The 230686-nt window shown below is 50.0% G+C and carries 209 protein-coding genes and 2 riboswitches (2 of these 211 running past the window's edge); of the genes, 109 read left to right on the top strand and 100 right to left on the bottom strand.

Going from position 1 to position 230686, the window contains the following annotated elements; all coding sequences use genetic code 11:
* From KDC22_RS17260 to KDC22_RS17400, 29 genes are all read left to right on the top strand, one after another.
* Positions 1-705, top strand: partial view of a glycoside hydrolase family 130 protein gene (locus tag KDC22_RS17260; RefSeq protein ID WP_211719794.1) — the 3' portion only. 321 nt of this gene lie to the left of the window's left edge; only the last 705 of its 1026 coding nucleotides appear in the window; its start codon lies off the left edge, out of view; its stop codon occupies positions 703-705.
* A gap of 367 nt (positions 706-1072) precedes the next feature.
* Complete coding sequence (locus tag KDC22_RS17265; RefSeq protein WP_211719795.1) at positions 1073-2623, top strand: glycine betaine uptake BCCT transporter; 1551 nt, start codon at positions 1073-1075, stop codon at positions 2621-2623.
* A 389-nt stretch (positions 2624-3012) separates the two neighbouring features.
* Complete coding sequence (locus KDC22_RS17270) at positions 3013-4008, top strand: hypothetical protein (RefSeq protein ID WP_211719796.1); 996 nt, start codon at positions 3013-3015, stop codon at positions 4006-4008.
* A complete protein-coding gene (locus KDC22_RS17275; RefSeq protein ID WP_211719797.1) occupies positions 3974-4561 on the top strand; it encodes a hypothetical protein in 588 nt (195 codons plus the stop codon). The genes KDC22_RS17270 and KDC22_RS17275 overlap by 35 nt, the downstream gene beginning before the upstream one ends.
* Before the next feature lie 103 nt (positions 4562-4664).
* Complete coding sequence (locus tag KDC22_RS17280) at positions 4665-9185, top strand: non-ribosomal peptide synthetase (RefSeq protein WP_211719798.1); 4521 nt, start codon at positions 4665-4667, stop codon at positions 9183-9185.
* A 23-nt stretch (positions 9186-9208) separates the two neighbouring features.
* Positions 9209-9826: an adenylyl-sulfate kinase gene (cysC, locus tag KDC22_RS17285; protein ID WP_211719799.1), complete on the top strand. Its 618-nt coding sequence runs from the start codon at positions 9209-9211 to the stop codon at positions 9824-9826.
* Positions 9819-12947 (top strand): cyclic peptide export ABC transporter, encoded by a 3129-nt coding sequence (locus KDC22_RS17290; RefSeq protein WP_343221759.1) that lies wholly within the window; start codon positions 9819-9821, stop codon positions 12945-12947. The genes cysC and KDC22_RS17290 overlap by 8 nt, the downstream gene beginning before the upstream one ends.
* Complete coding sequence (locus KDC22_RS17295; protein ID WP_281424866.1) at positions 12940-14193, top strand: ACP S-malonyltransferase; 1254 nt, start codon at positions 12940-12942, stop codon at positions 14191-14193. The genes KDC22_RS17290 and KDC22_RS17295 overlap by 8 nt, the downstream gene beginning before the upstream one ends.
* A gap of 22 nt (positions 14194-14215) precedes the next feature.
* A complete protein-coding gene (locus KDC22_RS17300; RefSeq protein ID WP_173137215.1) occupies positions 14216-15070 on the top strand; it encodes a 3-hydroxyacyl-CoA dehydrogenase family protein in 855 nt (284 codons plus the stop codon).
* A gap of 26 nt (positions 15071-15096) precedes the next feature.
* Complete coding sequence (locus KDC22_RS17305) at positions 15097-15360, top strand: acyl carrier protein (RefSeq protein ID WP_246552702.1); 264 nt, start codon at positions 15097-15099, stop codon at positions 15358-15360.
* A complete protein-coding gene (locus tag KDC22_RS17310; protein WP_211719802.1) occupies positions 15353-16507 on the top strand; it encodes an acyl-CoA dehydrogenase family protein in 1155 nt (384 codons plus the stop codon). Before KDC22_RS17305 ends, KDC22_RS17310 begins: the two co-directional genes overlap by 8 nt.
* Before the next feature lie 29 nt (positions 16508-16536).
* A complete protein-coding gene (locus KDC22_RS17315; RefSeq protein ID WP_211719803.1) occupies positions 16537-17829 on the top strand; it encodes a YncE family protein in 1293 nt (430 codons plus the stop codon).
* Positions 17830-17863: 34 nt separating this feature from the next.
* Entirely contained in the window at positions 17864-19246 is a 1383-nt protein-coding gene (locus tag KDC22_RS17320; protein ID WP_211719804.1) for a hypothetical protein, read from the top strand.
* Between the two features lie 16 nt (positions 19247-19262).
* On the top strand, positions 19263-20261 hold the full coding sequence (locus KDC22_RS17325) for a U32 family peptidase (protein WP_211719805.1): 999 nt from the start codon (positions 19263-19265) through the stop codon (positions 20259-20261).
* A gap of 18 nt (positions 20262-20279) precedes the next feature.
* Positions 20280-21809: an amino acid adenylation domain-containing protein gene (locus tag KDC22_RS17330; RefSeq protein WP_211719806.1), complete on the top strand. Its 1530-nt coding sequence runs from the start codon at positions 20280-20282 to the stop codon at positions 21807-21809.
* Between the two features lie 13 nt (positions 21810-21822).
* Positions 21823-23232: a condensation domain-containing protein gene (locus KDC22_RS17335; RefSeq protein WP_211719807.1), complete on the top strand. Its 1410-nt coding sequence runs from the start codon at positions 21823-21825 to the stop codon at positions 23230-23232.
* 37 nt (positions 23233-23269) lie between these two features.
* Positions 23270-24424 carry a U32 family peptidase gene (locus tag KDC22_RS17340; protein WP_173137201.1) on the top strand — a complete coding sequence of 385 codons (1155 nt, stop codon included), beginning with the start codon at positions 23270-23272 and terminating at the stop codon, positions 24422-24424.
* Positions 24425-24444: 20 nt separating this feature from the next.
* Positions 24445-30246: a non-ribosomal peptide synthetase gene (locus KDC22_RS17345; RefSeq protein ID WP_211719808.1), complete on the top strand. Its 5802-nt coding sequence runs from the start codon at positions 24445-24447 to the stop codon at positions 30244-30246.
* Positions 30239-33739, top strand: coding sequence for a condensation domain-containing protein (locus KDC22_RS17350; RefSeq protein WP_246553739.1), 3501 nt, complete (start codon positions 30239-30241; stop codon positions 33737-33739). The genes KDC22_RS17345 and KDC22_RS17350 overlap by 8 nt, the downstream gene beginning before the upstream one ends.
* Before the next feature lie 21 nt (positions 33740-33760).
* Complete coding sequence (locus KDC22_RS17355) at positions 33761-34015, top strand: phosphopantetheine-binding protein (protein ID WP_173137195.1); 255 nt, start codon at positions 33761-33763, stop codon at positions 34013-34015.
* Complete coding sequence (locus KDC22_RS17360) at positions 34016-35371, top strand: radical SAM protein (protein ID WP_173137193.1); 1356 nt, start codon at positions 34016-34018, stop codon at positions 35369-35371.
* The gene (locus KDC22_RS17365; protein ID WP_211719810.1) at positions 35358-35942 is read left to right on the top strand and encodes a GNAT family N-acetyltransferase; all 585 of its coding nucleotides are present in this window, start codon (positions 35358-35360) and stop codon (positions 35940-35942) included. The genes KDC22_RS17360 and KDC22_RS17365 overlap by 14 nt, the downstream gene beginning before the upstream one ends.
* Positions 35943-36040: 98 nt before the next feature.
* Positions 36041-37471, top strand: a complete 1431-nt coding sequence (locus KDC22_RS17370) for a hypothetical protein (RefSeq protein WP_211719811.1) — start codon at positions 36041-36043, stop codon at positions 37469-37471.
* A gap of 165 nt (positions 37472-37636) precedes the next feature.
* Positions 37637-38575 carry a nickel ABC transporter permease gene (nikB, locus tag KDC22_RS17375; protein WP_211719812.1) on the top strand — a complete coding sequence of 313 codons (939 nt, stop codon included), beginning with the start codon at positions 37637-37639 and terminating at the stop codon, positions 38573-38575.
* A gap of 23 nt (positions 38576-38598) precedes the next feature.
* Positions 38599-39429, top strand: a complete 831-nt coding sequence (gene nikC, locus KDC22_RS17380; protein ID WP_211719813.1) for a nickel transporter permease — start codon at positions 38599-38601, stop codon at positions 39427-39429.
* 11 nt (positions 39430-39440) lie between these two features.
* Positions 39441-40226, top strand: a complete 786-nt coding sequence (locus KDC22_RS17385) for an ABC transporter ATP-binding protein (RefSeq protein WP_211719814.1) — start codon at positions 39441-39443, stop codon at positions 40224-40226.
* A gap of 40 nt (positions 40227-40266) precedes the next feature.
* On the top strand, positions 40267-41100 hold the full coding sequence (locus KDC22_RS17390) for an ATP-binding cassette domain-containing protein (RefSeq protein ID WP_211719815.1): 834 nt from the start codon (positions 40267-40269) through the stop codon (positions 41098-41100).
* Positions 41097-42770: a nickel ABC transporter substrate-binding protein gene (locus KDC22_RS17395; protein WP_246552706.1), complete on the top strand. Its 1674-nt coding sequence runs from the start codon at positions 41097-41099 to the stop codon at positions 42768-42770. The genes KDC22_RS17390 and KDC22_RS17395 overlap by 4 nt, the downstream gene beginning before the upstream one ends.
* A 24-nt stretch (positions 42771-42794) precedes the next feature.
* The gene (locus KDC22_RS17400) at positions 42795-43544 is read left to right on the top strand and encodes a class I SAM-dependent methyltransferase (RefSeq protein WP_211719816.1); all 750 of its coding nucleotides are present in this window, start codon (positions 42795-42797) and stop codon (positions 43542-43544) included.
* A 66-nt stretch (positions 43545-43610) separates the two neighbouring features.
* On the opposite strand, the gene KDC22_RS17405 is transcribed toward KDC22_RS17400, so the two are convergent.
* Positions 43611-44120, bottom strand: a complete 510-nt coding sequence (locus KDC22_RS17405) for a MarR family winged helix-turn-helix transcriptional regulator (RefSeq protein WP_211719817.1) — start codon at positions 44118-44120, stop codon at positions 43611-43613.
* 156 nt (positions 44121-44276) lie between these two features.
* Between KDC22_RS17405 and KDC22_RS17410 the strand changes: the two genes are divergently transcribed.
* Positions 44277-46205 (top strand): alpha/beta hydrolase family protein, encoded by a 1929-nt coding sequence (locus KDC22_RS17410; protein WP_211719818.1) that lies wholly within the window; start codon positions 44277-44279, stop codon positions 46203-46205.
* Between the two features lie 118 nt (positions 46206-46323).
* On the opposite strand, the gene KDC22_RS17415 is transcribed toward KDC22_RS17410, so the two are convergent.
* Both KDC22_RS17415 and KDC22_RS17420 read right to left on the bottom strand, forming a co-directional pair.
* The gene (locus tag KDC22_RS17415; protein WP_211719819.1) at positions 46324-47067 is read right to left on the bottom strand and encodes a suppressor of fused domain protein; all 744 of its coding nucleotides are present in this window, start codon (positions 47065-47067) and stop codon (positions 46324-46326) included.
* A 101-nt stretch (positions 47068-47168) separates the two neighbouring features.
* On the bottom strand, positions 47169-47828 hold the full coding sequence (locus KDC22_RS17420; protein WP_211719820.1) for a Crp/Fnr family transcriptional regulator: 660 nt from the start codon (positions 47826-47828) through the stop codon (positions 47169-47171).
* A gap of 113 nt (positions 47829-47941) precedes the next feature.
* Between KDC22_RS17420 and KDC22_RS17425 the strand changes: the two genes are divergently transcribed.
* The 3 genes from KDC22_RS17425 (at position 47942) to KDC22_RS17435 (ending at position 50171) form a co-directional block, all read left to right on the top strand.
* Entirely contained in the window at positions 47942-48619 is a 678-nt protein-coding gene (locus KDC22_RS17425) for a lactate utilization protein (protein ID WP_211719821.1), read from the top strand.
* 232 nt (positions 48620-48851) lie between these two features.
* Positions 48852-49862, top strand: a complete 1011-nt coding sequence (locus KDC22_RS17430) for a hypothetical protein (RefSeq protein ID WP_211719822.1) — start codon at positions 48852-48854, stop codon at positions 49860-49862.
* 33 nt (positions 49863-49895) lie between these two features.
* Positions 49896-50171 carry a hypothetical protein gene (locus KDC22_RS17435; protein ID WP_173137162.1) on the top strand — a complete coding sequence of 92 codons (276 nt, stop codon included), beginning with the start codon at positions 49896-49898 and terminating at the stop codon, positions 50169-50171.
* Between the two features lie 4 nt (positions 50172-50175).
* Here the strand turns inward: KDC22_RS17435 and KDC22_RS17440 are convergent, their stop codons facing one another.
* The gene (locus KDC22_RS17440) at positions 50176-51015 is read right to left on the bottom strand and encodes a PIG-L deacetylase family protein (protein WP_211719823.1); all 840 of its coding nucleotides are present in this window, start codon (positions 51013-51015) and stop codon (positions 50176-50178) included.
* A 57-nt stretch (positions 51016-51072) separates the two neighbouring features.
* Between KDC22_RS17440 and KDC22_RS17445 the strand changes: the two genes are divergently transcribed.
* The 8 genes from KDC22_RS17445 to KDC22_RS17480 all read left to right on the top strand — a co-directional run bounded on the left by KDC22_RS17445 (position 51073) and on the right by KDC22_RS17480 (position 58225).
* Entirely contained in the window at positions 51073-51321 is a 249-nt protein-coding gene (locus KDC22_RS17445; RefSeq protein ID WP_209993017.1) for an acyl carrier protein, read from the top strand.
* Positions 51314-52639 (top strand): ATP-grasp domain-containing protein, encoded by a 1326-nt coding sequence (locus tag KDC22_RS17450; RefSeq protein ID WP_211719824.1) that lies wholly within the window; start codon positions 51314-51316, stop codon positions 52637-52639. Before KDC22_RS17445 ends, KDC22_RS17450 begins: the two co-directional genes overlap by 8 nt.
* Positions 52608-53747 (top strand): hypothetical protein, encoded by a 1140-nt coding sequence (locus tag KDC22_RS17455; RefSeq protein WP_211719825.1) that lies wholly within the window; start codon positions 52608-52610, stop codon positions 53745-53747. The genes KDC22_RS17450 and KDC22_RS17455 overlap by 32 nt, the downstream gene beginning before the upstream one ends.
* Entirely contained in the window at positions 53716-54885 is a 1170-nt protein-coding gene (locus tag KDC22_RS17460; protein WP_211719826.1) for a radical SAM protein, read from the top strand. Before KDC22_RS17455 ends, KDC22_RS17460 begins: the two co-directional genes overlap by 32 nt.
* Before the next feature lie 58 nt (positions 54886-54943).
* Positions 54944-55915 (top strand): class I SAM-dependent methyltransferase, encoded by a 972-nt coding sequence (locus KDC22_RS17465; RefSeq protein WP_211719827.1) that lies wholly within the window; start codon positions 54944-54946, stop codon positions 55913-55915.
* Between the two features lie 157 nt (positions 55916-56072).
* Entirely contained in the window at positions 56073-56882 is an 810-nt protein-coding gene (locus KDC22_RS17470) for a class I SAM-dependent methyltransferase (RefSeq protein WP_211719828.1), read from the top strand.
* Between the two features lie 4 nt (positions 56883-56886).
* Positions 56887-57834, top strand: coding sequence for a 3-oxoacyl-[acyl-carrier-protein] synthase III C-terminal domain-containing protein (locus KDC22_RS17475; protein ID WP_211719829.1), 948 nt, complete (start codon positions 56887-56889; stop codon positions 57832-57834).
* Positions 57835-57970: 136 nt separating this feature from the next.
* The gene (locus tag KDC22_RS17480) at positions 57971-58225 is read left to right on the top strand and encodes a hypothetical protein (protein ID WP_211719830.1); all 255 of its coding nucleotides are present in this window, start codon (positions 57971-57973) and stop codon (positions 58223-58225) included.
* 2 nt (positions 58226-58227) lie between these two features.
* Here KDC22_RS17480 and KDC22_RS17485 read toward each other — a convergent pair whose 3' ends face one another.
* The gene (locus KDC22_RS17485) at positions 58228-58902 is read right to left on the bottom strand and encodes a FadR/GntR family transcriptional regulator (RefSeq protein WP_173137142.1); all 675 of its coding nucleotides are present in this window, start codon (positions 58900-58902) and stop codon (positions 58228-58230) included.
* A 216-nt stretch (positions 58903-59118) separates the two neighbouring features.
* Here KDC22_RS17485 and KDC22_RS17490 point away from each other — a divergent pair, with 216 nt between their 5' ends.
* The 37 genes from KDC22_RS17490 (at position 59119) to KDC22_RS17670 (ending at position 103278) form a co-directional block, all read left to right on the top strand.
* On the top strand, positions 59119-60075 hold the full coding sequence (locus KDC22_RS17490; RefSeq protein ID WP_211719831.1) for a sugar kinase: 957 nt from the start codon (positions 59119-59121) through the stop codon (positions 60073-60075).
* A 31-nt stretch (positions 60076-60106) separates the two neighbouring features.
* Entirely contained in the window at positions 60107-60772 is a 666-nt protein-coding gene (locus tag KDC22_RS17495) for a bifunctional 4-hydroxy-2-oxoglutarate aldolase/2-dehydro-3-deoxy-phosphogluconate aldolase (protein WP_211719832.1), read from the top strand.
* 3 nt (positions 60773-60775) lie between these two features.
* Entirely contained in the window at positions 60776-61924 is a 1149-nt protein-coding gene (gene dgoD, locus KDC22_RS17500) for a galactonate dehydratase (RefSeq protein ID WP_211719833.1), read from the top strand.
* Between the two features lie 106 nt (positions 61925-62030).
* Positions 62031-62462, top strand: coding sequence for a DUF4259 domain-containing protein (locus KDC22_RS17505; protein WP_211719834.1), 432 nt, complete (start codon positions 62031-62033; stop codon positions 62460-62462).
* A gap of 559 nt (positions 62463-63021) precedes the next feature.
* On the top strand, positions 63022-65334 hold the full coding sequence (locus tag KDC22_RS17510; RefSeq protein ID WP_211719835.1) for a helix-turn-helix domain-containing protein: 2313 nt from the start codon (positions 63022-63024) through the stop codon (positions 65332-65334).
* Between the two features lie 156 nt (positions 65335-65490).
* The gene (locus KDC22_RS17515; protein WP_211719836.1) at positions 65491-67125 is read left to right on the top strand and encodes an extracellular solute-binding protein; all 1635 of its coding nucleotides are present in this window, start codon (positions 65491-65493) and stop codon (positions 67123-67125) included.
* Between the two features lie 83 nt (positions 67126-67208).
* Complete coding sequence (locus KDC22_RS17520; RefSeq protein ID WP_246552716.1) at positions 67209-68057, top strand: ABC transporter permease; 849 nt, start codon at positions 67209-67211, stop codon at positions 68055-68057.
* A gap of 14 nt (positions 68058-68071) precedes the next feature.
* Complete coding sequence (locus KDC22_RS17525; protein WP_173137131.1) at positions 68072-68971, top strand: carbohydrate ABC transporter permease; 900 nt, start codon at positions 68072-68074, stop codon at positions 68969-68971.
* 39 nt (positions 68972-69010) lie between these two features.
* Positions 69011-70867: a hypothetical protein gene (locus KDC22_RS17530; RefSeq protein WP_173137130.1), complete on the top strand. Its 1857-nt coding sequence runs from the start codon at positions 69011-69013 to the stop codon at positions 70865-70867.
* Between the two features lie 225 nt (positions 70868-71092).
* Positions 71093-72058 carry an ABC transporter permease gene (locus tag KDC22_RS17535; protein ID WP_173137129.1) on the top strand — a complete coding sequence of 322 codons (966 nt, stop codon included), beginning with the start codon at positions 71093-71095 and terminating at the stop codon, positions 72056-72058.
* Between the two features lie 13 nt (positions 72059-72071).
* Entirely contained in the window at positions 72072-72953 is an 882-nt protein-coding gene (locus tag KDC22_RS17540) for a carbohydrate ABC transporter permease (protein WP_173137127.1), read from the top strand.
* A 38-nt stretch (positions 72954-72991) separates the two neighbouring features.
* On the top strand, positions 72992-74485 hold the full coding sequence (locus KDC22_RS17545) for an extracellular solute-binding protein (protein WP_173137125.1): 1494 nt from the start codon (positions 72992-72994) through the stop codon (positions 74483-74485).
* 61 nt (positions 74486-74546) lie between these two features.
* Positions 74547-76400 carry a sensor histidine kinase gene (locus tag KDC22_RS17550; RefSeq protein ID WP_211719837.1) on the top strand — a complete coding sequence of 618 codons (1854 nt, stop codon included), beginning with the start codon at positions 74547-74549 and terminating at the stop codon, positions 76398-76400.
* Positions 76381-78009 (top strand): response regulator transcription factor, encoded by a 1629-nt coding sequence (locus tag KDC22_RS17555; protein WP_211719838.1) that lies wholly within the window; start codon positions 76381-76383, stop codon positions 78007-78009. Before KDC22_RS17550 ends, KDC22_RS17555 begins: the two co-directional genes overlap by 20 nt.
* Before the next feature lie 41 nt (positions 78010-78050).
* Positions 78051-79400, top strand: coding sequence for an FAD-dependent oxidoreductase (locus tag KDC22_RS17560; protein ID WP_246552718.1), 1350 nt, complete (start codon positions 78051-78053; stop codon positions 79398-79400).
* 471 nt (positions 79401-79871) lie between these two features.
* A complete protein-coding gene (locus KDC22_RS17565) occupies positions 79872-80498 on the top strand; it encodes a hypothetical protein (RefSeq protein WP_211719839.1) in 627 nt (208 codons plus the stop codon).
* Positions 80499-81078: 580 nt separating this feature from the next.
* Complete coding sequence (locus tag KDC22_RS17570; protein WP_211719840.1) at positions 81079-82227, top strand: AMP-binding protein; 1149 nt, start codon at positions 81079-81081, stop codon at positions 82225-82227.
* Positions 82220-82507: a phosphopantetheine-binding protein gene (locus KDC22_RS17575; RefSeq protein ID WP_173137115.1), complete on the top strand. Its 288-nt coding sequence runs from the start codon at positions 82220-82222 to the stop codon at positions 82505-82507. Before KDC22_RS17570 ends, KDC22_RS17575 begins: the two co-directional genes overlap by 8 nt.
* Positions 82508-82519: 12 nt before the next feature.
* Positions 82520-82798 carry an acyl carrier protein gene (locus tag KDC22_RS17580; protein ID WP_211719841.1) on the top strand — a complete coding sequence of 93 codons (279 nt, stop codon included), beginning with the start codon at positions 82520-82522 and terminating at the stop codon, positions 82796-82798.
* Positions 82799-82841: 43 nt separating this feature from the next.
* Positions 82842-83747: a DUF6005 family protein gene (locus tag KDC22_RS17585; protein WP_211719842.1), complete on the top strand. Its 906-nt coding sequence runs from the start codon at positions 82842-82844 to the stop codon at positions 83745-83747.
* On the top strand, positions 83710-85083 hold the full coding sequence (locus KDC22_RS17590; protein WP_211719843.1) for a glycosyltransferase family 4 protein: 1374 nt from the start codon (positions 83710-83712) through the stop codon (positions 85081-85083). Before KDC22_RS17585 ends, KDC22_RS17590 begins: the two co-directional genes overlap by 38 nt.
* Positions 85070-86866, top strand: coding sequence for an ABC transporter ATP-binding protein (locus KDC22_RS17595; RefSeq protein WP_211719844.1), 1797 nt, complete (start codon positions 85070-85072; stop codon positions 86864-86866). Before KDC22_RS17590 ends, KDC22_RS17595 begins: the two co-directional genes overlap by 14 nt.
* Positions 86863-88407 (top strand): class I adenylate-forming enzyme family protein, encoded by a 1545-nt coding sequence (locus KDC22_RS17600; protein ID WP_173137105.1) that lies wholly within the window; start codon positions 86863-86865, stop codon positions 88405-88407. The genes KDC22_RS17595 and KDC22_RS17600 overlap by 4 nt, the downstream gene beginning before the upstream one ends.
* On the top strand, positions 88391-88648 hold the full coding sequence (locus KDC22_RS17605) for an acyl carrier protein (protein ID WP_173137103.1): 258 nt from the start codon (positions 88391-88393) through the stop codon (positions 88646-88648). Before KDC22_RS17600 ends, KDC22_RS17605 begins: the two co-directional genes overlap by 17 nt.
* Complete coding sequence (locus KDC22_RS17610) at positions 88645-89787, top strand: phenylacetate--CoA ligase family protein (RefSeq protein ID WP_173137101.1); 1143 nt, start codon at positions 88645-88647, stop codon at positions 89785-89787. Before KDC22_RS17605 ends, KDC22_RS17610 begins: the two co-directional genes overlap by 4 nt.
* Positions 89788-89791: 4 nt before the next feature.
* Positions 89792-90784, top strand: a complete 993-nt coding sequence (locus tag KDC22_RS17615) for a hypothetical protein (protein WP_173137099.1) — start codon at positions 89792-89794, stop codon at positions 90782-90784.
* Positions 90785-90812: 28 nt separating this feature from the next.
* Positions 90813-91643, top strand: a complete 831-nt coding sequence (locus KDC22_RS17620; protein WP_301953205.1) for a sugar phosphate isomerase/epimerase family protein — start codon at positions 90813-90815, stop codon at positions 91641-91643.
* A complete protein-coding gene (locus KDC22_RS17625; protein WP_173137097.1) occupies positions 91640-92926 on the top strand; it encodes an ATP-grasp domain-containing protein in 1287 nt (428 codons plus the stop codon). Before KDC22_RS17620 ends, KDC22_RS17625 begins: the two co-directional genes overlap by 4 nt.
* The gene (locus tag KDC22_RS17630; RefSeq protein ID WP_173137095.1) at positions 92923-94194 is read left to right on the top strand and encodes a type III PLP-dependent enzyme domain-containing protein; all 1272 of its coding nucleotides are present in this window, start codon (positions 92923-92925) and stop codon (positions 94192-94194) included. The genes KDC22_RS17625 and KDC22_RS17630 overlap by 4 nt, the downstream gene beginning before the upstream one ends.
* A gap of 31 nt (positions 94195-94225) precedes the next feature.
* Positions 94226-95278, top strand: a complete 1053-nt coding sequence (locus tag KDC22_RS17635) for a hypothetical protein (protein ID WP_211719845.1) — start codon at positions 94226-94228, stop codon at positions 95276-95278.
* 531 nt (positions 95279-95809) lie between these two features.
* Positions 95810-96265, top strand: coding sequence for a sigma-70 family RNA polymerase sigma factor (locus tag KDC22_RS17640; protein ID WP_246552722.1), 456 nt, complete (start codon positions 95810-95812; stop codon positions 96263-96265).
* 17 nt (positions 96266-96282) lie between these two features.
* Positions 96283-98010: a YcdB/YcdC domain-containing protein gene (locus KDC22_RS17645; RefSeq protein WP_246552724.1), complete on the top strand. Its 1728-nt coding sequence runs from the start codon at positions 96283-96285 to the stop codon at positions 98008-98010.
* Between the two features lie 220 nt (positions 98011-98230).
* Complete coding sequence (locus KDC22_RS17650; protein ID WP_211719846.1) at positions 98231-99355, top strand: dimethylarginine dimethylaminohydrolase family protein; 1125 nt, start codon at positions 98231-98233, stop codon at positions 99353-99355.
* Positions 99356-99381: 26 nt separating this feature from the next.
* Complete coding sequence (locus KDC22_RS17655; protein WP_173137087.1) at positions 99382-100077, top strand: response regulator transcription factor; 696 nt, start codon at positions 99382-99384, stop codon at positions 100075-100077.
* Complete coding sequence (locus tag KDC22_RS17660; protein ID WP_211719847.1) at positions 100064-101380, top strand: sensor histidine kinase; 1317 nt, start codon at positions 100064-100066, stop codon at positions 101378-101380. The genes KDC22_RS17655 and KDC22_RS17660 overlap by 14 nt, the downstream gene beginning before the upstream one ends.
* Positions 101381-101515: 135 nt before the next feature.
* Positions 101516-101818: an ArsR/SmtB family transcription factor gene (locus tag KDC22_RS17665; protein ID WP_211719848.1), complete on the top strand. Its 303-nt coding sequence runs from the start codon at positions 101516-101518 to the stop codon at positions 101816-101818.
* Positions 101819-102081: 263 nt separating this feature from the next.
* Positions 102082-103278, top strand: coding sequence for an MFS transporter (locus KDC22_RS17670; protein WP_211719849.1), 1197 nt, complete (start codon positions 102082-102084; stop codon positions 103276-103278).
* 546 nt (positions 103279-103824) lie between these two features.
* Here the strand turns inward: KDC22_RS17670 and KDC22_RS17675 are convergent.
* Positions 103825-104361: a GNAT family N-acetyltransferase gene (locus KDC22_RS17675; protein WP_211719850.1), complete on the bottom strand. Its 537-nt coding sequence runs from the start codon at positions 104359-104361 to the stop codon at positions 103825-103827.
* Positions 104362-104565: 204 nt separating this feature from the next.
* Here KDC22_RS17675 and KDC22_RS17680 point away from each other — a divergent pair, with 204 nt between their 5' ends.
* The 3 genes from KDC22_RS17680 to KDC22_RS17690 all read left to right on the top strand — a co-directional run bounded on the left by KDC22_RS17680 (position 104566) and on the right by KDC22_RS17690 (position 107238).
* The gene (locus KDC22_RS17680) at positions 104566-104892 is read left to right on the top strand and encodes a PadR family transcriptional regulator (protein ID WP_211724090.1); all 327 of its coding nucleotides are present in this window, start codon (positions 104566-104568) and stop codon (positions 104890-104892) included.
* Complete coding sequence (locus KDC22_RS17685; RefSeq protein WP_211719851.1) at positions 104893-105492, top strand: DUF1129 family protein; 600 nt, start codon at positions 104893-104895, stop codon at positions 105490-105492.
* 126 nt (positions 105493-105618) lie between these two features.
* A complete protein-coding gene (locus tag KDC22_RS17690; protein ID WP_211719852.1) occupies positions 105619-107238 on the top strand; it encodes a M56 family metallopeptidase in 1620 nt (539 codons plus the stop codon).
* Between the two features lie 5 nt (positions 107239-107243).
* Here KDC22_RS17690 and KDC22_RS17695 read toward each other — a convergent pair whose 3' ends face one another.
* From KDC22_RS17695 to KDC22_RS17710, 4 genes are all read right to left on the bottom strand, one after another.
* Positions 107244-108629 (bottom strand): MFS transporter, encoded by a 1386-nt coding sequence (locus KDC22_RS17695; protein ID WP_211719853.1) that lies wholly within the window; start codon positions 108627-108629, stop codon positions 107244-107246.
* Positions 108630-108750: 121 nt separating this feature from the next.
* Positions 108751-109176, bottom strand: coding sequence for a MarR family winged helix-turn-helix transcriptional regulator (locus KDC22_RS17700; protein WP_211719854.1), 426 nt, complete (start codon positions 109174-109176; stop codon positions 108751-108753).
* A gap of 134 nt (positions 109177-109310) precedes the next feature.
* On the bottom strand, positions 109311-109784 hold the full coding sequence (locus KDC22_RS17705; RefSeq protein WP_173137075.1) for a C40 family peptidase: 474 nt from the start codon (positions 109782-109784) through the stop codon (positions 109311-109313).
* A 124-nt stretch (positions 109785-109908) separates the two neighbouring features.
* Positions 109909-111687, bottom strand: a complete 1779-nt coding sequence (locus KDC22_RS17710) for a glycoside hydrolase family 2 protein (RefSeq protein ID WP_211719855.1) — start codon at positions 111685-111687, stop codon at positions 109909-109911.
* Between the two features lie 165 nt (positions 111688-111852).
* Here KDC22_RS17710 and KDC22_RS17715 point away from each other — a divergent pair, with 165 nt between their 5' ends.
* On the top strand, positions 111853-112638 hold the full coding sequence (locus tag KDC22_RS17715) for a helix-turn-helix domain-containing protein (RefSeq protein WP_211719856.1): 786 nt from the start codon (positions 111853-111855) through the stop codon (positions 112636-112638).
* 36 nt (positions 112639-112674) lie between these two features.
* Here the strand turns inward: KDC22_RS17715 and KDC22_RS17720 are convergent, their stop codons facing one another.
* A complete protein-coding gene (locus KDC22_RS17720) occupies positions 112675-112872 on the bottom strand; it encodes a hypothetical protein (RefSeq protein ID WP_211719857.1) in 198 nt (65 codons plus the stop codon).
* A gap of 63 nt (positions 112873-112935) precedes the next feature.
* Here KDC22_RS17720 and KDC22_RS17725 point away from each other — a divergent pair, with 63 nt between their 5' ends.
* Positions 112936-113541, top strand: coding sequence for a TetR/AcrR family transcriptional regulator (locus KDC22_RS17725; protein WP_173137066.1), 606 nt, complete (start codon positions 112936-112938; stop codon positions 113539-113541).
* Here the strand turns inward: KDC22_RS17725 and KDC22_RS17730 are convergent.
* Positions 113538-114500 carry an NADP-dependent oxidoreductase gene (locus KDC22_RS17730; protein ID WP_211719858.1) on the bottom strand — a complete coding sequence of 321 codons (963 nt, stop codon included), beginning with the start codon at positions 114498-114500 and terminating at the stop codon, positions 113538-113540. The two genes, KDC22_RS17725 and KDC22_RS17730, sit on opposite strands and share 4 nt — an antisense overlap.
* A 206-nt stretch (positions 114501-114706) precedes the next feature.
* On the opposite strand from KDC22_RS17730, the gene KDC22_RS17735 reads away from it, so the two are divergent.
* The gene (locus KDC22_RS17735; protein WP_173137062.1) at positions 114707-115066 is read left to right on the top strand and encodes a ribosomal protein L7/L12; all 360 of its coding nucleotides are present in this window, start codon (positions 114707-114709) and stop codon (positions 115064-115066) included.
* A gap of 87 nt (positions 115067-115153) precedes the next feature.
* Here the strand turns inward: KDC22_RS17735 and KDC22_RS17740 are convergent, their stop codons facing one another.
* The 3 genes from KDC22_RS17740 to KDC22_RS17750 are packed head-to-tail and all read right to left on the bottom strand — an operon-like array spanning position 115154 to position 117034.
* Positions 115154-115792 carry an ABC-2 transporter permease gene (locus KDC22_RS17740; protein WP_211719859.1) on the bottom strand — a complete coding sequence of 213 codons (639 nt, stop codon included), beginning with the start codon at positions 115790-115792 and terminating at the stop codon, positions 115154-115156.
* The gene (locus KDC22_RS17745) at positions 115785-116657 is read right to left on the bottom strand and encodes an ABC transporter ATP-binding protein (RefSeq protein ID WP_211719860.1); all 873 of its coding nucleotides are present in this window, start codon (positions 116655-116657) and stop codon (positions 115785-115787) included. The genes KDC22_RS17740 and KDC22_RS17745 overlap by 8 nt, the downstream gene beginning before the upstream one ends.
* A complete protein-coding gene (locus KDC22_RS17750; RefSeq protein ID WP_211719861.1) occupies positions 116654-117034 on the bottom strand; it encodes a GntR family transcriptional regulator in 381 nt (126 codons plus the stop codon). Before KDC22_RS17750 ends, KDC22_RS17745 begins: the two co-directional genes overlap by 4 nt.
* A gap of 160 nt (positions 117035-117194) precedes the next feature.
* Between KDC22_RS17750 and KDC22_RS17755 the strand changes: the two genes are divergently transcribed.
* Positions 117195-118646 carry a hypothetical protein gene (locus tag KDC22_RS17755; RefSeq protein WP_211719862.1) on the top strand — a complete coding sequence of 484 codons (1452 nt, stop codon included), beginning with the start codon at positions 117195-117197 and terminating at the stop codon, positions 118644-118646.
* 10 nt (positions 118647-118656) lie between these two features.
* Here KDC22_RS17755 and KDC22_RS17760 read toward each other — a convergent pair whose 3' ends face one another.
* The 3 genes from KDC22_RS17760 to KDC22_RS17770 form a co-directional block, all read right to left on the bottom strand.
* Complete coding sequence (locus KDC22_RS17760) at positions 118657-119337, bottom strand: succinylglutamate desuccinylase/aspartoacylase family protein (RefSeq protein WP_211719863.1); 681 nt, start codon at positions 119335-119337, stop codon at positions 118657-118659.
* 244 nt (positions 119338-119581) lie between these two features.
* The gene (locus tag KDC22_RS17765) at positions 119582-122116 is read right to left on the bottom strand and encodes a diguanylate cyclase domain-containing protein (protein WP_211719864.1); all 2535 of its coding nucleotides are present in this window, start codon (positions 122114-122116) and stop codon (positions 119582-119584) included.
* 467 nt (positions 122117-122583) lie between these two features.
* A complete protein-coding gene (locus KDC22_RS17770) occupies positions 122584-123177 on the bottom strand; it encodes a GrpB family protein (protein WP_246552726.1) in 594 nt (197 codons plus the stop codon).
* Between the two features lie 37 nt (positions 123178-123214).
* Here KDC22_RS17770 and KDC22_RS17775 point away from each other — a divergent pair, with 37 nt between their 5' ends.
* The 3 genes from KDC22_RS17775 to KDC22_RS17785 all read left to right on the top strand — a co-directional run bounded on the left by KDC22_RS17775 (position 123215) and on the right by KDC22_RS17785 (position 125120).
* The gene (locus KDC22_RS17775) at positions 123215-123385 is read left to right on the top strand and encodes a hypothetical protein (RefSeq protein ID WP_173137045.1); all 171 of its coding nucleotides are present in this window, start codon (positions 123215-123217) and stop codon (positions 123383-123385) included.
* A gap of 165 nt (positions 123386-123550) precedes the next feature.
* Positions 123551-124339: a glutamate racemase gene (gene murI, locus KDC22_RS17780; RefSeq protein WP_211719865.1), complete on the top strand. Its 789-nt coding sequence runs from the start codon at positions 123551-123553 to the stop codon at positions 124337-124339.
* 7 nt (positions 124340-124346) lie between these two features.
* On the top strand, positions 124347-125120 hold the full coding sequence (locus KDC22_RS17785) for a GNAT family N-acetyltransferase (protein WP_211719866.1): 774 nt from the start codon (positions 124347-124349) through the stop codon (positions 125118-125120).
* 15 nt (positions 125121-125135) lie between these two features.
* Here the strand turns inward: KDC22_RS17785 and KDC22_RS17790 are convergent, their stop codons facing one another.
* The 8 genes from KDC22_RS17790 to KDC22_RS17825 form a co-directional block, all read right to left on the bottom strand.
* Positions 125136-126368 (bottom strand): response regulator, encoded by a 1233-nt coding sequence (locus KDC22_RS17790; protein WP_211719867.1) that lies wholly within the window; start codon positions 126366-126368, stop codon positions 125136-125138.
* Positions 126365-128143, bottom strand: a complete 1779-nt coding sequence (locus tag KDC22_RS17795; RefSeq protein ID WP_211719868.1) for a cache domain-containing sensor histidine kinase — start codon at positions 128141-128143, stop codon at positions 126365-126367. The genes KDC22_RS17790 and KDC22_RS17795 overlap by 4 nt, the downstream gene beginning before the upstream one ends.
* A 93-nt stretch (positions 128144-128236) precedes the next feature.
* The gene (locus tag KDC22_RS17800; RefSeq protein WP_211719869.1) at positions 128237-129061 is read right to left on the bottom strand and encodes a carbohydrate ABC transporter permease; all 825 of its coding nucleotides are present in this window, start codon (positions 129059-129061) and stop codon (positions 128237-128239) included.
* An 18-nt stretch (positions 129062-129079) separates the two neighbouring features.
* The gene (locus KDC22_RS17805; RefSeq protein ID WP_173137033.1) at positions 129080-129970 is read right to left on the bottom strand and encodes a carbohydrate ABC transporter permease; all 891 of its coding nucleotides are present in this window, start codon (positions 129968-129970) and stop codon (positions 129080-129082) included.
* Positions 129971-130113: 143 nt separating this feature from the next.
* The gene (locus KDC22_RS17810) at positions 130114-131490 is read right to left on the bottom strand and encodes an extracellular solute-binding protein (protein WP_211719870.1); all 1377 of its coding nucleotides are present in this window, start codon (positions 131488-131490) and stop codon (positions 130114-130116) included.
* Positions 131491-131788: 298 nt separating this feature from the next.
* On the bottom strand, positions 131789-132235 hold the full coding sequence (locus KDC22_RS17815; RefSeq protein WP_246552728.1) for a GNAT family N-acetyltransferase: 447 nt from the start codon (positions 132233-132235) through the stop codon (positions 131789-131791).
* 556 nt (positions 132236-132791) lie between these two features.
* A complete protein-coding gene (locus KDC22_RS17820; protein WP_211719871.1) occupies positions 132792-133421 on the bottom strand; it encodes a hypothetical protein in 630 nt (209 codons plus the stop codon).
* A 58-nt stretch (positions 133422-133479) separates the two neighbouring features.
* A complete protein-coding gene (locus KDC22_RS17825; RefSeq protein WP_211719872.1) occupies positions 133480-134442 on the bottom strand; it encodes a phosphotransferase family protein in 963 nt (320 codons plus the stop codon).
* Positions 134443-134685: 243 nt separating this feature from the next.
* Between KDC22_RS17825 and KDC22_RS17830 the strand changes: the two genes are divergently transcribed.
* A complete protein-coding gene (locus KDC22_RS17830; protein ID WP_211719873.1) occupies positions 134686-135522 on the top strand; it encodes a class I SAM-dependent methyltransferase in 837 nt (278 codons plus the stop codon).
* Between the two features lie 75 nt (positions 135523-135597).
* Here KDC22_RS17830 and KDC22_RS17835 read toward each other — a convergent pair whose 3' ends face one another.
* The 7 genes from KDC22_RS17835 to KDC22_RS17865 all read right to left on the bottom strand — a co-directional run bounded on the left by KDC22_RS17835 (position 135598) and on the right by KDC22_RS17865 (position 143927).
* Positions 135598-135924 (bottom strand): antibiotic biosynthesis monooxygenase family protein, encoded by a 327-nt coding sequence (locus KDC22_RS17835; RefSeq protein WP_173137022.1) that lies wholly within the window; start codon positions 135922-135924, stop codon positions 135598-135600.
* 36 nt (positions 135925-135960) lie between these two features.
* A complete protein-coding gene (locus tag KDC22_RS17840) occupies positions 135961-138162 on the bottom strand; it encodes a DEAD/DEAH box helicase (protein ID WP_211719874.1) in 2202 nt (733 codons plus the stop codon).
* Positions 138159-139478: an ATP-binding protein gene (locus tag KDC22_RS17845; RefSeq protein ID WP_211719875.1), complete on the bottom strand. Its 1320-nt coding sequence runs from the start codon at positions 139476-139478 to the stop codon at positions 138159-138161. The genes KDC22_RS17840 and KDC22_RS17845 overlap by 4 nt, the downstream gene beginning before the upstream one ends.
* Positions 139479-139487: 9 nt before the next feature.
* Positions 139488-141158, bottom strand: a complete 1671-nt coding sequence (locus KDC22_RS17850) for a TerB N-terminal domain-containing protein (RefSeq protein ID WP_211719876.1) — start codon at positions 141156-141158, stop codon at positions 139488-139490.
* A 127-nt stretch (positions 141159-141285) separates the two neighbouring features.
* Positions 141286-141651, bottom strand: coding sequence for a hypothetical protein (locus tag KDC22_RS17855; RefSeq protein WP_211719877.1), 366 nt, complete (start codon positions 141649-141651; stop codon positions 141286-141288).
* Positions 141652-141861: 210 nt separating this feature from the next.
* Positions 141862-143079, bottom strand: coding sequence for an MFS transporter (locus tag KDC22_RS17860; RefSeq protein WP_246552730.1), 1218 nt, complete (start codon positions 143077-143079; stop codon positions 141862-141864).
* Between the two features lie 80 nt (positions 143080-143159).
* Positions 143160-143927, bottom strand: a complete 768-nt coding sequence (locus tag KDC22_RS17865) for a DUF1836 domain-containing protein (protein WP_211719878.1) — start codon at positions 143925-143927, stop codon at positions 143160-143162.
* Positions 143928-144041: 114 nt separating this feature from the next.
* Here KDC22_RS17865 and KDC22_RS17870 point away from each other — a divergent pair, with 114 nt between their 5' ends.
* On the top strand, positions 144042-145364 hold the full coding sequence (locus KDC22_RS17870; protein WP_173137015.1) for a hemolysin family protein: 1323 nt from the start codon (positions 144042-144044) through the stop codon (positions 145362-145364).
* 143 nt (positions 145365-145507) lie between these two features.
* Here KDC22_RS17870 and KDC22_RS17875 read toward each other — a convergent pair whose 3' ends face one another.
* Positions 145508-145867 carry a VOC family protein gene (locus KDC22_RS17875; RefSeq protein ID WP_211719879.1) on the bottom strand — a complete coding sequence of 120 codons (360 nt, stop codon included), beginning with the start codon at positions 145865-145867 and terminating at the stop codon, positions 145508-145510.
* Between the two features lie 145 nt (positions 145868-146012).
* Here KDC22_RS17875 and KDC22_RS17880 point away from each other — a divergent pair, with 145 nt between their 5' ends.
* From KDC22_RS17880 to KDC22_RS34065, 3 genes are all read left to right on the top strand, one after another.
* Positions 146013-147365 (top strand): TrkH family potassium uptake protein, encoded by a 1353-nt coding sequence (locus tag KDC22_RS17880; RefSeq protein ID WP_173137012.1) that lies wholly within the window; start codon positions 146013-146015, stop codon positions 147363-147365.
* 522 nt (positions 147366-147887) lie between these two features.
* Complete coding sequence (locus tag KDC22_RS17885) at positions 147888-148220, top strand: transposase (protein ID WP_173141375.1); 333 nt, start codon at positions 147888-147890, stop codon at positions 148218-148220.
* Positions 148217-149080: an IS3 family transposase gene (locus tag KDC22_RS34065; RefSeq protein WP_211722503.1), complete on the top strand. Its 864-nt coding sequence runs from the start codon at positions 148217-148219 to the stop codon at positions 149078-149080. The genes KDC22_RS17885 and KDC22_RS34065 overlap by 4 nt, the downstream gene beginning before the upstream one ends.
* Positions 149081-149404: 324 nt before the next feature.
* Here the strand turns inward: KDC22_RS34065 and KDC22_RS17895 are convergent, their stop codons facing one another.
* Positions 149405-149686, bottom strand: a complete 282-nt coding sequence (locus KDC22_RS17895; protein WP_173137010.1) for a hypothetical protein — start codon at positions 149684-149686, stop codon at positions 149405-149407.
* A 166-nt stretch (positions 149687-149852) separates the two neighbouring features.
* On the opposite strand from KDC22_RS17895, the gene KDC22_RS17900 reads away from it, so the two are divergent.
* The 3 genes from KDC22_RS17900 (at position 149853) to KDC22_RS17910 (ending at position 153079) form a co-directional block, all read left to right on the top strand.
* The gene (locus tag KDC22_RS17900) at positions 149853-151091 is read left to right on the top strand and encodes an aminopeptidase (protein ID WP_211719880.1); all 1239 of its coding nucleotides are present in this window, start codon (positions 149853-149855) and stop codon (positions 151089-151091) included.
* 52 nt (positions 151092-151143) lie between these two features.
* Positions 151144-152373: an aminopeptidase gene (locus tag KDC22_RS17905; protein WP_173137006.1), complete on the top strand. Its 1230-nt coding sequence runs from the start codon at positions 151144-151146 to the stop codon at positions 152371-152373.
* Between the two features lie 532 nt (positions 152374-152905).
* The gene (locus KDC22_RS17910) at positions 152906-153079 is read left to right on the top strand and encodes a hypothetical protein (RefSeq protein ID WP_173136928.1); all 174 of its coding nucleotides are present in this window, start codon (positions 152906-152908) and stop codon (positions 153077-153079) included.
* Between the two features lie 166 nt (positions 153080-153245).
* Here KDC22_RS17910 and KDC22_RS17915 read toward each other — a convergent pair whose 3' ends face one another.
* Together KDC22_RS17915 and KDC22_RS17920 are read right to left on the bottom strand one after the other, a co-directional pair.
* Entirely contained in the window at positions 153246-153959 is a 714-nt protein-coding gene (locus tag KDC22_RS17915) for an AlkZ-related protein (RefSeq protein WP_246552732.1), read from the bottom strand.
* Between the two features lie 110 nt (positions 153960-154069).
* Positions 154070-154429, bottom strand: coding sequence for a HesB/IscA family protein (locus KDC22_RS17920; RefSeq protein WP_211719881.1), 360 nt, complete (start codon positions 154427-154429; stop codon positions 154070-154072).
* A gap of 230 nt (positions 154430-154659) precedes the next feature.
* On the opposite strand from KDC22_RS17920, the gene KDC22_RS17925 reads away from it, so the two are divergent.
* The gene (locus KDC22_RS17925) at positions 154660-155319 is read left to right on the top strand and encodes a helix-turn-helix transcriptional regulator (RefSeq protein ID WP_211719882.1); all 660 of its coding nucleotides are present in this window, start codon (positions 154660-154662) and stop codon (positions 155317-155319) included.
* 37 nt (positions 155320-155356) lie between these two features.
* On the opposite strand, the gene KDC22_RS17930 is transcribed toward KDC22_RS17925, so the two are convergent.
* The 6 genes from KDC22_RS17930 to KDC22_RS17955 all read right to left on the bottom strand — a co-directional run bounded on the left by KDC22_RS17930 (position 155357) and on the right by KDC22_RS17955 (position 160473).
* Positions 155357-155941, bottom strand: coding sequence for a TetR/AcrR family transcriptional regulator (locus tag KDC22_RS17930; RefSeq protein WP_211719883.1), 585 nt, complete (start codon positions 155939-155941; stop codon positions 155357-155359).
* Positions 155934-156662, bottom strand: a complete 729-nt coding sequence (locus KDC22_RS17935; protein WP_211719884.1) for an MBL fold metallo-hydrolase — start codon at positions 156660-156662, stop codon at positions 155934-155936. Before KDC22_RS17935 ends, KDC22_RS17930 begins: the two co-directional genes overlap by 8 nt.
* Before the next feature lie 149 nt (positions 156663-156811).
* Positions 156812-157588, bottom strand: coding sequence for a phosphate ABC transporter ATP-binding protein PstB (gene pstB / locus KDC22_RS17940; RefSeq protein ID WP_173136998.1), 777 nt, complete (start codon positions 157586-157588; stop codon positions 156812-156814).
* A 47-nt stretch (positions 157589-157635) separates the two neighbouring features.
* Positions 157636-158532 carry a phosphate ABC transporter permease PstA gene (pstA, locus tag KDC22_RS17945; protein WP_173136997.1) on the bottom strand — a complete coding sequence of 299 codons (897 nt, stop codon included), beginning with the start codon at positions 158530-158532 and terminating at the stop codon, positions 157636-157638.
* Complete coding sequence (gene pstC, locus KDC22_RS17950) at positions 158529-159431, bottom strand: phosphate ABC transporter permease subunit PstC (protein WP_211719885.1); 903 nt, start codon at positions 159429-159431, stop codon at positions 158529-158531. Before pstC ends, pstA begins: the two co-directional genes overlap by 4 nt.
* A 97-nt stretch (positions 159432-159528) precedes the next feature.
* Complete coding sequence (locus tag KDC22_RS17955) at positions 159529-160473, bottom strand: phosphate ABC transporter substrate-binding protein PstS family protein (protein WP_211719886.1); 945 nt, start codon at positions 160471-160473, stop codon at positions 159529-159531.
* A gap of 259 nt (positions 160474-160732) precedes the next feature.
* Here KDC22_RS17955 and KDC22_RS17960 point away from each other — a divergent pair, with 259 nt between their 5' ends.
* Positions 160733-161617: a LysR family transcriptional regulator gene (locus KDC22_RS17960; RefSeq protein ID WP_211719887.1), complete on the top strand. Its 885-nt coding sequence runs from the start codon at positions 160733-160735 to the stop codon at positions 161615-161617.
* Between the two features lie 89 nt (positions 161618-161706).
* Here KDC22_RS17960 and KDC22_RS17965 read toward each other — a convergent pair whose 3' ends face one another.
* From KDC22_RS17965 to KDC22_RS18010, 10 genes are all read right to left on the bottom strand, one after another.
* Positions 161707-162549 carry a class I SAM-dependent methyltransferase gene (locus KDC22_RS17965; RefSeq protein ID WP_211719888.1) on the bottom strand — a complete coding sequence of 281 codons (843 nt, stop codon included), beginning with the start codon at positions 162547-162549 and terminating at the stop codon, positions 161707-161709.
* Positions 162550-162602: 53 nt separating this feature from the next.
* Entirely contained in the window at positions 162603-163517 is a 915-nt protein-coding gene (locus KDC22_RS17970) for a DMT family transporter (protein ID WP_211719889.1), read from the bottom strand.
* Positions 163518-163674: 157 nt separating this feature from the next.
* Positions 163675-164811 (bottom strand): zinc-dependent alcohol dehydrogenase, encoded by a 1137-nt coding sequence (locus tag KDC22_RS17975; protein ID WP_211719890.1) that lies wholly within the window; start codon positions 164809-164811, stop codon positions 163675-163677.
* A gap of 92 nt (positions 164812-164903) precedes the next feature.
* Positions 164904-165722 carry a VanW family protein gene (locus KDC22_RS17980; RefSeq protein WP_211719891.1) on the bottom strand — a complete coding sequence of 273 codons (819 nt, stop codon included), beginning with the start codon at positions 165720-165722 and terminating at the stop codon, positions 164904-164906.
* A gap of 31 nt (positions 165723-165753) precedes the next feature.
* Positions 165754-166149: a VOC family protein gene (locus tag KDC22_RS17985; protein ID WP_211719892.1), complete on the bottom strand. Its 396-nt coding sequence runs from the start codon at positions 166147-166149 to the stop codon at positions 165754-165756.
* Between the two features lie 224 nt (positions 166150-166373).
* Positions 166374-167096 carry a 7-carboxy-7-deazaguanine synthase QueE gene (queE, locus tag KDC22_RS17990; protein ID WP_173136982.1) on the bottom strand — a complete coding sequence of 241 codons (723 nt, stop codon included), beginning with the start codon at positions 167094-167096 and terminating at the stop codon, positions 166374-166376.
* The gene (locus KDC22_RS17995; RefSeq protein ID WP_211719893.1) at positions 167089-167571 is read right to left on the bottom strand and encodes a 6-pyruvoyl trahydropterin synthase family protein; all 483 of its coding nucleotides are present in this window, start codon (positions 167569-167571) and stop codon (positions 167089-167091) included. Before KDC22_RS17995 ends, queE begins: the two co-directional genes overlap by 8 nt.
* Positions 167571-168233: a 7-cyano-7-deazaguanine synthase QueC gene (gene queC, locus KDC22_RS18000; protein ID WP_211719894.1), complete on the bottom strand. Its 663-nt coding sequence runs from the start codon at positions 168231-168233 to the stop codon at positions 167571-167573. Before queC ends, KDC22_RS17995 begins: the two co-directional genes overlap by 1 nt.
* A gap of 46 nt (positions 168234-168279) precedes the next feature.
* Complete coding sequence (gene queF, locus KDC22_RS18005) at positions 168280-168780, bottom strand: preQ(1) synthase (protein ID WP_173136976.1); 501 nt, start codon at positions 168778-168780, stop codon at positions 168280-168282.
* Positions 168781-168862: 82 nt separating this feature from the next.
* A riboswitch (PreQ1 riboswitch) is annotated at positions 168863-168906 on the bottom strand.
* Positions 168907-168995: 89 nt separating this feature from the next.
* The gene (locus KDC22_RS18010; RefSeq protein ID WP_173136974.1) at positions 168996-169733 is read right to left on the bottom strand and encodes a ZIP family metal transporter; all 738 of its coding nucleotides are present in this window, start codon (positions 169731-169733) and stop codon (positions 168996-168998) included.
* A gap of 168 nt (positions 169734-169901) precedes the next feature.
* On the opposite strand from KDC22_RS18010, the gene ymzB reads away from it, so the two are divergent.
* Positions 169902-170237, top strand: coding sequence for a protein YmzB (gene ymzB, locus KDC22_RS18015; RefSeq protein WP_211719895.1), 336 nt, complete (start codon positions 169902-169904; stop codon positions 170235-170237).
* 78 nt (positions 170238-170315) lie between these two features.
* On the opposite strand, the gene murB is transcribed toward ymzB, so the two are convergent.
* The 17 genes from murB to bcaP form a co-directional block, all read right to left on the bottom strand.
* On the bottom strand, positions 170316-171230 hold the full coding sequence (gene murB, locus KDC22_RS18020; protein ID WP_173136971.1) for a UDP-N-acetylmuramate dehydrogenase: 915 nt from the start codon (positions 171228-171230) through the stop codon (positions 170316-170318).
* A 139-nt stretch (positions 171231-171369) separates the two neighbouring features.
* Entirely contained in the window at positions 171370-172179 is an 810-nt protein-coding gene (locus tag KDC22_RS18025) for a (2Fe-2S)-binding protein (RefSeq protein WP_211719896.1), read from the bottom strand.
* A 48-nt stretch (positions 172180-172227) separates the two neighbouring features.
* Entirely contained in the window at positions 172228-173034 is an 807-nt protein-coding gene (locus tag KDC22_RS18030) for an ABC transporter ATP-binding protein (RefSeq protein WP_173136969.1), read from the bottom strand.
* A 58-nt stretch (positions 173035-173092) separates the two neighbouring features.
* On the bottom strand, positions 173093-174127 hold the full coding sequence (locus KDC22_RS18035) for a FecCD family ABC transporter permease (RefSeq protein ID WP_211719897.1): 1035 nt from the start codon (positions 174125-174127) through the stop codon (positions 173093-173095).
* Positions 174124-175185, bottom strand: a complete 1062-nt coding sequence (locus KDC22_RS18040; RefSeq protein WP_211719898.1) for a FecCD family ABC transporter permease — start codon at positions 175183-175185, stop codon at positions 174124-174126. The genes KDC22_RS18035 and KDC22_RS18040 overlap by 4 nt, the downstream gene beginning before the upstream one ends.
* A gap of 164 nt (positions 175186-175349) precedes the next feature.
* Complete coding sequence (locus KDC22_RS18045; protein WP_211719899.1) at positions 175350-176378, bottom strand: ABC transporter substrate-binding protein; 1029 nt, start codon at positions 176376-176378, stop codon at positions 175350-175352.
* A gap of 198 nt (positions 176379-176576) precedes the next feature.
* A complete protein-coding gene (locus KDC22_RS18050) occupies positions 176577-178394 on the bottom strand; it encodes an APC family permease (protein ID WP_173136965.1) in 1818 nt (605 codons plus the stop codon).
* A gap of 129 nt (positions 178395-178523) precedes the next feature.
* A riboswitch (cyclic di-AMP (ydaO/yuaA leader) is annotated at positions 178524-178682 on the bottom strand.
* A gap of 225 nt (positions 178683-178907) precedes the next feature.
* Entirely contained in the window at positions 178908-179342 is a 435-nt protein-coding gene (locus KDC22_RS18055) for a disulfide oxidoreductase (protein WP_211719900.1), read from the bottom strand.
* Positions 179339-180094, bottom strand: a complete 756-nt coding sequence (locus KDC22_RS18060) for a DsbA family protein (protein WP_211719901.1) — start codon at positions 180092-180094, stop codon at positions 179339-179341. The genes KDC22_RS18055 and KDC22_RS18060 overlap by 4 nt, the downstream gene beginning before the upstream one ends.
* A 92-nt stretch (positions 180095-180186) precedes the next feature.
* Positions 180187-182142: an ATP-binding protein gene (locus tag KDC22_RS18065; protein ID WP_211719902.1), complete on the bottom strand. Its 1956-nt coding sequence runs from the start codon at positions 182140-182142 to the stop codon at positions 180187-180189.
* A gap of 115 nt (positions 182143-182257) precedes the next feature.
* Positions 182258-183574 (bottom strand): hemolysin family protein, encoded by a 1317-nt coding sequence (locus KDC22_RS18070; RefSeq protein WP_173136957.1) that lies wholly within the window; start codon positions 183572-183574, stop codon positions 182258-182260.
* 316 nt (positions 183575-183890) lie between these two features.
* Positions 183891-184292: a spore coat protein GerQ gene (gene gerQ / locus KDC22_RS18075; RefSeq protein ID WP_246553746.1), complete on the bottom strand. Its 402-nt coding sequence runs from the start codon at positions 184290-184292 to the stop codon at positions 183891-183893.
* Positions 184293-184450: 158 nt separating this feature from the next.
* Complete coding sequence (locus KDC22_RS18080) at positions 184451-184873, bottom strand: cell wall hydrolase (RefSeq protein WP_211719903.1); 423 nt, start codon at positions 184871-184873, stop codon at positions 184451-184453.
* Between the two features lie 213 nt (positions 184874-185086).
* Positions 185087-185476, bottom strand: a complete 390-nt coding sequence (locus tag KDC22_RS18085; RefSeq protein WP_173136953.1) for a DUF2500 domain-containing protein — start codon at positions 185474-185476, stop codon at positions 185087-185089.
* 204 nt (positions 185477-185680) lie between these two features.
* Positions 185681-185857, bottom strand: a complete 177-nt coding sequence (locus KDC22_RS18090) for a hypothetical protein (protein ID WP_211719904.1) — start codon at positions 185855-185857, stop codon at positions 185681-185683.
* 573 nt (positions 185858-186430) lie between these two features.
* A complete protein-coding gene (locus tag KDC22_RS18095) occupies positions 186431-187669 on the bottom strand; it encodes a WD40/YVTN/BNR-like repeat-containing protein (RefSeq protein ID WP_211719905.1) in 1239 nt (412 codons plus the stop codon).
* A 76-nt stretch (positions 187670-187745) separates the two neighbouring features.
* On the bottom strand, positions 187746-189131 hold the full coding sequence (bcaP, locus tag KDC22_RS18100; protein ID WP_211719906.1) for a branched-chain amino acid transporter BcaP: 1386 nt from the start codon (positions 189129-189131) through the stop codon (positions 187746-187748).
* A 173-nt stretch (positions 189132-189304) separates the two neighbouring features.
* Between bcaP and KDC22_RS18105 the strand changes: the two genes are divergently transcribed.
* Positions 189305-190228, top strand: a complete 924-nt coding sequence (locus KDC22_RS18105; protein ID WP_173136948.1) for an L-lactate dehydrogenase — start codon at positions 189305-189307, stop codon at positions 190226-190228.
* 227 nt (positions 190229-190455) lie between these two features.
* On the opposite strand, the gene KDC22_RS18110 is transcribed toward KDC22_RS18105, so the two are convergent.
* The 3 genes from KDC22_RS18110 to KDC22_RS18120 all read right to left on the bottom strand — a co-directional run bounded on the left by KDC22_RS18110 (position 190456) and on the right by KDC22_RS18120 (position 193498).
* Complete coding sequence (locus KDC22_RS18110; protein ID WP_211719907.1) at positions 190456-191385, bottom strand: tyrosine-type recombinase/integrase; 930 nt, start codon at positions 191383-191385, stop codon at positions 190456-190458.
* Positions 191386-191576: 191 nt separating this feature from the next.
* Positions 191577-192965 (bottom strand): DUF4179 domain-containing protein, encoded by a 1389-nt coding sequence (locus KDC22_RS18115; protein WP_211719908.1) that lies wholly within the window; start codon positions 192963-192965, stop codon positions 191577-191579.
* Entirely contained in the window at positions 192962-193498 is a 537-nt protein-coding gene (locus KDC22_RS18120; RefSeq protein WP_246552734.1) for an RNA polymerase sigma factor, read from the bottom strand. The genes KDC22_RS18115 and KDC22_RS18120 overlap by 4 nt, the downstream gene beginning before the upstream one ends.
* A gap of 142 nt (positions 193499-193640) precedes the next feature.
* Here KDC22_RS18120 and KDC22_RS18125 point away from each other — a divergent pair, with 142 nt between their 5' ends.
* On the top strand, positions 193641-194591 hold the full coding sequence (locus KDC22_RS18125; protein ID WP_211719910.1) for an alpha/beta hydrolase: 951 nt from the start codon (positions 193641-193643) through the stop codon (positions 194589-194591).
* A gap of 316 nt (positions 194592-194907) precedes the next feature.
* Positions 194908-196152, top strand: a complete 1245-nt coding sequence (locus KDC22_RS18130; RefSeq protein WP_211719911.1) for an outer membrane protein assembly factor BamB family protein — start codon at positions 194908-194910, stop codon at positions 196150-196152.
* Positions 196153-196375: 223 nt separating this feature from the next.
* Here the strand turns inward: KDC22_RS18130 and KDC22_RS18135 are convergent, their stop codons facing one another.
* Both KDC22_RS18135 and KDC22_RS18140 read right to left on the bottom strand, forming a co-directional pair.
* A complete protein-coding gene (locus tag KDC22_RS18135; protein ID WP_246552740.1) occupies positions 196376-197596 on the bottom strand; it encodes an aminotransferase class I/II-fold pyridoxal phosphate-dependent enzyme in 1221 nt (406 codons plus the stop codon).
* 542 nt (positions 197597-198138) lie between these two features.
* Positions 198139-198444, bottom strand: a complete 306-nt coding sequence (locus KDC22_RS18140) for a hypothetical protein (RefSeq protein ID WP_173136938.1) — start codon at positions 198442-198444, stop codon at positions 198139-198141.
* A 137-nt stretch (positions 198445-198581) separates the two neighbouring features.
* On the opposite strand from KDC22_RS18140, the gene KDC22_RS18145 reads away from it, so the two are divergent.
* A complete protein-coding gene (locus tag KDC22_RS18145; protein ID WP_173136936.1) occupies positions 198582-198755 on the top strand; it encodes a hypothetical protein in 174 nt (57 codons plus the stop codon).
* A gap of 107 nt (positions 198756-198862) precedes the next feature.
* Here KDC22_RS18145 and KDC22_RS18150 read toward each other — a convergent pair whose 3' ends face one another.
* Together KDC22_RS18150 and KDC22_RS18155 are read right to left on the bottom strand one after the other, a co-directional pair.
* On the bottom strand, positions 198863-199849 hold the full coding sequence (locus KDC22_RS18150) for a cation diffusion facilitator family transporter (protein ID WP_211719912.1): 987 nt from the start codon (positions 199847-199849) through the stop codon (positions 198863-198865).
* 143 nt (positions 199850-199992) lie between these two features.
* Positions 199993-201777 (bottom strand): ABC transporter substrate-binding protein, encoded by a 1785-nt coding sequence (locus tag KDC22_RS18155; RefSeq protein ID WP_211719913.1) that lies wholly within the window; start codon positions 201775-201777, stop codon positions 199993-199995.
* Between the two features lie 83 nt (positions 201778-201860).
* On the opposite strand from KDC22_RS18155, the gene KDC22_RS18160 reads away from it, so the two are divergent.
* Entirely contained in the window at positions 201861-203162 is a 1302-nt protein-coding gene (locus tag KDC22_RS18160; RefSeq protein WP_485020539.1) for an MDR family MFS transporter, read from the top strand.
* A gap of 735 nt (positions 203163-203897) precedes the next feature.
* Here the strand turns inward: KDC22_RS18160 and KDC22_RS18165 are convergent.
* The 11 genes from KDC22_RS18165 to KDC22_RS18215 all read right to left on the bottom strand — a co-directional run bounded on the left by KDC22_RS18165 (position 203898) and on the right by KDC22_RS18215 (position 215580).
* On the bottom strand, positions 203898-204251 hold the full coding sequence (locus KDC22_RS18165) for a hypothetical protein (protein ID WP_211719915.1): 354 nt from the start codon (positions 204249-204251) through the stop codon (positions 203898-203900).
* 65 nt (positions 204252-204316) lie between these two features.
* On the bottom strand, positions 204317-205303 hold the full coding sequence (locus KDC22_RS18170) for a phosphotransferase family protein (protein ID WP_211719916.1): 987 nt from the start codon (positions 205301-205303) through the stop codon (positions 204317-204319).
* Positions 205304-205391: 88 nt separating this feature from the next.
* Positions 205392-206150 carry a class I SAM-dependent methyltransferase gene (locus tag KDC22_RS18175; protein ID WP_211719917.1) on the bottom strand — a complete coding sequence of 253 codons (759 nt, stop codon included), beginning with the start codon at positions 206148-206150 and terminating at the stop codon, positions 205392-205394.
* Between the two features lie 214 nt (positions 206151-206364).
* On the bottom strand, positions 206365-207705 hold the full coding sequence (locus KDC22_RS18180) for an FAD-dependent oxidoreductase (RefSeq protein ID WP_211719918.1): 1341 nt from the start codon (positions 207703-207705) through the stop codon (positions 206365-206367).
* Between the two features lie 25 nt (positions 207706-207730).
* Complete coding sequence (locus KDC22_RS18185) at positions 207731-208579, bottom strand: carbohydrate ABC transporter permease (RefSeq protein WP_211719919.1); 849 nt, start codon at positions 208577-208579, stop codon at positions 207731-207733.
* Positions 208563-209342 (bottom strand): carbohydrate ABC transporter permease, encoded by a 780-nt coding sequence (locus KDC22_RS18190; RefSeq protein ID WP_246552741.1) that lies wholly within the window; start codon positions 209340-209342, stop codon positions 208563-208565. Before KDC22_RS18190 ends, KDC22_RS18185 begins: the two co-directional genes overlap by 17 nt.
* Positions 209343-209494: 152 nt before the next feature.
* Positions 209495-210187, bottom strand: a complete 693-nt coding sequence (locus KDC22_RS18195; protein WP_211719920.1) for a hypothetical protein — start codon at positions 210185-210187, stop codon at positions 209495-209497.
* A gap of 14 nt (positions 210188-210201) precedes the next feature.
* Positions 210202-211491 (bottom strand): ABC transporter substrate-binding protein, encoded by a 1290-nt coding sequence (locus tag KDC22_RS18200; RefSeq protein ID WP_211719921.1) that lies wholly within the window; start codon positions 211489-211491, stop codon positions 210202-210204.
* 130 nt (positions 211492-211621) lie between these two features.
* A complete protein-coding gene (locus KDC22_RS18205; protein WP_211719922.1) occupies positions 211622-212389 on the bottom strand; it encodes a response regulator transcription factor in 768 nt (255 codons plus the stop codon).
* Positions 212382-214214 carry a cache domain-containing sensor histidine kinase gene (locus KDC22_RS18210; protein ID WP_211719923.1) on the bottom strand — a complete coding sequence of 611 codons (1833 nt, stop codon included), beginning with the start codon at positions 214212-214214 and terminating at the stop codon, positions 212382-212384. Before KDC22_RS18210 ends, KDC22_RS18205 begins: the two co-directional genes overlap by 8 nt.
* A 388-nt stretch (positions 214215-214602) precedes the next feature.
* Complete coding sequence (locus KDC22_RS18215; RefSeq protein WP_343221766.1) at positions 214603-215580, bottom strand: helix-turn-helix transcriptional regulator; 978 nt, start codon at positions 215578-215580, stop codon at positions 214603-214605.
* A 95-nt stretch (positions 215581-215675) separates the two neighbouring features.
* Between KDC22_RS18215 and KDC22_RS18220 the strand changes: the two genes are divergently transcribed.
* A complete protein-coding gene (locus KDC22_RS18220; RefSeq protein WP_211719924.1) occupies positions 215676-216620 on the top strand; it encodes a Gfo/Idh/MocA family protein in 945 nt (314 codons plus the stop codon).
* A gap of 253 nt (positions 216621-216873) precedes the next feature.
* Here KDC22_RS18220 and KDC22_RS18225 read toward each other — a convergent pair whose 3' ends face one another.
* The 5 genes from KDC22_RS18225 to KDC22_RS18245 all read right to left on the bottom strand — a co-directional run bounded on the left by KDC22_RS18225 (position 216874) and on the right by KDC22_RS18245 (position 220820).
* Positions 216874-217359 (bottom strand): flavodoxin domain-containing protein, encoded by a 486-nt coding sequence (locus tag KDC22_RS18225; RefSeq protein WP_211719925.1) that lies wholly within the window; start codon positions 217357-217359, stop codon positions 216874-216876.
* Positions 217359-218246, bottom strand: coding sequence for a hypothetical protein (locus KDC22_RS18230; RefSeq protein WP_211719926.1), 888 nt, complete (start codon positions 218244-218246; stop codon positions 217359-217361). Before KDC22_RS18230 ends, KDC22_RS18225 begins: the two co-directional genes overlap by 1 nt.
* Complete coding sequence (locus tag KDC22_RS18235) at positions 218236-218889, bottom strand: TetR/AcrR family transcriptional regulator (protein ID WP_211719927.1); 654 nt, start codon at positions 218887-218889, stop codon at positions 218236-218238. Before KDC22_RS18235 ends, KDC22_RS18230 begins: the two co-directional genes overlap by 11 nt.
* A 359-nt stretch (positions 218890-219248) precedes the next feature.
* Positions 219249-220259: a hypothetical protein gene (locus KDC22_RS18240; RefSeq protein ID WP_211719928.1), complete on the bottom strand. Its 1011-nt coding sequence runs from the start codon at positions 220257-220259 to the stop codon at positions 219249-219251.
* Positions 220260-220310: 51 nt separating this feature from the next.
* Positions 220311-220820 (bottom strand): GNAT family N-acetyltransferase, encoded by a 510-nt coding sequence (locus KDC22_RS18245; protein ID WP_173139444.1) that lies wholly within the window; start codon positions 220818-220820, stop codon positions 220311-220313.
* Positions 220821-220984: 164 nt separating this feature from the next.
* Between KDC22_RS18245 and xerS the strand changes: the two genes are divergently transcribed.
* The 4 genes from xerS (at position 220985) to map (ending at position 224621) form a co-directional block, all read left to right on the top strand.
* Complete coding sequence (xerS, locus tag KDC22_RS18250; RefSeq protein ID WP_211724098.1) at positions 220985-222079, top strand: tyrosine recombinase XerS; 1095 nt, start codon at positions 220985-220987, stop codon at positions 222077-222079.
* Between the two features lie 53 nt (positions 222080-222132).
* Positions 222133-223014 (top strand): pentapeptide repeat-containing protein, encoded by an 882-nt coding sequence (locus KDC22_RS18255; RefSeq protein WP_246552743.1) that lies wholly within the window; start codon positions 222133-222135, stop codon positions 223012-223014.
* A gap of 204 nt (positions 223015-223218) precedes the next feature.
* On the top strand, positions 223219-223848 hold the full coding sequence (locus tag KDC22_RS18260) for a TetR/AcrR family transcriptional regulator (protein ID WP_211719930.1): 630 nt from the start codon (positions 223219-223221) through the stop codon (positions 223846-223848).
* Between the two features lie 26 nt (positions 223849-223874).
* On the top strand, positions 223875-224621 hold the full coding sequence (gene map, locus KDC22_RS18265) for a type I methionyl aminopeptidase (protein WP_211719931.1): 747 nt from the start codon (positions 223875-223877) through the stop codon (positions 224619-224621).
* Between the two features lie 740 nt (positions 224622-225361).
* Here the strand turns inward: map and KDC22_RS18270 are convergent.
* The 7 genes from KDC22_RS18270 to KDC22_RS18300 form a co-directional block, all read right to left on the bottom strand.
* Positions 225362-226654: a molybdopterin molybdotransferase MoeA gene (locus tag KDC22_RS18270; RefSeq protein ID WP_173139452.1), complete on the bottom strand. Its 1293-nt coding sequence runs from the start codon at positions 226652-226654 to the stop codon at positions 225362-225364.
* Between the two features lie 190 nt (positions 226655-226844).
* Positions 226845-227351, bottom strand: coding sequence for a DUF4178 domain-containing protein (locus KDC22_RS18275; RefSeq protein ID WP_173139454.1), 507 nt, complete (start codon positions 227349-227351; stop codon positions 226845-226847).
* A 15-nt stretch (positions 227352-227366) separates the two neighbouring features.
* Positions 227367-227777, bottom strand: coding sequence for a DUF350 domain-containing protein (locus KDC22_RS18280; protein ID WP_173139624.1), 411 nt, complete (start codon positions 227775-227777; stop codon positions 227367-227369).
* Between the two features lie 126 nt (positions 227778-227903).
* Positions 227904-228572, bottom strand: coding sequence for a PspA/IM30 family protein (locus KDC22_RS18285; RefSeq protein WP_173139456.1), 669 nt, complete (start codon positions 228570-228572; stop codon positions 227904-227906).
* An 81-nt stretch (positions 228573-228653) separates the two neighbouring features.
* Complete coding sequence (lpdD, locus tag KDC22_RS18290) at positions 228654-228992, bottom strand: prenylated flavin chaperone LpdD (protein ID WP_211719932.1); 339 nt, start codon at positions 228990-228992, stop codon at positions 228654-228656.
* Positions 228993-229082: 90 nt separating this feature from the next.
* On the bottom strand, positions 229083-230015 hold the full coding sequence (locus tag KDC22_RS18295) for a dihydroorotate dehydrogenase (RefSeq protein ID WP_211719933.1): 933 nt from the start codon (positions 230013-230015) through the stop codon (positions 229083-229085).
* Positions 230008-230686: the 3' portion of a dihydroorotate dehydrogenase electron transfer subunit gene (locus KDC22_RS18300; protein WP_211719934.1), read on the bottom strand. It continues 26 nt past the right edge of the window; the window shows 679 of its 705 coding nt (coding positions 27-705); the start codon falls outside the window, past its right edge; the stop codon is at positions 230008-230010. The genes KDC22_RS18295 and KDC22_RS18300 overlap by 8 nt, the downstream gene beginning before the upstream one ends.

The following is a 230686-nucleotide window of genomic DNA, read 5'->3' on the forward strand; positions in this document are numbered from 1 at the left end:
GCCTATGATCCCCGGCTTGTCAAAGTGGAAGATACTTATTACATTATCTGGTGTACGGATTTCTATGGAGCTGCAATCGGCGTAGCCACAACTCAGGATTTCACAACCTTCACCAGCCTGGAGAATCCGTTCCTGCCGTTTAACCGCAATGGAGTGCTGTTCCCAAGAAAAATAAACGGTAATTTCGTGATGCTGTCCCGTCCAAGCGACAGTGGCCATACTCCCTTTGGTGATGTGTTCCTGAGTGAAAGCCCCGACTTTGTGTACTGGGGTAAACACCGCCATGTGATGACCAAGGGTGGACAAGGCTGGTGGCAGAGCACCAAAATCGGCGGTGGCCCGGCACCCATAGAAACTTCTGAAGGCTGGCTGATGTTCTATCATGGTGTAACCGGAACCTGCAACGGTCTTGTATACAGCATGGGCGCTGTTATTCTGGATAAGGATGAGCCCTCGAGAGTTAAATACCGCTCTAAGAATTTTGTGCTTACACCAGAGGAGTGGTACGAGGAACGCGGCTTCGTGAACAATGTGCTGTTCCCCTGCGCTACGCTGAATGACGCGGAAACAGGACGGATTGCCATCTATTATGGCGCCGCCGACACCTACGTAGGAGTGGCTTACACGACTGTTCAAGACATTGTCCATTACGTGATCGAGACTCATGAAGAAGTCGGCGATGATGCCGGATTGGGCAAGATCTAATGACCTGCGCTTCATGAACTGGATGTCCAGACCCAGACATTCATGCTCTTATACGGTTCTCTTCATCCTTAATGCTATAAAAAGTGAGCAGAGCAGCGATTCTCCCGTTATTGGAGGATCGCTGCTCTGCGTTTTGGTCATGGTTGGCTTGCATCAGCAGACGGCTCTGTCATTCGGCGCACGGCCAAGGCGTAACCTTCACTCCGTAGAATTTCCCGAGCCGGTTTGAGCCCCGTGATTTCAAGGATTGTGATAAATTTTTAAAATGTTAAATTAGATGATTAAAAGGGTAGTTTCATACTAAAAGCTGAAGTAACACATACTTAAGAAAAACCTGTACACATTCACTACCAATGGAGGTTCATTTATGGTTTTTACAATAGCCATTACCATCGTAGCCATTTTTGCAATATGGGGAGCCGTAGCGCCTGACCAGATGGCCCATACAGCTAATGTCGCTTACACGTTCTCTATCCACAATTTCGGCTGGTTCTATTTGCTGGCTACTCTGTTTTTCCTGATCTTCACCTTTTATTTGGCCTTCAGCAGGTTTGGCAGTATCCGTCTGGGAGACGACGAAGATGAACCGGAGTATTCCACAATATCCTGGCTGTCAATGCTATTCAGCGCAGGGATGGGGATCGGGATCGTATACTGGGGAGTCGCTGAACCCTTGTCCCATTATTTATCTCCTCCAGAAGGTGTAGAAGGGGGGACGACAGCAGCAGCGAGGATTTCTATGCGATATTCGTTTTTCCATTGGGGACTGCATCCATGGGCGATTTATGCCGTCATCGGATTGGCGCTTGCGTATTTCCAGTTTCGCAAAGGATACAAAGGCCTGATCAGCTCAGCCTTTATTCCATTATTGGGGGAACGGCTGGTTTCCGGCTGGCTGGGCAAGGCCATTGATATTTTAGCGGTGATTGCCACTATTTTTGGCGTCGCTACTTCACTGGGTCTCGGGGCTCTGCAGATTACCGGAGGATTGCATTATTTATTCGGGGTTCCTAACACCGTAGCCGCTCAGATTATAATTATCACAATAGTGACCGTGCTATTCCTCATCTCCGCCACTAGCGGTCTGGACAAGGGAATTAAACTCCTCAGTAACGCAAACTTAGTGATAGCCGTTCTTTTGATGCTGTTCGTATGGATAACAGGTCCGACTTCATTTATATTCGAAACCTTTACAACCACTTTAGGAAGCTATCTGCAAAATATCGTCAATATGAGCTTGAGGCTAACGCCTTTTTCAAAGGGAACGTGGATCGGGACGTGGACCTTATTCTATTGGGCCTGGTGGATCGCCTGGGCACCTTTTGTCGGAACCTTTATTGCAAGAGTATCCAAGGGAAGGACGATCAAGGAATTTGTCATTTACGTCCTGCTTGTGCCGAGCTTGTTCGGTTTTGTCTGGTTTTCGGTATTTGGAGGAACGGGCCTGCAAATGGAATTGTTCGATGGTGCCCAGTTGGCAGCAGCCGTTAAAGGAGATACAACCACCGCTCTTTTTGTCATGCTGGAGCAGTTGCCCTTAAGTACTGTAGTATCACTTATAGCTACCCTCCTGATTATGATCTTTTTTATCGCTTCGGCCGATTCGGCCACCTTCGTTCTGGGCATGCTGACCTCAGACGGTAATCTCAATCCCAGTACAAGAGTGAAATTGACCTGGGGCATTCTGCAATCCGCCATCGCTGTAGTCCTGCTGATTAGCGGCGGGTTAAGCGGCCTTCAGACCGCTTCCATTGTAGCTGCTTTACCCTTTGCCATTGTTCTGATTGGAATGTGCTTTTCCCTGCTCAAGGCTCTTCAGGAGGAGGACAGAGAGCGCCGTCAACGGGAGAAACGTCAACGCCAAAAGCTGAAGCAGCTGCTGGAGGAACATGAAGCCATCAAGATTCCTGTGAAGTAATCCGGGGGAATCTTACATAACCGTACACGGAATGATCTGACTTTAAGAGCCTGCTTCCAGCAGGCTCTTTTTTGCATACAACATAATTAAAAGTGTTGTCAACAAACCCCGCTCCAAGAACCGGTGTTATCCTTAACTAAGGTTGAAACTACAAGAAAAAGGTGTGTGCTAAAGATTACAACGGATAACGTAAGGATAGAACATAACAGGATGGAGCTAATAGCGGGGAAATACAGGCTGATAGCGGAAATATGAAGCTGGTTCTTTAACCTAAACGGTAAATTGTATCAAAATATGACAAATTTCAACAGCCAATTTAGACAAACATTTACAATGAATTGGTTTATAATAACTAAAGTTAACAGATTAAGTGAAGCAGGAGGCAGAATATGACGGGCACGCCGGTAAGAATTCCCGTTTACCAGAAGAGATTATCCATTTTTAATTGTCTTGATTATTTGATTTGTCTGCATATTCATAACAGCGGTTATCCTTATCAGTACACGTTCTCCGGCAATTGGGGATTCTATTATTATTCTCCGCATGAATTTTTGCACCACCGGAAAGAAGCTGCAAAGCCGCCGTTCTACACCAGTTTATGTGAAATTTATCACATGAAAAATACTCAGGCCGATTATACCAATTTGATAGATTATATGGACGAAGGCGGGCAACTCTTCACCCATTCGGATGGCTGGTACCTTCCGTGGACCATCAATTATCATAGGGCACATGATGGCCATTACTTCTATATTCAGCAGTACAATCAGGAACGGACCCATGCTCTAGTAATAGACTGGATTCCTGAAATTATGGAGTGGGTACCGATTGAAGCTGTGAACGACGGCTACATTGCCGGGGGAGCCCAAGCTTTTCGTCTGACAGCACCGAAGCTCAATATGGATATGCAAAATGTTCTTAATCTGCTTACGGCCTGCCAGACCCATATTGCCGGATGGACAGACAGGAGCGTTGCGACGGGAATAGCGGGTCTGCAAGCATTCCGTAAGGATATGCTGGCTTTGCGGGAGGAGGGGGTTAGCTATGTTGAACAATGGTGGGATCTGCTTAAAATACAGACTGATGTTAGGGACCGATTTCTGGAATTTATATATTTTTTGGATTGCTCCGAACAATCCCCTTTGTACCATACTGCCAATAACGCGCTTATTGAAGTGTTTGAAGAATGCTTCAACAAATGGCTTGCATTCCGCAATGGGTTAATGAAGACAGTAATTACGGGAACCTACGACTGGAAGAGAGCAATTGAACGGCTCGACAAAATTATCCTGTATGAGGAACGCTGTGAAGTTGCTCTGAGACTATATATAGAGGGGATGTTAGCTAAGCTTGAACACAAATTCTTATCACACGGTCAATCTTGAAGCTTACCACAATACGAAGGGTGTAACTTGGCCGGAATTGGGGATTGTGGGAATCCTGAATCACGGATTTGAGAGTCTGGCAGGACATTTAATGCCCAATGGTCAGGTCCAGTCTGTCGGCGGTGTTCCTTTTCTTTTTCCCAGAACAGATACGGCTGCAATGGACTTAGTTAGCTGCGAAGAGCAGGTTATACAGGTTGAATGCCAACAGTATTATGATCGGCTTTTCTTTTTGGGTTTTTGCTGCTGGGGCGAATTTGAGGATCTGATCGAACTGCGTTATTCAGACGGGGTTGTGGAGAGAAAGAAATTCGGTTTTTTTGACTGGCATCGCTTTTACAAAAGTGATTCCGTGGAACCTGCTTGGGTGATGCCTTATTTCTGCTACAAGGATGAGAAGGTAGAATGGGAGACGGTCATATATGTCCGTGAAGTCCAATTAGACCGCACACGCTTGCTACATTCAATCCAATTCCCCGACAATCCTTACATGCTCATTGTATGCGCCACACTTAATATTTTAGATAAAAATTTTAATATTAGTAATATTTAACAAATTGATCACTTGAAGAAAGACTCCTTGAGTGGTTAACTATAGTAAAAGATGAATCATTTTAGAATAATTTATAATATTTTGAAATTCGAGGAGTTACGATATGGCACAAGAAGACATGCATGGCGATAGCAAGTACTATTCGTTAAGCCATCCGCAAAAGCGGGTTTGGGTTGTGGACAAAATCCATTCAGGCTCCAGTCTTCATAATATTGGTGGGACCATACGGATTAACGGGCCGGTTCAGCTTGATCTAATGGAACAAGCTATACATCTGTTTATACGAAAGCATGACGGAATAAGATTAAGATTTACAGAAGGACAGGATGGGCCTTGTCAATATGTTCCCCCATACCAGCCCTTCCCATTGGACAGACTGGATTTTTCCCAATGCTCTGAACCGGAACAAGAATTTCAGAAATGGAGTCAAGCAACAGCCTCAACACCGTTTGATCTGGAAGATGCTTCTCTTTTCTATTTTGCGTTATTTCGAATATCCGAATCCGAAATGGGATATTTCTCGAAATTCCATCACCTGATTGCGGACGGATGGTCAATGAATGTAATGACCGAGCAGATTGGGACAAACTACGAAAGATTATGTTACGGACACGAAATAGAGGATGAATCCTCTTACTCTTATCTAAATTATCTTGATACGGAACAACGCTATCTTGAATCTTCGCGTTTCCTCAAAGACAAAGCCTTCTGGATCGAGCAATTACAGGATCTAGAGGATTCATCGGCAAGAAATAGTCAATCGTTGGAAGGTAACCGCTCCGTGTTCGAACTGTCCTTAGAGCTTTCCGGGCAGATCAAGGAATTTACAGACCGATATGGCTGCTCCGGCAATTCCTTTTTTACAGCCGTTTATCTGCTATATGCGTCCATAATGCTCCGTCAGACCGACTTACTTTTGGGTATCCCTGTACTGAACCGCTCAGGGCGGAGGGAAAAGAGCGCCTTCGGTATGTTTACAAGCACAATGCCTTTTCGTTTTTTATTGAATTACGAGGAAACTGTAGGGCAGATGATCGCGCGGGTTCATAGAAATATTATGGATGGCCTGTTTCATCAAAAGTATCCCTTTGATTTGTTAACCGGAGATGTGAAGTTTTTCAAACAACATCATTCGTCTTTATTTCAAGCTTGTATAAATTGGTACAACACATCACTGGCACCTGAGATTAACGGCTTTTCCGTTAAGAACGAGGAGTTCTATAACGGCTTACAGCAATATCAGCTGCAGCTTGTGATCAAGAGCTGGTCAGCATCCGGTGCGCTGAGTCTGCAATTTGATTATCAGAAGGAAGCCTATTCTGAAGAGCAAATAGAGGATATGTATAGGCGGATCGTGCATTTGATCAAGCAAGCTTGTACTAATCCCTTACGCCCCGTTGGCAGTCTAAGTTTATTATCAGAGGACGAGGAACATTACGTGCTCTATGACTTTAATTCCACAGCAATGAAATATGACCCGGGCAAGAGCGTCATTACGATGTTCGAGGAACAGGCGGCCAGGTCTCCGGATAAGATTGCCGTTTGTTTCGGGAATGAGAGTCTGACTTATAGTCAGTTGAACAAAAAGAGCAATCAGCTTGCCGGTTTATTAAGCGGATTCGGGGCTGGAAGGGGAACCGTTACAGGGCTGTTCACCGTTCATTCCATGGAGAGTATTATCGGCATTCTTGCAGTGATGAAGGCTGGAGGAGCCTACATTCCGCTGGACCCGTCATATCCTGCAGACCGTATCCGGTTCATTCTCGACGAAGCTGCTGTTTCCGTCCTGTTAATAAATTGTGAGTGGAATCAGGCAATTGCCTATAACGGGAGAATTATTGATTTAAATGACTCAGCTCTTTATGAGGGTCAAGAGGTTAATCCGGGAATATCCATCCATTCGAATGATCTTGCATATGTCATCTATACATCAGGCTCCACAGGAGTGCCCAAAGGAACAATGATCGAGCACCAAGGGCTGAGTAATTATGTGAGCTGGGCAGCCAAGATGTATTTCGGGCCGGATGAAGAGGTTGTTCCGCTATATTCATCCTTGGCCTTTGATTTAACGGTAACATCCATTTTTGCTCCGCTGGTGTCCGGTAATCTTATTGTTATATATCGTGATGATGAAGAAGAGTTTGTTCTGTTTAGAGTGATTAAGGATAACAAAGCAACTGTATTGAAGCTTACTCCGGCGCATCTTTCACTTATCCAGGATCAGGATTTTTCCTGCTCCGCTATAAGAAGGTTTATTGTAGGCGGCGATATGTTAAGCACAGAACTCGCAAGAAAGGTACAGAAGTATTTCAAGCAGCAACAGGTACAAATCTACAATGAATACGGACCGACCGAAACAGTGGTTGGATGTATGATACATCAGTATAATCCTAATCTGGATAATGGCGCATCCGTTCCTATTGGCCGCCCTGCAGGCAACGTACAGATTTATATTCTGGATCGAGGCGGTAATCCTGTACCTCCGTATGCCATTGGAGAATTGTATATATCGGGTCAAGGGGTTGCCAGAGGTTATCTGAACAGAACGGAGTTGTCACAGGAGAAGTTTGTGGATAATCCCTTTATTCCTGGACAACGAATGTACAGAACCGGTGACTTGGCCCGTTTTATATCCGGCGGCATTATAGAGTATATCGGAAGAGCTGACTATCAGGTGAAAATAAGAGGCTATCGTATAGAGCCTGGTGAGATAGAGAACCGCTTATTGCAGCATACCGCTATCCGGGAAGCATCAGTTAAGGATTGGGAGGATTCAGAGCAGGGCAGGTATTTATGCGCTTATCTAGTGAAAAGCGGCGCCGTCTCTTCAGAAGAACTACGAGAATACCTGTTAACAAGGATACCGGAATATATGGTTCCCTCGTTCTTCGTTGAGCTGGAGGAGCTCCCGCTTACGGGAGCCGGTAAATTGAACAGATCCTCTCTCCCGAAGCCCGTAAGACCTGAACGCATGGGCACTGGCGGTGATACCAGCCTAACTGCAGAGGAGGAAATCTTATACCGGGTAATCGCTGAAGTGATGCATTTGGAGACAGTGAGAGGCGATGACCATTTCTTCACCTTGGGAGGCGATTCCATTAAAGCGATTCAAATCGCTTCCAAGTTAAGTGCTGCGGGCTTCACAATCAGAATAAAAGATCTGTTGACAGCACCCTTATTGAGGGAGATGGCTCGGCATGTACATTGGTCAGGAAGGCCAGAAGCCGGACAACAGCCGGCTGTGGGAATTATACAACCAACTCCCATACTTTCATGGTTCTTGGCTCAGGAATTTCCCGATCTCAACCAATACAATCAGTCGCTTATGCTGCTGGTCAAGCAAAGCCTGAAGGTGGAACAGCTGGAACGGATGATACTGGAAATCATCAGCCACCATGATATTTTCAGAATGAATTATAATGCGGCATCCGGTCATTTTTATTACAACAAAGCTTTACCGGCACCTTCAGGAGAAGGAATCTGCTTCTATGATCTTGGGAGCTTCCCGATCCCAAAGCAGGACGAACTGATACGAGAAATAGGCACTAGAATGAAACAGAGCTTTGATATTAGTAGTGGGGTTCTGTTGAGAGCCGGTTTGTTTCATCTGGGGGAGCGGGGAATACATGTGCTTCTGACGGCGCATCACTTGGCTGTCGATATAGTCTCCTGGGGAATTATTCTGGAGGACATGAGCACTATGTTAAGACAGATGATGGCAAATGACGTCATACAATTACCATCAAAAACGCATTCATTCCAAGAATGGTCATTATCTCTCGAACGATATGGACAATCCTTACATGAAGCACAATATACAGACTTGCTAGAGCGCACTACTGTTGTTCATTTCAGCAATGAATGTGAGTTAACCCCGGAAGGACAGGTTCCAGTCAACCATAGTCTGCAGCGTACTATGGATACGGGAAACACCGGGAGACTTATGAATGAGGCGAACCAAGCCTATCATACTCAGACTAATGATCTATTACTGGCCGCCTTGGCAGTAATGTGCACAAAGTATTGGCCGGCAAATGAAATAAGTGTTGAGCTTGAAGGACATGGCCGGGAGGACATTGATGCAGGGATTGATATTTCCAGAACAGTCGGTTGGTTTACATGCATGTACCCAGTGGTTTTGCAAGCAGAGGGAACGGATTTGGCACAGCAGATTATAGCTGTTAAGGAGCAAATACGCAGCGTATCAGGTAATAAGATCGACTATGGCGTCATGATGAACAGGAAGGGCTATGCCACGCGCTCACCTGGCAGCTCTATCAGGTTCAACTATCTGGGCGATCTGGATCAGCTGCTGGAGAATGAACATTTTAAGGCAATTCCAGTAGATACCGGTCCTGACATAGGCGAAATGAACACCCTGCAGGAGATGCTGGATTTTAATGTCTATATTCTGAACCGCCGTCTTACCGTCAGCCTTACCTGCAGCAGCAAACATTACAGTGAGGAGCAGCTTGTTGCTGTGCTGGAGTATTACCTTGTTTCATTAGCCAATATTATTGAGCACTGCTCGGGTAAGCAGGCACCGGGGTTTACACCAAGTGATTTTCCGGAGGCCCTGTTAACGCAAAGTGAATTGGACAGTCTCTTTGCCAAATTGGAGTAAGTCGGAGAGGTAGGGGATGAAGGATGTCAAGCCAGAATGCAAATGTCATCTGGCATCACAATGAGACAAGACAAGCTGACAGGCAGCGGCTGACAGGACAGTCAGGCATGGTAGTATGGCTGACCGGACTGTCAGGGGCGGGAAAGTCTACAATATCCGGCAGTCTGGAGAAGAAGCTGATTGACAGCAACAGGCTTGTGTATGTTCTTGACGGGGATAACTTAAGACATGGTCTGAACCAAAACCTGGGATTCACCCAAGCGGACCGCAATGAAAACGTAAGAAGAATTATTGAAGTGGCGGATTTGTTCAGAGATGCCGGACTCATTACGATTGTATCCTGTATCTCGCCATACGCTGTAATGAGAGAAGTAGCCCGGCAGCGAATCGGAGACGCCCATTACATCGAAGTATATGTTAAGGCAGATCTGGATACATGCATACAAAGAGATCCCAAAAAGTTATATGAGAAAGCCCTTAAAGGTATAATCGGGCACTTTACAGGAATTTCCGATCCTTATGAGGAGCCGCAGCAGCCGGATATAGTGCTGGACACCAATCTCCTGTCTGTCGAGGAATCCAGCGATGCTCTTTTCAAGTACATTATGCTGTGGCAGGAAAAAAGGGAAACAGATGAATAAAATACGAAATACGGCCGCAGTGCTTATTCTGCTCTTGCTTTGCTGCTTATGTACGGCTCCGGCATTTGCCGATTCGCGAGCGGATCTGAAGGATCAGGAAATTGAAGCTTATATACGGAGTTTAATGAATGAGGGGAGAATTCCCGGCCTTGCTGTAGCTATAGTCAGCGGACATGAACTCGTGTACAGCAAAGTGTTCGGATACGCTGACCTGGCAACTCAAGAGCCGGTTACGGAAGCCACTTTATTTGAATTGGGCTCGACAAGCAAGGCCTTCACGGCACTGGGAATCTTGAAGCTTCAGCAAGAAGGAAGGGTCAATCTGGACGCCCCGGTATCGGCTTACTTGCCCTGGTTTGAAATGAGATATGAGGGCTCCTATAAGGGACAATTCATTCCTGATCAGATTGATATAACACTGAGGCAATTACTACATCATACCAGCGGTATTCCATCCCGGACCATAGATGATATTCCAATCTCAGACGACGGGGATGCACTGGAGGAGACGGTACGTACAGTTGTCGGGCAGAAGCTGGATTCTTATCCGGGGGAGCGATACCAATACGCAACGATTAACTATGACATTCTAGGATTAATTATAGCGAAAGTGTCGGGCGTACCCTATGAAGAATATATGTCCGTCAATGTACTCAAACCACTTGATTTAAAGGATACCTACGCAGGCCGGGCTGAAGGTCTGACTCCTCTTGCAACGGGGTATAAGCTCCAGTTCTTGCGGGCTGCACCATATAATGCACCGACATACAGAGGGAACACGCCGGCAGGTTATTATATTTCCAATCTGAAGGACGTTGCCAAATGGCTGAAAATACAGTTAGGAACCGAAGCTGACTCTGATTTCGATCAACAGCTGATTGATGCTTCCCATATCCCGGACCGGACAGTAGCGCCCACTGCAAAAGGTTCTTCTTATGCCTTCGGCTGGAACAACTACCAAAAAGGGGGAGGCGAACTGTCACATGGCGGCTCTAATCCTAACTTCTCGTCATTTTTTGTCATTCGGCCGGAGGAGCAATGGGGAGTAGCCGTTCTTGCTAACTTGAATTCTTCCTTCACCGAGGAGATCGGCCAAGGCATTATGAGCTTGCTGACAGGGGAAGAGCTCCCGGACAAGTCGCGGGATTCGTACATGAGTCTAGACCATTTTTCAAGTGCAATGATAGTCTTGATGCTGACTTTTAGCTTGTTGACCGTTTATTTCATTGCCGCTCTTCTGTTTAAAGCGAAGCAGGAAAGGGAGCGTCCTGATTTTAAAGGTTCTCTGGTCAAAGTGTTGATCTTATGTCTCGTTACGGCAATTCTGGTTTATTGTCTGTCCATCTTGCCTAATGTGATGTATTCCGGTCTTTCCTGGAACTTTGTAAAGGTGTGGGCCCCCCGGAGTTTTCCATTCGCAGTAGGCTCCCTCTTAACAGCTGTCGTAGTATTTGGAATCTATTGTATCTTGTACGGGCTGTTTAGCCGGAATAGAAGGAATTCGATCTTTGTAGTCTCCATCCTGAGTGTTGTCAGCGGTTTGGGCAATGCCGTTATCATTTTCATTATTAATGCAGCACTCAATCGGGAGGACGGCTTTCAGGACGGACTATTACTCTATTTTCTGGCAGGTATCGTTATATATGTTTGCGGACAGCGTCTGGTTAGATCCAAGGTTATTTTTATGGCGAACGATATTGTATACACCAAACGGATTGAACTGATCGACAAAGTGATGAATGCCAACTATGCCAAATTTGAAGCGATGGAAGACGGAAAAATTCAATCTGCGTTAGTGAACGATACAGAGACGATCAGCGGGTTTAGCAACGTACTAATTGCCGGTATTACCAGCTTTGTTACATTGTTCTGCTGTTTCATTTACTTGGGCATCATCAATTTCTATGGCTTACTGGTTTCGATAGGCGTCATTATTCTGGCTGCAGGCTCATATTTTTTGGCGGGCAAGATGGCCGGAAGGCTGTGGGAACAGACTCGTGATATGCAGAACGTTTTTTTCAAGTTCATTCACGATCTTATATTCGGGTACAAGGAGCTGTACATCAATAAACACAAACGGCAGGAGTTCAGCCGGGACGTCAGGGAAAGCTGTGAAGCGTACAGGAACAAGCGGATTCAGGGGGATATCAATTTCGCTAATGTGTTTGTGATTGGAGAGCTTCTGTTTACCTTCGTAATCGGGGTAGTCGCCTTTGTGTTTCCGCTATTGTTTGATGAGATTCAGAACAGCACCTTGAAGAGCTATGTGTTTGTATTCCTGTACATGACAGGACCCGTTAACGGGTTATTAAATGCAATTCCCAATATAGTCAGAGTACGAATCAGCTGGGGGCGTATCAACTTGCTGGCGAAGGAACTGGAATCGTTCCGGGAAGAGGATGAACCGCTGCTCACGGAAGACAGCTTTTCATGCTGCGGGCAGACCGAAATCTGCTTTCAACAGGTGGAATTCAAATACAGCCAGGCAGACGGGCGGGAGTTTGCCGTGGGTCCAGTCAGCTTTTCGTGTACTTCAGGGGAGATTATTTTCATTGTCGGAGGCAACGGAAGCGGTAAATCGACATTGGCCAAGCTGATGACCGGACTGTACCAGCCCTTACGTGGCGTGATCCATGTAAACGGAAAAAAGGTTAACCCGAGAGAGCTCAGTGAGAATTATTCCACTGTGTTCAGTGACTATTATCTGTTTGACAAGCTGTACGGTGTAGATACCCAAGCTCATTCGGAGGAAATCAGCCTCCATCTGCATGAACTGCAGCTCCAGGGAAAGTTAGAAATTGATCACGGGGCATTCTCCAGTCTCAAATTATCCAGTGGTCAGAAAAAACGACTAGCACTGCTCGTCAGCTATCTTGAGGACCGGCCGATTTGTTTGTTTGACGAATGGGCTGCGGAGCAGGACCCCGAATTCAAGGAATATTTCTATACCGTACTGCTCCCGCGATTGAAGCTGCAGGGGAAATGCGTCATCGTCATTACGCATGATGACCGTTATTTTCATATCGCCGACCGCATTATGGTGATGGAGTCGGGGCAATTGTCTCAGGTTCAGGCAACAGCCCATATCAGAGAGCAAAGTGAGGTGAACGGAATTGCATGAGGGCAGGTTTCCATACACGAACAGTTTATGTTTTGCTTTTCCCGGAGTGGGTTCACAGTACAGCGGCATGAGCAAGGAACTCTACGAGCAGTACAGCATTGTAAGAGAAACGTTTGAAGAAGCCAGCGACACGCTCCATATGGATATGCGGCAGCTGTGCTTTGATAGCGAAGAAGAAGAGAAGCTACATAAGCTGGAGTACAGCAAGCCTGCACTGGTATGCTCGGGCATCGCCTGTTACCGGGTATTTGCCGAGGAAACGGGTCTGCAGCCTGCTGCAACTATGGGGTACAGTCTGGGTGAATACACTGCATTATGTTGTGCGGGGGTTATTTCCTTCAAGGATACGCTGGAGATTGTACACAAGCGGGCTCTGATTATTAATGAGGCTACCTCCGGAACGGAAGGAACCATGGCCTGGGTGATCAATCTGGACTGCCGCAAGGTGGAGGAGATTTGCAGTGAAGCTCTCAGTGAAGGCATTGTGATCTATGTCTCGGCAGTAGATGCCCCCGCCAAAACCTCAATTTCCGGAACAATGGCTTCGATTCAAAAAGTAGCATCACGGCTTGAGGACAGCGGGGGGATGGTTATTCCCATTCCGATGAGCGGCCCTTTTCATAGTTTATTTATGAAGGAAGCGGCTGACCTGCTCCGGGGCATTCTTGACCAGTACAGCTTCTCAAAGCCGCGGTGGGAGGTTGTGGCGAATTGGAATGCACTGCCCTATCCGGACGAGATCGGCTCTATCAAGGACAATCTGTCATTGCAGCTGATTCATCCGGTGCGCTGGCGAAATTCCATTGAATATCTGCTTACTGCAGGTATTGACTCCGTAGTGGAGCTTGGGCCAAAGACCGTATTGACCTATTTAACGGCTATCAATACAGATAGGCTCAAGAGTTATTCCGTGGACAAACCGGCTGATGTTGTGACAGTGCGTCAGGCGTTGCTGTTGGAGCAGAATGACTATCTGAGAGTTCTGAAACATAGTCTTGCTGCCGTTGCCGCAACCAAAAATCACAATGCTGATATGACGAATTATGTCTCTGCCGTATCTGAGCCGTATCAGCAAATTAAAGGCTTGTATCATGACTGTAATCATCAACAGAGAGAGCTCACCACACCGCAAATCCATGATGTGCTGCGAACTGTCAATTCGATTCTGACTGCCAAGGGTCTTCCTGAGGATGAGCGGATCCGGAGAATGAGGAAGGTGCTCTGCTACAAAAGCTTAGTCTACTAATATCGCAGGGAGTGCTGCAAGAATGAACATTACTAGCGTGGGAGTTATCGGAGGGGGAGTCATGGGCAGGAGCATCGCTGTTGATCTGTTGTTCCATGGATTCCAGGTTGTACTCGTTGATTTGTCCGGGGAGATTCTTGATGCTGCCTTTCAGGAGATTATGCGCAATATACGGTTCTCAGCTTTGGTGAAAAAATCACTTCCTCTTATTAATCCGGAGGAGGCTGCTCAGAATATACAGCTTACTACTGTGCTTTCCGAGGTTGGACAGTGCGATTTCATCATAGAGAATGTAACCGAGGATTGGGCTGTCAAGGAGGGGATTTACAGGAAGCTGGATGAGATTTGCCGGCCCGAGGTGTGCTTTGGAGTCAATACTTCTTGTATTTCAATTACGAAGGTTGGGAGTGTGACCGGACGCAGCGGACAAGTTATCGGCATGCACTTTATGAATCCGGCTGTGTTGAAGCCGTCTATTGAAGTCATTAAGGGCTATTATACCAGCGAAGCAACGATTCAACTCGTTAATCAATTTCTGGCGCTAATGGAGAAAGAAGCAATCATTGTTGAGGATTTGCCAGGATTCGTATCCAACCGGGTCTCTCATTTGTTTATGAATGAGGCAGCTTTTGTCGTAATGGATCAAGTCGCTTCACCTGAAGCGGTAGACCGAATATTTAAGCAGTGCTACGGGCATAAGATGGGCCCTCTTGAAACCGCCGATTTAATCGGAATTGATACCGTTGTTAAATCTCTTGATGTGCTTTATGAGAGCTATCAGGATTCCAAATTCCGCTGCTGTCCGATGTTGAGGAAAATGGTGGATGCAGGACGTTTAGGAAAGAAGTCAGGCCAAGGCTTTTATGTATACGGCTAAATCATGCAGAAGAGGAGAAATGGACTATGACTCATGAAATGACCAGCTATGAGGAGACGATCAGCAGCTTCATTCTTAAACATATCAATCAATCGGAACTGGATTATGATTTGCGTATATTTGAGGAAGGACTTGTTAATTCACTGTTTGCTATTGAATTAATGACCTTTCTGGAAAAAAGCTTCAAGATCAAAATCAGGATTGTGGATTTGGATATGGAACACTTTCAATCCGTCCATTCCATCGCTGCCTTTGTAAATAACAAACAGGCGGAAGTTCACCATGCATAACTCACTGACGGAGACTCAAATGGAGCGGTATAAGGAATTTCAGGATTTCGCCACTAGTCTGGTGGAACCTTATGCCAACCAATGGGATATCGACGAGGCCTTATCCCCGGACATCATTGCGGAATGTGCAGCCAGAGGATATATGGGAGGCATGATTCCCCGGCAATACGGCGGGCAGGAATGGGATTGTGTGACCTATGGGCTGCTCAATGAAGCTGTAGGAAGAAGCAGTGCATCCCTTACGGCTCTATTTAATGTGCACACCATGGTTGCCCAGACGCTGCTTAAATGGGGGACCGAGCAGCAAAAGGAGAAGTGGATGGCCAGACTGGCGGAGGGTTCGATACTGGGGGCTTTTGCCTTGACCGAGCCCGGAGCGGGAAGCGATATTCAGGGAATAACCTCGGAATATAAGCCCGAAGGTGACGGATTTGTCCTTAATGGAACCAAGCGATGGATTACATGCGGAGGATTGGCCGACATTTTCATCGTGTTCGGCAAACTGAACGGCAAGCCGACTGCCTGTATCGTGGAGCGCGCACAGCCGGGGGTTACTGTTATTCCTGTGAATAATATGCTTGGCTTCAAGGCAGGCCATCTTGCAGTGCTCGAATTCCGCAATTGTATCGTACCGAGAGACAATATGATCGGACATGAAGGTATTGCTTTTAATTATATTGCTCCCTATGCGCTGGAATTTGGCAGGATTAGTGTTGCCTGGGCAGCTGTCGGATTGCTGAGGGGGTGTCTGGAGAACAGCGGAGCCCATGCACTCAGAAGAAGAACCTTTGACCGCTTTCTGGCCGAGCATAGCATTATCAGCAAATATATTACTGACATGGGAGTCGAGCTGGAAGCCGCTAAGCTGCTATGCCTGGATGCCTGCCGGTTGAAGGATGAAGGGCTGCCTGAAGCTACCGAAAGGATTATGGCGGCCAAATACTATGCTTCTGCTGCTTCCGCCAGACACTCGGCCCACGCCGTCCAGATTATGGGGGCGATAGGATGTAATGAACATTTCTCTGTATCCAGGTACTACCGTGATTCCAAGACCTTTGAAATTATCGAAGGAAGTAGCGAGATCAGCCAGATGATTCTGGGAAAAAGCTATGCGCGCAAAGCCAAAAAACTCAAACGACTTAACTGAAGAGAAGAATACGATCCCGGAGGCTGATTATGTCCATTGAACAATACCGGACCCACTATGCGAGAGGCATTTTAAATGAAACCTATAACAGCAGAGACAGTCTCAGCCGCTACATGCATGTCTCTGACGTAGACCAGGCCAGATTTGTTATTTACGGAACGAACACACATGCCAAATATTATGCCGCTTTATCCAGTAAATTGCTGTATCCCAAGATTGAGCTGTTTGTCAGTGAAGAAGAGGGGGTGGAGGAGGACGGGAAAAAGCTGCGCGGCTTTGAAGTTATCTCTGTCGGCCGCTTCGCCAATTATATCGAACAGTATGGGGAGCATCTGAAAGTCATTGTATTTTCCGACCAATATCCCGAAGCAGTTAAGCGTCTGCAGGAAATGGGGCTGGACCCACTAAAGCAGCTATTTGACGGAAGATATATTTTTGATCTGAAGGAACTGGATAACGGTTATGTCTCTGAAAGCGATAATGTCAATAAGGTTATCTTAACCGTTGAGTCGTTCCGGTCGAACAAGGGCGGACTATTCGTATACGATACTGCATCATCATCATATACCAAGCATCTTAGCGGTGATTTCAGGACTCTTCTGAGATATAAGGACGGATATTTAGCCATGGAGGATAACAACGGCATGCTGTATCTTAATTCTGATTATGAGATTGAGCGGACAGTAGCTTTGCCGGATGCCGACCTCCATGGCATGGATATTCATAGATCTGGGGGATCGGACTACGCTTATATTATTGAGACAGCATGGGACCGTATTGCAGTGTATGACCTGGAGAGCGGAAAGCGGGTAGAACAGATCGAAGTAGGAAAGAGCATTGTGAACAGTACTCCGGGGATGTTGCATATCAGCGATATTCTGATAGACAACGAACGCATTCTGATCGCCATGGCCTCCCGGAGCGGAATGTTTACCAGGGGTGCCTTCAAGGACGACGGCGCTATTCTAGGAATGGATATGCACGACTATATTGTGGATGAGGTGTATGCCGAACAGCTGAATACCCCTCATTCCTTAATTAAGATTGGTAAAGATATTTTATTCTGTGATTCGGCAAAAGGAATGGTCTACTGTAATAAGCAGGTACTGACCCAATTCAACGGATTTGTCCGGGGGCTGCATTTTAATGGTTACGGCCTGTATGTCGGCCAGAATGTCCCGCGGCATTTACCATATTTGCTTCAAATTTCCCCCAATTATTCAAATGATACCGGGATTCACACATTCGTGCCGTCCCGGCGGGTATCTGGCTTTCAAAAGCTCCCGTTCTGTGGTCAGATCTATAGCATCCTTACAGAATAAACCGGACTGAAAGAGATATATAACTCAGTTCATATTGGAGGCGATGTACAAGATGAGACTGGAATTTCAAGAGATTCCGCCGCTTATGGCTATCGGATTTATTGAAGGTCAAGATTATCGGATTCTGAAAATCTGCGGAGACGAGATTACTTTTGAAAGCGACGAACAGATCGAGGATGTGGATGTGCTTGAGGTATCTATCTTTAATCTGACCCGTAGTGAATATCAGGCATTCCGTTTCACGGATTGTGAGCTTCTCCAGTTGAAGCAGCGGGAATTTTCTTGCACCTACACCCTTAAGGTGGATATAGGCCAGCATGAAGATTTCCCTTATTATTCAGGCATTTTGCGCCAACTGGCGGAATTCCCGCAGACAGCATCCGGGCCGGTTCAAAGCAGGCTGGGATCACTTGACTTTTTGCGCAATACGCAAATGTACGACTATGAAAAGGATTCCGATTTCCATGAAAGCTATGAGCTTCAATTAGCGGAATGGTTTGGTCCGGCCAGCAGAACAACAATAGAATCCGGCCGGCATTCACTGGATGACTACGAGCTTGCTTTGGCCATTAATAACACCCGGTTATATAAGCAAGTGGCCCAGTATGGCTACAAGGCGTTGATACAAAGCGAGCTGGAAAGGCTTGGTCTGGACAAACATTGGCTTGTATCACAGCCGCTGACTAGGGTCTATATCGGTAATGACTACTGTCCTCATCTCTGCCCTGATGAAGAGATCCTTTGTGTTCTGCTTGCAGAAGCCCTGAGTGCAGAATTAGACGTTACGATCGTGCTTCCCTCATTGACTGAGGCTCAATTAGAGCCTGTACAACGCTTGCTGGACAATTTGAACGAATGGTGTTCTTCGGCGGGCAAGACTGTGGAAGTCACCGTTAATGACTGGAGTCTCTTTTTACTGCTTGAACCTTATAGGCAGACTATAACTCCGGTTCTCGGCAAACTTCTCAATAAGATCAAAAAAGATCCGAGAACACAGCTTATGTTCGGCTATGAGCGACATAAGGAAAAAATGCAAGAGAACAATGTGAGCGCACCGCATTATTCGGCCTTTTTAAACAAATGGGGGATCACCCGATTTGAATTTGAAGCGCATGGGACCAGTAATCGCATCCCCGAAGGGACGCACAGTCTGCATTTTCCCTATTACCAGATCAATACCTCTGCTTTTTGTCCGCTTTATGCTGAGTGTGTTCATTTCAACATCTACAAGCAGAAGCTGGTGGAGCATTGTCCGCAATTTTGCGGAGAACTATGCAAGCTATACCCGAAGCATGTGAATATGATTGGCCGGGGCAATAGCGTTTTCGGGTTCGACGGGACACTGCTGACGGAGCCGGATGTGCTGGATCAATATGTGGCAAACGGGATCGACAGACTAGTATTTTCGGTGGAATAGGAAGGAGGGAGCAAGCTTGAAGATTGTAGCCCCGTTATCGAATGCCGATAGCTATGAAGCATTGGTTCAGGCAGGCGCGGATGAATTTTTCTGCGGCATAGTGCCCTATGAATGGTTGAAGAGGTACAGTAATGTCCTGCCGCTAAACCGCAGAGAAACGCTGATCGTGTCCTATAACATTGGTACGTACAGTTCTATGCGAATTATTGGAAAGATGGTTCAGCACTACCAGGTTCCTGTGAAAATTACGTTTAACTCCCATTATTATTTGAAGGAGCATTATCCGCTGATTCTCGATATTATTGAACGCCTGATGGATATGGGCTTCACTACATTTATCATCGGAGATCCTGCGCTTGTTCTGTACTTGCGGGAAAAGGAAGTCAAATGCGACATCCATATCAGCAGCGAACTTGAAGTAATCAACAACGTCAGCATGAAGTTCTTTAACCAATTCGATGTCAGCCGTTTTATTTTTCCGAGAAAAACGACGGTGGACAATATGATGAGCTGCATTACCAACAGTTCCATGCAAGGGATGGAGTATGAAGCGTTTATCATGAATGCTTTTTGTCTTTATTCAGGATCTTTTTGTAACAGTGTGCACAGTGATGAATTTGTCTCTAGCTGCAATATCCCGAGCCGGATAGCGCGGTTTAATTACAGCCAGCAGCGGTTTGCCAAGGTGGATCGCTTTTATAATCTGAAAAACAGAGTTAAAAATCTCCCTCCCGAGCATCCGGCAGAACATTGCAATGAGCAGCAAATGATTAAAGACAGCTTTGGCAAGGACGGTTGCGGTGTATGCAAGGTCAAGGAACTGCGGCAGATTGGTATTACTCATCTGAAGGTGGTTGGCCGGGGGTATTCGGTTAAATACTTGGCCAATGACATTGCTAACCTTAAACAAATCATTGAAATGTCCGGGCACTCCGTAAATGATCCTGATTTCAGTCAAACCATCAAGGAGAGCTTTATCGCCAAGCGTTGTCCGGATGTCTGCTACTATCCATAGGAAAGGAGGGAGGGGACAATGATTGAACGTCCTGAAGAAGCGTTGACTGTTCAAGAATTGTTTCGCAGGCAAGCGGCAAGGACGCCGGAACGGCAGGCTGTTCAGTTGGGGGATGAATCACTGACGTACAGACAGCTTGATGAGAAATCTGATGGTCTGGCTGCCCGGTTAAGAAGCAAAGGGGCAGGAAGCAATACTATAGTGGGCATCTTGTGTGACCGTTCTTTTGAAATGCTCATTGGAATATATGGCATTCTGAAGGCAGGAGGAGCCTACCTCCCGATCCCCCCCACCCTTCCCGAGGCCAGAATCCGTTTTATGCTTGAAGAGAGCGGAGCTATCCTGCTGCTGGCCCGGAAGCCATATATCAATCCGCATTTATTTGGCGGTGAGCAGCTTAATCTGGATGATCCGGAGCTATATCTTTACACAGAGGACACGGCAACTCAGGAATACCATTCCTCAGACCTGGCCTATGTCATTTATACCTCGGGTTCAACCGGAACTCCCAAAGGGGTGATGATTGAGCATGGTTCTCTGACCAACCGCCTGAATTGGATGCAGGCCGCTTATCCCATAGATGAGAATGACACGATACTCCATAAGACTCCCTTCGGATTTGATGTGTCCGTCTGGGAACTTCTGTGGTGGGGCATTTCCGGAGCAAAAGTTTGCCTGCTGGAGCCGGGCTATGAGAAGTTTCCGCAGACTATTGTTGAGGCGGTCAGCAGGTACAATATTACCGTCATTCACTTTGTACCCTCCATGCTGAACGTATTCCTGAAATACGTGGCCGGTGCCGGGGAACTTGACAGATTGGCGGCTCTTAGATTTGTATTTGCCAGCGGGGAGGCACTGCCTCCGTCCAGTGTTCAACTATTCAACGAGCTTTTGAATCAGCGCAGCCGCACAAGGCTGATTAATTTATATGGTCCGACAGAGGCCACGATTGATGTGACCTATTATGATTGTCCGGAAGAAGGCCCTATTCAGAAAGTACCGATTGGCAAGCCGATTACCCGCACTGACATTCTGATTGTCAAGCAAGGACAACTGCAGCCGGACGGCGAGCCGGGAGAAATCTGCATTACAGGCGACAACTTGGCGAGAGGATATATCAATCGGCCTGAACTCACATCGGAGGTTTTTGTCCAAGGACCCACAAGCCGGATGTACAGGACCGGGGACTTGGGACGCAAACTGCCGGATGGCAATATTGAATATATGGGGCGGCTGGATCATCAGGTGAAAATCAACGGACAACGGATCGAGCTTGGGGAGATTGAGGCTGTTATCCGCCAAAGTCATCCAGGTGCCGAGTGTGCAGTAATATTCAGACCAGTCTCTGACATAGCGGCTGATATTGTCGCCTGCATTGTTTCCGGAGAAGAATTGTCGCTGGCTGGGTTAAAAGCGGAGCTGAAGCCGTTCTTGCCGGATTATATGCTGCCAAGCAAGCTGTTTCAGCTAGACAGGATGCCATTGACCGCCAATGGCAAATTGGACCGGGCTATCTTGGCGGAGCTGGCGCAATACACAACTGCATAATGGGAGAGTAGCTATGAACAAGCTTCGCAGAGACAATGTTGAAGATATTTTGCCGCTGACCCCGATGCAGAAGGGGATGCTGATTCATTATCTGAAGCAGCCTGCAAGCAATATATACTTTGAGCAGATGAGCCTGGAGGTAACGGGGGACCTGCATATCTCCTTGTTTGAACAGGCCTGGCATAAGGTAGTCGCATTAAATGAAATGCTGCGTACGACGTTCCGTTGGGAGCTGATCGAGAATCCTGTACAGATTATTTTGAAGGATGCTTCCCCGGTGATTGAGTTTGTTGATCTCGCGCAGGACGGTGAAGCCTCCTCATGTGAAGTAGAGAGGCTGATACTCGCGGATCGCAGCAGAAGGGTGGAGCTGACGGATGTTCCCTTTCGAATTGTAGTGTGCAAGACCAATGAGCAGCGGTATCTCGTGATTCTCAACAATCATCATATTCTCTATGACGGATGGAGCACAGGTGTTTTGCTGAAGGAATTTTTCGGGATATATAATGAGCTCTACCATGGCAGAACGCCCGATTTACCCTGCAAAAACAAGTACAAAGCCTTCGTAAGCAGCTTGAACAGAAGAAATGTGCAGGCAGAGCATGACTACTGGCAGACATACTTACAAGGGTTTCGTAAATACAGAAGTCCTGCGGAACAGAATCCAAAACCAAAGACAGAAGCGGAAAAAACAATTAATAATTTCCTTGTTCCAGCTTCAACTTTTGGCCTGGCAGAGATAGAAATCTTCCTTAAGAAGTATCAAATCACACTTGCAGTCTTGATGTATACGGCCTGGGGGATTCTGCTGTATAAATACAATGCTGAGCAGGATATTGTATTCGGCACCACCGTGTCGGGCAGGAAGCCGGATTTGAAGCAGGTAGAGAACATGGTTGGATTGTTCATTAATACCTTGCCGTTACGGATGAACATTACACCTGAAGAAAGGCTGCTTGCTCTGCTGGATCAAGTCATGCACATGCTGCAGGATAGAGAAGGGTTCGAGTATGTCTCTCTAGCTGATCTCAAGACGTACTGCGGAAGCGGAAATGACCTGTTTCATTCGATGGTGGTCCTGGAAAATTATCCGGTGGATCTTGCAGCTATTTGTGGCAATGATGCGCTCAGGGTAAATTCCTATTCCATGCTCATCCAGGCTGAATATGATCTGGTGTTTAATATCTCTGTGCTTCACGGAATCGAGCTTACCCTCAGCTATAACAGCAGCAGGTACACGGGAACGGAAATAGAAGATATGGGCTTGCATTTGAATAGGGTGCTGCAGCATATTTTGTCCGCGTCCAACGAAAATGAGTTGAAGGTAAGGCAGATTGAGCTTATGGAAGCCGGAGAAAAAGAAAGCATGTTAACTGTTCTAAACAGCGAGCGATTAAATTTGCTTGTTGAGTTCGATATTTAGGTTGAGTCATGTCTTCCACCAAAGGAGAAGTGAGCCCATGGAATACTATAGCGTTCCCTCTGATTTCAAAATGGAAACCATTGACCGGTACGCGCAAATGAATGAGGAATATGCTCATGCAAAGGTACTGGAGACTTACGGAAATATTACGGTTAATAATGAACTGGCCTCAGGTAGAGCCGTTAGCCAGCTGCCCCGGATCGACCTGCTGGATTTACGGAGATACATCGAATATTCCAATGCCAAAAATATAGACTTTAATTATACGATTAATGCCATTTATTTAAATAATAAAGAGTTCACAAGAGAAGGAGTACAGGAGATCCGGAGCTTCCTTGCTGATTTGTATCAGGCAGGGGTTCGCTCCATTACCGCAGCTTTACCTTCGCTGGTAGAAATTATAAAGTCGTCCGGATATGATTTTGCAGTCAAGTCTTCTACACTATGTCAAATTACGAATGCGAATAAAGCAAGCTTTTACCGGGATATGGGTGTCGACAGAATTGTTGTGGACGAATCCATTAACCGCAACTTCGGCAGCTTGCGGGAGATCGTGAAGACCTTCGGGGATAAGGTGGAAGTCATAATCAATCCGATTTGTCTGAAGGACTGCGTGTATCGTATGTTTCATTATAATCAGATAGGCGGAGATTCTACCGGATCGGCCAGCGAAATTAGTGTGAACTATTATGAACACCGGTGTGTACTTCAGAGGTATAGAGACATTGGGAATTTGTTGAAAATCTCCTGGGTGCGGCCCGAAGACATTCCTTATTACACTTCTGTCGGTATTCATTATTTCAAGCTGCAGGGCCGGCACTTGGTTATGAAGGGTGACCCCGTAAGAACTTTGAAATGCTATTTTGACCGAAGCTATGATGGAGATTTGATGGATATTATCAACATGTTCCATTCAATCAACCATTTCAAAATTTTACTGGACAATAAAAAATTAGAGGGCTTTATCAAGCCTTTTTATGAGAAGGATCATTTCTGCCAGAAGAGCTGTGAATCGTGCAGCTACTGTACCAACTACTCTAAAAAGATTATCGACTACGATAAGGCAACCGAAGTCGTTCAAATGGCACAGACCTTCTACCATGAATACGACAAATTCAATGGATTGATAGAGTCCTGCAGTTCAGAGGAAGAGGAGATGAAACGTACCGTAGAGGTTGACTTTGATCTCTAGGGCAAAAGGAGAGTAAGAAGATGACTATTAACCGATTAGCTTCCATTGAAGTGTTTGATGAGGCCAGACAATATTGGCATACGAAGCTGGATGGATGCTGCCCCGAAGCTGAGTTTGTGCTGTCAGGCCTTCGTACTGGAGAAGCATTCTCCAGAGATCACAATGAGATCGTGCAGTTGGACGAAGAAGTATGTGAAAAGTTGAACAAAATGAGCAAAGGTAACGACTTGTCGCTCTATGTCTTATTGCTGGCTGCTTTTAAAGCGCTGCTTGTACGCTATATGGGAAGCGAAGATATTCTAATCGTGTCGCCCACTCTAAAAGACAGCGGCCAAAATTATAACAAGGCGGTGCTGCTGCATGACAAGCTCCGGCCGGAAGCAACTTTCAGAAGTATACTGATGCAGGTAAAGCAGACGGTAATCGACGGTTATGCAAATCAGTTCTATCCTGTGAGCAAGCTTCTGGAGGAGCTGAAACTTTACAGCAATGAACACGTGTTCCAATATGGATTCAGCTATGAAGCCATTCATCTGCCGAACTCGGATGAGTTCAATAGATGCTCGTTAAGAATAACTTTTCGGAAGACTGGAAACAGGCTTGAATACAATGTCAACTACAACCCCGAAAAAGTGGACGCCGCCCAGATTAGCAGAATGCTCATCGCCTACAAGTCTGTTCTGAGTCAGGTACTGATGAACACTGAGATGTCCATTGATGATGCAACCGTGATGGATGCCGGGGAAAAAGAAAAGCTCCTTTATACTTTTCAAGGCGAGACTGTACCGGTCCCTGAAACTGCGACTATAACGGGTCTGTTTGAGCAGCAGGCACGGAAAACTCCGGATCATACAGCGGTCCGCATACAGGGGACAGAGCAATCAGATTCCTGCTATGAGGAATTGACCTATGCGGAACTGGACAGGCAAGCTGACCAGCTGGCATTCCTGCTGCTTAAGAAGGGAGTGAATCAGAACAGTATTGTGGGGGTCATGGTCTCACCATCCCGCTGGCTGGCTGTCTCCTTGCTCGCAATCGGAAAGGCCGGCGCTGCCTACTTGCCTATTGATCCGGAGTATCCGAAGGAACGAATTCTGTACATGATAGAAGACAGCGGGGTCGGGCTGGTTCTGGGCGATGAAGCGGCCGGGTATTTACTAGGAATGGAGAGCTTGCCCCAGGTTGAATATCTGCCCCTTAATGAAATTCCGCATGTGATTAAGGACCTACGCATAGAGGAGCACGGTAGAGGGATGGAGGCGCCTGGACCTGCAGATTTGGCTTATGTCATCTATACATCGGGAACCACGGGGAATCCAAAGGGAACCCTGATCGAGCATAGAAATGTGGTCAACACGCTTCTTTTTCGCAAGAAGGCTTACCATCTGGGTCCTCAGGACGTTACTTTGCAATTGTTCTCTTGTGCCTTTGACGGATTTGTCGCCAGCTTCTTTACGCCTCTGATTTCCGGGGCCAGCGTGATTATTCTGGGCGGGGACGGGAACCGGGACATGAACCGTATAAGGGAAGCCATTGTTGCGGGCGGTGTAACTCATTTCATTTGTGTACCTATGCTGCTTGAGTCAATGCTTGAGCACATCAGGCAGGAGGACTTGGTCACCCTACAGACAATTGTACTGGCCGGTGACAAAGTTTCCCCTGCACTTGTCAGCAAAGTTAAAGGCATCGGAAACGGGGTGGAGCTGGCAATTGAATATGGGGTGACCGAATGTTCCGTATTGTCCGCAGTGCACAGAAATCAACAGGAGGAAGAGGCGGTCCGAATCGGCAGACCCATTGATAACACCTCCATTCTGATTGTGGACAAGCGGGGAAATCTTCAGCCGATAGGCATGTACGGTGAGCTGTATATGATAGGTTCAGGCGTCTCTTCCCGGGGTTATCTCGGTAAGGAGAACTTGACCCGCGAGAAGTTCAGCGAGCAGTCCTATATACCAGGCGGAGGCAATCTGTACAAAACAGGTGATTTAGGAAGGTGGCTGCCGGACGGAACCATTGAGCTGGCAGGCCGGCTTGATCATCAAGTCAAGATCAGAGGCTACCGGATCGAGCCGGCTGAAATTGAAAGGGCGCTACTGCGGCATACCGAAATTAAGCAAGCTGTAGTTCTAAGCGGGACGGGCGGAAGTTACGCCCCGGAACAGGCTTTGCATGCGTACTATGTGCTGCAGCGCCCCGGAACTACGACTGCAGATTCGGAGCTCCGGGCGTATTTACGCAGTTGCTTGCCGGAATATATGGTACCGGCCTATTTTATTGAGCTGGATGAAATAGCACTGACGCCTAACGGCAAGGTGGATACCTCAGCCTTATTGCGGACTGAACGGATCGCTGCTAAGCATATTCCTCCTCAGGGACAGGTCGAGCAAGCATTGGCTGCCATTTGGGCAGATATTTTGGAAATCCCCATACAGCAGATTAGCCGGGATTCCAATTTTTTCGAGCTGGGCGGTCATTCCTTAAAGCTTACGGCACTGACTGCAAAAGTCTATAAGCAGATGCAGGCCAAGCTGTCTATCAGCGAACTTTTTGAAAAGCTCACGATTCAGGAACAGGCGGACTGCGTAAAAAGCGCCCTGAAAATGGAATATACCCCTATTGAAAGAGTAAGGGAACAGAATCATTATCCGCTGTCCTCAGCCCAGGCCAGATTGTACTTTCTGCATCAGCTGCAGCCTGACAGCACCGTGTACAATTTAAGCGCTGTACTGACGATGGAAGGAGATGTTCACAAGGAACATATGGAAGATGTGTTCCGGCGGTTAATCCAGCGACATGAAGCCTTCCGGACCTCCTTCCACCTTATCGAAGGGGAGTACGGACAGTGTATTCATACAGAGGTTCCTTTTTCACTGCCGCTGCTCTCCTGCGGCAGTGATGAAGAAGACCTGGAAGCCATCATCTCAGATTTCATACAGCCCTTCGACCTTGCCGAGGCCCCACTGCTGAGAGCAGGGCTCATTCGGCAGACCGGCAGCAGGGTGCAGCTTGTGGTTAACCTTCACCATATCATTGCAGATGGAGTATCTCTTCAAATTCTGATTGAAGAATTCATGGCTTTATATTCAGGCAGCGACCTTCCTGAGATCAGAGTAAGCTATAAAGATTATGTGAACTGGCTGGAGCTGAACAAGCAGGAGCTTGAAAAAGACAGAGCGTATTGGACAAATCTGTTCCAGGGAGAAATCCCTGTGCTGGAGCTGCCGCTGGATTATCCGAGACCGGGGATCAACCGGTTCGCAGGCAGCACCTTAAGCTTCACCATTCCGGTTGATATTGCAGCTTCAGTGAAAAAACTGGCAATCGCAGAGAATGTCTCTATATTCATGGTTCTGCTGACTGTTTATTTTATGTTGCTTAACAGACTTACTGGCCAGAAGAACATTGTTGTCGGGAGTCCTATTGCAGGCCGCAAGCACGATGATCTTGCTAATGTAATCGGGATGTTCGTAAATACCTTGGCGCTCAAAGGGGAAGTATCGTCTGCGGTTACTTTCAAAGAGCTTCTTCGCCAAGTAAGAGAAACGACCTTGAAGGCTTATGAGCATCAGGATTATCCGTATCAGGAGCTGATTGAGCATGTGGGCGCCGTCAGAACTTTAAACCGTAATCCTTTATTTGACACTATGTTTATGGTTCAAAATACGGATATACCGGAGCTTCGGCTTCCTAACCTGAACATAACCCCTAATAGCTATCAAAGGGATACAGCAAAGTTTGACTTGACCTTGCAATGTACGGAGGTAAACGGGACATTATGCTTTGAATTTGAATACGCAACAGCCTTATTCAAGGCTTCCACAGTGGAAAGATTCGCTGATTATTACCAGCGCCTGCTTGCGGATGCGCTGAGACGTCCCGGTTGTTCCGTCGTGGAGCTTAAGCTGTTGTCTGAAGAAGAGACGGAGCGTATGCTTGTTCAATTTAATCACACTGCTGAAGTGTATCCCCGGGACAGCAGTATCATCCAGCTGATAGAAGGCCAGGTTGGGCGTACTCCTGACGCTGTTGCAGTCCATTGCGGTGACAGCAGCATTACTTACAAGGAGCTGAATGAACGCTCCAACCGGCTGGCCCGGCTTCTTCAGCGGAAAGGAGCCGGCGGACATGTTGTAGCCTTGCTTGCTGAGCGCTCTATTGGGGCTGTGGTTGCTATACTGGCTGTGCTGAAGGCGGGGGCGGCCTATGTACCGATCGACCCGCAATATCCGGCAGCCAGACAACAATACATTTCGCAAGACAGCGGGGCTGTATTGCTGCTGGCTCAAGAAGCAGCAATACGGAATAAGGAAGATCTCATGCTAACCTTTTCCGAAGAAGATATTCTCATTATTGAGAAAGATAGGCTGTATCTGAGCTATGACAGTGCAGATCTAGGAATAGCTATTGGTGTGGAGGATACTGCCTATATTATTTACACTTCCGGGTCAACCGGACAACCCAAAGGGGTTGAAATCAGTCATAGAGGTTTGACTAACTATGCTTGCTGGGCTTCCAGACAATATGTTAGGGGGGAGCAGCTACATTTTGCCTTGTTCACTTCCCTGTCCTTTGATTTGACCGTCACCTCGTTGTTTGTGCCGTTGATCAACGGCAATGCAATTATCATGTTTAACGGCAGGAACGAACAACTGCTTGACGATGTAATGAGCTGCGACAAAGTGGGAGCCGTGAAGCTGACTCCTTCTCATTTAAAGCTGTTACACGGTAAGAAGCACAGCCATTCTGCCATTAAGAGGTTCATTGTGGGTGGAGAGAGCCTTTCAGCCGCATTGGCTGATGAAATATGGCGGCTTTATGGAGGCCGGGCGGAAATCTTCAATGAGTACGGTCCAACTGAAGCAACGGTTGGCTGCATGCACTATTTATTTGACCCTGCCAGAATGACAGGGGCGTCCGTTCCGATAGGACAGCCTGCTGGAAATACTAGCGTATACCTGCTGGATAAGTGCCTGCAGCCCGTTCCGGAAGGAGTGTCCGGAGAAATGTACATTGCCGGAGACGGGTTAGCCAAAGGATATACTGGAAATCAAAAACTTACAGCCGAAAGGTTTGTAGACAATCCTTTTGCAGTCGGAACAAAAATGTATAAGACAGGTGACACAGCCAGGATGGCGGATGGTGAAATGATCTATCTGGGGCGGGAAGATCAGCAGCTCAAAGTCCGCGGATACCGGATCGAACCGGGCGAAGTGGAAGGAGTACTCTCTTCCTTTCCTATAGTTAAGGAGACGGTGGTTGATGTAATTGACCTAAACAACGCCAATGGCGACAAGCAATTAATTGCCTATGCAGTGTCTTCCCAGCAACTCGATACTGCTGAACTTCGGCGTTACGCTGCTGAACATCTGCCTGACCACATGGTTCCTGCCTATGTATTACAGGTTGACAGTATTCCGCTTACGGTCAACGGCAAGCTGGATAAGGAACGGCTGCCCCGTCCTGATCGGTATTTGCTCCAGCCGAAATCGAAATATATCCGGCCGGCCTCCGGGGTAGAGGAGCAAATTGCGGCCATATGGATGGAGATTCTGCAGCTGGATAGTGTCGGAGCCGATGATCAATTTTTTGAGCTGGGCGGGAATTCTATGCTTCTCCTAAAAATGAAGAGCCGTTTGGAGCAAGAGTTCCGGCGGGATATCCCGGTAGCGGATTTATTCGCTCATCCAACAATTAGCCATCTGGCGAGGTATTTAAGCAATAAAGCTTCCTCTCTGGAGGCGTGTGACCCTGACATCGAAGCAGGGATTGAATTAATGCAGGATACCATTTATAACTTGGCCGGTGATCACAATGCCTAATATCCCGCAATCCAATGCATATACAGGACTGGAGATCGCGGTAATCGGCATGGCGGGAAGATTTCCGGGAGCCGCAGATCTGGAGGAATATTGGAATAATCTCGTGAATGGAAAAGAGTCGATCTCCTTTTTTACCGAAGAGGAGCTGCGACAAGCTGGCTGGGACGAAGAAACGTTAAGCAGCCCTGGATATGTTCCGGCAAGAGGTGTAGTCAGCGGCCTGGAATACTTCGACTCCAATTTTTTCGGCTATAATCCGCTTGAGGCAGACATAATGGACCCGCAGATTCGATTTCTTCATGAATGTGCTTGGCATGCGCTGGAGGATGCAGGCTATAATCCGCATTCCTACGCCGGGAATATCGGAATTTGCGTCGGAGCCTCCGCCAATTTCAATTGGGAGGCCCATGCTTATATGGATGAGCGTTTTGATCACTCGCTTTATCCTTATATCAATGTTCAGTTCTTGGCCACTCTTTTGGCCTACAAACTGGATTTGAAGGGGCCAGCATACGTGGTCAACACTGCTTGTTCCACTACTCTGACTGCTATCCATCAAGCCTGCAGAGCAATCCTGACGGGTGAGTGCCGGATGATGCTGGCCGGAGGCGTGTCCATCACGGCCCCGCTTAAGCAAGGCTACACTTACGACGAGGGAATGATTATGGCTCCGGACGGACATTGCCGGTCTTTTGACGATGAGGCACAAGGAACCGTCGGCGGCAGTGGTGCTGGAGTAGTTGTGCTTAAGCGATTAAAGGATGCATTGACAGACGGTGACAATATTCATGCGGTAATCAAGGGCAGTGCCATGAATAATGACGGTAGCAAAAAGGTAGGCTATACGGCTCCAAGTGTAGAGGCTCAAGCCCTTGCTGTCAGGCAGGCACTAAAGGTTGCTAGAGTTATGCCGGAGAGTCTTTGTTATGTGGAGGCTCACGGTACAGGTACGGTGCTTGGCGATCCGACGGAAATCCAGGCTTTAACACAAGCCTTCGATTCAAAAGCAAAACAGTTCTGCGGAATCGGTTCGGTTAAGAGCAATATCGGACATTTGGACGCTGCCTCCGGCATAGCGGGCTTTATAAAAACCGTGTTGATTTTGAAGCACAGCCGGATTCCGCCTACGCTTCATTTCGAATGTCCGAATCAGCACATTGATTTTGTTAACAGCCCCTTCTATGTCACGGATGAATGCACCGAGCTGGAACGCGGGCCGCTGCCGCTGCGGGCAGGAGTAAATGCACTGGGAATTGGGGGCACTAACGTGCATATCGTACTGGAGCAGGCCCCCTTTGACAGCCATTGTACAGAGACGGGACATAGCCCGTATATACTGCCACTCTCGGCATTAACAGAGAAGACACTCTCAAGAATGGTTGATCAGCTTGAGACTTATCTGGACGGACACCCGAATATTTCGCTGCATGCTGCGGCTTATACCCTGCAGGAGGGAAGGAAGCATTGGACACACCGGTGCATGCTGCTGTGTGAGAGAACAGCAGACGGGTCCCGGATTAATGTTCGGCGGCTGTATCCCTCAGATACAGACGCAGACATATGGCCCGGCGATAGCTTCCTTCAAGAAATAGTTATCCTTTGGCTGCAAGGCCGGGAGGTGAATTGGGAGCTTCTATACAGGGATAAACCAGGAAACCGGATTTCATTGCCTGTCTATTCTTTTGAGCGGGAGGCGTACAACACCAGAGTCATTCTTCTCAAGAATCGGATCAGGTCCGGGAATGATTGTGATTCATTGCCTGCTGCTAAGGAGAAGCCCCGGCTAGACCTAGGTTCGGATTATCATCGGTCGGCGTTAAGCGCGCCGTTTGAGCCGCCGGTTACCGAGTTTCAGCAGTTGTCGGCTGAGGTGCTCTCGGAGCTTACCGGAATCCGGTGTATTGGAATTCATGATAACTTCTATGAATTGTCCATCGACTCTATCAAAGCGATCCGTTTGGCATCCAAGCTGCATAAAGCCGGCTTCAAGGTGGGGGTACAGCAAGTAATGAGCTATCCTACCATTGCTGCTCTGGAAGAACAGACTGCCCATAGCACCAGGCAGTATTCAGAGATGAAGGAACAGAAAACACAATCCAATTTCGTTATAGAACAGGATCAGCGCTTGAGCAGCGAGGTGATTAACGGAATTAAGGAGCGTTATCCTGAGGCCGAAGCGGTATATCCGCTTTCACCGATGCAGAATTTAATTCTCGCCCAGAATATTGCGGCTTATAAAAAAGGTAATGATGTGTTTGCCCTCGTGTTCAAGATAACGGGCGAAATGGATGCGGCAATGTTCTGCAGGGCATGGGAGGAGATGGTCAAGCGGCATCCGATATTAAGAACAGCTTTTGTCTGGCGTAGGGTGCCTGAACCGCTTCAGGTTGTCTACGGGCAAGCAACTCCCGACATCAAACAATTCGACTGGTCCTGCTTAACTGCCGAAGAGCAGCAATTGGCTGTACAGGCCTATATTGCAGAAGAGCGGAGCAGAGGCTTTAAGGTAACAGAGGCACCGTTAATGCGGGGATGTCTGGCTAGAACCGATAGGCTCAACCACCATTTTATCTGGACTTTTCAGCACTCGCTCATTGACGGCTGGAGTATGCATTTAATCATTAATGAGCTGCTGATAGCTTACAAGGCTCTCATGAATCAAAGTGCAATTGGTCTTGACAAAAGCAAATCTTTCCATAGCTATATTGAATGGCTTCAACAGCAGGATCAAGAGCAGGCAAGACAATTCTGGCAGGAGGAATTTGCCGGGTTCGCTCCAGTAAGACCGCTAACTGATGGTATGAAGAGAAAAGAAATGTCTGATTTCAATATCGTAACGCAGGAGCTGGTGCTGCCTGAAGCGTTCATGGAGGAGGCCGGCGCTTTCTCAAGAAGAAACGGCCTGACGTTAAATACGTTGGTTCAAACAGCCTGGGGAGTACTGATAAGCCATACAACGGGCAACAACGATGTCATTATTGGTGTGGAAACGTCCGGCAGATCTGAAGGGCTAGAAGGGATTGAAGGCATGGCAGGGCTATTCATTACTGTTGTTCCGGTAAGGATCACTATCCCCCCGGCAGCAGTCTGTACCGAATGGATGAAGCAGTTTCAGACCCGGCAGCTAACGATGCGTTCTTATGAGTATGCTACAACCCAACAAATCTCAAAGTGGTCTGACGTAGCGATGGATCTGCTCCAGCAGGCGATCTATGAACGGACACTTGTATTTCAGAATATTCCTATGGAACTCGAGGAGAAGGAATATGAGGGCATTCGCATGAGTATTGAGGGCCGCGTTTCACAAATCAATATTCCTCTGAGAATATACGTAACCCCGGCGAGTACGCTAACTCTGTTGATCTGCTATAACGAGAGCCAGTATTCATACAAATCTGTGAAAGAGCTATTGAATCAAATGGCCCATCTTCTACAAACCATCATCCGTCACAAACACCTTGATTTCAATGAATTACTGAAGGCAATAAACTAAAATACCTCCCGGAGGTGCAGCATGCTGCAAACGATAAATGAAACGGTATTGTTGATTCTTAAAAGAAATCTGGAACTCGACGAAGGGGATAGCCTGGAGCTTGATGACGATCTGCTGCTGCTTGGTATCAACTCGATCAACTTCATCCGAATCGTAGTGGACTTTGAAACGGAATTCGGATTTGAATTTGGTGAAGAAGAGCTCGATTATAACCTGTTCAGAACGGCGGGTAAACTAATCGAATATATCGAAAACAAGCTGGAGGGGGTAGCATAGATGGGGAATGTAATCATCACCAATTCCTGCAATTTGAACTGTCCATTCTGTTTTGCAACAGAAACCAAAAGCAATGAGGAGGTTAAATTTCAGCATATGTCGTTGGATGAGTTCCGCAGCATATTGAAATTTGATCATAATCTAGTTACCAATCTGTGCGGAGGCGAACCGACAACCCACCCCAAATTCACCGAGATGCTGGAGGAGCTTCTTTCGGTCCGGGGAAAATATATTAATGTTTTGACGAATGGAACGTGGTCTGACAAGGTTCGTGAATACATTGCCGGGCTGCCCTTCGAGAAGTCGAAGCGCATTGTCTATCTGTTTAATGTGCTGCATCCGGATATGTACACAGAGAGGCAGAAGAACAGACTGTATGCCGCTTTGAGAGCAGTTAACCCCGAAACGGCCTTTATTGGTTTTACCATTTATAAGTATCCTTTTGATTATTCTTATATCTTAGAGATGGCCCGCACCTTCGGAATCAAGAGAATAAGGTACAGTATCGCCGCTCCCAATATCCATGATTCTGCTGCTTTTCAGATTGATCCCTCACAAGATTTCCGGGAGTTGGCAGATGTGGTTTATGACTTTATTATGGATGCCCGGGCGCTAGGACTTGAGGTCAATCCCGACTGCGGATCGTTGCCGCCCTGCGCATATACTAAGGAGCAGTTGGCCGATCTGATGCTGGTTAAACCCGGTCTGAAATTTAACTGCAGCGCAGTGGTGGATATTGCCCAAGGCGGTGAAGCATGGAGATGCTACAGCCTCTATTCCATTATGAAGGCGAACACCAAGGATTTTTCCGGTATTCAAGACCTCACTGATTACTTCAATCGCCGAACCCGGCTACTGGCAGACATTGATATTCTCGATGAATGCAGGGATTGTGAGCATAAGCGCAGCGGATTATGTTATGGCGGCTGCTTGTCCTATCATGTAATCGCTGCGTGGAAAAAGGATCGGGAATACAGCTTTTTCCCTATAGATAATGATCTTGAACTTCTTGCCTCCATTCCCCACCTGGATTACAATGTATTGAATCTATGGAAAAAAAGTGCGGATGAAACGATTGTGTATGTACGACGGGATCAGCAGCTTCAGACTAAAACATTGCGGAATGACCCTGTATTTCTGGCGTTTATTAAAGCATGCAACGGCAAGACTGCTGTGAAGGATATTATTGAGGAATTGGCGGATTATTTCGACAATGGTGAAGAAGCTGCTGCGGAGGTAATGGCAATGGCTCGGCTGCTATTTGATCATTACTCGCTACATCTGGAGACGGCATTGGCTTCGCCGCTGCAGCCGCATATCAGTGCAAAAAGGAGAGAAGCGCATGAAGTATTATAAGAAATTAATTGGAGAGAAGTGTTACTTAACCTCTGTTGCTTCAGACGATGCAGAATCCTGGACCTGCTGGTTCAATGATCTGGAGGTGACGGTGCCGCTTGGAAATGAAGCTTATATTCCAACGTCTCTGGACAAGGAGCGTGAAGGTATCGAGCATGCTCTCAAATCCGGAGCGCATATGTTCAGTATTGTGGACCTGCAGAGCGACATTGCCATTGGACGCTGTCTGCTGTTTGACGTCAACCTAATCGACCGGAATGCCAAGCTAGGTATTTTTATCGGCAACAAGGAATTTTGGGGAAAAGGATTTGGCTCTGACGCACTGAGACTTCTTTTGGATTACGGGTTCAATTTGCTGAACTTGAATAACATTATGCTGGGAGCGTTCGCTTTTAATGAAAGAGCTATTCAATGCTATAAAAAGGTTGGGTTTAAAGAGATTGGCAGAAGAAGACAGGCCCGCATTATCGGAGGAGTAAAGTATGATTCCGTTCTCATGGATATGTTGGCTGAGGAATTCGAGTCTATATTTGTGAAGCCTATCATCACAAGCTCGTCGGCCGGCCATTAGGAATAAGGCGGCGGTATCCGGGAGGTATTCCAGGGCTGCCGCTCTTTTTAATTAATTGGAATCGTTTTCTAATTCTTGAGAAAGTGGAGGGGCCGAGCATGAGTATAGTCACACTCCCTGTCGCCAAGCCTATGATTACCTGCTATCCTTACTTCTCCAATCTTTTATCGGTTATTCAGAATCATGCTTGCACCTACCCTTGGGTACTCGATCAATTCTTAAGCCTGGAGATGCCCGCCGATCCTCTCGATATGCGGTTGTCTTTTCACACCTCGCTATTCTGGAAGTCTTGTCCGTTCGTCCATTATGAGCGTCTTGACCGCCAATGGGTTACAAGAAAGTGGAACTCTGCAGCAGAATTTGTTATGGAATGCCTGAATAACGGCAAGTATGTCTACATGCTCGTTAATCATAGCCACATCGGATTTTCGAATCATTCCGGGCGTCACGATTTGTTCATATACGGGTATCATTTAGAGGAGAAAAAGCTGTATGTGGCCGATAATTTCAAGGATGGCAGATACTCCTTAGAGGAATTGGAATTTGCTGCTTTTGAACTGGCATTTGAACAGTTATCCCCTCAGGATGATTGGCTGAACGGAATTGAGCTGATTGCTTACCGTGAGCGCCTTCACTGGTTTGATCCCAGGGTCATTAAGCGCAAACTGATTCAGTACCGGGACAGCTATAACTTCTGTGAAGCTCAGCGAATTGCTTCAGAATACTATAAAATTAACGGTTCCTTTGGATTGGCGGTCTACGATAAGCTACTATATCATCTGGACCTGCTGCAGCAGGGCAAATCAACATTCGATGTTCGTCCCTTTCATGTTATATATGAACATAAACAAGTGCTTGAAGCGTTAACAAAATACATGGGGAAGCAGGGACACCTGCCTTTTTTACCTGAATTGACAGAGCAATGCGCCCGGTTAACGGCGATTGCACTGTCAGTTCGTAATCTCTACTTAAAGAGCGTGGTGACTGCAAGCATTCTGCGTTTGCCTGATCTGAAGGATAAGATCGCTGAACTGAGAGCTATGGAGACTGTAGTGCTGAACAAGCTCATTGAACAGATCCGGACTGAAGAATGGATAGAGCCCGGTAATTTGGCTGAGCACTCCTCTATTAATGCCTCAAGTATAAGTTTATACCTGCAGTATTCTCCTGCACAGCTCAGCAACCCGGATATCGAATACCCGTATTACAGTCCATCTGCTCCCGAATTCCCACTGGATCTTAGTTTTGCATGGGAGCAGCCTCAATCCGTCCGCCGGATTTTGATCAAAACGAGATTTGGGCAATCTATTGGTGTGACAGATTACGAAATCTATGGACTGCAGGCGGGGGAGTGGCTCCTGCTTGCTGAAAGGCACTGTACGAATTATCAATATAATAACTATGTAGTGGAGACGATTCAGATCCATCTGGATGCTCCATTTCGAACAACTAAGATACGGTTTAAGATTCTGAAAGCCAATACGGCCTGGAACAGATTCGAGATCAATTGGATAGGTATCTACGAATGATAGAAACAGTTGTTAGCCATAAGTTTGTAAAATCAAAACCCATCCCCGATTCTATAATTGGGGGTGGGTTTTCTATTTCTCGCTGAATTGAAATAAATAATTTTACCCTTTCAATTTAAAACATTTATGCTATAATCGTAATTATTACGATTAAAACATTTGGAGATGAGGCCCATACTACGCTATTTGTTGCAACGTTTGTTACAGCTTTTCCCCGTGCTGCTAGGCATCTCTGGTATTACCTTTGCGCTGATGCGCTTAACACCTGGTGATCCGGCAGAGATTATGCTGCGTGCTGACGGTATTAAACCTACTTATGAAGCTATTGAGGCGACCAGACATGCAATGGGTCTGGATGGTCCTGTACATATGCAATATTTTCATTGGTTATACCGGGTGCTTCATCTCGATCTGGGCCACTCTTACAGCAGCAGCCGCCCGGTGTTCACAGAGCTGATGAACCGCTCTCCGGCAACAGTGCTGCTAACTGGCTGTTCCGTATTGGCCGCTGTTCTTATTGCCTTACCTATGGGTATCGGGTCTGCACTATATCCGGGCAGATTGCTTGACCGAATGGGGAGAGTCTGTGCACTGCTTAGTGTCTCGATGCCAGGCTACTGGTTAAGTCTGCTCCTGATTTATTATGGTGCAGTCAAGCTGAGGGTATTTCCTGTCATGGGAATGGACGGGGTGTCCAGTGTTATTCTACCAGCGCTTACCCTTGGATTTGGAATGGCGGGGGTCTATATCCGTCTGATTCGTTCAAGCCTGCTGGACGTTCTAAGGATGCCCTACATCAAAGCAGCAAGAGCCAAGGGACTACAGGAATGGATAATTATAACGATTCATGCACTCCGCAATGCACTGCTTCCAAGTCTCACACTCCTTGGGGTTAACATCGCAGGGTTACTCGGCGGTTCCGTGATCGTGGAAACTATCTTTTCCTGGCCGGGAATCGGGAAGTATGCTATCGAAGCTATTTTTGCCAAAGACTATATTGTCATTCAGGGGTACGTATTATGGATGGCTGTTGTCGTTGTCCTGATTAACTTGACAGTAGACTGGTTACATCTGCTGCTGGACCCGCGAATCAGGCTGCGGTGACGCTGTTGAAGGAGCGGAGTGTCATGTTTAGGACTGGCCTATTTAAGAATAACGGAGCAAAGCTGGGAGCGGGCATCGTACTTGTGTTCATCATTGCGGGGCTCTTTGCACCTTGGCTGTCACCTTCCGATCCGCTGCAAATTCACATGGAGCATAAGCTGAGTCTGCCTTCCTGGCAATATCCGCTTGGGACGGATCACCTGGGACGCTGTGTTCTATCCCGCTTAATCTATGGGACAAGGACCTCCCTGTATTATTCGTTCATCGTGCTGGCCATTGTTTTTGCGATTAGCATCCCTGTCGGCCTACTGGCTGGTTACGCAGGCGGTAAGATTGATCATTTGATGATGCGGATTACGGACATCTTACTTGCCTTTCCCAGCTTAATTCTGTCCCTTGCCATTACAGCCATGTTAGGCCCCAGTATGAAGAATCTGTTAATCGCATTTGCAGCCGTCTGGTGGACGGGGTATGCCAGAGTCATCCGCAGCATGGTGCTTCAAATCAAGGAAAGAGGATATATTACCGCTGCGAAGGCGTCAGGCACTTCCCATGTACACATTATTCTCCGGCATATTCTGCTGAACGCAGCCCGGCCTATTCTGGTGCTGGCTTCCATGGAGGTGGGTACGATTATGCTGTCCATTGCGGGCTTGTCCTTTTTGGGTCTGGGTGCTCAGCCGCCTACGCCGGAATGGGGAATTATGCTGAACGACAGCCGGGCCTATATGCAAACCGAGCCGCGGCTGATGCTCTACCCGGGAATGGTAATCATGGTTGCGGTTCTGGGCTTTAATCTGCTGGGAGAAGGCTTACGCCGATCTGCGCATGATTTCAATTCTGAAGGAAAGTGAGGGGCCAGAATATGAGAACAGAGCCGCCACTGCTGAAGGTCAGTCATCTATGCACCAGCTTCCATACAGGAAGTGGGCAAGTCAGGGCTGTTGAAGATGTAAGTATCGAAGTGAATTCCCGGCAGATTGTTGCTCTGGTGGGCGAGAGCGGCAGCGGGAAAAGTGTGACGGCGATGTCCATTTTAGGATTATTAGATCCTCCGGGAGCTATAGATAGTGGGGAAATCTGGCTGGGAGGCACCAATCTTCGTGAGTGCACCAGCCGCCAGTTAAGGAAGCTCCGGGGAACGGAAATGGCGGTGATCTTTCAAGATCCCATGAACGCGCTGAATCCGGTACTCTCGATCGGCAGGCAAATTATAGAGACGATTATTCTGCACCGCCGGGTTTCGAGACAAGAAGCGAGAGTACTGGCTATACAGCAGATGCAGCAGGCCGGTCTCGCCAATCCTGAACAGCTGCTGGGTAAATATCCTTTTCAAATTAGCGGCGGTATGTGTCAGCGGGTGATGATCGCAATCGCACTGGTCTCTGGTGCAGGTCTGCTTATTGCCGATGAGCCGACTACGGCACTCGATGTAACCATTCAAGCCCAGATTCTCAAGGAGCTGGACAGGATCAGATGGGCAAACGACGTCGGTATCCTGTTCATTACGCATGATCTCGGCGTTGTTGCGGAGCTCGCAGATTATGTGTATGTGATGAAATCCGGAAGGATTGTGGAATCGGGCAACGTCTTTGACATGTTTTCAAGTCCGGTGCATCCCTACACTAAATACTTAATGGATTGCAGATAACAACGGTAACATAACTATATTCTATAGGGGTGGGTGATCTATGAAGCTGCTGGAAGCAGTAAGCCTGAACAAAAGATATGGGATGGAAAGGAGGTGGTTCACACCGGGTGTAAGGGGTGTGCAGGCTGTGAACAATCTGTCCTTCAGTCTGGAGAGCGGGGAGACCCTGGGCCTTGTGGGTGAAAGCGGCTGCGGGAAAAGCACGTTGGCCAGGTTGCTGCTGGGACTGGAGAAACCGTCTTCCGGAAGAGTTCTGTACCGAAGTGAGGACTATACAGACTGGAGCTTCAGCAAGATGCGCACGATCCGTAATAGGATGCAGATGGTATTTCAGAACAGTCTGGCCTCGTTTAATCCATTGTTTACGGTAGAGCAGATAATCGGAGAGCCTCTTCGCAACTACGGGGAGCGGAAGGCACAAACACTCAGGGTCATGGTAGAAGATACGCTTGAGCGGGTTGGACTTGAACGGCAGCACATTCACCGTTATCCGCACGAACTCAGCGGCGGCCAGCAGCAGAGGGTCGGAATTGCCAGAGCGATCGCACTTCGCCCGGAGCTGATTATCTGCGATGAACCGTTCTCCAGCCTTGATGTCACTTTACGTAAGCAAATGATGGATCTGTTGCAGGAATTGAAGCGTGAGCTGGGATTATCCTATATTTTCATTACACATGACTTATCCGTTGTGAACCGTTTCTGCGACAGTGTGGCCGTGATGTATCAAGGAGGTATTGTGGAGAGGCAGACCGGTGAGCACATCATGCAGCACGCAGACCACCCTTATACCAGAAGATTGCTCTCCGCAGTACCCGTACAAGATCCCCGCTTAAGGGGCCATAGGATAAGTAGAGAGAAGGAGTACAGAGAATGAGGACACATCCAAAGTCAACCAGCCTGTTTACAAAATCGTTATTCTTAATGCTCCTTGTAGTAGTTATGGGGATATCAGGCTGCAGCAGCCGCAATTACAGCAGTACTTCTTCGGCCCGGTCCAATCCTGCTGCCAGTGGAGGAGCCGCACCAATAGCTGAGACTGGGGACAAAACCCTCACTGTGGCCATATCGGCAGATGCCGGTATAGATCAGCTGGATGCCGGGGCCTATAAGGGTTCGATGAATGTTCATGCGATGATCTATGACGGATTAGTAGAGTATGGTGAAAAGGGTGAAATCCTGCCGTCGCTCGCTGAATCCTGGGACATATCAGAGGATGGGAAAAGTTATACCTTCCATCTTCGCCAGGGCGTCAAATTCTCAGACGGTACGGAGTTTAATGCCGATGCGGTGAAGTTCTCCTTCGAACGCTGGATTAAGGACCCGGCCAATTCGTTGAATGTGGCTACAGCTATGGAATCGCTGGTTGTAGTGGACGAGCATACCATTACTTTGAATTTTAACAAAGCGTATTACCCATTCCTGACCGAGCTATCCTTTGCCAGACCCGTCCGGATGATCAGCCCTTCCGCAGTGGAGCCTGCAGGTGATATTAATGGCACATTCGTCAAAGCAGTTGGAACCGGGGCTTGGATGGCAGAGAGCTATACAACCGATCAGGAGGCCGTACTCGTCAGAAACCCTAACTATTGGGGAGAAATGCCTAAGCTGTCCAAAATTATAATGAAGGTAATCCCAGATCCACAGTCCAGAGTACTTGCGCTGCAAAGCGGGGATGTTGAACTCGCCGGGGGACAATTGGGTAAGATTCCAATAGAGAGCGTGCCAGTGATCGAAGCGGATTCTTCACTAAGCCTGCAAATAGCACCTGGAACCAACTCGCATTTCATGATCTTCAACTACCATACGCCAGCCCTTCAAGACCTGAATATACGCAAAGCCATTAATCTAGCTATGAACAAAAAAAGCATTGTGAACGATCTTATGAACGGTATTGGCCAAGAAGCCAAAGGCTTGTTCCCGCTGACGGTTCCCTATGTGACAGAGTCGAATCATACGTGGTATGGTTACGATAAGCAGGAAGCGAAGGAGCTATTGGCAGCAGCCGGTTATAAGGATTCAGACGGAGATGGCATTGCCGAGAAGGGCGGAATACCGCTTGAGCTTAATTTCGTGCTTCAGCAAGCTGAATATCCCGAGTGGAAATCCATCAGTGAGCTGATCCAATCCGAACTGAGAGAGATAGGCATTGCAGTGAATCTTCAGGTGCTTGAGCCGAATGCCTATTATGATGCCTTATGGACAAGCAAAGCCTATGATCTCATCCTGTACCGGACTTATGATGACGCCTATAATCCGCATGCGTTCCTCCTGTCCCTGTTCCATCAGACCCCTGAAGCGCCTGCTGTGGTATGGTCTGATGCTGAGCTGGAAGCACAGATTGACACGGCAGTGGGAAGCACTGATCTGCAGGAGCGGCAGAACGCATATGATTCAATCTTCTCCAGAATGTATGAGGAGGCTATGTTTGCTGCTATATATTTCCCCGATGAACTATTGGCTGTCAATCAAAGAGTGACCGGATTCAAGCCGGGGCATACCACGTATAGCCCCATCTACTGGAATCAGCTGGATATACTTAAATAATGATGATGAAGGAGTGAATGACCAATGAGTATACAACAAGAGGTTGAACAGTATTGGGAAGGCGAAGCAGAGCTTTACAGTGAAGGCATTCAACAGGAGCTGAACGGTTTCCAGCGGGAAGCCTGGCTGAAGCTTATTTTGGACAATGCCCCGAAGCAGGAGAACCTGCATGTTCTTGATATTGGCTGCGGCCCGGGCTTCTTCTCGGTAATTCTCTCAAGCGCGGGACATTTGGTCACTGCGATTGATTGCACAGACAATATGCTGGAAGAAGCGCGCGCCCACTCCGACCGGGAGGGAGTCAACGTTACTTTCCGCAAGATGGACTCGCATAAGCTGGACTTTGCTGCGGAGAGCTTCGATCTGATCGTATGCCGTAATGTCACCTGGAGCCTTGCCGATCCGAAGTCAGCCTATAAGGAATGGAGAAGAGTTCTCAAGCCGGGAGGGCGGCTGCTGATCTTCGATGCCAACTGGAACCGTCATCTATGGGACGAGGAGATGCGGCAGAAGCATGCAGAGGATCAACAGGCTTACGTAGAGAAAGGCTTTGGTGAGCTTCCACATCATAACGATATTGAGGAGACCGACCGTCTGAGCCTGGCATTGCCGCTGACCAGAGAGTGGCGCCCGGAGTGGGATGTACGGTCGCTCCATGAGGAGGGCTTCTCGACTGTCTACACTGAAGAGGATCTCAACGCCAAAGTAATGGACGAGAAGCAACAAGTCTTGTACCGGTCCACACCGATGTTTATGATTTGCGCGGAGAGATGAGAATACCTGTTTAAAACCGCCTTTGGCGGTTTTTTTTGTTGCCGGCCTTTAATAATTTTTAATAATTCATTCCTCGATACGAATGAGATTAACCTCTTTATTTTGCTTTGTTTTTTCAGTTGTAGCGCCAGCTGAGATATCCAGAATAGCTACCATTTTCTCAACATATTGCTCAGGGATTTCATCCAGCAGGGAAAAAATTTTTTTGAAGGATTTTTCATAAGCATATTGTACATAGTGGCAATACACTTCTTTGCCTGTTGGCGAAACCTTAATGATAATGTTTTTTTTATTATCAGAAGTATGGTATTTTTCGAGCAACCCTTTTTCTACCATTTTTTTAACATGTTTTGAAAATGCACTCTTAGATATTCCCAGCCTTTTTGCAATTCCCAGCATATTTTGGTTTTTATCTTCATTCTCCAAGAGATACTCCAGGACTTGAATTTGTGCAGCAGAAAATAAAAAATCGGTATTATATGGATATTCTTTTTTGTAGGATTCTGCATAAGAATTCCCGAATTTCACGAGTTTCTCCACAAATATTCTATATTTCCCCATCCATTCCAGTGACACAGGAATCACTCTTTTCTTTTAATTTAGCTTCTAAAATTATATCAAAAAAAATAATTTTAACATAGCTAGTGACTCGCTATTGATATCAATTAAAAAGTATAGTATAAACACTATATAGTTGAACGTGGAAACTATAATGTTGAAAGGGGTTTATACATGAAGAAGAACATTATTAGAAAATTGCTTGTCGTTTCAGTACTGATGATTTTTGTAAGCGCTTGTTTAACAGGTTTAATGCAAACTTCATTCGGAAAGGTGGAAATTATTAATTTTAAGCTGCCAACTGAACAAGGACAGTGGCTGTCAGGGCAAATTTTCAAACCTGAACAATCGACTGCTGAGCACAAGGTTCCTTTAGTTATTACCGAGCATGGTTATCTAAACAATAAACATATGCAAGATTTAAACGCTATTGAATTATCACGTAGAGGAATTGCAGTAATGACATTTGATGCCTACTACCATGGAAAATCAAGTTCGGCGAGCGAGCCAGTCATGGAGGCAGTAGCAGCGAATGGGGAGGGAATGATACCTCTAGTTGAATTTGCCTATCAAAGTCTCGATTACATTGACAATCAGAGGATCGGTGTTATGGGGCATTCTATGGGGGGAATGTCCGCATGGTTGACACTCATGCATTATGGTTCACAATATTATGCAGCCATTGATAAGGCGAAGGCGCCGGATTCAGAAGGCGGTGAGAGAATAACAGATAGCGAACAGGAATATGCTAATTCTGTAAACAAGGTCGCTGCAGGATTGCCGGTAGGAAATATCCGTTTATCGAGTGAAAAGGTTTTTAGTCAAATTCACGCTAATATGGGAATTATTTATGGTCAATATGATGAGGGGAATTATGATTTGCTTCAAGGCAATGGCGATCTCTCCAACAACGCTGATGAGGCCTTAGTGGCAGTACACTCGATTGTCCCAGAAACTGAGCATCAGCCGGACTTTAATGTGGGTCAATATTATGGAAATGCAGAAAATCAAACGCTGAGAGTGGTTTATAATCCAAAGCAAACGCATGAATGGGCACATTTCTCAAAGACAACTGTTACTTATACAGTCGACTTTTTCAGCCAGGCCTTTGAGATTTCCCCACAAATAAAAAATACTAATCAAATATGGATCTGGAAAGAGTTAGTTAGCTTGATTGGAATATTAGGTATATTTCTATTGATTCTCCCAGCAGCCTATTATTTTTTGGAAATTCCGTTCTTTAAGCAATTAAAATTAGCAAAAGAACAGCGTAGTTCTAAAGCTAATGCACTGCAAACGGAAACAAATAAAAAGAAAACCAGAGTTTTTTGGGTCAGCTGGACGCTTAATTGGATATTTTCTGCTGTTGGCGTAATTGTAGCTTTAACTCTTGATAAAGTAATTTTTAAAAGCACGTCCAGTTTCATTTCGGTAAAATGGTTTGCGCAGCCCATTACAAACTATATCTTGATATGGGCAATGTTTAGCAGCCTTATCGGAGCGGCACTATTTGTATGGAAGTACAAATTGGAGAAAAGAAATAACGCTGAGCTTACTTTCAATCAATTAGGAATAAAAATCAGCCTGAGAAACGCTGGAAAGACTTTCATTCTTGCGTTATGCATCTATGGAATCTTTTTCGGTATTGTATATGCGGCGGAATATCTCTTAAACGCTGATTTTAAATTCTGGATACTCGGAGTTTTTACATTTGATGCAGATAAGTTATTGGTATGGTTGAACTATTCGCCGTTCTTCTTCATCTTCTATCTAGTAAATGCGCTCTTAATTAATAAATTGAGTTATAGCAATATCAAGTCTGAAAAAGGAAATATGATTGTCGCCGGAATAGGAAGCGTGCTTGGCATTATGCTGATTAACGGAATCCAGTATGCTGTATTATTTACGACAGGCAATGCATTTTGGCAAGAAACGAGACTTTATCCGATGGTGCTGCTTCCGTTTATTTTCTTACTGTTCACAGCTGCAATCATTAGCCGTAGTCTATACAAATTGACAGGGAACGTTTGGCTTGGTGCTATGGTGAATACCTTGATCATCACGATGATTGGAGTTGCCAATACTGCTACCTTGGCACTTTAAAGAAAGTTTAGAATATAGTATCTCTCAATAGTAATTAATGAAAAGGCTGAACCCAAAGTCATATCCATGACTCAGGCTCAGCCTTTTAAAGCATCTCAACCCCGTTAAATCCGGGCAGTTATTTACAAGTATTAGGTCTGTTCGGATTCAGAACGAGGAAATCACCGGGAAGCCCGGACAGCTTGTCAATGAGTTCATCCATACCGGACTCCAATTTGAATTCCATTTCCTCCCGGTAGAGCGGAACCAGGAAATACACCTGAACCTGATTGCCATCTGTCGTATGGACGGTGCTGACCTCTTCCGGCAGAGCGAACAGGATCACGCCAGACAGCTCAGTGTTTAGCGCATATGGCTCGTAATCCTCCGTATTGGGGATCGTATGGCCGTATCCAAGCCATGTCTGATACATATGCGGGAAGCGGGCAAGCATCTTCATCAGCCGGATCGGCCAGTAGTTCTCCTCTGCTTCAAAATCCTTCTGCGTAAGCGGCCAGTCCGCCGGCAAAAACATCATCAGCTCCGAGCGCTCAAGATGCTTGTACTCTTTACGGATCTCCTGTGGGAGTGTCATCGGCAAATCGCTCATCCCGTTGGTGTACAGCACTCGGTAAGGCTCATCAGGTGTAGCTTCCATAATGTTCACATCAATATGTACGATGTCTGAAATCAATTCATGGAATACGCCGGTTTCCCGGTTTGGAAAGACTTTATTGAAATGTTCGTTTAATTCTTCCATGTACAAAATGTCGGAGGGAGGCGTAAGCTGCTGCTCATCCGGAGCGTCATAGCCGTAAATTGTAGTGCCGTCTTCCGAGTTGCCCATTTCTTTGCCGCCAAACCATTTTTTGAAAAAGTTCATGTCTTTGCGCTCCTCTGTGCGGTTTATGAATTACACTTGGAAGTATAACAAAAGACATATCCCGGAGCGATGGGTCTATCGAATCGAATTACCTTGGATATCTATGCAAAAAGCTTAAATTCGTTTCTGTAAAAGTCAATCAAGCCGTCCCGCTTCATCCATGCAAGCTCTCTGGACAAAGCACTTCGGTCTACATCTAAATACTCGGCCATCGCTTCTCTGTCAAAAGGAATAGTAAACGTTTCTGTTCCCGCTTCACGCATAACTCTTGTTAAATAAGTTAAGACCTTATCCCGAATAGTAGGCATAATCAGACAATCATTCCGGTCATGCAGCTCTAACGCCCGTTCTGCGATACTATCAAAAAGATTGCCAAGTAATTGTTGGTGTGCCATACACCACTTCGTACAACGGCTCAATATGCTTTGGATAGGAATAAACAGAACTTCAAGCGGTTCTATTGCCTGTACGGACATAGGACATCTTCTTCCACGGCTGGCCGCTGTTAAAACTGCGGTATATCCACCCGGATAATGGAGAGATACAATAATTTTTTTCCCCGTGACGCTCAATTTCGTACTTTGAGCGCTACCCTGCAATATGATACCGACATCATCCACTACATCGCCCTCACGGACAACCATCTCATCTTTGGCATATTCTTTCCGTGTGGCGGACAGACATTCAAGCATTTGGGGAATATCATTTGGGGAAATCCCTGAAAATAAACGCGATCGACATAGAGAATCAAAGTTGTTCATAAGAGGTGATTCGTTGCATGTGCAACATCCTTTTTCTTTCTACTTTACTATAGTAATCATAAATACACAGGGAGTTTAATCACCTTTTCCAGCGACAGAATGGAGGAACAACCATGCAAGTGAAAGAAAATTCAATAAAGGCGAGAAATCGGCTTTTAGCCTCAAAGGTTATTAAAAATCTGCAAAGCAGAAGGTTTGAGGCTTATTACTGTGATAACGCCATAGAAGCTGTAGAACAGGCACTATCATTTATTCCAGAACATTCTTCGGTATCATGGGGCGGGTCAGTCACGCTTGAGGAAACCGGGCTTCTCAATCGAGTACGTCAAGGCAGCTATAGGATCACTGATCGGGATACAGCGCTAACCATGGAGGAACGTTATGACCTCATGCGCCAAGCTCTGTTGTGCGACACCTATTTAACGAGCTTTAACGCTGTTAGCGAAGATGGCATATTGGTCAATATAGATAGTGTGGGCAACCGAACAGCAGCAATTACCTTTGGACCGAAAAGTGTTATTGCTATCGTTGGGATGAATAAGGTCTGCAAGACTGCTGAAGACGCCGTTATAAGAGCCAGAACATATGCGGCCCCCATTAATGTATACCGCTGTTCGTGTTCGTCCAGCCCCTTGTTACATTCGCCGCAAAAAACGCCCTGCCTGGTCAACGGTGCTTGCGGAGATTGTAAAACAGAGGATTGTATCTGTTCTTACATCGTCCAAACAAGAATGTGTAAACCGGCGGGGAGAATAAAGGTTATCCTCGTTGGTGAATCTTTGGGATTTTGAATATGAATTATAGTTTCATAGCTGTCAAACGGCATATCAAACCACATAGTCCTATATGAACCCGCGCCCAGCGCGGGTTTTTCAGTTTAAAGGAACCTTTCACTGGAAACTATTGTATGAAAGTTGTATATTAAATCCACATTCTTGAATTACTATATGATGTAATAAATAGTATTTATCTGCAAATCAATTAAATGGAGAGTACAAACTATGAATGAAAAGAGGGGTTAAGATGAGCAAATTAAAAATTTTACCGATGCAACACCCGATCATTACTTCATGGCAATGGCAGGCGAATTCGTTCGCCGTATTAGCCAATTATCCGGAAACAGAACCTTGGATGATGAATCACTTTATTCAGCTTCAGCTCACCTCTAATCCAGACTGGAGCAGCTATGTGGATTTTTACCGGACGCCTACATTCGAATTCTGCCCCTGGCTGTTTCATCAGCATTTGAAGCGGGAAACGGTTCGTTATTTCAATGAGGATATTTGCTCCTTCTTCGTAGACTGCATCAATCTGAACAATTACATTTACGCCGTATTCGATCACGCTTATTTTGTACAGGGGCATGATCGGTTGCCGCATGATTTGTTTATCTATGGGTATGATCAGGAGCGTCAAGTGTTCCATGCTGCTGATTTTACGTTTACGGGGAAATATTCGTTCGCGGAGGTTTCGTTCGAGCAGCTCAAGAAGGCGTACTATGCGATTGAAGGCAACGAGGATTGGCTGTTCTCCGGTAAAGGCGGCGTATCGTTAATCAGCTTCAATGACTCACTGGGCTATGATTTTAATATATCGAATGTGGCGGCGCAGCTGGAGGGGTTTTTAACAGGGCATAACCACTTTGAGAAGAGCAGGGAAATGACTTACCGGATGAATCCTTGCGTATATGGACTAGAAATCTATTCGAAGCTAATCGAGAATCTTTTAAAGATTCAAGATAAGGAAGCGGAGGCGGATTACCGGCCCTTTCACGTGCTTTGCGATCATAAAGCGCTGATGCTGCGCCGAATTCCCTTCCTGGAGCAGAACGGATATTTGAAGCCGGGCACCCATGTTCTGGAAGGTTACCAGAGTATAGAAAATGATGCCCTGCTGTGCAGAAACTTGCTTATCAAATACATGAAGACAAACGAATCGTCAATTATCGACAAAATTATTACAATTATAAGAAAATATAGAAATAAAGAAGCAGAGCAAATTGAAATCTTATTATCGAATCTGGTGATAAGCTAGTTATTAATTTATGAAAGGAGGGAGTGGTGAAGCATGATTAAACAAGGTGTAACCCAGCAGATTATTCAAATCATCGAGCAAAAAATATCGTCTTCCTCTGGATCTTCCTTTACGGATGTTACCATTACGGCAGACACACTGCTTCGCGATGTGTGGCTCAGGCTGGAATCCATTCAAGTCGTTGAATTTGTCGTGGAGCTGGAGACTTCCTACGAGATTGCGCTGCCGGATGAACTCCTGGGCCAGATTGACAGAAGCTCAATGAAAGTATCTGATCTGGCCGCCATCATCGAAGGTGAAGAGGGGTAGGGGCTTATGTCCGGATCCCGCTCAGCGGTAGCGGCTCATTGACATCCGCCGTGTAAACCTTAAAGAAATAATCGCTGCCCTCAGGAGCGTGGAGCTTTGATTGTGGAGCAACGCCTCTTGCATGCTTTGCCATTTGCTTCAGCATGCTGGTTCTGGATGGCCAAAGCAGGCTTAATTGCGAGCCGTACTTCAAGACTGCGTTTATTTTAGCTTTCAAGTCCCAGTGCTGCAGCTTGATCCTTTGTTCATGCAGTCCTGCGGCAAGCTCTGTTCTCCAGGTTTTATCTTGATTAAAGCATAGATATGGCAGGTCTTCGTAGTACATCAGACGGATCTGCCCATCGGTACCGGCTCTAACCCTGTACCGCTCGGTGGACTCCCGGACGAGACAGTGATCAATATGTCTTCCGATTCCAAGCGGTACAAAAACGCCCGCAAAATTTCCAACTATGATTTGCTCTGAGAGTACGGAGACGATCTCTTCTATCACCTCATGTTCAGACCCCAATTCCTCCACGAACAGATTTTGCAGCTTGCTGTAGACAGGGCTGCCGTCTTTATTTTTCCGGTAAATGCATTCCAGCAGGTTCAGGTGAATCACAGCTGCACCGAGTGCTTCAGCAGCACGAATATCCTCTTGCCTGCGCACGTCCATCGTATCCATTCCCAGCCCGAATTTTTTGTGCAGAATTCTGGCAAGCATGGACAAATCCGTTCCCATCCCTGTAAAGACTGTAGCAATCGTAACCTGGTAATTATTTTGTATGAGCGCATGGATATAATCGCCGCAGGATAGGATAGCATCATCCAAATGGGCGGAAATAAATAAATAATGTTGTGTCATGGGTACCTCCCGGGTTTTTGATTACAATTATATTCCAGATAGAAAGGAAGAGTAGATATGTTTGAAACTATTACAGAAATTGTTATAAAAGTCAAAGAGGATGAAAGCTTCCGTAGCTCTCTTACACCAAAGAGCGATTTGATTAATGAGGTCGGCCTGGATTCACTGCAGATGATCAATTTCATTCTGGAGGTTGAGGACCATTTCGGCGTAGAGATTGTGTACGAGGATTTGGATTACAGCTACCTGCTGTCCGTTGAACGCTTCATCAATTTTCTGAACGGCATGGAGAAAAAAATTGGCTAGAGCACTGGTTGCCGGAATCTTTGACGCGGAGTCCCACTGGAGAGATGAGAAACTGGCGCTGTTGCCCGCTGTTCGCGATAAAGAAAGAGAACGCATCGTCATGGCGATGGATGAGCTTATGTTTCCGTTCTGCGGCAGCGGAGACGGGCTGTTAACCCGTTTTGCGATGGAGGATGCTCATAAGGCATATCTAACCAGCCTTGGTTTTTCCTTTGAGCATTTGGTCTGGAAAGAGCCGGAAGCTGCGCCTAATCTTTTTGAGGCTATGGCATCCGATCCTCAGCGTGATGAGCAATACGGGGCATTTGACATTTTGTCCCCTTTCTCCGTCGTGCCTTATACCCACGAGGTCATCGCCAAATATCAGTATGAGACCGAACTGCCGGCGATAGACAAGGTAAAGCGGGTCAACTCGAAAATATACTCCACCCTGTTAACCTGTAAACTGCTTGGCAAAAGCTTTGGACAGCCGGTCTACTCGGCAGAGAAGTTATTGATTCTTGGGCATAGCCTGCTGGCAGAGCATGGACCTTTCCTTATTAAAGATCCGTTCGGAGTTTCCGGAAAAGGCAACATGCTGCTTAAGTCGCAGCCCAGCCTGGAACGAGTGGCGTCATATATCCGCAAGCAGGAAGGCGAAGGAAAAGCAACCGCTTTTGTAATCGAGCCTTTTATGGAAGTGGAGTGCGATTTCTCCTGCCAGTTCAACATCATGAGGAACGGTTCGTTTCACCTTCTCGGCTTACAGAAAATGCTGAACAAGCAGTTTGCCTACTTGGGTTCCGAATCTATGGAGGAAGAGGAGTGCAGGGTGCTCGAAAGAGCAGGCTACTTCGATGTGATGATACAAGCTGCCAACGATCTCTTTAAAGACGGATATTTTGGACCGGTATGCATCGATTCCATGGTATTGAAAGATGGAACGCTGGTTCCGATTGTTGAGATTAATGCACGGAAATCTATGGGATTCATTAATCAGCGTTTGGATGAGACGCTCCAGACTAACGGGAAAAAGGGCTTCTTCACCTACGGATCGGTCGGCTTCGGAGAGCGGTTCGATTATGAATGGTGGCTTGACGAGCTAAAGAAGCATGACATTTTATACCCGAACCGGAAAGGAAACGGAATTTTCCCGCTGTCTTCCGCTACTTTATTTGCAGGAGTACCCGGACCCGGGAAGTCCTCTTCCGCAAGCGGCAATTTGTTCAAAGGCAGACTCTATATGACCATTATCGCTGATCACTTGCAAGAAAGGGAACGTTATTTGGAGCAGATGAGGTTCAGCTTTGAGGCGAAAGGAGGAAAATGGTATAGCTAGTGCAGCTTTTAGACAGGTCACCCTGCTCGGCTCCGGCAACTCGTTAGGCGTTTATGTACCGGTCATGCAGCTGAGCCGCCAACTGAACAGTCGAGGCATACCCACTGAAGTGTGCGTGCTGGAGGATCTGTACCTGGATCACATTAAGCAAAAAGTGCCAGCCTACAAAAAAGCTTTTCATCAAAGCTTCACCGTAGCGAAAAAAGGGGCCGAGCTGGCCCGGGATATTTCCGATTGCCTAGATTCTATCAAGCTTCGGCAGCTCTTTGAAGGCTGGGAGCGGGAAGGCAAAACCCGATTTGTTACCGCCACCGGCTTCTGGCTTCCGATTATACAGCAGTATCAGCTTTTTACCGGCGGTCTCCGCCTGGAGGTGGATTGTCTCCATTTCGACGCCATTCACTCTCCTTCTTATTTGGTATATGAGGACATAAGTGATTCGTACAACCATATATGGTTCTATGACCCGGCGGGCAAGGGCATGTCCTATCGGATTGCCATCACCGATGAGACTCCGGTACCGCTGCACATGAGAGAAGAACGGTATATTGCGCACGGAGGGGGATGGGGAATCGGGACCTATCCGTCAGCCGTACAGGAGCTGCTTCAGGCGGGTAAACGGCTCAGTGTACTTGCCTATTACCGTGAGGATATCAAGCCCCACGAGCAAATTCATTATTTTATGAATGATCCCGAATGGAGCCCCTGGGTAAAAAACGAAGACGGCTGCTTCCAGTTCCCCCCGCTCGCCAGGATCGAGTACGGGCAAGCGCCAGAATACCGGAATCAGCAGACTTATCCGCCGCTATTCAATGTCATTCGGCATTCCGCTGCGATTATCAGCAAGCCGGGAGGTTATTCCTTGATGGAATCCTTGGCGGCCGCCACTCCATTCGTCTTTCTTGAGCCGTTTGGAAGGCATGAGGCGAGCAACGCGGCCTACTGGATTAAGCAGGGCTTCGGGATATGGTATGAGGATTGGAAGGCCGAAGGTTATTCCATGGATTCGCTAATTCGCATACATGAGAACCTAATGCTGGCAAGAAATCATTCGATTAATTATGGAGGTGTCCTTGATGCAGCCCAAAACAACCCAGAAATTCGATGAGCAGGTGTTTAACGATCTTAAACGCACGATTATGAACATGTCGCGCGCAAGCCGCATGCGGGAGGCGGACAGCCGATATGCGATGGACGTTCCGGAGGATATCGGGATTAAGCTGAACAACGGCTGTAATTTGCGCTGCAAGCATTGCTACGAATGGAACGAAGACGGCTTCCACCGGGATATGGCCAGGGAGGACCAGAAGAAGGAAATTGATATTGCTCTTGTAGAGAAGCTGCTGGCGTTTACCCGGGAGAAGAAATCCAAGCTCTACCTATGGGGCGGCGAACCGCTCTATTACAGTCAATTTTCACTGCTGGCCGACCTGCTCGAACAGGATCAGCGCACGGTTACGATTTGCACGAACGCTATTTTGCTGGAGCAGCAGCTGGAGTCACTGCTCAAGATGGGTGAAGGGCTGGTTGTCCTTGCCAGCCTGGAAGGATTCGAAGCGGAGAATGATGCAATAAGGGGCAAAGGCACCTATAGGAAGGTCTTACAGGCGGTCCGGCTGCTGCTGGAGCTTCAGAGAAAGGGCATCTTTAAGGGCAAGGTCTCGATCAGCCTGACGATGAACGATGCCATGATTCCAAAGCTGTTTTCCTTCATGAAGTATTTCGAGGATATGGGCGTCGATTCCGTCTATTTCGTCTATCCCTGGTATATTTCCTCCACATCCGCAGCGGAGATGGATGATGTGTACATGAAGGAGTTCAGCTGGCTGAATCCGGTAGAGCCCGGAAGCTGTAGCTGGCACTCCTTTACCTACCGCATTTCACCAGAGAACGTGGAGCCGCTGAAGGAAGAGGTCCGCCGGATCACGGAGCATACGTGGAGGAACCGGATACGGTTTATGCCGGCCTTGGAGCTTGATGAAATCGGCGATTTCGTGAACGGGGCTCAGATGACAGGGATGAAGCGGAAGAAATGCCTCGCCATCTCCACCCGGATGGATGTGCTGCCCGGCGGGAATGTGACGCCGTGCAAATTCTTCCCGGAGTTTGCTGTCGGTAACATAAGCGAAGCTCCCGTTAAAGAGATTTGGCACGGGGAAAATTACGGCAAGCACCGCGAGCGGTTATCTTGCGGATTGATGCCGATCTGTTCCCGCTGCGGACTGCTATATCACTACGGACGGTAAATCCAACTTATTAAAAATGATAGCAGCGCAAGCGGCTAAAACGTAGGGAGATGTAACTATGAACACGACTTGGCCTCTGTCAGGAATTACCCTGGTATGCACCGAATGCAAGAGTGGTCTTTATGAGACGGACGACGGTTTGAACTGCGGGACCTGCGGCCTCGGATACGCCCGGGAAGAGGGGCTCGCGAGCATGTTAATCAACCGCCCTGTAGCGGAGAAGCTTGCCGAAGGCTCAGCGCAAAAGGAAGCGGTCATCGGCATGTTTGACTCTATTAACCGGTCGCTTGAGGAGAAGAGACTGTCCAGATTTTCCACCTTTATTAACTGGGGCTATGCCCCAAAGAACGAACAACCCGGCAGTCTTCAAGGCATTAACCAAAGCAGTATCCGGCTGCTTCGCGAAATCATTGGCGGCCTGGATGTTTCAGGCAAGGATATTCTGGAAATCGGCTGTGGACGGGGAGGCAACGTGAGCGAGCTGTGTAAAAGCTATGGGACCCGCAGCGTGGTCGGCATTGATCTGACACCGTCCAATATTCAATTTTGCCAAAGAAACAACCGGTATGAGCAAGCTTACTATTGTATTGGCGATGCAGAGCAGCTGCCTGTTCAAACGGAAAGCTGCGACATTGTGCTGAACATCGAGTCCTCGCATTTGTACCCGCATATCGAGCTGTTTTTTGCGGAGACCTACCGTGTATTAAAGCCGGGCGGGTTATTTTTGTATGCGGATATTATGAGTGCTTCCGACGTGCCGCGCTATGAGGATCAGTGGCAAAGACTGGGGTTTCGCAAAGCATTGATCCGGGACATTACCGGCAATGTATTGCAATCGGGAGACGATGCGCTGGGCAGCCGCCTGCATGCGCTTGAGGGCTCCTTTGAAGGGGAAGACCGGGTATGGGAATGGCTGGAGGCGCCCGGCACGCAGAATCATACGGATATGGTCACAGGCAGAAGAGTATTCACAATTGTTCATCTGGTGAAAGATGCTTCCGGCACCAAAGGGGAGCCTAGCCATGATTGAAGGAGAGGAAGCTGCGAGTAAAGCGTGGCCACTAACAGACCTTAACTGGGTATGTCCGCGGTGCAAGCAAACGCTTGAGAAGATGGAGTTCTCATTGGATTGTACGTCATGCGCCGAAAGCTACCCTATGGCCGCTGGCTCGATTCCATGCCTGCTTGTGGAAAGTGATGCGCTGGAAACGATGGAGCATAAGGCGCAGAAGGAGGCGGTTAAAGCGATGTTTACGTCGTTTAACCGGGCTTTGGAGCACAATGGCGTCTCACGCTTCTCCACGTTTATCAATTGGGGCTATGCAGAGGCGGAAGATGAGAAGGAGGCTGCAGGCAGCCTGCCGGGAGGGGTCAACCATCAATCGCTTCGGCTTCTGCAGGAAATCATGCATGGAGTCGATGTGCAGGGAAAAGACGTACTGGAAATCGCCTGCGGCAGAGGCGGCAACGTACGGGCACTCTGTAAAAGCTACGGGCCGCGCACCGTCGCTGGCCTCGATTTGACGGAAGCGAATATCGCCTTCTGTCTGGCAGGCAACCGGTATGAACAGGCTACGTTCTGCGTCGGGGATGCGGAGGAGCTTCCCCTTCCGGATGAATGCTGCGATATCGTGCTGAATATCGAATCCTCGGATCTCTATCCCCGGATCACCCGTTTTTATGATGAGGTATTCCGGGTGCTGAAGGCTGGAGGCTTGTTCGTATATGCGGATGATCTGGATGCGCTCAAGTTCGAGACAGGTGAGCGGTATTTGCTTGAGCTGGGCTTTGAGATGTCGCTGGTACGCGATATTTCCGAGCATGCTTTGCGGGCAAGCGATTTGGCCAGAGGCAGCCGTCTGGCAGCGCTGGGCGATGCTCTCGGGAAGGAGGACGCCGTATGGGAGACCATGGGCGTTCCCGGAACCCCGATTTACGATGATATGCACTCGGGAAAGCGAAGATACAAAATTCTTCACCTGAAAAAGAAGGTGTGAAGCAATGACGGCTCCCTTTTTGACCATTACTGATTCTAGTGTGTATATTCCTTCGTTCCGGGCTCCAGTCGATCAGGTTATCCAGGAAATAAATGACGATGGCGTTTCTTTCCGCTTAAGCGCAGCGGAGTACAGAGACAGCGGCTTTGGGTATGTCCCCATCGAGCAGAGTGAAAGTCTGGAGCAAATGATATATGAGGTATGCGCCCCCATTCTAAGCCGGATAAGACGAGATGGCATACCGCTCTCGGCTATTCTCTTCGCATCTGTCACGAGCGCCGGAGTGCAAGCACAGAGCTTGTTCTCCAAGCTGCTCCGCGAGTTTGACTATGGTACAACGCCGGTTATTCAGCTGGAGGAATACGGCTGCTCCACCATTCACTTGTCGCTTTATTTAACGAAGGCTTATTTCGCCGGTGAAGGCCAAAGCGACAATGCTGTATTGTTTGTTACGGCAGATCAAGCGAACATTTCGCATCACCGCAGCGATTCCTATATGCTTTACGGGGATGCGGCAAGCGCTGCTCTATATCGTAAACCTGCAGCCCGAGGGCAGCAGACTCTAATTGCCAGGCTTAAAGTGGATGGGTTCGTTTACGATCGTAGTCCTGAACGAGTCAAAATGTACTTTTCAACCTTTTATTTAGCTGTCCGGCAGGTTGTGAATCAGGTTTTACGCGAATCGGGAATGGTTATGAACGAGATAAGCCTTATTTTCTGCTCCAATCTGGGGCTGCGCACCTGGAGTACTCTTGCCCGGGCGCTCGGCTGCCCATTAGACAAATTTTATGCCTCTACGCTTGAAGATGCGGGGCATCTCCATAATACGGACATTCTGCTTAACGTAAATGAGGCGGTCAGGACCGGCTCTTTGAATAGGGGAGACTTCTATTTGGCGGTATCCATAGGCTTCGGGGGCTACTACGGCTGTTCCTTGCACAAATACGAGTAATACGGGTAAGGCGGTGAGCACGATAAAGACAGAACTAAAGGTTAAAATTCTTTATTCGGGCAGTAGGACGGAGGATCAAAATCAATCATTGGCAGACATAGCCATAGCCCAAATGGAAGCGAACAGGCATTGGCTCATGGATATGGATGTGCTGGTCCTTTGCCATCACGTGAATACCTCCCATGCTGAACATGTTTGTGCAAAAATAAGAAGAGAGCTTAATCTAATGGACGTGCTGCCTCTGGCACTCGGTCATTCAGGAAGCCTTGCGTTTCCTCATGCGCTTTCACTGCTGGAATGGCTGATGGCAGGCGGCACCTACCGCAGGGCGGTATGCGTTCTGGCGAATGATCACTTTGACCAGATCATTGAGATAATGCCGCAATCTTGAATCTACTGCTTAAGGGTTGTCAGCATACTCTGAATATGGCTTTCCATTAGCTGCCGTGCTGTTTCGCTTTGCCGTTCCTCGATGGCAATGGCAATCAGAACATGGTAATTGGAAGCCTTGGTCCGCATATTGGGCAGCGTATTGGTCTGCTTGCGTCCTTCGGCCAGCAAGGGAAGAATCGAATGGAGCATTCGCGCCACCACTGGATTCGCTGCCCCTTCGGCGATCAACTGATGAAAGGCGAGGTCTGTCTCGAAGAATGAGCCTCCTTCCTCCATTTGCCGCACCATACGATCAGCCAGTACCCGTAGCCGGCGGATCTGATCCTCATCGGCCCGCTTCGCGGCTAAAGCAGCAAGTTCAGGCTCAATGAGCAGTCTGGCTTCCAGCAGATCCACTATCGAAATGTTGTCTAATTCCTCTAAGGCAACCTCCGGATCATCCAATAGCAGCGGATCGTTTCGTACATACATCCCGCGCCCGTGCTCAATGCTGACATTCCCCTGGCTCTCTAATATTCGCAGCGCCTCACGTACGGTAGTGACGCTAACGGAAAAGTCAACGGCTAGCTGCTGCAGAGTGGGGAGCCGGTCTCCCGGAGCCCATTCCCCACCTGTAATTTTCTGCTTCATAAGCTCTATTGTAGCTTGAAACGCGGTTTGTTTAATCTGTTTCATGTTTAGCCGTCCCTTTGACTTGGAATAAAATCATTTTAGCATAAGAGCTTCGTGAGAATACATAGATAAGTCTGAGCATTGATTTAGTATTGACTAGTAAAGAACAAGATAATATGATCATACCGTATAGATCATATCTATATCAAACAATTAATGATAAAGATATGATCTTTATCAAGAGACTCTATTAGTGAAGAAGCAGAAGGAGGAGGGGCAATGGAGGTAGTCACCTTTGGGGAAACCATGGTACTTCTGGCACCGGACCGGATGGTTCCCCTGGAGTATGTGAATGGTTTTCACAAGCATGTGGCAGGAGCTGAGACCAATGTGGCCATTGGACTTGCCCGTATGGGGCATACCGCAGGCTGGTTCAGCAAGCTCGGAAATGATCCGTTTGGCCGGTATATCAGGCAGTTCGTCAGAGGACATGGCGTTGATATTTCCGAAGTCAGGGTTACCGATGAAGCGCCCACGGGAGTGTTCTTCAAAGAACAAATATCCCCGGACCAAATACAGGTGTACTACTATCGCAAACAATCGGCGGCCAGCCTGATGCAAGAGGATGAGCTTAATGAGGAATATGTTGGAGGTGCCCGCATCCTGCATGTTACAGGAATTACTCCGGCACTTAGCCCGGAGTGCAGGAAATTAACCTTTCGAGCCCTCGAAGCAGCCAAAAAACACGGTACGGCCATTGTGTATGATCCCAATATCCGCTGGAAGCTGTGGAACAGAGAAGAGGCCTATCGTGTTCTTAACGAAATCGCGGCTCTTGCCGACTACGTGCTGCCCGGCATGGATGAGGGGCAATTTCTGACAGGATGTAATGATCCTGCAGAGGTCGCAGACCGATTGCTGAAATCCGGAGCAGGTGCTGCCGTTATCAAGCTCGGCGCGGGCGGGGCTTATTACAGTAACGGACGAGTCTCTGGAATTGAGCCAGGGTTTCCCGTGAAGAATCTCATTGATCCGATGGGTGCCGGAGACGGTTTTGCCGCAGGATTCATAAGCGGCTTGCTGCAGGGGCAGGACCTGCCTTCTGCCGTGCGGCGCGGTAACGCTGTGGGTTCCATTGTTGTCGGGGTAAGTGGCGATGTGGAAGGTCTCCCGACTCGGCAGGATGTGGATTTTCTCTTGGCAGGGGGAACCGGCATGGAGGATATTATCCGGTAAGTGAGGGGCATTCCCAAGGAGGAGGAAGGACATGGACAAAGATATTCAGATTGAGCGGCTGATGACTTCCGGACTGGTCGCTGTTATTCGCAGACCATCACCTGAACGGGTGGATGCCATTGCCGCGGCACTGGCAGACGGCGGAGTCGGAGCGCTGGAGATTACAGCCGATACCCCGGAAGTGTACAGGTTGATCGCGGACATGAAGGCGAAATATGGAGATCGCCTGCTGGTTGGAGCCGGTACAGTACTGAAGCTGACGCAGGCCGAGCAGGCGATTGCCGCGGGAGCCGATTTTATTTTTTCACCAAATTTGAATGAGGCGATTGTAGGACTGACCTTGAAGCACGGGCGAATCTCCATTCCAGGTGTCATGACGCCCACAGAAGCTGTCAGAGGGCATGAAGCGGGTGCAGACCTGCTTAAGGTGTTCCCGGGCGGTTCACAGGGTGCCTCCTACATAAAGGAACTTCAGGGGCCCCTTGGTCATATCCGGATGATGCCGACAGGAGGCGTGACGCTGGAGAATGTCGGAGCCTTCATTGCTGCCGGAGCCGTTGCCGTCGGTTTGGGAAGCGCTCTCATAGACCGGGAAGCAGTGGAGCAGGGCGACTATGGGAAGATCACAGAGACGGCCCGCCAATTTGCCAAGGAAGTCCGCAAGGCCAGAATGAACAACACCAAAGGAGCAAAATAGCCAATGAAAATAACCCGATTTGAGACCTTTATCGTTCCTCCCCGCTGGCTGTTTCTGAAGATTGAAACCGATGAAGGCATATCCGGCTGGGGGGAGCCGGTAGTCGAAGGCAAGGCGCATACGGTGCAGGCCGCAGTGGAAGAGCTGATGGATTATTTGATTGGGCAGGACCCCCAGCGGATTGAAGACCTGTGGCAGTTGATGTACCGGGGAGGATTTTATCGTGGCGGGGCTATTCTAATGAGCGCGATAGCCGGGATCGATCAGGCGTTATGGGATATTAAAGGGAAAATCTACAATGCACCGGTGTACCAGCTACTGGGCGGCGCTTGCCGCAATACCATGCGGGTATACTCCTGGGTAGGCGGAGACCGCCCAATAGATGTTGTCCAGGCGGCTCTGGAGAAGAAGGCTGCCGGTTTCACGGCGATTAAGATGAACGCCTCCGAAGAGATGCAGTTCATTGATACACATGACAAGATTTATGCTATCGTTGAGCGGGTCGCTGCCATTAGGGAGGCTTGCGGACCAGAATTCGGGATTGCGGTTGATTTCCACGGACGGCTTCACAAGCCGATGGCACGTGGACTGGCCAGAGAGCTGGACCCCTACCGTCTGATGTTCATTGAAGAGCCGGTGCTGCCGGAGAACAACGAAGTACTGCGGGAGATCGCACATCACACCAGCACTCCGATCGCCACGGGTGAGCGTATGTACTCGCGCTGGGAATTTAAAAATCTGCTGAAGGATGGGGTGGTCGACATTATTCAGCCCGATCTGTCCCATGCAGGAGGGATCACGGAATGCAAGAAAATATTTGCCATGGCCGAGGCGTTCGATGTCGCGGTCGCTCCGCATTGCCCGCTTGGGCCGATCGCTCTAGCCGCCTGTCTTCAGGTGGATGCAACGTCTTACAATGCAGTCATTCAGGAACAAAGCCTAGGCATCCATTACAATCAAGGAAATGACCTGCTGGATTATATCACCGATCCTACCGTCTTTGCCTACAGTGACGGTCATGTCCATATTCCTTCCGGACCGGGTCTTGGCATTACAGTGAACGAGGAGTATGTGCGGAAGATGGCGGAGGCAGGCCACCGTTGGAGAAATCCGGTATGGCGGCACCGGGACGGCAGCATTGCTGAGTGGTAAGGCCGTATCTAAGAATGTGAAGTAAAATGGCTGTGATTACTCATATTTGACGCGGACTGGACACGCTCCATATAATGAAGAGACGAGAGTGACAGGGGGAAATCGAATGGGAGCATGGGGAGTCAATGCATTGGAAAGTGATGAAGGGCTGGATCTGGTGGCAGCGATCGAGGACTTGCTTCCTCGTGACACGTTGGATTTGGGTGAGTTGATGGCGAAATTTGGTGAGGATGATTTCCTTTATGACGGAACAGTGCTCGCCCTCGCGGAGCTGTATATCGAGTTTCAAGAGAATGGCAGTTTGGATTACGACCATGAGGAGGAAGAACGCGCCTTGACGCAAGTACGGGCGTTTACGGCCGATCCTTCCGCACTGAAGGCTTTGCTGGAGCATTTGAACGTGATTTGGACTGACATTGAGGGGGAGTGTGAGGGCGATTTGGCGGAACTGTGGCGGGAATCGTCAAGCTGGGACGAATGGCGGGCACATGTGCAGCAGCTCATTTCCAAGTTGGAAGCGCGGCTGGCCAAAGATTAGTAGTAGGATGATTGAATGAGAACAAAAGCGCTGCAATCCGAATGATAGGGTTGCGGCGCTTTTGTTTAGCGGATTTTCCGCTGCCGGGATATTGATGGATGCCCGGCATTATCTGCTTAGCATTATTATCGTCATGCATATCAGTTTGAGGGCACTTTGGACGAGGAAGACTGGAGCTGTATCATACCCACCATGTGACGGAGATACGTAATAATGCAAGGCACCCTACATTGACTTTGTAAGGTGCCTTGCATTTTTCCATCTATTCTTCATATTAACCGTCAGTCCTGCTATGATGTGCACATGTCCTGTAAGGGGTAACGTTCAAGCGGTTTTATTATGCTGTGATCCGCGGGACGATAACGATTCGGCAAGATAAACCGTTCGTTCGTCTGGCTTATCGTACTCTATGACAGTGCATATAAGAAATTGGAGGTTTCACTTTGAAACATTCTACCTTACCTTTATTGTAAGCGATTACACGATAAGACGATGTATTTTATAATGAAACACCAATCATGAAGCTGGTATTTTTCAATTATTGCAAGGGGGGCACATCATGGTAACTCAGTTTATAAAGAGACATACGTCCTTGTTGATTTTCGGCAAACGCTTCATGAAATACGGTCTTATATTGGCCATTCTTATGCTAATGATCATTCCGCTATATTTCAAATCCTATACGCTAGCCAAGCAACTGACTCTGGATAAAAGCGAATCCAAGCTGCTTGACGGCGTGGAATCCATGGAGCAGCAGGTGCTGCGGGCCCAAACCATTACCAGCCTGCTGCTCCAGGAGGAATCGTTCATGCATTTGTTTTTTCTAAAGGGTGTTCCGTCCAGCGGATACTACATGGATATCAAAGTGTTACAGAGCAAATTAAAAAGCCTGGCGCTGACCCAGGATATGTATTCAAACGTATATATCCGCTTCAAGGACAATCCGGTATTTATCTCCAACTATATTTCATCGGACGACTATGAAGATGTGTATGCCCGTTACTACCGGTACGGAAATCTCTCGGCGGAAGAGTGGCAGGACCGGCTGTTCGGCGAGAACTACACAATGAAGCTATTTCCGGCTAAGGAGGTATTCTCTTCTTACTACAGCCGCAAGCCGTTCGACGGCATTACGGCCGTCATTAACAATTCCTATTTCAACGCGATTGAGCAAAAAAGCGTTCTGGCCATCGACATGGACCGTGAGGACCTTGTGGGTAAACTGCTGTATGCCGATCAGACGGATGATCATTTCGTCTACATTGTGGGCAGCGAAGGCCGTATTTTATTCTCCCATAATTACGAAACCGATGATCCGTTAGAAACGGCGGAGACGCTTGCCGAAATTGAGATTTCGGGCGGCAAATATATCTTGCTTACACGTTCAAGCGAACAGCTGGGGCTTCAGGTCGTAGTCGGCATCCCGGCTGGAGCTTTCGAGGAGAACGTTAATTCCTTGCTCGAACTTGTAGTACTCTACGTCGTGGCGGGAATGGCACTTACCATGCTTCTGGCATTCCTTTTTTCGATGAGGGAGACGAACGCTTTGAAGAAACTGGTAGAGACGGCGGCAAAGTCGACCCAAAGAGGCTTTACGCTCCGCAACGAATTCGAGTACCTTGACAACGCCTTTACCGAGATTCATACGAGGAGCGAGCAGCAGCAAGGGCGGATCGAAGCATTAAACGATTCCATTAAATATTCTATTGCCAAGCATATGCTAATTCTGGGTGCCTTTACGGAGCGGGAAAAGGAAGAAGCGGAAAGCTATTTCGGCTCCGCCTTCGAGCGGTTTTGTGTGGTGAAAGCTGTATACAAGGTGGACGGCCCCCATGCAAGACTCAAGGCTGTGCAGCACAATATCGGACTGCAGTTGGAGGAACGGTTTAACGCCGTCATGCGCCATCGTCCGCTGGCGCTCAATTTTCATGCCAACGAAACGGTTTTTATACTGTTTTTTGATCCAGAGGAAAATGCGGCAGGGCGTTCGGATATCAAAGTCCGGTTGTCAGAGCTTATCCGGTCGCTCAATGCCGAATCGTCGCTGGCGGTGACCGTAAGCATCGGCGTCAGCGAAATCATATCCGGTCCAGAGCAGGCCAAGGCAGCTTATCAGCAAGCAAAATTCGCCCTAGGTATTAATGAGAACGAGGTAGCCAGCGGGGTGTATCTATTTGAACTTCCTTCTGATGAGTCCGATACTCGTCCGTCTTTCGACAATGCCGTGCTGCTGAAGCTGCACGATGCCCTGATCGCTGGGGAGACAAGCCTGGTATCGCAAATATTGGAGGATTGTTTTGGACTTCTGGCCGACTACTCCCTAACGGAGCAGGAGCAGCTGCAGATCTTTTTCTCTGTCCGGCAGACGGTGTTCAGCGCCCATAAGGTGATCGGCGGAGACAAGAGCAGTCCGGATGGACAAGCGCTGACGATTCCGGCTTACGACCAGTCGCAGGATATTATCCGGCTGGCTGACCGCCTGCGGAGGACCGCGTTAGATTTATGCGACATCGTCATAGGCAACAAGAAGAGCAACAACAACAGGCTGAAGTCCGACATTTTAAATTATATCGGGGCGCATTACGGAGATGCCGGCCTTTCTGCCGGCGGGATCGCCAGTGAACTGCTTATTTCCGAGAAATATGTCTTTTCCTTTGTCAAGGAGCAGACCGGTAAAAGTCTGGGCAAATATATCGAAGAAATCCGGCTGTTAAACGCGGAGCAACTGCTTTTAACCACTGATTATTCCAACAATCGGATTTGGAAGCTGTGCGGCTTTGGCAGCGAAAATACATTCTACCGGGCTTTCTCTAAAAAGCATGGTGTAACGCCAACCGTTTGGCGGGAAAACCAGAGCAATCTTACTGACTGACAATGGAGAGAGAATTACCAGCCCCTCTGATCTAACCCGGTGACAGTGTATAGGAGAAGTAACGGTTTTCACGGTGGAGACAGGGGGAATACAATCAAACTGTAAGCGATTACAAAATATTGTGGATCACACGATCACAAAAGGGAGGAATACCATTTGACCCAACAGATCAGAAAAGAACGGAAGGCGCTGTCGGCAGGTTTGCTAGTTCTTCCTATGCTTGGAGCGCTGCTCTCGGCTTGCTCGCAAGGCAATCAACAGACAAACGAGAGCGGAGCGGGAGGACGCCCTGTCATTACGGTTGCCGTTCAGGCTAATCCGAATGTAGAGGACTATGAAACGAACCATTATACGAAGCTTGTGGAAGATGCGATGAACGTCGATCTCAAGTTTCTGGAGCTGCCCAGCCAAGCGGAAGAAGCGTTGACCAAGCTTTCGCTGATGGTCTCCTCAGGAGCGGAACTGCCGGATGTCGTCAACATTTATTTAAATGAATCGACGGTCTTCGATTATGCTGCCAAAGGCGTGTTCATCCCCCAGGACGATTATTTGAATGATCCGGAGCTCGCTGTCAATTTCAATAAAATACCAGATAAAGAATTCGTTCGCAGTTCGATGAAGCTGCCAGATGGCAAGGTGTACGCACTACCCAGATACTCCCCGCAAAAATGGAATGAAGGCTCCAACCGTGCCTGGATCAACAGCGAATGGCTGGAGAAATTGAATCTGGAAATGCCGAAAACGACAGATGACCTGTACAATGTCCTGAAAGCGTTTGTAGAGCAGGACCCGAACGGAAACGGCAAGAAGGACGAAGTTGGTTTTGTCGGCTCGCTGAACGGCTGGTCGCAGAACCCTCGCATCTATTTAATGAATGCCTTTATTTATGCAGATCCGGGCAAGAGCTACATGAATGTGAAAGATGGCCGGATCTTCCCGGCTTTCACTCAGCCAGAATGGAAGGAAGGACTGGAGTATATGAACAAGCTGGTTAAAGACGGCCTGTTCTCACCCTTGTCCTTCACCCAGGACGAAACCCAGATGAAGGCGCTTATCAACGTACCAGGAGGCATGGCTGGTGTTGTTACGGCCGGCAGCTACAGTACATTCGGTCCGGAACTGGAAAATAAAATGACGCTGCTGCCGCCGGTCAAAGGTCCTTCCAGCCTGGCGGCGACTCCGTACAGTCCCTCTCTGCCAACCCAGTTGTGGTTCATCACGAAGGACGCGAAGGATCCGGAGCTTGCCTTCAAGGTCGGCGATTATATGCTAAACCCTGAGCTGTCTATCGTCAGCCGTTACGGCGAGAAGGGCGTCGACTGGAGCGATGATCCAGTCGTTGTCGCCGAGTATGTCGGCCCGTTTGAAGAATTGGAAGGAGTGCCTGCAGCCGTTGCTGAACTGAATCCATCCATTTGGAACAACCCGCAAAATAAACACTGGAACGATGCTAATCCCGCTTACCGTTCGCTGGAACTGGGGAAAACGGTATCCAATCTCAAGAAGGATGCGGACGATGCACTGCCCAACTGGAGACCTGCATTTGAAGAAGGGTATGTACCGGCTTTCCCGGAAGAAGTCATCGTCAAGCTGAGCTATCTGCCGGAAGAGTTGAAGCAAATCGCCAACAGCAAAACGGCGATCGACAACTACGTCAACGAAAGTGCCGTTGCCTTCATCACTGGCAACCGTCCGCTGTCCCAGTGGGACGATTATATTGCCGAACTGAATAAAATGGGGATTGAGCAATATTTGGAAGTCACTCAAGCCGCCTATGATCGGTCGAAGTAGCCATGCGGGCATCTATATTTAATTGGCTGAAAAAAGAAGTTTTTCCGAGCTGGCAGCTGTACCTGTTTCTCATTCCGGCCACCGTGTACATCATCATTTTTGCTTATGTGCCAATGGCAGGCGTTCAGATTGCCTTTAAAAACTTCAATTTCAATCTGGGAATCTGGGGCAGTGAATGGATCGGATTGGACAATTTTAGGCGGTTCTTCGATTCCTATCAGTTTACAACCCTTATTTGGAACACCATTAGCCTGTCCGTATACAGTTTGCTGATTTCCTTTCCGTTGCCGATTCTGTTTGCCCTGGTGCTTAATTCATTTACGGGGCAGAAATTTAAAAAACTCGTACAATCCGTTTCTTATATGCCGCATTTTATTTCAACGGTTGTCATCGTCGGCATGCTGGTTCAGCTATTCAATCCGCGCACAGGTGCTTTTGGAGCGCTGTATACGTTCTTTAGCGGTGAATTACTGGCGGACGCTTTCGCCAATCCGGGCGCTTTCCAGCACTTGTATGTCTGGTCCGGCATATGGCAGGGCATCGGCTGGAGCAGCATCATTTACATCGCCGCCTTATCATCCGTTGATGAGCATTTGCACGAGGCCGCTCAAATCGACGGCGCTTCGCGTCTGCAGCGCGTGCGGCATATCGATTTTCCGTCCATTTTGCCTACGGCTACCATCATGCTGATCCTTGCGGTCGGCAATATCATGGAGGTTGGATTTGAGAAGGTGTTCCTCATGCAGAATGAATTGAATATTTCGAAAAGCGAAGTTATCTCCACTTATGTATATAAGGTAGGGTTGACTATCGGCTCAGGCGATTTCTCGTTTGCGACTGCGATTGGGTTGTTCAATTCACTCATCAACTTTGTGCTGTTGATTATGGTGAACTACGCCGCCAAGAAATTCAGCGATACCAGCCTATGGTAAGGAGGGGACCGGCAATGGGCCAGACCAAATTTTCAACGCATCCAACTTCCGATAAAATGTACTACATTATTTCCGGCTTTATTTTGACTTTTATCTTAATCGCTGTGTCCTATCCGCTTATTTACGTGCTGTCGGCTTCCTTCTCTTCCGGCAATGCCGTATCGTCCGGCCAGGTTCTGCTCTGGCCTGTCGATTTCAGTCTGGAAGGTTATGAAGCTGTATTCAAAAACAAGGATATCGTCAGAGCATACGGCAACACGTTTCTGTATACCATTCTGGGAACGCTGGTGAATGTCACTGTCGTTATGACCTGCGCCTACGCGCTTTCCAGACCAGGGCTGAAGGGCAGAGGCGGCTTTATGTTTCTGTTCACGTTCACGATGTTTTTCAGCGGCGGCCTGATTCCGTTCTATATACTAATGAAAGACCTCCATCTGATCAACACCATGTGGGCGATGGTGCTTCCGGGCGCGCTTTCCGTGTACAACATGATTATAGCGCGAACCTTCATCCAGTCATCCATTCCGGGAGAACTGATCGAAGCAACCAGCATCGACGGCTGCAGTGATGCGCGCTTTTTCTTCTCCTTCGTACTTCCGCTGTCCAAAGCCGTCATCGCGGTCATCACGCTGTTCTCGGCGGTGGGCCACTGGAACGCCTATTTCAATGCTTTGATGTATCTGAATGACCGCTCGCTGTACCCGCTGCAAATTATTTTGCGGGAAATTCTGATCATGAACCAGGTCGATGTCAGCATGATTATGGACCCTGAACTGCAGGTGGCCAAAGCACAGGCGGCGGCAGTGCTGAAGTACTCCCTAATTGTCGTGGCGACGGTTCCCATTTTATGCGTGTACCCGTTCATTCAGAAATATTTTGTCAAAGGCGTGATGATCGGTTCCCTGAAGGGCTAGTTCTCCCAAAGAAACAGGCAAGGGGTTGAGTCAAAGGAAATGAGTCCATTAAGAGATTCGCAGCCGCTTTCCGGCGCCGATCTGTTTGCATATATCGACGCGATGGAACGGCCAGCGGCTTTCGAGCCAACTGGTTTCTCCAAGGATATCTATCTTGATCTGATGGAAGGGTCGATTCAGGAATACGGGCTGGAGCAGGCAGACAAGAGCTGGGGGACGGACCCGCAGGGGTGTCCTGAGGATCTCCAGACCTATTGCCGGGTTGTCTCTGTTCTGGCAGGGTTGATGGCGGGCGGACGCAAGCTTGAGCTTTTTCCGCTATGGGAGAGCATGATGGAAACGGGCTGCCGGGAACTGCCGCGAACGACGGGCAATCAGATGGCCGATTTCAGTACCAAGGAGCTGATGCTGGCCTATAAGGCGATGAAGCCGCATGTTTCCGCAGAACAATCCCTGAAATGGAAAAATGAATTAGCCCGCATTGAGCCTGCGGTCAATTACGTTTATACGCTGGCTTCCGTTTCCGGACCTGAACGGCTGCATAATATCAACATTTACAACATGGCCGGCGAGTATTTGCGCGAAACGGAGGGAATGGCAAGTGCCGCTGGTTATTTGGCCGAGCATTGGCCGGTGCAGCTGCAGAAATTCGACAGGAACGGAATGTATATGGACCCGGGCTGTCCGCTGTTGTATGATCTGGCGGCCCGCTGCCACATCCAGCTGATGCTCGCGGCCGGGTACCGGGGAGCGTTTCATGAAGAATTGAACCGCAAGCTGGCGGCCGGCGGAATGATGACCTTGTTCATGCAGTCCGCCGCCGGTCATTTTCCCTATGGAGGGCGCAGCAGCCAGTTCCAGTTCAATGAAGCGCTGGCGGCGGCGTGCGCGGAATTTGAAGCCGTGCGGTACCGGCGGCAGGGCAGGCTCAAGCTGGCTGGCGCTTTCAAACGAAGCGCAAGACTGTCGGCGCAGGCTATCTTGCGCTTTGTCCGTGATATTACGCCCCCACGCCATATCAAAAATTACTACGCCATCCGTTCCGGTTACGGGACGGAATCCTACGCGTATTATGACAAGTATATGATTACGCTAGGCAGCTTCGCTTATATGGCCTATTTGTTCGCCGACGATGATATTGCCGAAGAGCCTTGTCCTGCCGAAAGCGGGGGATATGTGCTGGCAACCTCGGAGCACTTCCACAAAGTGTTTGCCTCTGCCGGAGGCCAATCCGTGCAATTGGATACTGCCGCCGATCACCATTATGACTCCACGGGACTGGGAAGATATCACCGTCAGGGTGTTCCCGTGGAACTGGCCTTGTCCAGCCCGCTGTGTGCTGCGCCTGAATACCGGTTGCCCGGAGGGGTCCGGTCCCTGAACGCTGCGATTGGTCCTGGCTGGGAGCGGCAGGACGGGACAGCGGTATATCTGGCAGATTTGAGCGAGGGGCTGGGGCTTGAACTTCATGTCATCCGGCAAGACAGCGGCCGCGTGGAGTTCCGGATCACCTATCGCGGGCAGGGGCTGCCGGAAGACGAGAGGGTGACGGAAAGATACGCTTTGTCGGATGATGGTTTGGAGATTGTTGCTGAGCTTGCCGTGCAGGATTCGGGACCGATTCTTTACCGCGTGCCGCTGTTCTGCAGTAATGGACAGGAACGGAGCACGATAACGGCGGGACGGCATGCCGTAAATGTCGTGTTGGGCCCCTTCCGCTATACAGTTAGCGCAACCGGCTGCTGCTTCGAGATAGAGGAAGAACACTGCGGAAACCGGAACGGGGAGTACCGTCTGGCCGTGATCCGGTCGCCCGGCCCATCCTTGAGTCTTCGGCTTAAATTATGGACGGAAGAGGAACAGGCGAGAGGCCTGAACGAACAAGAGAAAGACTAAATATACCGGGTAGACTAGAAGCTGGCATATTCGCCAGCTTTTTTTCTTTATGTAAAGTAGCGTAGATGGTGAGTTTGGGTTTGGAATATTGTTGTTCTCGGCCAAGTGGTCAAGAAATTCACCTAAAAGGTCATGCAAATGGCCTTAAAGCAAATGCCAAACGGCAGGTACAATGAGAATACCACACGGATAAGACATAATGACTAAGGGTAAAGGAGGTATCCTATGGATTCAGATTTGGCAGCGGCGGATCGGCAGCCCGAGAACCATCCCCTTCGTACGGTAAAGCCGGAGCGGTTTCAGGCCTTGAAAAAGTACTGGGACTTATACCTGATTATGCTGCCGGGACTCGCGTATTTTATCATTTTTAAATATGTGCCAATGGGGGGCATCATCGTTGCCTTTCAGGATTTCAGCGCCTTTGCCGGCATCCGCGGCAGCGAATGGGTGGGACTTGCGCATTTTAAAAATATGTTTACAGACAGCGAGTTTTACACGGTATTCAAAAATACGCTGCTGATCAGTTTGTACAAGCTGATCTGGGGATTTCCGGGTCCGATCATCCTGGCCTTGATGCTGAATGAAGTCCGGCACATGCTGTATAAGCGCGGGGTCCAGACGCTTGTCTATTTACCGCATTTTCTGTCCTGGGTCATCATCGGAGGCATTCTTATCAACGTGCTGTCCCCGGCAACGGGGATCGTCAATCAGTTTCTGGGTATGCTCGGTTTGGAGCCGATCTTCTTCCTGGGCAGTCAGGAATGGTTCAGAACGGTGCTTGTGGTCAGCGATATCTGGAAAGAAGCGGGATGGGGGGCCATCATCTATCTGGCTGCGCTGGCATCAATCGATCCACAAATCTACGAGGCTGCTGTCGTAGACGGCGCGGGCAAATGGAAGCAACTGATCCACGTCACCCTGCCATCGTTGCTCGGGACCATCGTGATCCTGTTCGTACTGCGCTTGGGGAGCGTTCTGGATGTCGGGTTTGAACAGATCTTTGTGCTCTACAATCCGCTGGTATACAATGTGGCCGATGTTATCGAGACTTATGTATACCGGACTGGAATTACGCAGGGCCAATTTAGCTTTACTACCGCTGTCGGGTTGTTCAAATCGGTCATCAGTCTGATATTGGTCGTCCTCGCCAACAAAGCCGCCAGAAAGCTTGGCCAGGACAGCTTATGGTAGAGGGGGTGAATCTATGAGACTTACTAGGGGGGAACATCTGGCATCGAGGCTTAATTACCTGGCCCTGGGTTTCATTGCATTGCTTGCGCTTCTCCCATTCCTGCATATCGTGGCCCAGTCTTTCAGCAGTCATCAGGCGATAACATCCGGCAGGGTGACTTTATGGCCGGTGGATTTCAGTTTCGAAGCGTATGTGAAGGTATTGAGCGAACAGGCCTTTGTGAATGCCTTCAAGGTCAGTTTACTGCGCACGGTCATCGGCACGCTGTTGAATGTGGTCATCACTTGTATGCTGGCCTATCCGCTGTCCAAGGCTTATATTAAAGGACGATCAGCCATCATGTTCCTGATTGTGTTCACGATGCTGTTTAACGGGGGCATGATTCCAACCTTTCTGGTCGTGAAAGCGACCGGGCTGCTGAATTCCTTCTGGGTCTATATCATTCCTGGAGCGGTTAGCGCGTTCAATGTTATTATTATGAGAAATTTCTTTCAAGGCGTGCCGCCCGAATTGGAGGAATCAGCCAAGATTGACGGCTCCTCCAATATCGGAACGCTCATCCGGATTGTCGTTCCGTTATCCATGCCGGTCATTGCAACGATTACCTTATTCCATGCCGTCGGACATTGGAACGCCTTCTTTGATACCGTCCTGTATGTGACGGACCGGAATCTTTTCCCGCTGCAGGTGTATCTGCGTGAGCTGATCATGTTCAATCAATCGAACATCAGCAATAACAACGGGTACGCCGCCAATATCGACAGCACCCTGCTGGCCTTGGAGTCCTTGAAGGCTGCGGCGCTGATTGCCAGCACGGTTCCGATCCTGATCGTGTATCCGTTTCTGCAGAAGCATTTTGTCAAAGGGATTATGCTTGGATCGGTAAAAGGCTAGAACTGCATGTAACATGAAAAAAGAGAGGGGATTGTTATATGAAAGTCTCAATCTTCGTAAAAAGATCCGTATCCATCCTGGCGGTGACCTCCATGCTGCTGGTGTCTGCGTGTTCATCCGGCACGAAGGAGGAAGGAGCCGAAGGGAAGGAAGAACGCCAGGCCATTGATATCGTATTAAGCAATGCCGGACGGAAGTTCCCGCCGGGCATGGACGAGAACAATAATCCTTATATTGATTACATCCGCGAGAACACGGACCTGGACATCAAGCTGATCACGCCTCCTGCGGACGGTTACGGGGATGCCCTGAACGTGATTATGGCCTCCGATGATCTGCCGGATATGCTCCTGTCCTATGACGCCAATTGGTTCGAAAGCTATGTCCGGCAGAAAGCCCTTACCCCTCTGAATGATTTAATCGACGCATACGGACCGAATCTGAAGAAAAGTATCCCGGAGGAAGCCTGGAAGGTCGTCACTGTGGACGGAAAGATCTATGCGATTCCCAGCCTGAACCCGATCCCGGGCAATGAAATCATGTTTGCACGCAAAGATTGGCTGGACCGTCTGGGGCTCAAACCGCCGACAACGCTGGAAGAATACAAACAGGTGATTCGCGCTTTTGCGCAGGATGATCCGGACGGAAACGGCAAAGACGATACGTTTGGCCTGATCCTGCAGGAAAACCTCGGAAGAACAGCTCCGTTTATCGGGGCATGGGGAATTCAGCGGGGCCAATGGACTAAGCGGGACGGGCAACTGGTGAATTCCAGCACACTGCCGGAAATGAAGGAAGCACTAAGCTATCTTGCCGATCTCTATCAGGAAAAGCTGATTGATCCCGAGTGGGCTTTAAATAAGATGGCTAATGTTGACGAGAAAGTCGCCAGCGGCAAAGTGGGCCTGTTCTCCGGGAACTGGTATGATACCCGCGGCCCGATCCTGACCAACCAGAAAAATGATCCCAATGCAGAGTGGATTACCCTCGAATATCCAACCGGACCTGACGGGAAGCAGGGAACCTGGGGCAACAGCTATGTTGCCGGGTTTAATGTGATACCGATTACGAGCAAACATCCGGAGGCTGTCATCAAGATGCTTGATTTCATGATCGGAGACGGATACCGCACACTCATGCTCGGATTTGAGGGCGAGGTATGGAATATGGAGGACGGGAAGGTGGTTACGAACTTTGATGAGCACAACAAGCATATTTACCGGCTAACGCTCGGAGAAGCGATTGTACCATTCGATTCTGAAGTATCCAGAGAACGTCTGGACTCGCTCGGTATGGAGTTTAAGCTGAATGAGATTGTCAACAAGATTAACGAGGTTGCCATCCGGAATCAATATCTGGGCGTACCTACACCTGGAATGGGTAAATACGCGCCTAAGCTGTCCAAAATGGAGGTCGAAGCCTTCACGAAAATCATCATAGGCCAGCAGCCGGTAGACAGTTTTGATCAATTTGTTGAAGACTGGAAGAAAAACGGCGGCGAGGAAATGACGAAGGAAGTCAACGGGCAATGAACAGGACGGATAACGGGGTCTAAGCTATAATGAAGGCATGCATGAATCGTGGAGGAATCGTATGAAGTGGCTGACGCAATTCCGCAGCGTTTTGAAGCAGTCGATTCAGTTTAGGCTAACCTGTTATTTTCTTCTCATCCTGCTGCCCCTGGTGGCGTTCAGCATGTTTGCCAATGTAAAGTCTCAGCGGATTTTGGAGCAGGAGCTTGGCGAGCGCACGCTCAGTGCCATGAACTCTGCTTTGGAGTTTGTTGACCTGACCTTAAAGAGCATCCATAATCTGTCCACCTTAATCGCAACCGATACCAATTTATCCACCCTGCTGTCTCATCAGGAGAAGACCCTGACCTCCGGGGCGATTATGGACTTCACGCGTGTCATGGAAGAGATTACGAATATAACCATGGTCAATGAATATTTAAGCGACGCCATGATTTATCATCGTCCCTCCAACTCGCTGATCGCAACCAAGCTCGGGCTGCTGCACCGGGAATCCCAAAACCCTGAACCATGGTACGATGAGGCTCTGAAGGCAAATGGCGCAAGCATATACTACTTGTCAGAACGCCATGAAGAAAATTTGTCTGGACACCCGGATCCTATCTATAACCGGAATCAGCTCATTATGATGAGGCTTCTGGATTTCTATCGCGCCGAAAAAGGCGAAAATGTCCTCATGCTGTCGATTTCGAAGAATCAGTTGCTCCGCTCGTTGTCCCATTTGCTGGCGAACAGCAGCTCCAAGGTCTATCTGTTTGATGCCCGGGAGCGGTTGATCGTATCGAATGCTTCTGCAGAAACGTTGTCTTTCGAATGGAGGGACGTCCAGCCAGGCAGTGTTGTTGTCCGGGAAACCCCGGAAACGGATGAGAAAAATTTGATTCTGCGGGTGACTTCTCCCCGAAGCGGATGGTCGCTGCTGCTGATCCAGCCCGAGCGTGAGATTTACAATAAGTCGAGGCCGCTGCAAATTTTTGCGTACTGCATTATTGCACTCAGCGTCGTGCTTGCCGTCTGGATTGCCTGGTTTATCTACAGCGGAATTGCTTCTCCGATATCAAGACTTGTGTCCGGCATGCGGCAGCTGCGTAAAGGCAATCTGAATATCAGGCTGGAGAACGGGCGGGAGGATGAGTTGGGGTATTTAACGGATGCTTTCAACGAAACGGCGAGTCAGCAGCGTCATCTGATCAAGGATATCTATGAGCAACAGCTCAGAATGACCAAGACGGAGCTCAAATTTCTGCAGGCTCAGATTAATCCCCACTTCTTGTACAACACGCTGGACTCGATTTATTGGACGGCCAAAAATTATGAAGCGGAAGAGATCAGTACGATGGTGCTCAACTTGTCGAACTTCTTCAGGCTGAGTTTGAGCAAAGGGCAGGAGTCGTTTACAGTGGAGGAAACGTTCAAGCACCTTCATTACTATATTCGCATTCAGCAAATCCGTTTTGCCGACCGGTTTACGGTGGAGTACTGCGCTTCCGAGGATAGCCATCATTTGCATATTTTGAAGCTGCTGCTTCAGCCGCTGGTTGAGAATGCCATATTGCATGGATTGGAGAAACGAAAAAAAGGCGGAGTATTAAGCATTTGCACCGATGTGTCTAATGACCGGCTGATCATCCAGGTAACCGATAATGGAAGAGGGATTCCAAGGCCGAGGCATATGCGGATTCAACAGGCCTTGGCAAGAATCAGATTCGGGGATTACACGACGCCCCCCGAGAAGAACTCCGAGTTTTTTGCGCTGCTCAATGTCCAGGCTCGAATCGCCATTTACTATGGGGAGACGGCGGAATTGAAGATCGTCAGCGAGGAAGGGAACGGAACGGTGGCGATCATCGATTTACCGGCAGACCGCTGCCGGGAGGAGAGAGGGGAAGCGGAGCATGAATCTCATGATTGTTGAAGATGAAATTCGAATTTTGAATAGTCTGGCCAACAATATACCGTGGAATGAGCATGGCATCGAGGTGGTAGCGCTTGCCGAGAACGGCTTAGAAGCGCTGTCCATGATAGAACGCAGGAAGCCCGATATCGTGCTGCTCGATATCGAGATGCCGGAGATGGACGGGTTGACCTTGGCGAGAACGGTGCTGCAGCAGGAAACGCACATGAAATTCGTGATTTTAAGCGGCCATGACGATTTCCCGTATGCGCAGGCTGCTGTGGGGCTTGGCGTCATGAAGTACTTGCTGAAGCCGGCCGGAGACGATGAAATCTTGAATGCTATTCTTGCGGCTGCGGAAGAGATTCGAGAGGAACTGATGGAAAAGCACAGTATGATTGAGCTGGAGCGGAAATGGCATGACCGCCTGCCTCAGCTCCAGGATGATTTTTATAGAAACTGGATACAGGGCCGGTACGCGGACTGGGAGCTCAAGAAGCATATGGAGGAGCTGAATCTGGAGCTTGCCCTCTATAGCTGGTTTGCTGTAGCCGTATGTGAAATTGATCCGATTCACGAGCAAGGCGAACGATTTACGTCTTCGGATCAAGCCTTGCTGCAGTTTTCGCTGGAATGCATAGCGGCTGAATGCTTACAGCATGAAGACTGCCGGGTCTTTAATGATGCGGACGGAGCAACCGTGCTGCTCTTTTTGGGACAACCGGAGGAATCGGCTCCAGATATCATCCAGCGGATCAATGTTGACGTTCCCCGTCTCTTCAACATTGTTAAAGAGTGTCTGAAGCTTACCGCCAGCGCCGGACTCGGGACCCCAGGCTCATGGGATCATGTTTCGCTGTCCTACCGGCAGGCATGCCGTGCGCTGCAGGAGCGGGCCATTTACGGCAATGAGGTGTTCGTTCCTTACCTGGACGTAACCAACAAGGAGCAGCCGTTTCATTATGACGCTGAGTTCGAAAAACAGCTGGAGATTGCGGTTCATACGGATCACGCGGCAGCGGTTGCTGAACTGATAGACTGCTATTTCAAGGACGTATACTCCCAGGCTGTCTCAACCCAAAAGGTATACGAGCATTTGCTGTATTTGAGCAGCTTATTTACACGTATGATTCAATCGCGGGGCTGGTCGATGCAGGAGGTGCTGCAAGAGGATTATTCGATGTTTCTGTCCTTTGAATCCCTGCTCTCCAAAGAGCAAATCGTGGAATGGTCCAAAAGAGTGGCCAGCCGCATTACCCAATACCGGGAACGCGAGCGAAAACATTCAAGCCATCGGCTCGTTAAACAAATGATCGAGGCCGTGGAGGAAATGCTGGGGAAAGAAGAACTGACCTTGCACACGCTGGCCGAAAGATTATATGTCAATCCCTCTTACCTTAGCCGGCTGTTTAAGCGGGAGGAAGGGAAATCCATTTCAGAATATCTGCTAAAGCGGAGTATGGAGCATGCCAAAGAGCTCTTACACAGCGGCGTTAAGGTGTATGATGCAGCAGAAGCGGCAGGATATCGTGATGTCAGCTATTTTGCCAGAGTGTTTCGTAAATATTGGGGCGTAGCCCCGAGTGAATTAAAAAAACAAGAGCGTTCGGTCTCACCGCGTTTGATGTAAGTTAAAGCTGCAATGGAAGAAATCAGGTGGAGGTGGTCAGAATGACCGATATGGCACTAACCGTTAAAATACCCGAGCGCGATATTCCTGTCTACGCGGAAGTGGATGTTGTCGTTGCCGGAGGAGGACCGTCAGGAGTAGCGGCAGCGCTCGCAGCGGCAAGAAACGGGGCATCCGTATTGCTGATAGAACAAAGAGGATACCTGGGCGGCATGGCAACAGTCTCTCAGGTTCCTGCATTTTGCCCGTATACCGATCAGATCAAGCCGGTCATCCGTGGGATTGGGCTGGAAATTCTGCTTGATATGAAGAGCAAGATGGAGGAGACGTTTCAGGAGGCATGGAAAGATCGGCTGGATTGGGTGCCGATTGATGCAGAAATTCTAAAGCGCATATTGGACGAGAAGATGATGGAGGCTGGCGTTAAAGTGCTGTATCATACGTTCGTCGGTCAAGTTCTTGGGCAGGACGGCATCCTTGAAGCGGCGGTCATTACCAACAAGACCGGAACCCAGGCGGTGAAGGGGAAGATATACATTGATGCAACGAGCGATGCGGATCTCACCTATCTTGCGGGCGGGCAGTTCGCCAAAGGTGGAGATGATGGAGAGCTGCAGCCGGGGACGATGTGCTTCGTTCTGAATAACCTGGACCGGAACAAATTTCTCACAAGTGTTGAGACGCACAGTCACGATCTGAAACATGCGATCAACAAGGCGAAGCGTGAAGGGCGGCTGCGCGTCGCAAGAGATTGGGCCGGTATTTCCTGGCTAAACAATCATACGGCGGGCTTCAATTTCGGGCATATATTCGGGATTGATGGTTCAAATACGGATGATCTGACCCGCGGAGCAATCGAAGGCCGCGCGCTTGTTGAACACATTACCGGTTGGCTGAGGGAAGCGATTCCCGGATTCGAAAACGCTTTCCTGACGTTGACGGGCGAACAGATCGGCATTCGGGAAACCCGCCGGATCATCGGCGATTATATCGTCACCGCCGACGATTTTCTGGCGTGCCGTTCGTTCCCTGACGATATTGCCCGAAATGCCTACTTTATTGATATTCATATGGCAAAGCCTACGAGCGGCATGACGATGGTACGTCTATCGCCGGGAGAGTCGCACGGCATTCCTTATCGCGCCTTGCTTCCGGCCGGTATTCAGAACGTAATCGTAGCCGGCAGAGCGATATCAACCGATAGAGCGGCCCAAGGCTCCACCCGGGTCATGCCGAATTGCTTTGCAATGGGCGAAGCCTCCGGTACGGCCGCGGCGATTCTGGCCGGGACAGGCACGCGGGAAACGCGCAGTATCGACATCACTGAGCTGCAACGCAGACTTGTCCGCCAAGGCGCATGGTTAGGAGAGCAGATCAATGAGCGGCACTAGGAACAAGTGGAAACGGCTTTGCCGTCCTTTTAAAGGACGGTACCCGTTTCAGCGAGAAATAGAAGGATAACTTATCGTGTGAAACATATAAATTCTTATATTTATAAAAAGGCTGAGCCCAAAGTCATATTCTTGACTTAGGCTCAGCCTTTTAAAGCTGTTTCTAACCCGTTAATCGGGGCGGTTATTTACACTGGAGAAGAAAGATTCTCTGAGACAAAAGTTTGGTCACCCGATACACTTCGGGCCGTAGATCCCAAAACCGGAAAGGTTAAATGGGTATTCTCGTTTGCAAAAGCAGGATACGGATGGCCAAGTACAGAATATCCTTTTGCTTATGCACCAGACGGTACGGTATATGCCTATTTCTCGTTTCCAGAAGTTCTTTATTCTGTGAGCTCTGCAGGGAAGGAGAATTGGAGTAAGCGCGTAGGACAAGATCTAGGAGCATTTGACGGCAAGTTATACCGCATGAGTGACGGAAACTTAATTATTGCAAGTCAGAAATCGGATACAATCGGTGCAGAAACGGTACAACTGCTAGCTTTCGATAAAAGTGGTAAGCAGAAAGCAAGTAAGGTGGTATCCGGAAAGTTAACTACTGTGTCGAAGAACCAAATCGCCATAGAGATGTTAACCAAGCAGGGCAATGCTCAAAAAGTTGAAGTGTACAACTCTTCCTTACAGCGTTCATTCCAATACACATTCCCAAAGGGAGCAGGAGTCAGCTTTTATACTGCTTTTGCACTAGACGATGGTACTTTTGTGTTTTCAGTACATCAAGCAAATACGCAGAAACTTATAGCTTTATCTCCAAAAGGCTCCGCTATCTGGGGAAGAACAATCGATCCACTTGGGTTTGCTTTCCAAGCCGGGGATCATTACATGGTATTTAATCCTAAAACCAAAAAATTAAGCTTGTTCAGTCAGAAGGGTTTAGTAAAGGATAGAGTACTATCGAATTTTAATATGCCTGAGGGGGACGGTCTGCCAACAGCAAAGAAAACGGTAGAAGGAAACCTGTATGTCGATTTGCTTACCTCCCAGTATATTTTAGATGCAAAAACGTTGGCCTCTATTCACGAATTAATGGAATAAAAGGGTCTATATTGGACTATCGTGAGAATAGTATCTTAGTATATGACTGGAATGAGGATAGGATCTCAAAGCATATATTGAAATAAAGTTTTAAAAAATTGGATATGATTTTCAAGCCGCTTTCAGAATATTTATCTGTTAGCGGCTTTTTTGGTAAACTATGAGAGTTATAGGCCGGCGAAGACAGTCGGGTGATTCAGGTGACCTGTTCTACTCCTTAATAAAGTCAGCCATCAATTCATGTCAGTAAAAAAACGAACCCCTTCTACATTAAAGTGCACCCCTTATAGTCGACATTGGATAAACACCTGGTGTTTATGCTGATGAAAACTATAGGGGGTGCTTTTCGTTATGAGATGCGGCTGCAATGACAAGAAAGGACTATTTACTACAAGAGAAGGAAAAGCGTCGTTATATGGCGAAAATACCTAAAGAAGTAAAAAAATCTCATGGAAAAGGAGACCCCATGTTCATTGTTAATAAAGAACATTATGACCAGCATGAACTGGAACGCCGAATAAACGCGATATACGCATTATTGGGTTCCTCTGTTTGGAAGGAACGGCGGACAGCTGTATGCATGAAGGAACCGGCGAATATTCTGGCCGCCACGGAGCTGATTATCAGGAATGAGGGTTCGGTGCTTCTGATCAACGGCGATACCCCGATTGAAAGCGCTCTCCGGCAAGCCGAAGACGCAGGCTGTACGGGTCTGCTGACCGACGCAGGAGGCAGCGCCGTCTTTCACCCTCTACACTCACGCCTGGATCGGATGAATGGGGAGCCGTCCTTGCTTCAATTCAGCTCCGGCACGACCGGCGCTCCCAAGCTAGTTGAACGGTCTTGGTCTCATGTGCAAATGGAAATCGAGGCCTACAACAAGATGCTGCCCTGCAGCGGGGAGGATCAACCGGTCATTCTGGTGCCCGTGTCCCATTCCTTCGGATTAATCACAGGCACGCTTTCCGCACTTAAGCGCGGAGTCAAGCCGGTTATCGTGACGGACAAGAACCCCAAGTTCGCCCTGCATCTCATGCAGCAGCATGATCGCCATGTGGTGTATGCGGTGCCCTTTCTCTTTCAAATTCTGCTCAGCCTGATGAGAGAGAAGGTGCTGCTTAGAAAGATGGTATCCTCTGGCTCCCCGATGTCTGCAGAACTGCTGAACAGGCTTGGGGGTGCAGGTGTGGAGGTGATCCAGCAATACGGGTGCTCTGAGGCGGGCTGCATCTCGCTTGGCGACCGGCCCTCCGGTTCTACGGATGCCGGGATGTTGCTGGAGCATATGGTAATGGAAAGGCCCGGAACCCGGGAGCAGCCGGATGAAATAATCATTGCCACAGGCGGACGCCGGATTCCTACCGGAGATATGGGATATTGGCTCAGCGGCAGGCTTCATGTTCTGTGCCGGATGGATGATCTGATTAATGTGTCAGGACTGAAGGTAGCTCCCTCCGAGGTGGAGGATGTCATCCAGAGGCTGGACGGCGTTCAGGAAGCTGTCGTGCACAAGGCTCCGCATCCCGTCTGGGGGGAAGCTGTCAAAGCTCGAATCGTCCGGAAGGGCGATGCGCTGTCACAGGAGGAGGTGAAGAGGTGGTGCGCGCGGTTTCTGCCTGCTTATAAAGTTCCGGGCTTTATTGCTTTTACGGAGGACATTCCGAAGACGGGTACAGGGAAGGTTATGCGAAAACAATTGGTAGAAGAGGAGTATGGTATTCATGGATAAGGAACAAACGGTATCTCAATTGAGGCAGCTCATGTCCGAACAATTGGAGCTCTCTCTCCCGGACGTCATTAAAGAGGAAGATCGGCTGTACGAAGACTTAAACGTAGATTCGATCATGGTACTCCAATTGGTGGTATACATCGAGGAAGTGTTCAACGTAACTGTGCCTGAGGAGGAGATGGATCCTGCCGTCTTCCAAACGGTCGGTTCTTTAGTCGATTTCATCCACGCCCTTAAGGGGGAGCACATCCCCTCAACAAGTCAAATCTTAAGATCATAGAAAAGGATGGATATGATGATTAACGTGAATGAACAGGATATCATACAATTCGTGATTGACCGGGTGGCCGATTTGACCTCCAGACCGGAGCTGGCGGAGGAATTGAATGGGGACGCCCCGCTAGAGGATGCAGGCGTGGATTCGGTGCTGCTGGTCAACCTGATGATGCAGATTGAACAGCAGTACGAGATTTTTTACGAGGACGACGAGCTTCTGCAGGAGAACTTCGCCACCGCGCGCTTGATCTCACAACGCATATTGGCCAAACGGGCCGTTAAATCCGAGGTTTGACGTGAAGCAAGCCCATTGCTTTCTGAACGGACTCGGTTATGGCTTGGAGCAAGCCGGATGGGATGATCGGCCGCTCTATATCGGTGCTTGGGACGCGCCATTCAGCGTTACGGAGGACGGCAAGCTGACCTATTTCTCATCGGACATCACACCGTCCGAATATTTGCGGCTGTTCACCCGCCTGTACGGGGAAGGGGCCATGGAGTGGTATGATTACGGGGCCGAAAAGCTCGTCAATCTGAAGAAGTTTCTGGAGGTCCTGCGGCGTAATCCGGATCTTCCTGTTTTGGTACAGCTCGACCTGTTTCATATGCCCTATCAAAAAAGAACGTTTCAAACCATGCATCAGCCCCATTTTGTCATCGTACACGGAATGCGGGGCGATCAATTCGTGGTATACGACCGCTATTTTGAATGGGAAGGGTTAGTGGCCACGAGCCATGTACACGATGCTTTTCTGAGCAATGAGCTGGGCGGGGGACTGCTGCTTCATCCTGAATGGCTCCATGCGCCGGACGCTCACGAGGTGGCGAGAATCTTCGAGGATACGATAGAGACCGATCCGGGTGAACGATCGCTAACCGGCATGGTGAGGCGGAGGATTATGCAGACGGTGGAGTCGCCCGATATGTATCCGCCCGGGGCCTTGAAGGATGCTGTATCCCAGCTCGGCATCCTCGCCAAACGCAAATACAGCTACGGGCTGCTGTATCAATATTTTTCGGAAGCGCTTAATCAAGGTACTGAGCTGTATCAGGAGCAGCTGGAAGGATTCATAAGAATGTGGAGTACGCTCGCATACCTGGCGATCCGTACGTCCATGCCGGGACGAACCGGGGAAATCGGACTGCTGGTGGATAAGGTGGAGCAGCTGCACAGGACGGAGCAACAGCTGAAGGAGGAATTGATCGATGTCTATCATCGCTGGAAACCTCGATTTGCATGCTGAGTGCAGACCTAGGGTGGGCTGCTTCGACGGCCATTCCCCCCGGTTGAACGAACGGGTGATTGATGACCAATGGACAGGGTATCTGGCTGAATATACGGAGCTCATCCGCATTCCGCCGGTACGCTTTGCCAAGATCTTCGGGGGGTCGCTTCGCCAGTTCTCCAAGCAGCCGATGTCTTCGCTTCCGCAAGCATCGGAGCGGCTGGCCCGATTATGCGAGGAATACGGAATCGATACGCTTTATGTGAACGCTCCTTATTTCATGCCTTTCTTGATGCTGGTTCGGAGCTTCGCCAAGCTTCCGCTTCGCTTCATGGTTATTGCCCATTCCGTCGCATCCGCCCGTTGGCTGACAACCTGGCTGTCCTGTGCGCCTTGGATTACAGAACAGGATGTGCTGCTTGCCAGTACAGAATCTTGCAGACAGGCGCTGGTTAATCTCTCACCCCGGTATGCGCATGCCCATAAGATCACGTTATGCATCGACACCTTGCTAGCTGCGGAGCCGGTTCGGCCGCTTGCCGGTAAACGTCTGTTATCCATCGGCCGGCTGGAAGAGGTAAAGAACATTCATGTGCTCTTAGAGGCTATGGCGGAAATAAAGCAGCGTGTCCCGGACACTGTATTGACGATTGCCGGAGAATATACGGGGTCCTTGCATGAAGCGGACCGGTATAAAGAACGGCTTGAAGCCATCGTAGCGGAATATAGACTGGAGCAAACCGTGGAGTTTACAGGTCCCGTCCACGGGAGTGAGAAAGACCGCCTGTTCCGGGAATCCAGGCTTCTGGTCAACCTCTCCACCGATCCGGGAGAGACGTTTGGCTTCAACCTCCTGGAAGCGAAAGCCTACGGTCTTCCTGTGGTCTGCACCAACTGGGACGGTTTCCGGGAGCTGCTTGTTGACGGCGAGGACGGTTCCTTCGTCCAGGTAGATTGGTCCGGTGAACATCCGAAGATAGATCTGGACGGGCTGGTTCGCAGCTGCACCGAGGTTCTGCTGGATGAGAAGCTTCACGACACTCTCTCGCAAGGAGCGCGGCGTGGCGCTCTAATGTACGACTATCGAACCATCATGCCGCAGATCAGGAGGCTCCTGAATGCTCCCCTTGGACAGATAGCGGGTGAGGCGGAGGAGACCGCCCTGCTGGAATCTCCTATGAGAACGCTGAACGAAATTTATCATTGCAGCTTATTGGAAGCAACAGGCTGTTTGAGTGAATCATCGCTGTCGGTTCTGGATTGGCAGCCGCAGGGTGACACGGAGGAATGGATGCGCAGGGTGAAGCCGCTTATTCAACATTTTGCCGGGAGGAACAATCATGCACACGTTTAAACTGTTCCGACGTCTTGCTCCCTACGTGAAGATCAAATGGAATTTAACCTTGATCGCTTATGTTTGCACGTTCCTGCAATTGGGACTCGTCATGCTTCAGCCCTTAATCTTCGCCTATCTGATCGACCACGTGCTGATTGGCGGAAACCGTAAGCTGATTGTCCCGTTGCTTAGCCTTTCCTTGGGAATAGGTGTTCTCTCCATCGTATTCCTGTTTATCCGGGTAGGTCTGTTCCGCTATCTGGGCATCTGTAATATGCTGGATATCCGGAACGAGCTGTTGAAGCATGTCCGGCAGATCCCCATTCCGGAAATTCAGAAGGAAGGACCCGGGAAATTCTCGGCCTTGCTCGGGATGGATACAGCTACGATGGGAAATTTCCTCAACCACATCCTGGTCGAGATTACCTCACAGCTGTTTATGATGCTGATATCCCTCGGAATCCTGTACTATATGGACTGGCGGCTTGGCATCGTTGCAACGCTTAGCATCCCCTTCCTCTTATGGGTGCCAGGGCTGTTCCGCAACCCTGTGGCGCGTTATTCGTCCGCCGTTCGAACCCATAATGAAGAGATCGGAACCTATCTCTATGAAGCGATCGAAAGTTCGCAAGAAATCCGGGCTTTAGGACTAGAGGGATGGGAGCGGAAGCGGAATGAAACGATGTACAAGGGGCTGGTGAAGGCCAGCACCCGGGAAACGCTGTATGCCGTTATGTCGTTTCAAATCAGTGGTTTCGTGATTAGCCTGATCCTGGCTGCCATCTATTGGATCGGCAGTTATCAGGTGCTCCACCAAATGTTGACCGTTGGAATGATGGTTGCTTCCGTAACCTATCTGCAAAACGCTCTGAATCCGGTACAGCAGATTAATAACTTTTTCAGAGAGCTTCAAGGCGCGGAAGTTGCAATGGGCAGAATCGAGCAATTTATCCAGACCCCGATCGATCCCTATTCGGAAAACGAGAGGAAGCAGGTTTCGCCTGCAAGTGAGCCTCAGCTTGAAGCAACGCCGTCCGATATCGAAGTGTGCAGTCTGCGCGTCGGGTACGGTGGAACGGAAATCTTGAAGGATCTATCACTGTCGCTGTCTCCGGGCAAGATTTATGCTTTCGTCGGGCGAAGCGGTTCTGGGAAATCCACCCTTTTCCGGGCACTTATTGGGATGATGCCCGTTCTCGAAGGTGAAATTCGAATCGGCGGACAGAATCTGGAGGAGATGACCCGCAGCGCGATCAGCCGCAAGGTTGGCATCGTGTTCCAGGAGCCTTACTTGTTCCGGGGCACCCTTATGGAAAATATTGCTGTCGGGAAGCTGGACGCGACGGAGGAGATGGTCATGCAAGCAGCCCTGAATGCGCGGCTCGGATCTCTGCTGGATCAACTGCCGGAAGGACTCAACACGAAGATTGACCACAGAGGCTTCCAGCTATCTGGCGGACAGCGGCAGAGGCTGGCTATTGCGCGTGTCCTCTTGCACAATCCCGATATTCTTATCCTGGATGAACCGACCTCCGCCTTGGACCAGCTTACGGAGATTGAACTCATGGATTCTATACGCCAAGTCATGGCGGGCAAGACGGTTCTGGTAGCCACCCATCGCCTGCAAACCATTATGAACGCAGATCGTATTCTGGTGTTGGAGAACGGTTGTCTGGTGGCGGAAGGCGGCCACGAAGAGCTCATGAATCAATCGGCTGAGTATTATGCTATGGCATCGACCTTCGAGCGCGATACATCTGTGGCCGGACAGGCATCTCATAAAGAGGGGGTTCTGGCATGAATGGCACAGGCACCCTCAGGGAATTGTTTCAACGTGCACGAAGGCATGACCGGGGAATCACTTATGCGGCACGAAGCGGCGAGTCCGATTGGACAAGCTATGCGGAACTCGGAAACCGCATGGACCTTCTCGCTGAACGGCTGAAGCAGGAGCAGCTGCGTCCGAATTTTATCGGGGCCGTCTGGATGGCTCCGACGCCGGAGTGTCTGGCTGTCATCGGGGCAGTCATTTTGGCGGGAGGCATTCCGCTCCCCATCCACAGCTACATGCCAGAACAGGACATGCTTCGCCTCATCCGCAAATTTGAACCCGAAGCTGTGTTCGTCTCTGAAGAGAAGCTTCCAATCCTCGCGGAATGGAACATACAAGGGGAAGAGTTGCCATTCTACCTGTATGGAGGTATGGCAAGCGGACCGATTGCAGGAATCAGCGCCGCTCCGCGGCCGGTACGCCGGTACACGCCGCCAGAGGCCGTGCGTATGATATTCCTCTCCTCCGGTTCGACGGGAGAGCCGAAGGGGATCATGCTGAGCGACCACAACATGCTGTCCAATGTGGACGCAATCCTGGACTACACGACGCTGTGCGACGAGGACATCGTTCTGCTCTCGAAGTCACTGGGGTATTGCTCGACCATTGTTGGGGAATGGTTTGCCGCCATGGCCTCTGGAGCCAATCTTGTTCTAAGCGGGGGCTTCGTGCATCCCTTCGAGATGATCCAGTGCGTCCGTACGAACAAGGTGACCTTCTTATGCACTGTGCCGTCTGCGATCCTGCCTCTAATCCATTCCGCCAAATGGGCGGCGGAGGATCTGCTCACGCTCCGGCAGTTGCTCATTGTCGGCGGCCCGATGCCTGACGTCATGCTGCTTCGTTTGGCTGACCGTCTGCCTCACGTGCGGCTGACGCCTTCCTATGGACTGACCGAAGCCTCTCCGCGCGTCTCGTATTTGCCCTACACTCAGTTGAGGACGAAACCGCAATCCGCCGGGATACCCATTAACGGCGTCGAGCTGGCCATCGTTCAGGACGGAAGGGAGGCGGCAACAGGGCAGAGTGGAGAGGTGGTCGTTCGAGGGCCGAATGTAATGATCGGCTATTATGACGATCCGGATCGCACCCGCGAGATACTAGGCCCCCTCGGCCTGCATACCCGGGATACCGGATATCTGGACGAGGATGGATATTTGCACTTGACCGGGCGAACCGACAACGCTCTCCTTGTCGGGGGACACACGATATACCCGGAAGCGGTCGAAAGCGTCCTATTAAGCTTTCCTGGGGTGCCAGACGCTGCCGTGTCGGCCGTAGAAGACCTTCAATGGGGACATCGTCTGATTGCCGTGGTCGTATCCGATGTTTCCACAGAGCCTGTCAAGAGCCCGGAGCTTCATGCCTGGTGCGTAAAGCGGCTATCCCCGGCCTTGCGTCCCAGGGAATTCCGCTTCGTTACGGCTCTGCCCAGAACAGCCAGCGGAAAGCTGGACCGCAAAGCCCTGAAATCTATGGTGAAGGAGGAAGAGCATGTCCATAGAGCATGAAGAACTATTCTTTAAGGTGAGAGAAACGATAGCCGTTGTGGCCAAGAGGCTAACAAGCGAGGTCGAGCTGGACCATACTTTGGTAGATGATCTGGGAATCGACTCCATTCAAATACTGGAGCTTCTGTCGGCTCTGGAGGATACATTCGGCTTTGAGCTGGATGTGGACGATATTCGCCCGGAATCGTTCCGAAGCGTCCAGGCCGTATTGCATTTTGTAGAACGCAAGGTGGCTTCATGAAAGTGTTCACCCCGGGCCATTTGCAAGAGCTGACCGACGAATTGCGCCGGACGTACCCGTTTTATAACCCTTATACGGACGTTGATTTCCATCAGCTGCCGATTACAAACAAACACTTGATCGCAGGCAACCGCGCCCTTTTCGAACATCCCGATGCAAGGCGGGTGATCGAATCGTTCACCTCGGGAACTACCGGAGTGCCGTTCCGCTGCGTGAAAACCCCGGAGGAGATATGGGGACTCTCGCTGACCCTGTATAAGCATAGAAAAAAGTGGGGGCTGCCGTCCAGGCACCGGATGCTGCTGCTGAGCAACCGTCTGCTGGCAGAGCCCAGGTCCCTTAGACATTATGCAGAACGGATGATCAGGGAAGATCCTCATTTCATCCAGGGGAGAGCTTCCGCTCTCTGCGCGTTGGCCGAATATATGCGTGACGGGGGATATTCGTTGCCGTCTTCCCTCCTGTTTACCCAGAACTGGGGCGAAACGCTGCATGGCTCCCAGAAAGAACGGATCGAGGAGGTGTTCCGCGTTCCATGCGTAGACTATTACGGTTTGGAAGAGTTCTGGTGTATCGCGTTCGCAGGCCAGAGCGGCCAACTGGAAATCGATGAGTCCGCTGTATATGTGGAAATTATCGATTCGGCCTCCGGACTCCATGTAGAGGAGGGGGAATTCGGCGAAGTGTTGGTCACCTCGCTGATCATGAGGAGTTTGCCTTATGTCCGTTACCGGACAGGGGATATCGGAAGTATTCGCAGGGACCCTGAAACCGGCCGTCTCCTTCTTCAACTGCTTCCCGTTCGAACATCCCAGATTCGGCTGCCTGGAGCGCAGGTGCATTCCGCCGTCTTCCGGTATTTGGACAAGTTTTTTTGGGAGCTTGCTGCAGCCAGAGGAGTCCGCCAATTTCAGATCGTGCAGAATACATTCACCTCTTTTTCCGTCCGGCTGGCGACTGAAGCCTCGCCAAGCGAGTTCGAGGACGTGCAGACCAGGCTATCCGCTTTTCTTCACCAAGCGGCGGGCAAGCCGGTGAAATTGTCCCTAGAAACCGTCTCAAGGCTCGAAGCCGATCCTGTCAGCGGCAAAATACCGTCCTTTGTTTGCCGTATTTCCTCAAATGAAGAAGGAGAATGAAGAGATGACGTCTCATACGGATACGCCGGATGCCAAGCCGGAAATGATGAAGCTGGCGGCGATGGAATGTGCAGCTTCCTGCATCTTGACCCACTTATACCGGTCCGGGGCTAACCCTGATCTGTTTCTGCTGGATTACTGGAATGTCAATTATGTATCGCGCATTATTACGGCGAGCCAGCATGTGCGATTGAACAAAAGCTTACCCTTTCTGTACGGCATCCATCTGGTTTACAAGGGAACTGGACCTGAAGCGCTAAAGCAGTCTGTTCAGTCAGGGAACCGTGCGGTAGTGAAATGCCGCCCATCCGATCTGGATTTTTTCCCTCCCAATATGCTGAGCATGGCGGAGAGTGGATTCGAGCATTATATCCTCGCAGATAGCTTCGATGAAGCGCGTAACGCCTTCAGAGTATTCGATCCCATTGTCGGTTTCAACGGATTCCTGACCGGAGAAGAGCTTATGCGGGCATCGGCGGAGCCGGAAGAGGAGGAAATCATTTTCTACGAGCTTCAGCCGGATCAAGAAGGGAAGATGTTCGAGTCTCCCGACAAGCGTGATATCTTCGCCTATGCAGCCAAGCGAAACTACGAAATGTATGTCCGTTCTCAATATAGTTCGGGTACCGCCGCATTGGACAGCTTTGCCCGGGATTTGCAGGCATCTCTAGCTTTAAGCCCGGAACAAACCTCGAACTGGTTGAACCAGAACTCGATCGCCATTGCTTCCATAACCAAGCTCCGATCTTCCATATGGAATAGCTTTGCCCAGCTGGGCGTGATGGACAAGGGGCAGGCGCTGGAAGGGACGAACCGAATCAGCGGGATCGTGAAGTTATGGACGACACTGAATTTCTTGCTTGTGAAATACCGCAAGCACATCGGGGACGAAGCGCTGCTGCGCTCGGCTCTTGCCAGGCTGCGGGAAATTCGGGATGCGGAGCTTCAATTCCTGGCCTGGATGAATGGAATAGGCGGTGATCTGACTGCGGTATAATCTATGCACGATTTCTTTTCGACACGAGCTGGTATCCTTCCGGGAGCTATTCCGTTATGCTCTTGATACGGGCTTCAACGGTATAGAACTGTGGGGCGTGCATGCCAAGGCTTTGCTTCGCCAACGGGGAAAGGAGCTGGGAGGTATGCTGGACGAAATGTTCAGCTACGGGCTCGAAATTAACATGCTGAGCGATTATATCCCTCTCATGGGGAATATCCCAATGGACGTTCTGCTTAAGGAATGGCAGGAAACCGTACAGGCGGCCAAAGCGTTCCACACAGATAAGCTGAGGATTTTCGCCGGAAACCTGGGCAGTCAATCTCTTGATGAGAAGGACTGGGAGCTTTGCACCGAACGTCTAAATATCCTTTGCGCCGTAGCAGAGAGGGAAGGGGTCTATACAGTGGTTGAGACTCATCCGGGAACCGCTGCCGACGGCTTAGATTCCACACTTCAACTGCTCAGGCAAACCGGCCACCCTGCCTTGAAGCTGAATTTGGACTTTCTGCACATTTGGGAATCGGGCGCTGATCCCCTTGCCGCCTACGAACGCTTGAAGCCATGGATTGTCAATATCCATCTGAAGAATGTGGAATCCCGGCAATGGCTCGAAGTATTCTCTCCTAACAATATATATTCTCCGAGCGGCAGCCGCAGAGGTATCGTACCCTTGGCCGATGGAGAAATGGACTGCCAAGCCATAATGAAGCGCCTTATCTTGGACCCTACCCGAGCCCCGGTATCTCTGGAATGGTTCGGAGCCATACCCTTTAAAATCTTAAAGTCGGAGCTAGGCTGGCTTAATGGGCTGGAGTCCGATCTCAAGCTGGAGAAAGTGAAGGTGACGGGATCATGAATAACGCACCTTATGTGGAGCATCTGACCGGAACGCGCGCACCGAAGCTCTGGTACTCCAATATTAATTGGGAACAAGGAAGAGCCGCGCAAGAGATTCGCTTACCCCATATTAACAATGCGTCCGGAGATCGGCTCGTATCGCAAATGGATCTCTACCAAATTTATTTGGCTGACCGGGATGATCTTGTTCTCCTTAAAAAGGCTCCGGATCCTGAATTCCTATCTTATTTGGAAGAAGAGAAGATAGCCATACCATCAATCGCGATTGGCGCACGGTCTGAATATACGGGTGAGTTTTGCAACCGGATTGCTGTTCCTTACTTGATGGACGAGCAGGAGGAGCAGTTTCTCAAGGAAAACGGAGGGAGATGGATCGGCCCGCCAGCCCGATTGTCCGTGGAACTGAACAGCAAGATCGCAACGCGTAAATTATGCGAAGAAATCGGCTTTCCAGTCAGCGACGGTAGGATATGCGAGGGGCTTGACGCGATCCGCCGTACTTGCGCCGAGTTGGAGGGACGGCATCCTGGAGCCCGGCTGGTTGTAAAAACCGCTTACGGTTCTTCCGGTAAAGCGCTGTTCCATATCCATCGAGGCTCGGATTTGGTGACGCTGCTTGGATATTTAAAGAGGCAGATCTCCCGGGGAGGCGGGCAACCCGTTGTGACGGTGGAACGCTGGCATCAGGTCGAGCGCCATCTGACGGCACAACTCTGGCTGGGGGGAACCGATTGCGAGATCCTGGCTATGACCGAGCAGAGGATTACAGATGCAGGAGTTTACAGGGGGAGCCGTCTGCACCCGGACCTGCCTGAATCCTTGATGGCGGCTTATACCGAACAGCTGCAACAGCTGGGTAAATCTTTACATTCCCGGGGCTACGAGGGTTTCATCGGGGTAGACTCCATACTGGATGAAGACGGAACTTTAATACCGGTTATTGAGATCAACGCCCGTCTTACCATGGTCACGTATTTGCTAAAGATTCGCAAGCACTTGCTCGAACGCGGGTTTCCTAGAATGGAGACTCAATCCTATGATTTCAAGCTCCACCCTGGTGCCAAATTTGCAGAATTTGCCGAAAAGGTGACATCGATAAGGATCTCTGCCGAACAAGGCGGGGCATTCGTGTATGGTTTCCACCATGATAGGGAATCGGCAGACCGTATCTTACCTTGCAGGGTCTCGACTCTGAGCTGGGGTGTGGACGATGAAGCTGAGAAGCTTGCCCGTCAAGGGCTGGAGGAAGCAATCATGGAATGGAGGGGAGCTGTCGTATGACTATGGTTTCACAACGACTGTCTAATCAGCAGGAAGTGAGCCAACCCTTTTGGCTAGAAGCAGTCGAGCAGTTTGGATCACCCGTTTATGTATATGACGAGGGAAAGCTGGCCTCCGATTATTTTTCGCTGCGAGACGCTTTACCCAAGGATGTGACGCTATATTATTCCATGAAAGTCAACCCCAATCCGGAGGTATGTCGTCTCATCAACAGCTGGGGTTCGCCGATCGAAGTCGCATCGGTTGGGGAATATGAGATTGCCCGCTCTAACGGGGTAAATCCGAACAGCATCGTGTTTACCGGACCGGGCAAAAGTGCGGACGAGATTCATCATGTGCTTCGCCATGGGATCTACGCGATTAATGCGGAGTCCATCCCGGAGCTATTCGTCATTCACGATGAAGCTGTTGCGCTTGGTATTGCCGCTCCCGTTATGTTAAGGGTCAATTTGTCTACTGGAGCCAAAGGCTCGCGTATGTCATCGGTCGGACTTGCCTCCCAGTTTGGCATCGACGACAGTGAAATTAATGAAGCGGTGCAAACCGCCATTACCCTTGAAGGGCTAGAGCTGATCGGATTGCATACGTACCAGGGCACGCAAAATTTTCACCTCGACTTTTATCGGGAGAGCGTGCCGATGATGTTCGGTCTCACCCGGCAGGTGCAAAACCAATTCGGCCTGCAGCTTCGATGCTTAGGGCTCGGCGGCGGTTTCGGCGTTCCCATGTTTGAAGGCGATGAGCCGTTTCCTGTCGAAGCTTTCGGGGCGTATCTTGCCGGGGAGTTAGAGCGCAACCGGGATCTGGAATTGGAAATGGTATTCGTAGAATCAGGGCGACGAATTGCCGCAACTATGGGGATTTATGCGGTCAGAGTGCTGTACACCAAGCTCTCCAAAGGCAAAGCCTTCGCCATTGTCGATGGGGGAACCCACCATCGGGCTTTTTCAAGCCTGATGGGACGAAGTTTCAAGCAGCCTCTGCCTCTTCAGCTTTGGAAGGCGGGGGAGCGCAAGCTATACGAATCCGGTGAAGGGGAAGGTCGAATCTCCTACAATGTTTGCGGTAAATTGTGCACTCCCGCAGATGTGCTGCAAGGCAGCGTCATGCTCCCCCCTCTAGAGCCGGGGGATTGGATCGCGTTTCCCCATGTGGGGGCATATGGCTTAACCTGCGGCAATGTTCATTTTCTGTCTCATGCTCTTCCGAAGGAAGTTATTCTTCGCCCTGACGGTACGTTAAATGATGTGAGCTGGCTATCAACCTAAATAAGTGAGTTCATCATAGGGAGTTGATCATGTGACGCCTACCCATCGGATTTTTCCTTATAATGACATATGGCTTGATTGCGTCAATAATAACTTGATGTCGATTCTCATTAGTCATCATTCATCGTTCGAGAAGCTGCCTCTGACTTTTAAAACGCAGTACTGGAAAAAAATCATCAACCAGACATTCCCCGAAGACAATTTTGAAAGCTTGCTTCATCAAGGATTAATGCTGCCGAAAGTTCAATATAACACGGAACAGCTCTATCATTATCTTCGCTTTGAGGATCAGCTTCTTGAGCAATCTGATATACCTTTCCTGGATGAGATGATTCAAAGCGCTTTAGACAAGAAGAAATATGTCTTTTTCGATGTGGACCGCTTTTTTTATTCCAGTGGAAGAGAATCCGGAAAAATACATTTTATCCATCCGACATTTATTCATGGAAAATGTGCGAGTGGGGATGCATACACAGTAATTGAAGATTGTTTATCTCCAGGGCGAATGCACGATTATCAAACTCCACTTGAAGTCATTATGGAATCTACCCAATATCTAATGACAAGCGGCAAAAAAGTCAGATTCATAATGGTTTCTGTGCATGAAGGATCGATAAGGAATTTTAACCATGAATTTTCAGTACCGGACTCGTTTATCTCAGAACTCAGAAGCAATCTATTGGATGATAAAGTCGTTTTTCTTGAGCAATATGGTCTTAATTATCAGTTGGGACTAAAAGCGTTGACCGATTATGTAGAGGAATTCGAAGAGCTTGTAGGTAATTTGAACGATACTAGCATATTTGCCTTGAGAAGCAGTTCTTTTGCACAGAATCATAAGAAGAATAACAGGCTTTTTAAGTTACTAGAGGATAAATCGTCCCATACAAATCTCTATAAGAAGTTAGCAGAACAAAGCGTGGAACTAAGTCATTTATGGGAAATTTATAGAACGACAGTTATTAAAATGATCGTATCTAATCGTGTTCATGATCAAGCTATCGTAAAACTCGAAGAGATTGTGAAGAAAGAATATAACATGGTCCAGACGATGAAAATGGCAACTGAGGTTAGTAACTCTTAGAAAAAAGGCCGCCAATTGGCCAATGTCATTAAGTTAGGCTCAGAGACAAGATTATGAATAGAGAATGAATCCGAAACGGCATGGGAAAAATAATGAAGAAAAATAGGTAAAGCAAACAAGCGGATAGAAAATCCGCTTGTTTGCTGTCGGGAATGGGATAAGGTTCTTGTCATTTATGACATCTTGTTCTTGTCAACCAACAGGTGATGTCAGTGGACAAGAACATAGTACTATTGCCGATTTGATAAACATCTAATTTAAATTCCAACTTCTAGCTCGCTCGCGCCATCGACTACCGGGGGATCGAACGGGGAAAGGACTTGTGAGTTCTCCAATACCCGTACCGGGCTGGAAGAACTGCTTCAGTGGATGAAGGAGCTTCAGCAGGAACACGCCAAGAGTGACGTACTCTTTGGCACCCGTGCTTGCCGCTTGCGGGTGGTCACTTGATCGGTTAGTTCCAGAATAATGTTACATTAATTAAATCCAAACCCCCGAGTTAGCTGTCTATATAACAGGAGGTGAACGACAATGATCGATGCACAGCAACAAATCAACGCCGCACTAAACGGAGATCACGATGCCTTCGTTTCTCTTGTAAAGGATCGAACGGATAAGCTGCACCGAGTGGCTCGCCATTATGTACGGGAGTCCAAAGATGCAGAGGATATCGTTCAGGATGCCCTGCTTAAGGCTTATGAGTCACTGCAAACGCTGCAGCAAGCCGAAGCGTTTGAGAGCTGGCTTACCAGAATTGTGGTGAATCGGGCGCTCAATCATTTGGAGAAATCCAAGCGTGTTCACCTGAGCGAAGACCCGCAGGCGCAAGAGCCATTGGTCGTTAATGATATCGATCAAACCCTGGATCTGGAGCGTGCATTGGCCAGTCTGAATCCGAAGCTGCGTCAGCTCCTGTTCTTAAAATATAAGAAGGACCGCTGCAGCAAGCCGAAGCGTTTGAGAGCTGGCTTACCAGAATTGTGGTGAATCGGGCGCTCAATCATTTGGAGAAATCCAAGCGTGTTCACCTGAGCGAAGACCCGCAGGCGCAAGAGCCATTGGTCGTTAATGATATCGATCAAACCCTGGATCTGGAGCGTGCATTGGCCAGTCTGAATCCGAAGCTGCGTCAGCTCCTGTTCTTAAAATATAAGAAGGACCTGACCCAGCAGCAAATCGCCCATCTCCTGGATATGCCATTAGGTACTGTAAAAACACAATTACGGAAGGGGCTGGAACATTTGCGCAACGAAATGGCTCAAGATTTTCTCGAACGAGACCTGAATACATTACGCCTGCAGTTAAGACAACAGGCAGAGCACCAGTTTGCCGTTTCACCGGATTATGATCTGATCGTCAATGACTATCAAGTGAACACCATGAGGGGAACAAGGAAGGGAGAAGCGGGATTCTTATGGGTTAAAACGGGGAGTGATGACGCCGTTTCTGCCACGCTCTCCAGGGACGGCAACTTGCTAGACTATGCCATTTCCTGGGCCTCATTGGACAACGAGACACGGATATCTGAGGAGGAGCTCAAACAGCAGGCAGAGCAATTCCTGGAAGATCATTATCCCGGCGCACTGCGTGATTTTCCGTATTGTGAGATGGAGTGGATGGAAGGGATGTTTGGGTACACACGACAGCAGAAGGCGATGGGGCTGCCGCTTCCTGAGACGGGATGCATGATCTTGGTTCACCCCAGCGGTCGCGTGGTCGGATTTAGGTACTACGGAACCGTTCCAGGGCCAGCACTCCCAACCATGATCACACCAGAAGAGGAACTGATGGCGTGTATGAAGGCGAATTTTTTGCTACATGTGGAATATTGCGTATTGGACAAAGCCGTGTACACGGATGGTGACGATCAGGTCCATCTTGTTTACGCCCCCCGAAGTAGAGGACTAATCTATACTGCATCATCACAGGAGGAAGTTCCGACAGCCTATAGGGCAGAAGTTGTCCCCTATGACCCAAGAACTCTGGACGAGTGGCCAGGTGAGTTCCCGCCCGCACGAAGCCTAGAAGAGTGGATTGGCGTAGTCAACGACCAATTTCAGTTAGTACAAGACGACAATATTGGCTCGAACACCAAGTTAATGGTGTGGAAGCAACAGAATGAAGAGCGTCCAGCCAAGAATGACCGGTCTTGGAAGACCTATTGGGCTGAGCAGATGGAGGGAGCGGTCAAGGCGCGAGTAGACAGTCAAACCGGACAACTGATTGACTTTGTTTCGCATGGTAAGCCAGATCAACTAGCTCCATTAACCTGGGATCGAGACGCATGTATAGAAGTAGCTATGGACTATGTCCGAGGACTATCAGCCGAAATGTTGCCATATCTCAAGCTTCTAACTGAAGAGACCGACGACGAAGCTCGTTTGGAAATCATTCGCTTTGGTGTATATGTTCAAGACGTACCTGTCAGGGATGAATGCTATCAACTAGCGGTTGACCGCTCTAATGGGAGGGTCAAAAGTTTGATGTCCCCCTCCATAAGGCCAGAACAGTTAAAGAAGCTGGAGACCGTGCCTTCATTTGATTCCCAGACAGCCATCCTCCGATGGACGGCACAGGCCAACCTGCGTCTGCAATGGGAACGGATGCACAATGCTAGGGCGGAAGAGGCCCAGTACGAACTAGTGTATCGAATGATTGGTAACGAGCACGAGAGGACGCCCGAAGTGCTTGATGCGCATACGGGGAAGTTATACGAAAATACTTTTTACTGACAAACTAACATATTCTATAAACGGCTTCAGAATGATAAGGTCAGGCTGGCGGTACAAAGTTTGCCTGAGCACCAGCGGGTCGCGGTCATTCTGAACTTTTTTTGTTAATATATCCGAATCCCACCCTGCTTAAATTAAAATAGTATGCCTTCATAAACTGTTAAGAATTGCTCTCCATAATTCAATCTGTAAGCAATAAAACAAATTGGAGGGCATTAATATGAAAAAAAAGAGTTGGAAGTGGGTTGGATCAACAGCATTATCAATTGTACTGGTAACTAGCATATTACCAGGGGCAGGGGCGACTGGTGTGTCTAAAGTTAATAAAGTTACGGAAGTGAATGGGACTGTGACTACAAAAAGCAAGAAAAACAATGTATATGTAGAGAGTGAATTCGCCACGCTAAAAAGAGTTGTATTGACACAATCTGAAGCTTTTATGCATTTCAATTTTGATGATTTTCCAGAAGGAGACATGCCTATGCCTGAAGGAGGCATGTCTATAATGAATACGGATCCGGCAGAGGCACAGAAAAAGTGGGAAAAAGAGCGAGAAGACCTTAAAAAGGTTCTTGAAAAATACGGGGTTGAGGTTCAACGTCCACGCCTTTTAACTGAAAAAGAAAAACAACTAGGAGCTGTGAAAGATGGCATTACAGGTGGCGAAGGAGTAACTAATTTCTTTGTTAGAGATCCATTCTTCACAATCGGAAATCATCTAATTGAAGGTTCATTTAAATCGGCTTACCGGAGACTTGAGGTTTTACCTGTTAGAAGTATACTGGATAAGGAAGCAGCCCAAAATAAAGTTCCGCATGTAGCTGTCCCACAACCAGACGTTTCTAAAGGAATCAACTCTGCTGCCGGTCCTTACCTTGAAGGTGGAGATATCCTCGTGTATGGAAAGACTGTATTCGTCGGTAATTCTGGTCTAGCTTCAAACAAAGCCGGTATTGATTGGCTCAGAAACTATTTGACACCATCAGGTTATAAGGTGGTTGAGGTGAAGCTAGAACCTGGCACATTGCACCTGGATTGTGCTATCAGTTTTGTAAGAGATGGATTAATGATTGTTAGCATGGATTCGTTAGCCAATGGGCTCCCGGAAGAACTTAAAAAGTGGGACAAAATCAAAGTGAGTTACAAGGATGCTCAGGATTTGGCAGTAAATGGATTGCCAATCAGTAGCAAAGTATATGTTACGGACATTGCATTCAAAAGCACAATTGGAAAAGAGCTTGAGATAAGAGGAATCAAAGTAGAATATATTGATTACAAAATTTCTCGTTCTTTCGGCGGAGCTTTCCGTTGCAGTACCCAGCCATTGCTTCGCACGGATAGCTAAAAGTTAAATCAAGTATGAGGTGAACTATGACAAGCCGGATTTTAGTGGTTGAAGATGATCAGGAAATTCGTGATCTGCTACGTATGTCTCTTGTCCGTGAAGGTTATGAAGTATCATCAGCTAAAGATGGAGAACAGGGAATTGAATTAGTAAATGAGTCATTGGATTTGGTGATTCTGGATATTATGATGCCTGGAATAAACGGACTGGAGACTTGTATACGAATCAGAGAACGATACAATGTTCCTATTCTTTTTCTAACTGCTAAATCCGGAACTTTGGACAAAACGGAAGGTTTGCTTGCTGGTGGAGATGATTACTTAACTAAACCTTTTTCTGAGCAGGAGCTTCTGGCAAGAGTTATTGCTTTGTTGCGTAGGTATACGATTTATCAAGATAAAAAGGATTATGGCGAAACATTTCTTATCGGAGGATGCTTAAAAGTAAGTGAACAATTTAACGATGTATGGAAAGGCAGTCAGAAGATTGAGCTTTCCGATCTGGAGTACGGTCTACTAAAACTGTTGATGACGAGGAGAAATAAAATTTTCTCTGCCCAAAATATTTATGAGAGTATCTGGAAGGAACCTTATTTCTACAGTTCAAATAATACGGTAGTAGTACACATCCGAAAATTACGATTGAAAATCGAAGAAGATCCAGCAAAACCAGCGTATATCTTAACGGAATGGGGAAGAGGTTACCGTTTTGGCCACTCATAAACTTACTATATCTAAAAAGTTGACAATTTTAATAATTATTGCTCTCACCATAAGTGTTCTTTGTTTTTTACTTTTGCAGTCCATAAGCAATCGGGTTATGGATCATTATTTTACTTCTGATGAGCGTTTAAAGTCCGAATCTCAAGTTTACGCCCAAAAATTTTCAGAATATGTTTCAGCAAACGATCTGTCAACGACAGATCGTATTGCGTTTTCAGACTGGATTAAAAGTCAGAAGAGTAATTTATTATTATACGTATTTCAGAACCAGGTGCTTCAATATGATTCCTTGTACCATGATGATGACGAAGGAGCATATGGAAGTCAGCCTGAAACTGATTATGATCGTCGGAACTCTTACCCAGTACAATTTAAGAATGGGACAGGTAACGTTTCAATCTATGGATTTTATTTTTCCCACTACTATAATGTGGCCTACATGCTTGAAATATTGCTGTCCGCAATGTTATTTATAACCATTGTTTTATTTGGAATACGTAGAGGGATCAAATATTTGCGCACAATTAATAATGAAATTCATATCCTTGAAGGCGGCTCATTAGACTATTCTATAACGGTTCGAGGGTATGATGAATTGGCGATGATTGCGGAAAGTATAGAGGAACTACGTAAAGCATTTTTAGGCAGGTTAGAAAGGATAGATAATTTGCAAAATGAGAGTAGAAATCTTGCAACCGAAATGTCTCACGATATGCGTACGCCATTGACATCTCTCATCATGTATTTAGAGTTTGCCCGTAATACCCCAGAAGATTTATGTGTAGAAACAAGGCATCAAATCGAGAGTGCGTATCAAAAGGCTCTCCAACTTAAGAACCGTACAGACGATCTGTTTTCATATTTTTTATTAGATAAAGAGCGGGAGGCAGACTTAGTAACCCTTTCAGTTCGGGAATCAATTCATGATATATTGTCAGATATTACAGCTGTACTTAGAGCGGAAGGATTTCAGGTGCTTGTAAATGCTTCCCCTACGGATGTCATAATTATTGTGGATATGGAAAATATCGGACGTGTATTTGATAATTTTCTGTCGAACATACTAAAATATGCAGATCGAGAACAAAAAATTAATTTATTTACTTATATAGAAGATAATCATTTTGTGATTTGTGTAGAAAACAAAATAAAAATAAATAATGAATCAGTAGAAAGTTATAAATTGGGTGAAAAAATCATAGAAAAAGTTATGCATCGGATGATAGGACAATTCTCTTCATTTGAAGATCAAGAGAATTACAAAATTATCCTTAAATTTAAAATAAGTCGGGCTTTTAAATAGCTGACTAAAATTGCATGTAACGTGTTTTCGTAGATTAGGAGAATCAAGCTTGTAAGAGGTGATGAGGATTACAGTTGGATCAAATTAGAAGAGTAAAAACTTGACACATCGATAATTCCCGATATTATAATACGTATGGAGCCAATTGAGATTTTTAAAGCACTGTCTAATTCGTCGAGATTGCAAATATTGTTCTGGTTGAAAGATCCTGAAACACATTTTATGCCCTATGAAGGGGTTGACATGAGGAAAGTGGGGGTATGTGTTACTCAAGTCATGGAAAAGCTGAAGATGACACAGTCTACAGCTTCCCAATATTTATCGATTCTCCAAAAAGCAGATCTGCTTACGGTAGAACGTATCGGCAAGTATACGTATTTCAAAAGAAACGAGGAAACGTTACGCGAAATTGGTGCATTTTTCAATAACGAAATCTAATGACAACACAAGCTGAATGCTCTCAAAAGAATTCAGTTTGTTTAAAATTAATAAATCGACATATTGTGGTATGTCGATTTTTAAATGCACAATTCATCGAGATTTCGTAATATGTCGATCTTATATGGGAGGTGAAATTGAAATGCCCGGGTTCATCAAGTCTACGATGCAATAGCAGAAGAATGGGGAAGGGGCGTCCTCGCAAGAAATGAAGACATATTTAAAGGATCATACAAATATTTAGTGGAGAGAGGAGCTATACCATGAAGTCTTACGCATGGAAAATTTATATGCTTACAGCCGCCAACTTCTTGGTCGGCACGTCCGAATATATCATTGCAGGAATATTAGATAAGGTTGCAGCGGATCTAGGAGTTTCCGTGTCCGCGGCTGGTCAGCTCATTACTGTATTTTCACTTGCATTTGCCATTGGGACTCCTATCCTAATGGCCATGACATCCGGAGTCGACCGGCGAAAGATGCTTCTCTATTCTCTTGGCATATTCGTTGTCGGCAACGCTGTTGCTTTTCTTTTGCCAGGCTTCTCCTTCCTGATGGTTTCCCGTGTCATATTGGCGCTCGGCACCGGCATATTCTTCGTTACCGCGATGACAGTAGCATCCAAGCTCGCGCCTTCTGAGAAGCAAGGAAGTGCTATTGCTACGATTGTGATGGGATTTTCAACTTCGTTAGTTGTCGGAGTTCCGTTAGGTAGAGTTGTCGCTTCCTTCTATGATTGGAAAGTGGTATTTGGCGGGATTGGCATCCTTGGACTATTCGCGATCCTAGCTGTATCTCTCTTGATTCCGAAATCGGAAGCTGAGGAGTCAATGCCGATTCGCCAACAGCTGTCCTTGCTGAAGGAGCCGAGAATTATCATGGCACTGATGATAACATTTTTCTTGCTCACCGGCTATTCCATTGCTTACACATACATTACGCCTTTTCTCCTTGACATTACGGGTATGAGTGAGCAAGGAGTCAGCATTGGATTACTTGCCTTTGGTATCGCCAGCTTGTTTGGCTCCAAATTCGGAGGCTACAGTTCAGATAAATGGGGTGTTTACCCTACGTTGTTTGGAGGCATGCTGGTTCAAGCAACAGCTCTTATACTCATCTTTATCGCAGGCCAATCCGCTGTTTTTATGCTTCCGCTCCTTGTGTTTTGGTCCTTTTCGGCCTGGACCTCGGGACCGACCCAGCAATTTAATCTGGTCCAGCAGGCCCCGGAGGCTGCAGGTGTAATGCTCAGCCTGAACAGCTCTATGCTGCAGCTGGCTATGGCTGCAGGCGCTGGCATAGGTGGAGTTGTCATAGAGCAGATCTCCCTCATATCTATTAGCTGGATCGGAGCGATAGGAGTGACAGTAGCCGCCGCAACAGCTGTCGTTTCATTGAGATTGTCGCGTTCAGAAGCAAGACGCAAGGCAGAAAGGAGCGTTGTATACAATCGGACTTAACATTTCCAGAACTCAAATATTGGAAACAATTTCAGTCACTGAGTAACGGAAATCGAATAGGGGGGTCTTATGAACAAAGCATTGCCGGAAGTCTAACTTTGCCGCAGTGACTGCTCTGATATACTATTCAAAATTGCTTTTAAATACCAAGAGGTTAAAGGAAAGCGCGCTGAAGGTTTAAACTTCAAGATGTATTATGAGAATACTCATATGTACCGGCACGAATATCCATGGATTACCCAAAAAAATTATGAATTGATTAATTACGTAAGTTCCTATATTAAGAAACATGATTATTAAAAACAACTTCCCTAAGGAGTTGTTTTTTTTGTGGCCAACAGGAGACCTGTCGGCAATGGGACCATGTTCTTGTCCACCGACAAACAAGCACAGCAGCACAGCTTAGAACAGGTCTTTATCACCAAGCCACTTCACAAGTACATATGTACAAAATACGGGTTTTGTGAAGAAGTATATAATAAATAATCCAACACGGTTCATTACACATTAATTTTGTTGTGTTATTACCCCCTGTGTAATTACCCATTAATCACTATAGCTTTCTCCATCAGCCGCTAATAACCTATCCTTTGTTTTAACATAATTCATTGTCTCAAGAGCTTCGATTCGTTCAACTGCATAGTTAACTGCCTTAGTGGCTATCATTGAACACTGAACAAGCTCAAATGCCGGATTGGTTATTATCGTCATAATCTCGTACAACGCTTGCTTATTTTCGAAATCACTTCGGACATCTAATCTCATAATTCCCGATCCATTGAAGTGATCATTTGAGATTCTTTTGAACAGCTCTATAGTTCCAATTACCTCGTTGCATATTTTATCAACAATTGAGAATCGTACATAACGTTTACATTCATATTCCCATATCCAAAATTTGATAAGTTCAACAATCTCCTCTTCTGATTGATAATAGAATATATTCCCATTACAATTATCGCTATTAAAAAACGGCAAAGCATTCTTGTCACTGTAAACTCTTAGCAGATCATTTGCATCGGCTTCTGAAACCAGACGAACCAGAAATTTCTCATTTTCTATAACCGGACATTGCTTCAACACTGTGTGCATACTCTTCCCTACTATGGCTAACTAAACCTGTAATTAGGAGCTAGTGCAAGTCCGCTTAAGTTGCATTACAAATAGGATTAAGATATACTCTAATCGCTACCTTGTTATGCAAGATAGCTATTTTTTCAATCCGGTACCTTGTTGTGCAAGATAGTCCAGAAATCTACGATTGGAGGATTGCCCGTGTTTACTCAAATGGTTCGAGGGGTGCTTGAGGGCTGTCTTCTTGCAGTTATTGGTGAAGAGGAAACCTACGGATACGAAATTATGGAGAAACTTGCTGATAGTGGCTTCGTGTTCGCCAGGGAAGGTAGTATTTACCCCCTCTTGCTTCGTCTGGAGAAGGAAGGAACTATCGCAAGTACACAACGCCCCTCTCCTTCGGGACCTAACCGTAAGTATTATCACCTAACCCTTACAGGGGAACAGCAGCTTCAATTATTCCGTGAAAATTGGAATGAACTAAGTCAATCGGTCAACAATATTATGGATAGGAATTACAGAAAAGAGGATGATGCCTAAATGTTGAATGAAAAAAATAAATTTCTCTTAAACGAAATGAGATTCTATATTCGGAGCCATTTTTCCGTATCCGATACAAAAGCAAGTGAGATCCTCATGGAACTCGAAGATCATTTATTAACGGCTCAGCAAGAGGGCAAATCGTTCGAACAAGTATTTGGTCAAGACCCTAAGTCCTTTTGTAATGAGATCATCCAGGAGCTTCCTGCAACATCGAAGTGGGAACAAATCAAAATCATTGCTCCCATCGTCCCTTTGCTTCTTATGTGGCGTTTTCTCTACGGTTTTAGCGGAGAACTCACCATTTCGCTATATGAGAATATCGTGTATCTGGTACTCTCACTAGCCTTGTCCTATGTTTTATTCATTATTCTTCGTGCCGGCTCTTTCTCTTCTAAGCGCAACTCTTTCTGGATGATGTACGGGCTGGGCACCTTCGTTTTGCTTGTATATGTCGGATTCTTCCTTCTGTCGGGTCGTATACTGCCTGCTAGCCCCTCTCTTGTTCTTCAAGATGGTGCTGCCTATATGACTGCTACGGTAAGTCTTGTTGTCATTCTCTATTCGTTATTTGGTTCACTGCTAAACAAGAAACGTTGACCGGCAATTTATATTAGAAAGGATGTTATTATCATATTCCCTAGTATCTTTGAAGCTATATTCTATCTATTAATGGGTTCTAGTATATATTTACTCGGTACCTTTACCGGAAAATGGAGTCGCTCTTTGGGTTATGGGAGTGAAATTGCCGGTGCTATTGCAGCCATTGGGTTCATCTTCTATCAGCATGGCTTTCCGGAAGGTTTCATCTATTTCTCGTTTGTTTCCGCCGGATACTTGGCTATCTCTCTTTTGATGGGTGGACAGGGAAAGTATGGAGAGTTACTGGAAGAAATCAGGAAACTGGAAGTAACGGAAATCGAAATTGTTCGAAATAGTCAACGGATATTCGCGGAATTGGGAATTTCAATCCTTGTATTTACGGGGGCCACCTTCTTTTTGATCTATGGACCAGAATATAGCTTACTGAAATACTTTATCGTATACGGGATGCTCATTGCTATTACCGAAATGATCAAACGTTTTGTCACCTATTTTACAACTCGTCTGTATTATTCTAAACAACAAGGCAACCTGTATATCCTGTCCCGCTTGGCCTCCAGAAAGTTCTCCATCCAGGATATACAGGAGACAACCATTGAATCAACGGTAGACCTGTTAAAACTTCATCCCTATCTTACCCTGTTCACATCAAATACCGACTTTACAACCAGCTTTAACAAAGTATTACGGCTTCTTTTACCAGGAGAGACCATCTATCTGACCATTCAAGAAACAGAACAATGGAAAGCTGTATTGGAGGCGGAAACGAAATCTGAAAGCACAATTGAAAATGAGGTTTTCGTTCTACCCTTCTATCATAAAAGGAATATCAAACGGCTTCTTGGCAAGTTCTATTTTGCAATAACAGTAAAGGGTGTATCTGCTTATACGGGTGTTTTATTGCTCTTGTACTACTTTAGAACTCCTGCGTGGCTGATGGTTATTATGGCGATTATGTATTGGTTATTCAATATCTATATCTCTGATCGTGTACTAAAGGTAGCCATGGATGCTAAGGCTGTAACCGATCCTAAAGTGATCTCAGCAGCTGACAAGATCTTTGCAAAAGCCGGTATTCCCAACGTGAAGGTTTATGAGACAGATTCCGCACAATACAATGGGCTGGCAACAGGTATGAATATTGGACGGTCGATGGTAACTTTAACAACCGCCACATTAAACCTGCCCATAGATGCCATTGAAGGGATATTAGCCCACGAAGCAGTTCATGTTAAGAAAAGAGATATCTTATACGGGCAACTGTATAGAGTTCTATTAATGTTAATTGTTGCTGGTGGTCTCTTATTGATCTTCAAACAAGTTTCTGATATTGAAGCTTTTGCTATTCCTTTATTTTTATTAGTTTGGCTGCTGATCATTCTATTTCCAGTATTTCAATCCTTTTGTTCTCAGTTGATGGAAGTAAGGGCAGATCATCTGGGCGCTTCATTTCTTGAAGGAGGAACGCTGCAAATGGCTGATAGCTTGGCGGCTCTCGCTACCTCCCAAGATGAAGCCATGCAAAAAACAGCTACGTACAGCATGAAAAAAGAGGATCTAAAAGAAGGAAGGTCATCCCTTGCCAGGTCGCCTTGGCTCTTAAGATTTATGGAATTTCAAATCATGGATCACCCGCCAATGTACTGGCGGGTAAATACATTAAGAGTTCACGGTAACCAATGGGGAAAGGAAATTCGCAGACGCTGGTGGAAGGACCGGTTTAAAGAATCTTTTACAAAGTGATGCTCTCACATATCCGCGGCCTTCGCCTGCTTAATGCGGAAGGAAAGCGTAAAGCTCACAAGAACGAATAACAATTGAAGTGACAAAGCCAATATAATCCCCGTCAACAGCCCCAAATTCAGGGATTGGCTAACAGCAATGAGGGCGCCGCCGATTCCGATGCTTAGTCCCGGACTAAAGGCGTCGGTAAACTGAAGGCTGGCGGCAATCTCCCCTTCTTCACCTGTCTTAGTATGCTGCAGGGCAATCGCTCCAGTCGTAGGATGTGCCAGACCGATGCCGAATCCGGTGAAGAGCTGTGAAATTACAGCAAATACAATTCCCCCTTCGGGGAGGCTAACCGCGAGGATGACTGCCGCAACTCCAATGACCATGAGTCCAATACCCACGGTTACCCGCTTCTTCCGGCCCGTCCCATGGTCTTTGGCATCTAACTTGGACTGAAGCCAGGCTGCCGCTGACCAGCTTAAGGCACCCGCAGCTACGATTAGTCCCGCCCGATCTGCAGGCAGCTTCTTCACATCTGTCAAAGCCAGGACGACATAGCTCTCGGTCGCGTTATAACTGGCCACAAAGAACCCTCTGGAAGCAATCGTAGCCGGAAGCCCTCTCCTGACACTTAAAGTACCCTCAGGCAGCAGCTTCCGCAAGGGCTGAATCATGATAATGAGTCCTGCTGCCGACAGCACCATTCCTTTCCAGTCGGTTATGAAGCCTAGCCCTGCCAGCAGCATTCCCGCTCCAATAGTCAGGAGTACGGCAAAACCTTCTTTTCGGCTTCCATTGGAAGGAGTGCTCTCTGTAACTGTGAATTTGCGGAACGCCGGAAGCGTCAGCATGACAGCCAAACCTATGAAGGGAAGCACAAGCCAAAAAACAACTCTCCAGGAGATATGCTCCGCTAGAAGCCCGGCAATATAAGGGCCGATTAATGCTGGCAGAATATATGCGCCGGAAAACAAAGCAAGTATTCTCGTTCTCAGCTTATCGGGATAACCCAAGGTAATGCTGTAATACACACATGTAATGATAGCCCCTCCGCCAAAACCTTGAAACACTCTCCCTATGAGCAGAGTAATCATATTCACGGAAGTGGCCGCAATCACGATGCCGATCACAAAAAAAAGTATGGATAGGCCAAACGAGGCAAATACGCCGTTTTTGTTGATCCGCGCCCCTATGATCATCGTGCCCAGGATTTGTGCCAACAGAAAAGAGCTGAATATCCAGCCGTACAAATGGAGCCCGTTTAATTTTTGAGCCAGGCTTGGAGCAATTGTAACCACAGCTAAACCTTCAAATGCAACGGTAGTTACAGCAAGAATAATTCCGATCGTCAAAGCTCTATACCTGGAGTCGAAAACCCCTGCTTCTTGTGATGATACTTCCATCCGGCAACTCTCCTTCTAAAAATAAGTTTTACAATTATAGTAGTCATAGCTATAGTTGCCACAGCAAGTATATAGCCGAAGAACTCTCTTCTTTTTGATTATAGAGAGTTTCTTCCTAAGGCTATAAATCTTTTACGTTATTGTAGATTACAGTAAGAACCCTTCTAAACGTGTCAACTTCCTCCTGGGATAACCCCTGGATAGTTTTGTTATAGGCATCCATGGAAGGGGCAAGAATGTCTTCTTTGATCTCCCTTCCTTTAGGAGTTAGATACACGCGCAACGATCTTCGGTCCGTCTCATGAACCACGCGATATATAAATTCCTTCTTCTCCAGCTTGAAAAGCATTCGTGCAACATTAGTCTGGTCCTTGTGCAGTCTCTCGGCAAGCTCTTTTTGCGTAATCCCTTCTTTCTCCCACAACACGATTAGTATCTCCCACTGATCTACTGTGATGTCGAACGGATTGACTACCTTTTGATAATAATTATTCAGTTTAAGTGCCGCACGCTGCACATTGACACCAATATATTGTTCTAACTCCAAGGTTGACCTCCTCTAACCTCTTATATAGTAGTCGTGATTATAGTTGCTACGACCATTATAATTACACTTCTTTGGCGTGTCAACTCACAAAATAAAACCTCTAGAAAGTCTAGAGGCTCTGTGTATCCCTATATTTAGTTGCCAGTCATCTTCAGATAACTAGTCTCTGAAGCGATTCTTCTGGCGGTAACATATTTGTCCTTGTAATAGCCTGAAGACAGCTTGGTGATGGTAACCCCGTTGCTGCTTGAGGAATGTGCAAATTTGTTGTCACCCACATAGATTCCTGCATGTGAGATTCCATTACCCCCGGTTTCGAAAAAGACCAGATCACCCGGCCGCAAATCGGACTTGGCTACATAATCGCCAGCAGATGCCTGGGACTTGGATGTTCTCGGAAGATCCAGATTGAACTTACCAAATATGTATAAAATAAATCCGGAACAGTCAAACCCTTCAGATACCCTGGTTCCTCCCCATTTATAAGGAGTTCCCATCACCTCACTAACCTCTTGGTCAAGCTTGGAGCGATCATCCGCAGATGCTCTTTCAGATCCTATGGAGAACAATAGTACAATACCCAGAAGCCATACGATACCTTTCTTCAAAAAGAACTCAGTCTCCTTTCTTGCCGGCTCATGCCGCCTGACAAATATTAATTTTTTGTAACTAATATGAATGATAGTGTAATATTCTTAGTCCGTCAACCCCTTCACTGATTTTTGAAAGAGTTTACATCCCACGCTTCAGGTTAATCTCCCGGATCTTCTCCAGCGGTACCTTCGGTTTGCGGTCTTCGCTCAGTAAGCCGTTTACCTCATCCTGGACATCCGTAATCTGTGTATAACAGTAACCGGAGATGAAGGGAATCTCCTGAATCGCACGGGTTAAGCTGCCGAACCGCTCCAGGAAAGCTTCCTCCGTATCCACCTGATCACCATAACCCCAGCCATGCCCGCTCTTAAAGGCAATCCCTCCATATTCGCTGATCATAACCGGTTGCCCCTTATAGCTGTAGCCTTCTGCAAAAGCAAACTTCCATTCATTATACGTGCCGCTGCCGCCCGTAATAGAGTCCTTATCCTTGTACTTAGTGTATAACGCTTCGCCCCGCTCCACATAATCATGCAGGGTCAGAATGTCAGACACGGTATGCTCCCAGCCGTCATTCGTAATTACCGGACGATAGGGATCAATAGATTTAGTCAAATGATAGATACCTTCCGTGAATTTCTGCTGCCGGATATCATGAAGAATATTCTGTACACCCCAGGATTCGTTAAAAGGCACCCAGGTGATGATACAGGGATGATTGTACTGCTGCTGCACGACCTCCAGCCACTCCTTGGTGAAACGTTCCATAGCCTCGTCGTTAAATTCATAAGCCGCCGCCATTTCAGACCAGACCAATAGCCCCTTAACATCGCACCAGTACAGGAAGCGGGCGTCCTCCACCTTCATATGCTTACGCAGGCCGTTGTAGCCCATCTCCAACATCGCTTCAATATCTTCCACCAGTGCTTCTTCAGACGGAGGAGTCAGATGAGTGTCAGGCCAGTAGCCCTGGTCCAGAATCAATCGCTGGTACAACGGGATATTGTTCAGGAGAATCTGTCCGTCCCGGATCGAAATGTTGCGCATGCCAAAATAAGAGCCCACCCGGTCCATCTCCTGTTCGCCTGCATACAGCACAAACTCTACGTCGAACAGGTTCGGATGGCCCGGTGACCACAGGTTCTGCAGCCAAGGTCCGTTGATGCCGCCCGTCACGCTGGTTTCCACTGTGAGCGAAGGTCTATCTATAGAAAGGCTAAAGCTGGTTACCCGCTCGCCCTTAAATGTAATTTCAGTCTCCAGCCGGAGATCAGCGGGATCTGTCAGACCGTGCACGCTGTAATCGAAGCGGATCATCTGGCGGTTAATGTCCGGGGTCATTTTGACCTTATCCAGCCGGAGGGCATGGACATGCTCCAGCCAGACGCTTTTCCAGATACCTGTTGTCTGCACATAGAACGAATCATGGTTCCGGCCGGCCCAGCGCTGCTTCCCCCGGGGCTGCAGACAGCTGTCGCTGTCTATCACCATTAGCACAATCTCGTTCTCGATGTCCGCTCTCAAGAGATCGGTAATATCGCAAGAGAACCGGGTATATGCCCCTTCATGCTCCCCCGCGAAGCCGCCGTTCACCCAGCAGACCGCCTGATAATCCACGCCTTCAAAATGAAGTATAGTCCGCTTCCCTTCCGCTGCCGGTGACAGGCTCAGCTTCCTGCGGTACCAGATCTGCGGATGGAAGGTCTCCTCACCGATGCCGCTTGCCGCTGTTTCATAGGTGAAGGGAACATTAATCTTGTGTGTGGCCGGAAAATGGTCCATCCAGCGTTCAGCCACGCCTGCCTTGTCATCATCGAAGCTGAAATCCCATTCGCCGTTCAGATCCAGCCACTGGCTGCGGACAAATTGGGGTCTCGGGTAGCCCGGAATATAGAATTTCGTCGTCGCTCTAGTCATCTTGGGAATCCTCTCTCTCGTAACTGAAGTATTCTCTATATTTACTATCACAGAGTACTCCCTTGCTCCAAGAAAGAAAATGATTTATCCTATCTATTGACTGACCTATTCTCTAATCCAAAGGCGGAAATAATTGTGATATCCCTGAAGCGGTGCGGCTCTAATGTGATTCATCCGGAGGGCATGACAATTGACCGCCCGGAAGGCTCCGGCGATTACGTCTTCGTATTCTTTCGGAGCAGAATGGAATTGAGGATTCAAGCACTGACGTTGTTAGCTGAACCGAATACTTTTATTATCTATAACAGGACCAGCCCGTATTCCTACAAGGACGCCGAAGCTCCGCTGGTACATGACTGGTTCCATTTCGAGCTGGAGGCTGCGGATGAGTTCTTCGGCCGGTTGAAGCTTCCTCTGGATACCTTAATGAAGGCCCGTGACCCTCTCTATATCTCCCGCAAAGTAAATGAGCTGCATTGGGAGAATCTGCAGAACGGCACCTTCCGTCATGAAATTATAGACTCCATCATCCGTTGCCTGTTCATGAAGCTTAGCGATATCAGGCATCATGTGGAATCCCGCCAGCAGATCAGCAAATACTATGATGACTTCCTGAACCTGAGAAATGAAGTGCTCAGCTCTCCCTCAACCTGGTATTCTGTCGAAGACCTGGCCGAGCGAATGAACATGAGCAAGTCCTATTTCCAGCAGATCTACAAGCAGTTCTTCGGGCTGCCGGTGGTGAACGATATCATCCGTAACCGGCTGGGGTATGCCTCTTATCTGCTGAAGAACACGACGCACTCGATCAGCCAGATTGCCGCCACCTGCGGCTATGAGAATGATGTACACTTTATGCGGCAATTCAAGAGATTCGCGGGGCAGACTCCAAGTGAATATCGAGGAAGGCCCCAGAGCGAACCAAAAAGCGGATATCCCGGAACCCTATAAACCGTTCGGGACAGCCGCTAATTTGGGAGAAGCTCATCAAAAGATCCACATGATCACAACAATGAAAATGGCAATAACCGCGACTGCGATAACCAAATCGGATATCTGCTGCCAGAAACCCGGAGGTCCTTCGGCATGAAGCTTCTGCGCATTGACGTCATGGTTGGCCTTGTGCCCGCCGGGATCATTCGATTGGATGGGGGGTGGTCCACCGCTATTAGAGAATTCAGACATCAGATCGCCTCCCTTTTCCACCATTATACACCATAAATTACTAACGGAAGAGGCGAAAGCAGCATGACCGGTAAAATACACGAGATGATAACAGCGGGAACCAGGGCTTTAATCGAAGAGAACTTTCTCCAGCTGATGGAGCAAGAGGGCTTCCATAAGGTGAGTGTACGCAATCTGGCGCAAAGGACACATATTAACCGGGGAACCTTCTATCTGCATTTTACAGATAAATATGATCTGCTGGAACAGTTGCAGAGCGAGATTCTGACCGGCCTGGAGCAGATTATGGTTGTGAGAATCGTACATGCCGAGATGTTAGAGCACTATCTGAATTCAGCCCCTTACCCGCCGCTGGTGCACATCTTCGAATACCTGCAGCAGCATGGACAACGGATCGGATTATTCCTCGGGGCTAAAGGAGAGGCGGGATTCCCGGGGCAATTCAAGGAGGTCATCAGACGCAGCTTCTACCGGAAGCTGGAGGTCAACGGTGTATTTGCAGAGCATCCCGAGATTCCGCCAGAGTATCTCGCTGCGCATTCCGCCTCGATATTTCTCGGGATTACGGAAGAATGGCTGCGCAGCGGGATGCCTTATACACCGGATGAGCTGTCTGTCATCTATATCCGGATCTTATTTATGCAACCAGAGCTGGTAAGAAGGAGTTAGACGGTAATCAGCACCTTGCCGCGAATCTTGCCGGCCTCGCTCATCGCGTGTGCTGAGGCCAGCTCGGCAAGCGGCAGCCTTGCGGTAATCTGGAGCTTAAGCTTGCCTTCATCCACCAGAGCCGCCATCCGGGTCATCTGCTCACGATCCGCATGACCGTAAATTTGATGGGTTCTTACGCCAAGCTGCGCTGCCAGCTGCTCGTCTGCCGGATTGACCGCAGAGACTAGTGCACCTCCCTCCTTCAAGAGCGGCAGCCATTTATTCAGCTCCTCCGTATTCTCCGGGGACAGATTCAGGATCAGATCCACCTTCGTATTCAGCTTATCCGTTACGCTCTCCCGGGTATAGTCGATGATCTCGTCAATCCCCAATTCCTGCAGCATCGGTATACTGGCCGCAGAGGAAGTGCCGATTACATACGCACCATGAAGCTTGGCCAGCTGCACTGCATAGGAACCCACTCCGCCTGCGGCTCCGGCAATCAGCACACGCCCGCCTGCGGGCAGGCTGCCATGTTCAAATAATCCCTGCCATGCGGTTAACACCCCTACCGGGAGAGCGGCTGCATCCGCCAGCTCCAGTGAAGCCGGTGCCAGAGCCGCATACTGCGCCTTGGTGACCACATATTCGGCAGCACCGCCGTCTTGCGACATATCCAGAGCCGCATACACCTTGTCGCCTGCTTGAAATTCCGTAACCGCTTCGCCCGTTCTTTCCACAATTCCCGAGACCTCAATGCCCGGAATATAGGGGAAATGATGCGGGAAGAAGGCTTGCAGATAGCCCATGCGGATTTTGACATCTACCGGATTGAAGCCGCTTGCGGCCACCTTAATCAGAATCTCATCGGCCGCTGGAGCAGGAATAGGCGCCTCCTCATAGCGTAGTTCCCCGATTCCTCCAAATTGATGTATCCGAATGGCCTTCATAGATGTGTTCTGTGTGTTCTGGTTCATTTCCATCTCTCCTCCAGGTGGTGTGAGAACTAGCGTCCCCGTCTGTACAACGCGTGGGCTGTTCTATGTAACCCATTGTAGGGTTCCGGCCTTGGGGATACAATCAACAATGGGGTCTGAAGTGTTCATTCTTCTCCCTGGCGGGTAGTAGTGTATAGTAGCACCGGACCTTCGCAGATTACCTGTTCATGAAAGGAGCAAACCCTATGGATAATATGGAGACGATGGATCTCATTGCTATTCTGGCCCTGGTGCTTGCGTTATTGCTCATGTTAAGTGTGTTTAGCCTGAAGCGGCGTGTACATGAGCTGGAATCCCGGCTGGCCCAAAGAGACACTTACGGAGGACCGTCCGTTCAGGCCAGCAGCAGAACAACCGATATTCCGACCCCCATGTTTGTACAGAACCCGGAGATTGCCCCGGATCTGGAGCGGAGAATCCGTCTGCTGATTGCCGAAGGCAAGAAGATTCAGGCGATTAAGGTGATGCGTGAAGCGCGGAATCTGTCTCTGAAGGATGCCAAGGACTTCGTAGAGTCTCTGGAGCAAGGCGGAACGTTCCGCTGAATGGAGAGACAAGCAAATGACCTCAGGCTTCCACGGGGATGTGGGCGCTGAGGTCATTTTTGTGCTCCGGCCTGTTCAGAGTAACGGCTATATATCCTTTTTCACAAAAATCCGCAATGAGAGCAAATAAGAGCCGTAGATGATAACGAGATAGGCTAGAATAACAATGCCCACCAGCAGAACATTGTCAAATTTGCCGGTCTTCATCCATAACGCAAGATCTGGATAACGTTCACTCAAGCTTGTTAATGCTGAGAAATTAAGCATAACCAGCAGCATAAATACCATGTTCACTATTTGCATTCCTTTTTGGCCAAGCCAGTAATATACCGGCAAATAGAAGGAAGCAATCAGCGGAAATATAGCAGTCGTTAGACCCAGCTCTCTCCAGCGCAGCGGAGCATCCAGCTTCCCTATCTTAAAAGCAAACACGTAGAGCACCAGGGTACAAATAAGGCTGAACAGCGAGAACGGAATAAGCATCAGGTATTTAGCCAGGATCAGCCGCTGCCGGGGTACCGGAAGAGTGACCAGAAACTTCTGATTATGATGCTGCATATCAATCGTGCAGGAATTAATCAGCAGCAGTAACGCCGGGAACAAGGAGAATACCGTATAAGCTTCCGCATTTAAATATCCCATAAGCAAGTAATAAGGAACCATTAGGAGTAAGAATTTCCGGGTAAGCATGAAGTCCTTGCGGATCAGATGCAGGGAGCTATACATGTGCTTCACTTCCTTTTACCGTATAGTACATAATCTCTTCCAGCGTAGGCGTCTCGCAGATGGCGGTATCCTTGAAATACCGTTCGCCCTCCGCACGGTTGCTGATCAGACCCTCGAACCCCAGCCCATTCTCACGGATACCGACGAACCACCGCCGCACATCACGGTCCAGCAGCTCCTTCCCGCCTTTGATCAAGAGGTACTGCTCCCCCAGACTCTCCTTCATCTCATTGAAAATAATCTTGCCGTCATTAATAAACACAATGTAATCGGCAATCCGGTCGAGGTCTGTGGTGTTATGGGTAGAGAACAGAATCGACTTCTTCTCATCCTGGATATGCTCACTGAGCAGCTCCAGCATCTCTCTGCGGAATACCGGATCAAGGCCCGAGGTAGGCTCATCCATAATCAGCAGATCGGCTCCATGGGACAGGGCGATGGCGAGCGAGAATTTGATTTTCATCCCCTTGGACAGCTCCTTGATCTTCTTGCCGGGCGGAAGCTTGAACAGCTCCTGGAACTTCATATATGTATCCTGATCCCAGCGGGGATAGAACGGGGCGATGATAGTTCTCATCTGCTTGACGGTCAGGTGCTCGTAATAGATACTCTCATCCGAGACGTAGCCGATACGCTCCTTAATGGCCGCCGCCTGAGAGAGCTGGTTATTCTGGCCGAACATCGAGATGCTGCCTTGATCGGGGTAGACCATGCCCATCATCATTTTGATCAGCGTAGTCTTGCCTGCGCCGTTCGGGCCGATCAGCCCTGTAATGAAGCCCTCCTTGATAGACAAGGAGATATCCCGCAGCTCAAACCGGTCGTAACTCTTGGTCAAATGGTCTAACTGGATTACATCGCTCATTCCTGTTCCTCCTCATAGAGCAGCTTCAGCATCTCCGCCAGCTCGGCGTACTCCATGCCCAGCAGTCTGCTCTCGTCAATGATGTCCTTCAGCTTCCCCTCTACAATCCTTAGCCGCTGTTCCCGGATATATTCCTGATCGGCCCCCGAGACAAAGGATCCCTTGCCGACAACAGAGTTGATCAGGCCCTCCCGCTCCAGCTCCTCGTAAGCCCGCTTCGTGGTAATGACACTGATCTGCAGCTCCTTGGCCAATAAGCGGATGGACGGCAGCGGCGTACCCGAGACCAGCTCCCCTTGCAGAATCATCTGGCGGACCTGTCCTACAATCTGGGCGTAGATCGGTTCACCGGACGTACTGGATATCAAAATATTCATGTAGCAGCATCAGCGTCCTTTGTGTTTGTTGTGACTAGTGTATATATGTAATATATACACTATACGCAGTTGTGTCAATACCTGATTTGCGGTACGGCTAGAGCAACGTATTGATCTGTCTACTTATGGGAAGTGGTGATGATACGGAAGGAGTGTTACGATGTTAAACAAAAAAGCCGCATACCCGCTCGCTGGCGGGCTGCTGGCAACCGCTGCTATCCTGCTCATGCGGCCTGATTATTCATATAATGACCCGGATACCTTCTGGCATCTGGAGGTCGGGCGTTATATGCTGGAACACGGGAAGATCCTCTATCATGCGATTCATACCTTTTATGATGACCGGCTCCCTTATATCCCGCATGAAGCCGGGTTTCAGCTCCTGCTGGCCCCGCTGTATCAATGGCTCGGCTGGCCGGGGCTCTATCTGCTGACTGCGCTCTGCCTGTTCGCCCTGATCATGGGGCTGCTGCGGCTTGGACAAGTCTCCCGCAGAGAGCTGGGCCTTGAAGAGGGGCATGTGCTGCTGCTCCCATTCGTCCTGCTGATCTCCTGCTGGATCTACTATAACTATTTCAAGGGACGGCCGCAGATCATGTCTTCTCCGCTCATCGTCTGGTTCTTCATCGCCTTACGGGAATACCAGCTGAAGCCACAGGCCGGATATGCGGCTGCAATGGTTGCCTTCTCCTGGGCCGTTGCCAGTGTGCACACCGGTGTATGGCTGGTGATTGCCGTCTTCACCGGCATGGCTGCCCTGGAGTCGCTGCTTGCACGCCAGCTTGACTGGAAGCGAACCGCCGTCTTCCTGCTTGTGCTGCTGGCAGGTCTGCCGAATCCGGGGGGTCTGAAGGGACTGCTGTTCATCTTCACGGTGACGCAGAGCCACTTCAATCTGCTGATTAATGAATGGCAGCCTCTATCCTTCAGCCGGCTTGATCAGCTGCCCATCCTGCTCCTGCTGCTCTTCTTCGCGGTGACGCTGCCCTTCTCCCTCCACCGGAAGCCGTTCCGTTTCTTCGTGATGACCGGCATCCTCTATCTCGGGGTAATGAATTTCAAGCAGAATCTGTTCATGTGGCTGTTCATTCCTTATTTCGCCGCCGTCTTCCTGGAAGCCGTGCCGCTTCCCGCCCGCTTCAGACGGCAGATGGGCAACAAGGCCATTGCGCTTGGACTCGCAGCCGGGCTGCTGATCAACACGGGACCTATCTTCGCAGCGCCGCCGCAGTTAGTCCGTGCAGATTATCCGGTAGAGGAGATGAACTATGTACTGGAGCATACACCTGCCGGTACCCGGCCTAAGGTGCTGTCCAGCTATGGATCTTCGGGATATGTGATGTTTCGCGGCGGGGATGTGCTCTGTGACGGACGCCAGGACCCTTTTATCACCAAGGCTTCGGTTGGAGTCATGGGCTGGACTGCGTTTGAACGCTCCATGTACGGATTCTCCGAGTATTTGCCAGATATTGTAAATATGGACCATCCGGATGTTGTGATCGTGCGGAATGGCAGCTCCGGGAGGCTGTATCACGGCTGGGTGCAGGCCTTCGGCACTCCTGTCTATAAAGGGTCCTACGGAAGTGTATTTCAGATTCGCAGCGAATCCTGAGCGCCTGACCTCAGCTAATCATTCCTGCCGCCCGCAGGAAATGGCAGACAATCTCGCTCTGCAGCCTTACCCTTAAGGCATAATCCAGGCTCCAGCAGGTTTCTACGGTCACCGCTCTTGCGCCGAGCAGACGCTGAAAGGCCATCCGGGAAGTTCCGGCACGTTCCCTGTACCTCATGTTGAAGCGGTACGCTTGTTTGGGAATGTTCAGATTCATCCGCTTCACAATTTGCTTCGCCACACCTTCCGCCCGGCTGGCCGGGCTGATGAGCAGGCTCTGGCCCACCCGCTTCGGATTCAGCTGGGACAGCCCGTTCGCTTCATGCAGATCCAGAGCCCAGGACGGCTTGTAGCGCAAGGCAAGCTGCCATACGGCTGCAGACAGCGGATGTTTGGCCACTGCACCGGGTCTCCGGGGAAAGGTACGGTTCAGATCGGGCTTCCCGCGGACCCCCTTACGCCGTGCGTTCTGGTTCACGAGCGGGACGATGATCAGCCTCCCTGCGCGCAGAGCCATATCACCCCGGCTGAACCGGCTGGCGATCCCCTGGGCAGCACGGCTGCTCGCCGGTTCATTCCCATGAACGCCGGAGATGATCATAAATACAGGACCGGGGAGTCCGCTGCTTACCACATAATAAGGTGTGGCATAGGGAGTCCCTGCTGCCAGCATATGCTTCTCGACAGACATTTACGTTTCACCTCCGCCCTCACTGATACCGCACTCATCACTCTACCCAAACCGGAAGAACCATGAAATACGGCGATGCATATTGCATCATTCTGTAATGTATGCGGATTACCTTCAGGGGATTGGACGAATAGGAAGCACCCCAAGCTGAAAACGGCTACGCCGTCCTTGGATGGACAGCGTAGCCGTTATAGCGGGACATAGAAGGATAAATTATCGTGTGCAACCTATAAATTCTTATATTTTAAAAGAAAACGACCTGGTTCTTCCCGGCGGACTTCGCCTCGTAGAGTGCCTTCTCAGCCTTCGCAATGAAGTCAAACGGGCGGTCAGAGGGTTGAGGCACCTTCAGCAAGCCGCCGATACTTATGGTGACTACACCCTCCTCTTCAAATCGGTCGCGGGGAATTTGCAGATCATAGACCCCTTGGCGGACGGCTTCGGCAAGCTGCTCTGCTTGGGCGGCAGACGCTCCGGCCATCGTCAGGATGAAGTTCGCACCGCTGAACCGGGCGACGAACGCGCCATAACTCCTGCCGATGATATTCAGCACATCGGCTACCGATTGAATACAGAGATCGCCGCCCTTTAATCCGTGGACCGCATTATATGAATGAAAGTCATCAATATCAATAGACAGCATCAGCAGCGGCTCCTGCTGGTGGATAGGAGCCGACCAGCGCTGCTCCAGTTCATGCTCAAGCGCCTGCCGGTTCGGCAGATCGGTAAGCGAATCTGTGGTCAGGTAGCTACGCAGCTTCGTGGTAGCACTGGCATACGCTTCCGTGCTGCTCCCCGGGCTTAAGACAGCCATAATCGACGGTCTGCCGCCATGAATAACGGAAGCCAGACTGAGGTTAAGCTCCAGTGCCGCTCCGTCTGCGCTCATGAACTGGCCGCGGCTGGATACAAACAGGCTCGGATTCCGGCTCAGCTCCAGGAAGTGCTGCTTCAGGACGGGGCGGTAGGATTCCTGCACATAGTTCAGGAACGGCTCCCCTGTCAGAGTGTTGCCCTGCTCCCCTGCCATCAGCTCTTGAGCACGGTTATTGCAGTAGGTGATAACCTCACCGGTGATCATAAAGAAGGCTACCGGGGACAGCTCCATCAACTGCAAATACCGCTGTTCATTATGGCGGAGACTGCGGGCATTCTGCAGAGCCTGCTCTTCTGCCTGACGAAGCTGGTTCTCGGTCTGTCCGCGCAGAATGGATTTGAGCTGAGGCAGAATATTAAGATGCTGCTCCCTCCAGGGAAGGGAGGTGGACTGAACCACCTGCCGCCATTTCTCAAAAGACTTGCGGGGAGACAGACGCATCCCATCCTTCTCCTGAATGACCGCCTTGGCCGGGTCTCCGGCCCAGTCCACAATCTCCACAACTTCCGGTCTGAACCAGATCATATAATTCTGGTCTCCTGGAGTCAGGGCAAGATAGATGACACCGGAGGCTATATTTTTGTAGGCCTTGGCGGGTTCGTACTCCAGGCTTAGCCGGGAAGTGCAATAGGTGTAGTCCTTGGCCTGGCCGGCGAGCCAGCCGGCCAGCTCCCGTACCTGCTCCTGCGATGGGGTTGCTCCATACAGCATGAGCTTGTCCTGGTAACACACCGCTGCACCGGAGGCCTCCATCAGATCCAGCAGTGTCTGTTCTTCCTCTCCAAGCTGCTCAATGACACGGGTAGAACTGGTGTTCACAGTAAATATATCGACAATCCGCATCGCCTTCGTCCGAAGCTCCAGCTCCGTCTGATAGCTATCCAGCTGCTGGCGCCGATACAGTTCGCTGGAGAAGAAAGCCCCCAGGAAATTGCAGAGGTTGCGGATGCGGTGAGGCACATATTTGGGAGAATGGTGATGGCAGGTAATCAGTCCCCATAGCTGATTATTCTGAATCAGAGAGATTGTGGTGGTTGCGCCAACCCCCATATTCTGCAGATACTCGATATGAAGCGGAGAAACGCTGCGGAGGATGGACAAGCTGAGGTTCAGGGGCTTACCGGTCAGCGGCTGCAGCACCGGGAGGATCGGAACCGGAACATAGTTAACATCTACAATGGTCCGCAGCCAGTTGCGCAGATAGAGCTCACGCGCCTGCTTCGGTATGTCAGAGGCCGGATAATGATGTCCCAGGAACGGCTCCAGCCCTTCTTCCTTCGCTTCGGCGATCACTTTGCCGTTCCACTGCTCGTCGAATTCATAGATCATCACCCGGTCATAGCCCAGCATCTCCTTCACCTGCTCCGCAGCGGCCTGGCTGGCTTCAAGCCGGTTCGCCGTTTGCTTCAGCCGTCCGAAGAACGTGCGAATCCAGTCGAAATCATTGGCGCTGTCGCTCTGATCTATGGAAGCAGGCTCCAGCTCAACAATCATCAGTCCTTCACTCTCATGAAGGATGCAGAAGAAATCCTGTAGTTCTCCGGCAACTTCAATCTGTAAGACAATATATTGCAGATCTGCTGTCTCCTTCGCATTCACACTGCGTTCCAGCAGCATGTCCAGCTGGTCCTGGCCTACGAGGTTAGCCATCGGGGTACCCAGCAGGGCTTCAGGAGCGGTGCCCAGCAGTACGTCCGTATTCAGGCTGGCCTGGACAATAAGATTGTCTGTGTCCTGAGTTACGGCCAGCAGTACACCATGCGGCTGAATAAGCCCCGGGATATGGATCGGCTCCTTCTCGCAGTTATCCAGATCCAGCGGATTCTGCGGGTCCAGTCCCTCGTCGTTCAGCAAGGTCCGGTTGAGCGGATCATTCTCATTCTGTGCTTTGAAATCTGCCATATGTGTGGGACCTCCATGAAGTAAATGATTTATAAGCCTATTTACACGTAGGTTTATTCTATCTTACTTTGGGCCTCATTCACAATCGGGCAGGTTACTCCGCTCAAGTAAGGTTGCCGGATTTCATGCGGTTCCTCGTTACTCAATGTATAATAATGTATACTATGGTTATTCACTACTCCGAGGTGACCGTAATGAGACGATTCAGACGTTCAGGCAGGGACCTTGTTTCTTTGCTCTTGGGGGCCTTCTCCATCCTGATCATTGCCTTCTTCGTGATCCGGTATGTTCTTCAGACAGTTTCGTCCGCACCTTAGAACCGCAGTTCACACCAAAAAGGAGCATTTGGGGGAAATGCTCCTCTTCGGCTTGCATATGCCATTAGTTAAGCTGCGCTTCCGGCAGAACTTCATCCGAAAGTCATACCTATAATTTACCTTAAAAATCTCATTAATACAAGTATTTCCTTATATGGTATTTCGATTCTGTGCCGCCTTCTGCAAAATAGACTGCACGAACGCAGTTTTACCTTCACAGTAAGCGTCGATATCATAGCGGAATTCTTCAGCCAGCCGCTGCTTGACCGCCTGATATTCGTCCCGGGCCGAGGGATGGCTGCGCAGATAATCGCGGAAAGCAATATGCTCCAGGTAGCCTTTCCCGTCCTTAGGACATACGTAAAGGTGGTATTTCATGAATCCGTCATCCTGCAAGCTCTGGAAGGCTTCCCTTCCCTCGATTCCCAGATTCCCCTGATGCTCATAACCGAACTGCTGTAATCTCCGGATGATCTCCGGCAGCTTATCATAACTCTCCATCACCAGATCCAGATCAATGACCGGTTTGGCCCACAGGCCTTCGATTGAGGTACTGCCCACATGCTCTGAGCCAATGATCAGATCTCCGGCAATGTCCAGCATCCGGGCCTCAATTCTCCTATATTCGGCCTTCCAGGCCGGGTCATAGGGAACCACTTCAATAACCTTCGTTCTCTCTGCGATGATCCTTCTCCTCCTTTGAACCCTAAGCGATTCGCGCTGCTGGGATAAAATACAAACCACTATCTCATACTACCCCGTAGAGATGGAGGTGAACAGTATGCCCAAGAACAGTGCAGACCCGAAGCATGACCGTGCTGACAACCGTGCCGATTCCAAGAACAACCAGCAGAACCACTCCAGCATTACCGAAATTCCCCAGATGGTGAATCCGGATAAAGCGGAGGATGTGGTGCCAAGTCTGAATGGCGTTACCAAGAACGAGAGCTAAGGATACTCTCTGAAACTCATGCTTATTACAGGTCCCGAGGACCGGGCTTCCCCTGCTTGCAACAGAGGCGGGAGCCCGGTCTTTTGTCTGGGCGGGTATAGTTATACTATAATTCTAATGGTAGAATAGTGGAATCATTTTAATAATCACGGAAAGAGTTGACGTATGCGAATTGGATTTTTTGACTCCGGGATTGGCGGACTAACGGTGCTTCATCAGGCGTTGAAGTTCCTGCCGCAAGAAGATTACCTCTTTTATGCAGACACTGCACATGTTCCTTACGGGGACAAGACCAAGGCTGAAGTCAGAGCATACATCCTTCAAGCTGTAGAATTCATAGCCCGGCATAATATAAAAGCTCTGGTGATTGCCTGTAATACAGCCACCAGCATTGTTATCGAAGAGCTGCGGCAGCGGTATGACTTCCCGGTCCTGGGGATCGAGCCGGCAGTGAAGCCTGCGGTGGAACAATCGGAAGGCAAACAGAAGAAGGTCCTGGTCTTAGCGACGCGCTTAACGCTCCAGGAGAAGAAGTATCATGATCTGGTTCACCGCATAGATCACGGGGAAATTGTAGACAGCCTGCCGCTTCCCGGACTGGTTCAGTTTGCAGAGCGCTTTGAGTTTGACGACAAGACGATCATTCCCTATTTGTACAAGGAACTGGCTCATCTGGAGCTTGAACGGTACAGCACGGTGGTCCTCGGATGTACCCATTTCCCCTATTTCGTAGAGAGTCTTCGGCAGGTATTCCCTCCGGGGGTTAATTTCATCTCCGGCAGCATGGGAACAGCCAGGCATTTGGCACACCTCCTTGAAGCTAAAGATCAGATGAACCAGGGTACGGGGGAGATCCTCTTTTTCAGATCCAATGTACAAGTAGACGATCCCGCTACACTAGCTAAATATTACAGTCTGTTCAAGCGGCTCGATGAAATTGAGAAACGGGAGTGATATTACAATGAGTCACTATACAGCAATAATGGAGAGGTTGCGCCGGAATCCCCTGAAGAATGTAACGTTGCTCAAAATGATGACTGCTTATCATGCTCAGATAGACAGCGTTCTGGTTGAGCAAGAGGATCAGTGGGGTGTGCTGCTGCTGATGCCTGCTACAACCTTCGGTTATGATCACCGGACCTACCCGGAAGCTGACACCGTTGTGCTTATGGACTATAGCAGCCCTGAAGTCTTTCCTGTCCTGCTGAAGCTGCTGCCACGGGACGTCAAGCTCGTCTTCAAGCTCCAGGAGGACGCTTACCGCCAGGCACTGGAAGCGTATTTCACGCTGCACCGGGTCCGTAGTCTCTACTCTTACTCCACAGACGAAGCCTCGCTGTTCAGCATTGATGAGGCCTGCATTCTCAGTGAATCTATAGATGAACGTCTGCTGCCGCTATGGATGGCGAATGACTATTCGTTAGAGGAGATCAGGCAATATTTTCAGGACGGGGCCTTCTCGGTATCCCTGTTTGACGGAAATACGGCACTCAGTACATGTATGGTGTACCGCAACGAGGAGAGAATCTGGGAGATTGGCGGCGTACATACTACGGAAGCTGCAAGACAACGCGGATTGGCTCAGCGCGTAGTCCGTACAGCGGTATTCCATACCCTGCAAAGAGGATACATCCCAAGGTACCAGGTGCTGGAGAACAATCTCGCCTCCATCCGCCTGGCCGAATCCATTGGGCTTACCCGCGCCGTGACACTGGAGCACTGGATCAATTATTGATGAGCACGGGCAGGGTTAGCGATTGCCAGGCTGGTCTGCGGCTTCGTCTCCACCGCCCTTGCTCATTAGAATGCTAATCCGCTCCTGCTGGCGGTATTCTGTCGGTGTCAGGTGGTATTTCTTACGGAACATTTGGGTGAAATGACGCATGTCCTGGTATCCGACCCGTTCAGCAATTTCAGCCAGCTTCAGCTTGGGATTCAGCAGCAGCAGCTTCGCCTGCTCCAGCCGGAGCGAGGTGACATATTCCTTGTAGCCCTGCCCTATCTTTTGTTTGAACAGCTGGCTGAAGTAGGCCGGATTCAGGAATACGACCGAGGCCATTTTTTCCAGCGACAGCTCCTCATAGAAATGCTCCTTGATATATTGCAGCGCAACCTCTATGGCCTTCTCTCCGCTGCCCTTCATCGGCTCAAGCATGGGCCCCTGGGAGGCGGAAGCCTCACGCATCCGCTTCACCACCTGCGGCACAGTATGGAAATCATAACTAAGCCCCGAATGGATAATCTGAAAAGAAATCTTCAAATAATGGGTCAGATGAGTCTTGACCTCCTCCTGGAACTGCTCCACCCGGACATTCTCCCCCGGGGTGATGAGGCCCAGCAGGGTCTGCCGGTCATAGCTGACCACGAATCCCCGTCCGTACCGCTCAATCAGCTCTGACAGCACATTCTCCACGATGAAATGCTCCAGCCGGACACTTCGGTCTCCGGGCTCCAGCTGAATCATCACCAGATAGAAGTGATTATAGTCTTCGATGAATGCATCAATATCCAGGTTCCCGATATCAAGCCCTGAAGCAAGCCGCTGGAAGACACCCTCACGAAGGAATCTCAGACTGGTCTTCAGCCGCTCGCCCTGCCGCGAGATCTTGTTGTCCTGCTGGATTTCATGGTTCAGGCTGTCGATGAGTTCGGTCAGCTTGCTTTTGCCGATGGGCTTCAGCAGGTAGTCACGGGCACCCAGCCGGACTGCTTCCTGGGCATAAGAGAATTCGCTATGGGCAGAGATGACGATCCACTTCACGTACGGGTAACGGCGCTTGGAGATTCTCATGAATTCAAGACCGTTCATGCCGGGCATCAGAATATCGGTTAGTACAATATGGATACGCTGCTCTTCCAGAATCTTGACCGCTTCTTCCGCACGGGAGGCAACGAATACCTGATGCTCCGGGCTGATCTGACCGATGGTGCGCTTGATGCCTTCACGGATGACCCGTTCGTCGTCGGCTATAAGAATATTCACTTCGGCTGTTCTCCCTCCACTGAAATCGGCAGTACAATGGCAACCTGTGTCCCCTCCCCGGGGAAGCTCTGGATCTGCAGACCATACCCCTCACCGAACATGAACTGCAGCCGGCGGTGCAGGTTCTGCAGCCCGATTCCGCTTTTGCCGCTCTCCCTGGTACTGAGACCCGGCTTGTCCCCGTTCAGAGACTCCTGCAGCCGCGCCAGCTGCTTTTCGTTCATTCCGTCTCCGTTATCTTCAACGATCAACCGGAGACGGGCTCCCTCTTGCCGGGTGTAGACCTTTAGAATCCCCTGGCGTCCCAGAGACTCCAGTCCATGCTTGACCGCATTCTCAATGACCGGCTGCACCGTCATCTTCGGGACACGGATCGTCAGCCAGCGCTCGTCGATATCGGTAATAATCTGCAGCCGGCCTTCCAGCCGGATGGAGATGATCTTCAGATAATGGCCGATCTGCTCCAGCTCATCGCGCAGGCTCACCTCGGCCCCGTCCTCCCACTGGCTGCTGTAACGGAACATCGAAGACAAGGAGAGCACCAGCTCGCCCAGCTGTTCGTTGCCCTCCTCATCCAGCATCCAATAGATCATATCCAGGGTATTGTAGAGAAAATGCGGGTTCACCTGGGACTGCAAGGCGTGAAGCTCGGCATTCTTCTCGCTGACCGACGAGAGCTTGACCCGTTCAATCAGCTCCTCGATCCGCCGGACCATCCGGTTGAAGGAAGCGACGAGAATATTAATCTCCTGATACGATGACACTTTGACCATTCCGCGGAAGTTACCGACCTCTACCTGCCGCATCTCCCGGATCAGCTTCTTCAGCGGTGATGAGATCGTCTGCGACACAATGGAGGCAATCAGCGTCGAGACCAGGATCAGGGCCGAGATCACAATCAGCAGATAACGCTTCATCTCATTCAGTTCAACATTCAGATCCTGATCCGGGGTAATGCTCATCACCCACCAGCCGGAGAAGGAGAGCTTGGAGGCTACGACCAGCTGGCCGTTCTCACGCTGAACCATCACATGATCCGAGACGGGTAGCTTAGGCAGATGGGCAGCATCCGGCTCCGGGTCTGTAGCGGAGGTGACGAACCGTCCGTCCGGGGACATCAGGTAGACCTGGCTATGCTCCCCGAGCTTGAGATTCTCCAGGGCATCCAGCACCGGCTGCGGGTTGGTCTCATACAGCACAATGCCAATGGGCTTATGCTCATTCAGATCATACAGTTGCCGCCCGAAGGCGAATACAGGGCTATCCTCCACCTGGTCGATCAGGGAGTGCTGATACACCCCGAGCCAGACCATTTTCCCCGAAGACGCCTGCAATTGCCGGTACCAGTCCTCCTGGGCATAATCCGGATCGACCACATTCATATAATTGCCATAGTTATAAATCTTGCCGCTGTCTGTAATGACATGAATCCCCACGAGATCATCCCGCGAATAAAAAATCGAGCCGATAATATTCGTCACGGTCTGCTCATTGATAAAAGCCACCGCCGGCTCATCCGTCTTCTCATTAATCAGACGAATCATCTCGAAGTTATTGCTGAGCGATTTGGACAAAGCGTCATAGCCCTTATACAGAAGCGTGAACAGGCCTGCGGTCTGGGCGACGTTTTTTTGCGACAAATCGCTGATCTTCTCATGCAGCTGGTCCGTAGTCCGGTTATAGTACAGCAGGCTGACAATAAGCAGAATACTGGACATGCAAAAAAGAAACAGCAAGAACAACCGATGATGGATGGAATGAAAGCCGCTCTTCATAGGACTCTCTCCTTTCAACACCCTGTCCTGCCGTTTCCTATTATAAATCTTTACCAATTTTATATGCAATGCATGAATTTGTGGATCGGCAACTCATCCCTTTACAGCTCCGGCCACCATCCCTTTGGTAATCTGATTGGACAAGAAGAAGTAGATCAGGATCACCGGCAGCGCGCCCATGACGAGGAATGCCCCGATGTTCCCGTAGTTGACCGAATACTGGCTGACGAAGGTGTAGACCCCGAATGGAAGGGTTTTGAGCCTCTCTGAAGAGATGAAGGTCGCTGCCAGAATGTACTCGTTCCAGATATTGATGAAGGTCAGAATACATACGGTCATAACCGGAGGTACCGACACGGGAAGGATGATGCTGCGGAAGATCCGGTACACGCTCGCCCCGTCGATGAACGCCGATTCTTCAATCTCATGCGGAATGGCTCTCATGAATCCGCTCAGGATGAACACGGCGATAGGCGTGGAGAACGCGATGTAAGGCAGAATCAGCGACCAGTGGGTATTGAGAATATGCATGTTCTTGAAAATAATCATCAGCGGCAGCAGCGTGGCCTGCATCGGAATCATCATCCCCATCAGGAAAATGGTCATCACGACATTGCCGTATTTCCAGCGGAACCGGGAGATGGCATACGCTGCCATGGAGGCCAGCAGAATGACACAGATCATCGTAAGCGCAGTAACGAACACGCTGTTCGACAGGTACTTCAGATAGCTGCCTGAGGTGTACGCCTCATAGTAATTATGCCACTGAAATTTCTTCGGCAAGGAAAAGAAGCTCCCGTCCAGAATCTCTTCGTTGGTCTTCAGTGAGTAGAGCAGCAGCCATAACAGCGGGTAGAGCTGGGTGATCACAGGAATGGCAAAAAGAAGATACACGATTCCTTTTTTGAATTTACGCATGGCTCGCGCACTCCTTTCCTAATTGTATTTTCGCTCAAGCCGATTGAAGACCGTGTTGATGATGCCGGTAAAAACAAGACAAACCACAACGAGGAACGTCGCAATCGCACTGCCATAGCCATACTTAAAGGACATGAAGGAACTGTTATACATATGCGTGGAGATGACATCGGTCGCATGTGCCGGACCGCCGCCCGTCATCACCATGACGAGATCGAACGCCTGCAGGGAACCGATAAACGCCAGGATAATCGATATTTTGAAGATCGGAACGATCAGCGGGAGCGTAATATAACGATCCGCTTTGAATCCGTCCGCTCCGTCAATTTTGGCCGCTTCATACAGCTCATCGGGAATATTCTGCACCCCGGTATACTGGATCAGCAGATGGTAGCCGAAATACTGCCACAGTGACACCAGATACAGAGAATACATTGCAATATTCGGCTCGGTCAGCCAGTTGTGTGTCCAGCTGTCCAGGCCGAGTGACACCAGCACCCCGTTCAGCATCCCTCCCATGGAGGTAGGGTTATAGATGGTTTTCCAGAGTTGTCCAATAATAACTACCGACAAGATAACCGGTGTGAAGTAGACCGACACCAGTGTGTTCGCTCTGCGCAAATAGCGGTTAAGCAGGATCGCCATGCCCAGACAGAGCGGAATTTCCAGCATGGACGCCACTGCATACAGCAGGGTTCTTCTTACGGAAGGCCAGAACACAGGATCATTCAGGAACATGTCTTTGAAATTGCCGAAGCCGATAAACTGCGAAGAGGTAAGACCATCCCACTTCAATAAGCCCGTATATAATGATACCAGTATGGGAACAAACACCAGACACACGTACAAGAGCAGACATGGCAGTATGAAGACGGCTATTGTGCGTGCCGGCACCTTAAGTACTTTCATCTTTCCCGCCTCCTAAATCAAGCAGATTCTTTGTCTATTCATAGATAAACCCGGTGCGAAGAAGCCTTAGTCCGCTTGCTTCGCACCGGGAAGGACCACTTAACGATTACTGTAAGAGTGTAGACTCTTCAGTGCCTTGCGGCTTATTTGTTGGCTTCAAAAGCAGCCTGATGCTCTTTGGCGACTGCCGCGGAATCCATCTTCTGGACGAACAGGTTCTGAATGCTGCTGAGATGAACCTGTGCGGTTGCCGGGTTCATAGTGTTATCGAATGCCAGGTCACCGCCCTTCACCTGGTTGAACAGACCGGCAATGTTAACGGCCAGATCCGAGTAACCGGCTGCCTTAAGGTCGCCGTCTACCTTTTGACCGATCCCTACCGCATTCTTCAGTTCAAACTGTTTCTTAGGATATTCGGAGGCGAAGAAGTTCAGGAAGTCTTTGGTTTCTTGCAGGTGCTCGCTATTGGCCGATACGGCAAAGGCACTGCCTGGGGCAAGCATGAATTCGTTAGGATCACCCTTGCCGTTCACGGTAGGGAATTGGAACGCTCCGACTTTACCGGCTACAGGAGAAGCGTCAATGGCGCCGGTCTCCCAGGAACCGATGGACCACATCGCCGCTTTGCCTGTTTTGAAAATATTACCGCCGGCATTGGCATCAATGGAGGTTGCACCGTCAGGGAAAGCGCCCGCTTGAACCAGTGCCTGGAAGGCGTCTACTGTTTCTACGAAGGCAGGGTCTTCAAAGGTTTTTTTGCCGTCAAGCACATCCTGCAGGAAGCCGGGGCCGCCGTTGGTACGGAGCAGAATGTTCATGAACAGGAAAGAGCCGGTCCAGGAATCCTTTTCGCCGATGGCCACCGGAGTAATGCCTTTATCCTTCAGGATCTTGACATCCTTAAGCATCTCTTCAAAGGTTGTTGGAGGGGCAGCGATTCCTGCCTGTGCAAACAGGTCTTTATTGTAGTAGACCACTTCAATGTTATTGCCGTCTGGAAGCGCATACACCTTATTGTCGAAGCTGTAATAATCCAGTAAGCCCTCCTGGTAGGTGTCCTTCAGGCCGTTCTGCTCCAGCATGTCATTCAGCGGGGCGAACAATCCGGCATCGACAAAAGGCTTCATTTGCGCAGCCGGGTTAACGATCGTAATGTCCGGCACTTCTTTGGACGCCGCCTGTGTTTTGAGCTTCACCTTCTGCTGGTCGGTGTTCAGCGTGTCGAGTTCAATCTTTACATTGGGATGCTCTTTCTGATATTGCTCGGACAGCTCGTTGATCATTTTGTAAGCCGGGGTTGCGGGATCGGGATAGATGTTCTGGAAGGTAATCGTTACTTTCTTGTCGCTGGGTGCGTCTGTAGCGGCGGCATTGCCGCTGCCTGCGGCCGCATTCGGTGCCGCATTGTCCTTAGTGTTCGTGCCGGAGGTGTTGTTCGAGTTGCCGCATGCGGCCAGGCTCATTGCCATAACTGCTGCGAACGTGATGGTGGCGGTTTGCTTCATTTTTCTGTTGACCATTCATTAATGCCCCCTATGTCGTGATAAGCTAATTATCATCATGCCGGGGGGTTCCAACAAGGTGGGAACTGCAGAAATAAGGTTTGTTTTTTCTATATAGATCGTACTTGCAAGTTTTCAGTTCTGGGATTGCCGTAACTCCAGAGAATGTTTGGCCATCCGGCCGCTGTTGTCCCCAGATTTCTTGATTTTGATCCGCTGTAAGCGGGTGAAATCCGGTGACAAAGGCGGTCGCTATCGCTCCTACAGTGCCAAAATTCCCCTCCGCTACTTTTCCCTATCTGTATATTTTTCAAGTTCAATCTATATAGGTAAGATGTTTCTCTAGCATCTGTTCGTCATCTTTAACATAGCTGCACTGTTCATAGGTGCTAATGGCTGCAGTGTTGCTTCTGCCTGTTAGTACCTTTATACTCTTCACTCCGCGTTGTCTGAAATTTGCTTCCAGGCAAGCAATAAGGGCACGGGCCATTCCTTGTCTTCGAGCGGCTTCTTCTACGTAGAGTTCGGTAATTTCTCCATAGGGCTCATCATAACAAAAGGAAGAATAGCATTGACCACAGCCGAAACCCACGATTCTACCGTTCATCTCCGCTACGGCAATCAGTTCATTACGGTTTATATTCAAATGTTCCCTGATCTTAGCTGCGGGTCTTGGTACACCGCCGTTAAATTCCTGATTGAGTCTGGAAAGATGTTCAGCATCGGTTGAGGATGCAAGCCTTACTTTTGCCATAGAATCCATCTTGGGTCACCTCGTATATTGTATGTATATAAGCTATAAGACACACTTAAATTTCGAACTTGAAGCTTCGTCGGCACTGCGGTGAACATTTAATATCGGAACAAGGGGCAGGCCGACAGGTTGTCCTCTTCTGGGAGGAACACATGAAAGGACAGAATCACCCTTCGGTTGGATAATGTATATACCTCTGCGGTTCATACAACTCGTTGGCTAACCTCCACCGTACCCATCTAACCATTTCCGGGGCATCCGGCCTACGAAGCAGCACATTGTATTCGGTTTTCCGCATACATCCGGCCCACACGGCGCGTCCAGTCGAATTGTGTTCGGTTTTCCGATTACATTCGGCTTACGGTTGCGCTCACGGTCCAATTGTGTCCGGTTTTCCGATTACATTCGGTCTACGCTGCTCACCCGGTCCAATTGTGTTCGGTTTTCCGATTACATTCTAGGCTCCTCATTTACTCATGCGGCCTCCGGATCATTCAAAGAGCACTTCTCCCCACGCTATGCCACCTTCCAAGACTTTTTTATGAAGTCTTCGTCTGCCGCTGCTTCATAATAACTCTAATTCTTGAAGAACTTCCTTTACGTCACAGCTGGAATTCAAGATATGGATCATCTCTTCTGTAATGGGGAGATCATCGTAGATTTTTGCAACAACCTCTAAGGATAGAGGTAAATCAAAATAATCTGATGCAAATTCTACAAAATCCTCTGGTGTATGGAATATACAGCCCAGTAAAAAATCCGAACCATCGCTTGCACCTTCTGGAATCTCAACGTTCCCCTTGTGCCAGTTCGTGTCACTGTTTTTACGCCAAATACAAAAAGTCACATCATCTTTTTCAATGGCATCATCATCAAGTAAAGATAATAATTCCTTGGGGACATCATCATAAATCCCTTGCCATACTTTATGCTCATCCTGCGCATATGGGCTTAATCCAGATTCATGATCGAAGCCTTTTAGGATGGAGCCTTCAGGAGAGAACAAAATAAATAGATGATCCCCTGATCCATTATCTATTTTCGCCATAGCAACGCCCTCATTCCAATCCTGAACATAGCTATGGTAACGAAGCCACTCCTCCTGACAAAGAATAATATTCAGTGCTGCTTGGATTTTCATTAGCTTTTGTAACATTGCTGGATCTGGTAAACGCTCTAACACATTTGCTTCCATGGATGGTCACCCTTTCTTCTTTCATTGCAACGCAATTTTTATGGTACTATCGCTCTCTTTAGGTTAGTGAAGCTCCTACCACCATGTCCAAGTATTTCTTTAAATCCTCTTTAGCGCGTGAATTACTAGTCCAAGCTCCTAAATTCCAACTCATAAATCTAAGACCTAGATAGCGTGAGGCGATGGTGTACATTTGCTCGAAATGATCATCAGGAAATTCTATGCTTTTTCCAGCCAGCAACCCTCTATACTCCTCAATTTGTTCAAGGGTACCACATCGTAGAGGAATATCAAAAAATAAAGAGCCATACCTAGCTTCTTCCCAATCAATAAAAATCACTTCAGTATTGTTATGTACCAACACATTTCCTGGATTAAGATCGTTATGTATTAAGGTTTGGCTGCCTTCATCACGTATTACATATTGAATATCCTGAACAATCGTATTTGCAGCATCTTCCACTAAGGGTATGTAATCCCCGAAAATGTCTTTGAACTGTTCGTTTTCTTTAGCAACTTGCCATTGAGGTTTCCACTGTTCGAATATCATCTTTTCTATATGGAAGTTGTCTACTTCAGGTAACCATGAGAGTTCTCTTCTTTGGCCAAAGTTAGAGAGGTGGATGTGTGATAGCGCCTTCGTTTCACTTTTCTGAAGTGAACTAATATTTATATTGCTATAGTCCGTTTGATAATCAACATCCTGTATACAAATAAGGGATCTCTCATCTAATTCAGAACCATATGAGAAAGAAAAAGGGACACTTGCTCTTTGGGAGTAAAGCCATGTCATCACCTGCCGTTCTATCCTGGTTGCATGTTTTGAAACAAGGGACAACTTCGATGTTTCGTCAAGTATTCTAATTAGTACACTATGGCGTTTTAACCCGACTGCTTGTATGCCCATTGCAATAGGCGTGCTTTCAATGCTTAAGACTTCTGCTTTGGGATCAACAAATTCTTTCACAGTCCCTTGTATCAATTTTAGGAGATCATTATTTATTAACGCCAAGATGCTCACCCAATCCTATAATATTTTCCTAGATTATACCGTATTTCTCAGCTTCACATACAATGGATAACGTTTTAATTGACGGAGTATGCCGGGCTGGATAAAGGTTTGGAAAATTAAGGGTTATAATCGCAGCGAGTTCTAGTATAATGGGTTACAAGCGGGACCAAATTGGAGGTGGTTGTATGAGTGAAAGCGATATTAGTGATATTACCCCGATTATAAAATCACAATTTAAAGGGAGATGCTTGCATGAGTTACAACCCCGAAATTCCAAGAACCCGGTATGATAACTACGGTGACCGTGAATGGACACGACTTGAAAAAGATGGGCATGGCGAGCTTTTGTACCAGGTGCATCTTGATATTTTGAAGCGTTATATTAAACTTACTGATAAAGTTTTGGAGATTGGTGCGGGATCAGGAAGATATACCAAGGATCTTGTTCCCATGTGCGCTGAATTGACCGTTGCAGATCTGTCCAGTCATCAAATTGAGTTCAACAAGTCCAAAATGTGCGAGCTATCACTGATTGACAGAATTCAGGCATACCATGTTTTAGATGTGCTGGATATGAGTGTTTTTGAAGATGCTTCTTTCGATGTTGTGGTCTGTATTGGCGGTGTAATCAATTATCTTTTGGACAAAGAGAAGGACGGAATAGAAGAAATTCTCAGAGTCTTGAAACCGGATGGCGTATTAATTGTTGGGTCCATGAGTTTCATTGGCGCTTCACTCCATTATCTTGAAGGGATCAGGTATGAAAAGGACTTATTCGGGCTTGAAGCTACAAGGTGGATTATGGATACAGGTGTTCAGGATGAAGAGCATTATCCCGTGGAGAGCAAGCATTACGTTCATATGATGAGAAGCAGTGAAATGGATGCTTTATTTGCCCACTTTCCTGTCACGGTTCAAGAGAGAAGCTCCGCTGGTTTATTTACGCAAGCAGGAGATTCTGCCTTAGATAACGCCCGCAACGACAAAGAATTCTGGAAGCTAATCGTCGAAAAAGAAATTGCGTTTACCAAATTACCGGGCACTCTTGATTGTGGAATGAATCTGATCTATGTGGTGCAAAAGTTATAGTCCCGCCGTTCACCAAGAAGCAGCCGGTCCCTACAGGATCGGCTGCTTCTTGGTGAACTCCCATACTCGGCGAATTCAACCCTTTTCAAATCCATAATCCCGTTCAACCTTGCAAACCCTTGTTTTATAAGCGAGATACCAATCAGATTTCCCTTTGCTCTGGGCTACTAAATGTCGTTCGTTTTGTTTCCATTGGTGTATAGCTTCGAGAGAATCCCAATAAGACACAGTAATACCTACACCTTCCCTGGCACTTTCTACACCGAGAAATCCAGGTTGGACGGATGCAAGTTTCTCCATTTCATCTGCCATTTCCGCATATTGGCTATCCCCATCTGTTCGTTCCGATGTAAAAATCACCGCGTAATAAGGTGTTTGTGGTGTTTTAGCAATCTCGCTCATGATTTCACCTCCGTTATTTGGGTATCGCTATATCTATTACTCCGGCGGCTGCTTCCACTGTTTGATGACGCCAAGCAGACCCGGAACATCGAGGCCGTCGAGTGAAAAGGCTTTGCGCAGCAGGTCATGCGGGATGAACTCATCGTATTTGCCGAGGTAGGGCGCCTCATCCGGGCCAAGCAGTGCAATGGCATCTGTGGCCGCAGCCGTTTCGGCGATGATCTCCTCCTCCAGCTTCTCGGCATCCGCCTTGCCGGCGACTACCATATAGTACGGTTCCATCGGCACGACGGAACGCAGGCCAAGCGGACCCTTCAGATTGTTCTTCAGCAAGCGCTCCAGCGTGCGGAACTGGCGGCTGCCGGCCCAGGGAAGGATGAACATGGAGTCCCCTCCGGCAGGCAGGACCGAACGAGTCAGGAGTCCGCTCTCCTTAGCGAGCCTCCGGGCCCGCTCCAGCCTGGCAGCAGCGCTTGGCGCAAGATACGGGTACAAGGCCGTGGACCCGAGGACCTCGCGGATCTTCGTCATGATTCTGGTGTGGACATCCCCGCCTGCACCCAGCCATAAGGTATCCACTTTGCCGCGTGAGCCTTTGACATAGACGGCCTTGTGGCGGTTATCCACCTCTTCGACCTTCCACAGCTTGCCTGCCAGTGTGAAGCAGTAGCCTGGAGGCGGCACTGTGGTAATGGACCCGATCTCCTCTGTGCCGTTGTAGACCACATGCTCTTCGTCGTCTTTGAATACCGCATAGAAACGGAAGTTATTGACGATCTTCTCCCCTGCCATGCCGATCAGCAGGCTGCCCTCATCCATCTTCTCAATATGGCCCATGCCCTGCATATATTCCATGAAGTCATCATAATCAGCAGAGTCGATACTCCGGAAGGATGGCAGGCTCAGCACGGCCTCCTTGAGCTCCTCCGGTTCCGCTTCCCCCATACTCTTCAGGATGCTCATCGTCTGATGATACAAAAGACCGACCGGCAGCTGGCGCACAACCAGCGGCTCCACCCATTTCTCGCGCACATACAGCTCGATTACGGCAATGGCCCGCAGCAGCGTCCACGGCATCCGCGCAGGCAGCTGCGCCTCCTCGTCCTCCTCCTCGGGCGTGACGAAGATCATCTCGGAGGCGGCGTCTCCGCGCCTGCCCGAGCGGCCCAGCCGCTGCACGAAGCTCGCGCAGCTATAAGGCGCGCCGAGCTGGAGTACCCGCTCCAGCTCGCCCAGGTCAATCCCCAGCTCCAGCGTTAACGTCGCTGCAGCCACAGCAGGCCCCGCACCCTGGCGGAGCGCGGCCTCCGTCTCTTCGCGCAGCATAGCCGAGATGCTTCCATGATGCACATGGAAGACATCCCGCTCGCCGCGCTTCGCGGCAATGCGCCGCATCTCCAGGATGGCCTCTTCGGCATCGGTGCGGCTGTTCGTGAAGATCAGCGCCTTCTTGACATGCGTGTGATCATAGATAAAGCCATAATAAGCCTGGCGCGCCCGCTCCAGGTGTTCGGCCTCCACCTCGTTCCGCGCATCCGGGAACGAGAAATGCTCCACGCTCAGCCGCAGCTTGCGCCCGCCCTGCGGCGCGCTGACCTCCACGCTCTCGCGCGTGCCCGCCGCCAGCCACTCCGTGACGGAAGCGTAGTCGCTTAAGGTCGCAGAGAGGCCGATCCGCCGCGGATGGCAGCCCGCCATCCGCGAGATCCGCGCCAGCTGGCTCAGCACCTGAATGCCGCGGTCCGCGCCCATGAAAGCATGAACTTCATCGATGACGATGAAGCGCAGATCATGGAACAGGGCCGGGATCGCATTCGGGCGGTTCATCAGCAGGCCCTCCAGCGATTCGGGGGTAATCTGCAGCACCCCCGAAGGGTTCTGCATCAGCTTGGTCTTGTCCGCCTGCGGCACATCGCCATGCCAGTGCCAGACCGGAATGTTCCCTTCACGCAGCAGATCGTTCAGCCGCGTGAACTGGTCATTAATCAGCGCCTTCAGCGGCGCGATATACAGGATGCCTACAGATGCAGACGGACGCTCATATAGCTCCGTGAGCGCCGGGAAGAAGGCCGCTTCGGTCTTGCCCGAAGCGGTTCCTGAAGCAATCAGCAGATGATGCGGCGTGTCGAACAGCACGCGGCAGGCATCAACCTGGGCCTCGCGCAGCGTATCCCAGCGGTTCTTGTAGATGAATTCCTTGATGAACGGGGCCAGCCGGTAGAACGGGTTATCGCTCATAGGTCGAACTCCGCCAGGAATCCGTCCAGCTCATTCTGCTCCGGCTCTGCAGGCCGCGAAGTCCGTTCTCCGACCAGCTTCTCGAATGAAATATCCGGGTGCTGGTGCAGGGTATGCAGCAGATCCATGAAGTCGCGCACCACCTCGCGCGCGGTCAGCAGCTCATCGGCACCCAGCCGGTTAACCGCCTCTTCCATGAAATGCACCAGCTGCTCCTGCGTCAGTCTAGCTTCGTATCCGTAGTGAAGTGCATGGATATCCCGCAGCTTCTGGAGCAGGATCAGGATCTCCTCATGGGAGAGCATGTGAAGCGTGATAATCGGCCCTGTGAAGTTGTTCAGTCCGCTACCTGCATACCGCCCGGCCACCAGCCGGGAGCGCAGGGCCTCATAGCTGAACAGTCCGCGCCGGTGGTCCTCCACGAACTGCGGTGTACCGCCGACGAAGATGCCCAGCCGCTCGGCCTTGCCCTGCATCGTATCATTGAACATGGTCAGCAGCTTCTCATAATTGCTCTGCCGCGAGATGCTGTTGGTAATCTTGTAGAGGTTCACCCCTTCATCGATGAACAGCAGCAAGCCCTTATAACCGATGGCTCCGGTGAATTCAGCCCACAGTTTCATGTAGTCATACCAGTTGTCATCATCGATGATGACACCAACACCGAGCGCCTTCCGCGCTTCCGTACGGGTCGGGAACTCTCCCCGCAGCCAGCGCAAGGCATCCTGCTTCAGCCCGTCATCGGCCAGCTTGTGCCCGTTCCAGTAGGAGGCCAGCACCTTAGCGAAGTCGAAGCCATGCACCAGCCCGCGCATCTCGGAAGCTACCGAATAGATACGCTGTCCGACCTCATCGCCCAGCTCCGGCGCGTCAGGGCCGTAGCCCTTCTCCTGCATCACAGCTTGCTGCAGCGTCATGATCCACTTCTGCAGCATGATCTCCAGCGCCCCTCCATCCGGGCGGGTACGGGTCGAGAGATGGCTCATCAGCTCGCGGTAGGTGGCGAGCCCCTGGCCCTTCGTGCCGACCAGCCGCCGCTCCGGCGACAGATCGGCATCGGCAACCACAAAGTCGCGGTCCATCGCATAGTTGCGGATGATCTGGAGCAGGAAGCTTTTGCCGCTGCCGAACTTACCTGTAATCAGCTTGAAGGCAGCTCCGCCATCAGCGATGTTCTCCATATCGCGGAGAATCGCCTCCACCTCCGGCCGGCGGCCGACGGCGATATGTTCAAGACCGATCCGCGGGACAACTCCCGCTGTCAGCGAATTGACAAGCGCGGTGGTCATCCGCTTCGGTATTTTGAGTGGGTTCATTTACGAATTTCACCTCTTTATATAGTCCAGCATGGTTAGACATTCTTCGGTCAGCTCTTCCCCGTCAATGATGAGGTCTCCCAGACTGTCCATTGCCAGCTCATTAATCTCATCGTACAGCAGCTCTGCCATAGTCCCGGCGCCTGCTGCCAGCCGCTGCACCTTCAAAAGGCCATCTTCCCCGGCCAGTGCAAGCACCACTTCACGCTGAAGCGGAGTCAGTTCAGAAGCGAAGCGTGTCCAGTTGTCCGCTTCACCATCAGAGGCAGGCAACAGCCGCAGCCCGGCAGAACTGTCCGGAGATTCATCTGGCTGGACTTGCCTTTCAGGGCTCTGTCTCTCCTCACCAGCCATACGGCCCGCCTGCTCTTCAGCTTGTCCAAGTGCCTCTGTATCACTTCTGGTAACGGCTGACGCTGACTCGGCTCCTCTATACTCCCCTAGAGCCTCAGTTCCCCTGTCCGCTTCATCTTCAAGACCAGGCTCCCCGGTCTCTTCCACTGTGAGCAGGGAACGCACAACCTCGGAGTCGCTCTCCAGCTGCTCCAGCTTCCGCTGGTCAATGACCACCGCCGGACCCTTCTCTTCCTGCTCCGCCTTGCGGAATTCACGCTGCAGGAACCGGGTGACGAGATCCTCCATGTCGGCATCGACTCTCACATCCTTGAGCCTTCCCCGGTACCCCATAAGCGCCCGCAGCTTGTTCTCGGTCAGCCGGAACAGGCGGGTAATCAGGCTGCGCAGCGGCGGGGATTTGCTGACCCGGATGACAGGCACAAGAACAGAATAGCCATACAGGGAGATATCATATACGGCGCTGCGGAATAAATACCGCTCACGGACCACCGGCGGGCCGGGCGGGAACATTGTAAGCAGATTCGAGCCGTGCTTCCGCGCGACATAAGCATCAATTAAGGCTACAACCTGCGGGATGTAACGGTCCGCAGCCCGTTTTCCTTCACCGGTATAGAACTTCGACTTGCTGATATCATAGTCTGACATCACACTCAGGACCTCTATGCTGAGCTGCTCCGGAGCAGCCGACAGGCAGCGGACAAGCTCCAGCTCCGCGAGATCCCCCGCCAGCCCGCGTGAACGGGCCACAATCTCCGAGAGCGGGATATCCAGCTTATGGACAAAAGAAAAATCCGCAATCCATCCGCCCAGGTACTGATCCAGGCGCTTATACTTGTCGCGGTAGGCTTCCCACAGCAAGCAGAGCTGACGGCAGCCCTCCGCAGGCTCATCCCAGCCCACACCATTAATCAGCTCATAGATATGCAGGAAGATATAAGAGAGATCTGTCTGCGGGTATCTCCCTTGCCGGACTTCATCCCGCCAGAAGAAATACCACCTGCTCTGCGCGCCAGTCATATGCCCGTAGGTCGGCCAATAGCTTTTGAACGGGACGAACAGCGCCGCAGGCTCCTTACGCTCCACAAGCTCATGGGCACGCTGGACGAACTGGCTCTCTGTCGTGGTAACCGGCTCCGCAGTCTCTTCCATATCCCATAGCTGAAGCTGCACGGTTCCGTATTGGGAAGGTTTCTTCTTGCCCGGATCTGCCGGAGGCTTCGGGTTAACCGCATCTGCGGAACTGCGCGGCGGAATCGCCATATTCTGCTCCGTACTCTCCCAGACCAGCTCCGAGAAATGCAGACCCTGCCTGTCTTTAGCCATACTTACCCGCTCCATTAGTGTGTCATTATAATTTGTACCATTATACCATATGCCCTATCCGGCAATGCAGCCGTCTCTGATCGTTCTCCCGTTATCATCGGGAAAAAGACCTTGAGAGACCGGCTCCTCAAGATCTTGGAATAGACCGTCTGTCACCGCACCGCATCATGACGGGCAATGAGAACGTTCGTTTGTGTCTCCATAAGAATATACTATACTCACCCTGCGGGCTGCAATAGCAGAGTATAGGATGTCCTGCGTGCTGAGGCTTTCCCGTCAGTGCTTCAGAAATTCCGCCGGGCTGCGCCCGGTGCTTAATCGTGATGCCGGGATTCTTCTCCTCGGACCGCTTGATCATCTTGGTGGTCAGATCATGGCGGGTCTGTGAGCCCCACCAGGTCATACGCAGCTCAACCGCAGACGCCGAGCCCTCCGTCTTGGCCGTGGCTTCAGTCCCTTGCGGTGAATTCGCCCCACTGGACGAACATGACAAGCCCCTTTATACTTTTGGTTGTCATCTGTTGCCTCCTCATCATTTTCTCCCGTGCGATTCACACGAAAGTAAGCGGTTACATAAATGATTATACGGATGCCTTGCCATAGGGTAATCCAGAAAAGTAAGGGGTTATATCAAATAAGTAAGACAAAAGCCAGCCGGATTCTTCCGGCTGGCCCGATAAAACAGCTCTATTCCACTAACTGCCTACTGCAATTCCAATCCCTTCGTTTCCTTCCCCAGGAACAGCACCGCCAGTGCGCCGACCACAATCGTCCCGAAGAATATCATGAAGATGGAGCCGATCCCGACCGAATTGCCGACCATTACGCCGACCAGCGTAGGCGCGATAATGCCCCCGATCCGTCCGAAGGAGGTGGCGAGTCCGGCCCCTGTCGAGCGGATGGTGGTCGGATACAGCTCAGGCGTATAGGCGTACATCCCGCCCCAGGCTCCCAGATTGAAGAAGGACAGACAGATCCCGGCGGCCATCAGCATGCCCTCAGTGGTGGAATTTCCGAACCAGGCCGCGCTGACCGCTGTCAGCAGCAGGTAGATGACGAGCACGAACTTGCGGCCGAATTTCTCGATGAAATAGGCGGCGGTGAAGTATCCCGGAAGCTGGGCGAGTGTCATGATCAGCACGTACTCGAAGCTTTTGACCAGACTGAAGCCCTTAAGCACCATCACCGTCGGCAGCCACAGGAACATTCCATAATAAGAGAACACCACGGTGAACCACAGAATCCATAGCATGATGGTCGAGCGGCGGTATTCTGCGGACCAGACAGCCGCCACACGCGCCTTCAGGGGCACCGGAGGAGCCTTCTTGATCTCCGCGAACTTCGGGGAGTCATCAATCGCCTTGCGCAGATAGAGTGCATATAGCGCCGGTACCGCGCCAATGGCGAAGGCAATCCGCCAGCCGTAATCCGGAATGACGAAATAAGCGATCAGCGCCGACAGAATCCAGCCTAACGCCCAGAAGCTCTCCAGCAGCACAACTGCCCTTCCTCTTTCTTGAACCGGCATACTCTCGGATACCAGTGTTGAAGCCACCGGCAGCTCCCCGCCCAGTCCAAAGCCGGCAATGAAGCGCAGCACACACAGTACTGCATAACCTGCGGCGAAGGCGGACAGCCCGCTTGCTACGGAGAAGATGAGCAGCGTCCACAGCAGCACGGATTTGCGTCCGAAGCGGTCTGCCAGAATCCCGGCGGCTGCCGCACCTACCGCCATTCCCACCGAGTTGATACTGGTTAAATATCCGATCTTCTCCGGTCCCAGCGACCATTCCTTGGCTAATGCAGCCACGACAAAAGAAATCATCCCGACATCCATGGCGTCGAACATCCAGCTAAGCCCTGCACTGAACAGCAGCTTTCTCTGCTTCCGATTCTGCAGCAGCGACATTTGATTGAACATGACTTAGAGCCCCTCTCCCCTGATTCCCGAATCCTGCAACCTCTGACTAGTTTCTCTTACACATTCTAGAATCGGATGGTTCAAAAATCAAGGAATAACACCGCATTGAAATATTGGCGGGCCATCGCCTGAAAATAACAGGTCTGCACCGAAATCGCAGCGATCAGCAGCATATTCTGCACCGCATCCCGTTGCGTTCTGCTCAGGTGGCCCAGCCGTTTCATCATTCCGTCCATGGCCGACTTGATGGCGCTGTCGGACTTCCATAAATATTCCTTGGGATTGCCGGAGAGAGCCTGTCCTTGTGCAGGGATCGGGGAACGGGTCTTAATCTCCTCGAACAGCTCTGCGTACCCGTGATACAGCTGTGCCGGCTCAACAAGGTCATCATCATCCCGATCCGGCACCAGGAACAGCACACGGAAGAGCTGGCGGATGCTCTCGAAATCAAGCGCTGCCTTAAGGTCATCAATTATAAATAGGATGGCCGCCTGATTAATAGAATATTTCTTGCCCTCGCGCGGGGCACCGAGATATTCCTTGAAATCACGCTTCACCCAGTTCTGCATAGCGGAGACAGACAATGTGGAATACTCAATCAGACTGCCCAGCGAAGCAATTTCGCCAAGCGACAGCCCTTTGACGCCGCCGCCTTTGATCAGCTTTTGCAGGATCGGGGGAATATCTGTAGACAGAAATGCGGGCAGCGACGTTCCCTTCCGCACCTCTTCCCGGTGGAATTTGGTCCAGGCTTCCTGCAGAATATGGAGCGGCTTCCGCTCCGAGTCTGGACTTAGAGACAGTAAGAGTCCGGACATTTCTATCCGGCTTAGTGTAAAAGCTTCCATAGCTGGCAACCCTCCACATTTGATATTTCATTGAAAAGTTCGTACAATAGGTTCATATGAACTCATAATATGAGTATAACCTATTTTAGGAACGAAAGGGATGGTAAAGATTATATGGGTATAGGACTTAGTTTGACGCTCGTGGCAATTTTGATTATTTTAACCGCATTTTTTGTAGCAACGGAATTTGCAGTAGTGAGATTACGGGGAAGCCAGGTCAGTCAGATGGTACTCGACGGGAAGAAGAATGCGCTAGCGGTACAGCGGGTGTCTGCTAACCTCGACGGATATTTGTCAGCCTGTCAGCTTGGGATCACCATTACTGCACTCGGAATCGGGGCTTTGGCAGAGCCTGCGTTTGAGCAGATGCTGATGCCATTGTTCGACCTTACGAACCTGAGTCACAGCGTTAGCGAGCCTATTGCGTTTGCACTGGCCTTCATTATCGCCACATTCCTGCATGTCGTTGTCGGTGAACTTGCGCCGAAGACAGCCGCTATCAACATTCCGGAGAAAATTGGTCAGATTACCGCACCGCTGATTATTTGGTTCTACAGAATATTGTACCCTTTGATTTGGATCATGAACGGTTCCGCCAACCTGCTCGTCCGTATGTTCGGAATGAAGCCGGCCAGTGAACATGGCGACGCCCACAGTGAAGACGAGATTCGCCTGATCCTGTCCGAGAGCTACGAGAGCGGCAAAATCAACAAAGCGGAATATGGTTATGTTAACCGGATTTTCACCTTTGATGAAATGCTCGCCAAGGAAATTATGGTTCCCCGGACAGATATGGTCTGCCTGTTCACCGACCACTCGCTGCTGGAGAACATTGCGATTATCCGCAAGGAGCAGTATACGCGGTTCCCTGTTGCCGACGGCAGCAAAGATAATATCATCGGTATGATCAATACCAAGCAGCTCTACCTGCAATACGACAACAACCCGGATTTCGATTTCAAAAGCCTGATCCTTCCTATTCTTACTGTATCTGAAGTTACGCCGGTGAAGACCCTGTTAACCCGTATGCAGAAGGAGCGTGTCCATATCGCCCTGCTGCTCGATGAATACGGCGGTACTTCCGGCCTGATCACGATTGAGGACATCCTGGAAGAGATCGTCGGTGAGATCCGCGATGAGTTCGACGGGGATGAACGCAGGAATGTGGAGAAGCTGAGCGAGACCCATTATCTGTTCGACGGCAACGTGTCTCTCCTGGAGATCAAGGATCTCACCAAGCTTGATTTCCACGATGAGGAAGTCACCACCATCGGAGGATGGCTGTACAGCCATCTGGAGGAGCCGGTTGTCGGCAAAAGTCTCACCTATGAGCATGTCACACTGACTGTGCGCGAGATGAACCGCCACCGTATCCGTAAGGTGGAGATCGAGATTGATCTTTCGTCCGATGATTCTGATATACAGAACAACATATAACCGCTTATATTTAGACAAAGGGCGCTCCCCGGTAATTACCGGGAGGCGCCCTTTTTGCTGAACTTTCGCGGATATTGCAGTATAGTTAATGCAGTTAAACATCATTAATTAATGTGATTAACAATTATAATTAACCTAGTTAATTAAGTGATTAATCGGCAGATCATCAGCACATTTCCGTCCGGGTCCTTGAAGTTGAACCAGTGGTCATTTTCAATATCCGTAAGGATCTCCGCCCCGCTGGCTTTGACATAATCATAAGCGGCGTCGATATCCTCTGTGAGCAGATGGAAGGATGGTACCTTCAGTACGGCTTCGGCTGTGAAGATTTTGCTGTCCAGTATGATTCCCGGCCCCTGCATCGGCACCTCATACAAATGCCCGAATAACACTTCGCCGTCCATCGGCAGTCCGAGCAGACCACAATACCAGTTCTTGGATCTTTCGATATCACTAACCGGGATGAAGACCGCGCCAATCTGATTCCTTATGGGACTTGTCACAGCAAGTAGAGCCTCCTCTATAAGTGCAAGTAGTAGGTACAGCCTTTAACCATTTCGATAAAATATGTCAATTTCCTGCCTGTTTGGTGACGGGAATATAAGTTATGCTATAATCTTGTCAGATCCTATCCCTATTGTCAGGAGAATGAACTTGGCTAACCTTTTCTTTGGGCATTTGAAGCTGACGCCGCCCAAAATACTGTCACTAGGCTTTGTACTGCTGATCGCTGCCGGCACCCTGCTGTTATCCCTGCCTGCGGCTTCTACCGGCGGAAGAATCTCGTTCGTTGATGCGCTGTTCATGGCAACCTCTGCGACCTGTGTAACCGGACTTGCCGTCATTGATACGGGAACGCAGCTCTCGACCTTTGGGCAGGTCGTGCTGCTGGTCCTGTTCCAGTTCGGCGGTCTTGGGTTCGTAACGATGGCTACGCTGATTACGCTGGTGCTGAACAAGCGGATCTCCTTGAAGGAGCGTCTGCTGCTGCAGGAGTCCATGAACCAGAATTCCATGCAGGGCATTGTGAAGCTGATCCGCCGGGTGCTTATCTATTCACTGGTGATCCAGTTGACCGGAGCCATTCTGCTGGCCGCCAGATTTATAGTAGATATGCCTTTAGGCAAAGCAGCGTATTACGGAATATTCCATAGTATTTCGATTTTCAACAACGCGGGCTTCGACCTGTTCGGCGATGTACACGGGCCTTTCAGCGGATTAACCCGCTATGTGGAAGATCCAATTGTGAATATTACCTCCATGCTACTGATTTTCCTCGGCGGTATCGGCTTCATTGTATTATCCGATGTTATAGATTTCCCCAAGCGCAAGCGGCTGACGCTTCACTCCAAGGTGGTACTTACCACTTCCGCTGCGCTCATTCTCATCGGTGCGGTTATCTTCTTCTGGCTTGAATGGAACGCTACGCTGAAGCCGCTTCATGCCGGTGGTAAGATTATGGCCTCATTCCTTCAGGCCATTACACCCCGTTCAGGAGGCGTAACCACCATCGAGATTCCGCTGCTGCGGGAATCGACACAATTCCTGATGATTCTGCTAATGTTCATCGGGGCCGCTCCCGGCTCCACCGGCGGCGGGATCAAGATTACCACCTTTGCCATTCTGGCCAGCACCGCCTACGCCAAGCTCCGGGGCAAAGAAGATATCGTAATGTTCCGCCACCGGATCTCGAAGGAGAATGTCTACAGGGCCATAACGATGACGCTGTTGTCCCTGATGCTGGTGGTCATCTCCACCATGCTACTGTCTGTAACGGAAAGTGCCGACTTCCTGAGCGTCTTGTTCGAGGCCGTATCCGCCTTCGGCACCTCAGGCATTACGATGGGACTGACCACCGAACTAACCACCATCGGCAAGGTGCTGGTGATTATTCTGATGTTCGTAGGCCGGACGGGACCGCTTACGCTGGCCTATGCCCTCAAACCGAAGAACAGCAAGGAGCTGTACCGGTATCCTGAAGGCAATATTACTATTGGTTAAGGACAGCAGAACCGGTGAACAAGTGGAAATAGAAGGATAAGCTATCGTATGCAGCATCTTATCTTTATAAGAAAAGCGACCCTATTCGTCACACGGCATGTGCCGGGACGGGGTCGCTTTTTTGAATAGGTTAAATTCAACTATAGCTGTAGATTGTACACTTAAAAACAGTGAAAAGACATACGGGCATCGTATACCTGTAGTCTGTACAACTAAATCCGCCCGAAGGGGTGAGGACCAGCAGAAGCTGGAGTTATAAATGTACGAAATACATCTAAACAGATAACCGCTTGGAAATCCAATGTTTTAGTTGTACGAAGTACAATTAAGTCTCCCGCCATAGGGCTGAACCCCGGAGGTTCCGAACCACGGAACTACGCGCCCGGCTGAGTTTGCTCCTAACAGACTTGAGAGACCCTATTCCCTGGAAAACGCCACGTTTTGCGGTTTAACTGCGACTAGAATAGACTGTGGACAACCGTTAACGTACGGACCGATAATAGAAGTAACGGAGGTGTTCACATGGGAGAACAGCGTCAGCGATATAACGAAGAGTTTAAAAGGGAAACTGTGAAATTTATTCAAGAACAGACGAAGAGCTTCAGTGAATTAGCGGAAGAGCTAGACATCCCGAAAAGCACACTGCATCAGTGGATGGGGCAATATCGAGAGCTTAAGAATGAACCGGTAGCGAGTGTGGATCGGGTGAGGGAGCTCGAAGCAGAGCTGAAGGAAGCACGGCGTCAGCTCAAGGAACACCAAGATCAACTTGCCGACCGGGATGAAGAATTGGCTATCATAAAAAAAGCAGTGCACATCTTCAGCAGACCAAGGAACTCCGATTCCAGTTCATGAAGGACCATCGCTCCGAGTATCGCTTGGAGAAGATGTGCATAACCCTACAAGTATCCAGGAGCGGGTATTACAAGTGGCTGAGCGCCAAACCCAGTCCACAAGAACTCCACAAGGCTGCGGTGAAGGAGCGAATCCGGTACCATTTTGCCGACCACAAAATGCGGTATGGGAGTCCGAAAATCACCCGGTTGCTGCACCAGGAAGGCTATACCGTCACGGAACGTACCGTGAGTGTGTATATGCGGCAAATGAAGCTACGCTCGGTGGTATCTAAACCCTACCGCGTACAGACCACCGATTCTAAGCATAGCAATCCCATTGCACCGAACACGCTGAACCAAGAGTTTAAAGTACTGAAACCGAATACGGTATGGGTGACTGACATTACGTATATCCCTTGCCGGGGAGGTCGCTTGTACCTGGCCAGTGTCATGGATCTATGCACGCGTGAAATCGTAGGCTGGCGGTTGTATAACCACATGGAGACTAGCCTGGTTCTGGACGCCCTGCAGGCGGCCTATACAGCCAAACGGCCTGGTGCGGGACTCTTACACCACTCGGACCGAGGGTCTCAGTATACTTCTACTGAATACACCCAGCAGCTAAAGACATACCAGATGGAATCGAGCATGAGCCGCAAAGGAAACTGTTACGATAACGCCTGCATTGAGTCTTGGCACAGTATCTTAAAGAAGGAACTCATATACTGTAACCCCCGTTTTAAAACGCCTGAGCAGGCTTACCAAGCCATTTACCAGTACATTGAATTTTACTATAACCGTAAGCGAATGCACGGCGCGCTAGGGTATCTTTCACCCATCCGTTTTGCTAAGCAATGTACTGAAAAATCCGTTGCGTGAGCGTCTACTTTCTTGACAAAGGTCCAAACGGACGGAGTAGCCCTTATCGACTCTCTACAAGAGGTTTAAGAGTAGAAATTCCAAGAATAAGAGCTCCATGGGGTCCGTTCCTTTGCCCAAGGGGTGACTTTCATCCGGAATAAGTGCGCCTCAGTCCGTTACGCCTTGCCAAACGCCCGAATGAACAACTCCCATCATCATCTGGGAATGCCACTTGAAGGGAGGACCTCCACCCACTCCTGTACTCCTTTACCCCTTCAGGCATTATAGAGCTCCATCCACTAGTTTAAATCTGACGCTGTACTAGTCTTAATCTGACCTCTGCTAGGCTTCCTCTTCCGGGATCTCCTGGGTATCGAGCGCTGCATCCAGCAGCTGATTGTACAGATCATCGTCATTCTCCAGCAGTGCATCCACCTCCAGGAACTGCTCCTCACTTCCCGGCTCACCGGCGAAGCTCAGGCTGTAATCCCACTCGGTTCCGCGGGAGCTGAAGAAAGTGATCTCATACGGAGAATGATGATTCTCCAATGTAAATACCGTTCTCCCGACAAAACTTCTATCCTCTACGCGTTTCATTTCTGCTTTGGTGATTTCCAGGTTCATCCTCTTTCCTTCCTTTCATCTGATCATGCCCACTCGATTCAGTATAACATTGTTCTGTCAGCAATTCCTTTCCTTTTGCGCTGTAATTGACTTTTTTCATCCTGCGGTTAATAATTTAGTACAATGCTTGTACAGAGCTAAAAATTGGGTAATGGAGGAATTCGCAATGACAGAAACAGAGCTTCAATCCAAGCTAAGTAAATACGCTGATTTGGCGGTGCAAATCGGTGTGAATGTTCAGCCGGGACAAATCCTGGTCGTGAACGCCCCGATCACCGCAGCCGAATTCGTCCGGTTGATTACCGCCAAAGCTTATGCCATCGGCGCAAGCCAGGTCAAGGTGAACTGGAGTGATGAATACATCACCCGCCAGCAGTTCGAGCATGCCGCACCTGAAGTATTCACCAAGGCCCCAACCTGGTATGCGGGTGAGATGACCGAGCTTGCCGAGAACGGCGCCGCCTTCCTGAATGTGATTGCCGAGAATCCGGATGCACTCAAAGGCATTGACCCCGAGCGGATCGCGAACTTCCAGAAGACACGGGGAGCAGCGCTTACGAAATACCGTGACTTGCAGATGTCCGATAAAGTCAGCTGGAGTATTGTGGCTATCCCCTCCCAGCCGTGGGCAGACAAGGTCTTTCCTGACGTCCCTGCAGGTGAGCGCGTAGACAAGCTGTGGGAAGCCATCTTCCATACCGTCCGTCTGGACCGTGAGGACCCTGTGGCTGCCTGGCAGGAGCATCTCGACACCCTTGAGCAGAAGGCCGATGTCCTGAACGCCAAAAAATACAAAAGCCTGCATTACATAGCCCCTGGAACTGACCTTAGCATCGAGCTGCCTGAAGGCCACTTGTGGGCTCAAGGGGACAGCATCAATGCCAAAGGTCATTCTTTTGTCGCTAATATGCCAACCGAAGAAGTATTCACCGCTCCCAAGAAAACCGGTGTGAACGGAACAGTCAGAAGCACGAAGCCGCTAAGCCACGGCGGGAATATTATTGACGGCTTCTCGATCACTTTTGAACAGGGCAAGATCACCAGCGTGAGCGCCGAGCAAGGCCAGGAAGCCCTCGAATATCTGATCAGCCTGGATGAAGGCGCGAGGTATCTCGGGGAAGTCGCACTCGTTCCGCATAAATCCCCGATCTCAGAATCTGGTATTCTCTATTTCAATACCCTGTTTGACGAGAATGCCTCGAACCATCTGGCTATCGGCACAGCCTATGCCTTCTGTCTGGAAGGCGGCAAGGAAATGAACCAGGATGAACTGACTGCCCGCGGCCTCAACAACAGTGTAACCCATGTCGATTTCATGATCGGCTCCGCTGAGATGGATATTTACGGAATCACCGCTGACGGTACCCGTGAGCCTGTATTCCTGAAGGGCAACTGGGCATTCTGAAGCCCTCCTTTACCTTATTGCATTTCAATAGATCATGAATGGAGCTGAACCCATGCTGGATTTCACACAAAAGCTGGAGAATTACGCACTGCTCGCTGTAAAAATCGGCGTTAATATTCAACCCGGCCAAACGCTCGTCGTCAATGCGGATATTGTATCGGCCGAACTAGTCCGCCTGATCGTACGACAAGCCTATGAAGCAGGCGCGAAGCTCGTTAAGGTTAACTATTCCGATGAATTCGTCACCCGCACCCGTTATGATCTTGCGCCTTCCGAGAGCTTCCTGGAGCCGCCGAAGTGGCAGGCCGATGAGTTAGAGGACCTGGCGCGGAACGGCGCTGCGTTCCTGACGATTATCTCGGCGAACCCGGATCTGCTGAGCGGCGTAGAGGCCAGCCGGATCGCCGACCATCAGAAGACGGCCGGCCAGGCTATGACCGCTTACCGTGAGATGCTGATGGCTAACCATGTCAGCTGGAGCGGCCTCGCCTTCCCTTCCCCATCCTGGGCAGCCAAAGTATTCCCTGACGCTGCACCGGAGAAGCAGATTGAACTGCTCTGGGACGCCATCTTCAAGGCTGTACGCGCCGATCAGGAGAATCCGCTGCAAGCCTGGAGCAGCCATCTGGCCGGACTGAAGCAGCGCTGTGAACTCCTGAACGCCAAGAAATACCGCAAGCTGCATTACACTGCTCCGGGCACCGATCTGACGATCGAATTGCCTGAAGGCCATATCTGGTGTCAGGCCGGTGCGGTGAACAGCCGCGGAATGTCCTTCCTGGCGAACATTCCGACGGAGGAAGTATTCACCGCTCCGCTGAAGACCGGAGCGAACGGCACTGTCCGCAGCACGAAGCCGCTCAGCTATGGCGGCAACATCATCGACCGCTTCACCCTGACCCTGGAGAACGGTAAAGTCACTGACTATACCGCAGAGGTCGGCCAGGATGCCTTAGCTTCCCTGCTGGCTATGGATGAAGGTGCAGCCTACTTCGGTGAAGTAGCTCTCGTGCCCTTCCATTCCCCGATCTCGGAGAGCGGTATTCTCTACTACACGACGCTGTATGACGAGAATGCCTCCTGCCATCTGGCACTTGGTGCTTCCTACGCCTTCACCTTGCAGGATGGCATCAACCTGACCAAGGAACAACTGGCCGAGCGGGGCATGAACCAGAGCCTTACTCATGTCGATTTCATGATGGGCTCGCCGGAGATGAATATCGACGGGATTGCCGATGACGGTTCGGCAGAACCCGTCTTCCGTAACGGGGACTGGGCTTAAGCCTGTGCACCTGTAATCTGGTAAGATGGCCCCGTCGTTCTCATATGAGACTGGCGGGGCTTTTGGTGTAATTGCATTTCCTGCAATAGAATTTGCTGAATAGCCTGCTTTGACACCTTCTGTTGTATTTCCTACAATAGATTTCCGGATAATGGCCTAAAAAACCCCCTTTTCACAAAATTCTAGTGTACAGAGTGCAATAGATTCATTTTTCCGGGGCTTTAAGAGATCAGCTAATGTACAAAGTACAATAGACATACTATCCTGATTTTCACATCAAAAACAAACAGCCGCCTCTGGACCCGGGGTGGCTGTTTGTCTTGGTTTGCGCCCAAATTTGAAGTTGTGTCCAAAAATATTCACAATATTGTTGAATTTAATTCACAAATATGTCACAATACAATTAAGAAGAGTATTTACAAGTCCCGCACACCAAACTTATTGCGTATGCTTCCAATGCCAGTTGCCAATTGGCCGAAGCGACTAAGGAAGCTTATGCTTACCAAAACACTTATATTAGGAGGGAATCCCGATGAAAGATTCTTATAACCAGGAAGTGGATTCGACTGAACAGGAACGTCTGGAAGTCCAGGCTCCCAAAGACTTAAGTATCGTGGCCTCCGACGCAATCAAGTATACCGCCTATATTATGCTGCTGTTCGGCTTCTTGTATTTCCTGATTGCCTACCTCGCCCCTATGCTATAAGCTTGCTCCAGCTTCATCATACAAGCAGTTTCGTAAGCGCTTACGGCCAGTCTGTTCCTGCGGGAGATGGATTAGCCGTTTTTATTTCTTCAAGTAGAAGCTAAAAAAAGCAGCCCCCGGGATAAACCCGGAGACTGCCGTTATCGTTTTTTTCAGCCCTGCACTTTTATTTCCAGCCGTGCACTTTGCTGATCCAGGCAATGGCCTCCGGTGCCCAGCTACCGTCCATTCCGGAACGCAGCCACGCGACCGCCTCTTCCCTGGTTCCTTCGAAGGGCTGGATTCCCGCTTCCTTCATCCAGTGCCCCGCAGTTTCAAACGAGGTACTGTTCCACCCGTTCGGCTCCCCGTCCGCATTCAGCCGCTGCTTGACTCCCGAGATCACAATGTCCATTGACCCTTGCAGCTCCGTTACAGCATTGTCAAACGCTGTTTTCTTCTCCTTGGCTTTCATATCGGCCATCGAACGCAGCTGGTCGGCCATCGAACGCAGCTGGCGTGTCTCTATCCCTTCTTTGGCCCGGATAATCTGCAGCAGCGTCAGCGCTTCTCTAGTGGCAAGACCGCTCTCATACCGTTCTTCCAGAGACCGCTGAGGCCCGGCCGCTGCGAGATAAGCCGGCAGCCACCCGCGGGAGACGAGGACAGCTTTTTTCTTGATGAATTTTCCGTATCCCGCTAACCCTTCTCCGGGAAATCTGACCCGCCATCCCCAAGGGTCCAGCTCTGTATCGGTATGCCAATTCTCTGCCAGCGTCAGCCCGTTCACGGACGGATGCTCGGGGATCAGGGACGCCAGCGGTACAATTCCCAGCCTGCCGACAACCTCAGCCATCTCCTCAAAGGTTGTCACGCCTTCATGCTTCTCTGTTCTGCCCACGTAATTCCGCCTCCTAGTTCAATCTGGCTTGTACACCAGATTAAGCTTATCACTATAAATGAGCAAATTCACTTCCTGAACGATGCTCAATAGGAGATTTTGTTTAAAAATTAATCACATTTTTTAACTTCACCCCGATAGTTAGCCATTCTAAAACTGGCCCCGCATCCACAGGAGACTTTGGCATTAGGGTTATTCATAGTGAATCCGCCTATCATTCCGCTTTCCTCATAGTCAATTTCAAGACCATCAATAAAGGGGATGCTCTTCGTGTGAACGACTATACTGAATTTATCTTTATTGAATACCATATCCTCCTCTGTGTGCTGCTCATCCAACACAAGTGTATAAGACAATCCGCTGCATCCCCCTTCTTCAACACCTACTCTAAGAAAAGAATCCCGGGTATTTGCGCTCAATAAGATTTCGGCGATTTTCTCTGATGCCCGCTCACTAATTTCAACGTTCATCTTCATTCCTCCTGTACAAGCCTAATTTAGTTTGTGGTACCCCATTCGATTAAACAGGGTATGAATGTAGCAAGAGCCGCTCCCTTTGGTGTAAGTTCATAGTTCCGGATACTTAGTAAACATTTTGGTTTATAATGTCTACGCTACAGTCCAGCTTTGACTTTGTCAACATTTTTGTTTAAAATGTAGGGAGAGATGTAGATTCAGTTGCTTCAAAAAGGAGGTGCACCATGAGCCGGAATCAAATCAAAAAGGATGTCTCCACCAGTACCCGAAGAGCGATCATTGATCTGTTGAAGGAGCGCGGAGGCATGGATGTTGTGGAACTCTCCTCTCAATTTTCGTTGTCTGGAATGGCTATTCGTCAGCATTTGAATACACTGAAAGAAGAAGGACTGGTTACGAATGTGGTAGAGGCCCGTCCCATGGGCCGCCCCACCAAGCTGTGGATATTAACTCCCGCGGCTAATCGTTTTTTCCCAAGCGGATATTCGGATTTATCCATCAGTCTCATCCATTCGATGAAGGAAGCTTTTGGCAATGAAGGGCTGGACAAGCTGCTGGATGTTCGAAATAAAAAAATGCAGAAACAATATCTTCAGCATCTTGGCGCCGCAGCGGAGGTTAGAGAGAAATTGGAGAAACTGGCCGAGATTCGCACCCATGAAGGTTATATGGCCGAGGTTAAGGAGCAGGAGGATGGCAGTCTCTTATTCATCGAGAAGCATTGTCCGATCTGTGAAGCTGCTGCTGTGTGTACCGGGTTATGTAAGAATGAGTTACATTTATTCCAAACGGTTCTAGGGGATGATGTTCATATTGAACGGGGGGAGTACATCCTAAAGGGAGGAAGAAACTGCGTCTACACCGTTAGGCAAAATAAGCCGTAACCAAAAGAGCAACCTCACTTGGAGATTGCTCTTTATTTCATTCCGGGCTGTCTGCTTCCGCTCCCATACAGCGGATTCCGGCAATATAAGTGCGGATCAGCCTGGTAAGACTGACACTTAGGTCCAGCGGCATTCCGAAGCCGCCTTGTTGCTCCAGAGTCGAGAAGCCGTGCAGAATACTCCGTAGTCCCCGGACGGCATGCAGCTTCCCTTCCTCGTCTAATCCGAAGCCGGATAACACCTGGAGGATCAGTGACAGGATCTTCCCGCCTGCCGCTTCCAGAGTGGTATCTCCCTGCTCCGGTGCTTTTAGGGTCGTCTGGTACAGTCCCGGATGCTGCCTGGCGAATCCAATATAGGCCTGGCTCATGGCATGAACCGCAGCCTCTCCACTGACCCCTTCCGTTGCCGCAGACATGACCTCATAGAGCCGCTCCAGACCATGCACCGCCAGCAGAGTGCGCAACCCCGGGAGTCCGTTAATGTGATTATAGAGCGACGGAGAACGAACGCCCAGCTTGGCGGCCAGCGCAGCAAGCGTAACTTCCTCCATTCCGTGCGCGTCTGCCAGCTCTGCTGCGGCCAGTACCAGCGTGTGTGTATCCAGTCCTGCTCTAGCCATGCACATGTGCTCCTTCCCCAATTAGCTTCCCAGCCTCTTCCGCCGCCTGCTTCATAGCCTCTACCGGTTCCCTCAGCAGATCTCCGTGGCCTACAGCCAGTATGGTAGGGGCTAGATCAATCAGCTTGTACGCACTCCTCAGCGCCTGATCCAGACTCCAGGTCGCCATGGCCGGAAAAGGAAACCAGGGGACCTTCTTGCCGGAGACTGCCGTTGCCCGGAAGGTCTGGAACGCATCTCCGACAATCAGGGCTCCACTGCGCTGATCCTGGAAAGACATTGATCCCGGAGTATGTCCGGGAGTACTGATCGCGGTCAGGGAGCCGATGGTATCACCGTCATGCAGCAGTACATCGGGTCTGGTACCTATTTTGCCGGGTACGCTGCCCTTGATAGGGGTCTGCTGCTCATCGGCTCTAAGTGAGCGGTCACCGGCCAATAGCGCCGCATCCCGCTCCGAGATATAGACCTTGGCGTCCGGAACCCGCTTCTTGAGCGCATCGAGCGCCCCGACATGATCCATATGACCATGAGTGAGAATAATCCGGGTCAGCGGCTTACCAAGCTTGGCAACCTGATTCAGAATCCCTTGCAGACTATAGGACATCCCCGCATCTATTAAAGTAAGTCCTTGCTCTTCTTCCACCAGGTAGCAATTCACCGGAAATATTCGCGGCAGCCAGGTAAGCTGATACAAATCACCCTCTTGCGTCACTCTCATAAGAATCCTCCTCAAAACTAATGTCATTAGTTAAAATATAAACTAATTACATTAGTTTTGCAAGAATAAGTTATCGTGTGCAATATATAAATTCTATATTTATAAAAAAACACCACCCGCAATGGATGGTGTCCTGTGATCTCTATGCCTCAGCCGAAACGGCCCATAATGTATTCCTGAGTCATCTGATTCTCCGGGTTGGTGAATACCTTCTCGGTCTTGTCATATTCGACAAGGGAGCCCAGATAGAAGTACGCTGTATAATCCGAGATCCGCGCAGCCTGCTGCATGTTATGGGTCACGATAACGATGCGCAGCTCCTCCTTCAGCTCCTTAATCAGCTCCTCCACCTTGCCGGTCGATACGGGATCAAGCGCCGAAGCCGGCTCATCGAGCAGCAGAATCTGCGGGTTCACCGACAGTGCCCGGGCGATACACAGACGCTGCTGCTGTCCGCCGGAGAGCGCCAGTGCCGAGTCCTTCAAGCGGTCTTTGACCTCGTCCCATAAGGCGGCGCGGCGCAGGCTGCTCTCCACGATCTCGTCCAGGGCCTGTTTGCCCTTAACCCCGTGGTATTTCGGGCCAAAGGCGATATTGTCATAGATCGATTTGTAGAAGGGGTTCGGCTTCTGCCAGACCATACCGATCTTTTGCCGCAGCTTGATTACATCGGTTCCTGAAGCATTAATATCAATTCCGTCAATCCAGATGCTGCCTTTGGTTGTAGAGCCGGAAATATCGTCATTCATCCGGTTGAGTGACCGGAGGAAGGTAGATTTACCGCAGCCCGACGGGCCAATCAGTGCGGTTACCGTATTCTGGGCAAACGGAAGGCTGATCCCTTTTACCGCCTCATATGTGCCATAAAAAATACTGAGTTCCTCTGTTTGAAACGATTCACGCACCACTGGTTCCGCTATTCCCATCTTCTATTCCTCCTACAGACTTTTATTGAAATTGTGCTGATCCAAGTCTAGTTCATTCTCTTAGATGCGGTGAGCTTGCGGTAGATGAATCTGCCGAAGTAACGTGCAGCCAGATTGAAGATCAGTACGGTCAGTACCAGCACGGCCGAAGCGCCTGCTGCAATCTGCAGCGCATCCGGTGCCAGCCCTTCACTGTTGACCTTCCAGATATGCACCGCCAGCGTCTCCGCCGGACGGAACGGATTAAGCGGTGAGGAAGGGCTAAGCGGGTTCCAGTTGCTGAAGTCCAGGCGCGGACTGCTCATCCCCGCTGTGAACATCAGCGCTGCTGCTTCCCCGAACACGCGTCCGGCCGAGAGGATCGTACCGGTAATAATGGTCGGCAGAGCTACCGGGAGCAATACCGAGGTCACGATTTTCCATTTGGATAAACCGAGTGCGAACCCCGCTTCCTTCTGCTGCTTAGGCACTGTACGGAACGCTTGCTCTGTGATCCGCACCATCAGCGGAAGGTTGAAGAAGGTTAGCGCGAGTGCTCCGGAGATCAGAGAGAATCCGAGATTGAAGGTGTTGACGATTAACAAGAGGCCGAACAGGCCGACGATAATTGAAGGGAAGGAAGACAATACTTCCACAACCAGACGTATGAAGTTCGTCAGCTTGCCGGGACGGGCATACTCAGCCATGAAGATTCCTGCACCCAGCCCCAGCGGCACGGTGATAATCAGGGTCAGCACCAGGAGGAACAAAGAGTTGAACAGCTGTGGCCCGACCCCTCCGCCTGCGCGGATCTTCTGCGGTGCGGAAGTCAGGAAGTCCCAGCTGATGTGATTCATCCCGCGGATCAGGATATATCCGAGCAAGCTAATCAGGATGGCTACAATGAGTAATGCAAATGTTACGATAACGGCAGTGGCTACTTTGTCAGCAGTTCTCGGCTTCAAATTTTATTCCTCCTTTCGAGCATTCTTACCAGCAGTACGAATACAAAGGTCATCAGCATCAGCACCAGCGCCATACTCCATAGCGCGTTGTTCTGCGGTGAACCCATCGTCGTATTCCCCATGCCCAGCGTAATTACACTGGTGAGCGTGGATGCAGACTCGAACAATGAGTGTGGTATGAAGGGTGCGTTACCGATAACCATCTGTACGGCAAGGGCCTCGCCGAATGCACGGGCCATACCAAGTACAACCCCTGTCATAATAGCCGGAAAGGTCGTCGGGAGAATGACCCGGGAAATCGTCTGCCAGCGTGTGGCACCGAGCGCAAAGGAAGACTCTTTCAAATTTTGCGGCAAAGAAGCAAGCGCGTCTGCAGCCACGCTGGTAATGGTCGGCAGAATCATGACCGACAGCACTAGCGCGCCTGCAGCAACCCCGATGCCCTGACCGGGCAACGTATCCCGCAGAAAAGGCACAATGACGCTTAAACCAACGAATCCATAGACGACGGATGGAATACCTGACAGCAGCTCAATGACCGGCTGCAGCAGCTTTTTGCCCCAGCCCGGAACAATCTCCGTCATGAAGAGCGCAGCGCATATGCTGAGCGGACTCGCAATCAGCGCAGCAAGCAGGGTAACCAGGAACGACCCGGAGATGAAGGGAAATGCTCCGTAGGAAGGCGTATCGGCTTCAGGCGCCCATTTGGTGCCCAGCAGGAATTCAGAAATCTTCACTTCACCGTTAACAAAGTTGGCAATCCCTTTGGAGGCTACGAAATAGACCATGGATACAATAATGACAACCAATAGCAGCACGCAAAAGGACATGTAAATGCGTCCGACTAAATTCTCTATATGATGTTTTTCAAGCCGCGTATTTTTTGATTTCACCCTCAAGTTGCTCCCTCTTTCTAAAGTGAAAAGAGAGGCAGAAAGTATCCGCCTCTAATCACACTGAAGTTCTAATGGATGGTACTTAGTGAAGCCGTGAATATTATTTAGGGGTTACGGTTCCTGCAACATCACGCGATACCTGCATTTTGGAAGCCGGGATGTAGCCAAGCTCTACTACGTCGCCCGTCTGCACTTCGTCCGTCAGGAAGTAGTCGAGGAAAGCTTTTACCGTTTCATTCGGCTCACCATTGGTGTACATGTGCTCGTAAGCCCACACCGGATATTTACCGGCAATTACATTATCTACAGAAGGCTCAACACCGTCGTAATTCAGTGTTTTTACGGAATCATCCAGGTAGGACAGTGCCAGGTAACCGATAGCGCCCGGCGTTTCGCCGATCATTTTCTTAACCGTACCGGAAGAATCCTCTTGGATCGAACCCTTCTGATCTTCCGTTTTGGTGCCAAGGGCAAAGCTTTCGAAGGTAGCACGTGTACCTGAGCTTGCCGGACGGTTGATGATCTGGATCGCTTGGTCGGCACCGCCAACGTCTTTCCAGTTCGTAATTTTGCCGGTGAAGATATCAACCAGCTGTTGCTTGGTCAGACTGTCAACGCCTGCTGCCGGATTACTTACTGCCGCAATCGCTACAACAGCCACCTGATGATCCACAAGCTCAGCCGCTTTAGCCGCATCCTTCAGCTTCTCTTCTGCGAATACGTCCGAGTTCCCGATATCTACTTGCTTCTCAGAAACTTGTGTCAGTCCTGTTCCGCTGCCGCCGCCTTGAACCTGAATGTCCACGCCTGCATTGGCATTCATGAATGACTCAGCTACCTGCTCTACGAGAGGTTGAAGGGCTGTGGAGCCTGAAGCCAGGATCGAACCGCTTAATTTAGCACCGCTACTGGTTTCTGTATTTGTTGCAGCCGGTGTATTCCCTCCGTTATTGGTTGTCGCTTTATTTCCCCCGTTACCGCATGCCGAAAGTGCTACTACACTTGTAAGAGCCAAAGCCATGATCCACGATTTTCTGAATTGCATTGTTTTTGTTCCTCCTAAGGTTTGGTGAGTGCCCTGCTGCATTCTGTCCTGCTTCGTACAAAACTCGCTTGGGAAGCATGATTGCATTTCTATTGGCGTCTCTTGACTCTTCTTATTCTAGGGCCCGTTCGTTAGATAAAAGTCCTGAGTTTGTAAAACGGAAGATAAAAGTTATAATATAATTTGTATAGTGTTATAGATATATTCTATATTGAATCAACAATCAGCAGCTTATTGCTACATCCACGGAGGAATCTTCATGAACCTTGTAAAGTTACAAATCTTAGTCCTCATTGAAAAATATAAAAAAGTAACAGATGTAGCCGCCGAGATGGATCTTAAGCAGCCTACCGTCTCCTTCCACATGAAGAGTCTGGAGAGCGAGCTTGGCGCTTCCCTGTTCCAGTACCGGAGCGGCCGGGTCCTGCTGACGGATGCCGGACGCGCCCTGTATCAATATGCTGTCCGCATTGTCTCGCTGACCGCAGAAGCGGAGCGGACCGTTAAGCAGTTCACCTCGCTGGCTTCAGGGAATCTGGAGCTTACCGCCAGTGATATCCCTGCAAGTTATCTTGTGCCCAAACTGCTGTCTCAATTCACAGCGCAGCATAACGGGATTGATGTCTTCTTGTCCGTGCTCCCGGATGACGTCATCCGGGAGCGCTTGCGCAGCCGGGAGATCCAGCTCGCAGTGCTGCATAGTGCGGAAGGCCAGGATGATTCCTTCCACACCCAAGTGATCGCCCCGGATGAGACGGTGCTGGTGTTTGCGCCAGAGCATCCGTTGGCCGCTCTGCCGGAGCTTACCGCTCAAGATGTAGCGCGCGAGCCTTGGGTTCAGCATGAAGCCGCCTCCTACCTGCGCGGAATCTCCGACCAATGGACACAGCTGAATAACGTTAGAGTATGGAATCATGCGGTCCTGGGCTCGCCGGAGGCTGTCAAAGGCATGCTGTATACAGGCGGAATGGTGGGTGTCTTCTCTAAATCGGGGATTGCCGCCGAGGTTGCTGCGGGGCGTCTTGCTTATGCCGGGCTGCCGGGAATTCATCCCGGAGACGGAGCGTTTGTGCTGGCTTGGCGCAAGGATTATACACTTTCTCCATTGCAGAAGGCTTTTGCGGAGATGGCGGCTGGTGACTGATCCAACAACAGGCGGATATACAAAACAAAACGGTATCCCCGCCGCGCAGGAATGTAACTGCGCGGCCAAGATACCGTCTGAAGTGAAGCTTATTTTTTGTGTGCTACTAGGGTGAAGGTCTTAGGAATTCCTTTATCATACACATCCGACGATAGGTTAGGCTCCTCTGCCAGCTCCTGTATGATCAGTCCACCAGCCGCAGCTGCCGTAACAATCTCGCCCAGTGTCCAGCGCCGCCAGTAGACTGTATTCGGCTTGTCTGCTTCTGACGCCACTCCTGGAGAAGGCATGTATTTGGAATAAGACACCTGCTTCTCTTCAAGCGCCGTATCGAAATAATCTCCGCTTACCTTATGCTTACGCACCTTGGCTGTTGAACCCTTGGAGGAGATCAGCTTCGTCGTTACCGGATGGAAATCCCGCAGGACGAACGTCCCGCCCGGTGCCAGCAGACGCTGTACTGTAGCCATGAACGGAGCCAAGTCGGTAAAATAATGCACAATCCCCATCTCCGCAAATACCAGATCATAGGTGTTGTCGAGCACAGCTTCCGGCAATGCTAGTACATCCGACACGATATAGGTCAGCTGTACCCCAGCCGCCTGCGCCAATTCATTCGCATACCGGGCATTGGCCTCCGAGAAATCGGCTACGGTGACTTCCGCCCCAAGCAGCCCGAGCGCCACGGCCTTCATGCCGTTCGAGCCCATCAGATTCATGATCCTGCGGCCCTTCACTTCACCGAAATAGCGGTTCAGCGGAAACAGCTTCCCAGCAGGATCTGCAGCCAGCTTCCCCGCTGCCTCGGCAGGGGTTCCGAACCGGGCCGTCCAGGCTGCATAAGTATCCTCATTCCACAATTCTTCACTGGAAGGAGCAGCCCCGCCGTTCAGTCCTGCGGGTTCGTTCTCATTCTGATCTTGTTCATTCATTGCTCGTTACCCCTTTAGTTATGTTCTAGTTAATCAAAGCCACGGTGCTGCCCTTATGACGCATTCGGCAGACTTTCCTGAAGCTTGGCCGCCTTCCTGCGCCCGGCATACAGATAGACGCCCAGCCCGGCCATTACCAGCACGCCTCCCGCCCACTGTAGACGACTGAGCTGCTCACCCAGCAGCAGGAACGCGAGAATGCTTGCGCCGACAGGCTCTCCGAGAATATTCATCGAGACGGTAGTTGCCGATGCATATTGCAGCAGCCAGTTAAACAGAATATGGCCGAAGACAGTGGGCACTACCGCCAGCAGGACAAAGATGCCCCATTCCCGGGCCGGATAATCGAAGAACGCCGTGCCGGTGATGAGATTATAGATGGCAAATACGATAGCCGCAGAGATAAACACAATCAGGCTGTACAGATACGAGGGCATACGTGCCACCAGCTTCTGTCCGATCAGCAGATGTGCCGCTACAGCAACCGTTCCGCCCACCGATAACATATCACCCTTCAGATTCTCGGCGGACAGCCCAATATCACCCCAGCCGATAAAGACTACCCCGAAAATGGCAATAGCCATACCCAGCATGGCAGAGAGGCTGTTTCGCTCTTTATACAGTATGTATGCACCGAGCATAATGAATAACGGCTCCAAGGCCATGATCATCGTCGAGCTGGCCACCGAAGTATAATTCAGCGAGCCCATCCAGAGCAGGAAATGAAGGGCCAGCATTACACCGGAGACTCCGAGCAGCAGCCAATCCTTCAGCCGCAGCGCCCAAGCTGCGCCGCTATAAGGACGGGCGAACGGCAGCATCAGCAGCGAGGTGAACAGCAGCCGGTACATCCCTTGGACCGACACTGGAGCAGACGACCATTTAATGAAGATCGAAGAGAATGAAATAGCCACAATTCCGATCACCATCAGCAGAGGAACAGGAACGGGCGGTTTGTTGGTACGCATAGCAGAACGCCCCTTCATTGGTTGTAAGACTCATTATGTTAATTTAACGCAATTTGCCGAAAAAAGCAGCATATTTTCACGAATAAAGGCAGGGAATCCGCCCAAAGACAGGTTCCTTGCCTTTTATCAGTCTATATCCTGTGTAAGCTGCTCCAGCCTACGGCTTAAGCACTACCTTGATGCAGTCCTCTTCCTTCTCCTGAAATACCTTATACCCATGCTCCGCTCTGCTGATCGGCAGCCGGTGGGTGATGATATCTGTGGGATCGAACTTATTCTCCTTAATCATCTTATACAGCTGAGGCATGTAATGAATGACCGGTGCCTGTCCCATTTTCAGCGTAATATTGCGTTCAAACAGATGACCGAGCGGGAACAGGTTATAGTTCAGCCCATATACTCCCACAAGCTGAATGGTACCGAACTTGCGGACTACCTCTGACGCGATGCGGAAAGCGCCCAGGGAACCGCCCTGTAGCATTAAGGCGGTCTCTACTTTTTCTACAACCGTCTTCTTGGCATCGAGGCCTACACAGTCAATGACCACATCCGCCCCGCCGCGTGTGATTTCCTTCAGGTACAGCTCAACGTCCTTCGTTTCTTCAAAATTCACAATCTCCACATTATTGGTCAGCTTCGCGTGCTGCAGCCGGTAAGGGATATGGTCTACAGCAATGACACGGGAGGCGCCCTTCATCCAGGCGAACTTCTGAGTCAGCAGGCCGACCGGACCGCAGCCAAGCACAATCACCGTATCCCCAGGCTTTACCCCGGCATTCTCGACGCCCCACCAGGCGGTAGGCACAATATCCGAGAGGAACAGCAGCTTCTCATCCTCCATTTCAGCATCCTCCGGGACGACAAAAGGTCCGAAATTGCCGTAAGGCACACGCAGCAGCTCAGCCTGTCCTCCCGCGAAACCGCCATAAGAATCGGAATAGCCCAGATAACCGCCGGTATCCTTGGCCTCATTGGCGTGATCACACTGGCTCTCCATCTCATGCTGGCAGAAGTAACACTGTCCGCAGGCTACATTAAAAGGGATAATCACCCGGTCCCCCTTCTTCACCTTGGTCACCTCCGGACCGATCTCTTCAACAATCCCCATCGGCTCATGCCCGATAATGTAATCATCATGCATGCCGGGAATTTCTCCATTATAGATATGCAGGTCCGATCCGCAAATGGCCGTTGAGGTAATTCGTACAATGATATCATCCTTCTTCTCCAGCCGCGCATCGGCGACTTCCTTAACCTCGACCTTCTTTTTACCCTGGTAGGTTACTGCCTTCATAGTTGGGGTCACTCCTTCGGTAGTAGGATTATAAATTTAGCAGGCTGCTAAATTCCACGCTCTACTATGTTATACCCCCGAATCCTCAAGATTTATCCGCGTAGTAGCGGTGAATACATCATCAGCGCATGATTCTCCGCCACCGCCTCGTCGTCCGCCAGTTCACCGGCATGCGTCAGTACCCGGCGGCGGATCGCATTGCGCCGGATGTAACCGCCCCAAGGCTCCAGACTGATGCGATGACCCTCCTCGTACACTTCGTAGTTGTAGAGCTGCTGTCCGTCACAACGCCATTCTCCATGAAGATGGGTCTCATCCAAATACAGCTTAAGCTGGTACGTATGCTGTGTATCGTTTCTAAGCTGGAGATCCAGATAGTTATAAGCACAGGTAGCCCCGCTGCCAAAAGGCTGGGTCCGCTGCTCGTCGGGGAAAACATCATAGCTGTGCCGGTGCCGTTCGGTAACCGTCAGCGGAGTATGAAGCGTCATCCAATAGATCAGATTGGAGAGCTGGCAGAGTCCTCCGCCTGTACCGGAACGGAAACCGCCATAATGCAGGACCATGCCGTCCAGGTAACCTTTTCTCCTCGTCGGCTTGCCGATCCTGCGCCAATAGGAGAAGGTCTCGCCGGGGTGAATCACGAGGCCGTCAAGTCTTGCGACCGCGAGGCGCAGGTTTGTTACTTTGTTGTATTGAAGCTGCATATCCACATTGCGCAGTTTCCGCATTAGCGGTGTCGCGTGGCTGGCTGCTTCATAGGGCAGTGCTTCTGTAAGCTGTTCTTTGGCGAGAATGCTGCGTGCAGTGATCCATTTCCAGTATCTTTTCCAGGTAAAATAGCGCTTGCCGGCAAACATCCTCAGCTTGGACCGGCGGATTGGCTTCATGGCATTAATCACTTGGTTCATGGGGATACGATCTCCTGTTCTGAACGCTTCATCACAATTCCGGCGCCAAGCGTCTGCATACCAGCTGGACCGGATTGCCGTCCGGATCACTTATCCATGCGGACCGCAGATCATCCAGGAAATCATGTGCTGCCGACAGAAGTGTACCGCCGTTCTCCAGCAGGTATTGAAGCGCCAGATCCGTATCCTCTGTCCACAGAGCCAGCTCGCTGCCAGTATTGGTTCCAGGCGTCAGCCCATGCACCTTATTCGCTGAAGTCCTGCTGGCCAGCCCCAGCTTGAAGCCATCCAGCACAAGTTCATGATGCACGGCTTCACCCTCTATTTCCGCAGTGAAAGTCAACTTAAACCCTAGCTTCTCATAAAATGTTCTTGAACGGTCTAAATCTGTGACATACAGATTAATCTGCGGGCTTTTGAATTCCATTACATTCCCTCCTCCATATGCTGTAATCATGGCATTTAAGCACTAATACTCCCTAATATTATAACTGATAACTCACTCTGGAAGCGTATCCGGGATCACCAGGATAAAGGAATTGGATGCAAGCACTCCGAAGGAAGAGTAGGCGGACCGGGGGACCATACGAAAAAGACCGGACCTCCGCATTGCGGAAGCTCGGTCTTCATTCCATATATCATGTGCCAGCCTTATTTCCCCCGCTTATTATGCCAGATCAGCGCATGAAGCTGCGGCAGGACGCGGGCACGGTTCATCTGCGGGTCGGCAATGACCAGGTTGAACAGCCATTCCAGCCGGCCCAAGAGGCGGCCCGATATGTCGCCTTCCTCGGTGACATTATCGTTGCCCGGCTGAAGAAACAGCGGAACCTCCGGGTACTTGAAGTGCACCTTCCGGGCATATTCATAATCTTCCCCGTCAAATATAACCACCTTCAGACTATGTGCAGCCTTGCCGTTGTTAGCCACTCTACCCATAATCTCGTCCAGCTTATCCCAGTCGGTCTTCATCCCGGAGCTTGGCGGTTTCGGACTGATGGTCAGCACATCAACCTCGCTGAACCAATCCTGCCACCGGCTGCCCTGGGTCTCAATAGCCGCCTGGATGCCCCGTTCATGGAGCAATGAGATGAATTCACCCATCGCCTCCCCGATCAGCGCGGGATTGCCCCCGGAGATGGTAACACAATTGAAGTTCTCCCCGGCCAGCTCCAGCAGCCCGGAGAGAATCTCCTGCGGCTCCAGCATCGTCACTTTATCTTTGGCTGAGCCGTCCCAGGTGAAGGCGGAATCACACCAGCCGCAGCGGTAGTCGCAGCCGTAGGTGCGGACGAACATTGTTTTGACGCCAATGACCGCCCCTTCGCCCTGAATCGTCGGACCGAACATTTCAATGACCGGAATCTTACTCATCGTCGCAGCCTCCATACAGACGGTAAGCCGGCCCCTCATCAGGAATATCTTCAGCCAGCACCTCCGCCCAAGAGGTTGGAGTCTCCCATAGCTTAACCGAATAGACCGGCAGGGCGGCCTTCTTCAGCTCATAGGCAATATAAGCGGACATGTTCTCAGCCGTCGTCCGGAAGGAGAGCAGCGCTACCTTGGAGCCGGTTGCCATCAGAGTCTCCAGCACAGGCTCATTGCCCATAGCCAGAAAAGCATGATCCAGCCGGTCCACGACCGCCTGCTTCACCATCTCTTTGATGTCGCTGAAATCAGCGACGAACCCCTCATCCGACTGGCCTGCCAGAGCGGACGGAACGCCCTTCAGCACCACCTCAAGCTTGTAGGTATGCCCATGCACGTTGCAGCATTTGCCCTTATGCCCGATGAGCTGATGGGCAGCATCGAAGGTGAATATTTTGCAGACCGATACTTCGCCTAGCATTATAATCCCGCCTCCCGGCGCTCCGCCTCATATTGCTCCAGGCCGCGCTGGCGCAGCAGGCAAGCCGGACAGGTGCCGCAGCCGCTGCCGATGATCCCGTTATAGCAGGTTAGCGTCTGCTCCCGGATATAGTTGAACTGGCCCAGCTCATCGGCCATTTTCCACGTTTGTTTCTTGTCCATCCACATCAGCGGCGTGTGAATCACGAACTCGTAATCCATCGACAGGTTGAGGGTGACATTGAGCGATTTCACAAATACATCCCGGCAGTCCGGGTACCCGCTGAAGTCTGTCTGGCAGACGCCCGTGATGATGTTGGCGTACCCCAGCTGCTTGGCGAGAATCGCCGCGAAGGACAGGAACAGCAGGTTCCGGCCATCCACGAACGTGCTGGGCAGCTCCTCCCCTTCACCGGCGGTGATCTCAATATCATCGCGGGTCAAAGCGTTCGGGGCCAGCTGGTTCAGCAGCCCCAGATCCAGAATATGCTGCTTCACGCCGAACTTCGCGGCAATGGCCTGGGCCACCTCAATCTCAGCCGCATGACGCTGATTATAATTAAAAGTAACCACCTGAACCTCTTCAAACTGCTGCAAAGCCCACGCCAGGCAGGTGGTGCTGTCTTGGCCGCCGCTGAAGACGACCAGTGCTTTTGTATTCATCGTAAATTCTCTCCTCCTATTGCTCTGTGAGCATAACTTCACTGGATTAACGGTTGTCCACTTTCTCGGGATACAGGTCATGGTTGACCAGCCGGTGCTCGGCCATAGCCTCATATTTGGTTCCCGGACGCCCCCAGTTGCAGTAAGGATCAATGGAGATGCCGCCGCGCGGCGTGAACTTGCCCCAGACTTCAATATAGCGGGGCTCCATCAGCGAGATGAGATCATTCATAATAATGTTGACACAGTCTTCGTGGAAATCTCCATGGTTGCGGAAGCTGAACAGATAGAGCTTCAGCGATTTGGATTCCACCATGCGGATATCGGGAATGTACGAGATGTACATCACACCGAAATCCGGCTGTCCCGTAACCGGACACAGGCTGGTGAACTCCGGGCAGTTGAATTTGACGAAATAATCGCGGCCGGGATGCTTGTTATCGAACGCCTCCAGAATCTCCGGATCATAGCCGAACTTGTACTGCGTACCTTGGTTGCCCAGCAGGGTAACCTCCTGCATTTCCTCTTTCATTCTGCCTTCTGACATGACAAAAAACCCCTCTCTTTTCCCTAGGCTCAAGGCCTGAACTGGAAAGAAGAACGAGATTTCGAAACCTGGCTCTACTAAGATGGTCTTAGTTTTTTATAGAGGGAGTTTGCGAACCTCTCCTGCGCGGCGGGCGCAGATTTCTTCTTCATACTTAGGACTGCACATATGGTGCGTCTTGAACTATACCATGACTTCAGGAGACTTGACAACCCTCACAGCTGATCCAGAATGAGCGAGCACAGCAGCCCCATGGCAGCGATGAATCCGGTTAGCGGTCCGCCATCTTCATAGGCTTCCGGCATCATGCTGGAGGACACCATCGCAATAATCCCTCCCCCGGCAAAAGAAGCAATCAGCGCTTCCGTATACCCGCTCGCATGATCCATGAACGTATACCCCGCCCCTGAGGCCAGGGTCGAGATTACTAATACACCGAGCCACAGCAGCATAATTTTGCTTTTGCCGTAGCCATCCTGCTTCAGCCCTACGGTGCTGGATAACCCTTCAGGAATATTACTGATAAAGATCGCAATGACCAGCAGCACACTTACTCCCTGGCCGGCAATCAGACTCGCGCCGATCATAATTGACTCGGGAATGGCATCCAGTACCGTTCCGGCAAAAATAGCCAATCCGCCGCCCTTAGCCTCCGTCTTCCCTGAAGCTCTGGCTGAGCGTTTGCGTCCGGCTCCGCCTTTACGCGAGATCAGCCAGTCAAACAGCGTGAACACCAGTGCTCCAGCGGTAAAACCGATAATCGTCGGAGTCAGCCCTCCGTCACTTGCAGAATCCTCCAGCAGCTCATAAGCAGCCGCCCCGATCAGCACACCTGTCCCGAAGGCCATGATGAAGCCGATCAGCTTGCCCGGAATGGACAGGAATAAGGCCAGCAGTGCCCCGAGTAATACGGCAGAGCCGGAAATAGCGCCCCACATTAGTGCATTCCACATCAGGTTCACCTTCCCCGGTTATGTAATAAAGAATAGAAGTGCATAGAAGTAGTTTACACCTTATAGAAGAACGGCAAACAATCGGGCGCCGGGGATATGGATTCATTTGCCCGGAAAAGGGTAACTTAGAATTAACAATCTCTTATTAACCAAAGGATGGGACCCTATATGGAACAAAATGTTCAGAAGCTTATCGACTGGCTTGAAGCACAGAAGCAAGCCACCCTGGTGATTACCAAGCAGGAACTGAACGATCTCGATACCGTCCACTTTACTCTGGAGTCCGTGGACTACCGCAACGCCGAGGATGTAATTGATGAATACCTGGACAGTGCGCTGATCCTCCGGGGCTCAGGAAATACATTGAATGCTGACGGAGAGCTGGTTCCGCTTCCGCAGCCCAGCTACGAGATTGCCGTGAGCGGACTTAAGCTGAATGCTGTTGCTGAAGACAAGGCCGAGCTGAAGACGGACAGAGCCGTATACTCGATTGCCTTGAGCTGATTCAGCACACCCTCCGGGAAGGCAAGATAAGGCCATGGGCGAGTGTACCCATGGCCTTCAATACGTCTATTCATTTCATTATAATTCTTCCCCGATAATCTCCACTTCCGTCTCCAGCTCTACATCGAATTTATCTTTGACAGTAGAACGAACATGCTGAATCAGTCCGATATAATCGCTGGCTGTGGCATTATCGGCATTGACGATGAATCCGGCATGCTTGCGTGAGACCTCAGCGCCCCCGATACGCGTTCCCTGGAGTCCGCTCTCCTGAATCAGCTGGCCGGCATAACGGCCCGGCGGCCGCTTGAAGACACTGCCGCAGGAGGGATACTCCAGCGGCTGCTTGGATTCGCGGAGATAAGTCAGCTCATCCATGGAGGCCTTAATCGCGGCAGGATCACCCGGCTGCAGCGCGAAGCGGGCCTCCAGCACAATATACTCTCCGCTGGCAAAGATGCTTTTGCGGTACCCCCACTGAAGCTGGTCGCCCTGCATGGTAATGAGCTGTCCGTCCTTGTCGATCACAAGCGCGCTATGCAGCACATCCTTCACTTCACCGCCGTAGGCTCCGGCATTCATATACAGAGCCCCGCCTACCGTTCCGGGGATACCGCAGGCGAACTCCAGCCCGGTCAGCTCCTGTGCCAGCGCATACCTCGACACATCAATAATCTTCGCTCCGCACTCCGCATAGAGCAGCCCGTCACGGAGTCCCATCCCGGTCAGATCCGAGGTCTGAAGGACGATCCCGCGGATGCCTCCGTCACGGATGATGACGTTCGAACCATTCCCGAGTACCGTAAGCGGGATATTATGAGTATGTGCATAGGCAGATATTCTCTGAATTTCATCATATGTAATCGGAGCAGCCCAAATATCCGCGTCGCCGCCCATTCGGGTATATACCAGATCCTTAAGATTCTCGTGGCGTTTCAGCGAGCCTGCGGTGACCAGCTGCTGCAGTTCCTCATATATGTTGTCAATATTCATTCTTCATGCTCCTAACTCTATTGAAAAAGATGATTCAGCAACCCCAACTTTAACAACGAACAGGCTGCCTTGTCAATGACAGGAGCCGGTTTGTGAGCTGCTTACAGCATTATTATGTTTCATAATTCCCAATTATAACCTATCCCCCGGCCGAAGCCTGCTCCCGGCGGTATTCTTCCCTCCGCGCGGCCCGCTCTTCTTCCTTCATTCGTGGACAGGTGTAGCATAGCCGCCCGCCTTCTGTCCGGTAATACATGCAGCAGCGGTTGCGCATCTGTACCGTCTTCTCCGGGCTTGGGAGTGACTCTATTCTCCGTACCTTGACCTGAAACGGATTCCGTGGCATCCCGAATACAGCGGCAGGCAGCCCGTCCTTCAGATAAGCGTAATCTTCCTCCATCCGGTGGAGAAGAACAGGATCTGTAAGCTCTGCGGCGAAGGACTCCACATAATAATTGAATTTGGTCGGCAGCTGGCCCCAGATTTCCCCAAGCGAAAGACCACTCACCTCTGAAGCCGCGCGGATCAGAGGACCGGCAGTTGCTTGATAGAATCCGGTATATACATCATTCCGCCAAGCCTTCCGGCTCTCTTCATCTGCCGGGGCTTGTTCAAGCTTCCACTCGCTAAGTGAGAACGCAATACGGCAGTAACCGTCCGCAGGAATCAGATGAAGGTTAAGATTGCCCAGACTGAAGTCCGGCACGCACAAGAAGCCGGTAACCGAATACTGGACGGCCAGTGCAATATTCGTGAGGTAACCGCCGAAGTATGCCCCGGCAGCTTTATCGTCAAGCGCCTTCATTAACGGACGATACGTTTCCATGAAGGTCTTCATACCTTCTGCTCCCACCAATTCAGCTCCATTGAAGGAATACATAGCTCCCTCCGGTACTACAGGATGGAGATCGAACTTGGTGCTGTACTCTTGAATCAGGAATTCATTCATGCTGACGGTCACGCTCCGTTCCGTAATTCTGCCTAATCAAGCCTACAGCTATAGCCCGACAGCCTTGTATGCGGCCAGCTCGTAGGGTAGACACAGCGGCACACCGGTACGCGGATCAGGTACAATATCCGCCTCAATGCCGAATACCTCACGCAGTACTCCCGGTGTCATGACTTCAACCGGAGGGCCTTCACTAATTACATTGCCCGATTTGATCGCTACCATGTGCTGCGCATACCGGGAGGCGTGGTTCAGATCATGCACAACCATTATAATCGTCCGGCCTTCCTTCTCATTCAGCTTCTGCAGCAGCTGCAGAACCTCAAGCTGATGGGCCATATCCAGGAACGTTGTCGGCTCGTCAAGGAACAGAATATCCGTCTGCTGCGCCAGCGCCATAGCGATCCAGGCCCGCTGCCGCTGTCCGCCGGACAGCCGGTCGATCGGCCGGTCATGGAACTCGTTCATTCCGGTCACTGCGATCGCCTCCGCGATAATGCTGCGGTCTTCAGGCGTCAGGCTGCCGAAGCCCTTCTGATGCGGGTACCGGCCGTAGCCCACCAGCTCCGATACCGTCAAGCCGTCCGGGGCGGTAGGATTCTGCGGCAGAATCGCCAATTGCCGGGCCACCTCTTTGGTGGACAGGTTGTGGATCGACTTCCCGTCAAGCATGACGCTGCCGCTCTTCGGCTTCATGATCCGGGCCATCGTCTTAAGAATCGTAGATTTCCCCGAACCGTTCGCCCCGACGAGTGCCGTAATCTTCCCGGTCGGCAGTGACAGATTCAGCCCCTTTACAATCAATGCTTCCGCGTATCCGATGCTCAGCTGTTCCGTATTTAAACGATCCGACATGATCTTCACTCCTTGAAATTTTAATTTTTATGCAAACCTCATTTATCAATACCTATAGTTAAGCCTTCGACTTAGCCAACAGATATAAAAAGTACGGGGCTCCGATGATCGCCACCACGATACCTGTAGGTATCTCTGCGGGCTGCAGAATCCAGCGCCCGATAGTGTCTGCCGTGAGCAGCAGCAGGGCACCGCTCAAAGCGGCTACGGGCAGCATGATCTGATGACGCGGGCCTACAAGTCTGCGGGCAAGATGCGGTGCAATCAGTCCGACAAACCCGATCCCTCCGCTGACCGAGACACAGGCGCCTGCCAGAGCAACAGCTGCAGCCAAGAGCAGCAGACGTTCCCGCTCCAGCGGCATTCCAAGTCCTTTGGAGGTCTCATCACCCAGGTTCAGTACATTGAGTACCCGGGCTTTGTAGCATGCGAAGGGCACAAAGATCATTATCCAGGGTAACAGGGCCAGCACGAAGCGCCAGTCTCCGCCCCAGATTTTTCCGGCCAGCCAGATGGCCACGAACTGATAATTCTGCGGGTCCAGTCTCAAGGAGAGGATCAGCTGAAACGCATAAATCCCGGCACCCACGGCAATCCCGATCAGGATAAGCCGAGTCGGCGAGAGCCCGTCTGCTCTCCTGTAAGACAGGAAATAGACCAGTGCGGCTGTAAGCGAAGCCCCTGCCAGCGCCAGCAGCGGAAGGACGAAGATGGGGGCGGCTGTCGTTGCCGGCACAAATGAGATGAAGATCAGCACGGCGAATCCGGCTCCGGCGTTTATCCCGAGTGTGGAAGGCTCAGCGAGAGCATTGCGCGACAAGCCTTGCAGAATGGAACCGGCTACCGCGAAGCCCGCACCGATGAGCAGGGATATCACTATCCGCGGCAGCCGGAAATCAAACAGGATCAGCTGCTGCTGCCGGGTTCCGTTGCCGGACAGGGTATGTAGAACTTCGAACGGCGATAAACGCATAAAGCCGGTATTCATACTGACCAGAAACAGAATGACGATAAGCGCAGCAAGCAGTATCAGAATACTGACATCTCTTGAACGGCGCGGTTTATCCGGAGGGAACGGCAGGAACCTGTTCATTGCAGCTCCCCCTTGCGTTTACCGGCCAGATAGATGAAGAACGGTACACCGAGTACCGCAATTAAGGCACCTATCGGTGTTTCGTAGGGTGCATTAATCATTCTGGCAGCAATATCGGCAAACAGGACCAGGATACTTCCAAGGACCGCAGAGCAGGGAATAATCCAGCGGTAGTCCACCCCAACCAGATAACGCGTGATATGCGGAACCATTAATCCGACAAAAGCGATCGGGCCCACGGTGGAGACCGCCGCTCCGGCGAGGATGACCACTAGAATCATCCCTGCGGTCTGTACCAGACGGGTGCGCTGGCCCAAACCGGCGGCAACATCCCGGCCCAGGCTTAATAACGTAATGGAACGTGAAAGGATCAGCGAACCGATCAGGGCTGCCGCGACCCAAGGAAACATAATCCGCAGCTGCTTCCAGCTCGCTCCGCCGATCCCGCCTGCCATCCAGAATGCGATATCCTGAGAGAGGCTATACAGAATGGCGATGCCTTGGCTGACCGCAAGCAGCATAGCACTCACTGCCGCACCTGCGAGGGTCAGCCGGAGCGGAGTTAGTCCGCTATGGGAGAGTGAGCCGATGCCGAATACCAGCAGCGAGGCCACAGCCGCTCCAATGAAGCAATACATCATGATGTACGTGAAGGACAACGAAGGCGCAAAGGCAAAGGCCAGGGCCAGTCCGACACCCGCTCCGGCATTAAGACCGAGCAGCCCGGAATCCGCCAGCGGGTTGCGGGTCATCCCCTGCATAATCGCACCGGCAACAGCAAAGCATGCGCCGACCAGTGCTCCTGCGGCAGCCCGGGGAATTCGCAGCTCCCGGATGACCTGATGCTGCGGCAGATCCGGATTGAACCGGAAGACGGCCTCCCATACGGTAGCCAGCCCGATATCCGCCGCGCCAACCGATACAGATACCATCAGGCCGAAGAGGATCGCAGCTATTCCCAGCACCAGAATAGCAGCTGCGGCAACCGGCCTCGACTGGACAGGTGCATTCCCTTCATCAGAAGGAGCTTGTAGAGTAGAATGTGTAGATGAAGCCATAAGCCGTCTCCTTATCAGGATTATAGAGGATACAAATGATTATCATTCTCATTTTCATTATCGCAAAGATATGAATATTGTTCAACCCGTTAATAGACAAAAAAGCAGGCTTTTATACCCGGGGGATATAAAAGCCTGCACTATTCTCCCGCCGACAAAAAGACTTATTTTACAAAACTGCTCAGGATATCATCAATTGTTTTGGAATTGGCTATAGGACCGCTATACAGCCAGCTGGTATCTGCACTGAATTCGTGAACATTCCCTGCCTTGACGGCCGGAATCCCCTTCCAGACTGCGCCCTCTGTAATCTCAGCTCCGCCTGCCTTGTCACTGTTCACCAGAATGATATGCTCTGCAGTCAGCTCAGACAATTTCTCTAGTGAGATTGGATTCCACGGTGCTCTGGATTCCGCAGGAATCTCGGTCACCAGATTCGGGAGCTTCACTCCAAGATCGCCATACATCACTGCACCGCTGCTGCGGGTCTCGTCAACGATGAAGAAGTTCTTCGACACCAGCCACAAAATGGCTACTGAATCATCGCCGATTGCAGCAGAGACAGCAGCTTTGGCGGAAGCCGCCTTTTGTTCATAGTCTGCAATGGCCTTCTCCGCTTCCGGAGTCTTATTCAGCAGCTCTCCTATCTTGAGCAAGGCTGCGCGCCAGTCACTACTGACTTCATCGCCGAGTACATAGGTTGGCGCAATTTTGTTCAACTGGTCATAGAGCCCGTTCTGAACGGTGCCTTCCGACTGGACGATGTGGAAATCTGGCGCGAAGCCGGTAACCGCTTCGAGTGGCAGGTCGTAGCTGATCGGCGGGACATCATTAAGCTCAGCAGCGAGGTAATCCTGCGTACCGTTCTTAGTAGACCACTGGGCAACCGGAGTCACGCCGAGTGCAACCAGATAATCCTCCAGATAAGAAGCAATTACACGCTGCGGATTGGCGGGAATGGTGACCTTATGTCCCATTGCGTCTGTGACGGTCTTGTCCACAGCAGGTGCGGCTGACTCTGCAGGTGCCGCAGTGGCTTCTACAGTTGCGGAAGGTGCAGTAGTTGCTGCAGCACCGTTGCCGCCTGCATTACTATTGTTATTTCCGCAAGCGGACAGCAGCAATGTTGTGGTCAGAAGTCCGGCTACCGCCAGCTTCACACTTCCTGATCCTTGCAGGTTGAACAAAAACATTGAATACCCCTCCTGATATGTACCTTCATGTTTAGCACTAGTGCCTGTTGCCTTAGCATCTTACATACTGATGATATTGATTCTCATTCTCTATGTCAACTGAAAAGTCACCTTTCTGTTATATTCTCCTGCCGTCCAACCAAAAACGGCTGTTCCCGTAAGCTACGGAAACAGCCGTTATACATGTAGAGAAAAAGTCTATTTGTGCAAATGATACGGAACCGTTGCAATCACAATATCCTTCTGATTCATCAGATAAGAGCGGATGAACAGGCTGGTCTGATTATGCAGCACGGCCTGCCACCAGTGCTTGGTCACGAACTGCGGAATCAGTACGGTGATATGGTCCGTCGAAGCGGTCTTCCACTCTACCGTATCTATGAATTTCACCAGCGGGCGGAGAATGCTGCGGTAACGGGAGCGCAGGACAATCAGGCGCACTCCGGGGTTCCACTCCTCCCACTTCTGCTCCATCTTGTGAATCTCTTCTTCATCGAACCCTACATAGACCGCGACAACATTATTGGTCAGTGACTTCGCATAGCTGATCGAATGCAGCACCGCACGGGTGACACCCGCCACCGGAACTACAACGGTACTGCCTTTGATGCAAGGCTTATCGGTAGCCGGACAAATACGCAGCTGATCGGCAATATTCATATAATGGCGGTGAATCCGGTGGAACACAATGATGACTACCGGCAGGAAGATGAAGGCCATCCACACGCTGGAGAACTTGGTAATAATGAAGATCAGGGTTATGGTCAATGTGGTAAGCATCCCTACCGTATTCACGGCGAATTTGCTCTGCCAGCCTTTTGGTCTGGTTCTGTACCACTGTACCATCATCCCAAGCTGCGACAGTGTGAAGGGAATGAATACCCCTACTGCATATAATGGAATCAAGCCTTCGGTATTTCCGTGAAAAGCTGCTACAAGCACTGCCGACATGACGCCGAGGAATATAATACCGTTGGAGAAGCCCAGCCGGTCGCCGCGTACCATGAAGGCATGGGGCAGATATTTATCTTTGGCGAACATGAACGCCAGCAGCGGAAAGGCCGAATAGGCTGTATTCGCCGCCAGGAACAGGATGACTGCCGTAATCCCCTGGATGAAAAAGTATAATCCGCCACGGCCAAAGGTAGATTCCGTGATCTGAGAGACCACCGTTGCCTTCGCATCCGGCATGATGCCATACCAGTAAGCGAGCAGCGTAATTCCGGTGAACATTACACCGAGAATCAGACCCATCAGCATCAGCGTTTTGGCTGCATTTTTCTCCGCCGGTGCCTGGAAGTTAGGAATGGCATTGGAGACTGCTTCAACCCCGGTAAGGGCAGAACAGCCGGAGCTGAACGCCTTCAGCAGCAGGAACATACTGACGTTCGATACCGCCGACCCAATCTCGGGAACATGGACATGGGCCCCGCCGGTTATATACTTGAAGACACCCGAGATAATCAGCACAAAGATCGAGACTACGAACAGATATACCGGGATCGCTATGAATGAAGCGGATTCGGTAACCCCCCGCAGATTGACAATCGTTAGAAGCAAAATTACAGATACCGCTATAAGAACAGTGTGATTATGAAGACTTGGAAAGGCTGAGGTGATCGCATCCGTCCCCGCCGAGGCGCTTACCGCCACAGTCAGAATGTAATCCACCAGAAGAGAGCCGCCAGCCAGCAGGCCGGTGTGAACCCCGAGATTGGTCTTGGCAACAATATAGGCGCCCCCGCCCTGCGGATAAGCAAATATCGTCTGCCGGTAGGACAAAATCAGAATGGCCAGCAAGCCCAAGACGGCTAATGCAATTGGCAATGAGTACCAGATAGCTGTGAACCCGGCGGCCACAAGTACGATTAGAATTTGTTCTGTTCCGTAGGCTACAGACGAGAGCGCATCAGAAGACAGGACAGCCAGTGCTTTCACCTTGGATAACTTTTCATGATCGAGTTCGTTCGACTTCATCGGACGCCCGATCAATAGTCGTTTTACCTTGCTTACCATTGTAGTAACAGTTCCTCTCTTTGTTAAGTTGAAACGGAAATTCCGTGCGCTGTTTTCATAAGTGGATTTCATAAATGCAGGCACCAAAATAAGCATACGGAAATGATCCGCATGCCTTGATGTGCATGGTCATTATCCCACTAATGCTTACGAGGTTAGCTGGCGGATTCGGGCTGTGGTAGCCCTACGGTTACGAGTCTTCTGACCCGCTTCCGATTCACCCCTTTGGCACTGGGCCAAGTTTGGTTCCCCCGTTTTTCCTACCGGAAAATTCAGCGCATATTCAACTTCTCACAAGGACTAATATTAAGCTACAATACGGCTTCCGTAAAGCGGTGAAACAAATGAAAAAAGAATGAAAAGCATCCAAAACCACCAAATCCATGATCCGGTATGTCTTGATCTTTCATTCTCTTTCATTATCCCTATATCGCTTGATTTTACAGTGTTTTTGAACATTAATTTCCGCTTAATTTAAAGGAATGTTCACCTCTTCAGCCTGCCTGCCGGCTCCTACTCCACAGTGTCCTCTTTGCGTCCTGTCCATAGCAGAATGGCGATGAGTGCGAACGCAATAAGTGCAAGCAAAGGGATCGTTATAAATCCGAAAAGATTCAGATAATCTTTGTTGCACGGCACGCCGATTGTACAGGGGAGCACCTTGCTGAGTGCCGGTATTTTCTGCTCTGCATAATGATAGATAGAGATGCTGCCGCCGATCAGACTCAGGGGAAGAACATAAGGGATAATACGCTTGTCCCCCCGGTAGGTGGCAATTCCCAGCAAGAAGAGCTGCGGGTACATGAAAATCCGCTGGAACCAGCATAACTTACAGGGCTCATACCCCAGAACTTCACTGAGATATAAGCTTCCCGCTACAGCAATAACACAGACAAACCAGGCCAAGTAGAGACAGTTGCGGCGGCAGAAGGCAGAGAAGGCTGTCATTGGGCTGCCGCAGCTTCCGTTGCTGCCTGGATCTGAGCGTCAATCTCCTCCATATTGAAGGGCTCCTTCACCTTGACTCCATTCACGAACACGGTAGGTGTAGTTGTCACTCCAGCGTCGGTTGCGACCTGAATATCACGGTTCAGTTCACTTGTATAGGTACGGTCTTCAATGTCTTTGCGCAGCAGATCGTAGTCCACCGGCAGTTCCAACTGCTTGGCGAGACTTACCAGGTAGTCCGGTGTTGCCCATTCTTTGTCCTCATTCCCCTGGTTGGCATACATCGCATCGAAGTACTTCCAGAAGGCTTCCTGGTTCTGATGATAGACCGAAAGTGCTGCAAGCGAGGCTGTTTTGGAATCCGCAGCAAGGAAGGCTAAGTTCACAAAGTAAAAGGCCGCTTTATCCTGATTCACATACTCCTGCACGATCTGCGGTTTCATGACCCCTGTGAACTGGGCGCAGGCCGGACATTTGAAATCGCCGAATTCCACAATTTTGACCGGAGCATCTTCCTTGCCTAGGCGTATCATCTCGCTGTAATTGAAATTAACCGGTTCAGCCGTGGAGCCCGGGGCTGAGCTGTCCTTAGAGGCAAGCAGGTATAATCCGACAAAAATAATAACGACGATGGCCACTGTACTCACGATCAGAATTCTCGTTTTCTGCTTCTGCTGCTCCAGCTCTGTCTTGCGCTTCTCCTGCTTGCTCATCTGGGGAACCGTGACATTGTTCTTTTTTGGTTTGCTCAAAGAGAGTTCCTTTCCGTCCTCTGGACTGTCGTGATAAAAGAATAGTTACTTTCAAAGTATATAATCAAAGCTCTCTTTTTGGCAAACCTGTATTATACAGCTTCCGTCGTCTCCTGCGCTCCCCCATCCTCTTTCTCTTTGCCGAAGAACAGCTCCGGTGAATGCTCCAGCGACTGCAGCTTAATTCTGAAAAAAAACTGGGTGCCTCCCCCCTCTGCCGGCTCCACCCAGATCTCTCCCTGCATCAAATCCACCAGCTTCTTGCAGATCGCAAGCCCCAGACCCGTGCCGGGGTATTTGCGGGTATGTGACCCGTCCACTTGGGAGAAGGTTTGAAACAGCAGCTGCAGCTTATCCGGTGAAATGCCAATTCCGGTATCACGCACCATAAATTGCAGAGACTGAGCGCTCTCTCTAACGCCATAGGACTCTACTTTAACGGTTATCGTGCCGGATGGAGTGAATTTCACCGCATTGCCAATCAGATTGATCAGAATCTGGCGAAGACGCTGCGAGTCTCCGGCGAAGTTGTCGGGAAGCCCTTCTTCCATCTCCAGCTCAAGCGATAACGGCTTGTCTTGAGTGCTCACCATGAACAGATCCATGCAGCCCTGCAACAGCGCCTTCAGCTGAAAATCATCCTTCGTCAGGGCCAGGCTATCCGCCTCCAGCCGGGAGATATCGAGAATATCGCTCATGACCTTCAGCAACGCGTGGCCGCTGGTGCTCTGGAGCTGCAGCAGCTCCAGATGTTCAGGATTGCTGATCTCCTCGGCCAATAGCTGATTGATCCCGATAATACCATTCAGCGGTGTGCGGATTTCATGGCTCATGGTAGCCAGGAACTCGCTTTTCATCGTGACTGCACTCTCAGCGGCGTCCCGCGCCTCCATCAGCTCATATTGAAACTTCATCAGGGTAGTGACATCCTCGGCTACGATATAGACCAGCTGTTCCGTATGATGCTGCAAAGGAAACACGGTGACGCTGCAGATGAGCTGCTCGCCGCCTTTGGTCCGGACCTTAAGCTCCAGCTTGGAGGATTGGCCCCGCGAGGCGCGGAGTACGGCATCCCTGACGGCTGCTTCATCCCGCTCACTGTACAGTATCGCTTTATAATTCCCCAGCTCTTCTGTGCCGTATCCGGTAGTGTTCCGCAGGGAAGGGTTCACACTGATGATCTTCTTGCGGGCCGGATCAATGCACATCACCATATCCGGACTATGCTCGAATAAGGCAGTATACCGCTGCTCATTGAAGGCAGCCGCCTGGAGTACCCGCTGCCGGTCCCTGTACAGCAGGGCAAGAACGATCGACACAATGAACAAGAATGAGCCGGCCAGGAGCAGCCCCAGTACAGAATCATTCAGGAAGAGCATTCGCCGGGTAGCATTGGACGGCTCAACCATAGGGAAGGAAGCACCCGCCATGGCGGCATAATGGATACCTGTGAATGCGCCGGTCAAGGTGATGACAAGCAGCAGTTTTTTGAAGCTGAACATATTGTAGTCCTTCTCCAGCCACTTGGGATCGTAGGATGCGGTAATAACAGGGACAATCAAGGCGAACAATACCGACAGAATCATGGAAAAAGCGCCTTGTTCATAGCTTGCTGTAAGCTTCATCGACAGAATGCCGCTGAAATGCATAATCAGAATACCGCTGCTGAACAACAGGCCGCCCAGCCCCAGATAAATCCTGCTGCGGGTACGCTGGTTATTAAGCATCACTAACAGCATATAAGAAGCTGCCACAGGAATGATCAAAGAGAACGCCAGCAGCAGCAGATCATACGACACCGGAACGCCCATATCCATTGCGCGCATCCCGATGAAATGCATACTCCACATTCCGGTACCGAGTACCAGGGAGATTAATAATATATAACGCGGGCCCCGCTGGCTGCGGAGCAGCCGTTCTGTGAGATCCAGTGCTGTGAAGCAGGACAAAAAAGCTATCGCAACCGATAAGAGGACAAGCAGATCATTGTAAGTGTTAAGAGGATGCTCCAACGCTCCCGCCCCTTTCTTGAATCGGATATATTTCATCTATTTACACTCCTTACCCGCCCCCATTCCCCCCGAATCGGAGGATCGCCACATTTGGGCATGCAAAAAAAGCACAGCGCCATAGTAGCGCCGTGCTTCGTGTCATGTATGCAGCTTATGCTCCGGCTTCCTCTGTCAAAAACTGCAGCTTCAGCAGCTTGATCCGTGAAATCCGCTTGTTGTCTGTTTCTTCTACGACAAATAAATGATTGTCAAACTCAATCGTCTGGCCTTTTTGCGGCGGGTTGACTTCAAGCTTGGAATACAGCCATCCGCCTATCGTATCGTAATCATCGGTTTCCATATGGATGCCAAGCTTGTCGTTGATCTCTTCAATCAGCATCAGTCCGTCCACGGAGAACTCATCCTCTCCCAGCTGCTCAATGCCGGGGCGCTCCTCGTCGAACTCATCCTGAATCTCGCCGACAATCTCCTCCATAATATCCTCCAGCGTAACCATACCCGAGGTACCGCCATATTCATCAATTAGAATGGCGATTTGCGTCTTGGCACGCTGCATGACCTTCAGGAGGGCGCTGATCTGAATGGATTCCGGTACAGTCAGGATGGGACGGATCAATTCATTATATTTCGGAGCATTGTCCCGGATCATATCCTTAATATGAATGAAGCCAAGAATATGGTCCTTGTCTCCTTCACAGACCGGATAACGGGTTCTCATCCCGTCGAAGGCAATCTCAAGATTCTCTTCCGTCTCCAGATGGGTGTTCAGACATATCATTTCTGTACGCGGAATCATAATCTCCCGGGCCATCGTGTCGGCAAATCCAAAAATATTATCGACCAGCGTCATTTCCGTGTTGTCAATCAGACCGCTTTTGTTGCTCTCCTGCATCAGAATGCGTATTTCTTCCTCCGTATGCGCAGTCGCCAGCTCGGAAGCCGGTGCCAGACGGAAGATACGCAGCAGCCCCCGGGCCAGCCCGTTCACTACCCAGATGAAAGGAAACATAATCCGGTAGAACACGTTCATCGGTCCCGCGGTTAACAGAAGTACAGCCTCTGCCTTATTCACAGCAATGGTCTTAGGCGCAAGCTCACCAAGTACGATGTGCAGAACGGTGATGAACATAAACGCTATAATCAGGGAGATGACAAACACCGAGGTCTCGCCAAAGCCCAGCTTCATAATCAGCGGCCCCACAATCGTGGCCACGGCAGGTTCACCCAGCCAGCCCAGTGCGAGTGAAGCAAGGGTAACCCCAAGCTGACACGCGGACAGGAAGCCATCCAGATTATGGACGATTTTTCTTGCAGCTAACGCTCTCTTACTGCCTTCTTCAATCAGTGACTCAATGCGCCCGCTGCGCACCTTCACCATCGCATACTCAACCGAAACAAAGAAACCGTTAAGCAGCACAAGCAAAATAATAAGTCCTACATGTAATATACCGGGTAAAGGGTCGCTCAATTTATACTCCTATCCACCGTAACCTGTACGGATGGATAGGCCCACCTCCTTCGTTTGCTCAAAATGTCAGACTGGATAACGCCAGGTGCTTCCTTGCGTATCAACTCCCCAATGCCCTCATCTCCTGTAATGAATCACGAATTATAAATAATACTTTCATTATATAAATATATTAGGTGAAACAGCAACCATGCGTGTCCCCTCGAAAAATACAGCATATGTAAGGAAGGCAGCAAAAGAAACGGCTGACCGCCTTTAAACAAAGGGGGACAGCCGTTTTTGGGTTAATCTATGGATAAATGGTCAGAAAAGCTTATCAGCAGTTGCGTACACCCAGCGGATTCCCGATAACTCCCGGATATTGATAGACAAGCGGCTCTTCAAAGGTCGCATAATCGAAGTTAACCATCAGCAGCACTACCCGCTGTCCTGTAGCCCGGTCACTGATGATCAGGTGGTCACGGCCGGCAGCTTCAAGCACGCCTGTATAGACTTTGGCATTCCAGTCTTTGTTGTTCTCATAAGTGAAGTAGAAGGTACCTACCTTACCAAGATTCAGCCGGAAAATATTCTCAATATAGGATTGTTCAAACACAGGCGCAGCGGTAGAGACTACCATTCCGCCAGGCATCATGGGGCTGCCGCTGCTCACCTGGGGCGGCATGGCTCCCATTTTGCCCATTTGGCCCATTTGCCCCATATTTCCGATGTGTCCCATATTGTTCATGTTGTTCATATTATTCATATTGCTCATGTTATCCATATTGTTCATGCTGCCTGCGGGGTTGCTGCCCATCATATAAGGAACTGGGCGGTACGGTTGAACGATCATGTACGGATTACCTCCTAAAAGTGTACTAACCATCTCTTTCTTGCCTAGAATACTGCCGGACAATCTGCCTGTGTCGGGGTGAAGAAGCAGTGGGCTTTGTAACGTCCGGTATTCTGCTGATTGTACCAGTTCGCCGGACAGTCTCCGACAGGCCGGAAGAACCAGAGCGCATTCGAGGCAGGCCAGGTTCTTTCTCCATTAATGGCACGTTTCGCCAGCCGGATATCGGCTTCCCGTGCCCGCTGATAGAAATATCCCTTCTGCGGCGCTTCAAAGCCTCCGGGGCTCTGGTACACCATGTCATTCACACTGCGGATGTTGTTGAAATCCAGGCAATTGCCAAGAATCCGGTTCACGCCGACATTGCCGACCATCAGCATACCTGACTCCCCGTCCTCTTCAGCCTCTGCCCGCATCAGCCGCGCAAGTACCCTTACGTCCTCCGAGTTTGTTTTGATGACAGCCACGCGTTCTCCTCCTTGCATTCATTTCATGGACAGTGACGACAGCCATGCCGCCCTGCTCAAATCTCCGTTGTTCTTTAGCTGCTCGCTGTATTGTATGTGCATTCGCCCAAGAGGTGACAGTCTGCGCCCAAGTTTTTTCAAACCAAAAACCCCCTTGCTCCTGTGAAGGAACGAGGGGGAAACGTAACTTTCTATGATAAGAATACCCTCCGGCTACTCCGCCGTGGAGTAATGAGGACGCCGCTGAAAGCCATGATACCGTGTGCCCTGGTAGGTTAGCACGCCTCTATCCCCCTCCGCACTCATACCGTATTCATGACCTTCCACCTTGAACTCCCGCCGCACCCCATCCTCAGCTTCATAGGTCAGATAGTAGGTTGTGCTGGTCCGGCTGGAGAGATTATCCTCCTGAGACTGCTGGCGCATTTCTGTGCGCTTGCTCACGATACGGGCGGGAATGGACTGCAGGGGGGCGTTGTTGTTCCGGCTCCACTGAAGCAGTCCTCTGCCAGCTGATACAGCGATGATCCCCACGATCAGAGCGACAAAGACCGGCAATACCGTTCCTGTAAAATCGAACATCCAGGATGGATCACTTCCCATTGTCTCTTCCCCCTTATTCCCAAGTAGTTAGCTTACCTGCTGTTACAGGCTTCTCTACATGTATATGCCTCTTGTCTGCAAGACAGCACCGGGAGAAGTGTCTCACTGTATTCCCCAAGCGGAATGCACGGCAAAAAGGCCATTCAGAACCCGGTCTTGCCGGGAAGCTAAATGGCCTTCATTAATACCCGCGAGGCGATCACATTAAGCATGTACGAGATCTAACAATTGTCTGGTTTCATTGCTTTCTTCCGGCAGCATTCCGTTCTCTGCCCAGCAGGCTCTGCATTGTTCTTCGGTTTCACACAGGTGAGCGTCATCACAGTTGTAGCACAATTGCATCAGGTTTCTAGTCATATAATCCGTTTCAAAAGTTGTCATTTTAATCTCTCCTATTCGGGGTGAAAGTTTGTGAAAAAAGTAACTTGTTCTCTATGTGTTAAATATATCACAGGATTTAAAATTTGTCATGTGATTTTTTTCACATTTTTAAAGAAAATTTTAAATAAGATTTTTCCTTATATTAAAGGGGGTGCCCGTTAACGGACAGCCCCCTTCATATTACATTACACATATTACATTACACGCATTACATTACACGCCAGCTCACGCCGCCGCTCTTAGGCTTCGAAGAGGGTACCGCCCTCCCAGGTAGCAAGCAAGTGGAAAAAGGTAGCTTAATTTGCCCATTTCAGAGGGATAGACCAGAGCAAGTGGAAAAACAGCATTTAATATCGTTCGTTTCGCTATTACGGGTGGAATGGGCGAATTTAAGTGTTGTTTTTCCAACTACGGTTGTAGCTGTGTTTATTCATTCATCAGCAAGTGGAGAATATCCAACTGCTATATAGATTGAACTTAAAATATGCAGCAGGGAAAAGTTGGCGGAGGTGAATTTGGGCACTTTAGGAGCGTCAAAAGGGGCTGCCCGTTAACGGACAGCCCCTAAGTTTACTACATTACGCGCCAGCTCACGCCACCGTTAGTCGTCTGCAGCAGGATGGATTTGCGGTCCTCCTCCTTCGCGATCAACAGCCAGCCTACATCGCTGGAGATGAATTGCAGCTTCACTACCTCAGGATATTCCAGAAGCTTGGACTGCAGCACACTGCTGGCCGGAAGCGCCGTCCATGTCAATCCCTGATCAACCGTCTTATAGATCAGATCACCTTCCAGCGACCATCCCACCTTAGAGTTCAGAAAGTCAGGAGCAATATGCCGGTTCATCCCGGACATTGCAGGCCGGCCGAACCCGCTAAACTTCCAGTTCTCTCCCCCGTTAGCGGTAAAATAGCCGTTGTAGATCATGCTGCCTTCCTTTTCCTTCTGACAGCCTACCGGCATCCATCCTCCACTAGCATTCTCGCCGAAGAATTCAGGCACACCCGTCACCACCCTGTCACAGCCCACAAAGCTGTCATTGACCAGGAATTCAGAACCGGATACCCAGGTCGCCCCCCCGTCCCTCGTCATAAAGATCTTGGGCAGGGCTCCCGTCTGCAGCGTAACAAAACCATGTCTCTCGTCATTAAAGATCATCCCGGTCGTGACCCCGGCGTGCGGAATTGAAGTGCTCGGCAGATTCGGGTTATACTGCTCATTCTGCATAACCAGACTCCAGGTCGCTCCGCCATCCTTAGTAGCATACAGGGCTTTGCTCTCCTTCGTGGCACTGGCATCCCATTTGGTCATCAGCCAGCCGTGCGAGGGTGAGCTGAAATAGATGGCGGACAGATTGTTGGAATCCGGAAAAGCAGAGATTTGCCAGCTGTGCCCCCCATCCGTTGTGCGCAGCACCACGGTTTCGGTTGAGCCGAACGAGCTTCGTATAATCCAGCCGTGTCCGGGATCGGTGAAGAAAATCTCCTTGCCGTATACCGGGTTATTCAGAAACTGCACATTCGTGGCAGGCGAGATATTCACCCAGGTCTTGCCATTATCCAGCGTCATATACATACGCAGTTCGTTTCTTGTAACTCCCCAGGCCAGTCCCGCTGAAGAGTTCAGCAGCCTGAAATCCGTCAGCCGGGTCTGAATCTGGTATTTTGGCACGCTTTCGGTATCGACATTCTTGTTATCCGGAGTGATGACAGTGATCATCTGCCCCTCTTCCGGCACTTCCGTTGGCTGAGGGGGCCGGGTCGGCTCCGGCGGAGGGGCGGATGAGCATGCCGAGAGCACTAACAGTGTCATAAGAAGCACCAATGCCATTCTTAGAACCTTGGAACCTGAAGCTTGGGATGACAATGCTCTCTCTCCTCTTCCGTTATTATTTCTTCGTATTCAAATTACTGCGCTTGTAACCGTACAGAGCGTAGATTACCAGTCCTATCGCAACCCAGATGGCAAAGCCGATCCAGGTTTCTGTTCCGAGATTATACATCAAGTAACCACAGGCTGCCGCACTTAGGATTGGAACCAGAGGAACCCAAGGAACACGGAAGCCTCTTCTAAGATCTGTCTTCGTACGGCGAAGCATAATCACACCGAGTGATACAACCAGGAAGGCAAATAAGGTACCGATACTGGTCAGGTTAGCCAGCCGGTCCAGAGGAACGAAGCCGGTAAGCACGGCAATAAGGCTGCCCACCATCCAGGTACTGCGAACCGGTGTATGCGTCTTGGGACTAACCTTGGACAAGCTCTGCGGCAGCAGCCCGTCACGCGAGATGGCGAACAGCAGCCGGGTCTGGCCGAACAGCATGACCAGCAGCACGGTAGTCATCCCTGCAATAGCCCCGATGGAGATCAGTCCGGCAACCATATTCTGGCCAACGAAACGCAGGGCAAAGGACACCGGATCAGTGACATTCAGGTTCTGATAAGGCACAATGCCAGTCAGGACCAGGGAAACTGCGATATAGAGGACCGTACAAATAGCCAGGGATGAGATAATCCCGATGGGGAGGTCACGCTGGGGACGCTTCACCTCTTCTGCGGCGGTCGAGATGGCATCAAAGCCGATATAGGCAAAAAATACAGTGGCCGCGCCATTCATCACGCCATGAATCCCAAACGGCAGGAATGGAGTCCAATTCTCGGGCTTCACATAGAATATGCCTGTGATAATAAACAGCAGCACCACGGAGAGCTTGATTGCAACCATCACTGCGTTGAAGCGGGCCGTCTCCTTAACCCCGCGTGTCAGCAGATAGGAGATCAGCAGAATAATGATGACAGCAGGCAGATTAATGAACGTTCCCTTATCCGCATTATACGCTCCAGACAAAGCTGTGGGCAAATGTATCCCGAAGCCTTCCAGCAGGCCCTGGAAATAACCGGACCATCCGCTGCTTACCGCTGCTGCGGCAACCCCGTATTCCAGGACAAGGTCCCAGCCGAGCACCCAGGCGAGTAATTCGCCAAATGCCACATAGCTGTAGGCGTAGGCGCTGCCGGATACAGGCAGGGTAGATGCGAATTCAGAATAACACAAAGCGGACAGCACACAGGCAATCCCCGCTATGATGAAGGAAAGGACAAGGCCCGGGCCGGCATGCTCCGCAGCAGCCACTCCCGTCATTACAAAGATTCCGGTGCCGATTATGGCACCCACACCGAGCATAGTCAAATCGAGTGCGCCCAGTGTCTTGCTAAGCTTCTCAGTTCCGGCATTCTGGGGAATAGCCAGCGGTTTTTTGCGGAATAAATCCATACTTCAGTTCGCTCCTGTCAAGTGGTTGAGTGGATAATACGAAAAGCATTGTTAACTTGTCCCTTTTGGGGTAATGGATTAAAAGCGGACAGCTTGAAAACACTATCCTTAGAGATTATGATGGATAAGATTGGACGAAATTTCAAAATACAATTGCTGGAGGAGATTTAACAATGGCCCCATTTAAGCCCAATCGTGTTGTGGTGATCGGTACCGGCGCAGTCGGAACCACTACAGCCTATACCCTGCTGCTGCGTAAGCGTATGCCTGAGCTTGTACTGATCGATGTGAACCATCAGAAGGCGCTGGGTGAAGCGCTGGATATGAACCATGGCATGCCCTTTGTCGGGGGCGTGAAGCTATGGGCCGGTACCTATGAGGATTGCCGCGATGCCGACATCATTATAGTCACAGCCGGTGCCTCTCAGAAACCCGGAGAAACCCGGATCGACCTGCTTCGCAAGAACATCTCGATCTTCAAAGATATCATCCAAAAAATCACGAAATACAATCATCATGCCATCCTGCTGATTGCCACCAACCCGGTCGATATCCTGTCATATGCCACCCTGAAGATCAGCGGCTTCGACCGCAGACGCGTTATCGGTTCAGGAACCGTGCTGGACAGTGCCCGCTTCCGTTACCTGATCGGCAAGCACAAGGAAATTGACCCGCGCAGCATCCATGGACAGATCATCGGGGAGCATGGCGATTCCGAGCTGCCGGTCTGGAGTCTCTCCAATGTTGCGGGGATTGATCTGGGCTTCGATGAAGCCGAACGCAAAGAAATCTTCGAGGACACGAAGAACGCCGCTTACGAGATCATTGACGCCAAAGGATCAACATCCTATGCCATTGCTCTTGCCCTGGACCGCATTGTCTCCTCTATCCTGAACAATGAAGGTTCCGTTCTTAATGTATCCACCTTGCTGAACAACTATAATGGTGTCTCCGATGTGTTCCTCGGCGCGCCATGCGTTGTGGACCGCTCCGGTGTACGTGAAGTCCTGGATCTTCCGCTCAGCGAAGAAGAACAGAGCTTGTTCCAGCAATCCGCTGACAAGCTCAAGGGTGAAATCTCCAAGCTGGAGCTATAATTCCGGACAGAACAAGCCAGCCGCCAATCCCTGAGGATTGGCGGCTATTTCGCATTGCCATTACACACAAACCGCGAACAAACCGCGAAGACGCGTTAACGGGCTAAATATCATGTTAGCAAGACATAGCGGAGTTGTCATTATAAAATCGCACATTTCATGTCGTTTATGTGTGATATTTTGAACAAAAGTTCATAGTTGAAGTGCGAAGTATACTGGACAGTTGATTACAGACTTCCGGTCAGCTTATCAGGGCTGCTGATTTGCAGTCTGGACATCGCTTCTTCCTTCTCCCGGCTGGTAATATGCGTATATACCGTAGTCGTCTGAATGGAAGAATGGCCCAGCAGCTCCTGTACGGTCCGCAGATCCGCTCCCTTGCGCAGCAGCATGGTGGCAAAAGAGTGCCGCAGCTTATGGCTGGAATACGCCCGTTGCTGGGACGAAGGCACTTCACTCTGGAAACGGCTGAAGGTATCCGCAGCGATCCCTTGAATTCCGCGAATCGATAACCTGCGGCCTTTTTGTGAGATGAACATGGCCTCTTCCTTGCTGCGCCACGGGGCCAGCCGATCCTTCAGCGCCTGGTCAAGATAAGGAGCAATATCCTCCGGAACCGGAATGTTACGCCACTTGCGGCCTTTGCCGAAGACCCGCAGGGAACGCCTGTCTACATTATAATCACTCAGATTCAGTGTATGTACTTCCCCTACCCGCAGCCCCATGTAAGACATCAGCAAGAAGACCGCAAGATTGCGGCTTCTGTATTTGCCGTCTACCGCAGACAAAAACCGCTGCAGATCCTGTTCATCCAGATAGACCGGCTCACGGTTTTTTTCGGTTTTGGACTTCTTGATGCCTGCGGCCGGGTTGATTGTGAGCAGCTCCAGCTCCGACAATGCCTTGAACAGACAGTTCACCGAAGCATGCTTGCGGTTACGGGTAGCATCGCTGACCCCGCGTTCCCGGACCGAGGTCAGGTAGGAGACCACATGCAGCTTTTTGACAGTAGCGAGTTCTCTGCCCTTCAGGCTGGACAGGAATTCCCGCACATCGGCCAGGTACGATTTCTGGGTGTATGCTGTATACCCGGCGTCCTTCATCCAGATGAGAAAGGCATCGAGTTCTTCTTCGTAAAATGATTCCAGCTCGTTCATGCTCTGTATCCCTCCGCTTCGGATGCTCTCCACTGCGCAGCATGTTTCTCTGCTTAATCGCTTCGATACTCCAGATTTCCAGATTCTGATCAGGAAATACACCATAGATACTATTCGATAATTCCGTTTTTCCAATGGATCTATTATCTGATACTCCATAATCAAATACAAGGAATGCGGGACATTTCCGTTCACTCGGATGCCGCGTCCGCTCCCCACTGAAGCGGAATCCGCAGACGGAATTGCTTTCTCTCCGCTGGATATGAAGCATACTGGGCTACAATCTCAAGCATATCAGATAGCTGGACTGGCGGGAATATCTGTTTAAATACCAGTCTGTCTCGTTCTATTCGGACCGGCTGTTCTTTGGGGAAGATTGTATGCTCTTGTCCCGTCTGCAAGGTAAGCGAGGTGGCCTGACTTATCACCTGACTTGCCTCATAATATAGAACCGTCTGCTCCTTCTCATAATCAACAGCAGTAATCGTAACCGTCCCTCCCTGATTGCCTTGCAGGGTTAGCGGGAACGGACCGCTCAGGCTCCGACGATCCTCACCTTGTTCTATGGATTCATTGTCTAGGGTTTCAGCTACAATCAATGTCACATACTCCGGTTTGGGATTCAGCTCTATCAGCGGAGAGAAGTTGAAATAGTAGTAGTCTAAAGTTGCGCCGCCGCCCTGATCCAAATATAACGTTCCAATGTCATCTTCAAGCATAACGTCGAACCAGGGGTAAGGATAGATATTCCGCACAATAACTTGTGAAGTCACAGGACCAAGGGTTACCCTGTCAATGCTATACAGTGATTTTTTATAAGTAAAATCCAAATCCTTAGGATACACGGTTGTAGTCAGTGCGTCACTTTTGTTTTTGAATAGAGGGACAGATACATCCCATTTCCCCTTGGTTGTCCCAATCTGGCTGATACCCATATTCAGCATCAGTTGCCCCGGCAGTTCCTTATCTCCGAAGCTTAGCCGGGTGGTTCCAACGAAGGTGTGGTCACTTGTAATCGTGAAATCATGCGTCGAGATTATTTGCGGATCATACCCCTCGAAGTTAAGCTCATAGTAAACCTCTGCCTCCTTATCCGTAATAGGATCAGATAATGGCGGGTAACTCACCTCATAGTTAAGCACCAGCTGAATGCCGTCATAATACTGTTCCACAAGATTAAAAGTGATCCCCTGATCCTTAACAATTGCCCCCGCTGGACTGCTCAGATGCTTCTCTTCAATCGGTTTCAGTTCTCCTTTAACTGCCCCTTTGGCATACAGGAAATCGAAGAATGGAATAACGCGCAGCGCCTCAGCTACCTGCGGAGAGATGAATCCGATCCCTGTTATTGATCCAGCTATAATGGCTAATACTGTTCCGATCCCAATTATTCCTTTCTTCAGCGGGGAAAATGGACGTTTCCTCTGTGAAGCGTTCGCTATCCTGACGGAATGCAGCTTCCACACTTCTGCGAATTGGATGGACGATGGCTTCGTTTGTATGACATGTGCCGCTTCTTCCTGCAATTGAGCTGGTATAGCTCCTGATTCTGCATCAAGCCATTCGTTGCCTGAACTCATTTGATTCCCTCCTTCATCGTCAGCAGGCCGGGTTCCAGCTCGCTGCATCCCCGCAGCTTGCGCAGTGCCGCGTGTAGCCTGGATTTGCAGGTTCCCAGCGGAATGCCTAACACTTCTGCGGTTTCAGGAAGCGGCAGTTCGGCATAATAATGTAGTGTAATGACTTCTCTCAGCTTCACAGACAACCCGCTGACCGCATTCCACAACTCAAGCCGGTTCTCGTTCTGCAAGGCAAAGTTTTCAGCGGAATGCTCGGTCTCTTCCCTGGGAACCCCGGCCAATAGTCTTATCCAGACTTTGCGGCGCAGCAGATTACGGGACATATTGACTGCAATCCGATACAGCCAGGGACGCAGCGGCCTGGAGGAATCATACAGATGATATTTGGCAAAAGCGCGCAGGAACGTCTCTTGTGTGACATCATCTGCCAGGGCCCGCTGCTTGGTTATCATAAGTGCAATGCCATAAATGTAGGAGGAGTGTGCTTCAAACATTTCTTGGGCCTGCCGCTCTGTGATAGGATAATCCTTCACTCTCTGCTTCTCCCCTTTCATTTATTAGATATACGCTTTGAACCGGGCGAACCGTTCGCTCTTAAGTTTCAGAAAAGTGTCAGGTGGTTATGGATGAAGGAGAGCTTGACCTAACTCAGATAGAAGAAGGAGACTGTAACCTATGCCAGATAACAAGAAAATTGTTCTCGAACCCGCAGCCCAGAAATTTGCTGATGATAATGCCAAGCCTCCCTTTCTGCCCGACCTCGGTCCGGAAAAGGGCCGGGAAACGGTGAATACCGTCCAGTCCGGCGACATTGAGAAGCCCGAAGCAGATCTTCAGGATCTGACCGTCCCAGGCGGTCCGGGCGGCGAAGTGAAGGTTCGTATTGTACGGCCGGTCGGCACTTCCGGTACTTCTCTCCCGGTCATTCTCTATATTCATGGAGCCGGGTGGGTATTCGGCAACAGCCATACCCACGACCGCCTAATCCGCGAGCTGACAGCAGGTACTGGATATGCCGTTGTATTTCCGGAATACAGCCTGTCCCCGGAAGCCAAGTACCCAACCGCCATTGAAGAAATTTACGCGGTTCTGGAATGGATCGCCAGGGAAGGCGCCACGTACGGGCTCGATGTCTCCAGGCTTATAGTTGCCGGAGACAGTGTCGGCGGTAACATGACTGCTGCCATTACCCTGATGGCCAAGGAACGCAGCGGACCGGCCATCTCCAAGCAGCTGCTTTTCTATCCGGTAACCGATGCCGCCTTCGATACAGAATCATACCACCAGTTCGCCGAAGGATATTTTCTGCAGCGGGACGGGATGAAGTGGTTCTGGGATCAATATACTACCGATCCTGAGGAGCGGGCCCAGATTACCGCTTCACCGCTGCGTGCCAGTCTGGAGCAGCTAAGCGGTCTGCCGGAAGCCCTGATCATCACCGGAGAAGCCGATGTACTGCGGGATGAAGGCGAGGCTTATGCGGACAAGCTTCGCGAAGCGGGAGTGCCTGTTACGGCAGTGCGGTTCCAGGGCGTCATCCACGACTTCGTGATGCTTAACGCCTTGGCGGATACCCATGCCAATATAGGAGCCTTGCTGCTGGCAACGGCCTGGCTTAAGCAATAAAGTCCTCTTGTGAGATCACTATATTAATGAAATGAAAGCAAGCCCGTTCTGGAGTAAACTCCGAGCGGGCTTATTCGCTTCATGCTTTGAGGACCAATTAGTTAACATAATAATTATTATGTTAACTTTTATTTTCGCAATGGTTACATTATTGTCTTCCTTAATTTAGCAACCAATTCCATCCTCCGGCGTCTTAATAATCAGAACAACCTACTACAAGGAGCTGAATCTATTGTTGTCCGTCAAACCTATCTTCACCAGCTTACTCACACTTTCTCTGCTGGCCGCTTCCAGCCCTGTCTCTTCACCAAATTCCATGTCTGGTACAGCACACGCAGCAGCCTCCCTTTCTCCCTCAACCACTGCACCCACTGCTGCTCAACTGCTTCCGCTGAAGTGGCAAGTATCTACGGATGGCGCCGGGATGTATGCCAGCAAGCTGCCGGTTATCAACGGAATCCTCTACTACTCACACAAGAATACGCTTTATGCCAAAAATATAGCTACCGGCAAAACTCAGTGGTCTTACAAACAGGGTGCGCATCCCGAGATCGTCACAGCTAACTCCATATTTTTCATCGACAATCAAGAACAGCTGGTCAAATTATCCGCCGCCACCGGCAAGCTGATCTGGAAGGTTAAGGTATCAGAGCACCCGATGGAGGTTGGCGGACAAGCCCGTCTGATCAATGGTATGATCTATTTTGCCAATGAGAGCGGCGGTGTAGCAGCTTATAACCCCGTTACCGGTAAAAGGCTGTGGGTCAACAAGGATATCCCTATGTACGCCGGCTCCATTTATGGTGAATATCCCGGTGCGCTCGTAGTTTCCAGCACCGTCGATAATATCCGCACGCAATTCTTCGGTCTGGATCCGTTCACCGGCAAACGTCTCTGGAGAACTGAAGGTCTGTACAACTATGTGGCTTCTGAACAAGGACAATTAGTATTGCGGGAGCAGGCCGCAGCCGTAAAGGGCAATACTACTGAAGCTGTGCCGGGATATCAGTTGACCCTGGTGAAGTTGAACCCTACTACAGGGAAGCTTTCGGACAAGGAAAATTATAACCTGCTCAAAGACACCTCCAACATGGGCAGCTATGCGACTACATTCCAGAATTCCTATATCTATTCGGTTGACAGTATCCTGGAGCAAGAGGATCCTGTCCTTACGCGCTTAACGCGGGGAGCAGATACCGTAGCAACCGTCAAAAGCTATGCGAGCTACGGCAAATGGCTGTCCGGCCCTGCGGATGGAATGGCCTTCTTCCAGCATGAGACGCAAATTAGCGGTGTCAAGCTTGCAGACGACAGTGTGGTTGCGTTCGATCACGCCGCTGAACCTGTTGAACATCTGCAGCGCGCCGGGCACGCCGTATTCGCCATTTACAGAAACGGTACGATCTCGGTTAACCATTCCGATACTGGCGCATTGCTGGGAATGATCAAGAGCGGGGCCACATCGCCCAGCTTCGGCAGGATTACTATCGTGAACGGAACGGCACTGATTCCAATGGAACACCGTATAATAGCCGTTCCCCTGCCTGAAGAATATCAATAATCGCCTATACAAGACGTACTTAAGTTTTGAACTCTAAGCTTGGTCGTCGCTGCGGTGAACATTTGGACTTCCGGCCGCTGTTGTCACCAGATTTCTTGATTTAATCCGCTCTTCGCGGGTGAAATCCGGTGACAAAGGCGGTCGCTACCGCTCCTACAGTTCCAAATTTCCCCTCCGCTTCTCTTTTGCTTTTCTTTAATTTCTTTAGTACTTCTTCTATAGCCTAGGTGTTCGTACGCAGGAACTCCCCGATTCTACGGGCGGCTTCCAGAAGCCGCTCTTCATCCTCTACCAGCGCTATCCGTACATAACCTTCCCCTTGATTGCCAAAAGCATCTCCCGGTATAACCGCTACTCCGCTTGACAGCAGCAGTTCCCGGGCAAAACTCCGTGATCTGCCGTCTATTCCCGCAGAGCTATAGGTTTCCGGCAGCTTCGCCCAGATAAACATGGTTGCTGCCGGTAAAGGAACCTTCCAGCCTTCACGGGCCAGGGCTTCTACCAGCACATTGCGCCGCCGTTCATACAGAGCGGCCACTCCCTGATCCGGCCCTGAGGCCATCGTCTGCTCCAGCGCCACAACCGCCGCCTCCTGGATCGGCTCGAAGACGCCGTAATCCACATTGCTCTTAAGCTCCCGCAGCGCTCCGACGGCCTGGGCGTTGCCCGTCATGAAGCCGATGCGGCATCCGGCCATGTTGAAGCTTTTGGAGAAGGAATGAAATTCAACGGCCGTATCCAGTGCGCCGGGTACCTGGAGAATACTGATCGGCCGGTAGCCGTCGAACCCCATCTCTGAATAGGCCAGGTCATGTACGACCAGCACATCCCATTTGCGGGCCAGTTCTACGACTCTCTCCATATAAGCCAGGTCCACGGTAACCGAGATCGGATTGCCAGGAAAACCGAGCAGTATAAATGAAGCTTCACGCCATACCTCTTCAGGAATGCTCTCCAGATCAGGCCGGAACGAATGCTCCTCAAGCAGGGGCAACGGCCAGGCTCTAACACCGGCTATAGCAAGTGCCCCCGAATAGATCGGATAGCCGGGGTCCGGTACAATCGCCAGATCACCGGGATTACAGACAGCGAGTGCCAGATGCGCCAATCCATCCTGTGAACCCATCAAGGACACAATTTCGTCCTCCGGGTCAACATCTACGCCGAACCGCCACTTCATCCATCCCGCCGCCTGATTGCGGAAGGCCGTACTTCCCTTGGAGGAGGGATAGGAATAGCTATTCTCCCGAAGCACCGCTTCACTCAAAGCCTGACGGATCTCGGGCAGAGGCGCCCGGTCCGGACTGCCAATTCCAAGATCAATCACCTCAATTCCGGATTGACGCGCTTCCGACTTCCACGCCGCTACCTCGGCGAAGATGGATGATCCCAGATGAGACAGCTTATCCGATCTCCATTTATGCTGCTTGCTGTTATGTATCAACGGAATACCTCCACAATAGTTTTTTGTATTATTATTCTACTAAAATTACTCTATTTAAGCTAATCACTAGTGCGAGAACTCATATAAAAATCCATCAGAACTGAAACAGCGTATAATTTATGTTATACGCTGTTTTTTTGGGGGTGTTTTGAGGACTGAAATTGGTATTATCCTCACATCAGGGGATAACGGGACACCGGGGACGCCGGCTACACTGGTGCAACAAGCAAGTGGAATAATGTATCTTAGTTTGTGGATTTCGGAGGATTACGGGTGAGCAAGTGGAAAAACTCCAACTACTACGGGTGGTTTCAGCTGCTTGGGGTGAAATGCGATTATTTAAGTGTTGTTTATCCACTTGCTGTTCTACCGGGGTTCATTTGTTCCTCAGCAAGTGGAGAAAATCCAACTGCTTCTACTTTTTCCACTATCCATAGCATCCGGCTTGCTTCATTGCCCTATTTGCGATTATCTCCAAACAGAGCTACCCAAATAGTAAAATGCCCTGCCCGGACCATACCAGGCAAGGCATTTATATGGATTCATGAAGATTGAGAGAACTGGGAAAACCCATGTTCGGTTACTTCCTTCTGCCGCCGCATTAACTCTTCCATATTGTAAAGCCGTTCAGACATGTATTCAATGTGCTGAAGTAAGGCTGCGAATCCCAAAACGAAAATGCTGGAGATTCCCCCGGCTACCCAGGTCATTATCATGAGTCCCCAGGCGAAGCCCTTATCATCATATGAAAATTCTGGCTCGGGTCCGAAAATGTTACCTGCCACAATACCCCCAATAAAGGCAGCAGCAATAGTTATGTAAGCGATCCATTTCAATGCTTTTACCACTAGATTTCCTCCAAATCATTGTTATATAAAACCAATCTACCAGATTAATACAATGGAGTGAATTAACAATTCAAAGGGAACCGCCGCCCCTCTCTGGGCATAGGATAGGGGTATACATCACAAAGGTGGGAACGCTCATGTCCAAGAACAAGCGCGGTAAAGCACTCTGGAATACTCCAGCCAAAGCAAGGGGCACCTGCCCGATCTGCGGGAGCACACGGATCAAGCTATTGTATCTCGGCAAAGGTCCGGCAGGCGAAAAGCTGACGGTCTGCAAGAAATGTGACGGCAAGCAGCAGGCGGCGGTGTGAGTTAATCGCAGCTCCTCCAGCACAAAGAAACGGCTTGCCAGTCCCGAGCGGGGCAGCAGCCGTTTCACAATCTACTCTCTTTTGAATGCGCAGCCTTTAATTCAGACTCATTGCAGATCATGCTGTGGCACCCAGTCCTGAATACCGTTATCTTCAAGGATACCTAGCGTTACATCAGATATATGCGGGTCGGCAAGCAGCTTGTCCCTTACCTTGAACTTAATATCGTCGGCATCCGCCAGCGTCAATCCCCGCTTCAGCTCGATCAGACCCTCCACATGATAATAACGCCCTTCCTGCAGAATCCGCATCTGATAAATATCCGTGACCCAAGGATCGTCCAGAATAATTCGTGCTACCCGCTCTTCAATCTCCGGCGGTGCAGCCACACCGATCAATCCAACCATATTGTCGTACCCGACCCGGAAGGCTACGCCGATCATCATGAACGCGATCAGAATACTGCTCACCCCATCCAGCAGCTTGAAGTTTGTAAAAGCGGTGACCAGAATGGCAATCATAGCGAGCAGTCCGCCGCTGGTTGCGACCAGGTCCTCGTAGTAGACAAGCCGGGTAGGCGGGGCGGCTCTTTTCACATTTTTCAGCGATGCCGTGAATTTCCGTAATCCCTTGGCCTCCACCCGCGATTCGTGCAGCACCTCATTCATTGCCTTCACCCAGACAAATCCGTCAGCCACGATGGATAATACAAGGACAAGCACATTAATCCAGTACCCTTGCGAATCGGTTGCCGGGTGTCTCAGCAGGTGGAAGCCTTCATGCATGGTCTCATACGCCATAATAGTAACTACAATTACAGCCACCATACAGAAGAGGTTAATCACCCGTCCGAACCCGTCGGGGAAACGCCTGGTCGGTTTTTTCTCAGCCAGCACACTGCCTGTGAACACAAACATCTGATTGACGGCATCGGCAATGGAATGCATCATCGTGGCGAACATGGACCCGCTCCCTGTCAGGGCAAAAGCGATTCCCTTGACAATAGCAATCCCTGTATTGCCTATCGCCGCCGATCCTGAGGATTTATTACCTTTTTTGATCAAACTTCTTATACTCTCGCTTGTCTGCTCCATTCTCCGGCAGCCTCCTTAAGCTCATATACCGAAATCCGGCAAACGCCTCCGTAGCTGATTTCGTACGGCTTCCGCCGTGGTCTATGTTTCTATATACCCCGTGCGGCGAATTTCTATCAGCTTGCAGTGTGCTGGCGGTGGAATTACTGAAACCCCGATTTCACCCATAGCTTGGAGATATCCAGAAATCCGAAGGAGCCGGGCTGGAGTCCGAGCAGATTCTGGCTCAGTTGCGCTTTTTTGTTCAGATGGCAGCCGTACAGTACCCAGCAATTATCACGCAGCTTACTTTCCGCCAGATCCAGCAGCGCCGCCCTCTCCTCAGCAGCCAGCCGGGCGAACGGCTCCAGCAACCGTGTCAGCGTCAACTTCTGACGATCCAGCAGCAGACCATGCAGATAGTTCGATTCATTGCGGAAATAATTAATCATCCCCCACTGCCAGTCATCCTCCAGCACTTCCTCAGCGATCAGCAAATCTGCGTGACTCATAATATCAGGGCGATCATAGTCGGTAAAAGCATACAGTTCAAGCTGTAGGCCAATCCTCCGGCAGCGTTCCTGCAGCCATAGGGCTTCCTCCTGATCCTCTTTCTGGACCCGGAAGGCAAGCTTCAGCACCTCTCCCTTGTAACCGGCCGCCTGGAGCAGCGCCTGTGCCTCCTGCGGCAGCCCCTCCGGGAATGGATGCCGGCTGCTCCACCAGGGCAGGAAGCTGCTGGCCGGCATAATCCGGTTGCCCCCAAGCTCCCGGATTATAGCAGGCGGATGATATAGTATCCGCAAGGCCTGACGGACAGCCGGATGATGATGCACGCCTTCTCTTTGGAAATTAAACAGAATATAGCGGCAGCCGACAGCCGGATAATCAATACTATGGCTCTGATCCTCTTCCGGTATCGGCGTGTTACCCGGGCTGGTACTGGCATCCGTAAGCTGATATTGACGTACACTCGACGCCAAATGAGGCAGATACCAGATTTCGACCCGGTCGAGCAGCGGGCGGATGCCGTAATAGAGGTCATAGGCCCCGAGTACCAGCTCATCTTTACTCAGATTCAGCACCTGGTACGGCCCTGTGCCCACCGGATGCTGGGTGAAATCCACATCAAAGGGGAGAATCGACATATAAATCGAGCTGAACAGATGCAGAAAAAAGAGATTGGGCTGCACCAGATCAAAGCGGATACGGTAATCACTTTCCAGCTCGACATGACAGATATCCTTGAAATGGCCGATCACCGGGCTGGCAAGATCATTCAGGCGCTGTAAGGTTCCTTGGACATCCCGTGAAGTCATCATTCGTCCGTGGTGGAACCTCACCCCTTTGCGCAAGTAGAACAGATAGCTCGTACTACTCTCATTCACCTCCCAGGTGTGAGCGAGGCCCGGCAGGAATACTCCTGCTTCAGCATCATAGGTGATTAAGGTGCTGCAAATATGACCCAGCAGATAAGTTTCAAAAGCCGTATACACGATAGCCGGGTCCAGCTTCTCCATCGAACGGTTACGGGAAATCCGCAGCACCTCCTGCCCGGATGTGGACCCCGGTTCACTCCAGAAGCCCATTTGCTTGTCGAGAACGGCCAGCAGGCGTTCTTTAAGCGGCTCATTCACGGGATATTGGCCAATCAGGTCAATGGCAGGCTTAATCCGGCCTTTGCTGACCAGCTCCTGAAAGCTCTCTTCCAGTACCTCATCCACATGGCGTGAAAAGGTTAACAGCGAGCGGTGTCCTCTCCCTCTGCCGGGTACCCAGGTAATGAAATGCTGTTCCTCCAGCTTCCGCAGGATAAACTTCACATTGCGCGGCGTGCAGCACAAGATGCCGGTCAGCTGCTCAATCGTTACCGGAATCGGCTGCTGGAGGTTAGAGGCCGGGGCCAATGCTGCGGCCAAACAGAGATAATGCGTGCTGCTGGTGTCCATATATCCATGCTCCTTTAAAGGTGAAAAGTCAGATGAAATCCTTACACTTTTATTTCCCCCTTTTATCTGTACAATTATACTTAATAAAGCGACAAGAAGCATACACAAATTCAAAACATCTAACTAGGAGACGACGGATTCGTATGAAACAACATCTGCGCCACATTCATCCTCTGGCCTGGACCATCATCATCGGAACGATGTTTGGCCGGCTGGTAACTTCCATGAGCATTCCTTTTCTATCCATCTATCTGACGCAGGTTCTTGGCGCTTCCGCCACCCAGACGGGATTCACAGTAGCTGTAAGCTCGCTGGCCGGGGTAATGGTCAGCTTCTATGGCGGCTATATTTCCGATATCATCGGGCGCCGGATCGTGATGCTGGTCTCCGTGTTCGGCTGGGCCTGTGTATTCTTCGGATTCGCAGCGGCACAGCATTTATGGGTCTTTTTCCTCGTGAATACACTCAATGGGCTGTGCCGCGCCGTATTTGAACCGACCTCACGGGCCTTATTGTCGGATATTACGCCGCCGGAGCACAAGCTGCTGGTCTTCAATCTGCGGTATGCGGCGGTGAACCTGGGTGTGGTCTTTGGCCCTATTATCGGCCTGCAGCTCGGTTCGGCCAAATCGACCTTCCCGTTCATGATCGCCGGGATCGTCTATATCGCCTATGGACTTGTCCTGTTCCTGCAATTCTCTGTACACCGTACCAGCCTGCCGGTGCATGGGGAAGCCCGGACGCCGAAGCTGCTCGAAGCGCTTGCTACCACCGGACGCGACAAGGTATTCCTGCCTGTTCTGCTCGGGACGATCTTCTGTGTGCTCGGTTACGGCCACTTCAGTTCGACCCTGGCCCAGTATCTGGCGATGAATACCCATTTCAGCAATGGCAGTCAGATCTTCTCCTACATGCTGTCGCTGAATGCGGTAACGGTCCTGGTGGTACAGTATCCGATCGTTCGCACAGCCAGCAAATTCCCGCCGATTATTCCGCTGATCCTGGGCAATATCTGCGTTGCGCTCAGTCTGCTGCTGTTCGGTCTGTCCGGCGGGGTCGCTCTCTTGATGTTCAGCGTGGTGATATTCACAATCGGTGAGGTTCTGCTCTTCACGATGATGGATATGCTGATCGACCGGATTGCCAAACCGGAGTGGAAAGGCACCTATTTCGGCACCATCGGCTTCAATAATCTGGGCAGTGTTATGGCACCTATTCTTGGGGGCCTGCTGCTGGATCAGTTCGGGGCTGTGAATGGACCTGCGGTGTTCGTTCCGCTGGCCCTGACTACCGCACTTGGCCTGCCTTTCCTGATTACAGCGCACAAAAGGCTCCGTATCCGGGAGCTTGCCGAAGCGAGTGAACAGCGTAATCTTAGCCTTTGAAACTTAAAAGCCCCAAACCCGGCTGAACAGCTTGGGTTTGGGGCTTTTTTGGTGATGGTGATGTTTTTGCTGTTGCTGATGCTGATGTTAGAATTTCTCTGTGTGAAAGTTAACATAACATTAATTATGTTAACTTATTTTGGTTATACATTTTATCCCACCTCTGCAACCGATGGCTGACGTAACCTATTAGCTCCAGTCATCCCACAATTTCAGCTGGAACCAAATAGAGTTAGCGCCTATCGTCGCATCAGCCCGTTGTATTCAGTTTTCCGCATACATTTGAACCATGTACCTCGCACCAGCCCAATGTATTCGGTTTTTCGATTATACTTGGCTTACGTAGCGCTCCCGGTCCCATTGTGTTCGGTTTTTCAATTACATTCAGCCTACGTGGCACTCCCAGTCCAATTATGTTCGGTTTTTCGATTACATTTGGCCTACGCGGGACCCCAGTCCAACTGTGTTTGGTTTTCCGTTAAAATATGTTAAATAAATGAAAAGATGATGTTCTGTTTTTTAGCCACGCTGCTCATTTTCATGCTGGAGTTGTGCCTTGAAAGACATGTTTGTTTTCGCATACACTTGAAACTTGTACCTCGCTTCCAGTGTCCAAAGAAAATAAAATATTAAACTGGATTGGTTGGTTTGACGCTGTTTCAGAGTTTGAAAAAAATCAGGTATTGAAAAATAAGTTTTAGACTGCCGCCGCTTTGTTGAACTCATTAAAAATTATCACTTCACTCGTTCGGAAATATTTTTACTTATTTCTTCAGGATTTTCAACACCAATAATCAACTTTGATATTTTGAACTTACCAACTTTAAAGCTATTCAAATCTAAATGAAGAGTTTCAAGCTCATTTTCAAAAAAATGCAGTTGATAACCACCATTTGATCTAAATAACCCATTTCTCATTCCTCCTAATAAAGCACCATATAGTTTAAAAGCATTTGGTATCGGTCTACCTGTTGTTATTCCTGTGATTGAAGAGTATGGAATTTGCAACCCTTTATCTAATTTTAAAAAGGGTGAGTTTCCAAATTCGATATTTACGTAGGTTTCCATTAGTTGAATTTTACGTTCCATATTTTGATTCCCCCATTTTCAAATAATCCATTTATTTCATACCCTATAATTACCGAAATCCCAATTCATTTATCCGATAAAGGGTCGCTTTCCCCGACCAGCAGCTTCAAATTCTTGTCGATCTCACCGTCAATCGCCGATCCCCAACCGTCAGGAATTTGCGGTTTATTAATGAGGTGGAGCATGGTGGATATGTCGGCAAGCTTGGACAGTGCGTACCACTTCTCGGGTAAAGGCTCTCTCGCCTTACGGTTATAGCCTTCCTCGAAGGCGGCAATGGTGTCTGCGCCGATATAGCGCTCGACTTGCGTCCTTGTCCTGAAGAATTTGCCTATGTCATAAAAGACAGGCGCCGCGAAACAGTACTCGTAGTCGATGAAACAAGGCTCCAATGAAGGCGTGACCATAATATTGGAGAAAATGAAATCGCCATGCGAGAACACATGCTTATCTGCAATCCTCTCTACCAATGCGGTGTGATCCGCCAGGAATTGTATACACTTCTCTTTGGTTGAAGGTTGAATGTGGGTTCCTGCGAGACCGTTTAGCAAGGTGTAATATTGGCTCGTGAAGGATTCAAGCTGTTCCGCGATCTGCAAATGCTCGTTTAACAGCGCCATATGCGAATATTCGGTTTGATGCAGCAGGGCAAGCGAGTTTCCGATCCGATGCACAACATGGTCGGGACACCCCTCATTCTCGGCAATAAAGTCTCCTAGTGTCGAGCCTTCAATAAACACCATGATCAGGTAAGAAAGAGGAATTATTTGCTTACTATCATCGAAGAAGAAAATCTCAGGGGTGCGAATTTTTGCTTTTGCATACTGATAGGCTGCCGCCTCAATCCCGCTGTGGTCGTTGTTAGCGGGATAAATCCTTAACACATACTTACTACCGCTGTCTGTCTGTAAGGCATAATTGCTGGTGCTCATACCTTTCGTCAAGGGCGAGACTTGGGTAATGCTTGCCTTGGGGTCGAAAGCGGCGAACAGCCTTCTGACCATGTCTCCGTTAACCGCTTGAAAATCAAACAGTCTAGCCGAGTCTTTCACCTTAGTCCGCCTCCTACTTCTGTCTGTATTGAACTTTCGTTTCCAGTTAATTGAATGATCCACGTACTAAACGGATCTGAAAATACCCTTATTTTTTAGTGCATTTTATAATAAATGCAGCAGGTATGAATGCTGCCTTTTGATGTGTATACCATACTGCAGAATCTCCCGACTTTATTTCCTCTGTGAGGATAACATCTTCAATCACTTTTTCAATTTGAAATCCAGACTGAATTAGCTCATTTATATATGTACTGAGTTTTAGTTGATTCATCATAGCTGGCAAGTCCCATGGTTCACACTGTTGAGGACCTTCCTCATGATAAGATTTTTTAATTACAAACTGCTCGCCTTCCTGTTTAATTCGATTATGTAACGGGTGCTCCCAGCTAAAAATAAAGATCCCACCAGGTTTCAGGTAGCTGAATACTTGCTGTAATGTCATTGGCAAATCAACGGTCCAACCAATGGCGTAGATGGAATACACGATATCAAAATACTCACTCGGAATACCAGGGTTCTTTTCCATTGCTCCTTGGAAAAGATTTAATTTTGATTTATGAGCCGAAAGCAAATCCCGCGCAGTCTCGATCTGAGTATCGGATAAGTCAATTCCCCAAAGCTCTGAGGCTCCACGTAAGGCCATGAAATTTAAAGAGTGGCCACTTCCGCAACCAATTTCTAAGACTATTTTATCCTCTACCTCACCAAATAAGTTTAATTCGTTTTCTGTCGGCAAGAATGGGCCATAAACTGGAAGTGCAGTCCTTCCAAAAAATCGGGGAGCTACTTCGTCCCAAGTTTTCTTATTCGATAAAATATAGTCTTCCTTTATGGATTCCAGCATATAATTCCATCCTCCCAAGGTTAAATCTTACAACCGTCTTATATTCGATGTGTTTTTTGAATTATCCTGCCTGTTAGCTTAACCAACGGGCACCAGTTGCCAGACCCAATCAGGGGCACTCGTGCTCCTCCTGACTCGCCTTCAGCCACGCCCAGCACAAAAAGGGCAACCCACACCGTAAGTAACGATGCGTGTTGCCCGCCCTGTAATAACACTATAGTATAACCCCGTCCCGCTTAAGCTGCTCCTGCAGCTTCGGGATGTCGAGCGCCTGCGGCTTCACCCCTGCGGCCGCTGCGAGCGCTGCCGCCGTCCCGGCCGCCTGGCCTGTGGCCATACAGCTTGGCGTGAGCCGGGTCGTGGCCAGTGCTTCATGCGAGGTCGAAATGCATCGGCCTGCGGCCAGCAGATTGGACACATTGGCGGATAGCAGGCAGCCGTACGGAATGTCATAAGCGCCGTCTCCAGCGATGAAAGAGGCCGTTACTCCCTTACCGGACGGATCATGAATGTCGATCGGGTAGCCGCTGCGGGCAATGACATCACTGAACTTCCGGCCTTCTACGACATCTTCTTTGGTCAGCAGGTAATATCCTTTAATCCGCCGCGATTCGCGGATGCCGATCTGTGGTGCAACCGCTGAAATAGAGGCCCGTTCAAAGCCCGGAACGTCGCGCTTCAGAAACTCAGCCATTAGCAGCACCTGCTTGCGGCCCTCCTGTTCCGCCAAGGTCAGATCCTCCGCACTCGTTGCATCCAGCCCCTGTACGCGGGTACAGTTGATTAACACTTCGTCATCGGCCGGACCGGTAAAAAACAATACCTGGTCACGGTTAATCGGCACCTCTGCCCGCTTCCATTGCGAGTAGAATCCACTTACCCCGGTGAGCGGCAGGTCTGGCAGCTCGGCGATTGGTGTTTTGCTGTAGAACTCTTCGGGATGGCTGATCATATAAGCTTTGACCTTATGCAAATCGACACCGCGCATTCTGAACTTCATCGTCATCGGCTGGGAGCGGCTGTCCCCCTCCCGGCCCTGCAGTGTTTCGGCCCCGGACAGCTTGGCTACGTCGGCATCTCCGCTGCAATCCACGAAGGTGCGCCCCGTTACAGGCGTACGCCCGGATTTGTTGGTCACCACCACATGTCCAATCCCGCCGTCGTGTGTCATCACCTCATCCACAAAGCTGTGCAGGAGCAGCCTCACCCCAGCTTCGCGAAGCATATCCGTGGCCACCACTTGATAGATCTCAGGATGGTAAGGCGTCAGCGTATGCACGAAGCCGACCGTATCCCGCAGATGGCCCGGCGAACCGCCGTTTGCCTGCAGCCGGTCTACGATTTCCTGGGCGATGCCTTTGATGACCTGTTCCCCGCGGTCGGTGTGAAAGGTCATCCACGGATAGACCATAGCAGCGGTGGACATCCCGCCCACGAATCCGTAACGTTCAATGAGCACGGTCTGTGCCCCCAGCCGTCCGGCGGCGATGGCTGCCGCGATACCCGCAGGGCCGCCCCCCACGACAACGACATCTGCTTCAATTGCAGGATTCATATCATCCACTCCTTTTCAGTGTGTGCTATTCCTTCAGACCCGTCATGGCAACGCCCTCGATGAACCGCTTCTGAGCCAGGAAGAAGACGATCAGCAGCGGAACGGTTGCCATTACGGTGGCGCTCATTAAATAATGCCAGGAAGTGCCCACTTCATCTGTAAACAACGATAATCCAAGCGGTAAGGTCATTAGTTCGCGAGTATTGATGAAAATAAGCGGGTCAAAAAATTCATTCCAGATGGTCACGAACGTGAAGATCGTCAGTGTCGCCATGCCGGGACGGGCAATCGGCAGCATTATTTTCCAGTAAATGCGGAACCGGTTGCAGCCGTCGATCATCGCCGCCTCCTCAAGCTCCGTGGGTATGGTGATGAAGAATTGCCGCATCACGAAGATGCCGAACACGCCGCCTGCGCCAAAGATTGGCAACAAAATAAGTGGCAGATGCGTGTCAATCCAGCCCAGGTCGCGCATGAACAGGAACATGGGGATCGCCGTCACTTCATGCGGGATCATCATGGCGCTGAGCAGCACCAGAAACACGGCATTTCTTCCTGTAAAGGGAATTTTGGCAAACGCATAACCGGCTAATGAAGCGAAAAATACGGTTCCCGCCACCACGACAAACGAGATATAGACGCTGTTGAAATAGAAGCGGTGAAACGGGATCAGCGTAAATACATCCACATAATTCTGAAACCGGAAGACCGGCGGAATCAGCTGCGGCGGATAGGTGAAAATATCCTGCGGCTGCTTGAAGGAGGTGGACAGCATCCACAGGAACGGAACAAGCATAATCAGCGATACCACCGTTAACGCGGCATACACTCCGGCCACAGACAGTTTTTTGCTGGCGCTAGGCATCGGTTTCATTGAATACCCACCTCTTTCGCAGCTGCCACTGCAGCAGAGTCAAGATCAATACGACAAAGAACAACACAAATGCCAACGCCGAAGCGTAGCCCATCTGGAACAGCTTAAACGCTTTTTCCCAAATGTAATAGACGAGTACCTTGGTGCTGTTATTCGGCCCGCCCTGGGTCATAACATAAATCTGGCCGAACACCTTCAGCGAGCCGATCACGGTCATCACAACGGTCAGAAATACGGTGGGTGTGATCATAGGCAGGGTAACGTTGAAGAAGGTTTTGGTCTTGCCTGCGCCGTCCAGTTCAGCCGCTTCGTACAGGGAACGCGATACCTGCTGGATGGCAGCGATGAACAACACCATATTGAGACCAACGTTCTTCAGTACGCTCGTCACGATGACAGCCGGCATCGCCAGCTTCTCGTCATACAGCCAGGCTGCTCCTTTAATGTTGAACATCATCAATAGCTGATTGATCAGCCCGGAATCGGTTGCGAACATGTACTTCCATACGATGGACCATACAATCAGCGAAGTCATAACGGGAACGAAGATAGCTGTACGGAAGATGCCGATTCCTTTCAAGCTTTTGGATAACAGCAGCGCCAGCATCAGAGCCAGCACAATATTAAACGGCACCAGACCCAGCGTGAAAGTAGCCGTATTGCCGAAGACCTTCCAGAACAGCGGATCAACCGCGATCTCCGTATAATTATCCAGACCGACATACCGGTGCTCGCCAAGCAGCGGCCAGTCATGTAAGCTCATGTAGAGCGCTTTCCCCATTGGAAATAGCAATAATAACGTGAACCCTAGCAGCATTGGCGATATAAAAAGCCATCCGGTCAGCTGTGCCTCGCGGGCAAGCGGACCTTTCTTTCGTTTATTGACCTTTCTGTTCATGCGCGAATTCACCGCCTCTAGCTCAATCTGTCTATTGCACTCCGAAACGAGCTAACCGCACGCCGCAGCTGTTCCTCTGTTGTGCCCGTCACTACCGCACCAAGCATGATCGCCTTCACTCCGGCAAGTTGCAAGGAAGGTACGTCTCCCTCCACCAGCTTGCGCTGGGAAGGCACCAGTACAGGAAGACCGGAATGGTCAGCCAGATACCGGTATTTCAGCAGGTCTGCGAAGCTGAGACCCGTACCGTATTCGTTGCCAGGGACAATCGAAGCTTCAAGCGCTGTGAACCCGAACCGCTTCCCCTCCTGAACCTGACTGAGATCATAGGTATCATTAATGGCAAAGGTCCGGTCCAATCCGTGATCCCCCAGCATACAGGACGGCAGATGATGGGCATAGATAGAATAAAAATCGAACCCGAGCGGAGCAAGCCGCATAAACTCTTCTTCCGATACACCTTCCAGACTGCCGGAGGGCACTACGCCAAATGGACCGTCAAAGGTAGAGCGGATTTGGCTAAAAACGTCTTCATAGCTTTCGAGCGGACCGAAATGAGTTCCGCTGGCCCGGTGGCCGACATTAAAATGAACTTTTAAAGCATCTGCGCCTTCCTCTATTGCTGCCTTCGCCAGTCTCACATCATTGGCTGGAAGACTGACGAACAAGGACAGGCCGCTTTGCTCTAATCTCTGTTTCAATTTACCCATGCATTTCGCTCCTCTTATTTCAAAATAGCGTCGACATCCGTCTGCATCTGCGCCATATTGTCCTTGGCGGACGCCGAGCTGCCGAACAGACGGTCAAAGCCTTGCAGCACAGCATTGTCGATATCCTGCCAGCGGATATGGCCCGGAATGATGCGCGCCTTCGGCATTTCATTAATAACGGCTTGCACAATGTGCTCGGCAGGCGGGTTGTTCGGCTGATTCAGGAACGTATCGGAACTCAGCACCGAGGTACGCGGCGGTACGAAATAAGTGGACGTCGCTTCAATGCCCGACTGGCTGGCGAATAGTTTTAGCAGCTTCTTGGCTTCCTCCGGATGCTTGCTGTCCTTGAACAGGGTATAGCCCGCTTGGCCCAGCATCGGAACACTGCCTGCGGAGCCGGCCGGCATCGGCGCAATGCTCCATTCAAATCCTGTAATTTCGCGCGCTTTGGAGACGTAGCTGTAGTTGTCAAAAAACATTCCCAGATTCCCTGCATCGAAGCTGATCTGTTCGCCTGCTTTCGGGTGGGATTCGTCCTTAAACATCATCCGCTCCAGCAGCTCCATCGTTTCGACGCCGTACTGGTCATTCCAGGTGAATGCGGTCAGATCTTCATTAAACGGGCCGCTTCCATAAGACCAGGAGTAAGAGGACAGAATGGCCCAGGTCTTCCAGTCGCGGAAGAAATTCGCGCCGTACACCCGGCCTTGCGCTTCTTTGACAGAAATCGCTTTGGCGGATTCCTCAAATGCCTTCCATGTCCATTTGCCTTGGGAAGCTAACGTACTCGGGTCCGTCAGGCCGGCCTTGTCGAACAGAGTCTTGTTGTAGAACATGACTACCGGCGGTGTTGAGAACGGCAGCCCAAGCAATTGATCCCCATCCCGGAACAAATCAAGTGTGCTCGGAATATAATCGTCCAGGTTAAAGGAAGTATCGTCTTTGAAGGAGGAGACGTCCGCCAGAATGCCGTTGGCTTTAAACTGCGGGATCATCCGCTCCGATACCCAGGCGATATCCGGGAGCGCTTTCCCTGCGGCCAGCACCGATATTTTCTGCTGATAATCGGTGAATGGAACTGAATCCATGGTTACCTTAATCCCCGGATTGTCTGCTTCAAATTGGCTGATAAGCTTGTTGTACACATCCATATGCCCTTGATTGCCCCACATCAAAAACTTTAACTCAACCTCTTCCTGCTTCCCGGAATCCCCTGCATTTCCGCTTGCTTCTGGCTTGGCGCAACCTGCCGTTAAGCCCAGCAGCAAGGCTGAAAGAAGTACTGCTCCCGCTTTCTTCATGAATATCCCCCTTTGACATGTTAGTTTTGATGACTTTTCAAGTATATAGGAGATGTATTCGGTCTATAAATCACCCAAAATACAGGAAAGGTTCGTTTTATTTATATTTTATGTTAGATTAAATAACATTTCATTCTTGGATATTAAATTGATTACGGTATTCTCCTGCCGTCATCCCCGTCTGCTGTTTGAACACAAGCATGAAATGCTTCGGGCTTTGATGGCCGGAGAGCCGGGCGACATCATAAATTTTGAGCTGCGTATGGCTGAGCAGCCATTTCGCGCGTTCCATCCGGGAATCTGTCACATAGTCCGAATAATTGCTGCCCGACTCCCCTTTAAACAGCTGGCTCAGATACGTAGCGTTCAGATTGACATGAGAAGCTACCGTCTGCAGCCGCAAATCACCGTCAATATGCAGTCTGACATATTCCTTAACATCCCGAATGATCTTGCGTGTATCTCCTCCGCCTTCAACCCGAAGCGGGCCTGGTGTCTGTTCCAGGGAAGAAATGCCATGACGCTTATCGAGCAGCAGCCGTGCTCTTTCCAGCACGCTTACAAGCTCATGGCGTTCTACCGGCTTTAACAGGTAATGAAGGACACCGTATTCAATTGCTTTTTGGGCATATTCGAATTCGCCGTACCCGCTCACAATGATGACGAGCAGCCCGGGATACATTGACTTCACCTTCTCGGCCAGCATCAGTCCGTCCATTTCCTTCATACGGATATCGGTAATCATCACATCTGGCAGCTCGGACTTTAAGTACATGAGCGCCTCCCGTCCGCCTGGCATTTCTGCTATTACCTCAAAAAAGGGCGCCGACCGGCTAATCAGCTCGCGCATCCCATGTCTGATCACGATCTCGTCCTCTACCAGCAGCACCTTATACATCTTCTTCTCCCCCTGATTCCGGAATCGTTATCGTAATGGTCACTGCAAGCCCTTGCCCCGGACTTCCGTCAACCGTGAGGCTCCCGCCTTCCCCGTACAGCAGCTTGATCCGCTGGCCGATGTTGCGGAGCCCCAGACTCTCTTCGTCGCTGCGTCTGAGCGAATCCATGGAGGGGTCTTTCTCAATCTCCCGGTTCAGCGCTGCGAGCTCCTCCTCCTCCAATCCATTCCCGTCGTCGCGGACCGTAATCAATAGCTCATTGTCAAAACGCAGCGCTGAAACCCAGATCGTACCGCCTTCTTCGCGCCCGGCTATACCATGATAGATAGCATTCTCAACCAATGGCTGAATGGTGAGCTTCGGAATGCGCAAATGCTGAACTTCCTCTTCAATGTCGTTATGAACCTTCAGCTTCCCGCCGTAACGAATCTGCTGGATACGGACATAGGAATCGACGAACGCCATTTCCTCCCCCAGCGATACGAGCCGGCCGGCCTTGTCAATCGTATAGCGCAGCAGCTTGCCCAGTGCGGATACCATATCCGATACCTCATCATTCCGGCGCTGGACAGCCATCATGTTGATCGACTCCAGCGTATTATAGATAAAATGCGGGTTGATCTGACTCTGCAGGGCGGACAGCTCTGCCTCCTTCTCCCGGAGTCCAATGACGAGCACCTCATGAAACAGACGGTTGATTTCGTCCATCATCCGGTTGAACCCGCGCCCAAGCTGCCCGAATTCATCTCCCCCCAGCGGACTGACCCGCTTGTTGAAATCACCCCGCTCAACCCTGGACATATTGCTCTTCAACTCCACAAGAGGAAGGGTGATGCGATACGACACCGCATAAGCCAGCAGCAGCACCGTCACGAGACAAAAGAGGGCAAGCCATAACGCAAAAACCATCAATGCGCGCGATTCCTTCAGAATAGCTCCGATGGGGGTCAAGCCGATAACGGATAAGCCCGAATATGGGGAGTGATGGCTGACAAACAAATAATCCGTACCTCCCAGCCTTTTCCGCTCCCCGCCATGCAGCTCCTTGAGCAGACCGGAGTCCATAAGCCCGCCATAAGCCGACTGCCCGTTATCCGGCTTCTGCTCATACAGGAGGCGCTGAGCTCCGTCGATGATCATCAGATTGGTGGACTGTTCAATCTTCAGCTTAGAGAAGGCGGAGCCGAAGGCCCCCTGTTTGACGTCGATTAGCATGTAGCCCAGACGCCTCAGCGTTCTGGGTTCTTTGATAACCCTGGCTACCGAAATATAGAATGAGGGGTCGCTCCCCGCATAATAAGACGGATGATGGGGAGGAAGAATGATCCACTCGCCGTCTGATTGGTCCAAGGCGCTGAACCATTCGTCGCGTCTGCCATCCCATGAGGTATTGACGGCCAGCGGTTCCACGTTAGAGAACAGGGTACCGCTGTTGCTGAGCAGATGAATGCCCCGGATTTCCGGACGATCATACGCCTGCGCCGAGGTATATAGCTTCATTTTCTGATAATCGTCGGACAGTGCCCAGGTTCCTGAGCCCATAGGACCATCATATTTGGCCAGAATAGATAACACCTGCTCGTCATACAGAGGCATCAGCGACAGCCGCTCCAAATCCTTAAGCAGCCTGTCCAGATTGGCGTTGACCTGTCCGGCGATATCAACCGTATATTGCTTTGTCTTGTCGTTCAGGGTGGATGAGAAATGACGGTATGTCACCATCGCCTGCACACTTAACGGAAGCAGGGTCAGCATGGTGAACAGGAGCAGCAGCCTGGTGCGCATTTTACTTCTTCTCAAACGGACGATCAGCCCCCGCAGCATTCTTTTGTCCTCCTTTTGTTATGTAATCTGACACGAACCTCTTTACAGCTTATCGTATATTGTTCCGTCAATGAATTCTATCCTCTTATTTTTGGAAAAGGTATGGATCTACAAAGTCAAATAAACCCCAGACCTGCTGGAGAGCCGGGTTTGGGGTGAACTGTATGAGATGCACTTAAGTTTTGAACTTGAAGCTTTGTCGTCACTGCGGTGAACATTTGGACTTCCGGCCGCTGTTGTCCCCAGATTTCTTGATTTTGAACCGCTGTAAGCGGGTGAAATCCGGTGACAAAGGCGGTCGCTACCGCTCCTCCAGTTCCAAATTTCCCCTCCGCTTCTTTTGCTTTTTGTTTATTTCTTTAGTGCCTCTTATATAACATAACATTAATTATGTTACCTTTAACTGCTTATACATGGTATTCCACATCATCACCTGATTACTGACGTACTCTCTTAGCTCCGGAGGTTCCATAATTTCAGCATGAACTAACAAGGGCAGCACCTTCTCACAAGCTGTTGTGTAATCGTACATGTTCACCGTAATGAGCTGACATTCCCCGGCTGATGCTGTGTTCATTACTTCTAATCTCTGCACATACTCCTGATTGCTGGCATGAATGCGGATGACTACAGGGTAGAATTCCCGCGCTCTGCTGGTTTGAATGAAGGTCTGCGCCGCTTGTTCCCAGTATTCCTGCAAGGAGAACGGCTCAGGGACAATGAAAGTCTCCTCCAGTATGGTTACATCTGTAAAACGCTCACATTTGAACGAACGAATCTCCCCGGCCTGCTCGCAATAGGCAGCCAGATACCACTCGCCCTGCTTCACGATAAGCCCATAAGGCTGAAGCTTCCGCAGCGAACTCTCTCCATTCACTTTACAGTACTCCACCACAATCTTCCTGCCTCTCCATACCGCCCTGCGTAAAGCCTCAAGATAAGGGACCACTGTCTGTGCGCTCCACCACGGGGTATCATCGAACAGGAAACGGCTTTGCGCCGTGCGGATATCTTGCTGGTAAGGAGCGGGCAAGCTTGCTTCCAGCTTCAGGAGCGCATTTTTGAGCAGCAGACTGGTTCCGCCTGATCCGCCTGCCGGTATTCCCATCCCTGTCAAAAAAAGCTGTACCACCTCTTCCCCATGCAGCCGCCGCAGGTTCACTGTATAGCCCTCCATGAGCGAAATCCCGCCGTTAGGCCCGGTTGTAGTCACAAGTGGAATTCCGGATTCAGCCAGGACATCAATATCTCTATAAATGGAGCGGACAGACGTTTCCAGAGCCACGGATAGCTCGTTCGCCTTCATTTTGCCCCGGGATTCAATCAGTAACAGAATAGCAATTAAGCGGTGCAGCCGCATGGTCATTCCCCAACCCTTCTGTTCCCTATTTTATTCTTGCCACTCAGTTGTCAACAATTGAACGTTATGATGAATGTATCAAACTTAAGGAGCTGCTGTAAATGAATATTGGCATACTCGGCACAGGCTTTGGGGCTTATCACGCCTCTCTGTTGAAGCAAATGGAGTTCGTGAAGCGAATTGTGGTCTTTGGGAGAAAGGAAGCCAAGCTACTGGAGCTGCAGGAAGAGCTGGGGATTGAGATCACAATGTCTATAGAGGATATTATGTCCGATCCTGGGATCGACGTAGTTGATATCTGTCTGCCGTCTGCGCTGCATAAGACTTACGCTGTGGAGGCGATGCGATGCGGGAAAGATGTATTTTGTGAGACACCGGTTGTTCTGGAGCCGGCCGAAGGTCTGGAGATGCTTAAGGCTGAACAGCAATATGGGCGCAGAATCCTCGTCAATCAGTTCATCCAATTCGATTATGCTTATGAATACCTGGACAAGGTGATTCGGGAGGGTACATACGGCAAACTGCTGCATGTCAGCTTACGCAGGGAAACCGCTCCGGTGTGGGGGGATTTAGGGCTGCGCACTATTGCTGCCAATCTAATGATCCATGACCTGGACTTCATAGCCGGATTGTTGGATGCACCTGTACCTTCTGCGGTTTGGGGGACTTCGGGAGGGAAAGACGGTCAGGCGCTGGTTCATGCTTCTTGGGTTGTCGCAGGGATTCGCGCGCAGCTGATGGTCTCTTCGCAGATGCCCGAAGCCTATCCCTTCACGGTTGGTTATGAGGCTTATTTCGGGCAGGCCAAGCTGGTATTTCACGAGAGCAGGGCGGCGAATGGAGATATTGAAGCCAGCCTCACCGCCTACACTTCTGAGCGCAAGATAGAGATACCGCTAATCCCGGACAATCCCTATGAGAAAAGCCTGCGCCATGCGCTCCACTCGCTACAGAATGGAACTGCATCGACCCTGTCATTGCAGTCTGCACTGAAGTCCGTGGAACTGGCAGCGATGCTTACGGATCAGCTTATAGGAAGCAAGTGAACCCTTGCCTTCCTTTAAAAGGACAAACAATAAATTGAAGGTTAAGCCGCTTTGCTTGAAGCTCCCTTTTTCCTTGGGGTTTGTATCTAGGGAGAGCATGTAGTTTGTTTGCGTATATGGTTGATAAGGTAGGTTGGGGTAAATGGGTTTCTATTATGAATATTTCATATGTTGATATTTTATAATAGTTGGTACGGCGGCAGCCTTTCAAACAGCATCCTTCCGTATGCTGCCGCTTTGTACTTGAAGCTATCTAATGTGCAAGCATTGTACAGACAAATCGTTCAAGCTTATCAAGCGATATGCCGCCTCCAGCCCCATGACCCTTACCCTTCACCATCCGCAGCACCCACTTGTCGAATACCGAGAGTTGATCGGGATCAATTTCATCGCCCATTATCTCCTTGGCAACTGCGTTCTTGTACAATGCTTCCGGATAGGCTTGCTGCAATTCCTGTTCTGCCCTCTCCCCTGTCATGCCTGCGCAAATGAACAATCCCAGGCGTTTGCTTAACAGCTCCTGCTCATATTGGGCAATGAACCTGGCCATTTCTTTGCGTATTCTGCCGTAGTAGATCGCGCTCCCCAGAATCACCGCGTCATAGTCATCCAGCGCCGGCACTGCGGTAACCTTCAGATTCACCACCTCGGTGTCCTCCAGCCTGGATTGCAAGAGGCTTGCAGCTTTCTCTGTGCATCCATATTTGCCGGCATACACAATCAGCATTCTGTCCCTCATCACTCTCTACCTCCGCTCTCCTGCACATTCCTTAATAAAAGGTATAAACAAACGAACACACCCACATTAAACGCAGGGAACACTATCAGTTCAACTGTAGATACATGTACTCCCGCCTTCAGCATCCCAACGATCATCATTGTAATGGAGGTAAGTAGAGCGGCGACTTTGACTATAACTACAGAAGCCAGCAGATTCCCAAAAGGCTGCCTGCGAATAAGCAATATCCCGGTAACCGCCAAGAGCGGAAGCAGAATAGCCAAATCAAGCGCCTGAATCACCAGTGTAGTGTAATGCTCCAAGCCTTCGGGTGCCGTCCCCTGCCTTAACGAATCAACGATCCTGCCCAGCCATAACATCAGGATCATGCAGGTGATAAACAGCAGGAATAACCCAATGCTCCGCGACGGCAAACCTGCCTTGAACAGACCTTCGAGCTTCTCCCGCTCCAGAGACCGCAAGGTCAGAATGAAGGCAAATAAGCTGGCCGAGAACAACATTACATAGATTAGAAACAGGTTATTGTACGTAGCCAGGAAGCAATAAGAGGCATAGGTGTACGTAAAATAGCCTAACGCCCCAGCTAACAGCAGGCGTCCTCTGACTCTCCCGCGGAGGCTCATAACCAGTGCAACGAGCAGCAAGGGGACTCCCGCTGCCAGCGTAACTCCATCCTGGGCTATGGCTTGGGTGGCTACGGAGAAGGAATCGTACTGATAGATTCCGCGGCCATATAATTCAACCTTTTCCCCCCGGATAGAGGTGAACCACCCTGCCCTGCCTTTCTCGTCCGCCCCGTGCCCTGACAGCAATCCGTACCCCGAGGCCACCATGGCAAGGAGAATAATTATAACGGTCAAAATACCAACAGATCGTCTACCCACCATCGGCCGTTCCCCCTTTGGCCCGGCTCCCTGCAATAAGAAGCATGGCCGCGATATGCCGTGTAATCAGTGCCTCCTTCTGCTCCTCCGGCAGATTCTTCTCGACCGTCAGTCTCACGATTAGCCCAAAGGCTGCACTCCAGATAATCTGGGCGGTAAGTTCAATCTCCTCCTCGTGGCAGGCTGCCATCCCGCTGAAGTGACGGAGCGAGCTGCAGAGCATACTGATTGCATTCCGCTCAAGAGCAGCCCCTTTATGCAATACTGCAGTGTGGCTTAGCACAGACGGCGAATCATTCAGCATCACATTCCGGTACTGCGAGCCTGCTGCTGTGGTCAACCGGATAAACTGAGACAGTGACCGGCTGAAGCGGACTTCGGCTGATTCTTCACTCAGCGCCATGTCTAATCCGGCTGTCAGTCCGCCCATTAGCTCCTGATACCCCTGCTGAAGAAGCTGCTCTACAATATCCTCCTTTCCTTGAAAATAGTGATAAATGATTCCGGCTGAATATCCCATCCGTTCAGCGATCTTGCGGATAGACAATTTCTTTATCCCCTTCTCGGCCACCAGCTCACCGACCGTTGCCAGAATCAGATTACGCATCGCTTCGCGCTCCTGCTCTTGTCTTTGTTCCTTGCTCATGCTTGCGGGACACCTCCACATATCCTTATACCGGATTATTGAACAATGTAATGTTTGTTGAACAGTGTTCAATGATGATTATATGCCGTATGACGCTGAAGGAATGTGATTATTTGTACATTTAAAGAGCCTGAGAAAAAACCCGTGAACCCGGAGCGCCTCTCAAACTCCTCTCTTTAAGTTGACATAATCATTGTTATGTTAACTTAATCGTGAGCGAAGCTGATTTACTTCTCTCCCAAATTAGCACCACACCGATAAAAGTTGATCAAAACGGCAGAGAAAAACCCACGTTTTGATAAAACGTGGGTTTTTCTCTGCAATCTGTGAAGAAGTTGATTCTTTTTTATCGGGATGCCCTAATCAATATTGGCGATCTTCCACTCCCCCTGCTTGTTCGGAAGCAAGGAAATCTCGTAGGTCCCGTCCGTAATATAGCCCTCGGAGGTCATACTGGTATAATTGACATAGAAGCCTGCCCGTTTGGCTCCCTCAATAGGAATCCCTACAACGGTCAGCTCATTGAAGCGGTAGACCATCTTCTTATCCAGTAAGAACTGCAAAGCTTCATTAAGCTGCGGTGATTGCATAGTTGCTGCGAATTTCTCTTTGTCTTTGGCTGCCCAGGCTGCAATACAGTCCAGCGTTTCCTGGAGCGCTTGCTTGTTGCCCGCACTGCTGCCTACATCAGGAGCCTGTAGGAACACGCCTGGAGTAATTGGCGGTTGTTTCGCCATGTATTCAATACCGCCTAGCATAGATACGAAGAGCGGAAGCAGCTTGTCTTGTTGGTCTCCCTGAATATGAATTTCGGCCCGGTAAGTATCCTTTTTGGCGGTGAAAACAAATGCTTCGACCCTCCGGCTCCCCTCCACCCTGCTCCCGGCGTATTCCTTGTACTTCAGCAGCCGCTGGTCCGTACCGGGTACAAATTCACCCTCGGCAGCTGCCGTTGCGGCCGGATCAAGCTTAAGGAAAGTAACATAGTTCTGTTTGTCCGCTGTCCCCCAGGCGGTTCTCCCGTCCTGTTCAAAACGGATCATCGTCTCCGGCAGGAATAATCCGAGCGGCAATGTCTGATCTGCGGAGTAATCCGCTTGGACATTTACCCCGTCCAGCTCATAGCCTCTGCCGCTTCCCGAATACTCCGGTACTTCAGGAAGCAGCGCCACTGGTTTGACAGCAGGCGCAGCTGTTGCAGGCAGTGAGGGCGCGACTGTTGCAGCTGCTGATACTGTGGCCGTTGCTGACGGCTGTGCCGTACCCTCTGTACCGGCAGAATCCTGATTCGCTGCATTGCTGCAGCCTGCGCTGAGTGCTAAAGCAATAGCCAGGCAGCCCATTCCAAATAAGCTTGTATGCTTGGACAATAGAATCACCTCAGTTACCAGACGCTGGAAAGTGGCAGAAGTTGCGCAGAGCTATTTTTTAACCCTATTAATATTTAATGTGTTGAAGTATTGGCTGGGATTGCCTTGCCGGGCGTTGAACCGCTCTTTGAATTCGCCGCCGGTATACGCCCCGATGACCCGGTGCCAGAAGTCCCGCGCAGGGGTATTCGCCCGAATCTGCGACACTTTCCAAGCACCGGGGAACATATCGAATAACCGGTGGGCTGCCCAGGTTCCTACACCGCTGCGGCGGTATTGCTGCATCACGAAAAATTCCGTCATATAGAACTCGCCCTCCGGGTCACGCAAAAGGCGGTCTATTAGGGCAAATCCGGCGATATTGCCGTTTACCGTGAAGAGATAGGCAAATTTGTTTTTGCCGCTGTTCCAGTACGCCTCCAGTCCAGGATACGAAGGAAACAACCCTTCCCGGTCTACTTGCAGCTCAAGATACCGGGTGAAGTCATACAAATAAAACTGCATCAATCTGCTTATGATCTGCTTCTGCTCTTTAGGAACCAGCTCGATTCCAAGTTCCATCAGGTTCACCTCTAGCTTTTTCGTTACTTCACATCATATAACTTTGTTACATGCGGATCAAGGCTTGTCCTCTTCCCGGCCCGATTCCGGTCGTTCACCTGCCCAAAACATGCTAAAATAGAAGACATCCCTCCCCTTGGGAAACAACAAAGAAGGTGAAGCTCATCAGTATTCAAAAGACGACCGACCGTATAAATCTGGATCAGCGGCTGCCGCAGATGCCCTGGTTTGTTCAGCAGTTCATTGATTATAAGCGTCCGGATCTGTCCCCCTCTACTCTGCTGGAGTATATCCGGGACTATGAATCCTTTTTCGGATGGCTGCGGGGTGAAGGTCTGTCCGTGGCGTCCAGCAATGCTGAGATTACCCTGCTCGATCTGGAGACACTCCATATGGACAGCATTGTCGGCTACCGCCTGTATCTGACCACCCGGACCGAGAAGGCTAATTCGCGTGTTACCGTGTCCCGTAAGCTGTCTGCGCTGCGCTCGCTGTTCCATTATCTGAGCCAGATTGCCGAGGATGAGAATTTCTACCCGCTGCTTAAACGTAATATTATGGCCAAGGTGGAGATCAAGCGGATTCATAAACCAAAGGATACAGCCGCCAAGCTCAAAGGAAAAATTCTGGAAGACGAGGAGCTGCTGGAGTTTGTGGGCTACATTTACGAAGGGTACGGCAAGGATGTGGAAGCCAATAAACAGGCTAATTATTCCTGGCAGCTCAACCGTGAACGGGATGCCTGTATTGCCAGTCTGATCCTGAACTCAGGCCTGCGCGTATCCGAGGTGGTCAATCTCAATGCGGATGATCTGGATGTGAATAATAAGCTGCTGTATGTATTCCGCAAGGGTCATAACGACGAGACCTTCAAGACCCCGGTCTATTTCCGGGAGCAAGCCAAGGATGATCTCAGCTTATACTTAAGCCTCCGCCAGAGCAGATACAAGACGCCGAAACGGGAAAAAGCCCTCTTCATCGCACTGCCGAACGGCAGTACTGAAGGCAAACGGATGACCAAACGAGCGATCCAGGAGATGATCATCAAATACGCCAAACGGTTCGGCAAACCTTATCTTACCGTGCATAAGCTGCGGCACTCTTTTGCCACCGACTATTATCTGCAAAATGATATTTACCGGACGAAGGAGCAGCTGGGGCACGCTTCAACGGAAACTACCGAAATCTATGCCCATCTCACGGATAAAACGATGTCCGAGGCGATTGAGCGCCGTCTGGATAATGAGCTTCCGCAGTAACCTCTAGTCCTGCTTCTTGACTCATACCTATTCTATTTATGGAGGAATCCCTCTTGTTTGATAATCACTTATATGCTGACCCTATTGATAATCCCGGCCTACCGGAGCTGCAATCGGACTGCCTGAGCTGCTTCGGGCTATGCTGCGCGGCGTTGCCGTTCTCTGTCTCCTCAGACTTCGCGATCGACAAGTCCGCCGGACAGCCCTGCCCTAACCTGCGCGGGGACTTCCTCTGCGGCATCCACACGGAATTAAGAGAACGCGGGTTCCGGGGCTGCACCGTGTATGACTGCTTCGGGGCCGGGCAGAAGGTCTCCAATCTGACCTATGGCGGACGCGATTGGCGCCAGGCACCTGAAACGGCAGGACAGATGTTCGAGGTCTTCCCCGTGATGCGCCAGTTGCATGAACTGCTGTGGTACCTCCGTGAGGCCCTAGCCTTGCCGGGTGCTGATACCCTGCATGATCCACTCATGCTGCTGCTGAAGAAGATCCTGGATCTGACCACACTCAGCCCCGAAAAGCTGCTGCAGCTCAATATGCCTGTTCACCGCGCTGAGGTTAACGAACTGCTGCTGCGTGCCAGTGAGCTTGCGCGTACTGCTGCCCGCAAGCAGCTAACCCCGCCGCCTGGACGCCAAAAGAGCTACAGCCGTGGAGCGGATCTGATCGGCGCCAAGCTGCGCGGGGCCGATCTCCGCTGCCTCAGCTTGCGGGGCGCTTACCTGATCGCCGCCGATCTCAGCGGCGCCGACCTGCGGTATGCCGATCTGACCGGAGCGGACCTCCGCGACACGAATCTCAGCGGCGCTGATCTGAGCAGCAGCCTGTTCCTCACTCAGGCGCAGCTGCAAGCCGCCAAGGGTAACCCGGCTACCAAGCTGCCGGAATCGCTTAGACCTCCTGACCACTGGCTGCCGGCGGACCATAATTAATCACTTCGGCTTCGCAGTCGCACTCCTGCTTTTAATTTCAGATCGTCAACAACCCCGGGTGATTTGCCTATCCCGGGGTTATTGCGTGTTCGGACGATTAGTTCAACCCTTACCCAATATTCTCAGCAAACCCTTGTTATTCTGAAGCCAATGTTTTATATTGACATAATAGCAGGTCAAAAACAAAAGAGGTGAACGGTCAACATGACTCCCCGTACAAAGGAACAAAACGAAGATATCCGTCTGCGGCGTCTGGCGCAAATCCGGAAAGCTGCAGCGGATGTATTTTTGAATAAAGGCCCCTTACTGGAAATCCGTGATGTGGCTGCTGAGGCCGGGCTAGGATATGGTACGGTCTATCATTATTACAGCAACAAAGGAGATTTGCTTCACGATCTGCTGTGGGACGCGCTGGATCGGGCGGGAGAATGGCTCAAGCCCCCGCCGGATGTCCTGCTGGCGGGGCCGCTCAAAGTCGGCCTTAGCCTGGGTCCCGCCGCTGCGGCGGGGGTCCTTCTGTTGCAGTTATGGGCGGAGGATCACGCCATGTATCTGCTATATAAGCAGGCCGGCGAAGGCTTTGCTATGCTGCCTGAAGCGCGCTCAGCTCCGCTCTTGGCCGAATTCCGCCGGGAGGTGCTGACTCCGCTGTCTGCGGTGCTGGACCCGAGTCTTGCGGGCGACCGGGCTGCCGTTACTGCGGCAAACGCGGCGGAACCGGTGCATCATACGGAGATGCTGCTTGCCGCCTTAGCCGGCTGTGCCTCGCTCTCGCTCCGCCGCGGACAGTTGTTCGAGGAAGCCCGGGATATCGTCCGGGTGCTGAAATTATAGAATCGTTAAGGAGCGGACAATAACAGATGATTATTCTGAAATCACCCAGGGAAATCGAAGAAATGAAGCAAGCCGGCCAAATCGTGGCGGACTGCTACCGTGAGGTGTCCAAAGTGATTGCACCCGGAATCACCACCCTTGAGATCAATGACTTTGTTGCCAGACATATTACGAGGCTGGGCGGCAGGCAGTTTACCAAAGGCTACAATGGCTTCCCGGCCGAAACCTGTATCTCCATTAATGATGTTGTGGCCCACGGTATTCCCTCAAACCGGGTCGTTATGGACGGTGACCTCCTGAAGCTTGACATCGTTGCCGAATACGGCGGCTGGTTCGGCGATTCGTGTATGAGCTATGCCGTCGGCAATATTGGGCCCGAGGCGCAAAAATTAATGCAGGTAACGAAGGAATGCCTGGATCTGGGAATCGCCCGGGCCATTCCAGGGGCGAGGCTGGGTGATATCACATCGGCCATTCAACAGCACGCGGAAGTGAACGGTTATTCCGTCGTGCGCGATCTGCTGGCGCACGGCATCGGACGGAGCCTGCACGAGGAACCGAGCTACGTGCATATCGGCACCGCCGGCAAAGGTGTCCGCTTAAAGGAAGGCATGGTATTTACCATTGAACCGATGATCAACGAAGGGACGTACCGCATCACGATAGACGATGATGAATGGACGGCAAGAACTGCCGACGGCAAGCTGTCGGCGCAATATGAGCATACGATCGCAGTCACAGCGGACGGACCGCTGATTTTAACGGCCCAGTAATGTATTATGCAGAAATGTTTCAGGGAGTAACGTATCAGACAGAATAAGCAAGCTAAGTTATCTCCCTCCAGTTCTCTGTAATCCAGGGAACTGGAGGGTTTCCTTTTACCTTTGTGACCGGGTTTTGTAGTAGCGGGGTTGAATGTTAATGCGTCATCAGGTGATGTTGCTGGTAGAGTGCTAGAATATTTGAGGTTTGGGTTTGAATGTTTTTCTATTGTGAATTTTTCATATGATGAAATTACATAATTAAATGCGAAAATCTGCAAAATGTTGCATCGAGTGCAATTTGTGGGCAACACTTTCTAAGCCTTTAATAGAAATGTTGCACGAAATGCAAGAATGTCACCATTCAGGTGCGAGAACATAGGAGAATGCTGTCATTTCTGCAACAATTACAGGAAAGGGCCGATATCGCAGAAGGAATGTTGCATTTCAGGCAGGAATTCAGGCAGGGATGGTTGTGCAACAATAGATCCCCGGAACGGGCGCCTGAAGCCTAAGCGTGCATTATCTATTATGAATTTTTCACATAGTGAAATTGCATAATTCTGTATCGTATCAATTATTCTGTATCGTGCCAAATTCGTGCTATCCCAATCTGCATGCTATTCCGCCTGACATCCTATTTCAAATCTGCGTGCTATTCCACCTGAGGCCCTATTTCAGTTAACATGCTATTCCAACTAACGTGCTATTCCATCCCAATGATGTGCTTATCAACTCAGGCTCCCTGCTGTTCACCCTCTGATTTCACCCGGCAGCTTAAGCACTGTTACCTTGTCCCCGGCAGACAGTTGACCGCTGTCCGGCGGAATGATGATCAGGCAGTCGCTGTCTTTGATTGTAACTGTAACGGAAGATTCGTCTACGGCGGCTGGGTAAGCATATAGAACACCTTCACGGATCTCCAGACGGGCCCGGACAAACCGGGTGAAACGGTCTACCCGCTTATATTCTGCACCCAGCCGCGCCGTCCATTCCGGCAAAAAGGGCTGTGCCGCTCCCTGCATCCACCCGATCACAGGCCGGGCAAACAGTTGAAATCCGACGAAGCAAGCACCCGGATTGCCTGACAAGGCCAGCAGGAGGGTTCCGCCGCGTACCGCAGCCGTTGTAACACTGCCCGGACGCATAGCTATTTTGTTGAACAGCATGTCACCGGTCTGCTCACGGACCAAATCCCCCATAATATCATAATCTCCAACGGATACGCCGCCTGTGGTAAGGACTAGATCATAGCTCTCCAGCGCCATCTGCACTCTGCTCCGGGCCAGCTCCAGATCATCCATTATCGCTCCCAGCCTAACCGGTTCTCCGCCCGCCTCACGTATGAGCGCTTCCAGCATGGGGGAGTTGCTGTTGCGGATTTTACCCGGGGCTAAGGGCTCGTCCACCTCCAGCAGCTCGCTGCCGGTTGCGAACACCGCCACCTTCGGTCTGCGGCGAACCGGGACGTCCGGCACCCCCAAGGCTGCCAATACGGCAATGTCGCCGGCGCCGATTAATTTCCCTTCAGGCAATACCGGATCACCTGTACTAAGCTCCAGCCCGCAAGGAGTAATATGCTTCCCCGCCTCCAGCGGCCTGCGGATACCCACATAGGTGACTCCGTCCTCGATCCGGCTCTCTGTTGCCTCCAGCATGATCACCGTGTCTGCACCCCCGGGAACCTGCGCTCCCGTCATAATCCGTGCCGCGGTTCCTCGAGTAATCTCTCTTGACGCTACGGCACCGCAGGGAATCACTTCAACAACTTCAAGCCACACCGTGTTAAGCTCTCCAGCTGCTGAGGTGTCTGCCGCAATAACGGCAAAACCGTCCATACTGGAACGGTCAAACGCCGGAAAAGGATGCGGGGCATAGACCGGCTGAGCCAGATAACGCCCGCTGCTGCAAGTTAACGGAACCTCTTCATGGGTAAGCAGTGCAGCATAGGGCTTCAGCCGGGCCTGCGCCTCGGCAACCTGAAGCGCTGAGCGCTGAAATTTATCATTGATGTATTCCTTGTTATTGTTCTCTGGATTGGTCACTTACACAGTCACTCCTTCTACTTCTGGTGGTTGTTTCCTGGTACTGCTCATTACGCCCTATTCTAGCACGGGACCCGGCAAAGTAAAATGAACTTCAGGTCCATTCATTCCGCTTAACCGCACAGCAAAAAGGATGCACCCGCCTGTTACAGGCAAATGCACCCTTAGTTCAATCCTGCTTCCGTTAACCTCAGGAGGCGCGGATTACTCTTACATCAGCCGAAATAACTGCTTCACCCTCATAGAGCATGAATCGTCCATTCTGCCACTCCACGCGCAGCAGCCGCGAATCATCCGACTGGTATTGCCAGACATGCTGCTCCCCGCCGTTCATATAAGGAGTCTGCCCGGTAACGGCTGCATATCCTTCATACTCTTCCTCCAGATAAAAGGTCCGGTCATCCAGCTCCAGTGTAGCCGGAACCTCGGAAGGACTATCCAGACGCCCGTCGATCGGATGATACAATCGGTATTGCAGCTCCTCGCGCTCTTCGATATACAGATAGGCAATCCGGCTTCCGTCGCGCAGCGTCAGCACGGCGGCATTGCGGCCGCTGGTCTTCGTCCGGCCCGTTACTTCATAGGTTACCAGGGAGACTTCACAGATATCTCCGGGAGACAGGTCCAGCATGCTTTTGGGTGCTGCTGGCGCCTCCGGCTTCGAGAACAGATTACCGATTCTTTTCCAAAGACCCAAAACCATCAATCCTCCTTATCCACGAATAAATGCAGCAATAATCAAAGCTCCCGTCACATGCAACGACCCGGCGAGCAAGCCGTAGCCGACCTTGCCTAGCTGGGTGCCATGATCAAGCTCAAGCTTCCCCCATCTGGCCAATAGCTGCTCCGCTGTCTTCTCCAGCACGAATAACAGGATAAACGATACAACGGAGACTATAAGTGCGGTCCCGAGCCGGTTCGCCGCAGCAATGGATGCCGATAAAATATAGCCTTGAGCCAGCAGCTTCATCACCAGCCGGGTAGTAACGGCCATATTCCCTGCCTTCAGCTCTTCCATATCATTGTAACGGGTAAACAGCGAATCCGCGAGCATCAGCACGCACAGCAGCACTGTGCCGCTAACCGTCCATACTACCATGGACACCAGGGTATCGAAATCCATTGCCATAACCCCCGCCTCTTCATATTTCCTTCCAGATAAGACAAACATAAAGCGAAGGAGAAACTGTTAGCTCCGTCTCCCCTTCGCCTGTGGACAACCGCCTGAAGTCCGGCTTATGCCAATATGTTATTGTTTATCGTATTGCTTCATCAGTGCCGCCAGCTCATCTTCGACCGCCTGGTCTTTGCCCAGCTTCTCGAATTCATCATCCAGCGATTTGTTGCCCGAGCTCATCTCGTTGCTGGCTTCGGCCTGAGCTTCCGCCTGCAGCATTTTGTCTTCCATCCGTTTGAGTCCGGCAGAAGCCGAGTCGGAGCTGAAACCGCTCATCGCTTTGTTGATTTCGGTCTGGGCCTTCGCTGCGTTGTAGCGGGCAACGAGTGTCTCCCGTTTGTTCTTCATCTGGGTAAGCTGTTTGCGCATTTCTTCAAGCTTGCCGCGGAGATTGTCCGCTGAAGCCTTATTCTGATCGAAGCTGGCCTTGTATTCTACAAGCTTGGCCTCTGCCGATTTCTTCTCTTCAAGTGCACGGCGGGCCAGATCGGCATTACCAGCTTGGGCGGCAGCGTGTGCTTGTTGATTGCGCTTGTTCACCAGAGCTTCCTGCTCTTCGTACAATTGTTTGAATTTCTTCTCAATAGCGATCTGGGCAGCTACTGCTTTCTCGGCATCTTCCAGATCCTCTGTCATGTCACGGATGTACTGGTCGGTCATTTTGACCGGATCTTCCGCTTTATCAATAATCGCATTCACATTGGACATGGTCAGGTCGCGCAATCTTTTAAATATAGACATTGGTTCATTCCTCCAAAATAATAGTTAGTTGCTCATTTGGTATCTTTTACGCAGGGAGTTCGATATCGTTTCAAAAATTGTTTAAACTTTCTGCAATAAATATTGATCCACTTTGTCATTCACAATATTTACGATTTCCAGAATGCCCTCTTTGCTCAAATTGTCGTAATGGATGCCCATCACAACCGTTACTGTCCGGTTCAGCGCAGCAGCAGCCTTCAGCGCAATAGCCTCACTGATCGTATGCTCTTTGTGATGAGGGACTGCAGCGGTCATAACCCGGGGCGTATCTCCGTCCATGTAAGCTGTACTTGCCGCACCGATATGGCGCACACCTCCGGTAATCAGCAGCAGCAGGTCCCGGCCCACCCCGGTTTCGGACAGCACAATATCATCAGGATGCCATTGATCAGATGTCAAGATGGAATTCCCCCTACCCCTTATATTAACCATGGTATGTGCAGATCTCTCATTCAGCGGCAAAATCATTGTTACAGCCGTTCTGTACCGCTATACAATACCCCGGATTTCGTCCAGAGAAGAGATGTTCTCTTCCCTCATAAATTGCTGCAATTCTTCGACCAGCGTACTGCCCGCCCGCAAATTCATGAAGTTGTAGGTGCCAACCTGTACCACCGTCGCTCCAGCCATAATAAATTCGATAATATCGGTTGCCGATGTGATGCCGCCCATCCCGATCACAGGAATGGTTACCCGCTGTGATACCTGATGCACCATGCGCAGAGCCACCGGCTTAACTGCAGGTCCGGACAATCCGGCATAGAGATTATTGAATACACTGCGGCGGCGGCGGACATCAATCTTCATGCCCGAGATCGTGTTGATCAGCGAGACGGCATCCGCCCCCTCTGCTTCGCACATTACTGCCATCTCTGCAATATCCTCGGCATTCGGCGACAGCTTCACCGCCAGCGGCAGACGGGTGGCCGCCCGTACTGCACGGACCACTTCCCGGGCAGCCGGAGTCTTCACGCCAAAAGCGATCCCGCCCTCCTTCACATTCGGACAGGAGATGTTCAGCTCGATCATATCCACTGCCGGCTTCCCGCTTAGCAGACGGGCATCGGCATCCTGCTGGATCAGCTCGGCACCAAGCACATAATCAGGCAGGGTATTGCCGCCCAGGTTCACGATACGCGCGGTATCCAGCGTCTCCCAGTAAGGAAGCTCCTTGGCCAGAAAAGCTTCTACTCCGGGATTCTCAAGCCCTACGCTGTTCAGCATACCTGAAGCGGTCTCGTATACCCGGACTCCAGGATTTCCGGCCTTGGCATGGAGGGTAAGCCCCTTACCCGAGATTCCGCCAAGCAGGGACACATCGTATAACTTGCCGTATTCACGGCCGAAGCCAAAGGTACCGGAAGCCATAACAATCGGGTTCTTGAAGGACACCCCGGCAATGGTGGCAGAGGTATTAATCATGGAACAACACCTCCTCAGCCAGGAAGACGGGGCCGTCCGTGCAGGCTTTGCGTTGCCCGTCCTTACAGGATACGCTGCAGACCAGGCAGGCGCCAATTCCGCAGGCCATCCGGTTCTCCAGCGATAAATACACGTTAGGACGCTTGCCCGAAGTCTCTGCGGCATTCCCCTGAAGCTGTGCGGCCTTCAGCATCGGATGCGGGCCGCAGACAAAGATATGATCGTATTCAGAGAAATCCACGCTGTCCAGAATCAGGCCGCCTACATCGACAGTCAGCTCGGCAGCCAGGGGACGGAAGGCTTCTGTACGGAAAGGGGCGCGGCTGAAGCCAAGGTAGATATCACTCTGCGGAAGCTTCTGGGCGCAGTAGTACAGCGGAGCAACTCCGATTCCCCCGCCCACTAATGCAACCTTGCCGTCTACCTGCGGAAAGCCGGTGCCAAACGGCCCTTCCAGCTCCAGCCGGTCGCCCGGGTTCAGCCCGGCAAGGATCTCCGTGCCTTCTCCCACCACATGATATAAAAATTCAACCCCATTGTCATTCAACTGATGTATGCTAAGCGGTCTGGACAGCAGCGGATAGGCTCCCCATGCCCGCAGCATGTAGAATTGACCCATCTCCCCGCCGTCACCTCCTTCAACAACCAGGTGGTAGACCCCTTCTGCCAGC

It is taken from the genome of Paenibacillus tritici (genome assembly GCF_018207515.1).
In the GTDB taxonomy this organism is placed as follows: domain Bacteria; phylum Bacillota; class Bacilli; order Paenibacillales; family Paenibacillaceae; genus Paenibacillus_AQ; species Paenibacillus_AQ tritici.

Bases quoted from the DNA above. Each gene is read 5' to 3' on its own strand.
- KDC22_RS17745 (WP_211719860.1), bottom strand. From the start codon at position 116,657: ATGAGCGATGTAATCCAGTTAGACCATTTGACCAAGAGTTACGACCGG.
- KDC22_RS17435 (WP_173137162.1), top strand. From the start codon at position 49,896: ATGATTAAACAAGGTGTAACCCAGCAGATTATTCAAATCATCGAGCAA.
- KDC22_RS18115 (WP_211719908.1), bottom strand. From the start codon at position 192,965: ATGAGTTCAGGCAACGAATGGCTTGATGCAGAATCAGGAGCTATACCA.
- KDC22_RS17395 (WP_246552706.1), top strand. From the start codon at position 41,097: ATGAGGACACATCCAAAGTCAACCAGCCTGTTTACAAAATCGTTATTC.
- KDC22_RS17820 (WP_211719871.1), bottom strand. From the start codon at position 133,421: ATGGAAGCAAATGTGTTAGAGCGTTTACCAGATCCAGCAATGTTACAA.
- KDC22_RS17980 (WP_211719891.1), bottom strand. From the start codon at position 165,722: ATGAACCAAGTGATTAATGCCATGAAGCCAATCCGCCGGTCCAAGCTG.
- KDC22_RS17410 (WP_211719818.1), top strand. From the start codon at position 44,277: ATGAAGAAGAACATTATTAGAAAATTGCTTGTCGTTTCAGTACTGATG.
- KDC22_RS17610 (WP_173137101.1), top strand. From the start codon at position 88,645: ATGAAAGTGTTCACCCCGGGCCATTTGCAAGAGCTGACCGACGAATTG.
- KDC22_RS17845 (WP_211719875.1), bottom strand. From the start codon at position 139,478: ATGAACCCACTCAAAATACCGAAGCGGATGACCACCGCGCTTGTCAAT.
- KDC22_RS17730 (WP_211719858.1), bottom strand. From the start codon at position 114,500: ATGAACCAGAACACACAGAACACATCTATGAAGGCCATTCGGATACAT.
- KDC22_RS17735 (WP_173137062.1), top strand. From the start codon at position 114,707: ATGGATAATATGGAGACGATGGATCTCATTGCTATTCTGGCCCTGGTG.
- KDC22_RS17760 (WP_211719863.1), bottom strand. From the start codon at position 119,337: ATGTCTGTCGAGAAGCATATGCTGGCAGCAGGGACTCCCTATGCCACA.
- KDC22_RS18180 (WP_211719918.1), bottom strand. From the start codon at position 207,705: ATGAATCCTGCAATTGAAGCAGATGTCGTTGTCGTGGGGGGCGGCCCT.
- KDC22_RS17795 (WP_211719868.1), bottom strand. From the start codon at position 128,143: ATGAAGAGCGGCTTTCATTCCATCCATCATCGGTTGTTCTTGCTGTTT.
- KDC22_RS17615 (WP_173137099.1), top strand. From the start codon at position 89,792: ATGACGTCTCATACGGATACGCCGGATGCCAAGCCGGAAATGATGAAG.
- KDC22_RS18210 (WP_211719923.1), bottom strand. From the start codon at position 214,214: ATGCTGCGGGGGCTGATCGTCCGTTTGAGAAGAAGTAAAATGCGCACC.
- KDC22_RS17340 (WP_173137201.1), top strand. From the start codon at position 23,270: ATGGAATACTATAGCGTTCCCTCTGATTTCAAAATGGAAACCATTGAC.
- KDC22_RS17665 (WP_211719848.1), top strand. From the start codon at position 101,516: ATGGAGCCAATTGAGATTTTTAAAGCACTGTCTAATTCGTCGAGATTG.
- KDC22_RS17600 (WP_173137105.1), top strand. From the start codon at position 86,863: ATGAATGGCACAGGCACCCTCAGGGAATTGTTTCAACGTGCACGAAGG.
- KDC22_RS18220 (WP_211719924.1), top strand. From the start codon at position 215,676: ATGAATATTGGCATACTCGGCACAGGCTTTGGGGCTTATCACGCCTCT.
- KDC22_RS17920 (WP_211719881.1), bottom strand. From the start codon at position 154,429: ATGAACGTTGAAATTAGTGAGCGGGCATCAGAGAAAATCGCCGAAATC.
- gerQ (WP_246553746.1), bottom strand. From the start codon at position 184,292: ATGGGACACATCGGAAATATGGGGCAAATGGGCCAAATGGGCAAAATG.
- KDC22_RS17755 (WP_211719862.1), top strand. From the start codon at position 117,195: ATGTTAAACAAAAAAGCCGCATACCCGCTCGCTGGCGGGCTGCTGGCA.
- queF (WP_173136976.1), bottom strand. From the start codon at position 168,780: ATGTCAGAAGGCAGAATGAAAGAGGAAATGCAGGAGGTTACCCTGCTG.
- KDC22_RS17810 (WP_211719870.1), bottom strand. From the start codon at position 131,490: ATGGTCAACAGAAAAATGAAGCAAACCGCCACCATCACGTTCGCAGCA.
- KDC22_RS17695 (WP_211719853.1), bottom strand. From the start codon at position 108,629: ATGGAAGTATCATCACAAGAAGCAGGGGTTTTCGACTCCAGGTATAGA.
- KDC22_RS17550 (WP_211719837.1), top strand. From the start codon at position 74,547: ATGAAGTGGCTGACGCAATTCCGCAGCGTTTTGAAGCAGTCGATTCAG.
- KDC22_RS18260 (WP_211719930.1), top strand. From the start codon at position 223,219: ATGACTCCCCGTACAAAGGAACAAAACGAAGATATCCGTCTGCGGCGT.
- KDC22_RS17310 (WP_211719802.1), top strand. From the start codon at position 15,353: ATGCATAACTCACTGACGGAGACTCAAATGGAGCGGTATAAGGAATTT.
- KDC22_RS17425 (WP_211719821.1), top strand. From the start codon at position 47,942: ATGCAAGTGAAAGAAAATTCAATAAAGGCGAGAAATCGGCTTTTAGCC.
- KDC22_RS17565 (WP_211719839.1), top strand. From the start codon at position 79,872: ATGAGTGACGGAAACTTAATTATTGCAAGTCAGAAATCGGATACAATC.
- KDC22_RS17345 (WP_211719808.1), top strand. From the start codon at position 24,445: ATGACTATTAACCGATTAGCTTCCATTGAAGTGTTTGATGAGGCCAGA.
- KDC22_RS17680 (WP_211724090.1), top strand. From the start codon at position 104,566: ATGGTTCGAGGGGTGCTTGAGGGCTGTCTTCTTGCAGTTATTGGTGAA.
- KDC22_RS18215 (WP_343221766.1), bottom strand. From the start codon at position 215,580: ATGACCATGCGGCTGCACCGCTTAATTGCTATTCTGTTACTGATTGAA.
- KDC22_RS17335 (WP_211719807.1), top strand. From the start codon at position 21,823: ATGAACAAGCTTCGCAGAGACAATGTTGAAGATATTTTGCCGCTGACC.
- KDC22_RS17975 (WP_211719890.1), bottom strand. From the start codon at position 164,811: ATGAAGGCAGTAACCTACCAGGGTAAAAAGAAGGTCGAGGTTAAGGAA.
- KDC22_RS17765 (WP_211719864.1), bottom strand. From the start codon at position 122,116: ATGGCAGATTTCAAAGCACAGAATGAGAATGATCCGCTCAACCGGACC.
- queE (WP_173136982.1), bottom strand. From the start codon at position 167,096: ATGAGTAAGATTCCGGTCATTGAAATGTTCGGTCCGACGATTCAGGGC.
- KDC22_RS17860 (WP_246552730.1), bottom strand. From the start codon at position 143,079: ATGTTCAATCAAATGTCGCTGCTGCAGAATCGGAAGCAGAGAAAGCTG.
- KDC22_RS18035 (WP_211719897.1), bottom strand. From the start codon at position 174,127: ATGAACAGGTTCCTGCCGTTCCCTCCGGATAAACCGCGCCGTTCAAGA.
- KDC22_RS17930 (WP_211719883.1), bottom strand. From the start codon at position 155,941: ATGGCTAGAGCAGGACTGGATACACACACGCTGGTACTGGCCGCAGCA.
- KDC22_RS17495 (WP_211719832.1), top strand. From the start codon at position 60,107: ATGGACAAAGATATTCAGATTGAGCGGCTGATGACTTCCGGACTGGTC.
- KDC22_RS18055 (WP_211719900.1), bottom strand. From the start codon at position 179,342: ATGACAGCCTTCTCTGCCTTCTGCCGCCGCAACTGTCTCTACTTGGCC.
- KDC22_RS17830 (WP_211719873.1), top strand. From the start codon at position 134,686: ATGAGTTACAACCCCGAAATTCCAAGAACCCGGTATGATAACTACGGT.
- KDC22_RS18010 (WP_173136974.1), bottom strand. From the start codon at position 169,733: ATGTGGAATGCACTAATGTGGGGCGCTATTTCCGGCTCTGCCGTATTA.
- KDC22_RS17400 (WP_211719816.1), top strand. From the start codon at position 42,795: ATGAGTATACAACAAGAGGTTGAACAGTATTGGGAAGGCGAAGCAGAG.
- KDC22_RS17575 (WP_173137115.1), top strand. From the start codon at position 82,220: ATGGATAAGGAACAAACGGTATCTCAATTGAGGCAGCTCATGTCCGAA.
- KDC22_RS17570 (WP_211719840.1), top strand. From the start codon at position 81,079: ATGAAGGAACCGGCGAATATTCTGGCCGCCACGGAGCTGATTATCAGG.
- KDC22_RS17815 (WP_246552728.1), bottom strand. From the start codon at position 132,235: ATGGATTCTATGGCAAAAGTAAGGCTTGCATCCTCAACCGATGCTGAA.
- nikC (WP_211719813.1), top strand. From the start codon at position 38,599: ATGTTTAGGACTGGCCTATTTAAGAATAACGGAGCAAAGCTGGGAGCG.
- KDC22_RS18040 (WP_211719898.1), bottom strand. From the start codon at position 175,185: ATGGCTTCATCTACACATTCTACTCTACAAGCTCCTTCTGATGAAGGG.
- KDC22_RS17590 (WP_211719843.1), top strand. From the start codon at position 83,710: ATGTCTATCATCGCTGGAAACCTCGATTTGCATGCTGAGTGCAGACCT.
- KDC22_RS17935 (WP_211719884.1), bottom strand. From the start codon at position 156,662: ATGAGAGTGACGCAAGAGGGTGATTTGTATCAGCTTACCTGGCTGCCG.
- cysC (WP_211719799.1), top strand. From the start codon at position 9,209: ATGTCAAGCCAGAATGCAAATGTCATCTGGCATCACAATGAGACAAGA.
- KDC22_RS17390 (WP_211719815.1), top strand. From the start codon at position 40,267: ATGAAGCTGCTGGAAGCAGTAAGCCTGAACAAAAGATATGGGATGGAA.
- KDC22_RS17900 (WP_211719880.1), top strand. From the start codon at position 149,853: ATGACAGAAACAGAGCTTCAATCCAAGCTAAGTAAATACGCTGATTTG.
- KDC22_RS17605 (WP_173137103.1), top strand. From the start codon at position 88,391: ATGTCCATAGAGCATGAAGAACTATTCTTTAAGGTGAGAGAAACGATA.
- KDC22_RS17420 (WP_211719820.1), bottom strand. From the start codon at position 47,828: ATGAACAACTTTGATTCTCTATGTCGATCGCGTTTATTTTCAGGGATT.
- KDC22_RS18295 (WP_211719933.1), bottom strand. From the start codon at position 230,015: ATGATTAATACCTCTGCCACCATTGCCGGGGTGTCCTTCAAGAACCCG.
- KDC22_RS17785 (WP_211719866.1), top strand. From the start codon at position 124,347: ATGAGTCACTATACAGCAATAATGGAGAGGTTGCGCCGGAATCCCCTG.
- KDC22_RS17850 (WP_211719876.1), bottom strand. From the start codon at position 141,158: ATGGCTAAAGACAGGCAGGGTCTGCATTTCTCGGAGCTGGTCTGGGAG.
- pstB (WP_173136998.1), bottom strand. From the start codon at position 157,588: ATGGGAATAGCGGAACCAGTGGTGCGTGAATCGTTTCAAACAGAGGAA.
- KDC22_RS18145 (WP_173136936.1), top strand. From the start codon at position 198,582: ATGTCCAAGAACAAGCGCGGTAAAGCACTCTGGAATACTCCAGCCAAA.
- KDC22_RS18155 (WP_211719913.1), bottom strand. From the start codon at position 201,777: ATGGACACCAGCAGCACGCATTATCTCTGTTTGGCCGCAGCATTGGCC.
- map (WP_211719931.1), top strand. From the start codon at position 223,875: ATGATTATTCTGAAATCACCCAGGGAAATCGAAGAAATGAAGCAAGCC.
- KDC22_RS17360 (WP_173137193.1), top strand. From the start codon at position 34,016: ATGGGGAATGTAATCATCACCAATTCCTGCAATTTGAACTGTCCATTC.
- KDC22_RS17480 (WP_211719830.1), top strand. From the start codon at position 57,971: ATGGATATGGATGTGCTGGTCCTTTGCCATCACGTGAATACCTCCCAT.
- KDC22_RS17905 (WP_173137006.1), top strand. From the start codon at position 151,144: ATGCTGGATTTCACACAAAAGCTGGAGAATTACGCACTGCTCGCTGTA.
- KDC22_RS17775 (WP_173137045.1), top strand. From the start codon at position 123,215: ATGCCCAAGAACAGTGCAGACCCGAAGCATGACCGTGCTGACAACCGT.
- KDC22_RS17280 (WP_211719798.1), top strand. From the start codon at position 4,665: ATGGCACAAGAAGACATGCATGGCGATAGCAAGTACTATTCGTTAAGC.
- KDC22_RS18150 (WP_211719912.1), bottom strand. From the start codon at position 199,849: ATGGAGCAGACAAGCGAGAGTATAAGAAGTTTGATCAAAAAAGGTAAT.
- KDC22_RS18190 (WP_246552741.1), bottom strand. From the start codon at position 209,342: ATGAGCTTACATGACTGGCCGCTGCTTGGCGAGCACCGGTATGTCGGT.
- KDC22_RS18235 (WP_211719927.1), bottom strand. From the start codon at position 218,889: ATGAGCAAGGAACAAAGACAAGAGCAGGAGCGCGAAGCGATGCGTAAT.
- KDC22_RS17595 (WP_211719844.1), top strand. From the start codon at position 85,070: ATGCACACGTTTAAACTGTTCCGACGTCTTGCTCCCTACGTGAAGATC.
- KDC22_RS17440 (WP_211719823.1), bottom strand. From the start codon at position 51,015: ATGACACAACATTATTTATTTATTTCCGCCCATTTGGATGATGCTATC.
- KDC22_RS17955 (WP_211719886.1), bottom strand. From the start codon at position 160,473: ATGCAATTCAGAAAATCGTGGATCATGGCTTTGGCTCTTACAAGTGTA.
- KDC22_RS17270 (WP_211719796.1), top strand. From the start codon at position 3,013: ATGACGGGCACGCCGGTAAGAATTCCCGTTTACCAGAAGAGATTATCC.
- KDC22_RS17960 (WP_211719887.1), top strand. From the start codon at position 160,733: ATGAACCTTGTAAAGTTACAAATCTTAGTCCTCATTGAAAAATATAAA.
- KDC22_RS17685 (WP_211719851.1), top strand. From the start codon at position 104,893: ATGTTGAATGAAAAAAATAAATTTCTCTTAAACGAAATGAGATTCTAT.
- KDC22_RS17840 (WP_211719874.1), bottom strand. From the start codon at position 138,162: ATGAGCGATAACCCGTTCTACCGGCTGGCCCCGTTCATCAAGGAATTC.
- KDC22_RS17555 (WP_211719838.1), top strand. From the start codon at position 76,381: ATGAATCTCATGATTGTTGAAGATGAAATTCGAATTTTGAATAGTCTG.
- KDC22_RS18280 (WP_173139624.1), bottom strand. From the start codon at position 227,777: ATGGATTTCGATACCCTGGTGTCCATGGTAGTATGGACGGTTAGCGGC.
- KDC22_RS17650 (WP_211719846.1), top strand. From the start codon at position 98,231: ATGAAAAAAAAGAGTTGGAAGTGGGTTGGATCAACAGCATTATCAATT.
- KDC22_RS17265 (WP_211719795.1), top strand. From the start codon at position 1,073: ATGGTTTTTACAATAGCCATTACCATCGTAGCCATTTTTGCAATATGG.
- KDC22_RS18095 (WP_211719905.1), bottom strand. From the start codon at position 187,669: ATGACACTGTTAGTGCTCTCGGCATGCTCATCCGCCCCTCCGCCGGAG.
- KDC22_RS17655 (WP_173137087.1), top strand. From the start codon at position 99,382: ATGACAAGCCGGATTTTAGTGGTTGAAGATGATCAGGAAATTCGTGAT.
- KDC22_RS17710 (WP_211719855.1), bottom strand. From the start codon at position 111,687: ATGACTAGAGCGACGACGAAATTCTATATTCCGGGCTACCCGAGACCC.
- KDC22_RS17545 (WP_173137125.1), top strand. From the start codon at position 72,992: ATGAAAGTCTCAATCTTCGTAAAAAGATCCGTATCCATCCTGGCGGTG.
- KDC22_RS18050 (WP_173136965.1), bottom strand. From the start codon at position 178,394: ATGGTAAGCAAGGTAAAACGACTATTGATCGGGCGTCCGATGAAGTCG.
- KDC22_RS17740 (WP_211719859.1), bottom strand. From the start codon at position 115,792: ATGTATAGCTCCCTGCATCTGATCCGCAAGGACTTCATGCTTACCCGG.
- KDC22_RS18045 (WP_211719899.1), bottom strand. From the start codon at position 176,378: ATGTTTTTGTTCAACCTGCAAGGATCAGGAAGTGTGAAGCTGGCGGTA.
- KDC22_RS18085 (WP_173136953.1), bottom strand. From the start codon at position 185,476: ATGGGAAGTGATCCATCCTGGATGTTCGATTTTACAGGAACGGTATTG.
- KDC22_RS18175 (WP_211719917.1), bottom strand. From the start codon at position 206,150: ATGCTGGAATCCATAAAGGAAGACTATATTTTATCGAATAAGAAAACT.
- KDC22_RS17985 (WP_211719892.1), bottom strand. From the start codon at position 166,149: ATGGAATTCAAAAGCCCGCAGATTAATCTGTATGTCACAGATTTAGAC.
- KDC22_RS18205 (WP_211719922.1), bottom strand. From the start codon at position 212,389: ATGTATAAGGTGCTGCTGGTAGAGGACGAGATCGTGATCAGACATGGG.
- KDC22_RS17835 (WP_173137022.1), bottom strand. From the start codon at position 135,924: ATGAGCGAGATTGCTAAAACACCACAAACACCTTATTACGCGGTGATT.
- KDC22_RS17580 (WP_211719841.1), top strand. From the start codon at position 82,520: ATGATGATTAACGTGAATGAACAGGATATCATACAATTCGTGATTGAC.
- KDC22_RS17640 (WP_246552722.1), top strand. From the start codon at position 95,810: ATGATCGATGCACAGCAACAAATCAACGCCGCACTAAACGGAGATCAC.
- KDC22_RS17525 (WP_173137131.1), top strand. From the start codon at position 68,072: ATGGGCCAGACCAAATTTTCAACGCATCCAACTTCCGATAAAATGTAC.
- KDC22_RS34065 (WP_211722503.1), top strand. From the start codon at position 148,217: ATGAAGGACCATCGCTCCGAGTATCGCTTGGAGAAGATGTGCATAACC.
- KDC22_RS18090 (WP_211719904.1), bottom strand. From the start codon at position 185,857: ATGACAACTTTTGAAACGGATTATATGACTAGAAACCTGATGCAATTG.
- KDC22_RS18185 (WP_211719919.1), bottom strand. From the start codon at position 208,579: ATGAAACCGATGCCTAGCGCCAGCAAAAAACTGTCTGTGGCCGGAGTG.
- nikB (WP_211719812.1), top strand. From the start codon at position 37,637: ATGAGGCCCATACTACGCTATTTGTTGCAACGTTTGTTACAGCTTTTC.
- KDC22_RS17670 (WP_211719849.1), top strand. From the start codon at position 102,082: ATGAAGTCTTACGCATGGAAAATTTATATGCTTACAGCCGCCAACTTC.
- queC (WP_211719894.1), bottom strand. From the start codon at position 168,233: ATGAATACAAAAGCACTGGTCGTCTTCAGCGGCGGCCAAGACAGCACC.
- KDC22_RS17315 (WP_211719803.1), top strand. From the start codon at position 16,537: ATGTCCATTGAACAATACCGGACCCACTATGCGAGAGGCATTTTAAAT.
- KDC22_RS17995 (WP_211719893.1), bottom strand. From the start codon at position 167,571: ATGCTAGGCGAAGTATCGGTCTGCAAAATATTCACCTTCGATGCTGCC.
- KDC22_RS17485 (WP_173137142.1), bottom strand. From the start codon at position 58,902: ATGAAACAGATTAAACAAACCGCGTTTCAAGCTACAATAGAGCTTATG.
- KDC22_RS17560 (WP_246552718.1), top strand. From the start codon at position 78,051: ATGACCGATATGGCACTAACCGTTAAAATACCCGAGCGCGATATTCCT.
- ymzB (WP_211719895.1), top strand. From the start codon at position 169,902: ATGGAACAAAATGTTCAGAAGCTTATCGACTGGCTTGAAGCACAGAAG.
- KDC22_RS17290 (WP_343221759.1), top strand. From the start codon at position 9,819: ATGAATAAAATACGAAATACGGCCGCAGTGCTTATTCTGCTCTTGCTT.
- KDC22_RS17630 (WP_173137095.1), top strand. From the start codon at position 92,923: ATGACTATGGTTTCACAACGACTGTCTAATCAGCAGGAAGTGAGCCAA.
- murB (WP_173136971.1), bottom strand. From the start codon at position 171,230: ATGAATATTGACAACATATATGAGGAACTGCAGCAGCTGGTCACCGCA.
- KDC22_RS18165 (WP_211719915.1), bottom strand. From the start codon at position 204,251: ATGGAACGTAAAATTCAACTAATGGAAACCTACGTAAATATCGAATTT.
- KDC22_RS17445 (WP_209993017.1), top strand. From the start codon at position 51,073: ATGTTTGAAACTATTACAGAAATTGTTATAAAAGTCAAAGAGGATGAA.
- KDC22_RS17625 (WP_173137097.1), top strand. From the start codon at position 91,640: ATGAATAACGCACCTTATGTGGAGCATCTGACCGGAACGCGCGCACCG.
- KDC22_RS17800 (WP_211719869.1), bottom strand. From the start codon at position 129,061: ATGCGTAAATTCAAAAAAGGAATCGTGTATCTTCTTTTTGCCATTCCT.
- KDC22_RS18245 (WP_173139444.1), bottom strand. From the start codon at position 220,820: ATGGAACTTGGAATCGAGCTGGTTCCTAAAGAGCAGAAGCAGATCATA.
- KDC22_RS18025 (WP_211719896.1), bottom strand. From the start codon at position 172,179: ATGAATGAATTCCTGATTCAAGAGTACAGCACCAAGTTCGATCTCCAT.
- KDC22_RS17870 (WP_173137015.1), top strand. From the start codon at position 144,042: ATGGGTATAGGACTTAGTTTGACGCTCGTGGCAATTTTGATTATTTTA.
- KDC22_RS17965 (WP_211719888.1), bottom strand. From the start codon at position 162,549: ATGAATGAACAAGATCAGAATGAGAACGAACCCGCAGGACTGAACGGC.
- KDC22_RS17385 (WP_211719814.1), top strand. From the start codon at position 39,441: ATGAGAACAGAGCCGCCACTGCTGAAGGTCAGTCATCTATGCACCAGC.
- KDC22_RS17355 (WP_173137195.1), top strand. From the start codon at position 33,761: ATGCTGCAAACGATAAATGAAACGGTATTGTTGATTCTTAAAAGAAAT.
- KDC22_RS17490 (WP_211719831.1), top strand. From the start codon at position 59,119: ATGGAGGTAGTCACCTTTGGGGAAACCATGGTACTTCTGGCACCGGAC.
- KDC22_RS17750 (WP_211719861.1), bottom strand. From the start codon at position 117,034: ATGAATATTTTGATATCCAGTACGTCCGGTGAACCGATCTACGCCCAG.
- KDC22_RS17535 (WP_173137129.1), top strand. From the start codon at position 71,093: ATGGATTCAGATTTGGCAGCGGCGGATCGGCAGCCCGAGAACCATCCC.
- KDC22_RS17365 (WP_211719810.1), top strand. From the start codon at position 35,358: ATGAAGTATTATAAGAAATTAATTGGAGAGAAGTGTTACTTAACCTCT.
- KDC22_RS17300 (WP_173137215.1), top strand. From the start codon at position 14,216: ATGAACATTACTAGCGTGGGAGTTATCGGAGGGGGAGTCATGGGCAGG.
- KDC22_RS18105 (WP_173136948.1), top strand. From the start codon at position 189,305: ATGGCCCCATTTAAGCCCAATCGTGTTGTGGTGATCGGTACCGGCGCA.
- KDC22_RS18065 (WP_211719902.1), bottom strand. From the start codon at position 182,142: ATGAAATATATCCGATTCAAGAAAGGGGCGGGAGCGTTGGAGCATCCT.
- KDC22_RS18195 (WP_211719920.1), bottom strand. From the start codon at position 210,187: ATGGGTAAATTGAAACAGAGATTAGAGCAAAGCGGCCTGTCCTTGTTC.
- KDC22_RS17370 (WP_211719811.1), top strand. From the start codon at position 36,041: ATGAGTATAGTCACACTCCCTGTCGCCAAGCCTATGATTACCTGCTAT.
- KDC22_RS18030 (WP_173136969.1), bottom strand. From the start codon at position 173,034: ATGTCGGATCGTTTAAATACGGAACAGCTGAGCATCGGATACGCGGAA.
- KDC22_RS17970 (WP_211719889.1), bottom strand. From the start codon at position 163,517: ATGCGTACCAACAAACCGCCCGTTCCTGTTCCTCTGCTGATGGTGATC.
- KDC22_RS17475 (WP_211719829.1), top strand. From the start codon at position 56,887: ATGACGGCTCCCTTTTTGACCATTACTGATTCTAGTGTGTATATTCCT.
- KDC22_RS17530 (WP_173137130.1), top strand. From the start codon at position 69,011: ATGAGTCCATTAAGAGATTCGCAGCCGCTTTCCGGCGCCGATCTGTTT.
- KDC22_RS17415 (WP_211719819.1), bottom strand. From the start codon at position 47,067: ATGAACTTTTTCAAAAAATGGTTTGGCGGCAAAGAAATGGGCAACTCG.
- KDC22_RS18125 (WP_211719910.1), top strand. From the start codon at position 193,641: ATGCCAGATAACAAGAAAATTGTTCTCGAACCCGCAGCCCAGAAATTT.
- KDC22_RS17865 (WP_211719878.1), bottom strand. From the start codon at position 143,927: ATGGAAGCTTTTACACTAAGCCGGATAGAAATGTCCGGACTCTTACTG.
- KDC22_RS17910 (WP_173136928.1), top strand. From the start codon at position 152,906: ATGAAAGATTCTTATAACCAGGAAGTGGATTCGACTGAACAGGAACGT.
- KDC22_RS18285 (WP_173139456.1), bottom strand. From the start codon at position 228,572: ATGTCTATATTTAAAAGATTGCGCGACCTGACCATGTCCAATGTGAAT.
- KDC22_RS17330 (WP_211719806.1), top strand. From the start codon at position 20,280: ATGATTGAACGTCCTGAAGAAGCGTTGACTGTTCAAGAATTGTTTCGC.
- KDC22_RS17805 (WP_173137033.1), bottom strand. From the start codon at position 129,970: ATGAAAGTACTTAAGGTGCCGGCACGCACAATAGCCGTCTTCATACTG.
- KDC22_RS17430 (WP_211719822.1), top strand. From the start codon at position 48,852: ATGAGCAAATTAAAAATTTTACCGATGCAACACCCGATCATTACTTCA.
- KDC22_RS17465 (WP_211719827.1), top strand. From the start codon at position 54,944: ATGAACACGACTTGGCCTCTGTCAGGAATTACCCTGGTATGCACCGAA.
- KDC22_RS18130 (WP_211719911.1), top strand. From the start codon at position 194,908: ATGTCTGGTACAGCACACGCAGCAGCCTCCCTTTCTCCCTCAACCACT.
- KDC22_RS17895 (WP_173137010.1), bottom strand. From the start codon at position 149,686: ATGAACCTGGAAATCACCAAAGCAGAAATGAAACGCGTAGAGGATAGA.
- KDC22_RS17925 (WP_211719882.1), top strand. From the start codon at position 154,660: ATGAGCCGGAATCAAATCAAAAAGGATGTCTCCACCAGTACCCGAAGA.
- KDC22_RS17885 (WP_173141375.1), top strand. From the start codon at position 147,888: ATGGGAGAACAGCGTCAGCGATATAACGAAGAGTTTAAAAGGGAAACT.
- KDC22_RS17725 (WP_173137066.1), top strand. From the start codon at position 112,936: ATGACCGGTAAAATACACGAGATGATAACAGCGGGAACCAGGGCTTTA.
- KDC22_RS18230 (WP_211719926.1), bottom strand. From the start codon at position 218,246: ATGGTGGGTAGACGATCTGTTGGTATTTTGACCGTTATAATTATTCTC.
- dgoD (WP_211719833.1), top strand. From the start codon at position 60,776: ATGAAAATAACCCGATTTGAGACCTTTATCGTTCCTCCCCGCTGGCTG.
- KDC22_RS17305 (WP_246552702.1), top strand. From the start codon at position 15,097: ATGACTCATGAAATGACCAGCTATGAGGAGACGATCAGCAGCTTCATT.
- KDC22_RS17540 (WP_173137127.1), top strand. From the start codon at position 72,072: ATGAGACTTACTAGGGGGGAACATCTGGCATCGAGGCTTAATTACCTG.
- KDC22_RS17880 (WP_173137012.1), top strand. From the start codon at position 146,013: ATGAACTTGGCTAACCTTTTCTTTGGGCATTTGAAGCTGACGCCGCCC.
- KDC22_RS17510 (WP_211719835.1), top strand. From the start codon at position 63,022: ATGGTAACTCAGTTTATAAAGAGACATACGTCCTTGTTGATTTTCGGC.
- KDC22_RS17350 (WP_246553739.1), top strand. From the start codon at position 30,239: ATGCCTAATATCCCGCAATCCAATGCATATACAGGACTGGAGATCGCG.
- KDC22_RS18110 (WP_211719907.1), bottom strand. From the start codon at position 191,385: ATGAACGAGCTGGAATCATTTTACGAAGAAGAACTCGATGCCTTTCTC.
- bcaP (WP_211719906.1), bottom strand. From the start codon at position 189,131: ATGGATTTATTCCGCAAAAAACCGCTGGCTATTCCCCAGAATGCCGGA.
- KDC22_RS17505 (WP_211719834.1), top strand. From the start codon at position 62,031: ATGGGAGCATGGGGAGTCAATGCATTGGAAAGTGATGAAGGGCTGGAT.
- KDC22_RS17720 (WP_211719857.1), bottom strand. From the start codon at position 112,872: ATGTCTGAATTCTCTAATAGCGGTGGACCACCCCCCATCCAATCGAAT.
- KDC22_RS17460 (WP_211719826.1), top strand. From the start codon at position 53,716: ATGCAGCCCAAAACAACCCAGAAATTCGATGAGCAGGTGTTTAACGAT.
- KDC22_RS18200 (WP_211719921.1), bottom strand. From the start codon at position 211,491: ATGAAGAAAGCGGGAGCAGTACTTCTTTCAGCCTTGCTGCTGGGCTTA.
- murI (WP_211719865.1), top strand. From the start codon at position 123,551: ATGCGAATTGGATTTTTTGACTCCGGGATTGGCGGACTAACGGTGCTT.
- KDC22_RS18225 (WP_211719925.1), bottom strand. From the start codon at position 217,359: ATGAGGGACAGAATGCTGATTGTGTATGCCGGCAAATATGGATGCACA.